Source organism: Rhodoglobus vestalii, assembly GCF_006788895.1.
GTDB lineage: Bacteria > Actinomycetota > Actinomycetes > Actinomycetales > Microbacteriaceae > Rhodoglobus > Rhodoglobus vestalii.
The window spans coordinates 1,382,144-1,612,829 of the sequence record NZ_VFRA01000001.1 but is presented as its reverse complement, the minus strand read 5'-3'; the positions used below and the strand labels follow the sequence as shown (position 1 = coordinate 1,612,829).

210 protein-coding genes, 3 tRNA genes and 14 pseudogenes (2 of these 227 cut by a window edge) are annotated in these 230,686 nt (G+C 59.7%); 127 read left to right on the top strand and 100 right to left on the bottom strand.

Going from position 1 to position 230,686, the window contains the following annotated elements; all coding sequences use genetic code 11:
• On the bottom strand, nt 1–411 hold the start of the coding sequence (locus FB472_RS07780) for an oxidoreductase (protein ID WP_141990423.1). Its footprint begins 534 nt before the window's first position; the window shows 411 of its 945 coding nt (coding positions 1–411); it begins with the start codon at nt 409–411; its stop codon lies beyond the left edge, outside the window.
• Nucleotides 412–658: 247 nt separating this feature from the next.
• Between FB472_RS07780 and FB472_RS07775 the strand changes: the two genes are divergently transcribed.
• Nucleotides 659–1,963 carry an aminotransferase-like domain-containing protein gene (locus tag FB472_RS07775; protein WP_141990422.1) on the top strand — a complete coding sequence of 435 codons (1,305 nt, stop codon included), beginning with the start codon at nt 659–661 and terminating at the stop codon, nt 1,961–1,963.
• Nucleotides 1,964–1,969: 6 nt separating this feature from the next.
• Nucleotides 1,970–2,923: a D-alanine--D-alanine ligase family protein gene (locus FB472_RS07770; RefSeq protein WP_141990421.1), complete on the top strand. Its 954-nt coding sequence runs from the start codon at nt 1,970–1,972 to the stop codon at nt 2,921–2,923.
• Between the two features lie 143 nt (nt 2,924–3,066).
• Here the strand turns inward: FB472_RS07770 and FB472_RS07765 are convergent, their stop codons facing one another.
• From FB472_RS07765 to rpmH, 8 genes are all read right to left on the bottom strand, one after another.
• Nucleotides 3,067–4,017 carry a ParB/RepB/Spo0J family partition protein gene (locus FB472_RS07765; protein WP_141990420.1) on the bottom strand — a complete coding sequence of 317 codons (951 nt, stop codon included), beginning with the start codon at nt 4,015–4,017 and terminating at the stop codon, nt 3,067–3,069.
• Nucleotides 4,017–4,934 (bottom strand): ParA family protein, encoded by a 918-nt coding sequence (locus tag FB472_RS07760; protein WP_141990419.1) that lies wholly within the window; start codon nt 4,932–4,934, stop codon nt 4,017–4,019. The genes FB472_RS07765 and FB472_RS07760 overlap by 1 nt, the downstream gene beginning before the upstream one ends.
• Nucleotides 4,935–4,996: 62 nt before the next feature.
• A complete protein-coding gene (gene rsmG / locus FB472_RS07755) occupies nt 4,997–5,632 on the bottom strand; it encodes a 16S rRNA (guanine(527)-N(7))-methyltransferase RsmG (RefSeq protein WP_141990418.1) in 636 nt (211 codons plus the stop codon).
• 14 nt (nt 5,633–5,646) lie between these two features.
• Nucleotides 5,647–6,174, bottom strand: a complete 528-nt coding sequence (locus tag FB472_RS07750; RefSeq protein ID WP_141990417.1) for a Jag family protein — start codon at nt 6,172–6,174, stop codon at nt 5,647–5,649.
• The gene (yidC, locus tag FB472_RS07745) at nt 6,171–7,148 is read right to left on the bottom strand and encodes a membrane protein insertase YidC (RefSeq protein WP_021810707.1); all 978 of its coding nucleotides are present in this window, start codon (nt 7,146–7,148) and stop codon (nt 6,171–6,173) included. The genes FB472_RS07750 and yidC overlap by 4 nt, the downstream gene beginning before the upstream one ends.
• A gap of 7 nt (nt 7,149–7,155) precedes the next feature.
• Nucleotides 7,156–7,443, bottom strand: coding sequence for a membrane protein insertion efficiency factor YidD (gene yidD / locus FB472_RS07740; protein WP_246078283.1), 288 nt, complete (start codon nt 7,441–7,443; stop codon nt 7,156–7,158).
• Between the two features lie 20 nt (nt 7,444–7,463).
• The gene (gene rnpA, locus FB472_RS07735; protein WP_281283253.1) at nt 7,464–7,805 is read right to left on the bottom strand and encodes a ribonuclease P protein component; all 342 of its coding nucleotides are present in this window, start codon (nt 7,803–7,805) and stop codon (nt 7,464–7,466) included.
• Between the two features lie 8 nt (nt 7,806–7,813).
• A complete protein-coding gene (gene rpmH, locus FB472_RS07730) occupies nt 7,814–7,951 on the bottom strand; it encodes a 50S ribosomal protein L34 (protein ID WP_010204566.1) in 138 nt (45 codons plus the stop codon).
• Nucleotides 7,952–8,237: 286 nt separating this feature from the next.
• On the opposite strand from rpmH, the gene dnaA reads away from it, so the two are divergent.
• The 9 genes from dnaA (at nt 8,238) to FB472_RS07685 (ending at nt 18,282) form a co-directional block, all read left to right on the top strand.
• Nucleotides 8,238–9,659 carry a chromosomal replication initiator protein DnaA gene (gene dnaA / locus FB472_RS07725; RefSeq protein ID WP_141990414.1) on the top strand — a complete coding sequence of 474 codons (1,422 nt, stop codon included), beginning with the start codon at nt 8,238–8,240 and terminating at the stop codon, nt 9,657–9,659.
• A 320-nt stretch (nt 9,660–9,979) separates the two neighbouring features.
• Complete coding sequence (dnaN, locus tag FB472_RS07720) at nt 9,980–11,125, top strand: DNA polymerase III subunit beta (protein WP_021810705.1); 1,146 nt, start codon at nt 9,980–9,982, stop codon at nt 11,123–11,125.
• A gap of 78 nt (nt 11,126–11,203) precedes the next feature.
• Nucleotides 11,204–12,367, top strand: coding sequence for a DNA replication/repair protein RecF (gene recF, locus FB472_RS07715; RefSeq protein ID WP_141990413.1), 1,164 nt, complete (start codon nt 11,204–11,206; stop codon nt 12,365–12,367).
• The gene (locus tag FB472_RS07710) at nt 12,360–12,860 is read left to right on the top strand and encodes a DciA family protein (protein ID WP_141990412.1); all 501 of its coding nucleotides are present in this window, start codon (nt 12,360–12,362) and stop codon (nt 12,858–12,860) included. The genes recF and FB472_RS07710 overlap by 8 nt, the downstream gene beginning before the upstream one ends.
• A gap of 165 nt (nt 12,861–13,025) precedes the next feature.
• A complete protein-coding gene (gene gyrB / locus FB472_RS07705) occupies nt 13,026–15,020 on the top strand; it encodes a DNA topoisomerase (ATP-hydrolyzing) subunit B (protein ID WP_141990411.1) in 1,995 nt (664 codons plus the stop codon).
• A 61-nt stretch (nt 15,021–15,081) separates the two neighbouring features.
• Nucleotides 15,082–17,658: a DNA gyrase subunit A gene (gyrA, locus tag FB472_RS07700; protein WP_141990410.1), complete on the top strand. Its 2,577-nt coding sequence runs from the start codon at nt 15,082–15,084 to the stop codon at nt 17,656–17,658.
• The gene (locus tag FB472_RS07695; RefSeq protein WP_141990409.1) at nt 17,651–18,058 is read left to right on the top strand and encodes a DUF3566 domain-containing protein; all 408 of its coding nucleotides are present in this window, start codon (nt 17,651–17,653) and stop codon (nt 18,056–18,058) included. Before gyrA ends, FB472_RS07695 begins: the two co-directional genes overlap by 8 nt.
• Before the next feature lie 48 nt (nt 18,059–18,106).
• Nucleotides 18,107–18,180 (top strand) — tRNA-Ile (locus FB472_RS07690).
• Between the two features lie 29 nt (nt 18,181–18,209).
• A tRNA-Ala gene (locus FB472_RS07685) sits at nt 18,210–18,282 on the top strand.
• Between the two features lie 124 nt (nt 18,283–18,406).
• Here the strand turns inward: FB472_RS07685 and FB472_RS07680 are convergent.
• Nucleotides 18,407–18,952 carry a hypothetical protein gene (locus FB472_RS07680; protein ID WP_141990408.1) on the bottom strand — a complete coding sequence of 182 codons (546 nt, stop codon included), beginning with the start codon at nt 18,950–18,952 and terminating at the stop codon, nt 18,407–18,409.
• Nucleotides 18,953–19,084: 132 nt separating this feature from the next.
• Here FB472_RS07680 and FB472_RS07675 point away from each other — a divergent pair, with 132 nt between their 5' ends.
• Together FB472_RS07675 and FB472_RS07670 are read left to right on the top strand one after the other, a co-directional pair.
• Nucleotides 19,085–19,624 carry a peptidylprolyl isomerase gene (locus tag FB472_RS07675; RefSeq protein ID WP_141990407.1) on the top strand — a complete coding sequence of 180 codons (540 nt, stop codon included), beginning with the start codon at nt 19,085–19,087 and terminating at the stop codon, nt 19,622–19,624.
• Between the two features lie 125 nt (nt 19,625–19,749).
• Nucleotides 19,750–20,463: a rhomboid family intramembrane serine protease gene (locus FB472_RS07670; protein ID WP_342775548.1), complete on the top strand. Its 714-nt coding sequence runs from the start codon at nt 19,750–19,752 to the stop codon at nt 20,461–20,463.
• 59 nt (nt 20,464–20,522) lie between these two features.
• On the opposite strand, the gene FB472_RS07665 is transcribed toward FB472_RS07670, so the two are convergent.
• Complete coding sequence (locus tag FB472_RS07665) at nt 20,523–20,753, bottom strand: cell division protein CrgA (protein ID WP_021810696.1); 231 nt, start codon at nt 20,751–20,753, stop codon at nt 20,523–20,525.
• Nucleotides 20,754–20,834: 81 nt separating this feature from the next.
• Here FB472_RS07665 and FB472_RS07660 point away from each other — a divergent pair, with 81 nt between their 5' ends.
• Genes FB472_RS07660 through FB472_RS07655 form a run of 3 tightly spaced genes read left to right on the top strand, consistent with a single transcriptional unit; the run spans nt 20,835 to nt 22,398 of the window.
• Nucleotides 20,835–21,608 (top strand): class E sortase, encoded by a 774-nt coding sequence (locus FB472_RS07660; protein WP_141990405.1) that lies wholly within the window; start codon nt 20,835–20,837, stop codon nt 21,606–21,608.
• Complete coding sequence (locus FB472_RS14005; protein WP_021810694.1) at nt 21,608–21,766, top strand: hypothetical protein; 159 nt, start codon at nt 21,608–21,610, stop codon at nt 21,764–21,766. Before FB472_RS07660 ends, FB472_RS14005 begins: the two co-directional genes overlap by 1 nt.
• Complete coding sequence (locus FB472_RS07655) at nt 21,763–22,398, top strand: anthranilate synthase component II (protein ID WP_141990404.1); 636 nt, start codon at nt 21,763–21,765, stop codon at nt 22,396–22,398. Before FB472_RS14005 ends, FB472_RS07655 begins: the two co-directional genes overlap by 4 nt.
• Nucleotides 22,399–22,416: 18 nt before the next feature.
• On the opposite strand, the gene pknB is transcribed toward FB472_RS07655, so the two are convergent.
• From pknB to FB472_RS07615, 8 genes are all read right to left on the bottom strand, one after another.
• Nucleotides 22,417–24,144: a Stk1 family PASTA domain-containing Ser/Thr kinase gene (pknB, locus tag FB472_RS07650; protein ID WP_141990403.1), complete on the bottom strand. Its 1,728-nt coding sequence runs from the start codon at nt 24,142–24,144 to the stop codon at nt 22,417–22,419.
• Between the two features lie 69 nt (nt 24,145–24,213).
• Complete coding sequence (locus FB472_RS07645) at nt 24,214–25,893, bottom strand: protein kinase domain-containing protein (RefSeq protein ID WP_141990402.1); 1,680 nt, start codon at nt 25,891–25,893, stop codon at nt 24,214–24,216.
• Entirely contained in the window at nt 25,890–27,344 is a 1,455-nt protein-coding gene (locus FB472_RS07640) for a peptidoglycan D,D-transpeptidase FtsI family protein (RefSeq protein WP_141990401.1), read from the bottom strand. The genes FB472_RS07645 and FB472_RS07640 overlap by 4 nt, the downstream gene beginning before the upstream one ends.
• Nucleotides 27,341–28,786 (bottom strand): FtsW/RodA/SpoVE family cell cycle protein, encoded by a 1,446-nt coding sequence (locus FB472_RS07635; RefSeq protein ID WP_141990400.1) that lies wholly within the window; start codon nt 28,784–28,786, stop codon nt 27,341–27,343. Before FB472_RS07635 ends, FB472_RS07640 begins: the two co-directional genes overlap by 4 nt.
• Complete coding sequence (locus FB472_RS07630; protein WP_141990399.1) at nt 28,770–30,014, bottom strand: Stp1/IreP family PP2C-type Ser/Thr phosphatase; 1,245 nt, start codon at nt 30,012–30,014, stop codon at nt 28,770–28,772. Before FB472_RS07630 ends, FB472_RS07635 begins: the two co-directional genes overlap by 17 nt.
• A 4-nt stretch (nt 30,015–30,018) precedes the next feature.
• On the bottom strand, nt 30,019–30,528 hold the full coding sequence (locus FB472_RS07625) for an FHA domain-containing protein FhaB/FipA (RefSeq protein ID WP_141990398.1): 510 nt from the start codon (nt 30,526–30,528) through the stop codon (nt 30,019–30,021).
• A complete protein-coding gene (locus FB472_RS07620; protein ID WP_141990397.1) occupies nt 30,525–31,241 on the bottom strand; it encodes an FHA domain-containing protein in 717 nt (238 codons plus the stop codon). Before FB472_RS07620 ends, FB472_RS07625 begins: the two co-directional genes overlap by 4 nt.
• A gap of 80 nt (nt 31,242–31,321) precedes the next feature.
• Entirely contained in the window at nt 31,322–32,026 is a 705-nt protein-coding gene (locus FB472_RS07615; protein WP_170192115.1) for a M23 family metallopeptidase, read from the bottom strand.
• Nucleotides 32,027–32,244: 218 nt separating this feature from the next.
• Here FB472_RS07615 and FB472_RS07610 point away from each other — a divergent pair.
• Nucleotides 32,245–32,328: transfer RNA gene (locus FB472_RS07610), tRNA-Leu, on the top strand.
• A 12-nt stretch (nt 32,329–32,340) separates the two neighbouring features.
• On the opposite strand, the gene FB472_RS07605 is transcribed toward FB472_RS07610, so the two are convergent.
• The 3 genes from FB472_RS07605 to pdxY all read right to left on the bottom strand — a co-directional run bounded on the left by FB472_RS07605 (nt 32,341) and on the right by pdxY (nt 35,160).
• Complete coding sequence (locus FB472_RS07605) at nt 32,341–32,619, bottom strand: hypothetical protein (protein ID WP_141990396.1); 279 nt, start codon at nt 32,617–32,619, stop codon at nt 32,341–32,343.
• The gene (locus FB472_RS07600; RefSeq protein ID WP_141990395.1) at nt 32,612–34,219 is read right to left on the bottom strand and encodes an amidohydrolase; all 1,608 of its coding nucleotides are present in this window, start codon (nt 34,217–34,219) and stop codon (nt 32,612–32,614) included. Before FB472_RS07600 ends, FB472_RS07605 begins: the two co-directional genes overlap by 8 nt.
• Nucleotides 34,220–34,308: 89 nt before the next feature.
• Nucleotides 34,309–35,160, bottom strand: coding sequence for a pyridoxal kinase PdxY (gene pdxY / locus FB472_RS07595; protein WP_141990394.1), 852 nt, complete (start codon nt 35,158–35,160; stop codon nt 34,309–34,311).
• Between the two features lie 197 nt (nt 35,161–35,357).
• Between pdxY and FB472_RS07590 the strand changes: the two genes are divergently transcribed.
• From FB472_RS07590 to FB472_RS07580, 3 genes are read left to right on the top strand one after another with little or no spacing between them, the layout of a single operon-like run.
• Nucleotides 35,358–35,642 (top strand): helix-turn-helix transcriptional regulator, encoded by a 285-nt coding sequence (locus tag FB472_RS07590; RefSeq protein WP_141990393.1) that lies wholly within the window; start codon nt 35,358–35,360, stop codon nt 35,640–35,642.
• Nucleotides 35,630–36,106: a hypothetical protein gene (locus FB472_RS07585; RefSeq protein WP_141990392.1), complete on the top strand. Its 477-nt coding sequence runs from the start codon at nt 35,630–35,632 to the stop codon at nt 36,104–36,106. Before FB472_RS07590 ends, FB472_RS07585 begins: the two co-directional genes overlap by 13 nt.
• A gap of 21 nt (nt 36,107–36,127) precedes the next feature.
• Complete coding sequence (locus FB472_RS07580) at nt 36,128–36,865, top strand: HipA domain-containing protein (RefSeq protein WP_342775572.1); 738 nt, start codon at nt 36,128–36,130, stop codon at nt 36,863–36,865.
• A gap of 56 nt (nt 36,866–36,921) precedes the next feature.
• On the opposite strand, the gene FB472_RS07575 is transcribed toward FB472_RS07580, so the two are convergent.
• Nucleotides 36,922–37,371, bottom strand: coding sequence for a DUF2834 domain-containing protein (locus tag FB472_RS07575; protein WP_342775546.1), 450 nt, complete (start codon nt 37,369–37,371; stop codon nt 36,922–36,924).
• 93 nt (nt 37,372–37,464) lie between these two features.
• Here FB472_RS07575 and FB472_RS07570 point away from each other — a divergent pair, with 93 nt between their 5' ends.
• The 4 genes from FB472_RS07570 to FB472_RS07555 are packed head-to-tail and all read left to right on the top strand — an operon-like array spanning nt 37,465 to nt 40,701.
• The gene (locus tag FB472_RS07570) at nt 37,465–37,995 is read left to right on the top strand and encodes a DoxX family protein (protein WP_141990390.1); all 531 of its coding nucleotides are present in this window, start codon (nt 37,465–37,467) and stop codon (nt 37,993–37,995) included.
• Between the two features lie 29 nt (nt 37,996–38,024).
• Nucleotides 38,025–39,086, top strand: a complete 1,062-nt coding sequence (locus FB472_RS07565; protein WP_141990389.1) for a type III polyketide synthase — start codon at nt 38,025–38,027, stop codon at nt 39,084–39,086.
• Nucleotides 39,083–39,613, top strand: a complete 531-nt coding sequence (locus tag FB472_RS07560) for an isoprenylcysteine carboxyl methyltransferase family protein (protein WP_141990388.1) — start codon at nt 39,083–39,085, stop codon at nt 39,611–39,613. The genes FB472_RS07565 and FB472_RS07560 overlap by 4 nt, the downstream gene beginning before the upstream one ends.
• Entirely contained in the window at nt 39,610–40,701 is a 1,092-nt protein-coding gene (locus FB472_RS07555; RefSeq protein WP_141990387.1) for an NAD(P)/FAD-dependent oxidoreductase, read from the top strand. The genes FB472_RS07560 and FB472_RS07555 overlap by 4 nt, the downstream gene beginning before the upstream one ends.
• Here the strand turns inward: FB472_RS07555 and FB472_RS07550 are convergent.
• From FB472_RS07550 to FB472_RS07540, 3 genes are read right to left on the bottom strand one after another with little or no spacing between them, the layout of a single operon-like run.
• Complete coding sequence (locus FB472_RS07550; protein WP_141990386.1) at nt 40,698–41,360, bottom strand: HAD hydrolase-like protein; 663 nt, start codon at nt 41,358–41,360, stop codon at nt 40,698–40,700. The genes FB472_RS07555 and FB472_RS07550 overlap by 4 nt on opposite strands.
• A 30-nt stretch (nt 41,361–41,390) precedes the next feature.
• Nucleotides 41,391–42,086 carry an endonuclease NucS gene (gene nucS, locus FB472_RS07545; protein ID WP_141990385.1) on the bottom strand — a complete coding sequence of 232 codons (696 nt, stop codon included), beginning with the start codon at nt 42,084–42,086 and terminating at the stop codon, nt 41,391–41,393.
• A 9-nt stretch (nt 42,087–42,095) separates the two neighbouring features.
• Nucleotides 42,096–43,466, bottom strand: coding sequence for an MFS transporter (locus FB472_RS07540; RefSeq protein ID WP_141990384.1), 1,371 nt, complete (start codon nt 43,464–43,466; stop codon nt 42,096–42,098).
• A gap of 75 nt (nt 43,467–43,541) precedes the next feature.
• Here FB472_RS07540 and FB472_RS07535 point away from each other — a divergent pair, with 75 nt between their 5' ends.
• Both FB472_RS07535 and FB472_RS07530 read left to right on the top strand, forming a co-directional pair.
• Nucleotides 43,542–45,509, top strand: coding sequence for a M13 family metallopeptidase (locus FB472_RS07535; protein WP_141990383.1), 1,968 nt, complete (start codon nt 43,542–43,544; stop codon nt 45,507–45,509).
• The gene (locus tag FB472_RS07530; protein WP_141990382.1) at nt 45,503–46,411 is read left to right on the top strand and encodes a serine hydrolase; all 909 of its coding nucleotides are present in this window, start codon (nt 45,503–45,505) and stop codon (nt 46,409–46,411) included. Before FB472_RS07535 ends, FB472_RS07530 begins: the two co-directional genes overlap by 7 nt.
• A 109-nt stretch (nt 46,412–46,520) precedes the next feature.
• On the opposite strand, the gene FB472_RS07525 is transcribed toward FB472_RS07530, so the two are convergent.
• Entirely contained in the window at nt 46,521–47,756 is a 1,236-nt protein-coding gene (locus FB472_RS07525; RefSeq protein ID WP_141990381.1) for a glutamyl-tRNA reductase, read from the bottom strand.
• 17 nt (nt 47,757–47,773) lie between these two features.
• Here FB472_RS07525 and hemE point away from each other — a divergent pair, with 17 nt between their 5' ends.
• The 12 genes from hemE to FB472_RS07465 all read left to right on the top strand — a co-directional run bounded on the left by hemE (nt 47,774) and on the right by FB472_RS07465 (nt 63,289).
• The gene (gene hemE, locus FB472_RS07520) at nt 47,774–48,832 is read left to right on the top strand and encodes a uroporphyrinogen decarboxylase (protein WP_141990380.1); all 1,059 of its coding nucleotides are present in this window, start codon (nt 47,774–47,776) and stop codon (nt 48,830–48,832) included.
• A gap of 5 nt (nt 48,833–48,837) precedes the next feature.
• Nucleotides 48,838–50,157 carry a protoporphyrinogen/coproporphyrinogen oxidase gene (locus tag FB472_RS07515; protein ID WP_141990379.1) on the top strand — a complete coding sequence of 440 codons (1,320 nt, stop codon included), beginning with the start codon at nt 48,838–48,840 and terminating at the stop codon, nt 50,155–50,157.
• On the top strand, nt 50,150–50,830 hold the full coding sequence (gene hemQ, locus FB472_RS07510; RefSeq protein WP_021810666.1) for a hydrogen peroxide-dependent heme synthase: 681 nt from the start codon (nt 50,150–50,152) through the stop codon (nt 50,828–50,830). The genes FB472_RS07515 and hemQ overlap by 8 nt, the downstream gene beginning before the upstream one ends.
• Nucleotides 50,827–51,978, top strand: a complete 1,152-nt coding sequence (locus FB472_RS07505) for a ferrochelatase (protein WP_141990378.1) — start codon at nt 50,827–50,829, stop codon at nt 51,976–51,978. Before hemQ ends, FB472_RS07505 begins: the two co-directional genes overlap by 4 nt.
• Nucleotides 51,975–52,889 (top strand): hydroxymethylbilane synthase, encoded by a 915-nt coding sequence (hemC, locus tag FB472_RS07500; RefSeq protein ID WP_141990377.1) that lies wholly within the window; start codon nt 51,975–51,977, stop codon nt 52,887–52,889. The genes FB472_RS07505 and hemC overlap by 4 nt, the downstream gene beginning before the upstream one ends.
• The gene (gene hemB / locus FB472_RS07495; RefSeq protein ID WP_141990376.1) at nt 52,886–53,881 is read left to right on the top strand and encodes a porphobilinogen synthase; all 996 of its coding nucleotides are present in this window, start codon (nt 52,886–52,888) and stop codon (nt 53,879–53,881) included. The genes hemC and hemB overlap by 4 nt, the downstream gene beginning before the upstream one ends.
• Complete coding sequence (hemL, locus tag FB472_RS07490; protein WP_141990375.1) at nt 53,878–55,233, top strand: glutamate-1-semialdehyde 2,1-aminomutase; 1,356 nt, start codon at nt 53,878–53,880, stop codon at nt 55,231–55,233. Before hemB ends, hemL begins: the two co-directional genes overlap by 4 nt.
• A gap of 63 nt (nt 55,234–55,296) precedes the next feature.
• A complete protein-coding gene (locus tag FB472_RS07485; protein ID WP_246078133.1) occupies nt 55,297–55,698 on the top strand; it encodes a FliH/SctL family protein in 402 nt (133 codons plus the stop codon).
• Nucleotides 55,699–55,705: 7 nt separating this feature from the next.
• Nucleotides 55,706–56,134: a phage holin family protein gene (locus FB472_RS07480; protein WP_141990374.1), complete on the top strand. Its 429-nt coding sequence runs from the start codon at nt 55,706–55,708 to the stop codon at nt 56,132–56,134.
• Complete coding sequence (locus FB472_RS07475; RefSeq protein ID WP_141990373.1) at nt 56,134–56,361, top strand: DUF3618 domain-containing protein; 228 nt, start codon at nt 56,134–56,136, stop codon at nt 56,359–56,361. Before FB472_RS07480 ends, FB472_RS07475 begins: the two co-directional genes overlap by 1 nt.
• Before the next feature lie 42 nt (nt 56,362–56,403).
• On the top strand, nt 56,404–57,156 hold the full coding sequence (locus FB472_RS07470) for a uroporphyrinogen-III synthase (protein ID WP_141990372.1): 753 nt from the start codon (nt 56,404–56,406) through the stop codon (nt 57,154–57,156).
• 211 nt (nt 57,157–57,367) lie between these two features.
• Nucleotides 57,368–63,289: a beta strand repeat-containing protein gene (locus tag FB472_RS07465; protein WP_141990371.1), complete on the top strand. Its 5,922-nt coding sequence runs from the start codon at nt 57,368–57,370 to the stop codon at nt 63,287–63,289.
• Nucleotides 63,290–63,387: 98 nt separating this feature from the next.
• Here FB472_RS07465 and FB472_RS07460 read toward each other — a convergent pair whose 3' ends face one another.
• Entirely contained in the window at nt 63,388–64,377 is a 990-nt protein-coding gene (locus FB472_RS07460) for an MDR family oxidoreductase (protein ID WP_141990370.1), read from the bottom strand.
• 241 nt (nt 64,378–64,618) lie between these two features.
• Here FB472_RS07460 and FB472_RS07455 point away from each other — a divergent pair, with 241 nt between their 5' ends.
• Complete coding sequence (locus tag FB472_RS07455; protein WP_141990369.1) at nt 64,619–65,518, top strand: ABC transporter substrate-binding protein; 900 nt, start codon at nt 64,619–64,621, stop codon at nt 65,516–65,518.
• 39 nt (nt 65,519–65,557) lie between these two features.
• On the opposite strand, the gene FB472_RS07450 is transcribed toward FB472_RS07455, so the two are convergent.
• Nucleotides 65,558–67,228 (bottom strand): PucR family transcriptional regulator, encoded by a 1,671-nt coding sequence (locus tag FB472_RS07450; protein ID WP_170192052.1) that lies wholly within the window; start codon nt 67,226–67,228, stop codon nt 65,558–65,560.
• A 117-nt stretch (nt 67,229–67,345) separates the two neighbouring features.
• Between FB472_RS07450 and FB472_RS07445 the strand changes: the two genes are divergently transcribed.
• A complete protein-coding gene (locus FB472_RS07445) occupies nt 67,346–68,581 on the top strand; it encodes an alpha-hydroxy acid oxidase (protein WP_141990367.1) in 1,236 nt (411 codons plus the stop codon).
• Between the two features lie 13 nt (nt 68,582–68,594).
• Here the strand turns inward: FB472_RS07445 and FB472_RS07440 are convergent, their stop codons facing one another.
• From FB472_RS07440 to FB472_RS07430, 3 genes are read right to left on the bottom strand one after another with little or no spacing between them, the layout of a single operon-like run.
• Complete coding sequence (locus tag FB472_RS07440; RefSeq protein ID WP_141990366.1) at nt 68,595–69,620, bottom strand: 6-phosphofructokinase; 1,026 nt, start codon at nt 69,618–69,620, stop codon at nt 68,595–68,597.
• A 56-nt stretch (nt 69,621–69,676) separates the two neighbouring features.
• On the bottom strand, nt 69,677–70,564 hold the full coding sequence (gene trhO, locus FB472_RS07435; protein WP_141990365.1) for an oxygen-dependent tRNA uridine(34) hydroxylase TrhO: 888 nt from the start codon (nt 70,562–70,564) through the stop codon (nt 69,677–69,679).
• A 37-nt stretch (nt 70,565–70,601) separates the two neighbouring features.
• Entirely contained in the window at nt 70,602–70,973 is a 372-nt protein-coding gene (locus tag FB472_RS07430) for a hypothetical protein (protein WP_141990364.1), read from the bottom strand.
• A 220-nt stretch (nt 70,974–71,193) separates the two neighbouring features.
• On the opposite strand from FB472_RS07430, the gene FB472_RS07425 reads away from it, so the two are divergent.
• From FB472_RS07425 to FB472_RS07385, 8 genes are all read left to right on the top strand, one after another.
• A complete protein-coding gene (locus FB472_RS07425; protein WP_425467216.1) occupies nt 71,194–72,477 on the top strand; it encodes an ABC transporter substrate-binding protein in 1,284 nt (427 codons plus the stop codon).
• 102 nt (nt 72,478–72,579) lie between these two features.
• Nucleotides 72,580–73,554, top strand: coding sequence for a carbohydrate ABC transporter permease (locus tag FB472_RS07420; RefSeq protein WP_141990362.1), 975 nt, complete (start codon nt 72,580–72,582; stop codon nt 73,552–73,554).
• Nucleotides 73,551–74,396, top strand: a complete 846-nt coding sequence (locus tag FB472_RS07415) for a carbohydrate ABC transporter permease (RefSeq protein WP_141990361.1) — start codon at nt 73,551–73,553, stop codon at nt 74,394–74,396. The genes FB472_RS07420 and FB472_RS07415 overlap by 4 nt, the downstream gene beginning before the upstream one ends.
• Before the next feature lie 38 nt (nt 74,397–74,434).
• The gene (locus FB472_RS07410) at nt 74,435–75,850 is read left to right on the top strand and encodes a GH1 family beta-glucosidase (RefSeq protein ID WP_215730412.1); all 1,416 of its coding nucleotides are present in this window, start codon (nt 74,435–74,437) and stop codon (nt 75,848–75,850) included.
• Nucleotides 75,851–75,905: 55 nt separating this feature from the next.
• On the top strand, nt 75,906–76,934 hold the full coding sequence (locus tag FB472_RS07405) for a LacI family DNA-binding transcriptional regulator (RefSeq protein WP_141990359.1): 1,029 nt from the start codon (nt 75,906–75,908) through the stop codon (nt 76,932–76,934).
• Between the two features lie 46 nt (nt 76,935–76,980).
• A complete protein-coding gene (locus tag FB472_RS07400; protein ID WP_141990358.1) occupies nt 76,981–77,916 on the top strand; it encodes a DNA-3-methyladenine glycosylase family protein in 936 nt (311 codons plus the stop codon).
• A gap of 106 nt (nt 77,917–78,022) precedes the next feature.
• Nucleotides 78,023–78,298, top strand: coding sequence for a hypothetical protein (locus tag FB472_RS07390; protein WP_141990357.1), 276 nt, complete (start codon nt 78,023–78,025; stop codon nt 78,296–78,298).
• Nucleotides 78,295–78,660 (top strand): hypothetical protein, encoded by a 366-nt coding sequence (locus tag FB472_RS07385; protein ID WP_141990356.1) that lies wholly within the window; start codon nt 78,295–78,297, stop codon nt 78,658–78,660. Before FB472_RS07390 ends, FB472_RS07385 begins: the two co-directional genes overlap by 4 nt.
• Before the next feature lie 254 nt (nt 78,661–78,914).
• Here the strand turns inward: FB472_RS07385 and FB472_RS07380 are convergent, their stop codons facing one another.
• The 7 genes from FB472_RS07380 to FB472_RS07350 all read right to left on the bottom strand — a co-directional run bounded on the left by FB472_RS07380 (nt 78,915) and on the right by FB472_RS07350 (nt 88,598).
• On the bottom strand, nt 78,915–80,111 hold the full coding sequence (locus FB472_RS07380; protein ID WP_170192051.1) for a Wadjet anti-phage system protein JetD domain-containing protein: 1,197 nt from the start codon (nt 80,109–80,111) through the stop codon (nt 78,915–78,917).
• Nucleotides 80,111–83,470 carry an ATP-binding protein gene (locus FB472_RS07375; protein WP_141990354.1) on the bottom strand — a complete coding sequence of 1,120 codons (3,360 nt, stop codon included), beginning with the start codon at nt 83,468–83,470 and terminating at the stop codon, nt 80,111–80,113. Before FB472_RS07375 ends, FB472_RS07380 begins: the two co-directional genes overlap by 1 nt.
• Complete coding sequence (locus tag FB472_RS07370; RefSeq protein ID WP_141990353.1) at nt 83,467–84,153, bottom strand: DUF4194 domain-containing protein; 687 nt, start codon at nt 84,151–84,153, stop codon at nt 83,467–83,469. Before FB472_RS07370 ends, FB472_RS07375 begins: the two co-directional genes overlap by 4 nt.
• Entirely contained in the window at nt 84,150–85,601 is a 1,452-nt protein-coding gene (locus FB472_RS07365) for a DUF3375 domain-containing protein (RefSeq protein ID WP_141990352.1), read from the bottom strand. Before FB472_RS07365 ends, FB472_RS07370 begins: the two co-directional genes overlap by 4 nt.
• 86 nt (nt 85,602–85,687) lie before the next feature.
• Nucleotides 85,688–87,082: an ADP-ribosylglycohydrolase family protein gene (locus FB472_RS07360; protein WP_141990351.1), complete on the bottom strand. Its 1,395-nt coding sequence runs from the start codon at nt 87,080–87,082 to the stop codon at nt 85,688–85,690.
• Between the two features lie 15 nt (nt 87,083–87,097).
• Entirely contained in the window at nt 87,098–87,607 is a 510-nt protein-coding gene (locus FB472_RS07355; RefSeq protein WP_246078131.1) for a phosphohydrolase, read from the bottom strand.
• 46 nt (nt 87,608–87,653) lie between these two features.
• Nucleotides 87,654–88,598 (bottom strand): ARPP-1 family domain-containing protein, encoded by a 945-nt coding sequence (locus FB472_RS07350; protein ID WP_141990350.1) that lies wholly within the window; start codon nt 88,596–88,598, stop codon nt 87,654–87,656.
• 88 nt (nt 88,599–88,686) lie between these two features.
• Between FB472_RS07350 and FB472_RS07345 the strand changes: the two genes are divergently transcribed.
• The 10 genes and pseudogenes from FB472_RS07345 (at nt 88,687) to FB472_RS07300 (ending at nt 103,787) form a co-directional block, all read left to right on the top strand.
• Nucleotides 88,687–89,322: an NUDIX hydrolase gene (locus tag FB472_RS07345; protein ID WP_141990349.1), complete on the top strand. Its 636-nt coding sequence runs from the start codon at nt 88,687–88,689 to the stop codon at nt 89,320–89,322.
• A 158-nt stretch (nt 89,323–89,480) separates the two neighbouring features.
• Entirely contained in the window at nt 89,481–90,017 is a 537-nt protein-coding gene (locus tag FB472_RS07340; protein WP_141990348.1) for a DUF1643 domain-containing protein, read from the top strand.
• A gap of 196 nt (nt 90,018–90,213) precedes the next feature.
• Nucleotides 90,214–90,603 (top strand): annotated as a pseudogene (locus FB472_RS07335) (restriction endonuclease); the annotation flags it as partial.
• 85 nt (nt 90,604–90,688) lie between these two features.
• Nucleotides 90,689–91,654, top strand: coding sequence for an IS481 family transposase (locus FB472_RS07330; protein WP_141990346.1), 966 nt, complete (start codon nt 90,689–90,691; stop codon nt 91,652–91,654).
• A pseudogene (locus FB472_RS07325) lies at nt 91,645–94,356 on the top strand (BPTD_3080 family restriction endonuclease); the annotation flags it as partial. The gene FB472_RS07330 and the pseudogene FB472_RS07325, both read left to right, overlap by 10 nt.
• Before the next feature lie 8 nt (nt 94,357–94,364).
• On the top strand, nt 94,365–97,022 hold the full coding sequence (locus tag FB472_RS07320; protein WP_141990345.1) for a site-specific DNA-methyltransferase: 2,658 nt from the start codon (nt 94,365–94,367) through the stop codon (nt 97,020–97,022).
• 2 nt (nt 97,023–97,024) lie between these two features.
• A complete protein-coding gene (locus FB472_RS07315; protein ID WP_141990344.1) occupies nt 97,025–98,914 on the top strand; it encodes a DUF4209 domain-containing protein in 1,890 nt (629 codons plus the stop codon).
• A gap of 172 nt (nt 98,915–99,086) precedes the next feature.
• A complete protein-coding gene (locus FB472_RS07310) occupies nt 99,087–100,181 on the top strand; it encodes a type IV toxin-antitoxin system AbiEi family antitoxin (protein WP_141990343.1) in 1,095 nt (364 codons plus the stop codon).
• A complete protein-coding gene (locus tag FB472_RS07305) occupies nt 100,178–101,005 on the top strand; it encodes a hypothetical protein (RefSeq protein ID WP_246078129.1) in 828 nt (275 codons plus the stop codon). The genes FB472_RS07310 and FB472_RS07305 overlap by 4 nt, the downstream gene beginning before the upstream one ends.
• A gap of 10 nt (nt 101,006–101,015) precedes the next feature.
• Entirely contained in the window at nt 101,016–103,787 is a 2,772-nt protein-coding gene (locus FB472_RS07300) for an ATP-dependent helicase (protein WP_141990341.1), read from the top strand.
• 149 nt (nt 103,788–103,936) lie between these two features.
• Here the strand turns inward: FB472_RS07300 and FB472_RS07295 are convergent, their stop codons facing one another.
• The gene (locus tag FB472_RS07295; RefSeq protein ID WP_141990340.1) at nt 103,937–107,482 is read right to left on the bottom strand and encodes a TM0106 family RecB-like putative nuclease; all 3,546 of its coding nucleotides are present in this window, start codon (nt 107,480–107,482) and stop codon (nt 103,937–103,939) included.
• Nucleotides 107,483–107,825: 343 nt separating this feature from the next.
• Here FB472_RS07295 and FB472_RS07290 point away from each other — a divergent pair, with 343 nt between their 5' ends.
• Both FB472_RS07290 and FB472_RS07285 read left to right on the top strand, forming a co-directional pair.
• Entirely contained in the window at nt 107,826–108,734 is a 909-nt protein-coding gene (locus FB472_RS07290) for an endonuclease/exonuclease/phosphatase family protein (RefSeq protein WP_141990339.1), read from the top strand.
• A gap of 67 nt (nt 108,735–108,801) precedes the next feature.
• The gene (locus FB472_RS07285) at nt 108,802–109,350 is read left to right on the top strand and encodes an acyl-CoA thioesterase (RefSeq protein ID WP_141990338.1); all 549 of its coding nucleotides are present in this window, start codon (nt 108,802–108,804) and stop codon (nt 109,348–109,350) included.
• 59 nt (nt 109,351–109,409) lie between these two features.
• Here FB472_RS07285 and FB472_RS07280 read toward each other — a convergent pair whose 3' ends face one another.
• Nucleotides 109,410–110,303, bottom strand: a complete 894-nt coding sequence (locus FB472_RS07280) for a LysR family transcriptional regulator (protein ID WP_021810422.1) — start codon at nt 110,301–110,303, stop codon at nt 109,410–109,412.
• Between the two features lie 125 nt (nt 110,304–110,428).
• On the opposite strand from FB472_RS07280, the gene FB472_RS07275 reads away from it, so the two are divergent.
• Nucleotides 110,429–113,899, top strand: coding sequence for a bifunctional proline dehydrogenase/L-glutamate gamma-semialdehyde dehydrogenase (locus tag FB472_RS07275; protein WP_141990337.1), 3,471 nt, complete (start codon nt 110,429–110,431; stop codon nt 113,897–113,899).
• A gap of 89 nt (nt 113,900–113,988) precedes the next feature.
• Nucleotides 113,989–114,801, top strand: coding sequence for an aldo/keto reductase (locus FB472_RS07270; protein ID WP_141990336.1), 813 nt, complete (start codon nt 113,989–113,991; stop codon nt 114,799–114,801).
• 13 nt (nt 114,802–114,814) lie between these two features.
• On the opposite strand, the gene FB472_RS07265 is transcribed toward FB472_RS07270, so the two are convergent.
• The 5 genes from FB472_RS07265 to FB472_RS07245 form a co-directional block, all read right to left on the bottom strand.
• Nucleotides 114,815–115,210 (bottom strand): GntR family transcriptional regulator, encoded by a 396-nt coding sequence (locus FB472_RS07265; protein ID WP_141990335.1) that lies wholly within the window; start codon nt 115,208–115,210, stop codon nt 114,815–114,817.
• 345 nt (nt 115,211–115,555) lie between these two features.
• Complete coding sequence (locus tag FB472_RS07260) at nt 115,556–115,978, bottom strand: hypothetical protein (RefSeq protein ID WP_141990334.1); 423 nt, start codon at nt 115,976–115,978, stop codon at nt 115,556–115,558.
• A gap of 637 nt (nt 115,979–116,615) precedes the next feature.
• The gene (locus FB472_RS07255; RefSeq protein ID WP_141990333.1) at nt 116,616–117,245 is read right to left on the bottom strand and encodes a DUF2812 domain-containing protein; all 630 of its coding nucleotides are present in this window, start codon (nt 117,243–117,245) and stop codon (nt 116,616–116,618) included.
• Nucleotides 117,242–117,514 (bottom strand): PadR family transcriptional regulator, encoded by a 273-nt coding sequence (locus tag FB472_RS07250; RefSeq protein WP_281283327.1) that lies wholly within the window; start codon nt 117,512–117,514, stop codon nt 117,242–117,244. Before FB472_RS07250 ends, FB472_RS07255 begins: the two co-directional genes overlap by 4 nt.
• 327 nt (nt 117,515–117,841) lie before the next feature.
• Complete coding sequence (locus FB472_RS07245) at nt 117,842–118,663, bottom strand: SDR family NAD(P)-dependent oxidoreductase (RefSeq protein ID WP_246078127.1); 822 nt, start codon at nt 118,661–118,663, stop codon at nt 117,842–117,844.
• A 58-nt stretch (nt 118,664–118,721) separates the two neighbouring features.
• Between FB472_RS07245 and FB472_RS07240 the strand changes: the two genes are divergently transcribed.
• Nucleotides 118,722–119,270: a TetR/AcrR family transcriptional regulator gene (locus tag FB472_RS07240; protein WP_141990331.1), complete on the top strand. Its 549-nt coding sequence runs from the start codon at nt 118,722–118,724 to the stop codon at nt 119,268–119,270.
• A gap of 242 nt (nt 119,271–119,512) precedes the next feature.
• Here the strand turns inward: FB472_RS07240 and FB472_RS07235 are convergent, their stop codons facing one another.
• Nucleotides 119,513–119,953, bottom strand: coding sequence for a heavy metal-responsive transcriptional regulator (locus FB472_RS07235; RefSeq protein ID WP_141990330.1), 441 nt, complete (start codon nt 119,951–119,953; stop codon nt 119,513–119,515).
• Nucleotides 119,954–120,009: 56 nt separating this feature from the next.
• Here FB472_RS07235 and FB472_RS07230 point away from each other — a divergent pair, with 56 nt between their 5' ends.
• Both FB472_RS07230 and FB472_RS07225 read left to right on the top strand, forming a co-directional pair.
• On the top strand, nt 120,010–120,309 hold the full coding sequence (locus FB472_RS07230) for a thioredoxin family protein (RefSeq protein ID WP_141990329.1): 300 nt from the start codon (nt 120,010–120,012) through the stop codon (nt 120,307–120,309).
• A complete protein-coding gene (locus FB472_RS07225; RefSeq protein WP_246078126.1) occupies nt 120,302–121,705 on the top strand; it encodes a dihydrolipoyl dehydrogenase family protein in 1,404 nt (467 codons plus the stop codon). The genes FB472_RS07230 and FB472_RS07225 overlap by 8 nt, the downstream gene beginning before the upstream one ends.
• Nucleotides 121,706–122,081: 376 nt before the next feature.
• On the opposite strand, the gene FB472_RS07210 is transcribed toward FB472_RS07225, so the two are convergent.
• Entirely contained in the window at nt 122,082–122,345 is a 264-nt protein-coding gene (locus tag FB472_RS07210; protein WP_141990328.1) for a type II toxin-antitoxin system Phd/YefM family antitoxin, read from the bottom strand.
• Between the two features lie 344 nt (nt 122,346–122,689).
• Here FB472_RS07210 and FB472_RS07205 point away from each other — a divergent pair, with 344 nt between their 5' ends.
• Nucleotides 122,690–123,175: a hypothetical protein gene (locus FB472_RS07205; RefSeq protein ID WP_141990327.1), complete on the top strand. Its 486-nt coding sequence runs from the start codon at nt 122,690–122,692 to the stop codon at nt 123,173–123,175.
• Between the two features lie 54 nt (nt 123,176–123,229).
• Nucleotides 123,230–123,496, top strand: coding sequence for a hypothetical protein (locus FB472_RS07200; protein WP_141990326.1), 267 nt, complete (start codon nt 123,230–123,232; stop codon nt 123,494–123,496).
• Here FB472_RS07200 and FB472_RS07195 read toward each other — a convergent pair.
• Nucleotides 123,493–124,047 carry a GNAT family N-acetyltransferase gene (locus tag FB472_RS07195; RefSeq protein ID WP_141990325.1) on the bottom strand — a complete coding sequence of 185 codons (555 nt, stop codon included), beginning with the start codon at nt 124,045–124,047 and terminating at the stop codon, nt 123,493–123,495. The genes FB472_RS07200 and FB472_RS07195 overlap by 4 nt on opposite strands.
• A 23-nt stretch (nt 124,048–124,070) precedes the next feature.
• Nucleotides 124,071–124,643: a uridine kinase family protein gene (locus FB472_RS07190; protein WP_246078125.1), complete on the bottom strand. Its 573-nt coding sequence runs from the start codon at nt 124,641–124,643 to the stop codon at nt 124,071–124,073.
• 352 nt (nt 124,644–124,995) lie between these two features.
• Here FB472_RS07190 and FB472_RS07185 point away from each other — a divergent pair, with 352 nt between their 5' ends.
• Complete coding sequence (locus tag FB472_RS07185; RefSeq protein ID WP_246078123.1) at nt 124,996–125,862, top strand: CPBP family intramembrane glutamic endopeptidase; 867 nt, start codon at nt 124,996–124,998, stop codon at nt 125,860–125,862.
• 139 nt (nt 125,863–126,001) lie between these two features.
• Here FB472_RS07185 and FB472_RS07180 read toward each other — a convergent pair whose 3' ends face one another.
• The 4 genes from FB472_RS07180 to FB472_RS07165 all read right to left on the bottom strand — a co-directional run bounded on the left by FB472_RS07180 (nt 126,002) and on the right by FB472_RS07165 (nt 131,765).
• The gene (locus tag FB472_RS07180; RefSeq protein ID WP_141990324.1) at nt 126,002–127,705 is read right to left on the bottom strand and encodes an ABC transporter family substrate-binding protein; all 1,704 of its coding nucleotides are present in this window, start codon (nt 127,703–127,705) and stop codon (nt 126,002–126,004) included.
• Nucleotides 127,706–127,802: 97 nt separating this feature from the next.
• A complete protein-coding gene (locus tag FB472_RS07175) occupies nt 127,803–129,863 on the bottom strand; it encodes an ABC transporter ATP-binding protein (RefSeq protein WP_141990323.1) in 2,061 nt (686 codons plus the stop codon).
• The gene (locus FB472_RS07170; protein ID WP_141990322.1) at nt 129,860–130,711 is read right to left on the bottom strand and encodes an ABC transporter permease; all 852 of its coding nucleotides are present in this window, start codon (nt 130,709–130,711) and stop codon (nt 129,860–129,862) included. Before FB472_RS07170 ends, FB472_RS07175 begins: the two co-directional genes overlap by 4 nt.
• A 70-nt stretch (nt 130,712–130,781) precedes the next feature.
• A complete protein-coding gene (locus FB472_RS07165) occupies nt 130,782–131,765 on the bottom strand; it encodes an ABC transporter permease (protein ID WP_141990321.1) in 984 nt (327 codons plus the stop codon).
• Nucleotides 131,766–131,998: 233 nt separating this feature from the next.
• Here FB472_RS07165 and FB472_RS07160 point away from each other — a divergent pair, with 233 nt between their 5' ends.
• The gene (locus FB472_RS07160; RefSeq protein ID WP_141990320.1) at nt 131,999–132,235 is read left to right on the top strand and encodes a hypothetical protein; all 237 of its coding nucleotides are present in this window, start codon (nt 131,999–132,001) and stop codon (nt 132,233–132,235) included.
• Here the strand turns inward: FB472_RS07160 and FB472_RS07155 are convergent.
• The 4 genes from FB472_RS07155 to FB472_RS07145 are packed head-to-tail and all read right to left on the bottom strand — an operon-like array spanning nt 132,232 to nt 135,230.
• The gene (locus FB472_RS07155; protein ID WP_215730483.1) at nt 132,232–132,795 is read right to left on the bottom strand and encodes a magnesium transporter CorA family protein; all 564 of its coding nucleotides are present in this window, start codon (nt 132,793–132,795) and stop codon (nt 132,232–132,234) included. The two genes, FB472_RS07160 and FB472_RS07155, sit on opposite strands and share 4 nt — an antisense overlap.
• Before the next feature lie 24 nt (nt 132,796–132,819).
• Nucleotides 132,820–133,050, bottom strand: a complete 231-nt coding sequence (locus FB472_RS14200) for a hypothetical protein (RefSeq protein ID WP_215730409.1) — start codon at nt 133,048–133,050, stop codon at nt 132,820–132,822.
• A gap of 60 nt (nt 133,051–133,110) precedes the next feature.
• Entirely contained in the window at nt 133,111–134,604 is a 1,494-nt protein-coding gene (locus FB472_RS07150; protein ID WP_141990319.1) for a hypothetical protein, read from the bottom strand.
• Nucleotides 134,601–135,230 carry an ABC transporter ATP-binding protein gene (locus tag FB472_RS07145; RefSeq protein ID WP_141990318.1) on the bottom strand — a complete coding sequence of 210 codons (630 nt, stop codon included), beginning with the start codon at nt 135,228–135,230 and terminating at the stop codon, nt 134,601–134,603. The genes FB472_RS07150 and FB472_RS07145 overlap by 4 nt, the downstream gene beginning before the upstream one ends.
• Nucleotides 135,231–135,408: 178 nt before the next feature.
• Here FB472_RS07145 and FB472_RS07140 point away from each other — a divergent pair, with 178 nt between their 5' ends.
• A complete protein-coding gene (locus FB472_RS07140) occupies nt 135,409–136,014 on the top strand; it encodes a hypothetical protein (RefSeq protein ID WP_246078122.1) in 606 nt (201 codons plus the stop codon).
• 215 nt (nt 136,015–136,229) lie between these two features.
• Here the strand turns inward: FB472_RS07140 and FB472_RS07135 are convergent, their stop codons facing one another.
• The gene (locus tag FB472_RS07135) at nt 136,230–137,963 is read right to left on the bottom strand and encodes an L-aspartate oxidase (protein ID WP_141990316.1); all 1,734 of its coding nucleotides are present in this window, start codon (nt 137,961–137,963) and stop codon (nt 136,230–136,232) included.
• A gap of 76 nt (nt 137,964–138,039) precedes the next feature.
• On the opposite strand from FB472_RS07135, the gene FB472_RS07130 reads away from it, so the two are divergent.
• Together FB472_RS07130 and FB472_RS07125 are read left to right on the top strand one after the other, a co-directional pair.
• Entirely contained in the window at nt 138,040–138,981 is a 942-nt protein-coding gene (locus FB472_RS07130; protein WP_170192050.1) for a LysR family transcriptional regulator, read from the top strand.
• A gap of 75 nt (nt 138,982–139,056) precedes the next feature.
• On the top strand, nt 139,057–140,415 hold the full coding sequence (locus FB472_RS07125) for a reverse transcriptase family protein (protein WP_141990314.1): 1,359 nt from the start codon (nt 139,057–139,059) through the stop codon (nt 140,413–140,415).
• A gap of 23 nt (nt 140,416–140,438) precedes the next feature.
• Here the strand turns inward: FB472_RS07125 and FB472_RS07120 are convergent, their stop codons facing one another.
• Both FB472_RS07120 and FB472_RS07115 read right to left on the bottom strand, forming a co-directional pair.
• A complete protein-coding gene (locus FB472_RS07120) occupies nt 140,439–141,026 on the bottom strand; it encodes a hypothetical protein (protein WP_141990313.1) in 588 nt (195 codons plus the stop codon).
• A complete protein-coding gene (locus FB472_RS07115) occupies nt 141,023–141,232 on the bottom strand; it encodes a hypothetical protein (RefSeq protein ID WP_141990312.1) in 210 nt (69 codons plus the stop codon). Before FB472_RS07115 ends, FB472_RS07120 begins: the two co-directional genes overlap by 4 nt.
• 130 nt (nt 141,233–141,362) lie before the next feature.
• Between FB472_RS07115 and FB472_RS07110 the strand changes: the two genes are divergently transcribed.
• The 4 genes from FB472_RS07110 to FB472_RS07095 are packed head-to-tail and all read left to right on the top strand — an operon-like array spanning nt 141,363 to nt 146,050.
• On the top strand, nt 141,363–141,686 hold the full coding sequence (locus FB472_RS07110) for a 4a-hydroxytetrahydrobiopterin dehydratase (protein ID WP_141990311.1): 324 nt from the start codon (nt 141,363–141,365) through the stop codon (nt 141,684–141,686).
• 58 nt (nt 141,687–141,744) lie between these two features.
• Nucleotides 141,745–142,350 carry a TetR/AcrR family transcriptional regulator gene (locus tag FB472_RS07105; protein WP_141990310.1) on the top strand — a complete coding sequence of 202 codons (606 nt, stop codon included), beginning with the start codon at nt 141,745–141,747 and terminating at the stop codon, nt 142,348–142,350.
• A 5-nt stretch (nt 142,351–142,355) separates the two neighbouring features.
• Nucleotides 142,356–144,089, top strand: a complete 1,734-nt coding sequence (locus FB472_RS07100; protein ID WP_141990309.1) for an ABC transporter ATP-binding protein — start codon at nt 142,356–142,358, stop codon at nt 144,087–144,089.
• On the top strand, nt 144,086–146,050 hold the full coding sequence (locus tag FB472_RS07095) for an ABC transporter ATP-binding protein (RefSeq protein ID WP_141990308.1): 1,965 nt from the start codon (nt 144,086–144,088) through the stop codon (nt 146,048–146,050). The genes FB472_RS07100 and FB472_RS07095 overlap by 4 nt, the downstream gene beginning before the upstream one ends.
• Nucleotides 146,051–146,123: 73 nt before the next feature.
• Here FB472_RS07095 and FB472_RS07090 read toward each other — a convergent pair whose 3' ends face one another.
• The 4 genes from FB472_RS07090 to FB472_RS07070 form a co-directional block, all read right to left on the bottom strand.
• The gene (locus FB472_RS07090; protein WP_141990307.1) at nt 146,124–147,707 is read right to left on the bottom strand and encodes a molybdopterin-dependent oxidoreductase; all 1,584 of its coding nucleotides are present in this window, start codon (nt 147,705–147,707) and stop codon (nt 146,124–146,126) included.
• A 636-nt stretch (nt 147,708–148,343) separates the two neighbouring features.
• Entirely contained in the window at nt 148,344–148,766 is a 423-nt protein-coding gene (locus tag FB472_RS07080) for a hypothetical protein (protein ID WP_141990306.1), read from the bottom strand.
• The gene (locus FB472_RS07075) at nt 148,763–150,046 is read right to left on the bottom strand and encodes a serine/threonine-protein kinase (protein ID WP_141990305.1); all 1,284 of its coding nucleotides are present in this window, start codon (nt 150,044–150,046) and stop codon (nt 148,763–148,765) included. The genes FB472_RS07080 and FB472_RS07075 overlap by 4 nt, the downstream gene beginning before the upstream one ends.
• Before the next feature lie 194 nt (nt 150,047–150,240).
• Nucleotides 150,241–150,459 (bottom strand): hypothetical protein, encoded by a 219-nt coding sequence (locus FB472_RS07070; RefSeq protein WP_141990304.1) that lies wholly within the window; start codon nt 150,457–150,459, stop codon nt 150,241–150,243.
• A 405-nt stretch (nt 150,460–150,864) separates the two neighbouring features.
• Between FB472_RS07070 and FB472_RS07065 the strand changes: the two genes are divergently transcribed.
• From FB472_RS07065 to FB472_RS07050, 4 genes are all read left to right on the top strand, one after another.
• The gene (locus FB472_RS07065; protein WP_141990303.1) at nt 150,865–151,626 is read left to right on the top strand and encodes a 3-oxoacid CoA-transferase subunit A; all 762 of its coding nucleotides are present in this window, start codon (nt 150,865–150,867) and stop codon (nt 151,624–151,626) included.
• The gene (locus FB472_RS07060) at nt 151,623–152,300 is read left to right on the top strand and encodes a 3-oxoacid CoA-transferase subunit B (protein WP_021809608.1); all 678 of its coding nucleotides are present in this window, start codon (nt 151,623–151,625) and stop codon (nt 152,298–152,300) included. The genes FB472_RS07065 and FB472_RS07060 overlap by 4 nt, the downstream gene beginning before the upstream one ends.
• Before the next feature lie 2 nt (nt 152,301–152,302).
• Nucleotides 152,303–153,469 (top strand): thiolase family protein, encoded by a 1,167-nt coding sequence (locus tag FB472_RS07055; protein WP_141990302.1) that lies wholly within the window; start codon nt 152,303–152,305, stop codon nt 153,467–153,469.
• Between the two features lie 74 nt (nt 153,470–153,543).
• Nucleotides 153,544–154,344, top strand: coding sequence for an IclR family transcriptional regulator domain-containing protein (locus FB472_RS07050; RefSeq protein WP_141990301.1), 801 nt, complete (start codon nt 153,544–153,546; stop codon nt 154,342–154,344).
• On the opposite strand, the gene FB472_RS07045 is transcribed toward FB472_RS07050, so the two are convergent.
• A complete protein-coding gene (locus FB472_RS07045) occupies nt 154,339–154,722 on the bottom strand; it encodes an MFS transporter (protein WP_141990300.1) in 384 nt (127 codons plus the stop codon). The genes FB472_RS07050 and FB472_RS07045 overlap by 6 nt on opposite strands.
• Before the next feature lie 223 nt (nt 154,723–154,945).
• Between FB472_RS07045 and FB472_RS07040 the strand changes: the two genes are divergently transcribed.
• From FB472_RS07040 to FB472_RS07010, 7 genes and pseudogenes are all read left to right on the top strand, one after another.
• Complete coding sequence (locus tag FB472_RS07040) at nt 154,946–156,967, top strand: hydantoinase/oxoprolinase family protein (RefSeq protein WP_141990299.1); 2,022 nt, start codon at nt 154,946–154,948, stop codon at nt 156,965–156,967.
• Nucleotides 156,964–158,682, top strand: a complete 1,719-nt coding sequence (locus FB472_RS07035) for a hydantoinase B/oxoprolinase family protein (protein ID WP_215730408.1) — start codon at nt 156,964–156,966, stop codon at nt 158,680–158,682. The genes FB472_RS07040 and FB472_RS07035 overlap by 4 nt, the downstream gene beginning before the upstream one ends.
• A complete protein-coding gene (locus FB472_RS07030; RefSeq protein ID WP_141990298.1) occupies nt 158,679–160,256 on the top strand; it encodes an ABC transporter substrate-binding protein in 1,578 nt (525 codons plus the stop codon). The genes FB472_RS07035 and FB472_RS07030 overlap by 4 nt, the downstream gene beginning before the upstream one ends.
• Nucleotides 160,256–161,353, top strand: a complete 1,098-nt coding sequence (locus FB472_RS07025; protein WP_141990297.1) for an ATP-binding cassette domain-containing protein — start codon at nt 160,256–160,258, stop codon at nt 161,351–161,353. The genes FB472_RS07030 and FB472_RS07025 overlap by 1 nt, the downstream gene beginning before the upstream one ends.
• 60 nt (nt 161,354–161,413) lie before the next feature.
• Complete coding sequence (locus FB472_RS07020; RefSeq protein ID WP_141990296.1) at nt 161,414–161,869, top strand: YybH family protein; 456 nt, start codon at nt 161,414–161,416, stop codon at nt 161,867–161,869.
• A gap of 27 nt (nt 161,870–161,896) precedes the next feature.
• Nucleotides 161,897–163,108 carry a M24 family metallopeptidase gene (locus FB472_RS07015; RefSeq protein WP_141990295.1) on the top strand — a complete coding sequence of 404 codons (1,212 nt, stop codon included), beginning with the start codon at nt 161,897–161,899 and terminating at the stop codon, nt 163,106–163,108.
• Between the two features lie 94 nt (nt 163,109–163,202).
• A pseudogene (locus tag FB472_RS07010) lies at nt 163,203–163,571 on the top strand (transposase family protein); the annotation flags it as partial.
• 205 nt (nt 163,572–163,776) lie between these two features.
• Here FB472_RS07010 and FB472_RS07005 read toward each other — a convergent pair.
• Complete coding sequence (locus FB472_RS07005) at nt 163,777–164,439, bottom strand: transposase (protein WP_170192049.1); 663 nt, start codon at nt 164,437–164,439, stop codon at nt 163,777–163,779.
• A 194-nt stretch (nt 164,440–164,633) separates the two neighbouring features.
• On the opposite strand from FB472_RS07005, the gene FB472_RS07000 reads away from it, so the two are divergent.
• Nucleotides 164,634–165,817, top strand: a protein-coding gene (locus tag FB472_RS07000) for an IS3 family transposase (protein ID WP_141990257.1) whose coding sequence is annotated in 2 segments (ribosomal slippage) — nt 164,634–164,892 and nt 164,892–165,817 — 1,185 coding nt in all. Because the reading frame shifts where the segments join, the coding sequence is not laid out codon by codon here.
• Here the strand turns inward: FB472_RS07000 and FB472_RS14670 are convergent.
• Nucleotides 165,793–166,113 (bottom strand): Mu transposase domain-containing protein, encoded by a 321-nt coding sequence (locus FB472_RS14670; RefSeq protein ID WP_425467230.1) that lies wholly within the window; start codon nt 166,111–166,113, stop codon nt 165,793–165,795. The genes FB472_RS07000 and FB472_RS14670 overlap by 25 nt on opposite strands.
• Before the next feature lie 367 nt (nt 166,114–166,480).
• Here FB472_RS14670 and istA (FB472_RS06995) point away from each other — a divergent pair.
• A pseudogene (istA, locus tag FB472_RS06995) lies at nt 166,481–167,191 on the top strand (IS21 family transposase); the annotation flags it as partial.
• Between the two features lie 52 nt (nt 167,192–167,243).
• Here the strand turns inward: istA (FB472_RS06995) and FB472_RS14385 are convergent.
• A pseudogene (locus FB472_RS14385) lies at nt 167,244–167,495 on the bottom strand (transposase); the annotation flags it as partial.
• Nucleotides 167,496–167,510: 15 nt separating this feature from the next.
• Nucleotides 167,511–167,963, bottom strand: a pseudogene (locus FB472_RS06985) (IS30 family transposase); the annotation flags it as partial.
• A 419-nt stretch (nt 167,964–168,382) separates the two neighbouring features.
• Between FB472_RS06985 and FB472_RS06980 the strand changes: the two are divergent.
• Nucleotides 168,383–168,766 (top strand): XRE family transcriptional regulator, encoded by a 384-nt coding sequence (locus tag FB472_RS06980; protein ID WP_141990290.1) that lies wholly within the window; start codon nt 168,383–168,385, stop codon nt 168,764–168,766.
• A complete protein-coding gene (locus FB472_RS06975) occupies nt 168,759–169,436 on the top strand; it encodes an RES family NAD+ phosphorylase (protein WP_141990289.1) in 678 nt (225 codons plus the stop codon). Before FB472_RS06980 ends, FB472_RS06975 begins: the two co-directional genes overlap by 8 nt.
• 287 nt (nt 169,437–169,723) lie before the next feature.
• On the opposite strand, the gene FB472_RS06970 is transcribed toward FB472_RS06975, so the two are convergent.
• The gene (locus tag FB472_RS06970; RefSeq protein WP_141990288.1) at nt 169,724–170,035 is read right to left on the bottom strand and encodes a hypothetical protein; all 312 of its coding nucleotides are present in this window, start codon (nt 170,033–170,035) and stop codon (nt 169,724–169,726) included.
• Between the two features lie 612 nt (nt 170,036–170,647).
• Between FB472_RS06970 and istA (FB472_RS06965) the strand changes: the two genes are divergently transcribed.
• The 9 genes and pseudogenes from istA (FB472_RS06965) (at nt 170,648) to FB472_RS06925 (ending at nt 181,640) form a co-directional block, all read left to right on the top strand.
• Entirely contained in the window at nt 170,648–172,180 is a 1,533-nt protein-coding gene (gene istA / locus FB472_RS06965) for an IS21 family transposase (RefSeq protein ID WP_141990287.1), read from the top strand.
• Complete coding sequence (gene istB, locus FB472_RS06960) at nt 172,177–172,971, top strand: IS21-like element helper ATPase IstB (RefSeq protein ID WP_141990274.1); 795 nt, start codon at nt 172,177–172,179, stop codon at nt 172,969–172,971. Before istA (FB472_RS06965) ends, istB (FB472_RS06960) begins: the two co-directional genes overlap by 4 nt.
• A gap of 551 nt (nt 172,972–173,522) precedes the next feature.
• Complete coding sequence (locus tag FB472_RS06955; RefSeq protein WP_246078121.1) at nt 173,523–174,782, top strand: IS256 family transposase; 1,260 nt, start codon at nt 173,523–173,525, stop codon at nt 174,780–174,782.
• A gap of 424 nt (nt 174,783–175,206) precedes the next feature.
• Nucleotides 175,207–177,228 carry a hydantoinase/oxoprolinase family protein gene (locus FB472_RS06950; RefSeq protein ID WP_141990286.1) on the top strand — a complete coding sequence of 674 codons (2,022 nt, stop codon included), beginning with the start codon at nt 175,207–175,209 and terminating at the stop codon, nt 177,226–177,228.
• Complete coding sequence (locus FB472_RS06945) at nt 177,225–178,901, top strand: hydantoinase B/oxoprolinase family protein (RefSeq protein ID WP_342775545.1); 1,677 nt, start codon at nt 177,225–177,227, stop codon at nt 178,899–178,901. The genes FB472_RS06950 and FB472_RS06945 overlap by 4 nt, the downstream gene beginning before the upstream one ends.
• A gap of 206 nt (nt 178,902–179,107) precedes the next feature.
• Nucleotides 179,108–179,575: pseudogene (locus FB472_RS14380) on the top strand (ATP-binding cassette domain-containing protein); the annotation flags it as partial.
• 46 nt (nt 179,576–179,621) lie between these two features.
• On the top strand, nt 179,622–179,891 hold the full coding sequence (locus tag FB472_RS14375) for a hypothetical protein (RefSeq protein WP_246078305.1): 270 nt from the start codon (nt 179,622–179,624) through the stop codon (nt 179,889–179,891).
• A 61-nt stretch (nt 179,892–179,952) separates the two neighbouring features.
• Nucleotides 179,953–180,405, top strand: coding sequence for a Cif family virulence factor (locus FB472_RS06930; protein WP_170192047.1), 453 nt, complete (start codon nt 179,953–179,955; stop codon nt 180,403–180,405).
• Between the two features lie 26 nt (nt 180,406–180,431).
• Nucleotides 180,432–181,640: a M24 family metallopeptidase gene (locus FB472_RS06925; RefSeq protein WP_141990282.1), complete on the top strand. Its 1,209-nt coding sequence runs from the start codon at nt 180,432–180,434 to the stop codon at nt 181,638–181,640.
• Nucleotides 181,641–181,783: 143 nt separating this feature from the next.
• Here FB472_RS06925 and FB472_RS06920 read toward each other — a convergent pair.
• A pseudogene (locus tag FB472_RS06920) lies at nt 181,784–182,101 on the bottom strand (integrase core domain-containing protein); the annotation flags it as partial.
• A 134-nt stretch (nt 182,102–182,235) separates the two neighbouring features.
• On the opposite strand from FB472_RS06920, the gene istA (FB472_RS06915) reads away from it, so the two are divergent.
• Nucleotides 182,236–182,997 carry an IS21 family transposase gene (istA, locus tag FB472_RS06915; protein WP_246078120.1) on the top strand — a complete coding sequence of 254 codons (762 nt, stop codon included), beginning with the start codon at nt 182,236–182,238 and terminating at the stop codon, nt 182,995–182,997.
• A gap of 45 nt (nt 182,998–183,042) precedes the next feature.
• Here the strand turns inward: istA (FB472_RS06915) and istB (FB472_RS06910) are convergent.
• Nucleotides 183,043–183,774, bottom strand: a pseudogene (gene istB / locus FB472_RS06910) (IS21-like element helper ATPase IstB).
• A 49-nt stretch (nt 183,775–183,823) separates the two neighbouring features.
• Nucleotides 183,824–184,525, bottom strand: coding sequence for a Mu transposase domain-containing protein (locus FB472_RS06905; RefSeq protein WP_141990280.1), 702 nt, complete (start codon nt 184,523–184,525; stop codon nt 183,824–183,826).
• A 137-nt stretch (nt 184,526–184,662) separates the two neighbouring features.
• Between FB472_RS06905 and FB472_RS06900 the strand changes: the two are divergent.
• The 3 genes and pseudogenes from FB472_RS06900 to FB472_RS06890 all read left to right on the top strand — a co-directional run.
• Nucleotides 184,663–185,673: pseudogene (locus FB472_RS06900) on the top strand (IS256 family transposase); the annotation flags it as partial.
• Nucleotides 185,674–185,715: 42 nt separating this feature from the next.
• The gene (locus FB472_RS14665; RefSeq protein ID WP_141990279.1) at nt 185,716–186,120 is read left to right on the top strand and encodes a helix-turn-helix domain-containing protein; all 405 of its coding nucleotides are present in this window, start codon (nt 185,716–185,718) and stop codon (nt 186,118–186,120) included.
• 36 nt (nt 186,121–186,156) lie between these two features.
• Nucleotides 186,157–187,035, top strand: a complete 879-nt coding sequence (locus tag FB472_RS06890; RefSeq protein ID WP_141990278.1) for an ISAzo13 family transposase — start codon at nt 186,157–186,159, stop codon at nt 187,033–187,035.
• A 9-nt stretch (nt 187,036–187,044) separates the two neighbouring features.
• Here FB472_RS06890 and FB472_RS06885 read toward each other — a convergent pair.
• Nucleotides 187,045–188,228, bottom strand: a protein-coding gene (locus FB472_RS06885) for an IS3 family transposase (RefSeq protein WP_141990257.1) whose coding sequence is annotated in 2 segments (ribosomal slippage) — nt 187,045–187,970 and nt 187,970–188,228 — 1,185 coding nt in all. Because the reading frame shifts where the segments join, the coding sequence is not laid out codon by codon here.
• A gap of 72 nt (nt 188,229–188,300) precedes the next feature.
• Nucleotides 188,301–188,627, bottom strand: coding sequence for a transposase (locus FB472_RS06880; RefSeq protein WP_170192044.1), 327 nt, complete (start codon nt 188,625–188,627; stop codon nt 188,301–188,303).
• Between the two features lie 412 nt (nt 188,628–189,039).
• On the opposite strand from FB472_RS06880, the gene FB472_RS06875 reads away from it, so the two are divergent.
• From FB472_RS06875 to istB (FB472_RS06860), 4 genes are all read left to right on the top strand, one after another.
• Entirely contained in the window at nt 189,040–189,411 is a 372-nt protein-coding gene (locus tag FB472_RS06875; protein ID WP_141990276.1) for a TIGR03618 family F420-dependent PPOX class oxidoreductase, read from the top strand.
• Between the two features lie 496 nt (nt 189,412–189,907).
• Nucleotides 189,908–191,091, top strand: a protein-coding gene (locus FB472_RS06870; protein ID WP_141990257.1) for an IS3 family transposase whose coding sequence is annotated in 2 segments (ribosomal slippage) — nt 189,908–190,166 and nt 190,166–191,091 — 1,185 coding nt in all. Because the reading frame shifts where the segments join, the coding sequence is not laid out codon by codon here.
• An 84-nt stretch (nt 191,092–191,175) separates the two neighbouring features.
• On the top strand, nt 191,176–191,607 hold the full coding sequence (locus FB472_RS06865; protein ID WP_141990275.1) for a hypothetical protein: 432 nt from the start codon (nt 191,176–191,178) through the stop codon (nt 191,605–191,607).
• Nucleotides 191,604–192,398, top strand: coding sequence for an IS21-like element helper ATPase IstB (gene istB, locus FB472_RS06860; RefSeq protein WP_141990274.1), 795 nt, complete (start codon nt 191,604–191,606; stop codon nt 192,396–192,398). The genes FB472_RS06865 and istB (FB472_RS06860) overlap by 4 nt, the downstream gene beginning before the upstream one ends.
• Before the next feature lie 120 nt (nt 192,399–192,518).
• Here the strand turns inward: istB (FB472_RS06860) and FB472_RS14660 are convergent.
• Nucleotides 192,519–192,680, bottom strand: a pseudogene (locus tag FB472_RS14660) (transposase); the annotation flags it as partial.
• On the opposite strand from FB472_RS14660, the gene FB472_RS06850 reads away from it, so the two are divergent.
• Nucleotides 192,660–192,968 (top strand): transposase, encoded by a 309-nt coding sequence (locus FB472_RS06850; protein WP_141990273.1) that lies wholly within the window; start codon nt 192,660–192,662, stop codon nt 192,966–192,968. The pseudogene FB472_RS14660 and the gene FB472_RS06850 sit on opposite strands and share 21 nt — an antisense overlap.
• A gap of 192 nt (nt 192,969–193,160) precedes the next feature.
• On the opposite strand, the gene FB472_RS14195 is transcribed toward FB472_RS06850, so the two are convergent.
• From FB472_RS14195 to FB472_RS14365, 8 genes are all read right to left on the bottom strand, one after another.
• Entirely contained in the window at nt 193,161–194,246 is a 1,086-nt protein-coding gene (locus FB472_RS14195; protein WP_215730406.1) for a hypothetical protein, read from the bottom strand.
• Between the two features lie 710 nt (nt 194,247–194,956).
• Nucleotides 194,957–195,586 carry a hypothetical protein gene (locus tag FB472_RS14190; RefSeq protein ID WP_215730405.1) on the bottom strand — a complete coding sequence of 210 codons (630 nt, stop codon included), beginning with the start codon at nt 195,584–195,586 and terminating at the stop codon, nt 194,957–194,959.
• 24 nt (nt 195,587–195,610) lie between these two features.
• Nucleotides 195,611–195,943 carry a helix-turn-helix domain-containing protein gene (locus FB472_RS06840; protein WP_141990272.1) on the bottom strand — a complete coding sequence of 111 codons (333 nt, stop codon included), beginning with the start codon at nt 195,941–195,943 and terminating at the stop codon, nt 195,611–195,613.
• A 9-nt stretch (nt 195,944–195,952) separates the two neighbouring features.
• The gene (locus FB472_RS06835; RefSeq protein ID WP_141990271.1) at nt 195,953–197,065 is read right to left on the bottom strand and encodes a tyrosine-type recombinase/integrase; all 1,113 of its coding nucleotides are present in this window, start codon (nt 197,063–197,065) and stop codon (nt 195,953–195,955) included.
• A 101-nt stretch (nt 197,066–197,166) separates the two neighbouring features.
• A complete protein-coding gene (locus FB472_RS06830) occupies nt 197,167–198,108 on the bottom strand; it encodes a tyrosine-type recombinase/integrase (protein ID WP_141990270.1) in 942 nt (313 codons plus the stop codon).
• Nucleotides 198,105–198,413: a site-specific integrase gene (locus FB472_RS14560; protein ID WP_141991500.1), complete on the bottom strand. Its 309-nt coding sequence runs from the start codon at nt 198,411–198,413 to the stop codon at nt 198,105–198,107. The genes FB472_RS06830 and FB472_RS14560 overlap by 4 nt, the downstream gene beginning before the upstream one ends.
• A 25-nt stretch (nt 198,414–198,438) precedes the next feature.
• Entirely contained in the window at nt 198,439–199,365 is a 927-nt protein-coding gene (locus tag FB472_RS06820; protein ID WP_246078119.1) for an IS3 family transposase, read from the bottom strand.
• On the bottom strand, nt 199,362–199,676 hold the full coding sequence (locus FB472_RS14365; RefSeq protein WP_246078019.1) for a transposase: 315 nt from the start codon (nt 199,674–199,676) through the stop codon (nt 199,362–199,364). Before FB472_RS14365 ends, FB472_RS06820 begins: the two co-directional genes overlap by 4 nt.
• A gap of 120 nt (nt 199,677–199,796) precedes the next feature.
• On the opposite strand from FB472_RS14365, the gene FB472_RS06815 reads away from it, so the two are divergent.
• Complete coding sequence (locus FB472_RS06815) at nt 199,797–201,008, top strand: integrase core domain-containing protein (protein WP_141990269.1); 1,212 nt, start codon at nt 199,797–199,799, stop codon at nt 201,006–201,008.
• Nucleotides 201,009–201,123: 115 nt separating this feature from the next.
• On the opposite strand, the gene FB472_RS06810 is transcribed toward FB472_RS06815, so the two are convergent.
• The 3 genes from FB472_RS06810 to FB472_RS06800 all read right to left on the bottom strand — a co-directional run bounded on the left by FB472_RS06810 (nt 201,124) and on the right by FB472_RS06800 (nt 203,818).
• Nucleotides 201,124–201,738, bottom strand: a complete 615-nt coding sequence (locus FB472_RS06810; RefSeq protein ID WP_141990268.1) for a tyrosine-type recombinase/integrase — start codon at nt 201,736–201,738, stop codon at nt 201,124–201,126.
• Nucleotides 201,735–202,952 (bottom strand): tyrosine-type recombinase/integrase, encoded by a 1,218-nt coding sequence (locus FB472_RS06805; protein ID WP_141990267.1) that lies wholly within the window; start codon nt 202,950–202,952, stop codon nt 201,735–201,737. The genes FB472_RS06810 and FB472_RS06805 overlap by 4 nt, the downstream gene beginning before the upstream one ends.
• 98 nt (nt 202,953–203,050) lie before the next feature.
• A complete protein-coding gene (locus tag FB472_RS06800; RefSeq protein WP_215730404.1) occupies nt 203,051–203,818 on the bottom strand; it encodes a hypothetical protein in 768 nt (255 codons plus the stop codon).
• Between the two features lie 191 nt (nt 203,819–204,009).
• On the opposite strand from FB472_RS06800, the gene FB472_RS06795 reads away from it, so the two are divergent.
• From FB472_RS06795 to FB472_RS06760, 8 genes are all read left to right on the top strand, one after another.
• Complete coding sequence (locus tag FB472_RS06795; RefSeq protein ID WP_141990266.1) at nt 204,010–205,665, top strand: ABC transporter substrate-binding protein; 1,656 nt, start codon at nt 204,010–204,012, stop codon at nt 205,663–205,665.
• 35 nt (nt 205,666–205,700) lie between these two features.
• On the top strand, nt 205,701–206,708 hold the full coding sequence (locus FB472_RS06790) for an ABC transporter permease (protein ID WP_281283232.1): 1,008 nt from the start codon (nt 205,701–205,703) through the stop codon (nt 206,706–206,708).
• A 3-nt stretch (nt 206,709–206,711) separates the two neighbouring features.
• Nucleotides 206,712–207,554, top strand: a complete 843-nt coding sequence (locus FB472_RS14655; protein ID WP_141990264.1) for an ABC transporter permease — start codon at nt 206,712–206,714, stop codon at nt 207,552–207,554.
• Nucleotides 207,461–208,588, top strand: a complete 1,128-nt coding sequence (locus FB472_RS06780; RefSeq protein WP_246078118.1) for an ABC transporter ATP-binding protein — start codon at nt 207,461–207,463, stop codon at nt 208,586–208,588. Before FB472_RS14655 ends, FB472_RS06780 begins: the two co-directional genes overlap by 94 nt.
• Nucleotides 208,585–209,343 carry an ABC transporter ATP-binding protein gene (locus FB472_RS06775; protein ID WP_141990262.1) on the top strand — a complete coding sequence of 253 codons (759 nt, stop codon included), beginning with the start codon at nt 208,585–208,587 and terminating at the stop codon, nt 209,341–209,343. The genes FB472_RS06780 and FB472_RS06775 overlap by 4 nt, the downstream gene beginning before the upstream one ends.
• Before the next feature lie 49 nt (nt 209,344–209,392).
• Nucleotides 209,393–210,133 (top strand): SDR family NAD(P)-dependent oxidoreductase, encoded by a 741-nt coding sequence (locus tag FB472_RS06770; protein ID WP_342775571.1) that lies wholly within the window; start codon nt 209,393–209,395, stop codon nt 210,131–210,133.
• Nucleotides 210,134–210,178: 45 nt separating this feature from the next.
• Nucleotides 210,179–211,063, top strand: a complete 885-nt coding sequence (locus FB472_RS06765; RefSeq protein WP_141990260.1) for an amidohydrolase family protein — start codon at nt 210,179–210,181, stop codon at nt 211,061–211,063.
• Between the two features lie 303 nt (nt 211,064–211,366).
• Complete coding sequence (locus tag FB472_RS06760) at nt 211,367–212,047, top strand: SDR family NAD(P)-dependent oxidoreductase (RefSeq protein WP_246078116.1); 681 nt, start codon at nt 211,367–211,369, stop codon at nt 212,045–212,047.
• A gap of 10 nt (nt 212,048–212,057) precedes the next feature.
• On the opposite strand, the pseudogene FB472_RS06755 reads toward FB472_RS06760, so the two are convergent.
• The 6 genes and pseudogenes from FB472_RS06755 to FB472_RS14360 form a co-directional block, all read right to left on the bottom strand.
• Nucleotides 212,058–212,934 (bottom strand): annotated as a pseudogene (locus tag FB472_RS06755) (IS5 family transposase).
• 105 nt (nt 212,935–213,039) lie between these two features.
• Nucleotides 213,040–214,232 (bottom strand): IS3 family transposase gene (locus FB472_RS06750; protein WP_141990249.1). Its coding sequence is split into 2 segments (ribosomal slippage): nt 213,040–213,945 and nt 213,948–214,232, totalling 1,191 coding nucleotides; the frame shifts between segments, so codons are not numbered across the junction.
• Nucleotides 214,233–214,278: 46 nt separating this feature from the next.
• A complete protein-coding gene (locus tag FB472_RS06745) occupies nt 214,279–215,277 on the bottom strand; it encodes an IS481 family transposase (RefSeq protein WP_141990259.1) in 999 nt (332 codons plus the stop codon).
• A 448-nt stretch (nt 215,278–215,725) separates the two neighbouring features.
• A pseudogene (locus FB472_RS06740) lies at nt 215,726–216,820 on the bottom strand (ISAzo13 family transposase); the annotation flags it as partial.
• Between the two features lie 36 nt (nt 216,821–216,856).
• A protein-coding gene (locus tag FB472_RS06735; RefSeq protein WP_141990257.1) for an IS3 family transposase occupies nt 216,857–218,040 on the bottom strand; the annotation gives its coding sequence in 2 pieces (ribosomal slippage) (nt 216,857–217,782 and nt 217,782–218,040; 1,185 coding nt in all).
• A gap of 14 nt (nt 218,041–218,054) precedes the next feature.
• The gene (locus FB472_RS14360; protein WP_425467233.1) at nt 218,055–218,288 is read right to left on the bottom strand and encodes a hypothetical protein; all 234 of its coding nucleotides are present in this window, start codon (nt 218,286–218,288) and stop codon (nt 218,055–218,057) included.
• Between FB472_RS14360 and FB472_RS06730 the strand changes: the two genes are divergently transcribed.
• The 4 genes from FB472_RS06730 to FB472_RS14180 are packed head-to-tail and all read left to right on the top strand — an operon-like array spanning nt 218,190 to nt 220,537.
• Nucleotides 218,190–218,591, top strand: coding sequence for a tyrosine-type recombinase/integrase (locus FB472_RS06730; RefSeq protein WP_425467229.1), 402 nt, complete (start codon nt 218,190–218,192; stop codon nt 218,589–218,591). The genes FB472_RS14360 and FB472_RS06730 overlap by 99 nt on opposite strands.
• The gene (locus tag FB472_RS06725; protein ID WP_141990255.1) at nt 218,588–219,538 is read left to right on the top strand and encodes a tyrosine-type recombinase/integrase; all 951 of its coding nucleotides are present in this window, start codon (nt 218,588–218,590) and stop codon (nt 219,536–219,538) included. The genes FB472_RS06730 and FB472_RS06725 overlap by 4 nt, the downstream gene beginning before the upstream one ends.
• On the top strand, nt 219,535–219,927 hold the full coding sequence (locus FB472_RS14650; protein ID WP_425467215.1) for a site-specific integrase: 393 nt from the start codon (nt 219,535–219,537) through the stop codon (nt 219,925–219,927). The genes FB472_RS06725 and FB472_RS14650 overlap by 4 nt, the downstream gene beginning before the upstream one ends.
• On the top strand, nt 219,818–220,537 hold the full coding sequence (locus FB472_RS14180) for a tyrosine-type recombinase/integrase (protein WP_246078115.1): 720 nt from the start codon (nt 219,818–219,820) through the stop codon (nt 220,535–220,537). The genes FB472_RS14650 and FB472_RS14180 overlap by 110 nt, the downstream gene beginning before the upstream one ends.
• An 80-nt stretch (nt 220,538–220,617) precedes the next feature.
• On the opposite strand, the gene FB472_RS06715 is transcribed toward FB472_RS14180, so the two are convergent.
• The 4 genes from FB472_RS06715 to FB472_RS06700 all read right to left on the bottom strand — a co-directional run bounded on the left by FB472_RS06715 (nt 220,618) and on the right by FB472_RS06700 (nt 223,036).
• Complete coding sequence (locus tag FB472_RS06715; RefSeq protein ID WP_141990254.1) at nt 220,618–220,833, bottom strand: hypothetical protein; 216 nt, start codon at nt 220,831–220,833, stop codon at nt 220,618–220,620.
• Entirely contained in the window at nt 220,830–221,042 is a 213-nt protein-coding gene (locus FB472_RS14645) for an SDR family NAD(P)-dependent oxidoreductase (protein WP_425467214.1), read from the bottom strand. Before FB472_RS14645 ends, FB472_RS06715 begins: the two co-directional genes overlap by 4 nt.
• Before the next feature lie 432 nt (nt 221,043–221,474).
• Nucleotides 221,475–222,335 carry an amidohydrolase family protein gene (locus FB472_RS06705; protein WP_141990252.1) on the bottom strand — a complete coding sequence of 287 codons (861 nt, stop codon included), beginning with the start codon at nt 222,333–222,335 and terminating at the stop codon, nt 221,475–221,477.
• A 203-nt stretch (nt 222,336–222,538) separates the two neighbouring features.
• On the bottom strand, nt 222,539–223,036 hold the full coding sequence (locus tag FB472_RS06700; protein WP_141990251.1) for a hypothetical protein: 498 nt from the start codon (nt 223,034–223,036) through the stop codon (nt 222,539–222,541).
• 301 nt (nt 223,037–223,337) lie between these two features.
• Between FB472_RS06700 and FB472_RS14000 the strand changes: the two are divergent.
• The 3 genes and pseudogenes from FB472_RS14000 to FB472_RS06690 form a co-directional block, all read left to right on the top strand.
• Nucleotides 223,338–223,515, top strand: a pseudogene (locus tag FB472_RS14000) (transposase); the annotation flags it as partial.
• 127 nt (nt 223,516–223,642) lie between these two features.
• On the top strand, nt 223,643–224,641 hold the full coding sequence (locus FB472_RS06695; protein WP_141990250.1) for an IS481 family transposase: 999 nt from the start codon (nt 223,643–223,645) through the stop codon (nt 224,639–224,641).
• Nucleotides 224,642–225,704: 1,063 nt separating this feature from the next.
• A protein-coding gene (locus FB472_RS06690) for an IS3 family transposase (protein ID WP_141990249.1) occupies nt 225,705–226,897 on the top strand; the annotation gives its coding sequence in 2 pieces (ribosomal slippage) (nt 225,705–225,989 and nt 225,992–226,897; 1,191 coding nt in all).
• Between the two features lie 14 nt (nt 226,898–226,911).
• On the opposite strand, the gene FB472_RS14175 is transcribed toward FB472_RS06690, so the two are convergent.
• Nucleotides 226,912–227,010, bottom strand: a complete 99-nt coding sequence (locus tag FB472_RS14175; RefSeq protein ID WP_215730401.1) for a nuclear transport factor 2 family protein — start codon at nt 227,008–227,010, stop codon at nt 226,912–226,914.
• Nucleotides 227,011–228,119: 1,109 nt separating this feature from the next.
• Between FB472_RS14175 and FB472_RS06685 the strand changes: the two genes are divergently transcribed.
• Complete coding sequence (locus tag FB472_RS06685; RefSeq protein WP_215730400.1) at nt 228,120–229,580, top strand: NAD-dependent succinate-semialdehyde dehydrogenase; 1,461 nt, start codon at nt 228,120–228,122, stop codon at nt 229,578–229,580.
• 60 nt (nt 229,581–229,640) lie between these two features.
• Here FB472_RS06685 and FB472_RS06680 read toward each other — a convergent pair whose 3' ends face one another.
• Nucleotides 229,641–230,423, bottom strand: coding sequence for an IclR family transcriptional regulator domain-containing protein (locus FB472_RS06680; RefSeq protein WP_141990247.1), 783 nt, complete (start codon nt 230,421–230,423; stop codon nt 229,641–229,643).
• A 193-nt stretch (nt 230,424–230,616) separates the two neighbouring features.
• Here FB472_RS06680 and FB472_RS13995 point away from each other — a divergent pair, with 193 nt between their 5' ends.
• Nucleotides 230,617–230,686, top strand: the beginning of a protein-coding gene (locus tag FB472_RS13995; RefSeq protein ID WP_170192040.1) for a hypothetical protein. 119 nt of this gene lie beyond the right edge of the window; only the first 70 of its 189 coding nucleotides appear in the window; it begins with the start codon at nt 230,617–230,619; the stop codon falls past the right edge of the window.

Here is a 230,686-nt window from a genome sequence, read left to right as displayed (position 1 = left end):
GAGCAGACGGCCGGTGAGCGCAAAATGGCCGAGGTGGTTGGTGCCGAGCTGTGCTTCAAAGCCGTCGACGGTGAGGTGCGCATCCGTCATCATGATTCCGGCGTTGTTGATCAGCAGGTCAAGCTGCGAGTGATTCGCATGAAAATTGTCGCTGAAGCGGCGGATCGACTCAAGATCGGCAAGATCCAGCAGCATGGTTTCCAGTGACACCTCGCCAAGCTCTTCCAATAGTGCTGTCGCGGCGGCTGTCGCTTTTTCGGCCGTGCGCATCGTCATTACGACGTGTGCACCCGCGGCTAGCATCGCCCGACTCGTTTCGTAGCCGAGGCCCGAGTTGGCCCCGGTGACAATCGCAACTTTCCCCGTGAGGTCTCCGATGTCAGAAGCGGTCCATTTGGTTCGAGCGTTCACTGTCTTCCTTAATCCGTCGGTTGGGTGCTTGCGTAGGTGCTGGGGTGGCGGGGTAGGCCGGGATGGTGCGCGTCGGGATGGTTGCGGACCTACCCAGTGCAGCATCCGTGCCTCCGCAGAGCAGGTGATGGTAGTTCGGCGTGGGCGCTGAATGGCGTTTGCTTGGTTCTCAGCACAATTATCGCTCAGTTTCTGCTCCCGAGCGTCAAACGCCTATTGTTTAAGTGCCGAGCGAACGGGATAGCCGATGACAACACAGCCGAATAACCTCGACCAGTGGTTCGATCACTATGCCGACAGAGCCTCCGGTCTTGCTGCCTCCGAAGTGCGGGCGTTATTTGCCGTTGCCTCTCGCCCCGAGGTTGTCTCGCTCGCGGGTGGCATGCCGTATGTTTCGGCCCTGCCTCAAGACCTCATCACCGATTCGATCAACCGTGTCATGCGCGATCGTGGGCCGGCCGCACTGCAGTACGGTTCCGGGCAGGGCCTGCCTGCGCTTCGGGAACAGATTCTTGAGGTGATGGCGCTGGAGGGCATCCAGGCTAGCGTTGATGACGTCGTTGTCACCACCGGGTCGCAGCATGCTCTCGAGCTTGTCACCAAGCTGTTTATTAATCCCGGCGATGTTGTGCTTGCCGAGGGGCCCAGCTACGTGACCGCGTTGGTTGTCTTTAGGTCGTTTCAGGCGGAGATCGCGCACGTCGAAATGGATGAGTTTGGTCTCGTTCCAGATTCTCTTCGCGCCCATATTGCGGCGGTTCGCGCGGCAGGCAAGACGATCAAGCTTCTCTATACCGTTCCCACTTTCAGTAATCCTGCGGGAGTGACTCTCAGCTGGCAACGCCGGATTGACGTGTTGGAAATTGCTCGGGAGAATGGCATTTTGGTTCTCGAAGACAACCCGTATGGCCTGTTGTACTTCGATGGCCCTCCACCGCACGCGATGCGCTCTGTCGAAGAGGAGGGTGTGATCTACCTTGGCACCTTCTCCAAGACTCTTGCACCGGGTTTCCGGGTCGGTTGGGTGCTCGCCCCGCATGCGGTCAGAGAGAAACTCATTTTGGCCAATGAGGCTGCCGTGCTCTCACCCAGCTCATTCACCCAAAGCGTCATCAGCGAATACATGAGTGTCGCCGATTGGAAGGGCCAGATAGGCACCTTCCGAGACGTATACCGTGAGCGTCGTGATGCGATGCTTACGGCTCTCGATGACTATCTTCCCGACCTTGATTGGACGGTACCAAACGGCGGCTTCTACGTATGGGTGACCCTTCCTAACAACCTCGATTCGAAGTCGATGTTGCCCCGTGCGGTGAAGGAGCTCGTGGCTTACACCCCTGGCACCGCCTTCTATGCCGACGGGAATGGACGCAGCAACATGCGCTTGTCGTTCTGTTACCCGACCCCCGAGTTTATTCGGGAGGGCGTACGCCGACTCTCCACTGTCGTGAATGGTGAGCGCGAACTGCTCAACACGTTCTCGCAGACCGCACCGCTCACCATTGCGCCCCCCGCGCGGTCGATGATTAACCCTCCAGCCAACCTTAGCTAGGACACCATGAACGCTTCACCCACTCGCGTACTGGTACTCGCCGGGGGCATCTCCCATGAACGCGATGTATCTCTTCGTTCAGGACGTCGCGTGGCCGACGGACTGCTCGCCCAGGGCAAAGACGTTGAGCTCCGTGATCCGGATGCCACCCTGCTTCCGTACCTTCGCGACACCAAGCCAGATGTGGTCTGGCCCGCGCTCCACGGGGCAAGTGGGGAGGATGGAGCTCTGCGCGGACTGCTCGACCTGATCGGCATCCCGTACGTCGGATCGCGGGCCGATGCTGCCCGGCTTGCTTGGGATAAGCCCACCGCAAAATCTCTTGTTGCCCGTGCGGGAGTTCGCACGCCGCTCTCGATCGCCCTCTCGCGTGAATCTTTTCGTGAACTGGGTGCTCACAGCATTCTTGATGAGTTAGCCGATGAACTCGCCGGTGATCTCGTCGTGAAGCCCGCTCAGGGCGGCTCGGCTCAGGGCGTGTCCATTGTTTCCGACCGCCATGACCTGCCGGGCGCGATGGTCAATGCCTACAACTACTGCGAGGTCGCCCTAGTCGAGCAACGCATTACCGGTGTTGAGATAGCAATCGGTGTGCTCGACAGCGGGGCAGGACCGGTGGCCCTCCCTGCGGTAGAAATCGTCCCTGTTGCTGGCGCCTACACCTTTGAGGCTCGCTATAACGCCGGTCAGACCGACTTTTACACTCCAGCCCGCGTTTCCACCGAAGATGCGGAGCGAGCAGCAAACGCCGCCCTTGCGGCACATTCTGCGCTGGGACTTCGTCACCTCTCGCGCGTTGACCTGATCGTGGATGGGGCAGGTACACCGTGGTTTCTTGAAGCCAACGTTCTTCCCGGGCTTACGGAAACGTCCATTTTTCCGCTAGCCCTCGTCGCTGCTGGCCATGATTTGGGCCGCGTCTACGCGGCACTCGCGGATGCAGCTATCCAGAGCATGTAGCTCGGCTTCAACGCCGGCAATGTTTCACGTGAAACTTCGCCGCTGACAAGTGCTACAGGCTGGGCGTCCACCTCAGCCAGCGTGCCTGGTTCAGCTAACGCGCCGGCCACATAGTGGACTGCTGTCGGCGAGCAGCCACGTCGCTAGCGGTTAAAACCAGTGTCACCGAGCTCTTCGAGAATCCGGTTGAGGTCACCAACCGTCGCGAAATCGATGACCACCTGACCCTTGCTTGCACCCAGGGTTACCTTGACCCGCGTATTGAGCCGGTCAGCGAGGCGCTCGGCAATCTCATCGAGCGGGCCCTGTTTTTTTCCGCGCGAAGGCTTGGGGCGAGCAGGTTTCGTGGAGAGTGAGCCCGCTGCCGCCTCCGCGGCACGAACGGAGAGCTCCTCATTGACGATTTTGTCGGCAAGACGCTCCATCCCTTCAGCATCCGGCAGGGAGAGCAGCGCACGGGCGTGTCCCGCGGTGAGAACACCAGCAGCCACTCGCCGCTGAACACTCTCAGGAAGCCGCAACAGGCGCATCGTGTTGGTGATTTGTGGCCTTGAACGACCAATACGCTCGGCCAGCTGCTCCTGGGTAATCCCAAAGTCCGCCAGAAGCTGTTGATACGCCGATGCTTCCTCAAGAGGATTAAGGTTTGCGCGGTGCAAGTTTTCGAGAAGCGCATCGCGCAGCATGTCTTCGTCAGCTGTGCTCTTGATGACAGCCGGGATCGTTGCCAAACCCAAGTGCATGCTCGCGCGGAGCCGACGTTCACCCATCACCAGTTCGTACTGCGGCTCGCCCTCCGTGGCACCCACTAGTGGCCGAACCACAATCGGCTGAAGCACACCAATCTCACGGATGGAAACTATGAGCTCGGACAGCTCCTCTTCGCGAAACTCAGTTCGAGGCTGACGGGCGTTGGGGGCAATATCACCGGGGGAGAGGTTTGCTAGCCGCGCTCCGGGTACAGCGCGAAGCTTATCGACGGGGGACTCTCGGCTCGGGAAGAAGACATCGACTGGGCGTTGTTCACTATCATCGGATGCCGGGATAAGCGCGCCGATTCCCCGACCAAGACCCGTGCGTTTGGGTGCTGCCATTATTGGGGTGCTCCTCGATGTGCAATCTCTGAAGCCGCTTCCAAGTAGGAAAGGGAGCCGGGAGAGTTTTGGTCGTAGCTAATAACGCTCTGCCCATAGCTCGGTGCTTCAGAAATTCGCACCGAACGGGGGATTAGGGTGGTGAGCACCTGCTGCGGGAAGTGATCGCGCACATCATCCACGACCTGATTGGCCAGATTAGTGCGCGAGTCGTACATCGTCATCAGGATGGTTGATACGCGGAGCTTCGGATTGAGGTGCCGCTCGATGAGCTTGATGTTGTTGAGCAATTGGCTCAGGCCCTCCAACGCGTAATACTCGCACTGAATCGGGATGAGCACCTCCTGCGCGGCGACGAATGCGTTTATCGTAAGAAGGCCGAGCGACGGCGGGCAGTCAATGAAAACGTAGTGGTACGCCTCTGCCGAATCCTGAAGAAACTGATCGAGCGCCGAGCGAAGTCGCTGCTCACGGGCCACGAGCGACACAAGCTCAATCTCTGCGCCGGCAAGGTGAATCGTTGCTGGTACGCAATACAGGGCAGCAAACTCGGGGCTTTTTTGCACGACGTCGGCCATGGGCACGTCGTTGATTATGACGTCATAAACGCTGGCGGTTTCAGAACGGTGTTCAACACCAAGGGCGGTTGAGGCATTACCCTGAGGATCCAGATCGATGACGAGAACACGCGCCCCGGTGCGTGCCAGGGCAGCTGCAAGGTTCACCGTCGACGTCGTCTTTCCCACCCCACCTTTTTGATTCGCCACCGTAAAGACACGGGGTGCAGAAGGGAGGGGCAGTGCTGCCTTTGCCACAGCTTGACGCCGACGTGTCAGCTCCGCAATCTCCCGTGCAAGTGGCGTGGTCTCATCGAACGGCGTGCTTTGTTCGTTGACTTCGCTTTCGGGATGTTTCACGTGAAACTTTCTATTTGGTGCTTCGGCAAGAGGGAGGGGAGCGGTCGCGCACCGCGACCGAATCAGTCCACTCTAGCCCGAAAGACTCTCGTGATCTCTGGGGTGATTCCTTCGCCAAGAACGATGGACTCAACATTTCGTAGTCGAGCTTTACGTATTGCTTTAGACGCAGCCTCGATCTCTTCGTCAATCCTCGCGCCCTTCATAAACACCATCTCGCCGCCAGGAGCGAGTAAGTGATCGGTCGCCGGAATCAATTTCGAAAGCGCCGTCACAGCGCGCGCGGTCAGTTGGGTTAGACCTTCCGCGTAGGGAGCATCTTGTGACCGAGATCGATCGACCGTGACGTTCTCAAGCCCCAGTCGATTCGACTCCGCTCGAAGCCATTCGGCGCGGCGCTCCATTGGCTCGATGAGAACGAAGTCAACGTCGGGCCGCGCGATCGCCAGCACTAAACCGGGCAGGCCTGCCCCGCTGCCAATATCCCCGACCACTCCCGGCCGCAGAAGAGGCGCGACCAGTGCACAGTTAACTATGTGGCGAGTCCACAAGCGAGGCACCTCAAGGGGGCCAATTAGCCCCAGTTCTTCCCCTCGCCGAGCCAGGCTCGTGGTGTACTGACGTGCCAAGTCAATTCGAGACCCGAAAAGTGCTTCCGCAACCTCGGGCTCAGTCTCGAGCGCCGCACCTTCAGTCAATGTTTCACGTGAAACTATGCTCGAGTGATAACGGTGTGGCGCTCCCTGCCCTCACCGCTAGATTGAGAGACGAAACATCGCTCGGCAACAATGTCATGAACCAGCTTGCGCTCATACGACGACATGGGTGGGAGTGCTGCGGACTCTGCACCGGCTTCGATCCGCTCCACTGCAGTGTCAACAAGTTTCGAAAGCTCGCCTGCGCGCGCCTCTCGAGACCCTCCAATGTCGAGGATGAGGCGGGAGAACACTCCCGTGCGATTCTGAACTGCAATGCGAGTCAATTCTTGAAGAGCTGTAACAGTCTCGGGACGCGAGAGCAGACGGAGGTTCGTTTCCTCACTTGATGTCACAGACACATACGCCCGACCTGCACGAGCGTCGATCTCAAGGTCCCCATCGAGGTCTGCGATATCGAGGAGCTCCTCGATATAGTCTGCCGCAATATCGCCTTCTTCCTCTAGCTGAACTGAAGTGCGATCAGCGCGGACTTCGACGCCGAGGTCAGGCGCTCTGGTCTCTGTGTCAGAAACGTTCGTCATTTCTTTTTTCCCTGCTTCTTCTTGGCACGGTTCTTACTCACGGGTTGCTCCCGCTGTGGGTTCTTAGGCTCCTCGACGATGAGCGTTCCCGACTCCGGGGTCTCCTCAACGATCCCCTTGCGCTGGTTGCGCTTCGCCAGTCGGGCTTCACGAGCGAGCGCGGCTTCACTGCCTGGCGTCGGCATGTTGCGGATGACCAAAAACTGCTGCCCCATTGTCCAAAAGTTCGAAACGAGCCAGTAAAACATCACGCCGAGCGGGAAGGTGAATCCCGAGAAAGCGAATACGAGGGGGAGAAGGTAGAGCATGATGCGCTGTTGGCGATACATGGGGCTGGCCTTCATCTCAGCCGACTGATTCTTCGACATGATCTGCAGCTGAGTAATGAACTGCGACCCGGTCATCAGAATCACCATGATGGCCGCAGTGATGATTACTGCAACATTACCTTCAGCAGTACTGATCGCCAGGTGCAATGGAGCAATATCGAAGAGCGACGACGTACCGAAGGACTGAGATAACTCGGCATTGAGAAAGCCGACTCCAGGGGCATTACCCTCCAGCTGTGCGTTTCGGAGCACAGAGAAAAGGCCGAAGAAGATCGGCATCTGGAGCAGAAGCGGCAGACACGAACTGAAGGGGTTCGTACCGGCATTCTTGTACATCGCCATGGTCTCGCGAGACATCGCCTCACGTGAGAATTGATCTTTCTTGCCCTTGTACTTGTCTTGGATTTTCTTGAGCTGAGGAGCCACCTCCATCATGCGCCGCTGGCTCTTAATCTGTCGAACGAAAACCGGGATGAGTGCCGCACGAACCACCAGCACAAGCCCGACGATCGACAACACCCAGGTGAGGCCCGCATCCCCATTCATACCAACGAAGGTAAGAATCTCGTGGAAAGCAACGAGGATTGCCTCGATCACCCATTTGATCGGCCACAGTAACGTGCCAAAGAAAGCAAAGAGATCCATGAAGCGGTTAGCCCCTTTCGTGGCTTGCGCTTATTACAAAGCCAAACCTAGTGATCTGATATCTATCATTCCGACGAGCTGGGATGTCATCAATACCACCCTCTGCCCACGGGTGACAGCGCAGAATACGTCGGGTTCCCAACCAGAACCCCCGAACAACACCGTGCTGTTGAATAGCTTGAAGGGTGTAGTGAGAGCACGAAGGATAGTAACGGCACACGTCGCCATAGAGCGGGGAAATAACGGCACGGTAGCCGCGAAGCAACACGACCAACAGGTTACGAGGAACAAGCATCGCGAAGGTGACTACGGCGTTCATACCTTTACCACGATGCGGTCAATCCCTTCTGCGATCTCAGCACGTAGCGTAGTCCACTCAGCTTGACCCGAGCCCGCCAGTGCCCTAACCACAATGTCCGAATGGCCAGGAATGTTGGGTAAGATTTGGGCTGCTGCACCTCGAAGCCTACGGCGCACCCTGTTCCGAACGACTGCGTTGCCCACTGCCTTCGAGACAATGAACCCAAAACGAACACCGCTAGATCGATCATTAGTAACGGCGTGGACTATGCAGTGCGGTGTCGCAAACCGACGGCCGCGTCGAATGACCGAGCGAAAATCTCTCGGATCAGTCACCCGGTTCGCCTGAGACAACACCGGCGGAACTAGGCGGAGAGTTCGGTGCGTCCCTTGCGGCGACGTGCACCCAAGATGGCACGGCCAGCGCGGGTGCGCATACGCAAACGGAAACCATGGACCTTTGCGCGGCGGCGGTTGTTTGGCTGAAAAGTTCTCTTGCTCATAGCTATATCTCCAAGGCCCAGCTCTGGCGGCCGGGAAGAATTGGTAGACCCAAAGGTCGGAAGTCAACTGATTAAAACTACGGCGTTAATCGAGTGGGGTCAAACCACACTTTTTGCGACCACGCATTATCCACACAGACTACGTCCTCATTGGTAGCGACATGCTGTGGACAACTAAGGTAAGAGTCCGTGGATTACGACTTAAAAGTCCCCAAAATCAGGGAGAGTAGCGGTCCTCCGCGGTGGATAAGTCTGTGTGTAAATAGCGTTAAGGGATGGGGAAAAGATGTCGGAAAAACCCGACCCGACCGAAGAACTATGGCGCGAGGTACTCACGCGCCTCAATGGGGATGAGCGCATCACTCCCCAGTTGCAAGGCTTCGTCAGCCTGGTCGAACCAAAAGGAGTCATGGCAGGGACCCTCTATCTCGAGGTACCGAATGAACTCACTCGGGGCATGCTCGAGCAGCGACTGCGCCAACCCCTTATTGATGCAATCAGCGAGCTCGATACCGAGCTCGGGATAAACAACTTCGCCACGGTTGTGAACCCAGAAATTCAGCAGGACGTAATTTCGCGCGAAATGTCTCGCACTGATGCTCCCTACATCGAACCAACACCGCCCTCGCCGATTGAGAAGTCCACTCCGCGTCGCGGCGATTCACGGCTGAATCCCAAATACAGCTTCGATAACTTCGTAATCGGTGGCTCAAACCGGTTCGCTCACGCGGCGGCCGTCGCCGTCGCTGAAGCACCCGCAAAGGCGTACAACCCACTGTTTATCTACGGAGGCTCAGGGCTCGGTAAAACACACCTGCTTCATGCCATCGGTCACTACGCAGAAAGCCTTTACCCGGGAATCCGGGTTCGATACGTGAGTTCAGAAGAATTCACCAATGACTTCATCAACTCAATCGCTAACAACAGGGCTTCCGTCTTTCAATCTCGCTACCGTGAAATCGACATTCTGCTGATCGATGACATCCAGTTCTTGCAGGGTAAGGATTCGACGCAAGAAGCGTTCTTTCACACTTTCAACACACTTCACGACCACAACAAACAGGTAGTCATCACGAGCGACCTGCCGCCCAAGCACCTCACCGGATTTGAAGACCGGATGCGGTCTCGCTTTGAGTGGGGACTGATTACAGATGTTCAGGCGCCTGATCTTGAAACCCGCATCGCCATTCTGCGAAAGAAGGCCCAGAGCGAGAAGATGAAGGTCGGCAACGACATCCTGGAGTTCATGGCATCGAAGGTGTCATCGAATATTCGTGAATTAGAGGGAACCCTCATCCGAGTCACCGCGTTTGCCAGCCTAAATCGCACCGAAGTCGATATGGCTCTGGTTCAAACTGTGCTAAAAGATCTGATCACACTCGACGAAGACAACGTCATTGCCCCGGTCGACATCATTAACCACACCGCCGGCTACTTTAAACTGACCGTGGATGACCTCTACGGTTCTTCTCGATCGCAAGCCGTCGCGACGGCCCGGCAGATTGCCATGTATCTCTGTCGCGAGATGACCAATCTGTCTCTGCCAAAAATTGGTCAGCTCTTCGGTAACCGCGATCACACAACCGTCATGTACGCCAATAAGAAGATCACGGAACTCATGAAAGAGCGCCGATCAATCTACAACCAGGTTACGGAGCTGACCAGCCGTATCAAGCAGAATCATCGATTCGGCAAAGATCAGCTCTAATCGCTTGGGGATAAGTTGGGGATAACTACGACAACTCGCCGGAAAGATTGTTGATCAACAGATTCTTTCTGTGGAATCGCGCTTGGCTCTCCGTCGAGTTTCCGCACTTGAGCTACCAATTTGCGCGGCATCATCAACAACTCACAACCGTGTAGTTTCCAACAATCGACACAAATCGGCTGGGTTATACACACAGTCCACAGTGGTTAAGAGTGTGACCTTTAAAGAATGAATTTTGAATCCCCAATAACCTGTAGTTCACAAGTGGATTCGCTGTGCCAGTATTAACGACCAGAGCTTGATCCGGTTAGGGGTAGTTCATGAAGTTTCAGGTTAATCGTGATGTCTTCAGCGAAGCGGTTTCTTTTGCAGTGAAGCTGCTGCCACAGCGCACTACGTTGCCGATCTTGAGTGGCGTGTTGATCGAGGCAAGCGACCAGGGACTGACTTTGTCATCTTTCGACTACGAGGTTTCTGCTCGCACCAATATTCTTGCGGACGTTGATGAGCCAGGGCGTGTTTTGGTTTCAGGCCGATTGTTGGCAGAGATTGCCAGTCGGCTTCCGCATGCTCCGGTTCGTTTTAGTACCGAAGACAACAAGATTACGGTCGCATGTGGCACCGGTCATTTCACTCTGTCGAGCATGCCGGTCGAGGAGTACCCAACACTTCCTCAAATATCCGAGCGGGTGGGAACCCTTAAGGCTGATCTTTTCTCCGCTGCTATTGCTCAGGTTGCGGTCGCGGCATCGAGGGATGATGTAACTCCGGTCATCACCGGTGTTCAACTTGAGGTTTCCGAGAACACCATTTCTCTCGTAGCAACAGACCGCTATCGAGTAGCCGTGAGAGACATCGAATGGGATGCTGGCGCATCCGGTGTCGAATCGGCCACCGCGCTGGTTCCCGCGAAAACCCTCGTAGAGGTGGGAAAGACTTTTGGCAGCGCCGGCGAGATTTCTGTCGCGATCACCAATTCTGACGAACGCGAACTGATCGCTTTCCAGGCAGACAACAAGACCGTCACGTCTTTACTCATCAAAGGAAACTTTCCCCCGGTACGCCGGCTGTTCCCCGATACTGTGGATAACTTCGCCGTGATGAACACGGCTGAGCTCATCGAAGCAGTTCGCCGTGTTTCGCTAGTACTTGAGCGGGAAGCAGCACTCCGGTTCACCTTCACTTCCGAAGGTGTCACTCTCGAAGCGATCGGATCTGAGCAAGCCCAAGCATCCGAAACAATAGATGCGTTCTTGACCGGCGATGACACGGTCGTTTCACTGAAACCACAATTTCTTATCGACGGATTGAGTTCAGTTCACTCCGAGTTTGTGCGAATCTCTTTCACGAAAACAGAGAATCCAAACAAGCCCGGTCCTGTTCTTATTACCAGCCAGTCATCGAAGGATCAGCCCGGGAGTGACAACTACAAATATCTGCTGCAGCCCAACCTTTTATTGAGGTAGTCCATGGTTGACACCGCTCGCGTAGCAATTATCGGTCTGGGAAAAATCGGCGGGCGCAGGAGCTAGGCTCCCACAGCGATGCTTGTTACCCATGTCGAACTCAAAGACTTTCGTAATTACGAGTCCCTTGCCCTCGAACTAGTGGGTGGCCCGACGCTCATTGTTGGATCCAATGGCCAAGGAAAAACCAACCTGATAGAGGCGTTGGGTTTTCTCAGCACGTTAGGTTCACACCGGGTGTCGACGGACAATGCGATGGTTCGCCAGCACACCGATGCGGCAATTATCCGGGTACGAGTTGAACACAATGAGCGAAAGTTCTTGGTCGAGGTGCAGATCAATCGCGCGGGGGCGAACCGAGCTCAAATCAATCGTTCGGCTATCCGCACTCGAGAGCTGCCTCGATATTTCTCGAGCGTTCTCTTTGCTCCCGAAGATCTTGCATTAGTTCGTGGGGAGCCCTCGGGTCGCCGCCGCTTCATCGATGATCTTCTTGTGCTGCGGTCTCCTCGATTCAGTGGAGTCATCGCGGACTATGAGCGAGTGGTCAAGCAGCGCAACATGCTGCTGAAGTCGGCACGGGCCTCCGGCGCGCGTGATGCGCAGCTCAGCACTCTTGATGTGTGGGATGAGCGGCTTATCGCTTTTGGGGCGGAGATAATCAGCGCCCGCAGTTCGCTTGTTGCCAATCTCAGCCCCGAGGTGTCGCGCGCCTATGGAAAAATAGTCGGCGCCGATCATGACGCTTCCCTGGCGAATTCGCTGAGTGTTATCTCACGGCAAGATGATTCCGAAAGTGCTGTGGCGACCAACGAGGTCGGCGAAATAATTTCGGTCGCTGACGCGACAGGCGCATTCACTACAGCCCTCGGAGCGGTGAGAAAGCAAGAACGGGACCGGGCAATAACTCTTGTTGGACCGCACCGCGACGACCTCATCTTTGGGCTTAACGGATTGCCGGCCCGAAGCTATGCAAGTCATGGTGAATCGTGGTCGTTCGCCCTCTCGCTGAAACTGGCATCCGCTGAGTTGCTCCGTCGGGATTCTTCTGCGGGGGACCCGGTGTTGATTCTGGATGATGTTTTCGCTGAGCTGGATCAATCCCGTCGTGAGAGACTTGCGGATTCCATTTCTGGGTTCGAACAGGTGCTCATTACTGCGGCGGTGTTGGGTGATGTGCCTGAGCGGCTTACGGCGAAGGTCGTCCATATCCGGGCGGGTGCGGTGATTGTCGATGAATGATCGTGACCCTGCTGTCGATGAACACGTTGCTGTCTATCTGCGGTTCCGAGAAGTTTTCGGGGATCCATCCAAGCGCTCGTATATGGCGCGCAAGCGCGACCGCAAGCAGCCAGGAACCAGCGTTCCCTTCTCTCCCGGCCGTGATCCTCAGGGAATCGCGGATGTGATGGATATTCTCACCAGCAGTATGGGGTGGAACTCGCCACTTGCTCGCTCTGAGCTGATTCTGGGGTGGACGGAAATTGTGGGGGTTGAGACGGCGGATCATTCGGAGCCGGTCGGAATCGATGACGGAGTGCTCACGATCCGGTGCGATTCGACTGCATGGGCGACACAGCTGAGATTAATGCGTTCACGCATTACAACCACCATCGCGCAGCAATACCCCGAGGCAGGTGTTGAGTCGGTACGCTTCGAGGGCCCGAACGCCCCTTCCTGGAAAAGAGGCCCCAGATCAATTCCAGGCCGGGGCCCACGCGATACATACGGTTAGCATGGCAAATTAGGTCATCCGCGAAGGAAACTCCCGCAGAGGGGAATATAACCGTCGTCGGTGCGGGGAATTTGGTAGAATATCTGGAGCCGTCGGAGGCACCTCCTTCTGGAGATACCAGCTCTGAATGGCGAGTGTGAACTAGCGGCAGGAGCCTAACTTCAGATGACATCGACGCCCGAAAATAACGTGCCCGAGAATTCGATAATCTCTACCGGCCATGTTGCTGCTGACAGTTATGGTGCCGATCAGATCCAGATTCTTGAAGGGCTGGAAGCGGTTCGCAAGCGCCCGGGAATGTACATCGGCTCGACAGGCCCCCGCGGGTTACATCACCTGGTCTATGAAGTAGTCGACAACTCTGTTGATGAGGCTCTCGCTGGCTACTGCGACACCATCGACATCTGGATTCGCAAGGATGGCTCGATTCGGGTGCGCGACAATGGTCGCGGCATTCCGGTTGATCTTAACCAGCAGGAGCAAAAATCGACCGTTGAGGTCGTCATGACAATGCTTCACGCGGGAGGAAAATTTGGCGGCGGCGGTTACGCCGTCTCCGGTGGTTTGCACGGGGTCGGCATTTCGGTGGTGAACGCGCTCTCGGCAGAAATCGACACGGAGGTTCGCCGCCAGGGTCACGTTTGGCGGATGAGCTTCGCCGATGGTGTTCCTGTTGGGCCTTTGACGCAGGGCGAGAGCACCGACGAAACAGGAACGCAGCAAACCTTTTGGCCAAGCAAAGAGACTTTCGAGACCGTCGAGTTTGATTATGAAACGCTTCGTGCACGCTTTCAGCAGATGGCGTTCCTCAATAAGGGACTGCGCATCACTATCACCGATGATCGCGGCGAAGAAGACATTAGCGAAAGCTACATGTACGAGCGTGGACTTGTCGATTACGTGGAGTACTTGAACAAGACCAAGAAGAACGAGCTCATCCATCCTGACGTCATTGCGTTTGAGTCTGAAGACAAAGAAAAGCGCATTTCTCTCGAGGTCGCGATGCAGTGGACTGCTGGCTACACAGAAAGCGTTCACACCTACGCGAACACGATCAATACCCATGAGGGGGGAACCCACGAAGAGGGTTTCCGGGCGGCACTGACCACTCTGGTTAACCGTTATGCCCGCGAGAAGAACATCATCAAGGAGAAAGACGAGAACCTCTCGGGTGATGATGTTCGTGAAGGACTCACCGCGGTTATCTCAATCAAACTTGCTGAGCCGCAGTTTGAAGGCCAGACCAAGACCAAGCTGGGTAACACTGAAGCAAAGGCTTTCGTTCAGCGCGTTGCCGGCCAGCAACTGGGCGACTGGTTTGATCGCAACCCCACGCAGGCTCGCGATGTTATTCGCAAGGCGATTCAGGCATCCCAGGCTCGACTCGCTGCTCGCAAGGCGCGTGAACAAACTCGTCGCAAGGGTTTGCTCGAGTCGAGCGGTATGCCTGGAAAGCTCCGTGACTGCTCAAGCAAAGACCCCGCACTTTCTGAAATCTTCATAGTTGAGGGCGATTCCGCAGGCGGTTCGGCCGTTCAGGGCCGAAACCCCGAGTTCCAGGCGATTCTTCCGCTGCGAGGCAAAATCCTTAACGTAGAAAAGGCTCGCCTAGACCGTGCGCTCGGTAACGCCGAGGTCCAAGCCATGATCACTGCCTTTGGTGCCGGAGTTGGTGAAGACTTTGACCCACAGAAGGCTAGGTACCACAAGATCGTTTTGATGGCCGATGCGGATGTCGACGGCCAGCACATTACGACTCTGCTGTTGACCCTGTTGTTCCGTTACATGCGCCCCCTCATCGATTTGGGTTACGTGTACCTTGCGCAACCGCCGCTGTACCGCCTCAAGTGGAGCAACGCGCAACACGAGTATGTGTATAGCGATGCTGAGCGAGATGCTCTCACCGAGATGGGGCTAGCCGCTGGCAAGCGCGTGCCGAAAGAGAATGGCATCCAGCGCTATAAGGGTCTTGGTGAAATGGACTACAAGGAGTTGTGGGAGACCACGATGGATCCCGCTACACGCACCCTTCTTCAGGTCACTTTGGATGACGCGGCCGCCGCTGACGACGTCTTCTCGACGCTTATGGGCGAAGACGTTGAATCGCGTCGAAACTTCATTCAGCGCAACGCAAAAGACGTTCGCTTCTTAGACATCTAGCTCGCGCAGAGAGCATTCGGCGACCGCCCCCGCGACTGACACAGACTGGAACTGAAACTCAATGGCTGATGAAGAAACTCCGAAGAAGACCTTCGAAGATGCACCAATAGATCTACGTCACGACAAGATTAACCAGGTTGACCTCCAGCTGGAAATGCAGCGGTCGTACCTCGATTACGCGATGAGTGTCATCGTGGGGCGTGCCCTGCCTGAGGTGCGCGACGGCTTGAAGCCCGTGCATCGTCGTGTGATTTACGCGATGTATGACGGTGGTTACCGCCCAGACAAGGGCTTCTCTAAGTGCACCCGCGTGATCGGTGATGTTATGGGGCAGTTCCACCCCCACGGTGACTCATCCGTGTATGACGCGCTGGTTCGGTTAGTTCAACCGTGGAGCCTCCGCTACCCGCTGGCGCTCGGTCAAGGTAACTTCGGTTCACCCGGTAACGATGGGGCAGCTGCCCACCGTTACACCGAAACCAAGATGGCGCCGTTGGCCATGGAAATGGTTCGGGACATTGAAGAAGATACTGTCGACTTCCAAGACAACTATGACGGCCGCACTCAAGAGCCCACTGTTCTGCCGAGCCGATTCCCGAACCTCCTCGTTAATGGTTCTGTTGGCATTGCGGTGGGCATGGCCACGAACATCCCACCCCACAATTTGCGCGAGGTCGGCGAGGGTGCTCTTTGGCATTTGGCTCACCCGGACGCGACGCAGGAAGAGCTTCTTGAGGCGCTAATTCAGCGCATTAAGGGCCCAGACTTTCCTACCGGCGCACAAATTTTGGGAATCAAGGGAATTCAGGATGCGTACCGCACCGGTCGTGGTTCGGTCACGATGCGTGCCGTAGTGAATGTTGAAGAACTACAGGGCCGAACCTGCCTCGTGGTCACTGAGCTGCCCTATCAGGTCAACCCCGACAATCTGGCGCTCAAGATTGCCGACCTGGTCAAGGATGGCAAGCTCGCGGGTATTGCCGACATTCGGGATGAGACTTCGGGCCGCACGGGCCAGCGACTGGTTATCGTGCTCAAGCGTGACGCGGTCGCGAAAGTTGTGCTCAACAATCTCTACAAGCACACGCAGCTGCAAGAAAACTTCGGGGCGAACATGCTCGCGATTGTGGACGGAATCCCGCGCACGCTGTCGATCGACGGCTTCATCACCGCCTGGGCAACGCACCAGATTGAGGTGATTGTTCGACGCACAGCGTTCCGTCTTCGTAAGGCTGAAGAACGTGCTCACATTCTGCGTGGTTATCTGAAAGCGCTTGACGCCCTCGATGAGGTCATCGCCCTTATTCGTCGCTCGGCAACGGTCGAGGATGCCCGCGAAGGGCTCATCGCTCTGCTTGAGGTTGACGAAATTCAGGCTCGGGCCATTCTTGACATGCAGTTGCGTCGCCTTGCTGCCCTTGAGCGCCAGAAGATCATCGATGAGCATGATCAGATCGAGCGGGAGATTGTTGAATTCAAGGCAATCATCGCCAGTGAACAACGCCAGCGCGACATCGTCAGCGAAGAACTCACTGACCTACTTGCCAAATATGGGGATGACCGTCGCACCGAGATCATGCTCGGATTCGACGGCGACATGAGCATGGAAGACCTCATCCCTGAAGAGGAGATGGTGGTCACCGTCACCCGCGGTGGTTACGTCAAGCGCACCCGCAGCGACAACTACCGCAGCCAACACCGCGGAGGCAAAGGCGTCAAAGGTGCCCAACTGCGTGCGGATGACGTGGTCGACCACTTGTTCGTTACGACCACCCACCACTGGCTGCTGTTCTTCACGAACACGGGTCGCGTGTACCGGGCAAAAGCCTACGAGCTGCAAGAGGGGGGCCGTGACGCAAAAGGTCAGCACGTCGCCAATTTTTTGGCATTACAGCCCGGCGAGGAGATCGCACAGATTCTCGACATTCGGGACTACCAGACATCCTCCTACCTGGTGCTTGCCACGCACAAGGGTCTTGTCAAGAAGACTGCTCTGGCCGAATATGACACCAACCGCAGCGGTGGAATTATCGCCGTGAACCTGCGCGACGGTGACGAACTCATCTCGGCCATGCTTGTGGAGAGCACTGACGATGTGCTTCTCGTTTCTCGCAAGGGAATGTCGATTCGTTTCACGGCCTCCGATGAGGCGCTTCGGCCGATGGGTCGCTCCACGTCCGGAGTGATGGGTATGAGCTTCCGTGCTGACGACAGTCTGCTCAGCGCCAGTGTCGTCCCTGACAGCGGCTATGTGTTTGTGGTCACTGAGGGTGGTTTCGCCAAACGCACCTCCGCCGACCAGTATCGTGTTCAGGGTCGCGGTGGACTGGGCATTAAGGTTGCGAAGTTGGATGGTGCCCGTGGTGATCTGGCGGGTGCCCTGATGGTGGGGGATGAGGACGAAGTTCTTGTGGTTCTTGCCAGTGGCAAGGTGGTACGCTCTTCTGTCGTCGAGGTTCCTGCCAAGGGCCGTGACACGATGGGAGTTGTCTTTGCTCGATTCGCCGCCGAAGACAAGATCATTGCTATTGCACGTAACAGCGAACGAAATCTAGACAACAAAGAACATGAAACTCGGGACGATAGCGTTCTGAGTGAAGATGCCCCTGCTGGGAAGGACGAGTCGATAGATGAGTAGTGTCGCGGATAAGTTGCAGCGCAAGTCGCAGCGTCAAACTTCAGTCAAACAGGTTCGCCTCAAGCTGGTGTACATCGACTTCTGGTCGGCCGTAAAGTTCTCGTTCTTGGTCGCGGCATCCCTCGGAATCGTTCTCGTGGTGGCATCCATGCTGGTGTGGATCGTGTTGAACTCCACCGGAATCTTCGGTGATATTGACCGAATTTTCCGTGACATTCTCAGTGATGAGAACTTCAGTATCGCCAGTACTTTCTCGTTCTCACAGGTGGCGCTTTTTTCGGTCGTCGTCGCTGTTCTCAACGTTCTGATCGGTACAGCGTTGGGTGCTATTGCGAGTATGCTTTACAACTTCAGTGTGCGACTGACCGGCGGAATCCTTGTGGGGTTCACCAACAACTAGTCGATTACGTCAAACCGGCTAGATGCGATACTGTCGTATCTGCCCAACGGGGGTATAGCTCAGGCGGTTAGAGCGCTTCGCTGATAACGAAGAGGTCCGTGGTTCAAGTCCACGTACCCCCACTGGAATCTTCGCAAGAGATTCCCCGATAGGGGCCTTAGCTCAATTGGTAGAGCGCCTGCTTTGCAAGCAGGAGGTCAGGGGTTCGATTCCCCTAGGCTCCACAAAAAATTATGTAAGTCGAAAAACGACAAAAACCCCGACCAGATATTTGGTCGGGGTTTTTTGTGTGCGAGGAGCTCGTCTCGGCAGCCTGCAGTTGCAGCCTGTGCCACCGAAAACTGACAGTTATGCCGACTCCGCTTCGTCGTCGATCCACAGGTCATCGTCGGCACGGAGTGTCTGCCATGCCGCGTAAGCAACTCCGGCGGCGGCAACAACGGCCATACCGATCAGGAGGTAACGGCCGAAGCCGGCATGCTTTGGCTTGGTCTCGATGATCCCGACTTTTTGGCCGGCCGAGGTGGCGAGATCCGACACGCGCGAAAAGGCTTCGCGAACATGCTGGTTCTTTGCCACCTCAATCGCAGCAAGCGCCGCTCCCAGTGCTGACGTCACGGCAGGCATTACGTCGCCCTTGAGCTTGCTCTTGGTGTTTTCTGCCGCCGAACGGGCACCGGCGATGGACGACGACACCACAGGCTTGACGCGGGAGTCGATGGTGTTGTGAATCTTAGGGCTCACTTCTTCGCGAGCGTAGTTCGCGGCCTGATGGCTCGCCTCACGAACAACCGCGGAAGCATGCTCAAGCAGCTCCCTCTGGTCACTCCACAGGCCTTCAGCTTGACCCTTCAAGCGCTTGAGTTCTTTCCGGCGTTTGCGACTAAGTGCCACGGGGAACCTCCAAAGATGATCGAACGATTGTTCCATACTGCCACGCTGGCTTATGAGCGCGCACTGCTTTGCCTGTGAGCACCCTGAATAACACGGAATACTGGCACAAGTGAGCCTTGTAGGATTGAGCTCATGTCTCAACACACCGCTGTCGCCACGATCACAACAACCCTTGGACCAATCCGCCTCAATCTGTTCGGTAACCATGCGCCGAAGACTGTCGCTAACTTCGTGGGCCTCGCTAAGGGTGAGATCGAATGGACTCATCCCGCAACCGGGCAGAAGACCACAGCACCTCTCTACGATGGTGTCATCTTCCACCGGATTATCAAGCAGTTTATGCTTCAGGGCGGCGACCCGCTTGGCAAGGGAATCGGTGGGCCCGGCTACAACTTTGACGACGAAATTCATCCTGACCTCACCTTCGCAGACCCGTACATTCTCGCCATGGCGAACGCTGGCACGCGCGGAGGCAAAGGAACTAATGGTTCACAGTTCTTCATCACCACGGTTGCCACCCCCTGGCTCCAAGGCAAGCACACGATCTTCGGCGCGGTAGCCGATGACGAGTCCAAGAAGGTTGTCGACGCGATTGAAGCTGTCGACACTGATGGCGGCGACAAGCCCCTCACAGACGTCGTAATCGAGAGCGTTACGATCGACGAGGTCTAACCTTCGTGACCACAGCTCCGGATGCGAGCGGCAACTACTGCTACCGGCATCCAGACCGGCAAAGTTTTACACTCTGCCAGCGATGTGGGCGCACCGTATGCCCCAGTTGCCAGACCCAGGCTGCTGTGGGCGTCCACTGCCCCGAATGCATCGCAGAAGCTCGCGCCAACGGTCCCAAGCGCAAGCCAATTCTGGTGCGGGCAAGCCGCGCATCCACCGGCAAGCCGGTAGTCACGTACACGCTGATCGCGTTGACGGTTGCAATATTCTTGCTGCAATTGATTCCGGGCAGCGGCGTGACCCAGGCTCTTGTCTACTACCCGCCGCTGACTGCCTCGGAACCGTGGCGCATGATCACCTCGGCGTTCCTGCACTCGCCGAGTTCGATCTTCCATGTTGGTTTCAACATGTTCACGCTCTTCATCTTCGGCCGTGTGCTGGAGATTCCTTTGGGCCGCGCTAGATTCATTTCGCTGTACCTGATCAGCGCGCTGGGCGGATCGGTGGCGGTGCTGCTGATTGCACCGGGGTCTGTTGTACTCGGAGCATCCGGTGCCATCTTCGGAGTCGTCGCCGCATTCTTCGTGATTCAGCGTCGTATGGGAATCAATAACAGGGGCTTGCTGATCATTGTTGTGATCAACCTCGTCGCGGGTTTCATTCCTGGGCTCAACATTTCGTGGCAAGCTCACGTTGGTGGACTCGTAACGGGTGCGCTTCTTGCGCTCGTATTCCTGCGTCAGCGCAATAAGACGTCGGTGATTCCCGAGGTCGCTTTGGTTGCGCTCGTCGTCGCCGGGCTGATCGCCCTCACACTCGTGCGAATCTTCGTTCTATAACTGACGGAAAGTTATCCACAGGTTTATTAACACTGGGTATAACTACAGGCGTGTAATTTCTAGCGCCACCGAGTAGTCATGAGGAATCCGATAAATAGGATTCCGAAACCGACCAGAATGTTCCAGCTGCCCAAAGATGCGATCGGAAGCTGCTGGTTGCTGACATAGAAAACAATAATCCAGGCCAGACCGATCAGCATGAAACCGAACATGACGGGCTTGAACCAGACCGCATTGGGAACAGGTTCAGAGGAGCGCGCGGGCGGAGTTTCTGCAGAGTTACGGGCCATGCACAAGATTCTATCGTGAACGCGCGGGCCGTCGAACGGCGGCGCGGAAAACGAACACTGACACCGCGTAGAATTGGAAGTATGGTTCTCGAAGACAGCCGACGCGCGCGCCGGCCTGTCACGGTGCCCCGACCCGTCTCATGGCTCGGTGTTCTTGGCGAACTTTTTATCACCGCCGGCGTGATCGTGCTGCTCTTTCTTGTGTGGCAGACGTGGATAAACAACATTGTTGTCAGCACAGCGCAGCGCGACGAAGCTCTTCAGTTGAGCGAAGAATGGAACAAGGGTGAAGCCGTCAGGTCAGCGCCAGATGAAAGAGCCGACCCCGGGGTGCCGATCGTAGCCACGGCCCCCGCCCAAGCTGTGCCGTTTGGCACCCTCATTGTTCCTCGATTTGGTGCGGACTATGCGCGACCCATCGCCGAAAGCGTTAACCTGAGAGAAGTGCTCAACACCCAGGGCGTCGGTCACTACACCGGCACGCAGATGCCCGGCGAGGTCGGCAACTTTGCGGTTGCCGCCCATCGCACGGGATGGGGTGACCCCTTCCTCAATATCGACAAACTCCAGCTCGGCGACAGCATTTACGCTGAGACTGAAGCCGGCTGGTATCGCTACATTTTTCGGTCCCTTGAGTATGTTGCGGCATCCGGAGTGGGCGTGCTCAATCCGGTACCGCAGGTTGACGGTGTCGTTGCAAGCGACCGGCTCATGACGCTCACCAGCTGCAATCCCATCCACACCACCGACGAACGAATCATCGCCTACGCTGTGTACGACACCTGGTACCCACGCGCTGAAGGCGCTCCCGCTGAGATTGCGGCGCTCGCGCAAAACCTTGAAAGAGTTGGCTAATGTACGCTTCGCTCTGGCGTGTGCTCCCGGGGCCAGCGGTCGTGCGGGTTCTTATTCTCCTGTTGATCGTCGCGGCAATTATCGCGGCGCTGTTTGCGTGGGTTTTCCCCTGGGTGCTTCCCTTTGTAAGCCCGTCAGATGTCACGGTGCAACAGTGACGCGCATCCTAGTCATCGACAACTATGACAGCTTTGTGTACACCCTCAACGGGTACCTGCTCGAGTTGGGGGCCAGCACCGAGGTGATGCGCAATGATGCCTTCAGCGCGGATGACGCAGCACAGGCAATCGCCGAATACGATGCCGTGCTGCTTTCGCCCGGCCCCGGCACGCCCGCTGCGGCAGGAGTGAGCATCCCGATCGTGCACGCCGTACTCGCCTCGGGGCAACCCCTTTTGGGAGTGTGCCTCGGCCACCAAGCAATTGCCGAAGCATTGGGGGCTACCGTCACCCACGCTGACGAGCTGATGCATGGCAAGACGTCTCAGATCGAACACGACGATAGCCTCATCTTTCGCGACCTGCCGCAACCGTTCACCGCTACGCGGTACCACTCGCTGGCGATCGTCGATGGAACGGTGCCCGATGATCTCGTTATCACCGCACGAACACCCGGTGGAGTGATCATGGGTGTGCAGCATGCAACTCAGCCGATCTACGGGGTGCAGTTTCACCCGGAGTCGGTGCTGACCGAGGGCGGCTACCTTATGCTCGGCAACTGGCTATCGCGGGTCGGAATGCCGGGGGCTGCGGCGTTGGCAAAAACGCTGACGCCCCTGGTTCATAAATAAGAACCGCCGGTTCGGTACTTAGCTTCCGGCGCAGTACTGCAGGGTGACCTCAGAATTCTGGGGCTGGTCACCGATGAGGGATTGATAGGTGACGACATTGCCGCTGCACGCAAAGTCTGCGGTCAGTCGCACGGTCAACTGAAGTTGTGTGAGTGTCGTATTGGCTTCGCCAATATCTGCGCCGGTGACAGCTGGTATCAGAATTTGTCCGTTGGAGACCACCAAATTCACCGTCTCACCCTCACGGATGAGGGTGCCGTCGGAGGTGCGCTCCGCATCCGCTTGTGGGTCAGAACTGATAACGGTGCCCTTAGGAAGGTTGGGCGAAGTAGTTTGTGAACTTGTGCCATAAACAAGGCCGGCCGCCTCTAAGAGCGCAATCGCATCAGCCTCTTGCCTGTTGGTGACATTGGGAACGGTAACCGGAGGCCGCCCCAGCGAGACTACAACGTCAATTTCCAGCCCGGGCGGAACCGTTTGACCGGGACCCGGATCGGTGCGGATGATGACACCCTCGTCGACGGTTTCACTTGCCTGATCGACGCGGTTGGGCACCAGCTCAAGATCGGTAAGCAATGCCTCACCCTGCTCGTATGTCATGCCAGCGATGTCGGGCACGTCGACGGCTGTGGTGCCACTCAGTTGTGCCGGGGTCAGGCTAAACGCCCACACTATGACGGTAACAATGACCACAACCATGAGGGCAATTCCGCCCCAGATCCAGGCAACGGGGGGACGACTTTGTGAGCGTGGGGTGCGGTCATTCTCATCGACGGCAAGCTGACGGAACGTAGCGTCGCTGCCAGCGGTCGCACTCGGGTTGACCCCAAACAGCGTCGTAGTGAAATCGGAGGAGGCCAGCTGCTTGCGGTCGGGGACGAAACCCGCCGCCGCTGTTTCCACATCGGCGCGGAACTCTGCAGCACTCTGATAGCGATCGAAGCGGTCCTTGGCAAGCGACCGCAAAACCACCGCATCGAGGGCGGGAGACACCGCGGCGGTGGAAGTGCTCGGTGGAGTCGCCTCTGAGTTGACGTGTTGATACGCCACCGCTACAGGATTATTGCCGGTAAACGGGGGATGACCGGTGAGAAGTTCAAACAGAACGACGCCGGTGGAATACAGGTCTGAGCGGGCATCCACCGTTTCACCGCGCGCTTGCTCAGGCGAAAAGTATTGTGCGGTGCCAACGATCGCGCTCGATTCGGCGATCGTGGCGGCAGCGTCAGAGACGGCACGGGCAATGCCAAAGTCCATGACCTTGACTTGACCACTGGTGGTCACCATCACGTTGCCCGGTTTGATGTCGCGATGCACGACCCCCGCGCGGTGTGAGTATTCGAGTGCGGTGAGCACTTGCGCTACTATTCGCGTGGCTTCGGCCGGTGCGAGGGGACCCTCAGCCACCATATCTTTGAGGAGTCGACCGTCGACGTATTCCATGATGATGAACGGGATGAGCGTCTCGTGCCCAGAAGGGTCTATGACGGACTCTTCGCCGGCATCAAAAATGCGCACGATGGTGGGGTGAGCCATCTTGGCTGCATCATGGGCTTCACGGCGAAACCGGGTGCGAAACGCCGGGTCATTGGCCAGCGACGGTTTGAGAAGTTTGACGGCGACCCGCCGCCCGAGCCGTGAATCCATTCCCAAGTGAACGTCGGCCATTCCACCACGGCCGAGCAACTCACCGATCTGATAGCGCCCAGCGAGTTGGCGTACGCCCTGTGCAACGCCTTCGCTCACTAGTTCACTCCTGTTTGTTGTCGCGGAAACTCCCGGCTTAGTCTACTCGTTGCCGCTAGTTACAGTGGCTCACGGAATGGTTACGGTGACGGGTTCTGATAGCGGCGATTCCATGTCGGTGCACAGCGCACTGTAGGAGATCGTCGTGCTCTCGCCCGAGGTGGCAGGAAGTTGAATATCAAACCCTGAGCTGTTGGGATCCTGTACGGAGGTGCCCGAGTCCGGGCCCCCTTGAATGAGGAAGTTGAAGCCCGAGAGAGGGTGACCGGGGGGACATCCCTGATAGGGCGCCCACCGCACAGTCACAATGGCGTCAGCTGCGTACGGGCCATTCGGTTGGAGTGAGTTCGCTTGAGGTCGTGTGGGTGTGGGGGTGGCCGCGACCCGATCGAAGAAGTACACCGTGATGGTCTCACCCTTTCTGACGTTACCCACGGGTGCCGCACTGTATGAAGTGCCTACCTGTTCGGCGGATTCGGCAGCGCGGCCCACTTCGGCGGCAAGCACGAGGCCCTTTTCTGTGAGGATGTCTTCGACCGCAGCCTGCGTGCGATTGAGCAGTTCTGCCTCGGTTAGTTCGACGGTCGTCGGCGTGGGGGGCGTGGGGGGCGGCGAACTTGGGGGCGGCGAACTGGACGTGGATGTGCCCGTAGCCGTGTCAACGGGTGCTTGGTCGCCCGTCGGGAGCAGGAGCGCAATGATCGCACCAATCAGTACAACGGCAAGAAGTGAGATGAGCGCAACGATGGGCCAGGTCCACGGGTTACGTTTCTTGGTTTCGTCGAGCGTTTGGGTGTCGGTAGCCCCGGTTGCACCCGCGGTATTGAGGATGCGGGTGGCCTGGGTGGCGTTGCCATAGTTCAGGCCAACGGTGGCGGCGTGAGAGTCGTCTCCCAGAATTCCGGGAACAGCCGTGGCCGCCGCAGCAATATCTCCGCGGCGCAATGACTGCGCTGCACGAGAGAGGTGTGAGGCGGATGCTGGACGATCGCCCGGGGACTTGGCGAGGCAGGCATAGACAAGGTTGCGCACCGGTTCCGAGACGGTCACCGGCAGCTCGGGTGGAGTCTCGTTAATCTGGGCCATTGCGATCGCCACTTGCGATTCGCCAGTGAACGGGCGTCGACCGGCGAGAGCTTCGTAGGCTACGACACCGAGGGAGTAAATATCGGTTGTGGGTGAGGCGGGATGCCCGCTGGCCTGCTCGGGCGACAGGTACTGCACTGTTCCCATGACCTGACCGGTCGCAGTTAGTGGCACCTGGTCGGCAATGCGAGCGATGCCGAAGTCGGTGATCTTCACGCGGCCTTCGGGAGTGATTAGCAGGTTTCCCGGCTTGATGTCTCGGTGCACAAGTCCGGCGGCATGAGCTGCCTGAAGTGCGGCGGCAGTTTGCGCGACCATGTCGAGAACACGATCGGGGGCGAGGACGCGTTCGCGTTCGATGATGGCACTGAGTGCTTCACCGGGAACGAGCTCCATGACGAGGTAGGCGCTGCCCTCTTCTTCTCCGTAGTCGAAGACGTTGGCGATGCCTTCGTGGTTGACCAGCGCAGCGTGGCGTGCTTCAGCACGGAAACGCTCTAAGAACCCCGGGTCCCCGAGGTACTCATCTTTGAGGATTTTGATCGCAACCGTTCGCCCGATCACGAGGTCTGTGGCTTGCCACACCTCGCCCATTCCGCCAATCGCTACGCGACTGGAAAGTTGGTATCTGCCCCCGAAAGTGAGCCCGCTGGTTGGTCTCATTTGTTTAGCACCGCCTCTAGTACTTGACGCCCAATTGGTGCGGAGATGCCGCTGGAGGTACCGGACTGTCCAAGCCCGCCACCATCTTCAACAACTACCGCAACGACAACTTCTGGATCATTTGCCGGCGCGAATCCAGTGAACCACAACGTGTAAGGTTCCCCTTGCCCGTTCTCTGCCGTGCCGGTCTTACCTGCAACCTCAACCCCGTCTATTCTGGCACTGCTCGCGGCACCGTTATTGACCCCAGCCACCATTATTGCGGTGAGTGCGGCGGCGGTTTGCGGGCTGATCGCCTGACTAAACACGGTCGGTTCGAAGGACTGAATCGTTGTGAGATCGGAGGCAACGACGCTCTCAACCAGGTTCGGTTGCATCAGGGTGCCACTGTTGGCGATCGCCATCGACACCATCGCCATCTGCAGCGGAGATGCGCGAACGCTCGACTGACCGAATGCGGAGAGCATCGTCTGCGGGCGATCAAGCGCGCGGGGGTAAACGCTCGGAGTGGACTCAAGAGGCACGGAGACGCTCTCATTGAAACCAAACTTGTTGGCCTGCTCGCGGATCACGCTCGCACCCAGCGCGTCGCCCAACTCAGCCATAGGAATGTTGCACGAGAGTCGCACGGCGGTGGCGATCGTCGCCGTGTTGCCAGGGCCACACGTGCCGCTGTTAGCGTTGCTGATCTTGAAGGTGCTCTCGGGCAACTGCAACTCTGCAGGGTTCGGAAAAGCACTCTCGGCGGTGTAATTGCCGCTCTCAAGGGCCGCGGCAGCCGCGACAAGCTTGAAGGTGGAGCCGGGGGGATTCAGCGGTCCAGCCAGTGTTCGGTTGAAGAGCGGCTCGCTCGGATCATTGAGTAGGCGCTCGTAGGTGTCGATCACAGCCCCGGTGTTATGCACTGCTAACTCGTTGGGATCAAACGTCGGTTTCGACACCATGGCAATAATCTCGCCAGTCTTGGGCTTGATCGCGACGACCGCGCCAGTGTAGTCACCGAGAGCATCCCATGCCGCCTGCTGGATGACGGGGTCAATGGTGAGCTCAACTGCGGCCCCCGTAGGCTTCTGGCCGGTAAGAATCGCGTTCACCTGATCGAAGAACTGATCGTTGGAGGAGCCACTCAAATAGTCGTTGAGCGCGCTCTCGATTCCAGTATTTCCCTGGTTGAGAGTGAGGTAGCCGGTGATGGGAGCGTAAAGCTCACCCTGGGGGTAGACCCGCAAAAACTTGAACTCGTCATCAGCGGGCTGCGACAGAGCGATGGGTTCGCCGTTGACGAGAATCGGGCCACGTTCGGCCGAGTAGCTTGCATAAAGTGTGCGCACATTTCGACCATCCGCCTGCAGGCTATCGGCAGTAACGACCTGAATAACAGAACTCGAAATGAACAAGCTCACAAACATGAGTAACACAACAGTGCTCACCCGTTTGAGTTCGCGGTTCATTGACCCACCACCAATCGGTTGTCAATCGATGGTTCGATGACAAGTTGCGGCTGGTGGCGCACCGTATCTGAAAGCCGCAGCAGCAGTGCCGCAATGATCCAGTTAGCAACCAGTGATGAACCACCGGCGGCAAGGAATGGTGTCGTGAGGCCGGTCAGCGGAATCACGCGCGTGACACCGCCGATCACCACAAAAACCTGCAATGCGATCACAAAGGCGAGTCCGACACCGAGCAGGCGACCGAAGTCATCTTGACCGGCAAAGCCGATGCGGAATCCACGAGAAACAAACAAAAGGTACAGCGCCAGAATGGCAAAAATACCAATCAGACCCAACTCTTCCCCGAGTGCCGAGATGATGTAGTCGCTTTCGGCGAGGGGAGTGATCTGGGGGCTGCCGCGCCCGAGACCGGTGCCAATGAGCCCTCCATCGGCGAGACCAAACAGACCCTGCACCAGCTGGTAGCTACCGCCCGTGGCGTCGTAGACATCCGGGTTGAAAGGATCGAGCCAGGCGTCGATGCGGCCGGAGATGTAGGTGAGGAAGCGGCTGGCAACATACGCGCCTCCCAAAAACATGGCCATGCCGAGCAGGATCCAGCTGGCGCGGCCCGTGGCGACATAGATCATCACAAGGAAGAGACCGAAGTAGAGCAGCGCTGTACCCATGTCGCGCTGGAAGATCAGCACGAGCATGGACGCCACAAACACAACAATGATGGGGCCGAGATCGCGGGCCCGCGGGAAGGTCATGCCGAGCACCCTGCGGCCAACCATCGAGAGCGAGTCACGCGCCGATACCAGATAGCCGGCGAAGAACACGGCAAGCGCGATTTTGGCGAGTTCGCCCGGCTGGAAAGAGAACGCGCCAATCTCGACCCACAGGCGAGCACCGAAGCGGGTTGCTCCGATCACGGGAGCCAGGGGCAGCAGAAGCAGCGCGATGCCGCTAAACATTGCAATGTAGCGATACCGCTGCAGCACACGGTGATTCTTGATGATCAGCAGAACGGCCATCGCAATGACAATGGCAATCGCCGTCCAAGTAATTTGACGGATGCCGCCGCTCGACCAGCCCGTCGCCTCTTCGGCGAGATCGAGGCGGTAAATCATGGCGATTCCCAGCCCATTGAGAACGGTGATAATCGGCAGGATCAGCGGATCAGCATCCCGAGCAGTCACCCGCAGAGTGGTGTGCATCGCAAAAACTAGAACACCGAGCAGTGCAGAAAGCCCAAGCACAGTGAAACCTAGTCGCCCGATTGCACCCAATTGAACGAGGGCGATCGAGCCCAGATTGATGGCGATCGCCACAATTACCAGCGCAAGTTCAAGATTGCGCAGCCGGGCGGGCACCCGCAACCTGAGGCGGATGCTTTCAGTCATTGTTCGCGGGCCGGCCGAAGCCGAGGCGCGAACGTCGGGGCTAGCGGATGCGGGCATCAGTCAACATTCTCACTATGCGGAGGGCATCTTCGAGGTCGCGCGCATTAATGGTGTTCTCGACACTGGCGCGGCGGTACAGCGGCAGGTCGACAACGCGCACATCGCTGATTTGGTAGACCTGTGACAGCGAAATCGGCCCGATGGTCTGCTGGACACCCTGATAGATGGTGACCTGACCATTGTCGGCACCCACGTAATACTGCTGCTGGGTGTACTGGTAGCCGCCGATGAGACCCGCAGTGATTGCGGTAACCGCGATCGTGATGAACGCGATCCACGAGATGCGGCGGCGACGAACTCGGCGGCGGTCCTCCCGAATGATCGCCTGATAGTACTCATCAGATTCGGGCTCAAAATGCGCATCGTCTGGCGTTGTGGCTTTAAGGGGATGCAGGAGGAGACTCGGAAGGCGCGGCGGCTTTTTGGGGGCGGGAGGCTCAAAGGAGAGCGGTGACGCTGCCGAACCCACCATGATGGGAGGCTCATGCGACGACGCTTCTTCATCGACGATATCGACCAACACTACGGTGACATTGTCGGGGGCACCCTGATCGAGGCTTGCCTGGATGAGTCGATCGGTTGCGAGCGTGACATCGGTGACCCGACGCAGCATGGCAGCAATCTTGTCGTCGTTGACGAAACCGCTCAGCCCATCAGAGCACAACAGCCAGCGGTCGCCCGGCTTAGTGTCAAGCACTTCGGTATCGATCTCTGGTGACGCATCGACGTCACCCAAAACCCGCATCAGCACTGACCGACGCGGATGCACGGCTGCCTCTTCGGGGGTGATGCGGCCGCTTTCGACCAACCGCTGCACAAATGTGTGATCGTGCGTGATCTGGCTCATCGTGCCGTCACGCAGTAGATAGATGCGGGAATCACCAATATGGGCTATGGCCAGTTTGTCGCCCACGCGAACCATACCACTCACTGTCGTTCCCATACCGGTGAGCTCGTTGTGCTCAATTACGGTGTTGGAGAGCATCTGGTTGGCGGCGAGCAGGGTGTCGTGCAGAACTTGCGCGGCGTCTTCGGGGGTGGAGTAGGGGTGGTCGGCTTCGGCAAGATGTTTGATCGTAATCGCGGAAGCAACGTCACCACCGGCATGACCCCCCATGCCGTCGGCGACCACAAAAAGGTGGGTGCCAGCGTAGGCACTGTCCTGATTGTTGGAGCGAATCTTACCCACATGGGATGCGGCGGCACTGTTGCCCGAATTGGCCATCCAGTTACCGTCGCAGTTCGAAGCTGGTTGTGCCAATCTTGATCGGCGTATTCAATGGAATTGGTGTTGGTACACTCACACGCTGGCCCGCCAAAAAGGTGCCGTTGGTGGAATCAAGGTCCTGAACAACCCAGCTGTCTGCCCACCGCAACAAACGTGCGTGATGGGTTGAGGTGTAGTCGTCACGAATAACAAGCCCAGATTCGCTTGAGCGACCAATCGTTAGTTGTTCCTCGGGCAACGAAATCTCTAAGCCCTCTTTCGAGCCAGACACAATTACGAGACGTGTGGCGTCGAGGGAGTTGCCGACGGCGGGAGCCGGTGGCGCGGGGCGGGTGGGCTGTGCGGCGGCTGGTGCTGAGGGCGCGGCCCTTGGCGTGGAGCTTTGCACGGGCATCCGGCGCACTTTTTCTCCGAAGAGGTCGGAGCGCAGCGCGTAGACGATAGCGAAGATGAAGCCCCACATGATGGCGAGGAAGGCAACGCGCAGCAGAAGGAGGGTGAGTTCACTCACAGGGTGAACCCCCGGTCGTTTTGTTGGTCAACGGGCTGGTCGGCGGCGGCGGATTGGGCTAGCACACGGAATACGATACGGGTTCTTCCGATATCGATGACGGATTCGGGTGCCAGGGGTGCACGGGAGACGGGAGCTCCGTTGAGTTTTGAGCCGTTAGTGGAGTTGAGGTCGTTGACCTCCGCTTTGGTGCCGTCCCACAATATTTCGACGTGTTTGCGGGAGATGCCGTTGTCGTCGATGGTGATGTCGGCTTCGCTGCCCCGGCCGATGATGGTGCGAGAGTGCACGAGTGGATGCCGGGTGCCACCAATGTCGAGGATGGGCGTCCAGGCGACAGTGCCTTTGACGCTCACGGAGTCGACTTCGATCATTCCTTGGCTGAGGGCCTGATCGGAGGCCAGGGAAATGCTGATGCCGCCAGAAAATGAGTAGTGCTGGGCGGTGGCGTGGCGTTGTACGAGTTCGATGAGCTCAGACACGAGCGTTGTTCCGAGGCCAGCCATACGTTGGTAGTCGGTTTCGCTGAGGCGCACGGTGAAGTTGTTGGGCACGAGGATGCGTTCGCGGGAGACGACGGCAGCTTGGGTGTCGAGTTCTCGGCGAAGGGCGCTGGTGATTTCAACGGGTTGTAGACCACTTTTGAAGGTCTTAGCGAATGCACCGTTGACGGCACGCTCAAGACCTCGTTCAAAGTTGTCTAGTAGACCCACAGCTCTCCTCGTGATCGCTCGGTGCGGTACGTCGATGTTAGCTGCTTGGGGTGGCCTAAGCTGTTATCGACGCCGAGAGATTAGGGCAGGAGCCCCATGGGGTCGACTCGCGAACCGTTCACGTAGGTCTCGAAGTGGAGGTGGGCGACGGTGACGTAGCCGGTGCTTCCGCTCAATCCGATGGGCGTTCCTGCTGCCACGGTTTGGCCGGGTGACACCATTTGTGAGCCCTGAATCAGGTGCGAGTAGAGAGTGGATACTCCGCTACCGTGATCGATCTTGATGAACTGACCCCAACCACCGCCGAAGGTGACCTGGGTGACCACACCGGGGGACGCGGAAACGATGGTGGCGCCGCTGCCGGTCATGAGGTCAATGCCGCCATGGAATTCGCCAGCACCGCGGTAGCCGAAGCCATCGTTGACGGGGGCGCTTGCCGGCCACATGGCTAGGAAGCCGGCGAACTCTCCGGCGTAAGAACCCGCGAAGGAGCCGGAGGGGCCAGCGTAAACGGGGGCGGGAGGTGGCTCGACGACGATCTTTTCTACTGCGAGAGCGTCGCGCGTTGCGGCGCTGATTTCGGTATCGATGGATGACGCGAATGACTGGTCGGGTACGGATGCTTCAGCTTCGGCACCTGCGGCGGATGACACTTGCTGGGTTGCGTCGGATGCTGAAGCCGCGTACGCAATTGACGGAAGTTCACGAGATGACGGTGCCATGTGTGCTGCGGCTGGAACAGTCACGCTCACGGCAACTGCCATGATTGCGCTGAGTGTCAGCATTCGTTTCACGCGGTAACCCCCAGGGGTGTGGTCTGTGCACTGCCCGATTTCGGCAGTTGTGGATCAGGTCTGGTTCAGCCCGCAGTATTGGCACACGGACAGCAACCGACCTTATATGACGATCCTGTGAATCGTTAGTTAATTGCGTTGTGGAGTCGAGTCGCTGATCGAGTTGGCGCTGTGATAATCTCACCCAGTTGAGTCTTAACTTAACCCACGCGTGAGTGGCGGAATTGGTAGACGCGCACGGTTCAGGTCCGTGTGTTCGAAAGGACGTGGGGGTTCAAGTCCCCCCTCGCGCACAGTGTGATGTCTCAGGACATCGTGAACGGCTGAACCCCCGGTTTCGGGGGTTCAGCCGTTTTCTTTTGGTATCCGGTCGCGGGGTCGAGGGTGAATTCGGCTAGGACGGTGCCGGTGTGGGTGATGATTGTTGCCTGCTGGTTGTGGATGAGGCAGATGACTTCTGTTCTGTTGTGGGCGCGTCCGATTCCGAGGTGGAGCATGCGTCCTGAGTGGCGCAGGCCGGGGTGCACTCGGCCAGCTACTTGTGCGTTTGTTGCCGTGGCGGGAGAGTTCGCCTGACTATTCACGCTCGTAAACGAGGGCGCCGGCGAAGTAGGTAGCGAGCACTCGGGTCGACGCCAATTTTTCGGCAGTGACTGTGTGGGGATCTTGATCCACGATGATCAGGTCAGCGTACTTTCCCACCTCGATGCTGCCGATCTGGTTTTCGGACCGCAGCTGCCACGCCGCATGCACTGTGTGCGCCTTAAGTGCGTCGTCTAAAGACACCCCTTCGGCTCCGTCGAGCTTGAGGCCGGTGTCGCTGAGTCGTGTCATGGCCACGGACATGTTGCGGAACGGCTCGAGCGGCGTGACGGTGCCGTCGTTGTGGAAGGTGGTGCGGATTCCGGCGGCTACTGCACTCTGAGCATCCGCCCATCGTGTGCCGGGTTCACCGAAGAGTTCATTGACCAGAACGTCACCCCAGTAATGGATGTGGTCGACGAAAACGCTGACCGTGACCCCGAGGGCAGCGGCGCGCTCACACTGTGCTGCCGTGATGGCGCCGACATGTTCGAGGCGAAAACGGTGGTCAGTGAGGGTGAGCTCGGTGATGACGGTTTGCCACGCGTTCAAGACGCTGTCGATTGCGAGGTCTCCGTGGGCGTGGCAGGCGAGCTGCCATCCTTGGGCGGCATAGCCCCGCGATATTTTGGTGAGTTCTTCTTGGGAGAAGTTGGCGACACCGCGGTGGTCAGGTCCGAGCCCCATCGCGGTGGTGGTCGCATTGGTGAGGTATGGAAACGAGGTGGCGATGTTTCCCACCCAGGGGGAGCCGTCTGCCCAGGTTTTGATCCCGATTTGGGTGACTATGTCGTCGCCGTTCTGGCGGGGAACCGTGCTGGTTCCGCCGGGATGCGACATTTCGTAGAAGCGAAGCCGGGCGGTGAGTTCGTGATCTTGCCGCGCTGCTGTCAGCAGTGGGGCTTGGGCGGGGTTCCACGACATGTCACAGACGGTGGTGACGCCCGCTTTGTTGGCGCGGCTCAGTTCGGCGGCGATGAGGGGCCCAAATTCTGCATACGATTTGCGGAGGAAGGGGTCGGCGATAGCAAAGATGGCGGCGGTTTCGTTTGCTGTTCCAGTGAGTTCTCCGGCGTTATCCCGTCCGTAGGAGGCTCCGGCGGGGTCGGGGGTCTCGCGGGTAATGCCGGCAAGATTGGCGGCGGCGGTGTTAAAGAATGAGGTGTGTCCGGAGTTGTGCACTATGACGAGGGGCACGGTGCCGGCAAGTTCGTCGAGGCTGGCGCGGGTGGGGTTGTCGAGTCCTACTTGGAGTAGGGGATCCCAACCGTTGGCCATGACACCGTCGGGATGTGTCGCGATGGCATCCCAGATGAGGTCCATCACCTTGTGAGGATCTTTGACAACAACGGGTCGGATGTCGACCACGTTGTCGCTGAGCAGTATTGCGCTTGAGGTGGGATGTCCGTGCGGCTCAATGAGGCCTGGCATGAGGGTGCGATCACCAAGGTCGACCACGGTGGCGTCGTCTGGCAGCAACAGCCGAAGTTCGTGTTCGGTGCCGACCGCAGCGATGCGTTCATCCGCAACGAGTACGGCTTCCGCACGCGGGGCGCTCTCGGTGAGAGTGAGGACGTTTCCGACGAATAGTGTTGAAGCCACAATGCTTCCTTCCGCGCGCTGCCGACTAGGGAACGTCCTTGAACTCTAGCGGCACTCGGTCCGCTGGGCGCGGAACAGGGCTTTATCGTCTACCGCACCTGGTGCGCAGCGAATTGCATTCGCGGTTCGGCATAGAACGCTTGCGACTCGACGAGCTGTAGTTCGCGTTCGCCGGAGTCAAGAGTCTTCGTGAGCAGGTCGAAGACGCTGGATGCCGTGCGCGCGAGGGCATCGGCAGCGTCCCCACCGCGCGTGAGGTGCGCGGTGAAAAGCGCCGCGGTGACATCGCCGGAACCGTTGGCCTTCATCGGCAGCTGCGGGGTCTGTACGATCCAGGCTCCGGCATCCGTCACAACCATCATTTCGATGGTGTCTGCTTCGCGGTCGGGGCGCTGGACGCTCGTGACGAGGACGGTGCTCGGGCCCATGGCGCGGGCGAGGTCGGCGGACACGAGAGTCGACTCGATGGTGTCGGGCTCGGTGTTGGTGAGAAAGCCGAGCTCGAACTGGTTGGGCGTGATGATGTCCGCGGCAGGAACCACACGCTCGCGGAGCAGGATCGGGATGGCGGGGCCAACGAAGCATCCGGATTTCGCATTGCCCATCACCGGGTCGCAGGCGTAGATCGCGTTCGGGTTGGCAGCCTTGACTCGGGCAACGGTATCGATGATGACATCGGCGATGCCCTCGCCACCCTGATACCCCGACAGGATGACGTCGATTTGGGGGAACACTCCGCGATCTTCGATACCGGCAATGACTTCGGAGACGTCGGTGGGGTCGATCATCGGCCCGCGCCACGCGCCATAGCCGGTGTGGTTCGAGAAGTTGACCGTATAAACGGGCAGCACCTCAACGCCGATGCGCTGCAGCGGGAACACTGCGGCTGAGTTGCCGACATGACCGAAGGCGACCGCTGACTGAATCGAGAGGATCTTCATTGGACAATTCTCCCACTTCTTTCTGCGGGGTCTTCCGTACTGAGCCGCTGGAGGTCGTGATGAGCCGTAAATTATTTAGTGCCGAGAAAAACCCCCATAAAGTGCTTTAGTGACTGAACCACGCAGCACTATAGAAGACCACGAGGGAACATAGGAGCGTACACACGGCAGCGCAGAGTGCGGCACTCGACAGGGAGATGGCACGTCTGGATCGCAGCATTCGATCGTGGCGCAAAATTTCTGGCCTCACCGCACAGATAGCGGCAGAGCGGGCAGGGGTATCTCGTGACACCCTTCGTGCAATAGAAGCAGGGCGCTCCACGTCATCAGAGAATCTTCTCGCCATCATGCGCACCGTGGGCATCCTTGGGCCGGTGGTTGATGCCTCCGATCCGATTTCAAGCGACTTTGGCTCCCGCAACCTCGCCCGCGCCAGCGTCGAAAGAGTGCGAACTCCTGTCGTGCAGAAGTGGAACGGATAATAGCGTTGGCGGAACAACTCACCAGTGCTACCGCTCATGTCGTCTTACCTGACGGCGAAGAAATTCAGGCAGGAACTGTTGCCGGTGAAAGCGTGATCAGCTCCGCTTCCGCTTCACTCGTTTTTCTAGACACCGATCGCTACCTCACCGATCCACGGGGCTACGACCTCTCACCCGACATGCGTCGCACGGGCGGCCCCATTCGAACCTGGGCTGGGCGCGAAACGCTCGGAGCGCTCGGGGACTCGATGCCCGACGCGTGGAGAAAGCGAATCATTCGCGCCGGAACACAAGCCCGCACAACTTTCGACTTTCTCGCGCACGTCAACGACGTCACGCAACAAGGAATCCTTCGTTTCTCGGATGCCCAAGAAACCTACCTCGGTGCTCGCAATCACCCCATAGTCGAAGTGCATGACCTGGAGAAGATCGTGGTTGCCGCGCTCGCTTTCGAGGAAGGCTAAGAAACAGAAGACGAGCTTCAGATTCTCATCGAAGCGGGCACCAGCGCTGGGGGTGCGCGCCCGAAGGCGATAGTGAGGCATAAAGGCGAACTATGGATGGCAAAGTTTGCCCGTGAAACCGAATTCTCTGAACCGATGGCGTGGGAAGCGACCGCGCTAGCCCTTGCCCGCAGAGCAGGAGTTCAGACCCCAGAATTCGAACTTGTGCGCCTCACGGAGTCACGATCAATCCTTCTCACGCGCCGTTTTGACCGCGAAAACGAGCGGCGTGTTGGCTACATTAGCGCCCACTCCCTGACCACCAAAAACGACCACTTTCGCAACCATGGTTTCCTTCGCAGGCACGATGGCTGGACGTTGTCTCCAGTGTTTGACCTCGAACCCGATCGCCGCCCTGAGCAAGTCGAGGCAACTCCCATCGTTAATGGTGGAGAACAGTTTGGGCGCGACATCCGTGAACTACGTGATTGCCATGACATATTTCGGCTCACACCTGATGACGCCGAGGGGATCATCCGCGATGTTGCTGATCGCACCGCTGACTGGATAAAGATCGCTAACGACTATGGCATTTCCCGCGAAGCTGCTGAAGCATCAAAGCGCGCACTCGCCGGACCCAATCGAGACCGGGCACTCGCGATGGCCCCCGACGGTTCTCAGACGCAAACACCGCCACCCACAAGACGCTCCGCTCAGAAGCGGCGCGGCGATCTCGGCATGCCCGGCAATTCCGGACAGTGGGCTCGCAAGCCCAGCTAGCCCGGTGGCGGGCCAAAATCCTCAGCTGCGCACGGGGGGATAGCTACGGTGCCCTGTCAGCGCCGTCCCAACTCCACCAGCTTGCGCTCACGCATTGCGAGGAACAGGGGGAAGGTGAACGCAAAGGCCGTGATGCCCGAGAGCACGATATAGAGCCAGGCCCGCTTCATCCCGAGCCTGCGTGCCTCGATGATGATCAGGATGCTGCCCGCCACCGCCACCACCAACAGGTCGACACCCAATGAGTTCACGGCCGGGCCGCTGCCGAACCAGTCACCGAGGAAGTCGCGCATTTGCACGATCGCCAAGATGTTGAAGATCCAAGTGCCGACTAAGCCGAGAATCGCGAGGATTGCGAACGTGACCGCGGTGGCGTTCCAATGGCGAAGAAGCGAGGGGCGATCGCGGACTGCCGTCGGAGATGTCACCCCCACGTCGGGTGACGGGTCAGACGGCGATGAGGCAGGCGATGACGCGGCGGAGGGCGAGGCAGAGGGTTCAGTCATTCCCCCAGTGTGCACCCGAGCATCCGGCCCCGACCACCGGCAGGCCGACCGCACACTCGGCAGATACCAAGCCCAACCCACCACAATAGGCGGATGGATCAGACACCAGACCGTGCACAGCCGGCCGCATCCACCGAGCCAACCGCCGGCACGGAGGTCAGCGACGTTAACGAGCCCTCCCGCGCAAGCCGCATCGGCCGCCGGGTGGGACGCATCGCGCTTGGCGCCTCGCTCATATTCGCCGGGATAAGTCATCTCACTGTCTCGCGTGAAGCGTTCCAAGGGCAGGTACCGGACTGGCAACCGTTCGACAAGGATTTCGTTGTGGTCGCATCCGGTGTCGTCGAAATCGTCCTCGGTAGTGCCCTCATCTTTTCGCGGAAATACCGCACCACGGTCGGCTGGGTAGCCGCAGCCTTCTTCGTTGCCATTTATCCGGGCAACATTTCACAACTCGTGAACCAGGTTGACTCCCTCGGACTCGACACCGACCTGAAGCGTTGGATCCGGATGCCATTCCAACCCGTGCTTGTCATCTGGGCGCTGTGGTCGACCGGTGCCTGGCGCGCGTGGCGTCTGTGGCGTGCGGCTCGCCGCAATGGCAGACGTGACCTCAGTGCGTGATAACTTCACTGAATGAGCAGAGTCGCAGCATGAGCAGAATCGCGGCAGTGGCTCCGGTTGTGCCGGACCACAGTTACACCCAGGCGGAAATCACCGCAGAGCTTGCGCCGCTGCTGTCAGCCACCCCCTCACATCACCGTGTTATCGAGCGAATGCATGGCGCTAGCGGCATCCAACGTCGGCACACCGCACTGCCCATTGAGTGTTACCGCGACCTGGGCAGCTTTCGGGAAAGCAACAACGAGTTCATTCGTGTTGCCACCGACCTGCTCGACCGTGCATTAACGACGGCGCTCGCGGATGCCGGACTCACGCCCAGCGATGTTGACTTCGTCTTCTTCACTTCCGTCACCGGGGTTTCGGCACCCTCAGTAGACGCGCTGCTGATTCCTCGGTTGGGGTTACGGCCCGACGTGAAACGGGTTCCTTCATTCGGCTTGGGCTGTGTGGCGGGGGCCGCGGGCCTGGCCCGTGTGCATGACTATTTGGTTGGGCATCCCGATGAGGTCGGCGTCGTGTTGAGCGTCGAGCTGTGCTCACTCACCCTGCAACGCGGTGACCAAACCATGGCCAACTTTGTTGCCACCGGACTCTTCGGTGATGGAGCGGCCGCCGTCGTGATGGTGGGGGAGAACCGCAGCGAACCCGGACCACGTATCGTCGACACCCGCAGCACCTTCATCGCCGACAGCTACGACGTGATCGGCTGGAATGTGGGCGGCACCGGCTTCGAAATTGTGCTCACCGCGGGCGTTGCCGACGTGATTCAGAACAGCTTCCCCCTCGAGGTCGACGATTTTCTGGGGCGGAATGAACTAGCGATTGCGGATGTCGACACCTGGCTGGCGCATCCGGGTGGCCCGCGAGTGCTTGAAGCGTTCGAAACCTCGCTCGGGTTAGAGCGCACAGATTTGCAGAGCAGTTGGGACTGCCTCGCCCGGGTCGGAAACCTGTCGTCGGCAGCCGTGCTGCATGTGCTCGCGGACGCCATGAACGCCGACCCCGCACCGGCACCAGGAAGCCGCGCCCTCGCTTTTGCTCTCGGCCCCGGCGTGAGTGCCGAATTTGTTCTGCTGGAGTGGCCAACATGAGCGTGATCGCCTACATTGCCCTCGTGCTCGGCACCGGCATGGAACGCCTCTATGAGTTGCGCATCTCGAAACGCAATGCCGCCGCAGCCTTCGAACGAGGTGGCCGTGAGTATGGGCAGACACACTTTCCGTGGATGGTCACCCTGCATACCGGCCTGCTGATCGCGTGCGTCGCCGAAGTGATCATCGCTGACCGGCCCTTTCTGCTGTGGCTCGGAATTCCGATGCTCATCATCACCCTGCTGAGCCAAGCCGCCCGCTACTGGATCATCAGCTCGCTCGGCGCCCAGTGGAACACGCGCGTGATCGTTGTTCCCGGTGCCGGACGTGTGCAGAACCGCGGACCCTACCGACTGACCTGGCTGCCGCACCCCAACTACCTCGTTGTTGCGATCGAGGGCATTGCGCTGCCGCTCGTGCACACCGCGTGGGTGACCGCGATCGTGTTCACCGTACTCAATGCGGTGCTGCTGCTGGTGTTCCGCATTCCGACCGAAAACCGCGCCCTGCGCGAACTGACACCATGACTGAGTTGGGCGAGATTGTCGACGTAATCGTTGTCGGTGGCGGGCCGATCGGTCTCGCCGCTGCAATCAACGCGCGGATGCGCGGCCTCACCGCCCTCGTCATCGAACCCCGCCCCGGCACCATCGACAAAGCCTGCGGCGAAGGCGTCATGCCCGGCGCTGTGGCAGAACTCACCGCCCTCGGCGTGCACCCGCACGGACGAACCATCGCAGGCATCAGCTACCAGAATGGCAAGCGCACCGCCGAACACCGCTTCTCCGGGGACACTGCCCTCGGCGTTCGCCGCACCGAACTGCACCGGGCGCTCACCGAAAGGGCCGCCGAGCTCGGGGTGCGGGTTGAACACGGCAAGGTCGAGGCGGTAGAGCAAAGAGACGGCAGGCAGAGTGACGGCGACCTGGTTGGCGCGGTATCCGCGCAGCTGGTAGATGGTCGCACCATTGAGGGACGGTGGATGCTCGGCTGCGATGGTCTACTTTCCACAGTGCGTGAGCTGGTTGGCCTGGCCACGCGCCCTCGCCGCGTGAGGCACAAAGATTCTCGGCGGTTCGGCATCCGGCAACACTTTGAGGTTGCCCCGTGGAGTGATCTCGTTGAGGTGCACTGGGCGCCCAATGCAGAGGTATACATCACCCCGGTCGGCGACACGGAGATCGGCGTCGCCGTGTTGGGGCGGCGGGGAACGTCGTTTGAGGAGGCCTTGGCCAGCGTGCCGGCGCTCGCGGAACGACTTCGCGACGCACCGTCAGCATCGAGCTCTCGCGGTGCCGGGCCACTCTTGCAAAATACTCGTGGTCAGCGGGCCGGCCGAGTGCTGCTCGTCGGCGATGCTGCCGGGTATGTTGACGCGATCACTGGCGAGGGACTGAGGTTGGGACTTGCCGAGGCACGGGCCGCGATTGAGTGCATCGTGGGCGGTGAACCGGAACGGTACGAACGCGAATGGCGTCGCATCACCCGCGACTTTCGGATGCTCACCACCGGACTTGTGGCAGCAGCCAACTCACCGCTGCGCCGCACAATCGTGCCGCTCGCCGCGCGACTGCCGTGGGTTTACGGCCGCATCGTGGAGAGCCTCGCCCGCTAACCAGGAAGCAACAGCGGCAGCAACTCTTCTGCCGTCGAAACAACCGCAAGCGATCCTTCTGACTCACCCGGATTGCCGTAACCCCAGTCAACATAAATGGTGGGGACGCCGTGCTCTGCTGCGCCCTCGATGTCATAGTCGCGGTCGCCAATCATCACCGGGTTGCTGACGTCGGCGCCGATCATTGTCAGGCGCGTGAGCGCTTCGGCGACGATATCTTTTTTGGCACTGCGGATCTCATCGATTGAGGCACCCGCCATCACCCGAAAATACTGGGTGAGGTTGGCGTGATCCAAAATTACGGATGCCGGAAACTCGGGCTTCGAGGTTGCCAGCGACAACGGGATCCCGCTCGCATGCAGCGTTTTCAGCACCTCGGCCATGCCGGGGAAAATGTCGCTGCCGTGCGCGTTATTGCCGTCAATGTAGTGGCGGCGGTACACCGACAATGCCTGGGCGGATTCGACCGAGGTGAACCCGGCGCGGTCACGAAAAGAGTCGAGCATCGGCGGGCCAACATAGGCCACGAGTTCTTCCTGCGAGGGAACGGGGTAACCCAACTCCTCAAACATGAAAGCGAGCGAGGTCGTGATTCCGGGTGCCGAATCGGCGATCGTGCCATCAAGGTCAATGAGAATGCAGGTCCAGTTATTAGCCATTTGTCTCAACCCTAGGCCGCGCGGCAGAATCTAGAACAATCGCATGTTGGGGTCGTCGAGTCCACGCAGCTCGTCATAGTCCAACAGCACACAGCGGATGCCGCGATCCTTCGCGAGGGTGCGTGCCTGTGGCTTGATTTCCTGGGCCGCAAACACCCCAGCAACCGGAGCCAGCAGCGGGTCGCGGTTCATCAACTCGAGGTAGCGGGTCAACTGCTCAACACCATCAATGTCGCCGCGGCGCTTAATCTCCACAGCGACGCTCGCGCCCTTGTCGTCGGTGGCGAGAATATCGACCGGCCCAATCGCCGTCATGTATTCGCGGCGCACAAGGTGGTAACCGTCGCCCAAAAGGTCGATGTGCTCCGCTAGCAACTTCTGCAGGTGAGCCTCGACGCCATCCTTTTGCAGTCCAGGGTCGACGCCCAGCTCGTGGCTGGAGTCGTGCAGGATTTCGTGAATCGAGACGATGAGCATGTCAGCCGACTTGGTGTGGGCGACCTTCCAGATTTCGGTGACACCGGCATCCGACTGCTCAGTCTCAGGTTCAAGGGTGGAGAGCACGCACGGGGGGCTCATCCAATTGAGAGGTTTATAGGAGAGTGCATCGGAGTGCACCAGCACACTGCCGTCGGACTTCAACAGCAGCAATCGTGTGGCCAACGGCAAGTGGGCACTGAGACGGCCCGCGTAATCAACGGAGCATCGGGCTATGACAAGGCGCACTCCACGAGCCTAACGGTGTGCGGCGGGTGGGGGAGTGTCGTCCGCCGAAATAACCTGCAGCTCTGACGTGGCAAGAATGATCGCCGCGGATGTCGTACCCGGCGACGCGAAGTCGGGTGCGGTGTGGGAGTGGCGGCCCGCCAGTTCGCGGGCGGCAGGGGAGAGCAGCCCGGAGAGCACGGTGAGCACAACGATGACGAGCAGTGCGTTGAGCACTCCGACGTAGTCGCTGAGGACACCGATCATGGGGGGCCCGATGAGTGTTGCGCCGTAGGCGATGGTGGCGACGGCGGTGACGCGGGCGGTCGCGCGCTTGGGGTCATCGGCAGCGGCGGAGATTCCTACGGGAAAACCGAGGGCGGCGCCGGCACCCCAGAGTGCGGTTCCGATGATGGCGAAAGCAACCGAGGGCGAGAAAATTACGAGCAGCAACCCGAGGGCTGCGAAACCGGCGGAGGTGCGCAACACCGGTACTCGCCCGAAACGGTCAAGGGCACGGACGCCTAAGAATCGTGTCGCGGTCATCGCGGTGACGAAGACGCCAAAGATGAGGGTGCCGAGGGCGTTGTCGACGTCATAACCGTCGACCATAGCGAGGGCCAGCCAGTCGACGGCAGTACCTTCGGCAAAGGCCATTCCCAGCACGATGACGCCGATAACGAGCGTGCGCGGTTCGCGCCAGACACTCCGCACCTTGGGGGCTGACATTGCCCCCGAGGCGATTGCCATTTCTTGGGTGTTGGGTGGGGCATCCGCCAGAGTCTCGGGCAGCACGAAGCGCAGCACACTAAGTCCGGTGACGAATGCGATCGCCGCCACTACAATGAGGTGCAGGGCCAGCGGAATGTGAAGCACTTCTGCTGCCGCACCAAACCCTGCGCCGATCATTGTGCCGAGGCTGTAGAAGCCGTGCAAAATCGGCAGTGTAGAGCGTTTGAGGAGGCGTTCATTTGCGGCGCCCGACAGGTTGATCGCAACGTCGTAGGTGCTGAAGGAAACGCCGAGAACGGCAAGCGTGAACACGGCTCCGACGAAACTTCCGAGAACCCCTACGGTGATTCCGGTCGCGGCAAGGGCGGCGAAGAACACCAGCATACAGACCCCGACGACCACACGGGCACCCCAGCGTTCGACCAGTCGACCGGCAACAAGGAGCCCAAGGATGGATCCGGTAGCGAGGCCAAGGAGCAGTATGCCAATTTCGGAATGGGTTGCATCGAAGGTGTCGCGCACGGTCGGGATGCGACCCACCCAGCTCGCAAAAGAGAATCCGGCAAGAGTAAATAGCGTTGCAATGGCGTTCCGCCAGGAGAGCACCTGACGGTGGTTGAGACCGTGGGGATACTGCGGGGTCGCCGCAGAAGAGGCAGAGGCGGTCATTGCTCAATAGTAGGGCTCTCCACCGGTCTGGTATTCGCAGCCAACGCTGCGCTGTCTGCCCCTAGGCTGGGGTGCATGAGTGCCGAATCATCAGTGACTTCAGGAATTGCCGTCCACGATCTCGACGCGCAGGTTCGCCCCCAAGATGACCTGTTCCGCCATGTGAATGGGGCGTGGATCGACCGCACCGAAATCCCGTCTGACAAGGCACGGTACGGCTCATTTATGGTGCTGGCCGAAGAGGCGGAAGAGGCCGTGCGCGACATCATCATCGAGTCGCAGTCGGCCGAGCCCGGCACTGAAGCGCGCAAGGTCGGGGATCTCTATGCAAGCTTCCTCGATGAGGCGCGTGCCGATGAACTGGGCGCAACCCCCATCGCAGCGCAGCTGGCCGAAGCGGCGGCGGTCGACTCCATCCCCAACCTCCTCAGCACCCTCGGCCGCCTTGAGCGAGGCGGAACGAGCGGATTCTTCCAGCTTTTTGTTGACAACGATCCCGGCAACCCCGAGCGCTACCTGGTATTCATCGAACAGGGTGGACTCGGGCTGCCCGACGAGTCATACTACCGCGAAGAAAAGTTCGCCGATGTGCTCGCCAAGTACCGCACTTTTATTGAGCGGATGCTCACGCTCGCCGGCCTCGACGCTCCTGCCGACCGTGCCGCCCGCATTGTCGATCTCGAAGTGCAGATCGCGTCGAAGCACTGGGATAACGTCGCCAACCGCAACAGCGAAAAAACCTATAACCCGATGACGTGGCAGGCAGCCAACGACCTGACCGGCGCCATTGACCTGAATGTGTGGCTCGACGCCGTTGATGTTCCGGCGCATGCCCTTGACGAAGTGGTTGTGCGCCAGCCGAGCTTTGTTGAAGGGCTCGAGTCGGCGCTCACGGACGACCACCTGCCGGCGTGGCGGGACTGGCTGGCGTGGCAGGTTATCCGCACCAATGCCGCCTATCTCTCGGGCGACTTCGTCGAAGCCAATTTCGACTTCTACGGTCGCACCCTCTCTGGCACCCCCGAACTGCGGGCACGGTGGAAGCGTGGCGTCTCGCTCGTCGAAGGAGTGCTGGGTGAGGCCGTCGGCAAGATTTATGTTGACCGTCACTTTCCCCCAACAGCAAAATCAGCAATGGATGTGTTGGTCGCGAACCTCGTTGAGGCCTACCGCCAATCGATCACCGATCTTGAGTGGATGAGCGTCGCCACCCGTGAGCGCGCCCTTGAGAAGCTCGACAAGTTCACCCCCAAGATCGGGTTCCCGAGCACGTGGCGCGACTACTCCACCCTCGAGATCAGCGTCGATGACCTCGCCGGAAATGTGCGCGCCGCCAACGAGTTCGAATTTCAGCGTGAGCTGGGCAAGATCGGCAAGCCGCTCGACCGCGACGAATGGTTCATGACCCCGCAAACGATCAACGCCTACTACAACCCCGGTTTCAACGAAATCGTGTTTCCCGCCGCCATCCTGCAGTACCCCTTCTTTGATGAGGGCCGGGATGACGCCGCCAACTATGCCGCAATCGGTGCCGTCATCGGTCACGAGATCGGTCACGGTTTTGACGATCAGGGCGCCAAGTATGACGGAGATGGTCGCCTCATCGACTGGTGGACCCCGGAAGATAAAGCTGCGTTCGAGGAGCGAACCGCGTCGCTCATCGACCAGTACAACGCGCTAGCTCCGGCCCAAGTCCCCGAGCACCGCGTCAACGGTTCTCTCACGATCGGCGAAAATATCGGCGATCTTGGTGGGCTCGCCATCGCCTGGAAGGCATACCTAATTTCCCTCGGCGGCGCAGAACCCCGCGTCATTGACGGGCTCACGGGCGCGCAGCGATTCTTCATGTCGTGGGCACAAGCGTGGCAGCAGAAGGGTCGCGATGAAGAAGTGATTCGCCTGTTAGCGATTGACCCGCATTCGCCGAACGAGTTTCGATGCAACCAAATTGTTCGCAACCTTGACGCGTTCTATGAGACCTTTGGCGTGACGAAATCCGATTCGCTGTGGCTAGACCCGAAAGATCGTGTCACCATTTGGTAGAAATCGAGAAAACCCGAGAACGCCGACGAGATCTTCGCGCGCCCCGCGTAGCGAAGCACGCCGCCACTGGTGACCTGCCCAACTTCACCAGTACCTTTGCTGCGCTCGGAAAACTCGGCTACGCCGGGGCGCTCGTCTCTGCAAGTGCGGTCGACATCAATACCGGAAAAACGATCCTCAGCATCGACGACCGGGTAGCGTTGCCCGCCGCCAGCATCGGCAAAATTCTGTTGCTCGTTGAGGTCGCGGCGCGCTTCGATCAACGCGAATTCGCCCCCTACGGCATCCTCGACAAAGTACCTGGGGTATCTGCGGGGGCGGCTGGGCTCTGGCAGCACCTCCAAGCACCCTCACTACCCGTCGCCGACCTCGCCGCACTCGTCGGGGCAACCAGTGACAACCTCGCCACCAACATGCTGCTGCAACTCATCGGGTTGGATGCCGTACGAGCCCGCACCGAATCGCTCGGCCTCACCAGGACCGCACTCCTCGACCTCGTGCGCGACAATCGCGGCCCCGATGACGCACCCCAACTCTCCGTTGGTTCAGCCATCGAACTGAGCTGGCTCTTCGGTGCGCTCGCTCGCGGCGAGATAGTGAACTCACTTGCCAGCCAACGAGTGCTCGGCTGGCTCTCCCTCAACACCGACCTTTCGCTGGTGGCAAGCGCGTTTGGGCTTGACCCCCTGGCTCATCGGGGGGCCGACCACAACACCCTGTTGGTGAACAAAACCGGCATCGAGCGGGGGGTGCGGGCGGAAGCCGGGGCCCTCAGGGGCAACAAGCGTGCCGTTGCGTATGCGGCATCCATCCATTTCGAAGACAGCAGCCTTCAGGCACGCCTCCGCGCCATTGAAGCTCTGCGCATCTTCGGCTATGACCTGCTGGAGTACGTGCACTAAGGGCGGTGCGCGGCGGCCTGCTTCGGTAGCGACCCATTCCCCTAGCTGCGGATGCTATGGCGGTTGCCGCTACGACGGTGACGGCTTGCGGCGGCGGCGGCTTCAGCGGTTACGCGATGTGTGGACGGGCGGTTGCGGCCGTGACGCCAGCAGATCGCTTGACCGGGATGTTGTAGAGCGCAGCCAGTGCGGCGTCGAACTCGGCGGCCCGGCCGTCAGCCGCAAATTCACGGGCGCGAACGGAGGGGCCGTGCAGCAGCACACCGCCGAGGTGGCGCAGTGCGGAAATGGTTTCTTCGCCGGCGCCGCGGGCTTTGGCGCGCGCAATCTCAGATTCTAGGAGCGCGAAGTGGTGTGTGCGCAGCGCCACGATCGCCGGCTCGGCCTGGCTTTCGGCAGCGAATTCGCAGGCGGCGGTGCGAACCAGATCGCGAGCATCCGCGTGCGCACTCAGCTCTTCGAGGGGGGCGTGAAGGCTGATTGTTTCGAGGTCGAGCAGATCAACACCGTCGAGTTGGCCGACGGCGGGATCAACATTGCGGGGGAGCCCGAGGTCGAGCACCAGGCACTTGCTGACGGCGGAGAAAGGTTCTACACCGAGAACGGCACTCGCGGTGCAGGTAACAATGACATCGACATCGAAGTCTTCGCTGGGGGTGAGCCCGTGCTTGAGCGCGAAGGCGGCATCGCGACCCGAGGGGGAGAAGACGCGCAAATCGAGGGCACCCTTGGTGCGGAGCGCATTGAGCGTGGTGACGGCGTAGCGGCCGGTGCCCACCACGAGAACGCGCGCGGTCGACCAGTCGGCAACACGACTGGAAGCGAGTTCGAGAGCAAGCCGCACCAGTGACTTGCCCGAACCACCAATGGCGGTGCTGTTTTTGATGCCGCGGCTGGTGTGGGTGGCGCGCTGAAAAAGACGCTCAAGGTCCCGAGTGGTGGTGCCGTGGGCACGAGCCTGATCGAGAGCCCGGCTGACCTGCCCCGAAATTTCGGCTTCACCGACAACGACCGATTCAAGACCCGACGTGACCGCAAAGAGGTGAGCTGCAGCATCCGCGCCCTCATGAACGGCGATGGATGCTCGCAGAGTGTCAACGCTCACGCCGCTTCGCTGACTGAGCGACTCGAGCAGTGAGCACACGGTGATGGCGGTTGCTGCGGTGAGTGGTTCTTCGACATCGAGGTAGGCCTCGAAACGGTTGCAGGTGGCAACCACGACGGCGCCGGCAACGAAATCATTGGTCGAAACGAGGTCAGTCGTAGCCGCCGGGGCGACCTCAGACAGACTTTCGAGTATGTCGAGGCTCGCGTTGCGATGATTCGAGCTAAGGCACAGGAGCACAACCTAATGTTAACCCCGTGACTGTGACTCCAGACCATCCTCTTCTCGACGGCCGTACAGCTAACTCGTCTATCATCCGGGCCTATCGGGGTGACCGCCCAGAAACGACGCCGGTCTGGTTTATGCGGCAGGCTGGCCGCTCCCTTCCCGAGTACCGCAAGCTGCGCGAAGGCAACGAAATGCTGGAGGCGTGCCTGACGCCCGACCTTGCCAGCGAGATCACCCTGCAGCCCGTGCGGCGCCATCATGTTGACGCGGCCATCTTCTTCAGTGACATTGTGATCCCCGCCAAACTGGCCGGCGTTGAGGTCGAAATTGTTCCCGGTCGGGGCCCCGTGTTCGCAAACCCGATTCGGACAGCGGCGGATGTCGCCAAGCTGCACCCCATCGATCCGGCCGCGTTTGCTCCGATTCGCGAAGCAATTGCACAGACCGTTGCGCAGTTGGGAACAACCCCACTCATCGGTTTCGCCGGAGCTCCCTTCACTCTCGCGTCGTACCTTGTTGAGGGCGGCCCGAGCAAAGATCAGCAGCGCGCCCGCACGCTCATGTACTCCGACCCGCAAACGTGGGCGACACTGCTGAACTGGTGTGCCGACATTGCCGGCGAATTCCTGATCGCTCAGGTCGAGGCGGGTGCCTCTGCCGTGCAACTCTTCGATTCCTGGGTTGGATCGCTCTCAGAGCAGCAGTACGTGCGGCGGGTCGCCCCGCACTCCAAGCGGGTCTTCTCTCATTTGCGCGGTTATGACGTTCCCAAGGTGCACTTTGGTGTCGGCAGCGGCGAAGTGCTGCGCGCCATGCACGACATCGGTGCCGACGTCATGGGCGTCGACTGGCGCATCCCGCTCGACGAAGCAGATCGCCGTCTTGGCGGCGGTGTTGCGTTGCAGGGCAACATTGACCCGGCCCTGCTCGGCGCCCCCTGGCATGTGCTCGAGGCCCACGTGCGTGATGTGCTCAATCGCGGACGCGTCGCTCCCGCCCATGTCGTGAACCTTGGGCACGGAGTTGGCCCAGACACCGACCCCGACGTGCTCACCAAAATTGTGGAGCTCGTTCACCAGGAAGGGTAGCTGCCATGAGTACGACAGAGGGTACGACAGAGGGCGCGACAGAATTCACCGTCGTCGGCGGTGGCATCGCCGGGCTCGTCGTTGCGCGCAAACTTGCGATGGCGGGGCGAACGGTGCGTCTCATTGAGGCGAGCGATCATCTCGGCGGCACCGTGGCATCCCGCCTGGTCGGCGGTATTAATCTGGATTCCGGAGCCGAGAGCTTCGCCACCCGCGGCAATACGGTGGCGGAGCTTGCCCGCGAGCTCGGGCTCGGCGATGAGATCGTGTCGCCCAGCGACGAGGGCGCCTGGCTGCAGCCCGTGACCGGCGCAGCGTTACCGCTGCCGAGCACCGGAGTGCTCGGCATTCCCTCCACCCCGCTCAGCGTGGACACTATTGCAGTGTTGGGGTTGGCGGGCGCGCTGCGGGCACAACTCGATTCGCTGATTCCGTGGTTTGGTCGTCGCACCGATATTTCGTTGGGCAAACTCGTGCGGCGGCGGATGGGTAAGGCGGCGGTCGAGAAACTGGTCGCTCCGGTCGTGCACGGGGTCTATTCGCTGCACCCGAACGATCTGCCGTTGGATCGTGTCGCGGGGCTGACGGAGCGTCTGGCGCTGCACGGCTCGTTGGCGATGGCGGTGCGGTCTTTGCGCGACGCGATGCCGGCCGGCACGGCCGTTCAGGGCATTCGTGGGGGCATCAATCGGCTCGTGACCGAACTTGCCGCCGACCTGAAAACGTATGGCGTCATCGTCGAATTCGAGCGGCGCATTGAGAGCGCTGAGGCGCTCGCCGATCTCGACGGGACCGTTATTGTTGCCGCCCCCGGCATTCTCGCACCCCTCCGCGGTCGCGCCGTGACCCTGGCCACTCTGGTGCTCAATTCACCCGAGTTGGATGCCGAACCGCGCGGCTCGGGAGTGCTGGTCGCCCCCGACTGCACCGCGGTTTCCGCTCGCGCACTGACCCACTCGACGGCCAAATGGCAGTGGCTAAAAGAGCTGGCGGAGGGCCGCCATGTTGTGCGCCTCTCGTACAACACGGAGCCCGAGAATCTGGCCGAAGTTGCACGCCACGATGCCGAAGTTTTGCTCGGTGTGGAACTGCCGCCTGACGCGGTGGTGGATTTTGCTCGCCAGCAGTGGATTCGTCCCGCAGCGCTGACCGCCGCTGAACGCACGGATGGCGTGATTGTTGTCGGCGAAACGGTCGGCGGCACCGGGCTGGCCAGCATTGTCACGCACGCAAATGCTGCGGCCGAGCGACTTCTGGCGCCCGCGGAAGAGGCGAAAACAGGCAGTCTCCCAGTTTGCCCACAAGGCGCGGGAGAGAATGGATGACATGACTAACGTCGACACGACCACCGAAGTTTTGGGCTACACACTGTGGGCGGTATTCCGCCGTGACCCGGCCCGCCCGGCATCTGCCGGAGATCTGGCGCCCGCTGTTGCGGCGGTGGAGGCCCGCGGTGTGACGGTGCGTGGCTTCTACGATGTGTCGGCACTGCGCGCGGACGCCGACATCATGATCTGGCTGCACGGCAGCACTCCCGAAGACATCCAGTGGGGGCTCCGCGAACTGCGCCGCAGCCAGCCGCTGGCCTCCCTGCTGCCCACCTGGAACGCGATGGGTGTGCACCGCGATGCGGAATTCAGCAAAAGTCACCTGCCCGCGTTCATGAAGGGTATGGAGCCCGAGGCGTGGCTGACGGTCTACCCTTTCGTGCGCAGCTATGACTGGTATCTGCTTCCCGATGCCGAGCGCAGCAAAATGTTGCGCGATCACGGCGTCAAGGGCACCGAGCTTCCGCAGGTTTTGGCCAACACGGTTGCCAGTTTTGCGCTCGGCGATTACGAGTGGATTCTTGCGCTCGAAGCCCCCGAACTGGTTGATTTAGTTGACCTCATGCGTCACCTGCGTCAAACCGAAGCGCGCCGGCACGTGCGCGAGGAGATCCCCTTCTATACGGGGCGTCGAATTTCACTCGAAGAGATCGCAGAGGTGTTGGCATGACCCGAATTCTTGCAGCGACGGATGCCGCGGCATCCGGCCCGGAACACGTCGAAGTTCCTGTCGCCTATGACGCCATTCTTCTGGCCAGTTTTGGTGGGCCGGAGGGTCAAGACGATGTGATCCCGTTCCTGCGCAATGTCACCCGCGGACGCGGTATTCCTGAGGAACGCCTTGAAGAAGTAGCCCACCACTACCGGGCCTTCGGTGGGGTGAGCCCGATCAATGATCAGAACCGCGAGCTGAAAGTTGCTCTCGAAGCGGAGCTTGCCCGCCGGGGAATCGATCTGCCCGTGATTTGGGGAAACCGTAATTGGAACCCCTATCTGAGCGACGCACTTACCGAGGCGAATGAGCGCGGCTTTAGAAAGCTGATTGCCGTGGGCACGAGCGCCTACAGCTCGTATTCAAGCTGCCGCCAGTACCGCGAAGACTACGCCAGCGCGCTTGAGAGCACTGGCCTGCTCGGCACGATTCAGATTGATAAGGTTCGCCAGTTCTTTGACCACCCCGGCTTTGTGCAGCCGTTCATTGACGGTGTTCGCGACGGCCTCGCGCAGGTTGCCGCGAAGGGTATTGCGCCCGAGAAAACTCACGTGCTGTTTGCCACGCACTCCATTCCCTCGACGGATGCCGCCAAGAGTGGCCCAGACTTCCGGGGCTTTGGAGAGGGTGGTGCGTATGCGGCGCAGCACCTCGCAGTCTCGGAGGTTGTTATGGCAGCCCAAGAAACCCAACCGGCGCACAGCCTGGTGTATCAATCCCGCAGCGGCCCGCCCTCGATGCCGTGGCTTGAGCCCGACATCAACGATGCAATCGACGCGCTTGCCGCTGACGGCATCGAAGCGGTTGTCATTGTGCCGGTCGGTTTCATCTCCGACCACATGGAAGTGAAGTGGGATCTCGACACGGAGGCGCTCGAAACTGCGGGAGGCCACAGCATGTTTGCCGTTCGCGTTCCGACCCCTGGCGTGCATCCGGCCTTCGTCACCGGCCTTGTTGATCTCGTCTTGGAACGGCGCGACGGTATGCCGGCAGCAGAACGCCCCGCGCTGACCGCCATCGGCCCCTGGTATGACGTGTGTCGTCCGGGATGCTGTGAGAATGTGCGCTTCGGCTTCAAGCCGGCCGCCTCGGGGGTGGCACCATGACCGTGATTCGTATTGGCACGCGAGGCAGTAAGCTTGCGATGGCTCAGACCACTACGGTGGCGCGTGGGCTCGAGAGCAAGACCGGTGTTGAGACCGAGATCATCCCGATCGCCACTCAGGGGGACCGCTCGATGGAGTCGCTCTCGCAGATCGGCGGCCAGGGTGTTTTCGCGAACGCGCTTCGGGATTCGCTGCTCGCGGGCGAGTGTGATGTAGTCGTCCACTCGCTGAAGGACCTCCCAACCGCCGAGGTTCCCGGACTGACGATCGCCGCGATACCGAAGCGGGCTGATGAGCGCGATGTGGTGTGCGCCCGCGACGAGCTCACGCTGGCAACACTTCCCGCCGGTGCGCGCGTGGGCACGGGATCGCCGCGTCGCCAAGCCCAGCTGCGCTCGCGCTACCCCGAGCTTGAGGTTGTTGACCTGCGGGGCAACATCGATTCCCGTCTTGCCAAAGTCACCGGCGGAGAGTTGGACGCCGTGATTCTGGCCGCCGCAGGGCTTGCTCGCGCCGGTCGCGCGGCCGCGATCACCGAATACCTGGGCATCGCTGGCTGGCCCACCGCACCCGGTCAGGGCGCCCTGGCAATTGAGGTGCGCACCGGCGAAGAGAAACTCGCTGCCGTGCTTGACCACAAACCCAGCCGCACTAAAACTGATGCCGAACGGTACGTTCTCGCTTTTCTTGATGCCGGATGCTCGGCCCCCCTCGGTGCGCATGCCGTCATCGATGACGGTCTCCTGTTCTTGGATGCGCGGGTCTACGCCCTCGATGGGTCTCACTACTTCACCAGCTCTCACGCGCTGTACGTCAACGATGTGGATGACCCTCCGCGCGAGGCCGCACAGCGGGTCTCCGACGAACTTCTGGCACAGGGTGCCGGGGAGCTCGCGGGGGTTCGGGCGTGATCATCCGCCCCCGTCGTTTGCGTTCGAGCCCGGCGATGCGTCGCCTCGTCGCCGAAAATCGCACCCACCCCGGCCAGCTGATTTTGCCGATGTTTGTGCGCGAGGGCTTGAGCGAACCGGTACCGATTAGTTCGATGCCGGGCGTTCAGCAGCACTCGCTCGACTCGATGCGCCGTGCGATTGCCGCCGCCGCCGAGTTGGGCATTGGCGGGGTGATGCTGTTCGGTGTTCCTGAGAACAAGGATGCCGAAGGCTCGGGCGCGATTGACCCCAACGGAATCCTCAACGTCGCCACGCGCGCGGCTATCGCCGAGGCCGGTGACGCCCTCGTGGTGCAAACCGATCTCTGCCTCGACGAATTTACCGACCACGGTCACTGCGGCGTACTGCGCGAACGTATCCACCCTGTGACGGGTGAAACCGAGCTGATCGTCGACAACGACGCCTCCCTCGAGCGCTACCGCGAGATGGGTGTCGCCCAGGCCGAAGCCGGTTCACAGCTGCTGGGGCTCAGCGGGATGATGGACGGCCAAGTTGCCACCGTCCGTGATGCCCTCGACACCGCAGGGCACAGCGACACCCCCATACTCGGTTACGCCGCCAAGTATGCGTCGGCGTTCTACGGACCATTCCGCGAAGCAGTGCAGTCCTCGCTCGAGGGCGACCGCCGCGCCTACCAACAGAACCCGGCCAACCGCCGCGAAGGCATCCGCGAAATCGAACTCGACATCGATGAGGGTGCCGACATTGTGATGGTCAAACCCGCCATGAGCTTCCTTGACGTGCTCGCCGACGCCGCTGCGGTGAGCAGCGTGCCGGTGTGGGCCTACCAAGTCTCTGGCGAATACGCCATGATCGAGGCCGCCGCAGCGCACGGCTGGATCGACCGCCGTCGTGCCATCGAAGAATCGGTGCTCAGCATCCAAAGGGCCGGGGCCGAAGCGGTGCTCACCTACTACGCAACAGAACTTGCAGAATGGCTACGACGATGAGCACCACCAGCACCCCCGCCACAACTAACCAGCAGTCGTTTGACCGCGCTCGCGGCATCCTGCCCGGCGGAGTCAACTCGCCCGTGCGCGCCTTCGGCTCTGTCGGTGGCACCCCCCGCTTTTACGTAAAAGCGTCCGGTTCCTATGTCACGGATGTCGAGGGCCGGTCGTACATTGACCTCGTCAACTCCTGGGGCCCGGCGATTCTCGGCCACGCTCATCCCGAAGTCATTGATGCTGTTCAGCAGGCGGCGTCGCGCGGCCTCGGCTTTGGAGCATCCACTCCCGCCGAGACCGAGCTCGCCGAACTCGTGCGTGCCCGCATCAGCGTCGGCGGCGTCACCCCCATCGAACGTTTGCGCCTGGTCTCGACCGGTACCGAAGCAACCATGACGGCCATCCGGTTGGCTCGCGGTGCCACCGGTCGCCGATTGCTTGTGAAGTTTGCCGGGCACTACCACGGCCACTCCGACGGGCTTCTGGCGGAGGCCGGGTCTGGCCTCGCCACCCTGTCACTGCCGGGATCCGCCGGGGTCACCGCCGAAACGGCCGCCCAAACTCTCGTCATCGAATACAACAACATTGCCGCACTCGAACAGGTTTTTGCCGAGAACGGGCACGACATTGCCGCCATCATCTTCGAGGCTGCCGCCGCCAATATGGGCGTCGTGCCCCCACAGCCCGGCTTCAACGAAGCGATGGTGCGCATCGCCCATGAGCACGGTGCGCTCGCGATCAGCGACGAAGTGCTCACCGGATTCCGCGTCGACCCCGCCGGCTACTGGGGGTTGGACGCGCGTGGCGACGCTGGCGGTGCGCGCTGGGTTCCTGACCTATTCACCTTTGGCAAGGTCATCGGGGGCGGACTTCCGTTGGCCGCATTGGGTGGCTCGGCGCGCATTATGGAGCTGCTGGCGCCCCTCGGCCCCGTCTACCAGGCGGGCACCCTCAGCGGAAACCCCGTCGCCGTCGCGGCCGGACTCGCAACCCTGCGGCTTGCCGATGATGCCGTATATTCCCGCCTCAACCAGGTCGCCGACACCCTCAGCCGCGAGACCTCTGCAGCGCTCACCGCCGAAGGTGTTGAGCACGTCGTGCAGCACGCCGGCAACCTGTTCTCCTTTGCCTTCAGCGCAACCGCGCCTCTGACATTTGCTGAGGTGAAAGCGCAGCAGGGTTATCGCTACGCACCCTTCTTCCACTCCATGCTTGAGGCCGGAGTGTCGCTGCCACCCAGCGTTTTTGAGGCGTGGTTCGTGTCGGCCGCCCACGACGATGGTGTGGTGTCGAAGATTGTGGATGCACTACCCGCGGCCGCGAAAGCTGCCGCCGCGGCATCCGCCCCTCACTGAAAAATCACCGTTCCGTACCAGAAAACCCTGACCACGGGCTGCAGCTAACGCGAGTATGTTTGAATGACCATCCGGCAACAAGAAACGGAGTTCACCATGAAGGGCAAGATCCTCCTCGCAGTAGGGTTCGGCATCGGCTATGTGCTGGGAACTCGCGCTGGCCGCGAAAAGTACGAAAAGATCAAATCAACGGCGAAAAAGATGTGGAACGATCCCCGCATCACCGAGCAGCGCCACAACGCTGAAGACTTTGTTAAAGACAAGGCACCGGAGGTTGCGGAATTTCTCACAGACGGTGCCAAGAAGGTCGTAAAGCAGGTCTCCGGCAGTCGGAGCAACAGCAAGAGCCCCAACGCTAAGTCGACCACAACGACCAGCCCGGCTAAGAAGCCAGCGGCGAAGAAGTCGACCACTAAGAAGTCTTCGTCCTCGGGATCCTCGACGAAGTCCACTGACGCAAAGTAGGGCTGCCATGTACGGTGAATCACCGAAGACAGACCCCCAGCGCGAACCGAAGAGGTCACTAGCGGCGCTGATCGCTGATGTGCCTCGATTGCTCGGCGAACTCGTTCGTGGCGAGATCGAGTCGCTCAAGGGCGAAGTAGTCTCGAAACTGAAGAATGCCGGCATCGGTATTGGTTTGTTTGCGGGAGCCGCATTCATTGCACTCTTCACGATAATGGTGCTGATTGCTGCCGCCATTCTGGGGCTGGCCGTTGTGATGCCGGGGTGGGCCGCCGCCCTCATCGTTGCCGGCGTCTTGCTCATCATCACGGCGATCTTGGTCATGGTGGGGCTCACTATGGTCAAAAAGGGCACACCGCCCACGCCCAACGACACGATTGAAAGTATCAAAAGCGATGTTCGTGCCATCAAAGGCACACGAAAGCCGAGGTTATAATGTCTGACGACAACAGCAAGAAGCTTGAACAGGCTCGCGCCGAACTTGAGAACACTCTCGACGCAATCGAAGACAAGTTCAATGTTGGTAAGCGCGTCGACGAGATTGCTACTCGCGTGCGCAGCTCGTACGAGAGCAACCCGGTGCCCTGGATTGTAGGTGCCGCTGCGGCAGCAGTTTCGGTTGTTGCCGTCATTGCGTGGGCAATTCTGAGCGACGACGACTAGCTCGATTAGCGTCTGACTCCCTCTGAGGGGGAGTATAGAAGCATGGTTAGCAAAGCACTCGATGGTTTACGCGTGCTCGTACCACGCGGAGGCAATTGGGGCGACAGCATTGCGGCACTGCTGAGAGATTACTCAGCGGTGCCGGTCATTGCGCCGCTTATCAATTTCGCGCCCTCGGAGAACATCCCGGCGCTTGCTAATGCGTTTCACGAACTCGACGATGGTCAGTTCGATTGGCTCGTCGTGACAAGTGCCACAACGGTCGATGTGTTGGTTGCCAGCGGAGTGAGAATTCCTGAGAACACCAGAATTGCCGCTGTGGGGGAGACAACGGCGATTGCGTTGACCCTTGCCGGGTTGCAGGTCGACTTCGTTCCCGAGTTCGACAACTCAGGCCGCGGATTGGTGAAGGAGTGGCCCACTGAGACGGCTGGCCTGCGAGTGTTGGCCCCTCAATCAAACCTCGCCGACACAACCCTCGTCGACGGGCTGGGTGCGATGGGCCACGAAGTTGTGAGCGTTTCGGCGTACACAACGGTTGGGGTGCCCGTAGTAGACACCGTTCGTGAGGATGTCGCATCCGGTCGAATCTCTGCGGTGCTCGTGAGCTCAGGATCGGTAGCCCGCCAAATTGCGGCGCAACTCGCGCCGTTGCCTGAGTCAACGCTAGTGGCGTGCATCGGTCCGCGAACGGCTTTTGATGCCCGTGCAGCCGGTCTTACCGTGCACATGATCGCGGAGGGTCGCACCAGCGAGGCATTGGTAGAAGTGCTGGCAGACTATACAGATCAGTAGACCCTTGAGCGGGGGGTCATCGTCAACTTTTTGCGGGTATTTGGTCTAAAAGTGAATAATTTTATCCTGAAGTCTGGGAAATGCTGGTAATCACGGTGTACGGTTTGAAAACGACATGCCGGAACCCGAACCAGCTTAAGTCTTCTGATTTGCGCGCTCTTACCCTAGAGAGCGTTCTGATTCTCCGGCATACCTACCCGAGGTGCTTGCCGTGTCATCACATTCTTTACTCCGCCCGTTTTCCCGATCAGCGCCGAAAGGCTCTGCGCGGCGCGCCGGTCGTCACCGCGTCGGTAGACGCCGCGCGTTCAGCCGCGCTCTGGTGGCGCTAGCGATCACCGCTCTTGTCGGTGGTGGTGGTCTCGTCAGCGCTGATGCTGCCTACGCTGATGAGTTGGGCTCGGGAGTTCTGAGTCTGGCCAAAGTTGCGAATGTCACCGCGCCACAGGTTCCCGGTGCGACCTTCACCTACTCCATCGGCTTTGGTTGCTCATCCACCACCACCGGTTGTGTCGATGCTGTACTGACCGATGAGATTCCTGCACCGCTCGTCATCGTGGGAACGCCCCTGGTGGTCGGTGTCGGATCATCCTCCGTTGTTGTCACCGGAAACCAGATCACCGTCGCTTTTGCCGATCCCGTGGCGAACACTGACCCCCCCAGCACAGGCCTGTCTGACAGCACCACCGGTTCCGTTCAGGTGACCGTCCAGGTGCCCAGTGATCTCGATAAATCATGGGACAACGCAAGCGTCGTCAACACCGTCGAACTCGAAGCGGTCAACGCAGACCCACGCACCGCGCAAGCGACCGTCAGGTTGCGGGTGCCCACGAAGATCTCGGCATCACTGGAGAAGGTCTGGACGCCAGCAACTGCAGAATACGGTGCGGGCACACTGTCCGACGTCGCGCTCACCGTGGCAAACTCCTCCAATATCGCTGCCTCAACGCTCACGGTCGCTGAACCACGGCTTCCTGATGCCGCCAACAACCCCTTCAACTTCTACGACCTCAGCAGTTTGGGTGCGGTCACTTTCCCTCAGGGTGCGGACCGCGTGAGCGTCGACGCACGCACGGGTGGATCGTGGACTCTAGGTTCTCCTTCAATCGCGGCGACTCTTCCCACAGGGATTGCTGCCCAAGATGTTGAAGCACTCCGGTTCATTTTTAGTTCCAGTACGGGCACGACGATCGCTGCCGCCGGCACTGCCGGCGATGTGGAACTCACTCTTGCCCAGCGCTCCACAAATCGCTCCAACACGGCACTGAGCCTTGCCGCTGGTGGTGTGCGCGAGAATATCGCGCAAGCCACTGTCGCAACGCCGGATGGACCGGGCACGTCGCCGGATGCCCGCGACACCCAAAATGTGGCAGCACTGACCGCAACAGTGTTAATCTCCAAAAGTTTCAGCGTCAGCGCGATCCCGGCCGGTGACACCACCACCGCAACAATTTCCGCGCGAAACACATCGACTGGTGCCCTCACGGCTCTCACCATCGCCGAGCCCACCACTGCCGGAACATTCTTCTCTGAGGAGATCGTCTTCGACGGATTTAAGCCGGCGCTTACGGAATGGCCAGCCGGCGCTACCGCTGCAACCGTCACTTGGTTTGTCAACACGGGCACTGCACCCGTGGCAACGACCGGAGTGACAGCACTGTCAGGGCTCCCGGCAACCCCTGCCCTCACATCAGGGCAGCACATCACCGGCTTCTCGATCGAATACACCGGCACGATCGCAGTAGGAGCAGTTGCCACCCTGGGAGTCGTCGTCGATACGACCAGCGCCGCCGCGGTCAATGCCAGCGGCTCAACCGTCTATCCGAATGCCGTACGCGCAACCGGAACCAATGTCGCCGGCACCGGAGAAGCTACCGCGAGCGCCGATCTTAGTGTGTGGGTGCCGGCGATCGAAGCAAACCTGACTAAGAGCATCCGCCCCAAAGCTGTGTATGCGGGCGGAAACAGTATCGTCGAGCTGACCGCGACCACGCCGGCCGCGACCAGCACAGTGCGACCCAACAGTCTGATCATCACTGAACCGCAGACGCCGGGGACCAGTGCCTACTGGAATGCTTTCGATGCGCTCGCAATCGGTGCGACCGCAGTACCTCAGGGCTCCGTGCTCACCGTTGAGTACTTTGACGGAACGGCTTGGCAGCCGATGGACGGCTCCAGTGGCGTCATCGATGCCACAGCCAACGCACAGATTTTCAGCGCAAACCTTTCCACGCTTCTGCCGAGTGGAGTCACCCCGAGCAGCGTTGAGGGGCTCCGCTTCACTTTCATCGATAGCGACGGATTTGGTGTTGCGACTGCGGTAAAACCAGCGATCGTGTTCCAAGCGAGAACCACCCTTCGCGATGGCACAGGATCGACGGCGACCGGGATCCCCTCGGACTCGGATACTTGGGCCTCGTACCAAAACTGTGGAACTGTCGATGTCAGTGGCACGATTGACGCCACCACCCTGACTGACGACGCGGTTGCCTGCGACACCGCAACCATCATTCCTCTCGAGTCGGATTCTGGTCCGGGTGGCCCAGGTGCTGCCCCCGTGATTGCGCAAAAGGCCATTGATGAAATCACGGCAATTGCGCAATCGCGTCAAGCCGTTGGTGCGACGCTGAAGTGGGGCGTGCAGAGTGCAGGCTTTGCCTCCGTTCAGGTGACCGATAGCCCCGACCCGAGCACCGCAACGGTGGCGTCCACGATGTTCCAGGCCTTCGACCTGAAGCGCATTGACCCCATCAGCGCCGCTCAAGACCCGCTAATTCGCTGGGATGCCGTTCGCAGCGTTGAACTCTACAGCGCATCCGCAAACGCAAACGCCGGCGGCTGGGTCGATATCACCAGTCTCGCCTGCGCTTCAGCAGTGAACTGTGTCGGTAACTTTCCGGGGTACTCCCTCACCAGCGCGCAGAGTGCTGACACCATCGGGGTGCGAATCACGTTTGAAGAGCGCGCAGACCGGGCCGCCATCATCGCGTCAACCGGTGATCCCCTGGCTCCACCGGTCGGCTCTGGCGTTGCCAACCTTCCCTCCGGCTCGTACAGCGGTGCCTTCACTGATGGCCGCAGGATTCACCTCGATCTTGAACTGCGAAACCGAGTTCGCGATGATGCAGCCACGACCGGCCCCTGGGTTACAGCCGTTGAGACGTACAACCTCAGCGACGTAGGAGTTGTTCGCAACACCGTTGGCGTAGCAGGATTCCCTGCTACCGGAGCGCCCGTGACACGCACGGCCTTTGACGACATCACGCTGCTTCAAACTCCGCCGACCGTCGAAGCGACAAAGACTGTGTCGCCGGCAAACCTGACAATCCCGCAACCTGGAATCACTCAAGCCGATTACCCCATCGCGACCTATACGACACGGGTACGGAACACGTCAGCAACCAACGTGGGAAAGCTTCGGCTGACTGACCCGTCAGTGTGTGCCGATGCGAACACGTGTGCGCTCGGTGATAACGACACCCCCTTCATCGGAGCGAGCTACGACCTTCTGACCAACCCCTTTGAGCGTCTCAACCTCACCCGCATCACCATTGCTGCACCGGGTTCGGCAATCGTGGACAGCATCGAGGTGCGTCTGTGGCACCGGGACGCGCTTGGTGTTCTGAGTACTACTGGTCCATTCACCGAAGCACAAGCTGAGGCAATGACCCCAGCACAACTGACGGACGTAATCGGCGTCACCACGCTGTTCTTGGGAGAAGCTGCCGATGGCGGAACGATCACCCCGAGTACTCAAGCAACCGTGACTCTTCGCACGCAGCTTCGGGTGATGGAGAGGAGCTCCGGCCAAGCCATGGCCGTTGGCATCGTACCCAACTCGGTGCTCGTGGGAGTAAAAGACAACGTTCTGTACCCCACGATCTATAGCCAAGACATCGCCAGCCGATCGCTGGGACTTCGCGAGGGCTTTGTGGATGTCGCTACCCGGAAGGACGTCACCCCCGCCAGTGCCCTGATTGCCGCAGCGTCCACAAACGTGACAGTGAACATGCGGGTTCGTTCGACCGGCACGGTGTCACCCAAGACTCTCTCGATCACCGATGATTCAGTAACGTTCTTCAACGCCTTCACCGCAGTCTCTGCCGTGATTCCGACCATGCCAACCGGATCTGACCAAGTGGAGATCGAAGCAAAAGTCGGTGGTATCTGGATCACAGCTGGACCAACAACCAGCGCCGCCGCAGCAATCCCTGCCGGGGTGAACCTTGCTCTGGTTGAAGGAATTCGTGCAACATTCACTCGAAGTGACGGGGCAGTGTTCACTGGAACCAACGACGTCATTAACTTGCGTTTCGTCGCAGCCTTGCGGAGCACACTGCGCGACGGATCTGGCCCGGTCACCTCCTCCGCGAATGCTACCGCCATGCCCGGTGAGACGGTGCCCGGTCGTGTCTCAAACACCGAGACCTCAAGGATCACGTACGACGACCTTTCTGACACCGCGACGGCGAGCGACACATTCGACCTCAGCTCAGGAACGGCCCAAGTTGCCGTCGAGAAAACCAGCATTGGTCAAACCGCTGCGGGCAAAGAGATTCCGTTCAGTTTGAAAGTGCGCAACACCGGAACCGGCTTCCTCGTGAATCCGATCATCACCGACAAGCTTCCCGCTGACGGTTCACTCCGATTCGTGGCATCCGATGTTCCGATTTATTCGACAACGGCCGGTGGAACAATGACCGTTGATGCTGCGCTCATCACGCGCACGTATGATCCCGCAACACAGAGCATTGTCTTCAGCTTCCCACCCGGGTCGCAACTAGCTCCGGGTGAGACGTACACGGTAACCGTGAAACTTGAAGTGAAGCCAGGCCTTGCCGCCGGCACCGTAGGCGTGAACGGTTTGCAGTTCACCAATGACCGCCAGGTTGCAGCCTGCACCGCCCTCAACAATGCCAACGGTCGAACCGCCGTACTCACAGGAAACACGTGTGCCACCGACAACGTGGTCACCGTGCTCTCGATAGGCTCATTCTCCGCCTTCAAGGGAGTCAAGTCGACCCTGGGCACGGCGACCAATACGCGCAACTCCGCGCTCACCTGCAACCCGGATGCCGACGGCTACTACCGTTACCCCTGTGCTGCAGACAGCTCCATCGGTGCAACCGATCAGTGGAAGCTTCAACTGATCAACGGCGGAACAATCGGCTCCACAACACTGTCAGCAATTGACATTCTGCCGAAGCTCGGCGACCAAGGAGTGGTGGACCCGTCAGCACGAGACTCCATCTACACCCCTCGCTTCAACGGCGACGTCACCTTCAGTAGCGAGGTGTCAGGAATCGGATTCGAGTGGTATTTCACCACCGCCGCCACCGTCTGCACCAACGACATTTACCCCTCAATGACACCGTGTGCGGTCAACGAGTGGAAACCATCGTCGGCGCTGGTAGCGGGTACCCAAGGGCAAGTCACCGGAATCAAGACGGTATTTGATTTCAGTGCACTGCCATCCGCAGTCTTGCCGCCGGCATCCGTTCTGAATGTTAGATACACCTCGACGAATGTGCCGAGCATCACCGCCGGCGACGGAAGGGCACCGGTTACTGTGCCATTCGAGAACGTGCGTGCGTGGAGCTCATTCGGCTACTACCCCACCTATGTTGCCGGTGCGAACCCACCGTCACCAGAAGAACCAATCAAGGCCGGAGTTCACCTCGCAGCAGGGTCGCTGGGGATCAGCAAACTGATGACCGGCTCACAGGTCGATCGTGCGCCAAGCTCGGTTACGGCATCAGTGGCCTGCACAATCATGGGCGCGCGCATCGATATGGGCAGCGCTGGTGCGCTGACCCTAGACGCCGCCTCCAACTATGAAGCGCGGATCGACTCAATCCCCGAGGGTGCGCGCTGCGTGGTCACCGAAGACGGTGTGCTTGGCTGGTTTGGGGAACAAGAACGCAACGGCCCACAAACGGTTGATGTGGCAGCAACCTCACGGGCAAGCGATGATGTGCCCACCCTGCAACGTGCGGGACTTGTGAACACCTACTCACCGACGCTGCTCCCCTTCACCGGAGCGCAGGGCATAAACGCCCTCTCGGTGGTTGGAGTGACGGCAATTCTTATCGGGGCGTTGCTGCTTATGCTGCGTCGTCGCCGCCAAGTTTAGGAACGGCGAGGCGGGGCGGACCGATCGGGTCGGTTCCCCCCGCCGTTTTCGCCTGCCGACCGTGCCTCGTGGTCGTGGTTGCGGGTGGTGGCCGCGGGTTACTCGTGCACGTCGACAACTGTGCGACCGCGGACGAGACCGGCAAGGATGTCTTCGCCCGCGGCGATGGTTTCGCTCAGGCCGATCACTGTTGTCACGCCTTCGAGAATGCCGAGGTCAAGATCGCGTTCGAGTCGGCTCCAGGCCTCAAGGCGCAGCGCTCGCGGAGTAAACACCGAGTTGATGCCGACGAGGGTTACTCCGCGCAGAATGAACGGCATCACGCTCGTGTGGAGCTCACTTGATTGGGCGTTGCCGCACGCGGTAACCGTGCCGCCATACTGAGTGGCAGCGATGGCGGAGGCCAGCGTTGTGCCGCCAACAGCATCGATCGCACCATTCCAGCGCTGCTTCATGAGCGCGCGTGGCTCCTCGCTGAGCTCGGCCCGGTCGATGATCGTCGTGGCACCGAGTGTTCGCAGGTAGTCGTGTTCGCTGGTGCGACCCGTGGATGCCGTGACCTCGAACCCCAGTCGCGCCAGCAAGGCGATTGCCACCGACCCCACCCCGCCGACGGCACCCGTCACGAGCACTTCGCCCGAGACTCCACCGCGCTCGATTGCGAGCACCGACAGCATCGCGGTGAAGCCTGCGGTGCCGATCGCGGCGGCCTGCAGGTTGCCAATACCAGCCGGTACCGGCACCACCCAGTCGCCCAGAACCCGGGCACGCTCGGCGAAACCACCATGATGGGTTTCGCTGAGGCCGCAGCCATTCACGAGCACACGTTGCCCCACCGAGTAACGATCGTCGGTGGTTGCCGAAACGACCCCGACAAGGTCGATGCCGGCGATGAGGCGGGGTGCGCGAACGATGCCGGGCCTGCCCGTGAGTGCGATGCCATCTTTGTAGTTGAGGCTTGAGAACTCGACATCAATGGTGACGTCGCCGTGCATGAGCACGCTGTCATCCAGTTGCTCAGAGAGCCCGACGTAGGCCGGAGCTTTAGGGTCGGACTCGTTTTGGGTTACTTCGATTGCGCGCCACATGCTGCCAGCCTAGGACGGCAGGCCGGATTGCGCCTCGCACCAGGCGCACGATCACCGTTGAGCAGCTTGGTAGGTGATCACAAGCTTGTCTGACTAGCGTCGTCTAGATCTCCATAGAGTGCGACGGCGTGGCTGCCTAGGCTTAGCCGTGTTGCACCCCATTCACGAACTTCAACGAAGAACCAGTGATAGCTGGCGACGACTGAAGTCCGACCGACGATTTTCTGAAGAAGGATGACGAATGCGCGCTAGATATGCCCTCCCAGCACTCGCTGCCGTGGCCACACTGCTGCTCACCGGTTGCGTAAACAATTCGGATCCAGACGCGACCGGGGCACGAGATGATTCCGTGGCTGACGAGGTGACAGTCGATGAGGCTGCCGCTGCCCTGCTACCCGCAGCCATCGCAGAGTCTGGCGTACTGAGGATTGGGACGAGTCCAAACTATCCGCCCAATGAGTTCAAGGACGATGCTGGCGAGCCAATCGGCTGGGGGATCGAGCTGGTCGATGCGATTGCGGCCAAGCTGGGGCTGGAATCTGACATCTCCATCGCCAAGTTTGACAACATCATCCCGAACATCGTTGGTGGCCAGCTTGACCTCGGGGAGTCCTCCTTTACCGACACCCTTGAGCGGGAAAAGCAGGTTGACTTTGTCAACTATTACACCGCCGGAATTCAATGGGCGTCGCCTCTCGGAAAAACTGTTGACCCGGACAATGCCTGCGGGCTGAAGGTTGCTGTTCAGGCCACCACCTATCAGGACACGGTCGAGATCCCCGCCAAGAGCGCCGCGTGTGAAGCCGCCGGTAAAGCTCCGATCACCCCGATGCCATTCGACACGCAGGATTCTGCGGCCTACGCGGTGGTGGTCGGTCAGGCTGATGCGTTTAGCGCTGACTCGCCGGTGACCCTGTATGCGATCTCGCAGCAGAAAGACAAACTGCAGTTGGCTGGCGAGACTTTCGAGGTGTCGTCGTATGGACTAGCGGTGCAGAAAGACTCCGGCATGGCCCAAGTGGTGCAGGCGGCGCTGCAATCGATGGTGGATGACGGTTCGTACCTTGAGCTGCTTGACGCGTGGGGTGTTGCCTCCGGTGGCCTTGACGTCATCACTATCAATGCAGCATCCCAGGGTTAGCAGGTAGTTCCCGGGGACAACAGCACTGTGCCGGGCAGATCAGAGCTGGCGGGCAGATAGCTGCAGCCACACCAGTAGGCGGGTCTCTGGGTCTTCCAGTCGCACACCGAAGAGTGGCTCGATTCGGGAGAGTCGGTAGCGCACGGTGTTGCCGTGCAATCCTAATTTGGCGGCCGTCTCTATCGCGTTGGAATTGCAGTCAAGGTAGGTGCGAACGGTGAGCTCGAACGAGGTCTTACGGCGGGCGTCGTGTTCGGCGATTCGAGTGGCGAAGTCGCCCGGAAGGTGGTTGGTGGCCTGTAGCGCCGTAACCAGCTGGCGAAGCTGAAGGCGCGGCCCGAGTGCCTCTTGGTCTGCGACAATCTCGTCGGAGTCGTCGCGGACTCTCCCCTCTTCCATATCGCGCAACAACATCGCAAGCACAGACTCTGAGTCGAGGCGGGACTTCGCTGTGGAAACGATGGGGGTGATGCTTCCAAAGCCTGCTAACACTGGACGGGATATCAGGCGTCTGGCGTGATGGGCGATTCTCAGAACTGCTTCGCGCTGGAAGGACTGCGAGGAGGTCTCCGAGTTCGGCAGCACAATGTAGATGATGTTGTCGGAGATGCCACAGACCGCGGTGGGGAGCCAAACTGCGCAGGCCGCGCGCACCGTATCAAAAAGCAGCAGGCTCGATTGCAGCGATTCGGGCGCATTCTCTGCTGTCCCACTTGCGGCCACCGCGACGACCCGCACGCTGTCGGCGGAGATGCCCAATTGTACGGCAGCAAGCTCTGCCCGATCTGGTTCGAAGAGCAGCGGCTTCACCAACTCGATCTGACGCGTGCGTCCCCCATCATGATTGTTTCGTCGGTGTAATAAGTGGAGTGCGGCAATATTGGCCGCCTCAAGGAGCACCCGGTCGGTGTCGTCGCTCTGTGGTGCCTCGACGTCGATTAGCCACAGCGAGCCGAGCACGATGCTGCCCGCACGGATCGCCACGGCGGAGCGTGTGAGGGAGTTCTTGTTTGGCGCAACCGTGACGACATCGTGGGCCGCATGCACCCGCCGATAATCCTGGTCATTCTGGGGGGAGTGGGGGACGTGCAATTGCAGGATTGAGGTGCGGCGGGTCTCGTCGATCGGCTGCTCGGGGAGGGTTGAGTATGCCAGCACTGTTTGATCCGGGTCGGCGATGGCGATGGCTCCACCGATGAGGGAGGCGACAGTGTTGGCGAGTTCGAACAGGTCTCCGGGGCGGATGTCGACGAGTGACTGATGGGATTGCCCCTGAGGCGTGATCGCCGCGTGAAAGAACTCGGCGAGCTGATCCCAGGGCACAGAATCGGACGCCCGAAACAGGGCAATTCCGTTTCTGCGCGCGGCATCGCGGAACTCGCGGTCTGGTGCACCATGGCTTTTGTAGACCACAGCAACGTAGCCGCACTCTGTGAGCGACTCAAACTGCTCTATGAGATTGCTTCCGCTGAGTGGCATCCCGACAGCGAGCGCCACCGCCCCGGGAAACCGCACCGCTGGGCCGGAGGAGTCGTAGATCACCGATCCCGAAACGTGGTGCTGATCCCCGGATGGAGTTTCGACCAGGCTGGCTATCTCAGTCCCGATCGACTGCATCACCGCTGCAAGCGTCGGCAATGAGCTGCCTCCGGACGGGCGCGCGTCTACCGACTTTTTGTCGGCACCGAGCTGCGGCTTTTGGTAAGTCATAACAGTTTGTCCCCGTAGTTTCGTCACTTCGTCCATAGTGTGCGTGTGGTTGCGATTCTAAGCTGAACAGCACGGCGCCAGATCAGGCAGCGCAGGGAATTCGCAGAGGGGCGCCACGTGAACGTGAACGATGTCAGGCAACTGGTTCAGGTCAAGATGCCCGATCTGTCGAGGCGAAACCGTGTGCTGCGGGATGCCTACAATGTGGACGAATACCGGGCTGCGGCACGACGGGTGCTGCCCAGCGGAATCTTCGACTATCTGGATGGCGGCTCCGAAGATGAAGCCACGCTGCGCCACAACCGTGCAGTGTTCGACCGGTGGGGGCTTATGCCATCGTGGGGGCCCGTCGTGGGCCCCGATACGACGACTACGGTGCTGGGTCGAATCGCTGCACTGCCGATAACGCTCACGCCCACCGGTGCGACCCGACTGTTCCACCCCGATGGTGAGTTTGCCGTCGCAGAAGCCGCACAGGCGGCCGGCCTGCCCTACAGCCTTGCCGGGCTGAGCACGGTGTCGATGGAGAAGATTGCTGGCAACTTTCCCGAGCTGGACCGCTGGTTTAACGTCGGCCTGTCACCGGATAAGGGTGTGTTGCAGGCCAAACTCGATCGGTGTGCTGCGGCCGGATACCGAACGATCATTGTCACCGTGGACACGCGGGCGCTCGGTTCTCGGGAGCGCGATCGGCGCAACGGTTTCACCGCCCCGCCGGCCCTCACCCTTTCTTCGTTGATCGGAATTGCATCGCGCCCCGGCTGGTGGGTGAACTTTCTTCGTTCGGAGGGCATCCGTTTTCCCAACTTGGAGCCGGCGGAGGTCGAGGGATCCATGGTGACCCCCTCCATGTGGGAGCAGATCCTTGGCCATTCTGAGTCGGATCAGGGGTGGGACGATGTTGAACAGTTGCGTGCGGCGTGGCCGGGCAAGATCATCCTGAAGGGCACGGTGAACCCGAACGATGTTGCAACGGCAGCAAGCCTCGGTGTGGATGCCGTTCAATTGAGCAACCATGGTGGGCGCCAACTTGACCACATGTTGAGTCCGATGGATGTGATTCAAGAATCTCGGCAGCGTGTGGGCGATTCGATTGAGCTCTACGTCGATTCCGGAATTCGCCGGGGCAGTGACATTGTCAAGGCCATCGCGTTGGGTGCGGATGCGTGCGCCATCGGTCGCCCTTACCTGTATGGGTTGGCGGCGGCGGGAACGGCGGGAGTCAGCCGGGTGCTCGAGATTCTCGCTGAGGAACTGAGGCGGACGATGACCCTGGTGGGGGTGTCGTCGATCGCTGAGCTTAAGGGGCGGGGATCGGAGATCCTCCGCACGGTGACCCGGGAGGAAGATTAGCCGAAGGAGAAGGCTAGCCGAAGAGGATTGCGGCTTCGTCGTAGCGTGACTGGGGCACCGTATTGAGCTTGCCGAGGGCTTCGTCGAACCCCACGTGCGTGATCTCGGTGCCCTGCAGCGACACCATCCGACCCCACCGTTCATTCACGATGGAGTCGACGGCGGCCATTCCGTAGCGGGTGGCGAGCACCCGGTCGTAGGCGCTTGGCGTTCCACCGCGCTGGATGTGGCCGAGTGTGGTTGAGCGGGTTTCGAGTCCGGTGCGGGCCTCGATTTCGGGGGCGAGCATGTCTCCGATTCCGCCGAGACGAGGACGGCCAAAGGCGTCGAGCCCACGTTCGGAGTGGGCGTCATCCATGGTGTCGAGAGTGAAACCTTCGGCAACCACAATGAGGGGAGCGCGGCCACGGTCACGCACCGAGGTCACCCATTCCACGATCTGGTCCATGCTGGTTTTCTGCTCGGGGATGAGGATGGCGTGAGCGCCGGCAGCCATGCCCGAGTGCAGGGCGATCCAGCCGACGTGGCGACCCATGACTTCGGCGACCATGCAGCGGCCGTGGGAATCGCCGGTGGTGCGGAGGCGGTCCATGGCGTCGGTGGCGATTTGGGTGGCGGTGTCAAAGCCGAACGTGTAGTCGGTGCCGGAGAGGTCGTTGTCGACAGTTTTGGGGACTCCGACGATCTTGATTCCGGCATCCGTCAACCGTTTTGCGGCCGCCAGGGTACCTTCGCCACCGATAGCGATGAGGGAGTCAACGCCGAGGCGTTCCATGTTTTCGCGCACCGTTTCGGCACCATTGGTGCCCTCGAACGGGTTGGTGCGGGAGGTGCCCAGAATGGTGCCACCCTCCTTGGAGATACCTTGAATGTCTTTGCGCCCCAGTGGGATGATGTCGCCTTCGACGACTCCGCGCCAACCATCGCGAAAACCGACAAGCTCTCTGCCATAAATTTCGGTTCCCTTGAGCACTGCGCCGCGAATGACTGCGTTCAGGCCGGGGCAGTCGCCGCCGCTGGTCAGGATCCCAATCTTCATGGAACTATCATGGCGCATTCTGGGGATTGTCTGAGCCACGGTGCAGATGGTGCGTTCTATTGCACCGTCAACGACGCAATGAACGGATGCGCGGCACACGCCACCGTGGCTGCATGTTCATCGCACACCACGAACTGTTCGCGGCAGGCGGGGTTATGACAGTTTTCGATGCGTCTGGTTGCCGCACCGCACTGGGAGCAGTGGCCGATGGTTTTGGCGTCGGCGGTGAAGTCGATGGCCATGCGTTTGTCGAAGACGTAAAGGGAGCCGTTCCAGAGGCCTGCGTCGCCAAACTTTTCGCCGTAGCGCACGATGCCGCCGTCGAGTTGGTAGACCTCACCGAATCCACGGCTGCGCATTAACGAGGAGAGCACTTCACAGCGGATGCCGCCGGTGCAGTAGGTGACGACGGGCGTGTTCTTGAGGTGGTCGTATTTGCCACTGTCGAGTTCGGCGACGAAGTCGCGGGTGGTGTCAACATCCGGAACTATCGCATCGGTGAACTTGCCGATCGCCGCCTCGATGGGGTTGCGGCCATCAAAGAAGGTGACGTCTGTGCGGGCAACCAGTTCGTGGAGTTCTTCGGGGCTGAGCTTGGTTCCGCCGCCCACCACGCCGTTCTCGTCGACCTGTAGTTCGCCGGGAGCGCCGAAACTGACGATTTCGTCGCGCACCTTCACGCTGAGGCGGGGAAAGTCGTTGCCTTCGCCTTCGCTCCACTTGAAGTCGATGTTCGTGAAGGCGGGATACTCACGTGTTTTGCGGATGTAGCGTTTCACATCGCGCAGTTCGCCTCCGACGGTGCCATTCATGCCGTCTTTGGAGAGGATGATGCGACCGCCGAGCCCCAGTGATTCGCAGAGGTCGCGCTGCCATAACCGCACAGCCTCCGGGTCAGCTAGCGGCGTGAACACGTAGAAGAGCAGAATTTTGGGAACAGCCACAGGGCAAGTTTACGGGGGTTGGGTGGGGGTGGGCACGTTACCGCTGAGTGGAGTCGGTGTCGGCGCGCGCTAGGTCATCTTCATACAGCTTCGCCGCATATTGCTGACGCACGTAACTCGGGTGAGCAAATTCTTGCCCGAGGATTTGCCCAAAGCTGAGCCCTATTTCGGGGAAGATCCGGCTCCAGATCCACGCCGTGTAGAGGGCTGACGAAATAATCGAGCCAAACAAAAATACGAAACCGATGGAGGGATCCGCGGGGGTCATGAACACGAGAATAAGCATCAGGCTCATGCCGAGAGCAAACCCGCTGAGCAGCGGAATGTGCCGGGTATGAGGGGTGCGGGCGTCGCTCAGGAGAACCCCGGCGAAGAGACCGATGGCGAATGCTGCGAGTGTCCAGACCATGAGGGGAACTCTACGCCCGTGCCAGCGCGAAGTCGACCCTAGCTTTGCCGCCTATCGCGCGATAATTCAAGAGTGTGTGAGAGCGCTCTCTTGACAAGAACCGAGCGAGTCGCCTAACGTGACTCTCACACTCGTGAGAGCGCTCTCACAGAATTTCAGCAGAGCGATACGAGGATCACCACATCCCATCCACGCACCACCCGCACGCACACACAAAGGAGTGACCGTGAAGCGTTTTCCGCGCACAAAGTTCGCTGCTGTCGTCGCCGGCGCAGCATCCATCGCCCTCATCACCACCGGCTGTTCGGCCGGAACCGACTCCGGAACCTCGGCAGGCGGCGATGTCACACTGACCGTCGCCACGTTCAACGAGTTCGGTTATGAAGACCTCTTCGCGAAGTACGAAGAGGCCAACCCGAACGTGACGATCAAGCACAAGAAGGCGGCAACGTCGAACGAAGCGCGCGACAACCTCACGACGCGCCTCGCAGCCGGTAGCGGACTCAGCGACATTGAGGCCATCGAGGTCGACTGGCTGCCGGAACTCTTGCAGTACTCCGACCAGTTCATCGACCTCGCCTCAACCGACGTTGATGGTCGCTGGCTTGACTGGAAAGAAAAGGCAGCAACAGATGCCGACGGCCGTCTCATCGGGTATGGCACCGACATCGGCCCCGAGGCCGTCTGCTACCGCGCCGACCTCTTCGAGGCAGCTGGCCTTCCGACCGATCGCGCTGCGGTCGCCGACATGCTCGGAACCAGCTGGGACAGCTACTACGCAGCTGGCGAGAAATTCGTTTCTGCTGGCACGAACGTGCCCTGGTTCGACTCGGCCGGAGCCACTTGGCAGGGTGTAGTCAACCAGATCCCGAACGCCTACGAAAAGGAAGACGGCAGCATCATCGCCACGGAGAACCCCGAGGTCCGCAAGGCCTACGACAGTGTTCTCGATGCAAGTAGTACCCTCTCGGCCCGCCTCTCGCAGTGGAGCGACGACTGGACCGCAAGCTTCCAGAATGACGGATTCGCGACCATGCTCTGCCCAGGTTGGATGCTCGGCGTAATCTCCGGAAACGCCGACGGCGTCGCAGGATGGGACATCGCCGACACGTTCCCCGGTGGCGGAGGCAACTGGGGAGGCTCATACCTGACCGTGCCGAACCAGTCCAAGAACCAAGAGGAAGCTCAAAAGCTCGCCGCGTGGCTCACCGCCCCCGAACAACAGCTCAGTGCTTTTGCTTCGAAGGGTACCTTCCCCAGCCAGATCGATGCTCTCGCGAGCGACGAGCTCCTGGGTGCCACGAACGAGTTCTTCAACAATGCGCCGACCGGCGAGATCCTCGCCAACCGTGCCGCAGCCGTCGACGTAACACCGTTCAAGGGTGCGAAATACTTCGCAATCAACGACGCCATGCAGCAGGCAATCACGCGGGTAGAAGACGGCCTGATGTCGGCTGACGAATCCTGGGCCCAGTTCGAGAACGACGTGAACGCGCTCGGCTAACAACCGACACACCGGTGGTCGGGCCACGGGGCAAATCTCCCGAGGCCCGACCATCCGCGTCCCACATCCGCGTCCCACTGCTGCGAAACGTAAGGAAAACCGATGACCGCCGCGATCGATGTGGATGCCCGCAGCATTCGCCGCATTGCGCTCAATCACCGACTCAGCCGGTGGGATGTGCGCTTCTCCCCTTACCTCTACATTTCGCCCTTCTTCGTTCTTTTTGCCCTCGTCGGGCTGTTCCCCCTGTTGTATACGGCATGGGTTTCAGTGCACGACTGGAACCTGATTGGCGGTCAGGGCGACTTCGTTGGCATCGACAACTACGTCACCGTGCTCAGCCAGCAGTATTTCTGGACTTCGCTGCGCAATACCTTCAGCATCTTCCTCTTCTCCAGCGTTCCGCAGGTAGTGCTCGCGATGGGCATCGCCGCCTTCCTTGACTACAACCTGCGCGCAAAGACCCTGTGGCGCATGGGTGTGCTCTTGCCCTACGTTGTGGCACCGGTCGCGGTCGCCCTCATCTTCAGCAATCTCTTCGGGGACCGGTTCGGGTTGATCAACGAGATTCTCGGCGGCGTGGGCATTGATGCCATCCGCTGGCACGTTGATGTCATTCCGAGCCATCTTGCGATCGCCACCATGGTGAACTTCCGTTGGACCGGCTATACCACCCTCATCTTTCTGGCCGCGATGCAGGCTGTGCCTCGCGACTACTACGAGGCCGCAATCATTGATGGCGCCAATCGCCTGCGCACTTTCTGGTCGATTACCGTTCCGTTGCTTCGCCCCGTGATCATCTTCGTCATCATTACTTCGACGATTGGTGGACTCCAGATCTTTGACGAGCCACGGATGTTTGACCAGGCGGGCCAGGGCGGCGCCAACCGCCAGTGGCAAACTCTCACCCTCTACATTTATGAGCTCGGCTGGGGCCAGCGCAACTTTGGTCGAGCTTCGGCCGTGGCCTGGTTGCTCTTTTTGGTGATTATCTTGATCGCCATTCTGAACTTCGCGATCACCCGCAGGATTGCTGGCTCCACTGAGCGGCGTATCCGCACGAAAGGTAAGCGATGAAGAAGAACCGTCAGGCCGGTGGACACGACCGGCGCCCCGGATTCTGGGTTTATGGAATTCTGATCGCGGTGCTCTTCGGCTCAGCGTTCCCCATCTGGTGGTCGTTCTTGATCGGCAGTCAGGATGCTGCGGCGATCAATCAGAATGGCATCAATTGGATTCCGGGCGGCAACTTTCTCGCAAACGCCGCCACAGTGATTGACACCATCCCGTTCTGGACTGCTCTGCTCAACAGCATCATTGTCTCCACCAGTGTCGCGCTCAGCGTCGTGATTTTTTCGACTCTCGCGGGCTATGCGTTTGCCAAGCTGAAGTTTCGCGGGCGGGAGGGCCTACTGATTTTTGTGATCGCGACCATGGCTGTGCCGACGCAGCTGGGCATCGTGCCGTTGTTCATTGTCATGTCTCGCCTGGGCTGGACGGGAAGCCTGTGGGCTGTCATCGCGCCCGCCATGGTGACAGCATTCGGAGTGTTCTGGATGACCCAGTACCTGCGTGATGCGCTTCCCGACGAACTCATTGAGGCGGTGCGCATGGACGGGGCGTCGATGATCGGCAGCTTCTGGTATGTGGGTCTCCCCGCCGCACGCCCGGCCGCGGCGATGCTGGCCCTGTTCACTTTCATCGCCACGTGGACGAACTTCTTCTGGCCGTTTATTGTTCTTGACCCCGGCAACCCGACGTTGCCTGTCGCGCTGCAGCAGCTGCAGGCCGCATATTATGTCGACTATTCGCTTGTGCTTTCCGGCGTTGTGCTCTCGATCATCCCGCTGATCCTCGTTTTCATTTTCCTCGGCAAACAATTGGTTGCCGGAATCATGCAGGGCGCGGTTAAGGGATGACCATGCAGGAGTACTCGACAGTAACGAAGAATGAGGACATGACTATTTCGGACCCCCGCGCTTTCCCGCCAGGATTCCTCTTTGGTGCTGCTACGGCCGCCTACCAAATTGAGGGCGCGACTCACGAGGACGGTCGAACAGATTCGATCTGGGATGCCTTCAGTCGCGTTCCGGGAGCCGTCATCAATGGCGAAAGTGGTGAGATCGCGTGCGATCACTATCACCGCTATCGCGATGACGTAGCCCTGATGAAGGACCTGGGGCTGCAGACCTACCGTTTCTCAACGTCGTGGTCGCGTGTGCAACCTGATGGTGGCCCGATCAACCCGAAGGGGCTCGACTTCTATTCGCGTCTCGTCGACGAGTTGCTTGATGCGGGAATCAAACCGTGGCTGACTTTGCACCACTGGGATTTGCCCCAAGCGCTTGAGGAGAAGGGGGGCTGGGCCAACCGCGACACCTCGTACCTCTTTCGCGATTATGCGCTCAACGTGCACGATGCCCTCGGGGACCGTGTTGACGTGTGGACGACGCTTAACGAGCCGTGGTGCTCGTCGTTCCTCAGCTACACGGCCGGTGTTCACGCCCCCGGTCGGCAGAGCAAGCAGGCGGGGCTCGCGGCCGGCCATCACCTCCTGCTCGGCCACGGGCTCGCTGTCGAAGCGTTGCGTGACCGCGACCCTCGGCTCGAGCTCGGCATTACCCTCAATCTGACCGTCGCGAAGCCGGTCGACCCGTCTAGCCCCGGTGATATGGATGCCGCCCGACGCATCGACGGCCAGTTCAACCGGTTCTTCCTCGACCCCATTTTTCGCGGAGCTTACCCCGACGATCTGCTTCAGGATGTTGCGGGCCTTGGTCTGACCGAAGTTATTCACGATGGCGACCTCGCCCACATCGCGCAACCGATTGACGCTTTGGGCGTGAATTATTACCACGGTGAGTTGGTCAGCGATCGGCCGGCAGAGCATCCGCTGCTCGCTCAAGCCCCCACAGGTCGGTCGACGAGTTCGCCGTTCCCTGCCGCGGATGGCGTCTTCAATCACCCGCAGGGACTGCCCTTGACAGGGATGGAGTGGGAGGTGCAGCCGGATGGTCTGCGCGAACTCTTGGGGCGCGTCGATAACGAATATGCCGGGCCCGCGGGAACGAAGATCTATGTCACTGAGAATGGTGCCGCCTACGACGACACCGTTGATTCGGATGGTGGGGTGCGGGATGTTGAACGCACGGAGTTCCTCCGGTCACACTTGGCGGCCATCCTTGATGCCATCGATGAGGGGGTCGAGGTGCACGGCTACTTCTATTGGTCGCTGCTCGACAACTTTGAGTGGGCGTGGGGTTATGAAAAACGTTTCGGCCTTGTGCGGGTCGATTATGAGTCGCAGGAGCGGATCATTAAGGACAGTGGGCTGGCTTATGCGAAGATCATCCGCGATCGGGCTCTTTCCTGATCTGGGGGCGCTCACCGGGCGGTGGGTGCGGCGTGTGCCCAAATAGAATGGGGCTATGACAACCCCCGCGCGCCTGGAGCGTTCCGCGCAGCCGACCTTGGAGATGGTGGCTGCGGAGGCTGGGGTGTCGCGGGCGACCGTGAGTCGGGTTGTTAACGGGTCGACGAAGGTGAACCCGGAGATCGTCGTCGCCGTGAACGCGGCGATTGAGCTTCTGCATTACCTGCCCAACCGTGCCGCCCGTTCGCTCGCGAACCGCCGAACCCAGTCGGTTGCGCTCGTTGTTCCTGAGGACATGACCCGATTCTTCGGGGACCCTTATTTTGCGGCGATCGTTCAGGGGATCACGCGGCGCCTCGATGAGAGTGACTACACGCTCAACCTACTCGTGGCCTCGAGCGACCCTCGGCACAAGACGATGCGCTACCTGCGCTCGGGCAGTGCTGATGGGGCCCTCGTCATCTCACACCACACGGGCGACGATTTCGTGGCCGAACTTGACACGACCATGCCGGTCGTTTTTGGTGGGCGCCCCGGGGATGACCACGACACGAATGCGTATTTCATCGATGTCGATAACGCTGCGGGTGCCGAAACGGGCACCCAGCACCTGCTCGACATTGGCCGCCATCGAATTGGTTCGATCACGGGCCCGGTCGACATGCCTGCCAGCATCGACCGGCTTGTCGGATTCCGCCGCACGCTCGAACGTGCCGGGTTAGCCACGGATGCGGTGGAGCACGCCGACTTCACGGCTGCCGGGGCTGCGGCGGCCACCCGCCGGCTACTCGAGCGCTGTCCCGATATTGACGCTCTCTTTGTGGCGAGTGACCTCATGGCGACCGGAGTGCTCGATGTGTTGCGGGAACAGGGAAGGGCCGTGCCGGGGGATGTGGCGATTGTTGGGTTCGACGATAGCCCTGCGGCAACAGCCGCTGCCGTGCCGCTGACGACGGTGAGCCAACCATCCGAGGAGATGGGTTTTGCGATGGCCGACACGCTGCTGCGGCTTCTGAGCGGAGACACCAGTGTTGTGCACCGCACCATCATGCCGACGTATCTTGTGGCACGCGACTCCGCGTAGAGCACCCGCATCCCCAGCGTCGTTGGCACCACGTATTCTCAAATCAATGAACTTTGCGCTCGCCACCGACGAGCCTGTGCGCACACGGTTTGCGCCCGGGCGACCAGTAGATGTGCGCGCAACCCTGCAACCGTTGAAGCGCGGTGCGGGAGACCCGACAATGCGAGTGGATGCTTCGGGAACCTGGCGCACAATGCTCACCCCGGCGGGGCCTGCGACTCTGAATCTCGTGCAGCACCGGTCGCATGTGGATTGCACTGCGTGGGGCGCCGGGGCTGAGTGGGCGATCGAGAGTGTTCCGGAGCTGCTGGGGGAGGGCGACGATTGGGATGATTTCGACATCTCTGCGCTTCCGTTCGCGGCCGAGGCTCAGCGCCAGAATCCGGGCCTGCGGCTGACCCGCACGAAGCTCGTGTTTGAGGCGCTGGTGATGGCCATTCTGGAGCAGAAAGTTACGGGTATTGAGGCGAAGCGGGGGTGGCGCATCCTCGTCACCAAGCACGGGTCACCGGCACCGGGGCCCGCGCCGTCGGGGATGCGGGTTGTTCCGACGCCGAAGGGGTGGGCGCAGATTCCGTCGTGGGAGTGGCACCGGGCGGGAGTCGGGCCGCAGCGTTCGGCGACGGTGATGCGGGCGACGCAGGTGGCGGCATCCATTGGACGCACCGCTGACTGGGGTCGTGGCGGCGCGCGGGTTGAGAGTGCGCTGCGCTCAATTGTGGGTGTTGGGGTGTGGACGGCCGCCGAAACCATGCAGCGCTCCCATGCCGACCCCGACAGCCCCAGTGTCGGCGACTATCACTTGGCGGCGGTTGTGGGGTGGGCGCTGATAGGCGAACCCGTCGATGATGAGCGGATGCTTGAGCTCCTGGAACCCTGGCGTGGTCACCGTCAGCGCGTGGTGCGACTCATCACGGCATCCGGATTTCGTAAGCCCATGTTTGGGCCCCGGATGACGATTCAGGATCACCGGGGGTATTAGAGAGGCGCGGGCCGTGATCATGGCGGCGAGCGTGAGGTCGCAGCGCGCAGCTCAGAAATTTCTAGGTTTTGTGGCACGATACAGAGTTTTGTGTCACAATTGATCGATGAGCATCGAATGGGCAGAAAGCGCAGACAAGTGGGACATTCCCCACGAAGATGCGCTCTACGCGATGCGGAACGCGGTTTATACCAGCGACAAAGTAAAAGTGAACCGCGAAGACTCTAACGGACCGCGGAGGGTTTTCATCGGTCCACCACATTCCCAGACCGAGCGCCTAATCGAGGTGCTCATTCAAGTTGTCGGGCAGGGCTCGTTCGTGTTCTACCACGTCATGCCGCTCGGCTCGTATTATCGTCACCAGATGGAGGAAGACCAATGACACTCACGAAGAAAGACCAAGAGCGGTACCACCAGCTCGCCGCGGTCGAGGAACAGCCCACCGGCGAGAGCATCCCTGGCGAAAGCCATAAGGGTGCGGCCGCGGCCGCGATCGGGCACCAACTCCTCATTGAGGCACTCGGGAGTGAGGAAGCCGTTACGAAAGCAATCGGCGGCAGACCAAGCTTGGGGAACAAGACGGCAGGCAGTGGGGAATCCCCCACAATCCGATTTCGCGTCACCGAGAGGCAGCGCAGAGGCGTTACCACGCTCAAACAGCAGATGAATCTTGGTACCGATTCGGAGCTCGTCAGAGTCGCCCTCGACGAGTACCTGTCAAAACATCTCCAAGCCGGCGTGTAGCTGATCCTAAAGCTTGGTAAAACCGGCGTCGCCCTTCCTGGGTGGCGCCGGTTTTGACCGAGGCGTCGAAAGAAATGATTCCGTCTCTGGATCGTGCCACCCACCGGAAAGTAATTCACGACGTTCACGAATGGGCGGGGCGAGCGCGAGTTGGACCGTTGACGCGGATGACTGAGAGTGCTCCGGATCTTGTGAAATTCGCCCCGGAAACCCTGCCGCACCTATGGCCACCAACGCCTACTATCCCGCGTTCGCTAGACAACTCCTGCAGCGTCCCGCAGCTTTCCGAGCGCGAACTGCCAATCGATGCGCTCCTGCTCGAGTCGAACGTTGCCTTCACTGCGGATGTGCTCGAGCGTTCTCAGCTCGGTAGGTGTCAAAGTCGGGTAAACCCCAGCCGCAGGCTTGGTTTCGGGTACCCAAAGATCCCGGTAGGCAAAGAGAGTGTCGTCATCCATCAACACACTGGTCACGTTCGGGCAGCCCGATCGCAGCGCGTGAAGTATGGCAAAACCGTCAGAGTCCAGATCCCCCCAATAGACCACCCGACCGTCCTGAATCCAGGGGACGGCGCTAAGGCTCCGAGCGGCGTATCCACCTCCGTGCACGACGACGGCGTGTGGCGTGTCCGGCATCGCGAGCACCGTTTCGAGGTTCTCAAACACAAATACGACGTGTGGCACGATATCGAGCGCTGCCAACTCATCAACTGACGCGCTCACATCAGACATGCCACCTGGTCGCATCGTCGGATCGAGGAAACGTACCCGTAGTTGCGTCGGCGAAGCGAGAAGCCCGAGGGAACTGCGTCCCGTTACCGCCGTGTGCAACCCCTCTACGATCGATCGGTGGCGTTCGAGCCACTTGGTGTCGATCCCGCGGATCGGTAACTGTCTGATGCGCCACCCGGAGGTCGGGTGCTCCGCAAGCCAAGAGATCACAGGAATGAGCGTCTCGAAGTCCTTCTCCCGCAAAAGCTGCAACTTGCCCGCGTGGGTGCGTATCGCAGCCGCCAGCGCACTGACAGCCGTCTCGGGGTCCGCGGACGGGAAATCGGCGGCACAAGAAAATTCTGCACGAAGCCGCGCAGCGCGGTCCCGCAGAGTGCGCCAGCTGCGGGCAACACCTGAGCCTGCGAAAGCAGCAATAGCGTCAGCCCCAACCAGAACGCACCGCTGCGGTACCGACTGCCTCCCGGCACTCGGCCACTGCCGATCAGTCCAGGTCACATCTGCGCTGGGGTCGGTCGATGCCAGCTCGCGCCAGGATTGGGTCCATGCGATCGCACCGACCACATCCAGTTGAACTGTGCGCTCCGTCGGCGGATGCAAAACGACTTCGAGCCGAACGGTTTCACCCCCGGTTGCCGCCCACTGTCGCTGGCCGCCTTCGACCATCTTCCGTGCGCGTTGCTGCGCTTCTGTGACGGTCACCATGCTGTGCGTTGCCATCATGCACCAGACGCAGGGTCATGGGGTCGGAACATGAGATTTGCAATGAGCGACTCGCGGCGGGTCGGGTTCGTGATCGAGGAGACCGCGCCGACGTACGGCTCTATCGTCTGCAGCAACTTCTCTGGTGTCGCCAAAATCATGTGGAAACCGAATTCTACGAAAACGTCCATCGCCATCCGCGTGTACCGACTGTCAGCCTTATCGAAAGCCTCGTCGAGGATGATCGTGGCGTAGGAAGGCACTTCGTCTTCGTCGGCAGCAAGTTGATAACGCAGTGCCGCAGCGAGACAGAAAATGACAAGCTTTTGACGCTGTCCGCCAGAGAGTCCAGCACTGGAATCGTGAACATTGACCACCCGCCCTGCTAGGTCGACCTCATGTGCCATGAAAGTGACATGTTCCCGGGTATCCAAACAGCGCCGCTTCCAGGCGAGATCTGCGTTGTCGCTGGATCCGAGCCTGGTCATCACCCGGTTTAGGACCGCGAATCGAGACTCGGCTGCCACCAGATTTTCGTCATTCCAGGCGCCGTCGACTACGGACTTCAGGTCGCCCATAAACTCAGCCACTTCGGGAGCTCGTCGAGTCTTGACCTCGATGCGCAGGTACCGTTCGACGTCGAATCGTGACCGCCCCAACGATGCATTGACGGGGTCTATCCGGTCGACCACCTGCTTGGGTGCATCGCGAATATCAGAGAGCAGGTGCCCAATCAGGTCCCGCGATTTCTCCCGCAACAATCGCAGAAAATTGCTCTCATGCTCGGGGAGCCCGCGCGCCTGAATATCAGCGAGCAAAGCTCGATAGCCTTCGCGGTCGTCAATCGATTCGGTGAGATCGGCGACTGCGGCGGGCCAGTGCCCACGAAATCCGATGGCCCCTTTTGCAAAAGCCGACTCTGCAGACCGCAGTGTCGCCTGCGCAGAGATTGATGCTCGGTGGAGGGCTTCGGCAACTTTGCGTCCCACTCCCTCGACGCTCTGCCTGTCGATTTTGCGCTGCACCGAGCGATAACGTTTCTCTAGTGCGATGGCATCGACGTCCGCGATTGCATTGTCAACCATTCGGTCAGACAGTGTGGTGATCAGCGTGTCAACTTCGACAAGATGGTTCTCTACCCGGCCGAGTTGCAGCGTCGCGTCGCGCGCGGTGGTCTCGGCAGAACGCAACCGTTCACGAGCCCCGCCTTCGGCCGCAATTGCGTCGTGGAGTTCGGTGTTACCCGTTGTGAGTTCATCCAGTTGTCGTCGTCGAGCCTGCACCAGTTCGTTTGCCGCAGCTCTGTCGAGCTCTGCCCAATCGTGACGAACGATGCTCTCCAGTACCGTTCGACGTTTCACTGTGGCGTCGCGCTTGGTGGAGGCACGCTCAAGTCGTGACCGGGACTCGTCCTGTTGTTGGCTGGCCTCCCGGCGACGGTCAAGCAACAACTCAATCTTTGCTTCGTTGTCTGCGCCCAAAATCCATTGCCGACGGTCAGTCACCGCGTATCGGTCGTTCTTCTCGTACCGGCGGGCGGACTTTTTCACCTGCCCACCGATGGTTACCCCGCGTTCGACTGTGTCGAGCTGATCAGGGTGCTCGACACAGGCGTAATCAAATTCGGAGGCAACCCTGGTCTGTAACCAGCTGCCGAAACCGCCCGAGGTCACTCGGATGCGGTGCAGCAGTGATTGGTCCGACTTCGCAGCCCTGGTGGGCCCGACGATCGCAGGAACTGCCTCAAAGACGAGTCGAGCGCCCAGAGTGCGCTGTTCCACTTTTCGTCGCACCTCCGCCAGGTGCTCGTCACGCACGAGCAGCGCGCTCGCCAGCGGGTACAGCACCCGTTCGATTGCGCCGGTCCATTCGGCATACTCCGGCAACACCTCGATTAGCTCGCCGGCGAACGGCAGCGCCGTCTCACCGAGCCCGAGCTCATCTGCGAGTTGTTTTCGAGCAACCAACAGTGGGGCCGGCAGGTTGCTCTTGCGGCTGCGGAGCTCGTCAAGCTCCCGATCGATCTTCTTCAACTCGTCACGGGCCGAGAAGTACTGCTGATTGTCGTCGGTGTCGTGGGCTAGCTCGGGTGCCGGCTGTTCGAGTTCGCGGCGCGATGATTCCTGCAACTCCCCGAACTCTGCTCCGGTCGTCGGTGGCGCTGTGATGCCGACGCTGCCGACTTCCTCACCGAAGCGCTCCCACCTGCTGCTTGTTGTCGTGGCCGCAGCTGTCGCATCCGCAAGCCTGGCTTGCAGCTGGGACACGTCTGACCCGCCCAGTTGCAATGCTTGCCGTTCCGCGGCCCGCAGGCGCTCGACAGCATCGTCGCGGGCCGCGTCGGCGCGGCGCGCGGACTCTTGCGATTGTGCCTGTTCGGCCCGCAGCGTCCCGCGTTCCTCGTCGGCCAGGCGCAACGTCAACCGGTCCTGAAACGGATCGATGAGGTCGCCGAGTCGCTCGGCCTCTGCGGCCTCTGCGGAGGCTTGTTCGTATTGCGCGATTGACGCCTCAAGCTCCTGAAGGTGCTCGGATTGGCGACGCAGTTCGACGACGTGATGGTGGGCGTCACGCAGTTCACCGAACTGTTCGACCGCATTCTTGGCGCGTGCAAAAGTGGCTGGTTCGTCGAGCATGAAGGAGCGAAACAGCTGATCAAGGCTGCCGAGGTTCTTGGCGGATTGGGTTTTGTGCAACAGGTGCAGGGCGTTGTGGCTGCTAATGCCTAGCAGGCGCTGCAGCTTGGCGTAGAACGGAGCGTGCGACCAGTTTGTCGTGACGACGGCATCCGGCCACGTGCTTTTAATGCGACGGGCTTCGATTCCGGAGAGAACGAGCTCTTCGAAGTCCAACAGTTTTACTTCGCCGCGATCAATGAAACACGCATCTTTCAGGTTGCTCTTATCGACGCTTGATCCGCGCAGATGGAATAGTCGCACGACTGTGACCGGCGCATCGCGCTCATTCTCGTAGCGCAGCAGAATACCGCTCCAGGTAGCATCCTTACGCAGATGGGTGCTCACCGCTCGATCGAGATGCTCGTCCGCTTCTTTGCTCCACGCCCCCCGCACATAACTGACTAGGCTGCGGTCATCGTTGCGGGTCTGGGACTCCTGTGCCGCAGCGTTGAACCGCAACCAGCGGTCGGGGGTGAGCACGGTAGCAATAGCATCGAGGAGGGATGATTTGCCGGAACCAGAGGCTCCCGTGAACAGGTGCCCTTTGCGCGCGATGTCGACCTCATAGAGTCCGTCGAAGGTACCCCAGTTGAGCACCTCGACGTGGGCGAGCCGCCACTGACCAATGTGCAGGCTCCCATTGTCTCCGTCGGTTCCGTGCTCCTTGGGCCCGGCATCCGGCATCTCAAGAAGGGTCATGAGGTTAGCCTCTCATCGTCAGGGCTTTCGAGCGAGGTCGCATCTTCGTGTTCGTGTTCGTAGTGCGAGGAGCCATCGTTGGCGGCGATCCGCTGATATTCGGCACTGATTGCACTAATTTGTTCGGCATCGACGATGAGTCGCAGCACTGGTGAAATCTCTGCACGATCTTCTTCACCAGCCTGGTGGATGACGCGCAACTTATTTTTCATGTTGTTCCACGACGAGTTCAATCGGCGATCAAAATCATGCTCGTCGCGGTCGGTAGAACGGTAGACGCCCAGCTGTTCGTAAACTTCCTCTTGGCCAACGATCACCCGCCCGTCACTATCAGCGCTCAGCAGCATGCGCCGCAGTACCAGCAGCATCGCAGTATCGAGAAAAGTGAGGGGAGCGGTGCGCACGGTGCTCGGAATGGCACGTTCGTCCGTTGCGACATTGCGCACGAACGCAAATTCCCCGACCCGGTCAATTACCAGCTCAAGAAAAAGCTCGTGAAGCCGCGATCGAATGGCCACCTCGTCGGACAGCAGAGCCGACCAGAGTGTGGTCGTTTTCGCCCCGGAAAGGTAGGGGCCTTTGATCAGTTCGAGCAGGGCGCGCCGTGATTGCTCGATGAGAACGCCGGTGTCTCCATTCCAGAGGGGCCTGATGGATGCTTCGAGGTCTGGTTTGTCATTCATTGCAGTCTCCGGGTGAAACGATGGGTTCGGATGGTGGCAGCGCGTGCCTGATGGTCGATCCCTCGCCAGTGCACGGTCTCCACGCCATCAGTGAGCTCGCCCTGATGTGCTGCGAGGGTGAGCAGGCCCACAACACTTGCGACCCCCTGAGTTGCCGGATGCCGGGTGAGCACGTCACCCACCGTGAAGTTGTTGGCGTGCTCAAGCATTTCGTTGACGGCGTTGGTGAGCTCAGCGAAGTCGATCTCGGTGGCTCGTGCCAGCGCTCGGAGCGCCTCAAGGTCAGCTGTTTCCGGCTCGTGTCGAACAATGGGGGTGCTGGCATTTTGTTCACCGGGATCGTAGAGGCGGATGGCGCCGGCACTGCTGAGCGAGACGGCGGACAGTTCGAGGCGCAGGTGGGTTGGGGAGTACGGTTTGATGTGCCGGGAGGCTTCGACCCCTGAAGCCTGCGCTTCTCGGAGAAGTTCTCGCAATTTTCGATCGTGCTGGTAGTCCTGCGACTGCACGTAGCGTCGGAGGCCGCGCGCGAAAGCGGTGATCACGTCGTGGATCTCGCCGCTGTGATCTTTGAGTGTTGTGATGAATCGACGCAGGAAGCGTCGGTCGGATGGCCGCAGCTTTCCGGCAAAGTCTCGATCGAGTACGCGTTCAATGTCGTCGTCGAAGGCTGTGCCCACCGCAGGGTCGAGCACAAGTGCGGAGAATCCGGAGAAGCTGAGCCCTTCGTCGGATTCGCTGATCAGGTCTACTCCGCGAAAAACTTCGTCGAGCACGGCGCGCTGGGAGGCATCCGATTCCACGATGCGTGCGCGCAGATCGCGGTTCAGCTCTTCGAATTTTGCCCGCACTCTGGCAAAGTCACTGGGGAGCTCTTCGGCTTGGGCGAGAATATCGTGAACCCGTTCTGCGGCGCGGGCGGGGTCGATGATGTCTTCTTCGCCGGCGTTGATCCGTTCGATTTGTGCATCAAGTCGGTCGCGTTGGGCGTGCAGTTGTTCAAGCCGTCGGGTGGTGTCGGGATCGGTGTCGATTGCGAGCTGGCTGAGTTGCGTTGCGATGCTCGATAATCGTGACTCGGTGACTGTTTGTCGTGGAGCCGCGAGTTGCTCGACAAACCGAAGTGCCCCGAGGGCACCGGGCGATAGCTCGAAAGTTTCGCCTCGAGTGTCTTCAGCCGGTCGGCGTATCAGGAAGCCCGCCTTACGCCATTCTGCACAGTAGGCTTGCGCCGTCTGAGGGAGCTCGAATTCGTTGGCGCGTAACATTCCGAGGTCGTGGTCGATGGCTTCGTAAAGTTCGGCTGCCAGCATGCGCCGGTTCTCGCCACTGAGGTGTTCGCCCAGCAACGCCACGATGACGGCGGCGTTGTCTGTGCGCAAGAGTCGCCACGTTGCATCCGTCTCCACCAGGAAACGAAATTGATGCGACTTACTCAGAGCAGACACTTAGATTGTTCCTCCCGGCATCAGACAGTTTTCTGTGCTCACGGTCATCTTGACAGAAGAGCAGGTGCTGCTGGCCCGGGTGAAGCTTACTGGCCGTCTAGCGCCTGAAGTGCTGCCCGAAACCCTTCATTGGGTTGCGCATAGGGGAGCGCCGCGCATACGTCCTCGAGTGCACTATCCATCCGCACGCCGAGGTGTCGCGCGGAGTACAGTGCCGCCACTGTGGGCGTGCGGCTGATCGCCTGCACGCAATGCAGGAACACCGTGCGACCTTCGGCGCGGAGGGCGGCAATCGCATCCGCGGCGTCGGCCAGCACAAAGTTGAGGTTGGGGTTCTCTTCCGGGCCGGGCTCGTCGATCAGGCGGATCTCGAGGCGCTCGCGGATGCGGTCGGGAACCTGCTGGGTGCCGACCCTGCACAGCGACACCACGGCATCCACTTCGGCGGGAAGTTTGTCGAGGGCGCCGACGGCTCCGAGCCATACGCCGTTGTCATGCGGATGCTGCACCAGGGTCGAGATGTCGCCAGAGTGTGCGTACGGCACACGCGTTGCCGCCGGTTCGCCGCGCACGACCTCGCCGGAGAGGCGCACGAGGTCGAGGCTGGTGAGTTCGGGCCAACCGTGAACGATGCGCTGCCAGGCGGCGGGGATTGCGGACATTCCCCAGCGGGCACCGAGTAGTCCACCGGAAATTGCGGCGACGGTGTCGGTGTCGTTGCCGCCACGAACCGCGCGCTCAAGGGAGTCGACGAGACTGATGCCGTGCACAATCGACGACCACGCGCCTTGGAGGGCTTCGACGACCCAACCATTCTTGGTGAACGCTTTCGGCTGCTGGGCTTCGGCGACGGTGATGCGTTCGGCCCAGAGGGCGGCGCGGTCGGGGGCCAGTGTCGGGAGTCCGATGCGAACGTCAAGTTCACCGGTGAGGACCGCGTGCCGGATCGCTAAGCACCACAGCACACAGGCGTCGCCCGCATCCTCCTCATAGTGGGTGAGGTCGCTGATTGCCCGTGCCGCTTCGGCCAACCCGTTGGGGTCGTCGAGGTAGGCGAGGGCGACGGGGGCGGTGCGCATGAGGGAACCGTTTCCTCCGCTGCGACCGCTCTGGTCGTGTACGTGTTTGGCTGACTCTCGAACAGCCGAGGCGGTCGGGGCGATGCCGCTCAAGACGCGTCGGGTTTGGATGCCCACATCCGGTGCCGTCTTCGCCCAGTCAACCCAGGCGGTGACGATTTCGTCGAGAACGGTTTCGTCGCGCAGGTCACGGCCGGTGGCGGCGGCCCGCAGGATGGGCACAGCCATGGAGGTGTCATCCGTCCATTCGCCGGGTGCCCAGGCGAACCCTCCGCCCCCTTTCATCTCGACGTCGCCATCGAAAGCGGGCCCGAACTCATAGCCAGCACCGAGGGCATCACCACAGGCGGTGCCGAGCATGACGCCGGCGGCGCGGTCTGATTGTGCGGTGGTTAGTTTCATGAGTTCTCCGTTTCGTCAGAGGTTGGTTCGGCAGGCTGTTGTGTCGTCAGCCGTCGGCTGCAACAGCTGTCGTGCCTGGTAGTACTTGTTCGATAGTCGCACTTGGGTGTCGTGGTCGAGTTTGCGGGAGCGCCGCGATGCCGAGTTGTCGTCAATGTCTGCCAGCTTTACGGCGAGGGCGACGGGATGTTGGCGGATGCGCTCGTAGTAGTCGGTGTCGGCAACATCCTTGCGTCGGGTCAGCAGCTCTACGGCCTCCACAATTTCGGGGAGCATGCCCGCCTTTAGGAGGTCGGCTGCGGTCACATCGCTGTCTTCGATGACGTCGTGCAGCCAGGCGGCACAGTGTTCGACGGGTTCGTCGAGCCGGTCGAAGCTTTCCGCGACTCGAGCGGGATGGTCGATGTAGTCGTAACCGAGCTTGTCGGTCTGGCCGCGGTGGGCGATAGTCGCAATCCCCACGGCAATGCCGTGCTGCACTATGGCATCCACTTCGCTCATCAGCATCTCTTCGTCTTCTTCCATGGGTTCTTCCTCTTCTTCGAGCGCACTGGTGTTCGGCTCAGCTCGCTCATGCGTTCTCCAATAGTGGGTGTGCGTCGTCAAACGCGGTGAGGTGAATGATGCCGGTCGCCACGGGACTGGCGCCTGCCTGTCTGATTCCGGATGCCCGCAGCCGCCCTCGCTCTGAACGTACTGCTCGGGCGAGCCCGGCGTCTCCGCCGTCTTTGAGGGTCATGGCCTGCAGATAGCGGGCGAATACGCGGGCGTCGTGGGCGGTGGTGCGTCGCGCGGGTGCGAGTCGAGCATCCAGAGCAGCAGCACTGAGGATGCCCTGCCAGCGCGCTCGCAGTCCGGTACTGCTGCCGAAGATTTCGGCGCCCACAACTTGCCCGCCGATTCCGATGATGACGCCGCGCTGGCCTTCAAGCTGGCGGGTGGTGATCGGTTGCGATCGATCGAGGTGGTCGAGCAGGGACGAGCTGGCTGTCGTTCCCAAGCTCGTTTCGTAGCGGCCGATGCGGCGCCACACTTCGCCCTGTTGGTCGGTGCCGCGCAGGTTGCCGTGTCGCACGCTGAGGGCACTTCGGCGGCCGACGGACTCGTGGGGGTTAGCGTTTCCGCTAGAGCCGTCAGACGAGTTCGGCGCGTGCGGATCGTGGTGAGTGCTCGAGTCCCGGGCTCCCCAGCGGCCGTGTTCCACGCAGAGAGCGGAGACGACCCGCCCCTCGAATGGTTCGAGCAGGAGGCTGGCGGCCAGCATGCGGTCTTGCCATCCGCCTTTCAGTAGGTCGCCTTCGAGTGCGACGACGGGGCGCGAGGCGCGGTTGTGCAGAATGAGTTCGCTGACAACGGGGGAGCCTTCGCGCTCGGCGATGTCGATGTTGTCGGTTTTCCATTCCAGGCCGGTGATGCGTGGGGCGTCAACCCAGATCGGGAAAATGCTGAGGCTGCCGTGGTGGCTGCCATGCCCAACATGCAGCTGGGGAATTTGTGTGTTCAGGTGTCCGTTCATGCGACCTCCGATAGTTAGCGCATTGATGCGCAAATTCAGAGTATGACAACCCACCGACATTTAGCGCGAATCTGCGATAATAGTTTCTATGGAGCTTTACCGCGACTCACACAACCGCGCCCTCACCGACTACCCGCGCCCCTCGGTAGCGGTCGATACTGCCGTGCTCACAGTGCCACCGGATGCTCCGCTCAGCGTTCTGCTGGTGCGCACCGACAGCGGCTGGCGCCTTCCCGGCACCTTCCTGCATGAGGGAGAGTTGCTTTCAGATGCGGCGCTGCGCTCGCTGCGCGTCAAGGCAGGCGTGACCGGACTATCGCCACGGCAGCTGCAGGTATTTGACGACCCGGCACGCGACAACCGCGGGTGGGTACTCTCGGTCGCGCACTTGGATGCGGTGCCCTGGTCCCGACTGGCCATTGACGAGTCGCTCGCGCGAGTGGCTTCGGTGACGGATGTTGGCACGCTGCCTTATGGGCACAACGAGATCCTGAATCAGGCTGTTGCCGCCTTCCGTCAGAGCTACGCGTTGGCACCAGACCCGGCCGGACTGCTGGAGCAGCCGTTCACCCTGCGGCAACTGCAGCAGCTGCACGAGACTGTCGCCGGCGAGCCGATGATGCGCGACACGTTCCGCCGCACGATGGAGCCGCAACTGCGCGCCACTGGCGACTTTGCGGCGGGAACGGTAGGGAAGCCGGCGCGGTTGTTTGCGCGTGTTTGACTCGCCACTCGCGCCAAATTAAGCGCACTCTCTCGAATCTCGTCTGGTGATCTCGCCTCGATAATCCGTCCGACAGATCGGGGAGGGCCGCGGCACCGATGGCCGATCGAGGTTATGTCCCGGCCGAATGCCCTTGCATAAGCTAGTTTGGCTCGACGATGAATGACACCCCTAGTAGCCCTGACCGCCGCCTGGCGGTGGTGTTGTCGAACCCGCCAACTACATGCGGACTCCGAACGCTTCAACGCGTCGAGCTGGCCAGAGAAACTCTGGGCTACGCGTCTGTCGTCGCGGTCAACCTGTTCTCTATTTCGACGTATCGCACGGGGGGCATTTCGGCGGAAGGGGCTGTCGAGGCAGGCTGGCTCGATGCTCGGCCCGAACTTCTTGATGTGCTTTCCTCCGCGGACGCAGTGGTTCTCGGCTACGGCTGCCAAGAACCGTCGGGGCCGGCGCGTCTCCATTTCCGCGAACAGCTCGCATGGTTGCAAGAAGAGATTGGCAACCATAATCTCCCTACTTGGATGCTCGATGGCCGGCCGCGTCATCCATCGCGTTGGCACCGCCACACGCATGCTTCGTACCCAGATCTACCGTTCGCGGAAGCTCTTGTTCTGGCACTTCGCCCGGTTAAAGACAGGATCCGACCGCTCGATGGAGGTTCAAAGAACGCCGTGGAGCGCGAGTCCGACTAAGAAATGCAACTCCTTGACCAGACATAGTCATCTATCCGAGCACCTCCCTCAAAGCGACCTGCCTTGGTGCGCTCGGCTGGACTGGGGGTGAGTGACGGATCGCGCACCCAAACGAAGTTGCGATAGTCTCAACAACGAGATGGCCTGAGGGCGAGGCGTGAGGCCACGGGACCTAGAGCAAGGGGAAGACACCAGCATGGATGTGCTTGCGAATCCGGTGATCAACTCGCCTTATGTGGAGCCCTCACGGCACTTTATGCTCGACGATCAGGGCCGCCCGACGGGTGAAATCGCTGAATCCCGCCGTCGAAGTGAATTCTTCGTCCCGGTTCCTAAGCCGAAGAAGGGCAAGAAGAGGACTGGCGAAACGCAACTCGCGTTCGATTTGACCGACGAGAAGGTCGAGCGGAACGACGCGATCGACCAGCTTCGTGATGACCTTCGCTATTGGCGTCATCAGGGATATCCGGGCGTTACCCCGATCAGTCGCAAGCTTCTTGAGCACTGGTCTGATCCGAACCGTGAAAATCGCATTCTCTTTGCTCAACGCGAAGCAGCAGAGACTGCCATCTACCTAGCTGTAGTTCCCCGGGACGTTGTGATCGCGCGAGTTAGCGAAGACCTCCGGCAGGATGTGGGTACCACCCTCACATCCCCAACCGAAGGTCTTCATGACTCACGCTAACGCCCCGTTCGCCCCGGAGGGGCGGCTTCGTCTTGCTCGTCTGATCGTGGAAGGCGGCTGGTCCGCTCGTCGTGCCGCAGAACGATTCCAATGTTCACCATCAACAGCATCGAAATGGGCTGCACGTTTTCGCGCTTGTCAACCCCTGACTGACCGCTCCTCACGACCGAATCGTTCACCGGCGCGCACCTCGCGCCGCCTTGAGCGACGCATCATCGCGTTGCGATTCACCCGTCGGTGGGGACCACATCGGATCAGTTACCACCTGCACCTCAATCGCTCCACAGTCGAGCGGGTACTAGCCCGCTATCGGATGCCAAAACTCGCCTGGCTCGACCAAAGCACGGGACTCCTCGTCCGACGATCAAAACCCGTGCGCTATGAGAAAGCGATACCGGGCGAGCTGGTGCACGTTGATATCAAGAAACAAGGACGTATCCCTAACGGGGGCGGCCACCGAAAGTTAGGCCGCACCATCGGCAACCACAACAACCAGAAAGGCGGCCGCGGATACTCGTTCCTGCATCACGCCGTCGACGACCACTCCCGACTGGCATATTCAGAGATCCTCGACGATGAGAAGAAGGAAACCGCGTCCGGGTTCTGGCGCCGCGCGAACCAGTTCTTCGTCGATGCCGGCATCACCGTGACCGCCGTGATGACCGACAACGGTTCCTGCTACCGGTCAGCCGCCTTCACCACAGCCCTCGGCCCCGCAATCAACCACAAATTCACCCGCCCCTACCGCCCGCAAACCAACGGGAAAGTCGAACGCTTCAACCGCACCCTCGCCGAGGAATGGGCCTACGCCCACACCTACCTCAGCGACGAAGCACGCGCGGCAACCTACCCAGCCTGGCTCCACAGCTACAATCACCACAGACCCCACACCGGCATCGGCGGCCAAACACCATCAGACCGCGTCCACAACCTCACAGGGAACTACACCTAGCGGAGGTGGTCGGTCGCGATAAGTACACCCGCAGTCGCGCCGGCGGCGTTGATTGGCGAGTAACGCTCGCGGAAGTCAACACCATCCATAATTCTGGCTTGCCGCGTATGGCGCTGAAAATGGCGACGGGGTCGGGCAAGACCGTGGTGATGTGCATGCTCATCGCTTGGCAGTCTCTCAACAAGTTCCACGCGCCACACGACGCACGTTTCTCAAATCGCTTCCTTGTCGTGACCCCTGGTATTACCATCCGAGACCGGCTCAAGGTGCTTCAACCTGGTGACCCAGATAACTACTACGACATGCGTGGGCTCGTCCCGCCTGACCTTCGCCTTCCGCTGAACTCCGCGAGCATCTTCATAGTCAATTACCATCAATTCATGCCCCGTGACTCGAAGGAGATCAAAGGCATCGCGTCCGGCACGCGTAAACTCCTCCTCGCGGGAAAGACCAGCGATCCGTTTAAGGAAACCCAGCAGGCCGTCGTCAGCCGCATACTCAAGTCGCTGCCCGGCAAGGGCGACATCGTGGTCCTCAACGATGAGGCACATCACTGCTATCAGCCCCGCGACATTGACGAGAAGATCGACGCGGAAGCGAAGGAGGCGAACGCGGATGCAAAGGTGTGGTTCAAAGGCATTGTGGCTCTGCGCAAACACGCCAAGCTTAAGTCCGTCTATGACCTCTCTGCTACTCCGTTTTATCTCAGTGGTTCGGGCTGGAGCGAAGGACTGATCTTCCCGTGGACAGTGTGCGACTTCTCGTTGATGGATGCCATCGAGTCCGGCATCGTTAAAGTGCCACGTTTGCCCGTAGACGACGATGCCGCGGGTGACCAAGTGAGCTACCTGCATCTTTACGACCAGATCAAGGATGACCCCAGCTGGCCGAAGACGGTGAAGGGTGCGCCTAAGTCTCCAGCAGAGTGGGTAATCCCCGCCGCGCTCGAGGGTGCACTGCGCAGTCTCTACAAGAGCTACGAACGTGCCTATGAAAGTTGGGAACGCACTCTCAAAGACCAGGGCGAACCGCCACCCGTCATGATCGTGGTTGCGCCCAACACGGTCGCATCCAAACTTCTCTATGACTGGATTGCCGGATACGAACTCACTGACGGCGACCAAACCCGGCACGTTGCTGGGGCCCTCGACTTGTTCAGTAACGTGGAGAAGGAGCAGCCGATTGCGCGCCCAAGGACTGTCATCATCGACTCGAAGCAGCTCGAGTCCGAAAAGCCAATGACCGACGATTTCAAGAAGGCGGCTGCCGCCGAGATCGAAGCGTTCAAGAAGGAGTACCGCGTTCAGCGCGGCAGCGCTGAGGATGTCACCGACTCCGACCTGCTTCGCGAGGTCATGAACACGGTCGGCAAGAAGGGCAAGCTGGGCGAGCAGGTGCACTGTGTCGTGAGCGTCTCCATGCTGACTGAAGGGTGGGATGCGAACACTGTCACCCACATCCTCGGTGTGCGCCCGTTCCGGTCACAATTGCTGTGCGAGCAGGTCGTCGGACGCGGTCTTCGCCGTCGCGACTACTCCATCGACGAAGAGACCGGATTTTTCGGCGCCGAGTACTCCAACGTTTATGGCATCCCGTTTTCCTTCATTCCAGGAGACGCACCCACGATCGACCCGAAGCCACTCGACCCTCCCACGCGAGTTCAGTCTCTGGATGATCGGGCACACCTTGCCATCGACTTTCCCCTCGTCGGTGGCTATCGGATCGAGATGCCGGAGGCCCGGCTCGTCTTTGACCCAGTGGATGCCGACGCACTGACGATCGGCGGCGCAACGGTGCCGAGTTGGGTGCAAAATGAAGGAATAGTCGGCGAGACGGAACGCATCGAGGGCATCAAAGAGATTCGCGAGCAGGAGATTGCCTTCAATGTGGCAAGCCGTGTGCTCAAAAGTTTCTTTACGTCGCAAGGTGATGCCCGGCCTTGGTTATTCCCACAGCTGGTTGAGATTACTAAGGAGTGGCTCGCGGCGAAGCTGCACATTGAGACCGGTTACAGCATTGGCTACCTTTCGCTCGCTGAGCCACAGCAGCTCGCGGCAGAGGCGATCTACAACGCCATCAGCCGACTTGAAGATCAAGAATCGCGACGCAAGCTCATACGCCCGATCCTCCGCAACCCCTCAGAGGGGTCAACGGGCGGGGTCTGGTTCGACACGCGCAAGAAAACCTTCGAAACAACCCATTCGCACGTCAGTCACGTGACCCTCGACGGCAAGGATGGCAACACGTGGGAGCACCGCATCGCCCAAGTCTGCGAGCATCTCGTTGCTGAGGGACTGATCACGAGCTACGCGAAGAATGACCACCTCGGCTTCACCATTCCTTACGTACACAAGGGCCGCAGCGATGAGTACTGGCCTGACTTCTTGCTGCGTCTCGCCCCGGTCGAAGGGGAAGATTTCTCCCGCACTCTTATCGTGGAGGTCTCCGGTTCGCAGAAGAGCCCTGGTCCCACGAAGGAGAAGGCGCGCACCGCAAGAGACTCCTGGTGTGCCGCGGTGAACAACCACGGTGGTTTCGGCCGCTGGGGATATACCGAACTTGGCAAGGCTGAGGTGGATGATGCCGAGAACGAGTTGCGTGTGCGAATCGACCAACTTCGCAAGGATGCACCGATCATCGGGGACCCCGATCTTCTCTCGAGCCGGCTACTTGCCGGTATGGCCCGATTTACGGAGGACTAGTGGCACGCATGAGCAAACCGAAAGGGCCGACTCCGGTCGAGTCGATCCAACACGCGGATACACGTACCAACATCCCGACAGCGGATGCCGCCGCAGACTTCTTCGACGAGAGCACATCCGCACTGCCACCACTCCGTTACCCCCGCGATCCCAGTCTTGACCCTCAGCTCGTGTGGAAGGGTAAGGATGCCCAAGATGGCGAAGACCTCATCGTCGATGCGCCACCCATCTACATCCAGGAGAAGGTCGACCCGCGTGCGATCATAGCCAACATCCGGTCGCAGGCTGTAACGAACGCAGATAACGAGGCGCCCAGCCTCTTCGACTTCGAGGACTTCGACTCCCTGGACGAGTTGAGCCAAGTTGAGTTCTACCAGCACGAGGAACGCTGGAAGAACCGGATGATCCTCGGCGATTCTCTCCAAGTGATGGGGTCTTTGGCCGAGCGCGAGGCACTCCGCGGCAAAGTCCAAATGATTTTTATTGATCCTCCTTACGGCATAAAATTTGGGTCCAATTGGCAGGTGCGCGCAGGTAAGCGCGATGTCAAAGACGGCAGCGCACAGGATGCCGCGCGCGAGGCAGAGCAGATCAAAGCGTTCCGTGATACGTGGAGCTCCGGAACAAATTCCTATTTGACATACCTTCGAGATCGGCTGACCGTAGCACATGATTTGCTCAACATCTCTGGCTCCATGTTTGTGCAAATTGGAGACGAGAATGTCCATCTCGTCCGGTCTCTCCTTGACGAGATCTTTGGCCGTGACAACTTCGTAAGCCAGATCGCGTTTGTCACGACAAGTGGTTTCGCTCAAGCGTCTGCACTAGGTCGCGCGGGCGATCATATTCTCTGGTATTCAAAGTCGCTGGAAGACCTGAAGGCTAGACAGTTGTGGCGCGTTGCTCTGGATCGGCAAGGCTACAATTGGCTCCAGTTTGCAGACGGCTCGTTTCGCGCACTAACTGCAGCAGAGAAGGCGGCAGCCGACTTCGAGATTCCCGATGGCGCGCGACTATACAAACCAGACAATATTCAGTCGCAGGGTGCCTCAAGTTCACCGCAACCATTTGAGTACGGCGGTAAGTCGTACAATCCGGGAAGCTCATCTCATTGGAAGGCAAACTATCCAGTGGGGATGAACCGCCTTGATTGGGCGAGTCGTGTCCACGTCGCGAAGAACAGTATTCAATACGTTAGATATGTTGACGACTTCGGCCTCCAGGCCTACAACAATTTGTGGCTTGACACCGCAACTGGAAACTTCACGGAAACCAAGATCTTCGTAGTACAAACAAGCACCAAAGTCGTGGAGCGATGCATCCTGCTCTCGACGGATCCTGGAGACCTAGTTCTAGATCCGACCTGCGGATCCGGCACAACAGCCTTCGCCGCTGAACACTGGGGTCGACGCTGGATCACAATTGACACATCTCGCGTGGCGCTAGCGCTGGCGCGTCAACGTCTGATGGGTTCAAAGTTCCCTTACTTCACCATGGCTGATAGCGACCAGGGCCGACAGCTCGAGGGCCTACCACCAGCAAAAACTAGCGACGATATTCGCGAAGGTTTCATTTTTGAAAAAACGCAGCGAATTACCCTCGGTTCAATTGCGAATAATCCAGATATCAAGGAAGGGATGACTCGCTCAGAGATTGATGACGCGGTCAAAAGGCACGCTGACTTCGAAGTGCTTTACGACAAACCCCAAGAAGACAAGTCCAAAGTCCGCGTCTCTGGACCATTCACGGTGGAGTCACTGTCACCTCACCGCTCGTTGAGTTTCGATGAGGCATACGAATTACGCGCAGGCTCCGGTACAGCAGACGCCGAAGCTGGTTTCGAGCAAACAATCCTCACGAATCTACGTCGCGCTGGCATTCAGAACGGCCGTCGAGCGGAACGAATCGAGTTCGACACACTCGAACAATACAGCGGTACCTATGTGCAGGCGGTCGGCGACCGCAAAAGCGGCGATGACCCCACCGCGCCATCACGAATCGCAGTTGCTCTAGGGCCGCAATACGGAACCGTCAGCCCCGGCTTCATAAAGGCAGCAGCGAAAGAGGCGATCGCGGATGAGTCGGTCGACCTGCTCTGCGTGCTCGGTTTCGCGTTCGACCCGCAGGCGACCGGTGTCACTGAGGACGACGGCGTAACAGTGGTGCAGGAGTTCGCGACTGTCGAGGGTGAGCGCAAGCTTGGCCGCATCCAGGTGTTGCTCGTGCGGATGAACGCCGACCTGCTGATGGGTGAGGACCTCAAGAAGACCGGCAGTGGTAACCTCTTCACCGTGTTCGGCGAGCCCGATGTCTCGGTGGACGAGGTCGATGACGACAAGCTCAAGGTCACTCTCAACGGCATAGATGTCTACGACCCGTCGACTGGCGACGTGCGTAGTTCGAGCCGCAAGGACATCGCCCTCTGGATGATCGACACTGACTACAACGAGGAGTCCTTCTTCGTACGCCATTGTTACTTCCTCGGAGAGAACGATCCCTACAAGTCCCTGAAGACCGCGCTCAAGGCCGACATCGACGCCGACGCATGGGCTGCACTTTACCGCGAAGAGTCACTCCCCTTCGAGAAACCGTCAACCGGCAAGATCGCCATCAAGGTCATCAACGACTACGGCGACGAGGTCATGAAAGTCATTGAGGTGGCCTGAGGATGGCTGTACCGGAGGGGAGTGGCAGTGGTGTCCGCTGGGCAGAAATCATCGGTACTCAGCAGTTTCAGGACGCGCTTGCGCCAACAGAAACCGGCCTAATCGGCCTTGACTCCAGGCTCCTCGCAATTGTTGCTCCCGAGGCTGATACGGATGTTCAGCACCTCGGCGGTCTGCTCGCGACCGTAGCCTCCTTTTGGGTACGCATTGACGACTTCCAAGATCCCTACGGGCCGATGATTGAGCTGGTTGACGGGCGGCGATCCCAAATACCAAGCGACCTATCGGAGGCTGACCTAGAAGTACTATCGCTCGTGGTCGATTTGATCCCCGATTTGGTTTTCCGCAGCCGCGTGCTAGATGTCCTCGCCCTTCATGGGGATCGGACGCTTCGCCCGCAGAGGCACGTCGCCCAGGTACAGGCGCTGATTGACAATCGCGTGGCACCCCATACCCTCGTCCACGCGCATGAGCAATGGGACCGAGGCATCTCTGTCGCGGTTCGGTTCGGCGCGGCGACGCGCAGTGAGCTCGATTCCCTTGTGCAACTCCTGGTCGATGCCGTGGAGAACTCCTCAGATGGGTCCCTTGTCGTGACTGTTGCCAGACTGCTGCGAAAGCACGGATTGGCTGGTGCTAACGCTGCGAGCATCTCGGCTCGCTTGCTCGCCGTCACAGATTCGCCGAACTCGATCGCTGCTCGCCATACGCTGGAAGAAGCAGCCAGTTGGTTCCGGCGCGCTGGCGATACGACAGCAGCGGAGGACGCGCTCTTCGCCATCGTCCAGGGGCTCGTCGCCGAGGCGGATGCGTCAGCGCAGGACAATGGCCGTGGTGGTCTAGTTGCCGCAGTTCACCTCGAGGACGCGCTCCAAACATTGCGCACTTTGCCGAAATCCGCGCGAGAACGTCTTGGCGCAGGCAACTTGACCGCGAACTTGGCGCGTCGTATCCGCGAAGCCGGCGCTACTTCACTTGGGCAAATGCACATATTTCAAAGCGAGAGTATCGATTTATCCGGCGCTGTTCGCGAACTATTGGAGCATCTCACCGGGGTTGATTCACTTGAGGCAATGAGACGATTTGCAGGTTTACAGCCCTTCAATAGCTACGACCAATCGAAGGCAGACGCTGAACGAGCAGTAGCCGAGCACCCGCTGTCCAACATTTTTCCGGTGAGTTACTTCAGTCATGATGGACGAACTGTGTATCGGTCGGGCACTGGCGACGACGTCGAACTCTACGGCGAAACAGGCCCGGTCTGGCGTCAGATGGTACAGACGTACCAAATTCGAATTGACCTTCTGGGCGGAGTGCTTATTCCACACGCGTGGCGGCAGATGACTAGCGAACACCGGCTCACCTTAAGGGACTTCGAAGCCATCACGAAGGGAAGCACGTCAATTCCGCCGGGCTCGGCAGGCCTTTATGCCCGTGGGCTCTTTCACGGTTACAACGGAGACTTTGCCTCGGCGGCACACCTCCTCTCGCCTCGGATTGAGACACTAGTTCGGTATCACCTGGCAAACGCAGGGGAGAAAACGAGCGCCATCGATAGCGACGGGCTTGAGAACGAGGTTGGCTTGTCGTCGCTCATGAAGAACGAGTTCATCGTCGAAATTCTTGGCCCAGACATCGCATTCGAAATCCGCGCCCTACTCTGCGGCCCTATCGGACCGAACGTCCGTAACGACGTTGCGCATGGCCTAGTCGATGACTCGATTAGCAGGTCAACCACGAGTGTCTACCTCTGGTGGTTCGCAATCAAGCTCGCGTTTATTCCATACTGGAATGCCCTGCACGACGCAGATGCTGCTGACGGGCGTGAGCACGCAAGACCGGTGCCCGCCGAGCAGGAGCCTGATGGGTCCGTTGCCGAAGAGGCTCCCTGACGACTGCATTGCAGCTATCGATGACTTGCCGAAGGCAACACAAAGTATCTGGAAACTAGCTATTTCTGGCGACAGCGGAAATCCATAGTTTCCCGAAATCTATGGTAGTTTCTGAGAACTAGTGAATTCTGCCGGCAGAGGAACTGAGAGGTTTCCAGAAACAAGGTATCCAATGAACGACAAAGCTCCTGAGTCGACAAAACAGGTGCTGCGCCGATGTGTGCAGGTTCTGAGAGCGACCCTGCCCTCAAGCTGGGATCTAACGGAGCAGTATGAAGTGCCCCTGGGGGCAATGGGAGCAGACGCAATACTCGTTCTCGCCACTCCAGACGGAGAATCGATCCAGCTCGTCGTCGAGGCCAAGCGTGTCGTCGAACGACGCGACATCGGGCGAACCCAAGAGCAACTCGATGAGTACACTGCACAGTTCGGCGGGCGAGCGCAAGGTCTTGTCGCCGCGCGGTACCTCTCCCCACCAGTACGTGCGGCACTAGAAGAAACCAACCTCGCCTACATCGACACGACTGGCAACATGCGGATAGCAATCGAACGACCCGCGCTGTTCATCTCGGCCCGAGTGACTGACAAGGACCCCTGGCGCCAACCGGGGCGACCCCGCGGCTCACTCAAAGGAGAGCCCGCCGCGCGGGTAGTCCGCACCTTGCTTGACTACAGAGGGCCACTCGCGATCTCTGACATCCTGAAGCTATCGGGCGCATCCACGGGCCCCACCTACCGCGTGCGCGACTACCTTCTAGAGGAAGGTCTACTCGAGCGCTTCCAAGCAAACAATACCTACCGCGTGCCCGACTGGCCGAAATTACTCCGCGAGTGGGCAGCCGATTACGCGATATCCCAACTCAATACGACACGTGCGTATATTGCACCCCGCGGAATCGAATCATTGCGAGCTCAGGCCACAAACATCACAGGATTCCGCTACGCAGTAACTGGCAGCATCGCGGCTAGCGAATGGGCGTCATACGCCCCAGCGAAGGCCGCAATGATCTACGTCGAAAACGCAGACGCTGCCGCCGAATGGCTGGACGTGCACCCCACCGAAGTTGCGCAAAACGTCATCCTCATTGAGCCCAAGTCTCCCGACAGCATTGTCTTCGAGAACGCGCAGACCGCGCGGGACGGGGTCGTCCTCGCATCCCCATCGCAAGTATCAGTCGACCTCCTCACCGGTCCTGGCCGTAACCCCGCAGAAGGTGAAGCCCTCATAAAATGGATGACCGCAAACGAGAAAGCATGGCGCAAATGAATGAAGAAGTCGTCAATGCACGAACGGGCCTGCTCGACGCTCTCGATGCGCTGAATGAGCACCTCGACGCGCTCATTCTCGTTGGTGCTCAGGCCGTTTACTTACACACCAAAGAGGCACAAATCGCGATTGCTGAGTACACCACAGACGGTGACATCGCAATCAACCCCGACTTGCTCGGGAGCGATCCGCTCATCGAAATTGCAATGCGATCAGGCGGCTTTGAACCGATCAAGGACGCGATCGGTTCGTGGGAGTCTGCTCGCGGCGTGGAAGTCGATCTCATGGTCCCCACCGCAGTCGCCGGGAAGGGTACTAAAAAGAGCCGGGGCGTCGAAGTGCCGCCTCACGCGCGACACGCCATGAGACGCACCAAGGGGCTTGAAGCAGCGCTCGTCGACAACTCCATCATGAACATCGCCGCAGTAGAACCGGGCGCAGACGCTCGCTCTTACGATATGAAAGTTGCGGGCCCCGCCGCACTGCTCGTTGCGAAACTACACAAGGTTAGCGAGCGGCTCGGTCGGCCAGACCGGAGCGAAAACAAGGATGCACACGACATCTATCGAATCCTCGTAGCGATCCAAACCCACACACTTGCCGAATCGATGAGACGTCTCACGGCCGAAGAAGTAAGCGCCGACGTAACCATCGAAGCAATCGACTTGTTAGGGGCCTTGTTCGCCACCAGCGACGCCGAAGGGTCCGTAATGGCGGGCGCCACCGAAGAAGGTCTCGGGGACCCCCAGCAGGTCGCGCTCGCCACCAGCATCCTCGCTCAAAAACTATTCGACTCCCTCGGTAGCGTCAGTGGCGATAGTTAGCGTCGACACAATGCCCGCCTACACTCCCGCTCAGCAGTCCGCGATCGAGGAAATCGACGCACCGTTACAGTTGATCGCCTGCGCCGGCTCGGGAAAGACCCAGGTCATCTCGCAGCGAATCTCCCGCATCCTGAGCCAGCCGGGCATTCGACCAGCGAACATCGTTGCCTTCACCTTCACTGAGAAGGCCGCGGCGGAGCTCAAGGACCGCATCTACGCGATCGTTAAAGCAGAGCATGGTGACTTGCCCGGTCTTGCCGAAATGTACATCGGTACGATGCACGGATATTGCCTTAACTTGCTCCAAACTTTCATTCCTGAAGCTTTCAAATACGGTGTGCTCACCGAGATCACGCAGCGACTCCTGATCGATCGGCAGAGTTCGAAATCAGGACTCACAACTTGCCCGTCGATCGCGCCGAGTCGACCCACATTGTGGCGATACGCAGACTCGAAACTTTATATGCAGGTACTTTCTATCCTTCAGGAGGATGAGATCAAGTGGGACCTGATCCCCGATGAGGTGGACGCGAGTCTGAAGTCTTATCTAACGCTGCTCGCCCAGCAAAAGTACTTTGACTTCACCTCGATGATCGCCGGTGCGGTTGCTTACCTCGAGTCTGAACCCGACGCCCCTGAGCTCGAGAGCACAGAACGAGAACTTCTCCGGTACGCCCAGGATGACATCAAGTACGTCGTCGTCGATGAGTACCAGGACGTCAATCCGCTGCAGGAAAAACTCATCGCTGCCCTCACCCGGTTCGGTGCGAACCTCTGCGTCGTCGGTGATGACGACCAGACAATATACCAATGGCGCGGCAGCGAAGTCTCCAACATCTTGTCCTTCGCTGAGCGCTATGAGAACGTGCGCACAATCCAACTCGCTGATAATTTCCGTTCTTCGGAAGGCATCGTCCGCCTCGGCCGGAGCGTCGCCGAGCTGCTGCCCGAAGAAGAGCGACTTTCGAAGGCAATGGAATACGCGTCCCACCAAACGTGGGATCGCGGTGACTTGGTCGCGCTGGAGTTTGACGACCTTCAAGCTGAGGCGACCTGGATCGCAGACCGAATCGAGGCGCTTCAGGGATTACCCTTCGTCGATGCGCCCGCTCGCCCGCCGCGAGGCCTGTCCTGGTCCGACTGCGCCGTGCTGTTCCGAACCGTCAAGGACGCTGAACCAGTTGTTGAGGAACTGCGCAAGCGTGGCATCCCATACATCATCAAAGGGTTAGCTCGGATGTTCGAGGCACCCGAGATCGTCGCTCTTGTCGGGCTATTCCGTTACATGCTCGACGAAATCAGCCGGGAAGAACTCAGGTCATTATTTGATGCAGCGGATCTACTACCGCGCCCCGAACACTTCGCGCGGGCCATCTCGTTGCTCGACCAAGGGGCTGCATTCGGGGACGACGACCGATGGGGCACTTATAACATCCAGCGTCTCTACCTAAGCGTGCTCGAGGCTCTCGACATTCGCGAAGACACAATTCCCGGTACACCGTCAAGAGCTGAGCTGGTTATGTACCAGCTAGGCAAGTTTTCTCGAGTAATTTCTGACTTTGAGACGATTTACTTCGCGTCTAATCCGGAATCAAAATACAAATCTTTCGTCGGTTTTCTCACGCATCAAGCCCCTTCTTATTACGAAGAGTCCGACGAAGACTCTGGGTATGCGACCCCTGATGCGGTCACTCTCACCACGGTGCACCGTTCCAAAGGAATGCAATGGCCGGCGGTGTTCATTCCTTGCCTTCGCCGGAATCGCTTCCCCAGCAGGGTGAGCGGTGGACTCAATGTGTTTCACGTCATTCCGCAGGAGGCTGTGCCAAACGGCACCCGTTACCGCGGGGGGCTTGCTGATGAGACACGACTCTTCTACGTCGCGACCACACGTGCCCAGAAGTATCTATCTATGACGTTCGCGCCCGGAGAGAGCAACCAGGCAAAGAAGCCGTCAGCCTTCTACCTGCATGCGACCAAATCAGACTGGGTCTCCACGACCGACGAAGGACTGCCTGACACCGTACGTCTGGCTGCGACGCCAAAGGTGGAGACACCGGCTATCTCGATCTCGTTTTCGGAACTAAAGTACCTGATTGAGTGCCCCTATCAGTTCAAACTGCGATTCATGTATGGCTTCAATCCACCGATCCACGAAGCTCTCGGATACGGCAAAGGGCTACACGATGCGTTGGCAGAGATGCATAAGCGCGCTCTCACAGGCGATGTGCCTCAACCCGAAGAGTCTGCCGATCTAGTGAATCGCCACCTTCACACGCCTTACGCCTACCCGGCGCTCCGTGAGCAGTTGAAGAAGGCCGCCAAATCTGCGATTAGGCGATATTTTGTCGAGCACGGTGAGGACCTAACCCGCACAATTCACTCGGAGAAGCAGATCGAGGTCGTCGTCGCCCCGGGTGTCACCGTCAACGGCCGCATCGATCTTGTAAAGCGGCTGGAAACAAATGAGACCTCGATTGTCGACTTCAAGTCGACGGAGGAGTCGCAGGCAACCGGAGTGACGAGGGATCAACTAAGCGTATACGCGCTGGGTTACCGCGAACTCACGGGAGAATCGGCAGACCGCATTCAAGTGCTGAATCTCGACTCGAAGGGTGACGGGCTCAACGAACCAGTAAACGACATGCTTCTGGCTGGCATCAGGGCCAAGGTCGAAGCAGTTGCCGCAGATATCCGGGAGAACAAGTTCGAGTGCGGGCATGACCACTCGAAAGAAGCCACGTATAACGATCTCGTTTGGCTTACAGGCCGAGAGAGCTAAGTAGCATGGAGTCCCCGACAGAAGGTGGGATTCTCGATCGTGGAACCGCAGCACTTGCACCGTGAGCGGCCGACGTCCGTCAGCTATCAGTCGACTTGCAGGGCGGCTGGGCTGGCTCGCGCCCCTTCAGCATCGAGTAAGCGTAGGCCTCACAACACGTTGCCAGAGGCACCCTCGGTCAAACCGATGAACCGACTCAGCGTCGCCACCCCTTCCGCGGTCTGCGGCAGCGAGTCGAGTAACGCGGGCGAGTAGAGCAGGTACGCGGCCCACTTCGCCCGCGAGATTGAGACGTTGAGGCGATTGCGGGAGAGCAGAAAGTCGAGACCGCGCGGCACATCGTCGGCGCTGGACGCTGCGAGGCTCACGATCGAGATTACCGCTTCGCGACCCTGAAACTTGTCGACCGTGCCGACGACGACCTTCGATAGGCCCGCGGCATCCAATCGGCCCCGGATCAGCTCGACCTGCGCGTTGTAGGGAGTGACCACGATGATGCCGTCCTCCTCCAAAGGCTTTGCGGCTTGGCCCGGCTCCGGAGTCCAGAGCGCACCGAGGTGCTCGCGAACCAGCTCAACGACCCGGTCGGCTTCCTCTGCCGAGAAGGTGGAGTTGTCGACGTGAGCGGTCGGCACCGGATGCAGCCCCGGGGCAACACCGGCCAGCATCCGCCCCTGAGTTGAGGTGTGCGAGCGCAGCAGCCCGTCATAGGAGAGACGGGAGACGGGTGTGGTAACGGCCTCATCCATGCGGCGACTCTCCTCCAGAAAGTAACCGTAAGCATCCGGAAGCACCGCAAGACCACCAATCACGTGGCCGAGCGCCGAGCCATCGACCGGTGCCGGATGAATGCCTTGGCTCACCTGGGGGAGCTGTTGCGGGTCGCCGAGCAGCAGAATGCGGCGGGCGCTCGCCGCAACACCGATCGTGTTGGCGAGAGAAAACTGGCCAGCCTCATCAATAACGAGAAGATCGAGCTGCCCCTGCTGCACACGCTTTCGATTTGTCATATCCCAGGCCGTGCCGCCGATCACATACCCCGATGATGCGTGCTCGCTCGCGTAGGCGCGGTGCCCATCCTTGGGCAGCTCACTAAACGGCCCCTCAGTGTAATAGCCGGGACCGAACTCGCCCGGCACCGCCTTTGCCACAAGCTCAGGATTCACGTCGGCGTCGAGCACCACCGCATCGAGAACGTTCTCGACAACCTTGTGCGACTGTGCGGTCACACCAATTTTCCAGTGGTGCTTCTCGATCAGTTCCCGGATGACGTGGGCGGCAAGATAGGTTTTGCCCGTACCGGGCGGGCCCTGCACTCCGAGATAGCCGCTCTCCATCCCAAGCAGTGATGCGATCACGGCACGCACACCATCGTCCGGCCCCGCCATCGATTCGAGCGCACTCGATTCAGCGGGAGCTTTGCGCAGCAGGAGATCGGACATCGCATCGTCAGGCCACTCCGGCGCGGCATCAACAACGGTGGCACCCCACGTCTCAATCGCCGCCACAATGCTGTCTGCTCGCGGGGGTGGTCCCGGCGTGATGTGGGTGGGCATTTCCTCCCACGCGGCAACGTCGTCGGGCCGAGATTCGACGACAAAGATGCCCCACTCGTCCTCGGCCGGGTCGGAAAACCGCACCGGGCGGGCGAGGCGCGCTCCGGGGCGATGGCCGGGAGGGGAATAGGGGAGCGGGTCGCCATAAAAAAGGAACACGTCGCCGCCCGGGCGAGCTGCGCTGCTGCCCGGAGCCCACTGACCGTGAAGGTGAAGGTGGCGGCGTTCAGTGCGCTGCCTACCTTCTTTATGCCAATCGCGAGCAAGAGACGCACCCTCAATAATGAAGACACCGCGAGTGTCTTCCCACAGTTCGGAGGGTTGCTCGAGGCGGTCGAAGTGTTCCCACCAGAAACTCTTCACCTCGCGCCGGTGATAGTCGATCGCGGCTGCTGCCATCAGATAGGCGCTGGCAGCGGTGTCATCGCCGCGCTCCGCTGCACTGGTGCCGAGAGCTTGCAGTTCAACGTCCAGCTCGCTCGGCTCGAAGGGCCTAACGTCGAGCTCCGTTTCGGCAGGATCCACTTTCACACCCTGCACCTCGGGCAGCGCGCGCAACCAATCGCGCAGCTTCAGCGTTGAGACGCAGTCGTACTCGTTATAGCTCGCAATCGCATCCCGAATCTCGGTCGCCCGCCCAATATTGCCGTTCTCCGCTTCGGTGCAGGAGTCAACATACTCGTCAATGGAATCGGCGGCATTCGTCACACCGGCGCGCACATCGTCGCCCATATAGAGCGGTTCAAGTTTCTTGATGGAATACGACGGCGTACCGATTCGCAGCGCCCCCATGACCACCGGGTATAGGTCGACGAGCACCCCATCGCGCAACAACTGGTCGACAACATCCTCACCCTCACCGTGGCGGGCGGCGATGCTCAGCAGATGAGTTTTCTCATAGCTGGCGTAGTGATAAATGTGGAGGCCCGGATGCTGCTGCCGGCGCTTCGTCACAAAGTCGAGAAATGACCGCAGGGTGGTTCGTTCCTCGGCGTGCGAGTGAGCCCACAGGCAATCGAATTCGCCCTCGGCGTCGACCCAACCGAACAGGTAGTCGAGGCCCCAAATGGGCACCCCGCCCACACCGGGCTCCGAATACATCGGGTCGCCCTCGAAGTCGAAGAAGAGATCGCCTGCATTGGGTTGGGGCAGGCTTGCGACCGGCAGCGGGTTCGTCACAACAACGGGAGGCATTGCGTGCTCATCAGTGGGATCAACGGAGTGTTGCAGTTTTGCCTGAAGGTGCAGTTTTGCGAAGCTGGTCTTCGGAATGCTCAGGCTCTCGGGCCGTTCCGACGTTTCGGCAAGATCGCTGAGAGTGCGGATGCCGGCAGCCATAAACTTTGTCCGCTGGCCTGCGCGCAGCCCCGCCACCGTAAAGAGGTCATCGGCGGCCTGCGCGGGTTCCTTGCAGAACTTGCAGCGCCCATCCCGCGCATACCGGTCGTCATGCCACTCAACCGGAACGCCTCCAGCGCGGTGCTCGGCAATGATCGCGTGCATGCGCGCCCGACGCCGACGGAAGACGGGGGCGATGTCGGCAACCTTGGCGGTCTCCGACCTATCGTTGCCAAGGATCAGCTCCACGGTGCCATCGACCGGCACGCCAAGCTTCTGAAGTTGCTCGTGATAGGCCGCCAGCTGGAGAAGCGCGGTGACGCGCACCTGACGGGAGAGCTTCGAGTCAACGACGCGATAGCCACCATCCGGCTGGCGAACAAGAAAGTCGGCATAGCCGATAAACGGCAACTCGGGGTCGGATTCGTCGAAGAACACGCCCTGAAATACCACCGGGGCACCGTTCAGGAGCGCGCCGCGCGTGCGGGCGGTATAGTCGCGCAGAATGGCGGCATTGCGCCCGGGTGGCTTATCGAACTCCACCATCGCGTCGCCGAACTCTGCGCGATAGCGGTCACGCAGGCGTTCCTCGTGCACATTGCCTAACGTTGCGGCCCGTTTGAGCATCGCGTCGTCGTCGGGCAGCGGATCAGTCGACCACCCGAGCCGTTTATCGAGCACGCGCAGAAAGCCGAACTCGCAATTCGACGCTTGGGTGAGGTCGCTGGCGCTCGTGACGAGAGCTGCGTTGGTGGCGGTCGTGGTGCCGGAGTTGGAGTCGGTGTTGGGGAGAAGGTACATGTCAGAATCAGAATATGGTCAGCCGGAGACATCCGGTTGGCTGGGATCGTTGCTGGCCCTGACGACCGAAGATCTTATCCATGTCTACGGAGAGCGTCGGCTTGGTAATCGTTCTGCCGGTCTGAGTCATGCCGCACCTCACAGTGTGTACCGCAACCAGAGACGTGCGGATAGGTCACGGTATCGCGAATAACTCCCCTCGTCAGCGGTGCGCTCTCCCCAATGTCGGGGGCGTCACGGGCATCGACCCGACGGCTAGGGGCCGCCAATGGTCTCTCGTGGGCTGGCCGGCACCAATGCAGCGTGTTCAGTGGAACCCCGCACCGCCCCATAGGCTAGAACGATGACCGGCAGCGAAACTTCACGCGCGAGGCGGTTCTCCACGCTGGCTCCCGAGCGCGAACCACGACTGGCATTCCCGCCACACGGCAGTGCGCTAATCGGCCCGGTTGACGCTCCCGGCCTGCATGTGATGACCTACAACATCCGTCGTCGCGTGCCTCACCTGATGCCGAATAGTCCCGACCTGTGGGCACACCGCAAGCCGCTGATGAAACGCCTTCTCGCCGCCGAACAACCAGCGCTAATCGGAGTGCAGGAAGCGCTTTTCAGGCAAGTACATTTTCTGCGGGGTGCGCTTGGCGACCGCTACCACTCGATCGGGTACGGCCGCGAAAAGAACACCGGCGGTGAAGGCTGCCCCATCTTTTACGATTCCCGGCGCCTTCAGGTGGTCGAGTGGCGGCAGACCGCACTCTCAGACACCCCGACTGTGCCCGGCTCCAGCTCATGGGGCAACCGCACACCCCGCATTGCGGTAGAAGCGGTCTTTCTCGATCTCGCCACCAGTGTGCAGTTCCAGGCCATCAACACCCACCTCGACCACCGATCGCGCAAATCGCGGCTGCGCTCCGCCGATGCGTTGAGAAACATGGTGGAGGCGTCGCCACATCCCACAATCATGACCGGAGATTTCAACACGGATGCCGACACCAACCCCTACAACCAGCTCATCGGGCAAGGGTTGCTGTGCGACACGTGGAACACGACCGAGGAACGACTCACGCGAGGGTGGGGCACGTATCCGAACTATGGCCCGCCACGGCTTGATCGAAAACGCATCGACTGGGTCCTCGTAACGCCCACCGTTGCCACACTCACGGCAGGCATCAACGTCACGCGGTATCAGGGCGGGTGGCCGTCAGACCACGTGCCCGTGCAGGCCGTGATTCGTTTCGGCGGAGACAAGTAGGGCAGGGCACTAGAGGTTCCCCACAAGCGATTGCACGGCCCGCGCACGATTCACCTAATCTGGGCGAGTGAACCTGATCTTCCGCACCATCTTTCATCGTCTCCTCAGCCCGCGCCGATCGGCGTTGGGCGTCACCGATGTCGGAACCGTCTCGTTTCGGGTGCTGCCCACTGACATTGATGTGCTGCGGCACCTGAACAATGGTGTGTACTTCTCCATCATGGATATCGGCCGCATGGATCTGCTGATCCGCTCGGGCGGTTGGCAGAAGCTGTCGGCGAAGGGCTACTACCCGGTCATGGCCAACGAGACCATGAGTTTTCGCAAGTCACTCAACCTGTGGACGAAGTTCGACCTCGAGACCCGGGTTGTCGGCTACGACGAGAAAGCAGTTTTCGTTGAACAGCGTTTCGTCGTTGATGGTCAGATCTGCGCCCAGGCCATGACCCGTGCACGCTTCCTCAAACGTTCGGGCGGCACCGTGAGCGTTGCCGAACTGCTCGACACCATCGGATGGGATGCCCCGCAACCCGCCATGCCCGATTGGGTTCAGGAGTGGGCCAGCCACGTCGCGCTACCCGTCAGTCGCGTCGACGCCCCCAGCACCTGGGAGTAAGAGACTGATTCAGGGCTGCAGCCCAGCCCAACCCAGCCCAACCCAGCCCAGCTCTCTCCCTACTCCGGAGCGAACGACTGCACGACCTGCTCAAGCACCGCGCGGCACGCCACGATCGACGGCCGGCTGACACTCGACTCGCGTACCGAGGTGAACACGGTGCGGCGGGGGAGGCCCGGCATGGGGCGAAGCTCGACGGTGGGGGTGCGGCTGCCCCAGACAAGGCCGGGCAAAATGGCGGTGGCATGGCCCGATTCGACCAGCCGGATGTGGGCCTGAAGGTCGGCGGTTTCGAAGCGTACGTCGGGTTCGATTCCCGCTCGCCGGCACTGCTGTTCGGCCCAGTGGCGTGATGCGGTGCCGCGGGGTTCCATCACCCAGGAGCTGCCGGCGGCGTCGGCGAGGGTGGTGATGCCGCTGCCGGCGGGGGCGGCGAGGGAGAGCTCGTCGGCATAGAGGGGAATCATGTCGAGATCCTGATGCCGGGGGGCGGCGTGCCCGGGGTACTGTTCGGCGATCACGAGGTCGAATTCGCGGGTCCAGGTTTCGAAGAGGGCACTTTCGGGTTCGCGCTGGGTCATTTCGATGCGCAGTTGGGGGTAGTCGCGGTCGATCAGGCTGAGGGCTTGAGGGAGCACGCCGAGGGCGGCTGATTGAAAGACGGCGAGCCGCACGGTTCCGCGCACTTCTGTGAGGGAGGAGTGGATCTCTGCTTCCATCAGTTCGAGGCGTTCGAGGAGGGCAACGGTGTGTTCGACGAGCAGTTCTGCTTCGGGGGTGAGTTGCACTCGGCGACCCGCCTTAATGAGCAGTGGCACCCGCGCTTCCTCTTCAAGAAGGGCCAATTGTTGGGAGACAGCAGAGGGGGTGTAGCTGAGTGCGCTTGCCACAGCGGCGATGGTTCCCCGCAGTTTTAGCTCACGCAAAAGCCGTAGTCGTCGAACATCGAGCATGGGCGCTCCAATCGGTAACTAATTCTAACCGATACCATGCGCATTCCGTCGCTTTTGCTAAAGGCAGTCGGGGGTCACACTGAGAGTTCCAGCCATTTCCCGTTCGGAGGCCTATTCTCGTGAGCATGTCAACTCGTACCAGCAACATCGACGCGTCACACCAGCAGCTTGCCGACCAAACGATCACTACGGTGCGCCGGTGGCTGGCAGAAAGTGACGAATTCCCCGTCGATGTGAGCGCGACCCGCCTCGCCGGAGTACTGAAAGATCCCAAGGGTCTCGACTTCACGCTTGGCTTCATCGACACCGTGGTGCGCCCCGAAGACCTGCGGGTCGCCGGCCGCAACCTTGAACGACTCACCCACATGATTCCCGCGTTCCTGCCGTGGTATCTGCGGTTCGCAATTTTTCTCGGTGGCACCTTTGCCCCACTGCTGCCCTGGTTGATCGTTCCCATCGCCCGCAAAGTATTGCGCGGCATGGTCGGCCACCTCATCATTGATGCCACCCCCGCCAAGCTCGACAAAGCCCTCGTTCACCTGCGTCGTGACGGGGTAAACCTCAACCTCAACCTGCTCGGTGAAGCTGTACTCGGCGACGACGAAGCCGACAACCGTCTCGCCGGCACCCGCGCGCTGCTGCAGCGGGATGACGTGAACTACGTCTCCATCAAGGTGTCGTCAGTGGCGTCCCAACTTTCCATGTGGGCTTTCGATGAAACCGTCGAGCGGGTTGTTGAGCGTCTCACCCCGCTCTACCTGCTCGCGCTGCACGCCCCCGAGAAGAAGTTCATCAACCTCGACATGGAAGAGTTCAAAGACCTCCACCTCACCATCGCGGTGTTTGAGAAGCTGCTCGACCAGCCCGAACTGCTCGAACTCGAAGCCGGCATCGTGTTGCAGGCCTACCTGCCCGACGCTCTCGCCGCACTGCAGGGACTCACCGACTGGTCAATGGCTCGCCGCGCTCGCGGAGGTGCCAGCATTAAGGTGCGCGTGGTGAAGGGCGCCAACCTCGCCATGGAACACGTCGACGCCGTCACCCACCACTGGCCCATGGCCACCTGGGGATCCAAACAAGACAGTGACACCCACTACAAGCGTGTGCTCGACTGGGCGTTCACCCCTGAGCGTATGGATGCCGTGCGCATTGGCGTCGCCGGGCACAACCTCTTCGACATCGCTTTCGCCTGGCACCTCGCTCAAGAGCGTGGCGTCACCGATCGCATCGAATTCGAAATGCTGCTCGGAATGGCCACCGGCCAGGCCGAAGCAATCAAGAAAGACGTCGGCAGCCTGCTGCTCTACACGCCCGTCGTGCAGCCGAGCGAATTCGATTCCGCCATCAGCTACCTTGTTCGCCGCCTCGAAGAGAACGCAAGCACCGAGAACTTCATGTCGGGCCTGTTCGAACTCTCCACCAACGAGGACATCTTCGTGCGGGAGCAAGACCGGTTCTTGGCATCGCTGGCAAATCTCACTGAACCGTTTGAGACATCCAACCGCGTTCAAGACCGTTCAGAACCCGCCGCTCTGATCGGTGACCGCCCGTTCGATAACGTGGCTGACACCGACCCCGCCATCGGCGAAAACCGCGACTGGGGTCGCGCCATTCTGGCACGCAGCCGCGACTCGAAGCTCGGCATCGACTCGATCAAGGCGGGCGGTGTCAGCACAACCACGCAGCTGAACACCATCATTGAGACCACCACCGCTGCTGGCCGAAACTGGGGTGGCATGCCTGCCGCCGACCGCGCCGCAATCCTGCACCGTGCCGGCGACGAGATGGAAACCTCTCGTGCCCGACTCATCGAGATCATGGCCAACGAAGCAGGCAAGACCATCGCCGAAGGTGACGTTGAGGTTAGTGAAGCGATTGACTTCGCCCACTACTACGCCGAGCGTGCGCTCGACCTCGACACGATTGAGGACGCAAAGTTTGTGCCCTCGGCGCTCACCGTGGTGACCCCGCCGTGGAACTTCCCCGTCGCGATCCCCGCCGGCAGTGTGCTCTCCGCCCTTGCCGCCGGCAGTGGTGTCATCATCAAGCCCGCCAAGCTCTCACAGCGCAGCGCCGCCGTAATGGTCGAAGCGCTCTGGGAGGCCGGAGTTCCCCGCGAGGTGCTCGCACTCGTCGACCTGAAAGACCGCGAACTCGGTCGCGCCCTCGTGGCCGACCCTGCTGTTGACCGCGTCATCCTCACCGGCGCGTGGGAGACCGCAGCAATGTTCCGTTCCTGGCGTCGTGACCTGCCGATCTTGGCCGAGACCAGCGGCAAGAACTCGATCATCGTGACCCCCAGTGCTGACCTTGACCTTGCGGTGGCAGATGTCACCAAGAGTGCGTTCGGTCACGCCGGCCAGAAGTGCTCGGCTGCATCGCTTGTGATCCTGGTGGGATCTGTCGGAACCAGCGAACGCTTCGAACGCCAGTTGATCGACTCGGTGCGAACCCTGCGCGTCGGTCTTCCTCACGACCCGCTCACCATGATGGGCCCCATTGTGGAAGCCGCTCAGGGCAAGCTCCTGAGTGCCCTCACCACTCTCGCTCCCGGTGAGAGTTGGCTGGTGAAGCCCCGCCAGTTGGATGACGAAGGCAAGCAGTGGACGCCGGGCGTGCGCACCGGAGTTGTTCCCGGCAGCGAATTCCATCTGACCGAATACTTCGGCCCCGTGCTCGGCGTCATGCGTGCCAAGACCCTGGCCGAAGCGATCGAGATTCAGAATGCGGTGGATTACGGCCTTACGGCGGGCATCCACTCGCTTGATTCAACCGAGGTTGCTCGCTGGCTCGATGAAGTGCAGGCCGGAAACGTGTACGTGAACCGTGGGATCACCGGCGCCATTGTTCGCCGCCAGCCATTCGGTGGCTGGAAGCGTTCGAGGGTAGGCCGCAGCGCCAAAGCCGGTGGACCGAACTACCTGATGACGCTCGGCGAGTGGGAAGCTGTTGAGCAGCCCGCCGCACGGGACATCAAGGTTCGTGGGCTCAGCGACCAGGTGTCGTCGGTCGTCAAGAAGGCTCAGTCGGGCATGGAATTCGAAGAATTCGATCGCGTGCGCCGTGCCGCCGAAAGTGACCAGCGTGCCTGGGAAACCGAGTTCGGCATCAGCCGTGACGTGTCGGGTCTTGGTGTGGAGCGCAACGTGTTCCGCTACCGTCCGGTGCCGGTCACGATTCGCCTCTCTGAGGGTCAGCCCATGGGTCACCTTGTGCGTCTCATTGCCGGTGCCGCGCGCACTGGCTCGACGATCCACATCAGTTCTGCCGTGCCGCTGCCGTCGCTGCTCACCGAATTGCTCGAGTCGGGTAACGCCGCAGTATCGGTTGCCAGCTCCGTTGTGGAGTCGGATGCCCAGTGGCTTGAGCGGGCCGCCCGCGGTGAACTGAAGACGAGCCGCGTTCGCCTCATCGGTGGTTCGGCCATCGACCTGTCGGAGGCCGTTGAGGGTAACCCCGACGTCGCCATCTGGTCGGGCGAGGTCACCACCTCGGGCCGGGTTGAACTGCTGATCTTTGTGCACGAGCAGTCACTGTCGATTACCGCCCACCGCTTCGGGAACCCCGACCCGGCGATGGCAGCCCTCGAGGTTTAGCTGTCAACAACCCCGAAACGCACGCGGTAGAACGCACACCGCAGAACGCTAATCGGGTGAATGTGGTGGCCGTCGTTTAGCCTAGGAGGATGATTCCTTCACTAGCGCTCAACGACGGTCACAGTATTCCTCAGCTCGGGCTCGGAACGTGGCCCCTCAGCGATGCCGAAGTCGCTGTGGTTGTTCCAACCGCCATTGAGTTGGGCTACCGCCACATTGACACGGCGGCGAAGTACGGCAATGAAGCGGGCGTGGGCGAGGGCATCCGGCGCAGCGGCATTGACCGAAATGATCTTTTCATTACGACCAAGCTCGATGGCGCATTTCAGGGCGGAGACCGGGCCATTGAGGGCCTGCGGGGCTGCCTCGAGCGCCTCGATGTTGAGTTCGTTGATCTGCTGCTGATTCACTGGCCGCTGCCTAAGCGCGGCGAGTTTCTTTCGACCTGGCGCACTTTCGAGAAGCTGCAGGCCGAAGGATTTGCGCGCTCGATTGGCGTCTCCAACTTTAAGCCCGCTCACCTTGATGTGCTGGTGGATGCCGCGGCCACCGTTCCCGCGGTGAATCAGGTTGATCTTTCCCCGACGAATGCGCGGCTCGCCGATCGCGCCTACCATGACTCCCGCGGAATCGTTACGGAAGCGTGGAGTCCGATCAAAGATGTGCTCGACCAGCCGGTGCTGAACGAAATTGCCGCAAAGCACGAACGTTCGGCAGCGCAGATTGCTCTGCGCTGGCACGTGCAGAACGGGCTTGTGGCGATCCCCAAGTCGGCCAACCCCGAGAGGCTGGCCGAGAACATCGCGATTTTCGACTTCGAGCTCGACTCGCGAGACTTGGAAGCGATTGCCGCGCTCGATGTGCCGGGGTCTGGCGTCGACTCCGACGTGATCGGGCATTAGCGCATGGTTTTGGTTAGCGGGACAGGGCTGTTGTCACGAAACGCAGTGCTTCATCCGCGTTCACGCCGAGCTCTGCCGCTCGGTCAGCGTAGGCTCTGGCTTCAAGTTGGAGCAGCGCTGCGGCATCGCCAGGACGTGCTTTGACGACGGTGCCGTTGCGGCCGCGTGAGAGGAGAAAGCCGTCAGCTTCGAGTTCACGGTAGGCGCGGGCTACAGTGTTGGGTGCGATTCCGAGATCGCTGGCTAGTTGGCGAACGGTCGCCAGCTTGGTGCCAGCCAGTAGCTCACCGCTAGCGATCTGTGCGATCGCTTGAGCCTTAATCTGTTCGAATGGCGGCATGGACGCCGCGGTATCGATTTCGAACGTGACCGGACTTTCGGTGGGGGTGCGACGCCACGATTCAGCCATGCCTGATTCTCTCACATGCGCTTCTCGTGGCGGAGGTGGGCTGTTCGATCCGGTGTCTCATAACTAACGATGAGTACCTCTAAACGGGCGTTTAGTTATGAGACATAGTTGTAAGAATCTGCGACTCTTGGAACTTCAAGGTTTCGCAGTTTTCTTGCGTGCCGTAGGTGGGGCGTCTCGTGTCCCTAGGGATACGAGACAAGCCCGTCGTGCATACAACGCCCCTTCAAGGGGCTTAATGTCGGGACACCTATACGGGCACCTGCCTGCTCGGCGTGGACTCGACGCCAACACCGGTTCGAAAGCGCCCGGTGATCGTCCGGCTTACGGGCGGTGGTCGGGGAACTAAGAGTTCGGTGCTTTCACGAGGAGTGTGTCGCCCACCAGTTCCGCGTTGTCCCGCGAGAGTTGGCTCGGTGAGGATGCGAACTCGATGATCCGTCCGTCGGCTGTTGTGGCAGACAGCCCCGGTCCTGAGCAGAACACCAAATTATCGGCGTCGTCCGGGGGAACGTAGACGATGCATTCGATGTTCGAGTCAGTTTCGTTCGTGACCCAGTATTCGTTGCCCGCAGAATCCTCTCCGGCGTACCTGCTCGTGTTGGGGTCAACGTTCCCGTCTACCGTGGCGGGCAGTTCGTCAGCAGCAGTTCTCGCGCGATCGAAGATCGGAGACCCCGTCTGCGACGTCGGTTCAGAGCCTGGCACGCACGCAGTGAGAAAGAGTATTCCACCCAAAACGAGTCCTGCTGCGGTGAGGCGCCTCATGCGCTCACCATAGACAGGGCGAACCCACAAGTCCAGAACATGGCGCGCGGATTCGCAAAGAAACAAGGCATCGGCGTCTCGTAGTGAGTGGCCGAAGCGTGTGTGATGACATCAACGCATTCGGCGCTCCGCTTGTGACACCGTTCGAACTCCGGGATGCGGAGGCGAGGATTGCAGTCGAACTGCGTTGCTGAATATAGTTGAGCTAACCGAGAAGGGACCAACGATGTTCAAACGGTTTCTCAATTTGATGGGTCGGGTCGCTAAGCGCCTGGCATTCGTGTTTACCCAGTTAGGCGGAGCGGCCAACGGTGGCCGAAGCGCGGATCCCAGCGCTCGCTCACTCTACGAAGACCGCGAAGACTACCGACCGTAATAGGTTTCGCTTACGGGCGCCGCTGCCTTCTCGCGGCTCGAATCGGGTCCTACCGTTGTCTCGTAACCGAAGTGCCTCGAAACCCATGGGTTGAAAGACGTCCTACCGGAGGTCTGCTGGCCCGCAAGAGACGAAGGTTTCGTACTCCGGAATCTAAAACATTGTCCAGATGGGGACTGATGGTGAAGGGGACCTGCTACGAAAACGGACGTGGTGCCTCATAAGGCTTTTGCTCTTCCGAGACACCCGCAGAACGCACAGCTATACGGCAGTGGAGTCTCTAATCGCCCGCCGATACCGAAAGCTTTGATACGCGATCATTGCCAGCATCACGAACACCGCCGCGATGAGCAGGATGGGGCCGCCGACGCGGAGTGCGACGAACGGTGTCTCAAACAAAAACGCACCGAGAAGTTCCCCTCCCTCTTTCTCCCATATACCGGGTGTCAGATACCAGTTGCCCGGTGAAAAGAGGGTCTTGATCATTGCACTTCCCGATGAAAAGAGAACGAAAGTCACAACTAGGAATGGAAAGACTACTGCCGAACTGACCCGAATCGCGCGCCGATACCGTTGTGCTTTGGAGCCTGCCTCGGAGAAGATCTCGGCGTTCTCATCGCCGCCGGTGGAGGCGAAGTACTGATTTCCGCTGCTGCGAGACCCACTTAGATGCTGCCACCCAGCGTCCCAAAAGAGGGACCGGTAGTCGTCGAAGTCATCGGCGCTCATGCTCGGCCGATAATCGATGCGTACCACCGCTGATCCGGGCACGATCGGGGTGAATGAATACAACAGTCCAGCCTTCGCCAAAAGCTGACCTTTGGCGGCCATGCTGTTGAGCCACCTCTCTTCTTTGTCAAAATCGACGAAGAGTTTGAATACCTTCTTCATTTCTCTATCCCTCCTTGGGTCCGCTCAAAGACGCGCACGAGGTGCGCCATCCGCTCCGCGTCCTGCGCAAGCGTCTGATATCCGAGCTCGGTGATTTGGTAGACCTTGCGACGCGGATCAGCGTCCGCGACCCGCGTGATCAGCTTCTGCTTCACGAGGTTCTCGAGCGCGCCGTACAAAGTGCCAGGCGCCAGGCGTACAGCGTCATCGCTCATGGTCTCTACCCGGGCCATGATCGCGTACCCGTGCGCAGGCTGTATAAGGGCCAAAAGGATATAGGCAACCGTCTCAGTGAGTGGCAGTCGTGGGTTTCTCCGCAAGGCGTCCTCCTTATTCAGTCCAACTGTATAGCTAGTCGCTATACAGTGCAACTGAGTAGTGTCCCATCAGGCTCGCACGACCGGCCTTGTGTGCGCGCGAGGCGACGATTGCGTGAGGCGGAGCTTCGCCAGAAAACTCAGTCGGGCGGCTTGCATCTCGTGAAGCATGCGGAGCCGCTTGCACCTACGGCGGAACGGCTCGAATGACGGGTTTACCGTATTCCAGACCGTCTTGCATCCCTCGGGTTGTGAGACGCCTCGAATTCGATCGGGGTCTCAGCTGGTCGGATAGCGGGAGTCGCGAGCGTAATCCTCTTGGCGAAGGTCGAGTGCGGCTCTCACCTGAGCTGGGGCGTCGTCACCCACGAGTACGCGAAGGCGGGGGTCCTTGGTCGCTGAGACGCGGGCGAGGATCGCTGAGGCTGCACTCTCCGGCGTTGTACCGTTGCCTGGCTCGCTCTTCGGCCACGGAACCTCTGCGGTGCCGAACAACTCGGTTCGCAGGCTGTCGTAGGCGTTCGTTGGTGAGCTGAACCGCATGCTTCCGCCAGCCCAGTCGGTGTCGAGTGCGCCGGGCTCGATGAGGGAGACGCGGATGCCGAATTGCTGCACCTCCGCTGCCATCGCCTCGCTGAATGCTTCTAGACCCCATTTTGTGGAGTTGTAGAGGCCAAGCAGCGGCCTCGTACCCACGGCTCCCACAGTCGATATCTGAACGATGTGCCCGACTCCCTGACCGCGCATGACCGGGATAACTGCTTGGCTCAGCCACAGCGGACCGAGCAAGTTTGTGTCGATGATCGCGCGGGCATCCTCTTCGGACACCTCCTCAACTGCGCCGATCAGGCCATAGCCGGCGTTGTTCACGAGCACATCGATTCGGCCGAGACGAGCCACAGCCAGCTCCGCGGCCTCGTGCGCCGCGCGACGGTCCCGAACGTCGAGGGTTTGCACCGTAAGACGCTCGTGCTTGGGGAGCGAGTGCGTACCCCTCACAGTCGCGTCCACGGAATGTCCCGCGTCGAGAGCGGCCAAGGTCAATGCGCGGCCGAGGCCACGGTTGCCTCCGGTGATCATCCATGTTTGCGGTGAAATCATGCCGCCATCGTATCTTAAACTGGACGCACCGTCTCATCTTACCAACTATGGTTCTTGTATGGCTCGTCAACAAACTCGCAAGAAAGTACACGAGGCCGTGCTGTCGCTGGCTCATGAGACCCCGGCTGGCACGATCACGATGGAAGGAATAGCAGCGCGGGCAGGCGTCAGTAAGCAGACCCTCTATCGGACCTGGCCATCGACGGGGGCGATACTCTTCGACGCCCTCCTCGCCCGCAGCATGACTGAGGATGGCACTGTCGAAGTGCCAAACTCGGGCGATCTCGCCGCAGATCTAGAACTACTGGCGACGGCGACGATTGCTGAGCTGACCGACACGACCCACGAGCCTATGCTGCGAGCCATCACGGCCCAGATGCAATCCGACGACGGTCTCGCGGCGCAGTTCCGCGAGAGACTTCTCACCCCCCAGCTCGCTGGCATATCCGATCGCTTCCGGCGCGAAAACGTGCCCGACCCCTACGGCATCGCTGAGCTATTCGTCGGTCCGATCTTCCACCGCTGGCTGCTTCGGACTCACCCGTTCGACTCGGAGTGGGTGACCGCCCATGTGGCCCGCACGCTGCGCGCAGCGGCCTTTAAGTGACATACCCGAAAACGGTCGCTATCGGTGATGAGATTGCCGTCAGTTCGATTGGCTCCCAATTGTGCGGCTTCGTTTTCCAGCAGGATTATTGAAGCGCAACATTTCACAAATTGACGCAATTAACCGGCGTCGAGAGCCCGCAGAAGACCTGCACGCGAGACGCCTCGAAACTCATGGGATGCAACACAGCCGCTGCGGGTCGTCGTCAACGTGGGCAGGGCGAGACGCCTCAAAACCTAGGGTTATGAGACCCGAGCATCGGGTTGCTCGCGATTCGAAACGTGGTGCGTGGGCATGATGATGTGACAGATCTCGGCGTCCGTGCACCGGGCAGGAACAAGCTGCTTACTGCGCACGATAAGGCCTTCCAGTTCTCCCTCCAAGGCGGCGAGCTCCTCTTGTCGTGTCCGAACCTCATTGAGTTTTGTCGAAAGTAGCTCGCTGACGTGGGCGCAGGGGTTGACGCCGTCGCTGCGTAGGTCGAGTATGGCCTTGATTTCTAACAGTGTTAGCCCCGCACCTTGCCCGCTTCGGATGAACTGGAGCTGGCTAACGATCGCGGCGTCATAGGTGCGGTACCCGTTAGAGCCACGCTGAGGTCGAGGAAGCAGACCTTGGCGCTCGTAGAAACGGATGGTCTGGGTGGGGAGGCCCACCTCCGAAGCTACTTCTCCGATACGCATCCCCTCATCCTAAGAGCTTGACCTTATACCGAGGATCAAGCTCTACAGTGATGCCTATGGATGTAACACTTCTCTATTTCACCGGGTGCCCGAACTGGAAAGTCGCGGACGAACGATTGAACCTTCTGGCGAGCGAGCGCCCGGACATTAACGTGACCTATCAGTTGGTCGAAACACCGGAGCACGCCGACCGAGTCGGTTTTTTCGGCTCACCGAGTATCCACGTAGACGGCGTCGATCTCTTCGCCGAGCCCGGCTCGCAGGCGGGTTTGACTTGTCGTCGGTACCTGACGCCGAGCGGGTTCGAGGGCGCACCAACACTTGAGCAGCTACGCACAGCACTCGCCGATGCATAACCCGGTCGCCCTGGGCACAGCGGAATCTGCCGCAGAAACACCAGTGACCGAGGATTACGATCTGATGGTCATCGGGGCTGGCATGGCGGGCATCGCCGCCGCAAAGAAATGTGCCGCCGAAGGCTGGCGAGTCGCTATTGTCGACTCCCTTCCCTACGGGGGAACGTGCGCGTTGCGGGGTTGCGACCCGAAGAAAATTCTGCGTCGTGGTGCTGAGATCATCGACAGTGCCCGCCTCATGCGAGGCAAGGGCATCGACGATGCAGGGCTGACGATGAACTGGCCGGACCTCATGGCGCACAAGCACGGCTTCACCGACCCTGTTCCCCAGAGCATGGAATCTGGCCTCGACCGCGCCGGCGTCGACACGCTCCACGGGCACGCACGGTTTGTCGGAACACACCAGATCGATATCGACGGCACCCGGTATCAGGCCGAGCGCTTCCTGATCGCGACCGGCGCGAGACCGCGACCGCTGAACTTTCCCGGTTTCGAGCACCTCATCGACAGCACCGATTTCCTTGAACTAGATGCCCTCCCCCCACGAATATTGTTTGTTGGTGGCGGCTTTATCTCCTTCGAGTTCGCGCACCTCGTCGCACGTGCCGGAAGCACGGCACGAATCATCGACCGCGGGGCACGCCCTTTGAAGAGCTTCGACCCGGATCTTGTCGAGCTGCTTGTCGACCGCGGCCGTGAGGTCGGTATTGAATTGCGCCGCAGCACCCAGATCGCGGATGTGAAGCAGACCGGTGATGGTTACCAGGTCACTCTTGAACATGACGGCATTGAGGAAACAGTAGAAGCAGACCTCGTAGTTCACGGTGCCGGACGCATCGCCGACCTCGCCGCACTGGGGCTGGAATCAGCCGGCATCGAATGGAGCGAGCGCGGGGTTCGTGTGGGAGCGCACCTTCAGAGCACGTCGAACCCCGCAGTGTGGGCGGCCGGCGACTCAGCAGACACCGCCGGACTGCCCCTGACTCCGGTCGCCGTCTCCGAAGCTAAAGTGGCGGCATCGAACATGATTAAAGGGACCACCACTGCGCCTGATTACGCCGGTATCCCTACCGTCGTCTTCACCATCCCTGAACTCGTCCGTGTAGGCCTGCTGGAATCAGAGGCCACCGAGCAGGGCATCGATTTAACAGTTCGCTACTCCGACACCAGTGGCTGGTACTCCAACTATCGGATCGGCGAGAGCACCGCGACGGCGAAAGTCCTCATCGACAGATCGAATGACCTCATCGTCGGTGCCCACCTGCTGGGGCCCGAATACAGCGAACTGGTAAACACGTTCGGCTTGGCCATAAAGCTCGGGATTACGACGCGGCAACTCAAATCAACCACCGCTGCATACCCGACAATCGGATCTGACCTCGGCTCCATGCTCTAGAAACTTCACCAAGTTAAGCGATTCGTTCGCACGGATGACGAGTTCGTTGCCGCTATCGAAGATGAGCACGACAGCGTCGAGCAGTCTTCCCTGAGTGTCGAATCTCAGCCGGAGTTGGCGCGCGGGTGAATCGTCATCGAGGTCTTCGACCCAGAGCGACGAAGTGGCCGCCTTGATGACATCTTCCGACAGGATGCCGTTTTTTCGCGCAGAATCGTGCACGTTTACGCGACGTAGGAAGTCAATGCGTCGCGGATAGCCTCTGACCTGGTCTTGCTCTCGCGCGCGGCCCGTGCGTCGATTACACGATCGCGAGCAGGACGTGGGAGCTTCCTTACTTGCCGAGCCGCGGCCGCGGTAAACTCGACTCGATAGCTCACGAAGCGAGGTCGGCGCGAAGATCATCAACCGTCACGCGAGTGCCATCATCGGAAGCATTTGCCTCGCGATATGCGGCAACGTCCTGCGCCATCTCGAATGCTTCGAGAGCTTCCAAGTCAGCCACGCTGATTACGACGGCGGCGAGCTTGCCGTTGCGGGTCACGCCGATGCGCTCACCCCCGTACATTGCACGGCCGAGCACATCGGAGAGCTGGCTTCGCAGTTCACGCGTCGAGATTTTGTTCGTCACGGTATCCATGACAATTAGTGTACGCCTAGTTCAACTGTGTACACACTGTATCTGTCGGGGTTAGAGTTGCAGGGACGTAGCGATTAGCGTCATCGCCGAATGCACCACAGGAGGTTGGCACCCATGAAGCGAAGTCTTCCGCGCTTCCTAGTCTTTTTCACGGTCACGGTTGTCGCCGGTGCGGCCCTGATCCTAATCGTGCCGAGAGCTTTTGATCCCGATGCGTCTCTTCATGCGTGGATCCCGATTGCACTCTCTGTGCTCTTCGCGGTTGGTGCGTTCTTTGCTTGGCGGGTTCGACCACATCTTGCGGGCCCGGATCAGCTAGTTCCAACACCTGAGGAAAAGAGACCATGACCTCGCGAACTCAAAGAGTTTCACTATTTCTCGTCGCCCTGTTGGCTCTTAGCGGCTGTGCCGCCCAGGGTGGCACCGATTACGTGGACGTACCCGCGGCGATGCCCGGGGGAGCAATCGAGTTGGCGGTATCGGAGACATGCGTTGAGGGGTCAGACCCTGACTGCATTTTAGTCAACGACCAATATGTTCTGAAGCCCACAGCGTTTGAGCGGGCGTCGGTGGAAGACGCCGCGGTTGCTGAAGCTGGTGGGCAAAACGCCGTTGATGTGACGTTTACGGATGAGGGGGCGGTAGTCCTTAATGCGCTCACAGAAGAAGCAGCGGGAGCCGGGGAACCCGCACGATTGGTCATGAAAATAGGTCCGGAGATTCGGTCCGCGGTATTCGTGGCGGAACCGCTAATCGGCAACCAAATAATGATTGCTCTCTCGCCCGACGACAACGCTCAAGAAACTGTCGACCTGATCAATGGGGGCTAACCGGCGATGAGACACTGGAACAAATTTGTAAGAACTGGGCTATTAATTGTGGCAGTGACCGCAGCTTTGACCGCGTGCAGCAGCGTCGGCGATCTCACCATCAGCAACGAAAGCTCTTCCGACGTGACCGTCACGACCGGGGACGATGAGATTATTGTCTCAGCAGGGGGAGGCGCCAGCATCCTCGGATCGGGCTGCACCCCGGGCGACGTCACCGTGGAGTTCACGTCAGGCGAGAAGTTTGTGGTCGCCGGGCCCGTTTGCCCTGAGGAGCAAATCGTAGTCCGAAACGGCAAGGCCGAATTGCAGCCCTCCTCTTAGGCAGCGCCACTACCGCGTGCGGCTACTTCGAAAATGGTCTCAAGACCGTCTTCTTCGTCCCACTGTTCACCGACTTCTGTGAAGCCGTAACCGTCAACCAGGGATCGCGACGGATGATTTTCTGGACTGATGGTGGCTCGAACGATCTGCACGTCCGCACTGGCGCTGGCTACCGAAAGCAGAGTTTCGAGAGCCCGCCTCGCATACCCCCTCCTTCGATATTCCGGAGCGATCCTGTAGCCAACTTCGACCATCCCGGCACCATCCGGTGCTCCATGAAATCCGGCTATCCCAACAGCACCATCGACGCCGGGCACAATGATCAATCGGGTGACCCAGGGCGCGTCCGACGGGGTATCGACAATTTGTTCGCTTCTCATGCGCCAGAGCCCGATGCACTCCACGCCCGCAAGGTACGGCGTGATGAGGGAGGAGTGTGCATCATCGACAGCTTCTCCGCGGGCCAGTGCGTTGAGGACAAGTTTCGGAATCGCTACTAGCTGCATCTGCTGTGATTGCGGGTGCGTCCACGGGTGCATGGTCATTGTCATCTACGCCATTCTGACAGGCGCTGCTAAGACAGCGAGTAGCGAATATCCGCTTGAGTGCGGGGAGAGAACTGATCGTGAAAGTCACGTTCATTCGGAATCCATACATCGCGCCAAAGCACTCCGTGATTTCGTCCTAGTTTCTCGTCTCTTTCCATGCCGCGTCGAGCCGCTGTTTGCAGATCAACGTCGCACCAGATAGTGAGATCAATAAACGGAAGCGCTTCAGCGTGAAAAAGCCCGATGAGATCGACCACGAGAATTTGTGCGACCGGGAGCGGTTCTGGGGTTCCGAGTTGCCTCTGGCTCCAGTCATAGCGTCGAAATGTGCTCGGTCGTCCCTCGCGCCTGGGCGCCAACACTTCTGATGCGAGTCGTAACCGTTCCACCCCATCCCAGTCCGACGAACGCCGGTGGGAGCGGACGGGGTCCAAGAAATCGTCGCCCCGCATCCGCTTCGAATCAGGAACGGCAGCAACAAGCTGTCGGGTGAGAGTGGATTTGCCGGAGCCGCAATAGCCGGATATTCCCACAATGGTCCGGGGTCCGGTCTTTCGGCGCTGGGCGTCGATCTGGCCGATGAGTCCATCTAGCGTCACAGCACGAGCGTAGAGGATTTTACCGACGCTCTTGGAGATGGACAATGAGCACGCCCAGAAGCGTGAACACCCCGAGCACCGTCGCGAAGATTGCAGCGAGCAGAATGGCGGCGTCACCGGGAAGCATGGAGCAGGGTGACGGGTTGTCATCGTAGTCACAGGTGCGCCACGGTTAAAACAGGTAGACCACGGCCGTGATGAAACCGCCGACAGTCATGACCGCGCCGATAATGAGCAGAACGGTACTGGGCCTCTTTGCTTTTATGGCGTGAGCTTATCCCAATTGTGCAATAACTGACACTCACTCAGATCAACCGATGAAACCGCTTCATCGAGCAGTACTGTCGATCCTATGGAGAACAACGCAGCGGAGATCCGCCGTCGGGTGGGTCGTTGGATCGTGATCGCTGGGGCGATGCTCTGGGCCATAAGTTTGGTGATAGTCGTAGTCGTGTCGCCGCAGGGCGCGGTAGTGTCGTCAGATCCGGGCGCGAAATCGATTGCCCACTGGATAAGGCTGCTTCCCTCGGCGGTCGGCATCGCACTGGTGCTTCTGCTTCCGCGCCCCGCACCGCCTCGCCCCGCAACCGTAGGCGAACGACGCCCATTCACGATCACCACTTTCGCCTTAGTCTCATTGGCTGTCGTTTTTCCGCTGGCTGCGGCGAACATTCCGCTCGAGGGGGAGCTCTACGTTCTTGGCAAGCTCGTCTTGTTCATGGTCATCCCCGGGGTGCTTCTTCTTCTCGCCCGACGTAGCGTGAAGATTCAGTGGAATCGGCAACCCTCAAGATGGTGGGCACCTGCGATTGTGGTTGTTGTCTGGACAGTGCTGTCTCAGATCGCGCCGTGGAACCCCCGGTTCGAAATAGCCGGCCTGGATCCGAACTTTGTGATGGTCGCTGCGGTGGCGACAGCGCTCACGGCGGGTGTTGGGGAGGAGCTTTTCTACCGGCGTTGGCTTCAGACCCGCCTCGAAGCGGGATTGGGTGCGTGGCCGGGCATCGTCGCCGCGTCTCTAGCGTTTGCGCTTATGCACCTCGCCTCGCGCGGAACCGGAGACATCGTGTTTGATGTCGCCCGAGTAATCGTCGCGCAGGGTTCCTTCGGCCTGTTCTTGGGGGTGATGTGGTGGCGTTACCGCAACCTCACAGCAATCATCATCATCCACATCTTTACGAATGGATGGCCTGTAGCGGCCGCGTTGCTTCGCAACTGAGTTGGCATCCAGGCTCTACCGGCTCCGCTCGGCTCCACTCGGCTCGGCTCGGGTTGGCCATGCTCAACTCTCAACGAAAACAGGGCGGGCCGGATGCCGAAGCACCCGACCCGCCCTGTTGGGTTCAGAAGGTCAGACCCTACTTCTCCCAACCCGTGTTCTCGACGGGCTGCACACCGAAGAGGTCCAGGCCAACGTAAGGCTCAGGCGTGAGGTTCGCGAGACCTTCCTTGACGGTCCAGATTTCTGGTCCGTTATACATCGGGAAGATACCCCAAGTTTCGGCAAAGATCTCGGCCTCGAGCTTCATCGCCTCGGCCGTCTGCGCCTCGGGGTCAGCGATCGTCTCGAGCTGGTCTTGGATCTTCGTGTCGATCTCGGGGGTTCCCGTTCCTGAAAGGTTTAGCCCGCTATCGGAGCAGTAAATCTGGCAGAACCACGCCGCACCGAAAGGATCAGACGCAGTGAAGCGTAGCGAGAAAATGTCCCAGTTCTTCGTGGAGTAGTCCGTCGAGAAGTCCTGAGGCGAACGCGTGTCGATGGTGACATCAAAACCGGCGGCCTTCAGCTGCTGCTGCAAAGCCTTGGCGCTAGCCTCCTGCACGGGGTCATCGCTGAAGATCGGGTAGGTCACCGCAAGTGCGACGCCATCCTTCTCGCGAATTCCGTCCTCGCCCTCGACCCAGCCAGCCTCGTCAAGCAGTCCCTTTGCACCTTCAAGATCAAACTTGTAGCCAGCCTCTTCGAGCGCGTTGACGTAGCCAGGCTGGAAGGAGTAGAGCGTGAACGAACCAGCAGGATCCTCTTCGTAGTTCAGACCGTTCCACACGACCTTCTTCTGCTGCTCCACATCAATCGCCATGAAGAATGCTTTGCGAACATTGATGTCCTGAAACTGTGGCTTGTCGGCATCAACCTGCAGAAGAGTATTAGCCGTCTGCTGAGCGCGGTAAGTTACGACACTATCCATATCCTTGACCTGCTCGAGGCGGTCCTTAGTGTTGGTGCTCGCCATGTCGATCTCGCCGTTCTTAAAAGCGTTAATCGATGCTGCGCGGTCCAGCTGACGGAAGGTCACCTTGTCAAGCAGTGGCTTCTCGCCCCACCAGTTTTCGTTGGGCTCAAACACCACGGTTCCGCCGTTGATGTCGAAGTTGCTGAGCTTGTAAGGCCCGGCACCCCACTCAGCATGTGGCTCGTCAATGAAGCCTTCGTTGAAGATTTCGGGCGTGTTCACATTGGGGTTAAGCACAGTGGTGAAGAGCATCTGGGGCCACGCAAATTCGGCCTTGAATGTGACGACAGCCTGCTTATCTGTCTCACCCTTGGTGACCGACTCGATCTCCTTATAGCCGTCGGTGGCATTGGGGCTGTAACCCTCTTCGTAGGAACGGTTGGCGATCCAGGTTGCTTCGAACGCTTTCCAGTCGATGGGTGAGCCATCGTTCCAGACGGCGTCGTCGTTAATGGTGAAGTTCACAAACGTCTTGCCGTCCGCGACACCGAAGTCCCACTCGTCGAGGTAGGCATCGTTCTTGTAGGCTGTGCCGTCCTCTTCCATAAGCAGAATTTGTGGTGTGTACCACGTAGCGAGGCGCGAGGTGTCTGCGCTTGCGTCACCGTTGAGGGGGTTCATCTGCGGGGTAATTTCCGTGATCGGGAAGACCACCTCGCCGCCCTCCTGAAGGTTCTCGCGTGGTTGGGGATTGTAGTCAGCGGCCGAAACAGCAATGGCATCTCCGCCATCGTCGCCGGGGCCACCTCCCGCGGCGCAACCGCTGATACCGAGGGTGAGAACACCACCCAGTGCAATAATTCCAAGCAGCTTTCTGTGCTGATTCATACCGTTCCTTACTTTGTGGGTTTGGATGTGGGAAGACTAACTCTGGCTCAGAATCTTGACACCCGAACGGGGGCGATGGCTTCTGAGCCAAAACGTTCTATCTGAAATGACATGCATTGCGATGGGCGTTCTCAGGCCCGGTCAACGGTGGCACTTCGCCGAGACAACGGGCCTGATTCTCTGGCGGAAGAACGGGGAATAGCTGGCATCTGCTGGCGAAGGAGCAGCCACCAACCTGATCGGTGGCGCTTGCCAGATCACCGGTGAGTACGATGCGTTCGCGGGTGCGCTCGATGTCCGGATCTGGGATGGGGATCGCAGAGAGCAACGCTTGCGTATAGGGATGTTGTGGATTCTCGAATATTTCGTCGACGCTGCCATGCTCAACGAAAGCGCCCAGATACATGACGGCTACTCGATCGGCGATGTGCCGGACAACGGAGAGGTCGTGGGCGACGAACAGGTACGACAGACCCAGCTTGGCCTTGAGTTCATCGAGTAGGTTAATCACGCCAGCCTGGATGGAAACGTCGAGAGCCGAGACGGGTTCATCCAGCACTACAACCTTGGGGTTGGTGGCCAAGGCTCGGGCGATACCGATGCGTTGGCGTTGGCCCCCCGAGAATGCTGCCGGAAAACGGTTGCTGTGCGATGGGTCGAGGCCAACCAAGTCCATCAACTCATCGACACGTGTTTCGCTCTCAACCTTCGTGGTCCCGATCGCACGCAACGGTTCGGCGATAATATCGGCCACCGTCATGCGCGGGTCGAGGGCGCCCATCGGATCTTGGAACACGATTTGGACGTCACGCCGCAGCGCGCGCTCGGCTTGACCGCCGCGCACATCGGCGACACTCGTTCCGTTGATCAGGATGTCACCGTCAACCTGTTCGACCAGATCCATGATCTGCAGCAGAGTTGTGGTCTTGCCGCAACCCGATTCGCCGACGATCGCCAGCGTCTCGCCCTCTCGGATGTCAAACGATATTCCGCGAATTGCATGCACCTCCCCCAGCTTGCGTTTGAGGAAGGCCCCCTTCATCAGCGGAAAAGTCTTGGTCATATTGCGTACTTCGAGCGTCACCGGTCGATCTTCGCGGGGCACGTCCGCTAGCGCGCTCTCCGGGATGGCTGGCAGAGGAAACACCGGGCGCCCATCGATGAGCCCACCATCAGTAATTTCGTGTGAGCGGATGCACGCAGCCTGATGTTCGCCGACCCCTGTGTTGCCGACGTTCACGAGATCGGGTTCGCGTGTGTGACAGGCATCGATAGCGATCGGACAGCGCGATGCGAATGGGCACGCATCCGGAAGGTTGATCAGCAGTGGCGGGTTTCCCTTGACAGGTACGAGGGGTTGTTTCTCGGCCTTGTCGACCCGGGGGATCGCACCAAGGAGGCCAATGGAGTACGGCATCCGCGTGCGGTGGAAGAGTTCGTGCACGGGAGCCTTCTCAACCGGCTTGCCCGCGTACATGACCAGCACATCGTCGGCGGTCTTAGCGACGACTCCCATGTCGTGGGTGATCATGATGACGGCGGCACCGGTCTCACTCTGGGCTTGGGAGATCAGATCAAGAATCTGCGCTTGGATCGTCACATCGAGGGCGGTTGTCGGCTCATCGGCGATGATGAGTTTCGGCTTGTTGGCCATCGCAATAGCGATCACCACTCTCTGGCGCATCCCGCCAGAGAACTCGTGGGGGAACGATTTCATGCGCCGTTCGGGATCAGGGAGCCCCACGGTCTCGAGCAGTTCGACCGCACGAGCCCACGCTTCTCGCTTCGAGAGCTTGCGATGAACGGTGAGCGCCTCAATCAGCTGGTCGCCAATGCTGAAGACCGGGGTGAGCGACGACAACGGGTCTTGAAAGATCATCACCAAGCCATTGCCCCGAATCGCGGAGAGCTGTTTGTCAGACTGTCCGAGTAGTTCCTGGCCGTCGAAGACGATTGATCCAGAGATCCGAACGTTCTCGTCTAGCAGGCCCATGATTGCTAATGATGTGACCGACTTGCCCGAGCCAGATTCGCCGACAATGCCGAGGGTGCGACCCGCCTCGAGGTCAAATGAGATGCCGCGCACAGCATCCACGGTGCCCGTCTCCGAGGGGAAGCTGACCTTGAGGTCGCGAACAGAAAGTAGTGGGTTGGTCATGCTCGCCCTCCCGCGGCCGAAGTTGGGTCGAGCGCATCCCGCAAGCCATCAGCGACTAGGGCCATCGAGACGGTGAGTAGTGTGAGCGCGGCGGCAGGAAAATAGAACAGCCACGGCGCACTGGTGATCGTGTTTGCACCGGAGCCGATCAGTGAACCGAGCGAGACATCGGGGATCTTGACACCGAAGCCCAAGAACGAAAGACCCGTTTCAATCATCACCGCCGCAACTACACCTAGCGTGAAGTTGATCACCAAAAGCGAACCGATGTTGGGCAGCATGTGGCGCAACACGATCTTCATTCCCGGCACGCCCATGTAACGGGCAGCGTGGACATACTCACGTTCACGCAGTGAGAGCGCCATCGTCCAGATCACGCGAGCAGGGAAGAACCACCCGATGAGGATCATGATGAGCGAAATAATGCGCCAGTCTCCCCCTGAGTCGTTGGAGAACATTGCTAGGAGCAGAAAAGTGGGCACGACCATGAGAAAGTGAATGAGCAGCAGGGTGACCCGCTCGAACATGCCGCTGAAGTATGCGGCCGCCGTGCCAACCACCGCCGAGATCACGGTGGTTCCCACCGAAACGGAGACGGCGATCATGAGTGAGCGTTGCAGGCCGATTGCCACCTGGGCGAAGGTGTCGTTGCCTGCGCTCGTGGTGCCAAACCAGTGTTCACCGTTCGGTGGCTCACCGAGGTTGAGAAAATCGAGCTCGATGTGGTCGTAGCGCGCAAGCAGGGGAGCAACGAGCGCGAACAGCACGAGGAGCGCGAAGATCACGAGGCCCGCAACGGCCGGACGATTGCGCCGAAAACGCCGGGAGTAGAGTTGCCACTTCGACATGCGCTTTCTGGGAAGCCGAAGGGCAGTGGTTTCTGGGCCGACGGCCGGTTGGATCGAATTTCTGGGCATCTCAGCTCACCCGCACTCTCGGATCGAGAACAACGACGGCGATGTCGGCGAGCAGCGCGCCGATCGCGGTGAGAACCGCGCCAAACGCGGCAATCGCGACGGTTCCATGGATGTCATTTTTTGCAATGGTTTCAAGAAAGTAGCGACCCATGCCGTTCCATCCGAAGATCGACTCGGTAAGGATTGCGCCCATAAAAACGGTGGGGATTGTAAAAGCCACCTGTGTTGCCACCGGAATGAGCGAGGTGCGCAGCGCGTGCTTGCGAATGGCCTGCGCCTTCGTCAAGCCCTTGGCGCGGGCGGTCCGCACGTAGTCGGCGTTGATATTGTCGAGCAGCAGCGAACGCTGAAGAAAATGGGTGCCAGCATAACCAATGATCACGAGTGCGATGGTCGGTAAAATCAGATGCTGGAGGGCATCGATGATGGTGGGGAAGAACCCCGTAACATCCGGACTCGCTGAGCCAGTGACGAAGAATACCGTCGTTCCCACCATGTTGTTGAAGCCGATCGCCAGCAGCACGATTCCGAGAGCCGCCACGACAATATTGATGTTCATCGTGACTATCGAGGTGGCCTGACCGATGCGGTCGGCAAGCTTGTACTGTCTGGAAGCGGTGTACACGCCGAGGGCAATGCCCAAGACGGTGGCGATGACCGTGGCACCAAGAACGAGTTCGGCGCTCACCCACATGCGATACGCCACCTGCTCATTCACCGACTGGCCGACGGGGCTTACTCCCCAATCCCAGCGGAAGATGATGCCGGAGAACCAGCTCCACCAACGTTCGAAGAGCGGAACGGTATCGCTGAGGTCTCGTGGTTGGAGCAGCTGGACTATCTGATCCTCTGACAGCGGTGGACGGCGTCCAACGTAGTTGTTGCGCGGGTCAAGAAAGCCCCATGCCAAAAAGTAAGTCAGATTTGTCGCGACCACGATCATGAGCATCCAGCCGGCGAAGCGACGCATCAAATACTTGATCAAGAGGTTGTCTTTCTCATGTGAAAGCGTGTGTCAGGATCGCCGACACCGCGCTGAGCCAGTGAGAAGTGTATACAGACGCGATCGTCATTTTCGAAAGTCGTGTCGACCTGTGGAAAACTTTTTTGGGACCGCGGATAGCACTTTAGGCAGAAACCTCAGCTTCGAAGGCCACGCAATTTTAGGTGCTTCTCGGATGGGTGACTGCAGCTTGAGCGTGTGGCAGACTCCCGACCATGCGGGAAATTATTTGGGGATGGCTCACTGCGGCGATCGGCCTGGCGATTCTGGTTGTGATCTTCTTCTACGGAATCGAGTTCGGAACGTGGGTGGACGAGGCTGGGTCACTGCGATCAGCGCCGCCGACGTTCATCCTCCCTTTCGTGGTTGCAGGCCTCGGCTTGGTCTTATTCGTCGGAGGATTCAGCGTTGGTGCCTCGGCGGGCGTTCAGCGGTCGAAGTCTCGCCGCTAGAGCCAGTCGTTTCGTTTAAAAACGACGAACAGGGTTACCGAGAGCACGACGATGAGCAGGGCCGACGTGACGAAGCCAGAGGTGTTGGCGAACCCGGGGAATGGCAAATTTTGGCCGCAGAAGCCCGTGACGGCCGTCGGCACCGCGATGATGGCCGCCCAACTGGTCACCTTTTTGGTGATGACATTGAGCCGGTTGCCCTGAATGGTCAGATTGGTTTCGACAATCGTCGACACAAGATCTCGCAAACTGTCGGTCCACTCGGTGGCGCGCAGAACGTGATCGTAAAGGTCCTGATAGTAGGGAGCCATTTCGCGGGGAACGAGGTCGATATCACGCCGAATAAGGGTGTTGACCACCTCCCGCATGGGCAGCACGACCCGTCGCAATTGAACAAGACTCTTGCGCAATTCAAAACTGCGTCGCTGCACATCCGTGTCATGGGGCCGCTCGTCGAACAGGAGATCCTCAAGATTCTCAATCTGGTCATCGAGGGCCTGAACTGTAGTGAAGTGCCCGTCGATAACGAAATCGAGCAGCCCGTAAAGAAGTGCACTGATGCCATGGCTGGTAAGTTCGGCATTCTAGTCGAGGTGATCGAGCAGGGCGTCGATGGGAAAGCTGTCGTCTTTGCGAACAGTGATCAGGGCTTTCGGGGTGATGAAGGCGGCAATCTCTGCGGTCGTCAATTCTCCCGTGTCGGCATCCAACCGCACTGCGTACGCGCTCAGAAAATCATCCGCCCAGTATCGCAGTCGCGCTGCTGGTTCTGGACGCCATCCCGTGTGCCGACTCCGTGAGATGGCAATTGGCATCAGCGCACGCCCATTTTCTGTCGATCCGCGCAGCTATTCGAAAGTTTTCCCGCTGCGGCACTATCGCCGATCACGCCAGCGGGTGACTACTATTCCGGTGAGGGCGGTGCTGATCCCCAGCAGAAGTATCGGTGACTCAAATGCGAGTACGGCTGCTGCTCCTCCCAGCGCGGCGAGGAGAATCGCGTCGAGACCCCAGATAACTCGCACAGCGGCCATCGGATCGCCGGCGGGCGTCGACATCGGGGTCAGCAACGCAATAGGCAGGGAACCTTTTAGCGCATTGCTGATCCGAGTGGCTAGGGCAAGTAGCGCGAGGGCAATGGAGCTGACGGCGGCAGCGCCGGATGCGGTGCCGAAAATAATTGAGCACAGGATGACCACCGCGAGGAGCATGACGAGGGTGACTACCAACGGAAAGAGCGCATGGTGGGTGAGGAGGCGCTCGTCGCTCATCCCATAAAGCGGAAAGCCTGAGGCGACGCCGGCAGCATGACGGATTCCATCAGTGAGCGGGCCCAGACCAGCGAAGGCGATAACCCCGGCAGTGGCACCAAGGAGCCAGCCCGGTGCCGTCGGCACAAACGCGAAAGCAAGTAACACCCCGGCGCCGCTGAGCGCGACGATACTGACGATGAGCCGGCCGGGCGTTCGGATCGCTCCAATAGCGTCCCGGACGAAGAAGATCCGCGCCAGTCGGCCGTAGGGTCGCACCGCACGGATCCGGCGCCCGAAGTGCGGCTTGGGCTGGTAGATCGTGGCCGCTGACGAGAAGTCCATGCCGACAGCATGCGTGGTTGCAGATTCCCAACGTGCTGCCTGCATGGCGAGTTGTTCGAAACCGAGCCGATTCATCAGCACCGGAACCAAACCGACCAGCGAGAGAGCCAGTGCTGTCAATGCAAGGAGGCTGGGTGATCCCCCGCTCGTGGGATACGCGAGACCGACCCATCCCCAGGGCAGGTACGTTTGCGAGGCAGGAACTGCGACGGCGACCACTCCGAGGGCGAGGATGCCGAGAGCCCCGACCACGGCAGCGCGCGGGAACACTTGACCGACCAACCACGCCACCGTCGTGATGACGCCCACGAGCGTGCCGACCGCAATGAAGTTCGCGACCGCTTGTGCCCCAGCCAGTCCGTTGCTGGCGAGGCTGGTGCTGATCAATCCTGCGACGATCATGCATCCTGTGACGACGATCATTCCCGAACGCAATAATGCTGCACCGAAGGTGTTGAAGCGGGGAAGGTCGCTCGTGGCAAGAGCGTGAGTCACAAATGGTGGAAGAACCGCAGGGCCTCGGTCGCGCCCCAGCAGCAACGCGCCGGCCCACAGTGCAGCAACGATGAGCGACGCGATGCGTGGTGCCGCAGCATCCGCAAGAAGGGAAAGCCCTGTTGGGCTGGTCGCGCTCAGCCACACTGCCCGACCTATTGGGATGACGGCCACGAGGGCGAGCATCAGCACTGTGTAGATGGCGAACGCGCGATCACCAGTCGTGCGGATGTTGCGAGCACGCCAAATACTGATCGCTGCCTGTGATCGGCTGCTCATGCTGCGATCTCCAGCTGCAGGTTCTGGTCGGCAAGCGCTTCGGCAAGCACCGCACTGTGGGTGGCGATGACGAGGGTCGCGCCGTCGTCGCGGCGAGAGCCGAGAACGCGGATCACGGACTCGATATGGTCAGGATCTAACCGCTGTTCGGGTTCATCGAGGATCAGCACTTCGAAGGGACGCGCCAGCACCAGGGCGAGCCCGAAGAGTTGTGTCTGACCGGACGATAGTTCGTGCGGGAACCGCTCTCCAAGCTGATCAAGCCCCAATTCCGCAAGCACCCCGCTCGCCAGGTCCACAGCCGCCGCCGGATCATCAAACCAGGTGGTCGCGACCAACATGACGTGATCCCGCACCGTGAGGTCGACAGCCATCGGCGGTAGCCCGATCATCGTAGACACGCGTCGCCGAAAGCCACGGTCACGCTCCGCCACCGATCCGCCACCGATTCGCACCGCGCCACTTGATGGCTTTCTCGCCCCCGCCAGCACCCGCAACAGTGTCGACTTACCCGTCCCGTTGCGTCCACGCACGATCAGAGCCTCACCCCGCCGCGCTGCCGCAGACACCGGCGCCAATAACGTCACTTCACCAGCAACCACACCTACCTGATCCACCTCAATCATTAGGCAATCCTCGCAGACCACATATCGCGCGAACCGATTGCTGGCAGATAAGCCGAAACAATTTCGAGGTCTTGTCATTCGGCGCGAACAGCAGCACTCTTAGAGGATGCACTTCGATGGAGTTCTGCCAGAGGACGCACCTGATCCGAGGGTGAAGCGTGCCAAGACTTTGAACGGCATGCCAATTCCGGTAATCGAGTTTGCTGCACAGCGTTCAGTGGAGGTCACCGATATCGGCGTTAACTCGAGCACTGATGCTCTCGGCTGTGACTCCATGACCGCCAGCGTCTCAGCCACGCTGTGGCGCAAGCCTGAAGACAAATCCGATCCGGCGAACCTTGCGGACCTTGACGACAAGACCCGTCGCTCGCTCGAAGAGGTGCCACCGTGGCCACGACCGGCATGGCTGATCGAGCGAGTCGAAAGCATGAAATATCCGATGCTGTGGGAAGCCGTTCAGACCAGCTGGCATCGTGACGAGTCCGAGCTCGCCGACCTCGACAACCTTCTCGTCCAGCACGCCAACTACATCCTGATGAACCAGTTCCGTGAAGAACCCGGGCTCGACGTTCACGACTGGGACTCACCCGCGCTCACCTCGAAGCGAATGATCCGGGCTGGCATAGATGTAACTATCGACGGGGAGAGCGTGACGGGCGCGGAGATTGACACCGACCCCTTCGTCTACGCCATCGGGGCGAAACTCGCGAACGGTGGAACCCTCACCGCGGTGATTGCGCGCGAACACCTCCCGTTCATCAGGCTCGGGTTTGCGCGTCGCTGATCTGCGTCTCGCCAATGAGCTTGAGGGCGCTTCTGAGCTGGCGAATCGAGGCGGTGTGGAGTCGTGATAGGCCACGGGGACTTCGAGTGCCGAACTCGAAGCATTTCCCAGTAACGTTCTCGCACCCAAGGAAGTATCAGGTTGGTCACCGGAATTTGACTGCTAAACGCCCTCGCTGGAGAGCAAGAGAGGTGCGCATCGGCGCCGATGACCGGCTACTCGAGCAGCTTGCCCTCGACGGCCACTTCACGGATGAAAGCCTGGATCTCATCCGGGATCGCCGGGATTTCTTCCCGAGTCACTCCAGTGGCGGGAGACCAGACAAGGTTCACCTGCAGCGACTTGTCCATCTCGGGGTAGTCACTTCGGTTGTGACAACCGCGGCTCTCGCGGCGTTCCAAGGCCGCCTCTATGGTGGCTCTGGCCGCCATGATTGCTGACTTGAGGTCGAAGGCGTGCGCCAAGTCTTGGTAGCCGGCGATATCCGGGTGCACCCCAATGTCACTCATGCGCGCCTCGATCGCGTCGAGTTCGGCAAGGCCGGTTTTCAAACCTGTTTCGTCGCGAACAACACCGGCATGCTCGGTCATGGTGTTTCGGATGGCGCGTTGCAGGGCCCTCACATTCTCCGACCCATCGGCCGCGAGCAGGTGGGTGATCTCATCGCGCGCAACCTGCACCGAGGCTGCCGATCGTGTCTGCGCTGGCAGCGATGCCGAATAGCCGGCTGCAGCCTGGCCGACAATACGACCAAAGACGAGCAGTTCGCACAGGGAATTGCCGCCCAAACGATTGGCGCCATGCAGCCCACTGGATGCCTCACCGATGGCATAGAGGCCGGGAACGTCGGTGCTGTGGTCTTCTGGTCGCACCCACACTCCGCCCATCGAATAGTGCGCGGTTGGCGCGATCTCGATCGGATCCTTCGTGATGTCGAGCATTTGCAGCTCCAGCATCGTCTGATAAACGCGCGGCAGGCGGGTCATGATGGTTTCGCGAGGGAGGTGGGAGACATCCAGCCACACACCACCATTGGGGGTGCCGCGGCCCTCCTTGATTTCGGTGTAGCAGGCGAGTGCTACCCGGTCGCGAGTGGATAGTTCAAGGCGTTCGGGGTCGTACTTGCCCATGAAGCGTTCGCCTAGACCGTTGCGCAAAATTCCGCCCTCACCGCGTGCAGCTTCGGAGATCAGCGTGCCCGCAGCATTCTCGGGCTCGATGATTCCTGAGGGGTGAAATTGCACCAGTTCGGGATCGCGCAAGCGCCCTCCAGCCTCAACCGCGAGACGGAAAGAGTCACCCGTGTTCTCATCGCGCCTCGATGAGGTTCGCCGCCAGATGCGATTGTGGCCGCCAGCGGCGAGAATTACCGCATCGGCGTGAATGAGATAGCGGGTGCCCGTCTCCAGGTCAAAGCCGTAAGCACCGAAGACCGCTCCGTCATCGTTCACGAGGATTCGGGTCACGTACACGGTGTCGAGAATGGGAACATTCAATTGCGCCGCCCGATTGATCAGGGTGCGCTGAATTTCGAGACCGGTATAGTCGCCGGCGAAAGCGGTGCGACGGTAGGTGTGTGCACCGAAGAAGCGCTGAGAGATGCGCCCATCGTTTTCTCGGGCGAAGGGCATGCCGTAGCGTTCGAGATCCTCGATCCCGCGGGCCGCATTCGAGGTCACTATTTCGACGGTGTGCGGGTTCGCCAGCAGGTAGGACTCGGTGATGGTGTCGGCGGCGTGCTGCTGCCAACTGTCCTCGACATCCATTGTGGCGAGGGCCGCGTTGATGCCGCCCGCAGCGAGCGAGGTATGGGCATCAGACTTGGGACGTTTGCCTAGGGCCAGCACGTCGACACCAGCTTCGGCGAGCTCAATTGCCGCGCGAAGACCGGAGCCTCCCGTGCCAATGACGAGGACTGTGGTGGAGATCTGACGTTCTGAAAAACTCATGTATCTACGCTAAACATCTTCGGTCAATTACTCCAATGCACAAATATCGTTGTAGCAATGCGAATAAGCTATGGATATGAACCTCGAACAGTTAGCTGGATTCGTTGAGGTGGCCCGGGTTCGAAACTTCACCCGAGCCGCCGAGCAGCTACATCTCGCGCAGCCATCATTGAGCCGTCAGATTTCTTCGCTCGAGCAAAGCCTTGGCGCCGAGCTGTTTCATCGTGCCCGAGAAGGAAGCACGCTCACGTCGGCGGGCGAGCTGCTGCTGCCGCTCGCGCGACGCATGCTGGCTGATGCAGAATCGGTGCGCCGAGAGTTGGCGGAACTAGCCGGGCTCGAACGCGGCAGGGTTCGTTTCGGCGCAACCCCCACCCTCTGCATCAGCCTTGTCGCCGAGGTGCTGAAAGAATTCCACACAACGCATCCGGCAATCGAATTGCACCTTTCGGAACACGGATCTCGGCAATTGCTCGACCAGCTTGCCAGCGGTGAGCTCGATTTTGCGCTCATCACCACCTCAAATGTGGCGGCCGTCGAGAAGTTCACTGTCACCACACTGCTCGTTGAGGAGCTTGTGGTGATCTCTGCCGCCAACACCGCTCCATTGGCGGCGCACAATGCCATTGACCTCGCGGCCGTTTCTCGACTGCCGCAGATCGTGTTTAGCCCAAGCTACGATCTCCGCAAAACGACCGATGACGCCTTCGCCGCCGCGGGGCTCACCCCTCATGTCGTACTTGAGGGAGCAGAAATGGATGCTGTTCTGCGTTTCGTCGAACGCGGGCTCGGTGTCGCCATTGTGCCGGCGATGGTGCTGCTCGATCGCCCTGGGTTGCAGTCGGTTCGGCTCGAAGAACCAACGCTTACCCGAACCATTAGCCTCGCCCGACCGGCGGATGTTGCACCGACCGCCGCAGTCACGGTGATGCAGCGCACCATCACCGCTACCGCTACCGCGTTCGCGGCCCGGGCTGGCGCGACAATGAGCCTGATCTCCGACCGACGACGGCACTGATACCGATGCCGAACTTCGCCCCGTGTGAGCGGTAGTTTCGGTAAACGTGCGGTACCCAATACTGCCGTTGTTATCATGGCAGCCCATCGTTCTTATCGTGCCCCGCATCCGTCTCCCTCGGCAATTTCTCACGCACTTGCCTACGCTTTTCTTGCCTCCGATGTGTGGGAAACGAAGCAACTCGTTGACGCTGGTTGGAGCGTTCTCGGAGCACACAGACGGTGGTTGAGAGCAGTAGTCGCGGATGTCGTAGCCGCCTACCATCGACCGCCCACCGATTCCTCGCGAGAGTTGGCCGCGTTCATCCGCAACTCGCCCGCCTTTGTGGATGCCATTGCCAAAGCACGTCAGCAGCGGCGCCCCATCCGCATCCACCATCTTGTTGTAGCCCCGTCACAAGCCCGCGACGTTGGCGGATTAGTTCCACGAATCAATACCGTTGCCGAGCTCGCGGAATTGCTGGGACTGACCATCGGCCAGCTCGACTGGTATGCCGACACCAAGAACTGGAATCGTCGCGCGCCGGTTGGACCGCTCCAGCACTACCGCTACGAATGGCGCACCCGACCGGGCAGAACACCGCGACTGCTTGAGGTGCCCGAGGAGCGGATCCGTCGGGTGCAACGGCTGCTCCTCGATGCGGTCATCGCGCTCATCCCGGTCAATGACGCGGCGCACGGCTTCATTGCTAACCGCAGTGCCGTAACGGGCGCTGCCCTCCACACCGGGCGTGAAATTGTGGTGTCCCTCGACCTCACAACGTTCTTCACCCGGGTCACGGCCTCGCGAATTTATGGGGTGTTTCGGCAATCCGGTTTTCCCGAGACGGTCGCGCATATTCTGACGGGGCTGTGCACCAATTCTGTTCCACCGAGGGTGATTGCCGCGATGCCGCCCGGCGGCGACGCCGACGAACGATTTGCGCTGCGGCACGCGTTGGCCGCCAACCATTTGCCGCAGGGAGCGCCGTCGTCTCCCATGCTGGCGAATCTGGCCATTCGTCGTCTCGACTCACGATTAACCGGCTGGGCACACTCGGTTGGCGCAATCTACACCCGGTATGCCGACGATCTCGCTTTCAGCGGGGACCGCGATTTAGCCCGACGACCCGACGCTTTTATTCGCGGCGTTCAGGGTGTCGTGCGCGAGGAGGGCCAAACGATTAATCCGCGAAAGACCAGAGTGCGACGATCAGGCGTGAGGCAAACAGTCACCGGAATCGTCGTCAACGACCACACCAACATTTCCCGACACGACTACGACCTCCTCAAAGCCACACTTCATAACTGTGCGACCCTCGGCGTGGAGCGCCAGAACCGCGGAGGCCACAACGACTTTCGGGCCCACCTGCTGGGCCGTATTGCGTGGGTAGAAACCCTGAATCCTCTGAGGGGCGAGGCGCTACGGCAGAAGTTCGCGCTCATCCGCTGGTGAGGACGGATTCTCGGGAGTCACGCTTATCGAGAAGGCTCACCATCGATTTCGATCGGTATCCCGGTGGCCCGCGCGTAGTACGCCCACGGAAACCACATAGTTCCGATGCGCTTCCAGCCATCAGCTTCAAGGCTTCGCTTGGTGGGCCCGAAAGCTGCGACCCGAAGATGCTCCCATTGCTCGTGCGAGCGGATGAGGTCGTGGAAGTACATCCCGTAACCAATTGAGTGCCAACCCTGGACCCCAGCGGTAGCGAGTGCCTCCATTTCGTCAAAGGCCGTAACCGGGTGAAGTCGGCGTCTCTCGCTCGAAGCCTCAGCATCGGCGCGGTCGAGAGTAGCGCCGAATCGTTGCTGCGCTGCTTGTCGACTCATTCCCAGTCGCTGCCCGATGCGTTCCCAACTCAGCCCCGCGCTTCGAGCAGATGACACGGCGGACTTCAACAACTGAGCCAGCTCTTCCCCACTCTTGCGGGTCAGGTCGATGAGATCTAAAAATGCCTCGGGATCTTGATCCAGTCGCGTTGCGAGTGTCGGATCGACCGCAGCAATGAGGTCGGATAGGGCCTTGCGGAGGCGACCATCCGGCGTCTGTGCGCTGTCGACTGTCACTTATCTGACGAGCGTGATTTGGCAAGCACGATGGCGAGCGAAGCTCCCGTTGCGGCCAGAAGCACCGCTGCGATCACGAGCACGGTGATTTTGATGGCAACGGAGGGAATGAAGAGTGTGGAAAGCGCAACAAAAACGGATGCAAGCGCGAGAAAGATCGATGCGAGTGCCGGACGGGTTGTCTGCGCGGGGGAGTCTTTAGCCATTTGTCAATTGTAAGTTGACGGGGTCCCGTTGTCAACTTAAAATTGACATATTGCGCACGGCCAGACGGCCGGTTGACTTCACGCGCCACCACAGCGCAGGGTTAACGCATTCCTACGATTGGAGAACCCCATGGCCGAACCCATCTCTGCCCAGCAGTTTCGCGCATCCGATGGAGTGGAGGATTGGCAGGTGCACTTCGATGGAGCCAAGACGTATTTCGCCACGGGGTCATTTGCCAAGGGCGTCGAACTGATTGACGTCATTGGGCAGCTTGCCGATGCTGCGAACCATCATCCGGATGTTGACCTGCGTTACCCCGGGGTAGCGGTGAGCCTATTCACGCACGACATCGACGCGCTCAGCGACCTCGATGTGGCTCTGGCGAAGCAAATCTCCACCGCGGCTCGTGAACTCGGCATCGCGGCTGACCCGTCTCAGGTGCCAACCGTGTAGCTCCTGATAATCGAGTGCGACGACGAATGAACGAGCGCTCACTCAGTTACCATGCAGTATGGCAACTCCCACCGCGCCCGCGAAAACTAGCCGCGCCACCCCGCTAAGCGTCAATGACCGCCGCGCAATGATCATTGCCGCCGTCGCCCCGGTGCTGCGCAAATATGGGCCCGCCGTAACATCCCGCCAGCTCGCCGAAGCCGCCGGTATCGCAGAAGGAACCATCTACCGGGCGTTTGCCGACAAAGACGACCTGATCCGAGCATCCATCGAGACGCATACCGACCCTGCGCCTCTGCTGCGTGCCCTCGATAACATCGACCCGACGCTGGCGCTCGAGGAGAAGGTGCAAGAAGCAATCGCGCTTATCCGTGCCAGATTCCGGGATGTCGTCAGCCTCATGTCGCTGTTTGGTGAATACCGCAAGCGGCCCAGCAGCCACCACCACGCGGCCATGAACCGCTCCTTTAAGATATTCCTGGCCCCCCAACTCGACTCGCTGGCGCTCACGCCGGAACGCATCGCGCACCTTGTGCAGCTGCTCGCGTTCTCCTCGTCGATGCCGCACTTTGGTGATAACACCAGCTTCACCGACGAAGAACTCACCGCCATCATCCTGCACGGTATCTGCACGCCGATACCCACCACCGCAACTGAGAAGTAGATCCCATGCTGTTACGCCTCCTGCGCCACTACCTTCGCCCGCACGCCAAACTTCTTGTTGGCGTCGCAATTTTCCAAGCTGCCCAGTCGATCGCCAACCTCTACCTGCCGAGTCTCGTCGCCGACATCATCGACAACGGGGTTGCCAAAGGTGATGTGGGGCACATCCTTATGATTGGCGGGGTCATGCTCGCGATCACACTGGCGCAGGTGGCGTGTGCGATCGTCGCCGTCTACTTCGGGGCAAAAGCAGCGATGTCCCTCGGGCGTGACCTGCGCGGTGCGCTCTTCCACCGGGTTAGCGAATTCTCGGAGCGTGAGGTCTCGAAGTTCGGTGCGCCCACCCTCATCACCCGCTCGACGAACGACGTGCAGCAGGTGCAGATGTTCGTGCTGTTGACCTGCACCCTATTTATTGCCGCGCCCATCCTCGCCGTCGGAGGTGTCATCATGGCGATCCGTCAGGATGTCGGGCTCTCCTGGCTGATGGCGGTCAGCGTTCCGGTGCTGCTGCTGGCAATCGGACTCATCGTCGCTCGCATGGTGCCGCTGTTCCGCACGATGCAAAAACGCATCGACACCGTGAACCAAGTGTTGCGGGAACAGCTCACCGGCATCCGCGTCGTCCGTGCCTTTGTGCGGGAAAAGGATGAAGCCAAGCGTTTCGCACAGGCCAATCGCACCCTCACCGACACCACACTTGCGACCGGCCGCCTGACCGCGCTGATCTTTCCCATCGTGATGCTCGTGCTCAACGTCTCCAGTGTCGCCGTGGTCTGGTTCGGTGGCCTGCGCGTCGACTCCGGCGAGATGCAGATCGGGGCTCTCGTCGCCTACCTCAGCTACCTACTCCAGATCCTGATGGCGGTAACGATGGCCACCTTTATGGCGATCATCCTTCCACGCGCCGCAGTCAGCGGAGACCGGATCAGCGAGATTCTGGAGACCGAAAGCTCGGTGACGCCACCCTCAAACCCGGTGATGTCGCTAACCGGGCACGGAACAGTGACGATGGAGCACGTCTCCTTCTCGTACCCGGGTGCTGAGCAGCCAGTGCTGCGCGACCTGCACTTCGATGTTCGACAGGGCCAGACCACCGCGATAATCGGTAGCACCGGAGCGGGCAAGACGACCCTCGTCAACCTGCTCCCGCGCCTCTTCGATGCCACCGACGGCGCAGTCCTGGTCGATGATGTCGACGTTCGCACGATCGACCCCGATCTGTTGTGGGGCCGGATCGGTCTCGTTCCCCAGAAGCCGTACCTGTTCTCCGGCACGGTGGCGAGCAACCTGCGCTACGGCAAACCCGATGCCACCGATGAAGAACTGTGGGAAGCACTCACCATCGCCCAGGGGCGCGACTTTGTCGAAGGGATGGATGGCCAGCTCGAAGCATCCATCTCTCAGGGGGGCACGAATGTGTCTGGTGGGCAGCGGCAAAGACTCGCGATTGCGAGGGCGCTCGTCAAGAAACCGGAGATCTACGTGTTCGACGACTCGTTCTCGGCACTCGACAGTGCCACGGATGCGCGGCTGCGGCTCGCACTGCGAAAACATCGCGCCGATGCCACCATGATCATCGTCGCGCAGCGTGTTGCGACGATCCGGGATGCCGAACAGATTCTGGTGCTCGAAAGCGGCGAGATTGTCGGCCGCGGAACCCATGATGAGCTGCTCGATAGCTCGAACACCTACAACGAGATCGTGAATTCACAACTGACGGTTGAGGCGGCAGCATGAGCGAGTCGAACCACGACGAAAAAGTTGCCGCTCGACCGCAGCGCGGCCGCGGACCCTTCGCGGGCACGGGAATGCCCGCCGAGAAAGCCCTCAACTTCGGGCCATCAGCACGCCGCCTATTCGGCATGTTGACGCCGCACCGTGTCGGGCTCGCCTGGGTGATGTTCTTCACGATCGTCAGCGTCGGGCTCAGCGTGCTCGGCCCGAAACTTCTCGGTCAGGCCACCAACCTCCTGTTCGAGGGCGCGATCTCTCGGGGGCTGCCCGCCGGAAGCACGAAAGCGGAGGTCATCGATGGACTGAGGGCTAATGGCCAGAACGATCAAGCCGACCTGCTCAGTGGAATGAATCTCACCCCCGGCGCCGGCATCGACATCCGGGCACTGAGCATGATTCTGATTCTGGTGCTCTCGCTGTACATCGTCTCGTCGGTGTTCGGCTGGGCCTCCGCCTATGTGCTCAACACGGTCGTGCAATCCACGATGTACCGGTTGCGTGACGACGTGGAAGGCAAGATCAATCGCCTGCCGCTCAGCTACTACGACCGGACGCAACGGGGTGAGTTGCTCAGCCGCGTCACGAACGACATCGACAACATTTCGCAGAGCCTGCAGCAGACCTTTAGTCAACTCATCACCTCCCTGCTCACCGTCGTGGGTGTCATCGTGATGATGTTTATCGTCTCGCCGCTGCTGGCTGTCATCGCGCTTGTCAGCATTCCGCTGACCGTCGTGATCACCGTCACCGTCGCAAAACGGTCACAAAAGATGTTTGTTTCGCAGTGGAAATACACCGGCGAACTGACCACCGAGGTGGAGGAGAACTTCACCGGGCACTCGCTCGTGAAAGTGTTCGGGCGTCAACGTGAGGTCGCGGCGGTATTCGATGCGAAGAATGAGGAACTCTACAAGGCCAGCTTCGGCGCCCAGTTCGTGTCAGGCATCATCCAGCCGTCCATGATGTTTGTCGGCAACCTGATCTATGTGGCCATCGCCGTCGTCGGTGGCGCGATGGTCGCCGGTGGCACTATGCGCCTCGGAGATGTGCAGGCATTTCTGCAGTATTCGCGGCAGTTCACCCAGCCGCTCACGCAACTTGGCAGCATGGCGAACCTGATCCAGTCGGGTGTCGCTTCCGCTGAGCGAGTGTTCGAGTTGTTGGATGCCGAGGAACAGTCTGCCGACAGCGCGAAGGCTGCAAGCCCCACCGGCACCGCGGGCGAGCTCGTGTTCGACAATGTGTCGTTCCGCTATTCCGCCGATAAGCCCCTGATCGAGAACGTGTCGCTGACCGCGGCACCGGGTCAGACGGTCGCGATCGTGGGCCAGACGGGTGCCGGCAAGACCACACTAGTGAACCTCATCATGCGCTTCTACGAGTTGGACTCCGGGCGCATCACCCTCGACGGTGTCAATATCGCCGATATGACTCGGGATGATCTCCGCGGCCGCACCGGAATGGTGCTGCAAGATACCTGGCTGTTCGGTGGCACCATCCGCCAGAACATTGCCTATGGTCGACCGGATGCCACGGAGGAGGAGATTATCACCGCCGCGACTGCCACCTATGTTGACCGCTTCGTGCACTCTCTGCCCGACGGTTACGACACGGTGTTGGAGGATGACGCAGATAACGTCAGCGCGGGGGAGAAGCAGTTGCTCACCATCGCGCGGGCGTTCCTCGCAAAGCCGAGCGTGCTCATCCTCGACGAGGCCACGAGCTCCGTCGACACCCGCACCGAAGTTTTGGTGCAGCAGGCGATGGCGGTACTGCGCAGCAACCGCACCAGTTTCGTCATTGCGCACCGACTCTCAACGATCCGTGATGCCGACCTCATTCTGGTGATGGATGCCGGACAAATCGTCGAGCAGGGCACTCATCACGAACTGCTTGAGGCGGAAGGCGCGTACTTCGACCTCTATAACGCGCAGTTTGCGGCTCCGGTCAGCGGCGCCGTCTAGCGCGTGCGGCGCCCGGCGACGTGCTTCCTGCGCGGAGCCGGGCGACTATGGGCGACGACGTGGGCCACGAGCGCTAGACAGCCTGCACGCTGATCGTGTGCCACCCTTCTGCGCCATCCGGCACGACCGGTACGGGTTCACCGGGCTGGGTCACTCCGGCCGCATCCGTCGCACGTACCTCGATGCTGTGTTCTCCGGGTGTCGCCTGCCAGTCATAGACCCACTGCACCCAGGTGTCGGCCGAGATGGCGGTTGCCAGCCGTGCCTCAGACCAGGGGCCGCCATCGATGCGCACCTCTACTGTCTGCACTCCCGTATCGGGAGCCCACGCAACACCGGCAATTGGCACCGTGCCGGCATCCACCTGGATTCCCTGCTGGGGGACATCGATGCGTGACTGCACCTTGACCGGGCCTTTCGCGGACCACCCTCGGTCGGTCCAGTACGCCGTTTGGTCGGCGAACCGGGTGACCGTTAACTCGACGAGCCATTTCGTTGCCGAGACGTAGCCATAAAGGCCGGGAACAACCATGCGCACAGGGAAGCCGTGCTGCCGCGGGAGCGGTTCCCCGTTCATACCGACCGCGAGGATGCTGTCGCGATCCTCATCCTGCAACACCTCTAGCGGCGTACTTGCCGTGAAACCGTCGACGCTCCTAGACAGCACCATGTCGGAACCGGGCAGAGGCTTCGCCATCGCGAGCACCCTGTGGATGGGGTAGCCGAGCCAGAGCGCGTTATCGACGAGGTCGCCGCCGACCTCATTCGACACGCAAGACAGCGTGATGATCTTCTCAATCATCGGCAGGGCAAGCAGCTCGTCGAAAGTGAACTCAAGCTCGTTCTCAACCATTCCGGTGACTCGCAGCCGCCACCGGTCGGCGTCAATGTTCGGCACAATCAGCGCGGTGTCGATGCGGTAGAAATCGGTGTTCGACGTGACAATCGGGGAGATGCCGGACACGTCGAGACTTGCACCCGCGGGAATTGGCGGGGCAGGGATTGCGGGGGCGGGGAGGGTCAGCGCCCTGCGAACAGTATCCACGGCGGTGGCGCCAGCGTTCGCCACCCGCGCGCCGATGCCCACCAGCACGGCGCCAACCGATGTGACCCCGACGAAACGCAGGAAGTCGCGGCGGCTGGCCTTGCGACCGGCCGGAACAGTAGCGGGCGTTGCGTTGGTTGCCTCGGGAACGCCGGTCACCGCCGTCGTGCGCACCCAGCGGCGCAGCCGGATCATCCCGAGCCGCAGCAACAGCACCCCCGCGGCCACACCGAGAACCGGAGAGAGGGGCCACACTGCGGTGGCCTCGGCGCGCGTTGCGACCGCGATAGTTGCGATCACACCGACCGCCACGAGCCCGACAACGCCCCAGCCCGGTTTTCCGTACTCAAGAACACCCACAATCAGCGCGAGAAGCAACACCAGAACACCGAGGCAGAGCAGCAACACCAATTTATTGTTCGTACCGAACAGCGCGATCGTGAAGTCTTTTAACCATGCCGGCGCGAGGTCGATGACGAGAGAGCCAACAGCCAGCACCGGGCTGCTCGCGGGAGCGACAACGAGGGCGACGAGTTCGGCAACGGCGAGTGTGCCGGCAGCACTGAGAACCCCGAGCAGCGCAGACCACCTGCGCACGTGCTGCACGCTCATGCGCTCATGGTGGGCAGACTTCGGTTGATAGGCCACGGGGTGATCGCTTCTTCCTTCGTAAAACCTCAGGCAGAACCGATTTTAGCCTGCGCTGCCTGTTTCGACGACAATCTTCGGGCGGGAACGCACCGGCAATTTGCGCCGCGGGAGGGCTCACCGGAACCACGCGGGAAAGTTTCACCCCTAACGAGACCGATTCGGAGGAACAGTTTCGTTTCGTGCTGCAAGGCTCGAAGCTGCAGGTTGCTAAGACTTAGGCTGACCTGATGTTCCTAGATGTGAGCACCCTACTTGCCGGCCACATCGTGGTCGCCCCGACGACGCCACGACTGGTACCGCGCGGCCGGACGCGCAGGCTGGTGGGTCATTCCCTACCGGTCGCACGTCGCTCGCGATTTCGACGCGATTCATCTTTCCCTGCCGCCTACGTGGCTGCTGTGGGGACATCCATTCCTATTGATGAAGGGACTGCAGGCGTCATCTCCGGCTGAAATCTGGGCGAAACGTACTGGTCTGTAGACGTTCTACTGGAACCGGCCAGTCAGACCATCTGGATGCGCGACGAAGTCGGTGAACGCTGGGAAGAGATCGAGGCACGTTAGCGTTGCCTCGTTGCGCCTTTTGTTCACCTGGGCCCTAGCCATTTTTATCTTTCCTGTCATCTTTCTTGTCGTCCTCCTTGTCGTCGCCCTTGTCTCCAGACTTACCAGGGTCCTTCTCGGTAGGAGTCGGTGAGGGCTCGGGCAGAGCGGCGGTGAGGTCGGCACGGACGAGGTCAATTGACGCCTGAATTTGGGCACTTCGATCAGCACTTATCAGGCCCGACGCGGTGTCCTCCTTCAGCTGTGCCTCAAGAGTGTCAAGGGCGGCGAGGGCACCTGCGGGGTCGCCGTCGGCGGCTGCCTGCGTTACGGCGGCGACGGATTCCTGCATTGTTGAGGCTGACACAGAGTCAAGTTCTGGTTTCGTCGGCGCGCACCCACTGAGTGCTGCGGTGACCAACATTACGGCGCACGCTGCAGCGACGATTCGAGTGGCCGCGCGTCCCCAAGCGCTCATGGTGTCACGCTTTCCTGGAGCTGTTTGAGGTGTGTACCCAACGTGCCGGATACCTCTGGATACGTCGGCGCGGGTGCGGCGGCCGGAGGCTGGGAGTTCGACCAGGAAACCGCACCAACCGTGGCGGCGATAACCACGACGGCAGCGATGGCGAAGCCGATGGTCTTCTTGCGGATAGACCTGAGCGGGCGCTTTGGTGCGGTGACTCTCGGCTCCGGGCGGCTGGGCGACGAAATTATAACGGGTTTCGACACCTGCGTCACTGTGTCTGGCCCGCTCAACGCTTCCGTTGCTTCGGTCACTACCGCGGTATACGCCTTGGTTGCTCCTAGAGCCGTTCCGTCCTCATTGTCATTGCCAAGCGATTCGGTCATGCCGATCGGGGCGACGACGTTCACTTCCGTGCCTTCGGACGCGCTGGCAAGCTTTCGCATTGCGACGGCAACGTCCATCGTAGGGGGCCGATGCTCAGCATCAAGCGCTGTCATGTTCGTCAGTAGCTCGCCCCAGACCTCGCCAAGTGTATCTGGCACGGTCGGCGTGCTATTCAGCCGCGCGCTGATCGTTTCGATGGTGCTTCCGGGGAAAGCCTTCTCGCCGGTCAGCGCTTCCAACAGCACAAGACCGAGCGAGTAAACATCGGATGCCCCTGCTGTCTCGCCGCCCCTTGCCTGTTCCGGACTCAGATAGCTCGCACTGCCGATGATGATGCCTGTCGAGGTCAGTCTGCTTCCGTCGACCAGTCGGGCGATGCCGAAGTCGGCAAGTTTCGCATGGAATTGGCGGCTAGGAAGCTCCGAATGCGCCATCAGGATGTTGGCAGGTTTGACGTCCCGGTGCACAATACCCCGGCCGTGCATGTAATGCAGGGCCTCCGCGATATCGGCGCCGAGATGTGCCACCAGCCCCGGTGGAAGCGGCGCTGTCATTACCTCGCGCAGGTTCGGTCCGTCGATGAACTCCATGACGAGAAACACGCGATCAGCGGCCTGTGTCTTCTCGGTACCCGCATCAAAGAGGGTCACCAGCGCGTGGTGGTTGAGCGTTGCGAGGGTGTCGATTTCATTGTGTTGGCGGCTTATTTCGTCAGGGTCGGCCATCCCCGGCAGCATCAGTTTGAGTGCGACTTCACGCGGCAGCGACTGGTCGGTGGCGCGGTAGACCGAAGCCATGCCGCCACGGCCGATAAGGCTGGTAACTCGGTAACGCCCACCAATCACGCTGCCGATGATCTCGTCATCCGCGTTCGAGGCTGGTCGAAGGGATTTACCAATCGACATACGAACCTCCCTAGTCCTGACCAAGCGATTGTAGACGAGTTGGCCGGGTCCGGTCGCTGGACGATCAGCTCTAACGGCGGTTCCGAGAGCAGACTGCTACGCAGCAACCGCAGCGGCACCCGTGATCTTTAGGCTGCCCCAGTGGATGAGCTTGAGCAACTCGGACTGACTGCTTATCGGCTTTCGTGAACCGATCAACGCTTCTTTCTCTTCGCGTCCCACTCTTTGAGTGCGGGAATGCCGAGAATGACGAATACGAAGCCTGAGATTGCTAACGCAAGACCTGCTCCATTGCCGCCGAAGTAGAGACCGCCACCAGTGACGATGAGCGCGAGCCCGACGAAGAAGTAGGACATTGCTGCGTCGTTAGACTTCTTCGGCTTTTCTGACGGGACATCAAGAGGGTTGCTCATGCTGCCATTCTGTCATCGCGGCGCATTCCGCTACCTCCTTCATAGAAAAATCGTTTCTTGATCTTGTGCGGTATCCAGCGCCCGACCGGCACCACAGCTGCCAGCGGTGTTTTCCTGATCCCAGCCTGAGAAACTCAGAAACCCGATACTTTTATCTTTTGGTGGATGGGCGGGTGGGATGGGTGATCCTGAATGCCGCGACGGCTACTTCGTTCTGGGACGATGGACCCAACTGAAGCCGGGCGGATCAGCTGCCGTTCCCTGAGGAATAGGCTGCCGGCGGCGTGCAATTTCTTACCGTGCAACAGTTTCGGCTAGAGTATTCACAAGGTGAAACTATTTTCGCCTAACGAAAATCTTAGCGTCGCGAGCGACTGTGCGATCCCGGCGCGCAAGGAGCCTGCAATGATCGACAAGGTTGTACCCTCCCTCGAGGAAGCCGTCGCCGGCATCACCGACGGCGCCACGGTAATGATTGGTGGTTTCGGGCACGCAGGGCAACCCCACGAGCTGATCGACGCCCTCATTGCACAGGGTGCCAGCGATCTGACCGTCGTCAGCAACAATGCCGGGAATGGCGACGGCGGTCTCGCGGCTCTCCTCGCGGCACGGCGGGTGCGCAAAATTGTCTGCTCCTTTCCTCGACAGTCAGATTCGTGGGTATTCGACAACCTCTACCGTGAGGGCAAGATCGAACTTGAGTTAGTACCCCAGGGAAACCTTGCCGAGCGAATCCGAGCAGCGGGAGCCGGCATCGGCGCATTCTTCACCCCGACGGGTGTCGGCACCGAGCTCGCCCAAGGTAAAGAAACTCGGGAAATTGACGGCCGCACGTATGCGCTCGAATACCCCATCAGCGCAGACTTCGCCCTGATCAGCGCACTCAAGGCTGACCGCTGGGGAAACCTGATCTACCGACAGACGGCACGCAACTTCGGCCCGATTATGGCGACCGCGGCGACGACAAGCATCATCCAGGTCGATGAAGTGGTTCCGTTGGGAGCAATCGAGCCAGAGAATGTTGTCACGCCTAGCGTCTACGTGAATCGCGTCGTTGTCATAGGCGCTCGCCGGTGGCTGCACAATGGTGAATTCGTCGGTGGGTTCGACCTTGAAGGGCAGCCCCTCGACGAAACCGCTGAGTCCACAGCAGGAGGCAAGAAATGAGCACAAAGCTGAGTCGCGCAGAGCTTGCGCAGCAGATCGCCGCAGCCATTCCCGAAGGAGCGTTCGTGAACCTCGGGATCGGCGCTCCCACACTGGTCGCCAACTACTTACCGTCAGACCTTGAGATCGTTCTGCACACCGAGAACGGCATGCTCGGGATGGGCCCCGCCCCAGACGCAGGCCACCTTGATCCCGACCTGATCAATGCTGGAAAGCAGGCAGTCACCGCGTTAGAAGGGGCGGCCTACTTCCATCAAGCCGATTCCTTCGCAATAATGCGTGGGGGCCACCTCGACGTGTGCGTTCTTGGCGCGTTCCAAGTCTCAGAGAAGGGCGATCTCGCGAACTGGTCGACCGGTACTCCCGGAGCCATCCCCGCCGTCGGCGGCGCCATGGACCTCGCAATCGGGGCCAAAGAGGTTTACGTGATGACCGACCTGCTCACCAAACAGAACGAGTCAAAGCTGGTAGCCGCCTGCAGCTACCCGCTCACCGGGGTTGCCTGTGTTTCGCGCGTGTACACCGATCATGCAGTCTTCGACGTGACATCTGAAGGCTTCGCAGTTCGCGAATTGTATGGTGACAACACGATCGAGCTTCTCAGTGCCCTCACCGGGCTGACCCTAATTGATGCGACAACGACCGCATCCACTGACCGAGCAGAGGAACACTGATCATGACCGGAACCTACATCTACGATGCCGTCCGCACACCATTTGCACGCCACGGTAAAAGCTTTGCGGATGTGCGCTCTGACGATCTCGCTGCTGTTGTGATGCGCGCGACTATTGAGCGCACAGGCCTCGACCCGGCCCGAGTTGATGACGTCATCTTCGGCGATGCGAATCAGGCCGGCGAGGATAACCGTAACGTCGCGCGTTTTGGCGCACTGCTGGCAGGATTCCCGAGTTCGGTTCCCGGGGTTACCGTCAATCGCCTGTGCGGTTCAGGCGTTGAATCGGTTATTCAAGGAAGCCGTGCCATTGAGGCAGGCGATGCAAACGTCGTACTCACCGGCGGCGTTGAGTCGATGACCCGAGCGCCCTTCATCGTTGAGAAGTCCTCGCGCGCTTTCCCTCTGGCCAATCAGACCGTCTGGAACTCCTCGATCGGCTGGCGCATGGTCAATCCAGCGTTGCGTGAGGAATGGACCATTTCGAACGGACAGAGTGCGGAGAAGCTGGCGCAGAAGTTCAATCTCGGGCGCGCTCAGCAGGATGAATTCGCCGCCCGCAGTCACCGGCTTGCGGCCGAGGCTTGGGCTGCCGGGCACTACGACACAGAAATCGTTCAAGTGCCAGGACACGAATTGACCCGAGACGAGGGGATCCGTGACGACACAACCGCCAACGTACTTGCCAGCCTCCGGCCCGCATTTGCGAAGGACGGCACCGTGACCGCTGGCAACTCCTCCTCATTAAACGATGGGGCATCCGCGATTCTGCTGGGTGCTGAAGGCGTTTTGGATGTCGAACCACTCGCACGCATCACAGGACGGGGCGTCGCCGGAAATGACCCAGATATGTTCGGGATTGCGCCCGTCGAGGCTGCAAACCGTGCCCTCGCGCGCGCCGGACGAACCTGGGCTGACGTCGATCTCGTTGAACTCAATGAGGCCTTCGCCTCCCAGTCGCTCGCCTGCGTTTCGCTCTGGCCCAAACTCGACCCTGAGCGCGTAAACATTCACGGAGGTGCGATCGCGATGGGACACCCGCTGGGTGCCTCGGGCGGGAGGATCATCGGCCACGCCGCCCACGAGCTCAAGCGCCGCGGAGGCGGAGTCGCCGTTGTCTCAATTTGCATCGGTGTGGGGCAGGGCCTCGCCGTCGTTCTCGAACGCTAGACAGCCGCGATCGCATCCTGGTGCACGATCGCAGCGCGGGTGATATTGATCGGTAGAGTTCTGAGGGAGGCGGGATGAGAGACGACGACGTAGGCACAACGCCAGAGGCAGACGCTCCAGCGGAAGATTTTGTGCAGTCACTCGCCCGTGGCCTCGCAGTGCTTCGCGTGTTCGATGCGGAGCACGCAGAACAGACCCTCAGCGAAGTCGCCCGCAACGCCAACATCCCCGCCGCAGCAGCCCGCAGATTCTTGCGCACCCTCGAAACACTCGGATACGTACGAGCAGACGGGCGACAATTCGCCCTCACCCCAAAGGTTCTGGAGTTGGGGTTTGGCTACCTCTCCTCACTCTCTTTGCACGACGTTGTCCAGCCCCACCTCGAGACACTTTCGCGGGCTACCGGAGAATCAGCATCGGTCGCCGTGCTGCTCGACGACGAGATTGTCTACGTCGCCCGGGTGCCCACGCGTCACATCATGAATGTGCGAATCACGATAGGCACGCGCTTTCCTGCTTTCGCCACCAGTATGGGGCGAGTACTCCTTGCGGCGCTGTCGCAGCCAGAGCGGGAGCTTCGGCTAGCATCCACCGAACGCATGCCCCTGACCCCAACCACGATCACGAAACTGACTGAGCTCAAGGCTGAGATTGATCGGGTGGCCACTCAAGGATGGTCGATTGTCGATGGCGAGCTTGAGGTTGGTCTGCTCTCCGTCGCGGTCCCGATTCGTGGCGGCGATGGCGTGGTCACCGCGGCGCTCAATGTCTCGACCAGTGCCACCCGGGACTCCCTCGAACACCTGCGCTCGCACCACCTCCCACTCGTGCTTGCCGCGGCCGAAAAGATTCAGCAGGATCTCCGTCGTCTATGAAGGCTGCAGCTGATCTTCAACGAAGATGGGCTTGCGCAACAACACGCCTCCAACGGATGCCACCATGGCCGAAAAAATCAGCAATATGAACACAGCGATCCAGCCGCCGGTCGCCTCCCGCAGCACGCCGACGAGCAACGGGCCCAGCGCGGCGATCGTGTAGCCGACACCCTGAACGAACCCGCTCAGCGCGACCGCTCCTCGCATTGTGCGTGAACGCAGGTTGATCAACACGAGACATACCGGGAACAGTAGCGTGCCTAGCCCCATCAAGATGACCCATAGCAAAGTCGCGAAACCGGGGGCCAGCAGCAGCCCGAGGTCACCAACGATGAAGAAGACCACACCCAACTGCACGAGTGGACCAACATTCTTCATTCGCACTGCGCAACAAGTGACGAGCGAGAATCCCCCTGACGCGTGATCTGAAAGAACCTTGATGCATGAAAAGGCGGACCACTCTTAGATCGATTCGCGTGCGAATGTCTATTTAGGTCAGCTTGTACAACTAACTTGCAACCTTGACCCAAATAGATAATTTGTGCGTATTGTGTTTATATGGGCGTTCTACGTACACTCGGTTTAGGAGGATGGGAGATACATGGAATTCGCGGTCGGAGTCGATATTGGGGGGACCTTCACGGATGCGGTCGCGGTCGGGAGGGATGGAACGCTACTCACAGCGAAGGCTCTTACGACGCCAGGGACGCTATCCGAAGGGGTCCTGAACGCCGTCGCCGGCTTGGGGATCACCGCGGGAGAGATTGACTCTTTCGTACATGGCACCACTGCGGGCCTGAATGCTTTCTTGGAGCGCAAGGGTTCACGGCTGGCGCTGCTGACGACGGCGGGATTTCGCGACGTTTACGAGTTGGGGCGTGCCAACCGCCCAGCCATGTACGACCTCCGCTACCGACGGCCCGTTCCGCTTGTCCCTCGAAAAGACATCTACGAGATCACCGAGCGAATGAACGCCAGCGGCGAAGTGGTGACGCCACTTGACGAGAGCGCTGTAGCCGCGATCGCGCGGCAACTTGACGGAGAGGTCGAAGCTGTCGCGGTTGTCTTACTGCACTCGTATCAGAACTCGGAGCATGAGCACAGAATCGCGAGCATTTTTACAGAAGTAGCCCCGTCAATCGCGGTGGTGTGCTCAAGCGACATTGCGCCAGAATGGCGAGAGTACGAGCGTACAAGCACGACCGCCGTTTCCGCCTACATCGCCCCGGTCGTTCTCTCCTACCTCCGAACGCTCGAGCAGGCACTGCGCGAGGGCGGACTTCGCAGTGATCTCAAGGTCATGCAGTCGAACGGTGGTGTGATGACCGTAGAGCGCGCTCGGGAACGAGCCGTTCAAACACTTTTTTCGGGTCCGGTCGGAGGCACCATGGCGGGTGTCGCAATCGCAAAGGACCTCGGACTTGACCGGTTGCTGTGCGTGGACATGGGGGGCACTTCGTTCGACGTCAGTTTGGTAGTGGAAAGCGCCGCAGACATCGCCTCACAGACGGAATTGGAGGGGCATCCGCTCCTTGCACCCTCTGTTGTAATGCACACGATTGGCGCAGGTGGCGGGTCCATTGGTCACGTCGTCGCGGGCGCACTACGCGTTGGTCCGCGCTCGGCTGGCGCGGTTCCGGGCCCGGCGTGTTACGGGCGTGGTGGCGTCGAGCCAACCGTCACCGATGCGAACCTGATATTGGGTCGCCTTCCAGACGTCGCCCTTCTTGGGGGAAACCTTGCTCTGGATAAGGATGCGGCGCGCACTGCACTCGCTCATGTTGGAGACGTCCTTGGGCTCAGTGTCGAAGAAACGGCTCTAGGGATCATCGCTGTTGCCGATGCCGGGATGGCGAACGCTATTCGTGAGATAACTGTGGCTCGCGGAATCGATCCTCGAGATTTCGGTCTGCTTGCCTTCGGGGGTGCTGGACCCCTGCACGCGATTGCGATTGCGGAGGAACTTGCTCTTGGCACTGTTATCGTGCCCGCCAGCCCTGGTGTGTTGTCAGCATGGGGCATGGTGCATACAGATCTTCGCCACGATCTAGTGCAAACGTTCTTCCATCAAGTCGATCGGCTCAGGCCAACAGTGTTGGCTAAGGCCGTTGAGGTTTTGCTGGAGCGCGGAGGGGCAGCGTTGGTGGCAGACGGCGTAGACGTCGACCGCCATGATCTCGTACCCGGTCTTGACGTCCGATACCTAGGTCAGGAATATACGCTGACAGTGACTTTCGACGTCGGCGAGGATCGCGAATCGGTTCTGTCGAAGCTGCACGAGCGATTCGATCTTGCACACCTCGAACGCTTTGGCCACAACAACCCGGGCGAGCAGATCGAGGTAGTTGCGCTGCGCGTCGTCGCGCTCGGAATCTCTGAGCGCCCCGCCGATATCGTCACGGAGTCAGCAGATGATCCGGTAGTTCTCGATCGCCAGCAAGTGCGCTTCCGGGAGGAGTGGCAGGAAGTGATCGTTTACGACCGAGCCTCGATTGCCGTCGGTGGATCAGTTTCCGGCCCCGCAATCCTGCTGGAGTCTGGCTGCACGGTTCTCGTGCCAACAGGGTGGACGGCTGTTCCTTCTCAGCACGGGCATCTTGTTATCGAAAGGAGTGCAAAGTGAACACGGGATCAACGATCACTTCAGCAAACGAAGGTAAAATTGACCCGGTCACCGTCGAGGTAATCCGAAACGCGTTCGACTCGATCGCGGCGCAGATGAACAACAACCTTGCGCGGTCCGCCTACACTCCGATCATTTACGAAATGAAGGACTGCTCTGTCGGGCTATTCAATGCCGATGGTGAGCTCCTTGGTCAAGCTCCGGGTCTTCCCATCTTTCTGGGCGCACTCGACGCAGCGATCGCGGTGACGACGGAACACATCGGTGGCGTAGAGCACTACCGTGACGGCGACGTCTTCGCCATCAACGACAGCTACCAGGTGGGAAGCCACCTAAACGATATTTCGATCTTTTCCCCGATCTTTTATGATGGCAAACTTGTCGGCTTCGGAGCCACAAAAGCGCACTGGCTCGACATCGGTGCGAAGGATGCTGGTCAGGCGATGGACTCCACTTCGATCTATCAGGAGGGATATCGTCTGGGGCCGACGTACCTTTACCGCGCAGGAGTGCGTGATGATCAGATGATCGAGTTCCTCATGCGGAACAGCCGACTCCCGCGCTCGATCTGGGGAGACATGCACGCGCAGGTTGCGGCGTGCCACACCGGCGAACGGATGCTTCAAGGACTCTATGAACGCTACGGAACGGCGGCCATCGATGGTGCGGCCGAGCAAGTTTTCGCGCAGTGTGAACGTCTCGATCATGAGGCTGTCACGGCGATTCCGGATGGGGTATATCGGGCAGACGGCGCACTGGACTCGTGGGGTCCGAACGGGGGGCCCGTCCCAGTCCGTCTCGTCGTGACGGTGAAGGGTGATCAGATCGAGCTCGATCTCACCGAATCAAGTGCGCAAACTCCCGGATCGATGAACTGCGGTCGTGCACAGACGGTCTCCGCGGCTCGGCTCGCGTTTAAGTTCCTTGTCAACCCGGATATTCCGGTCACGGCAGGAACCTTCCGCAATATGACCGTGGTCACTAAGCCCCGCACAGTCTTCGCTGCCGAAGAACCGGCCGCGTGCCAGTTCTATTATCCGCATCTGGGCATGATGATTGACCTCTTCATCAAGGCGCTTGCTCCTGCAATGCCTGACGCGGTAAACGCGGGCCAGCCTGCCGATGCAATGAACATCCTCTTTGCGGGTGTTGATGAGAGCGGCGAAGAGTTCTTCTCGGGCGAGGCGACGGGTGTCGGCTGGGGTGGCCTCAGCGATCGCGATGGCGCTAACGGCTCCATCAACTACGGCGGTGGCGACCTCAAGAATTACCCCATCGAGGTCGTCGAGTCACGGTACCCTCTTCGGATTGCCGGCTACGGGCTTGAGCCTGATTCGGGCGGTACCGGCAAGCATCGCGGCGGGTTAGGGATTTGGCGTGAGTACGAGACGCTCGCTGACCACACTACCGTTTCGCTTTGGTTTGAACGCTCCCAGCAGCCGGCATGGGGTCTCTTCGGAGGTTCGGATGGTCAGCCGACCGATGTCGTCGTCACTCGTGATGGCATCGAAGAGCACATTCTCAAAGTGAACGCGCTGCCGCTTCCGAAGGGCTCCAAGGTGCGTATTCAAACTGGCGGCGGAGGTGGGTTCGGAGACCCAGGCGATCGCGACCCTGCTGCTTTCACGGAAGACCTTCACAACGGGTACGTCACACGCCCCTGTGCAACCACCCAGCCAACACCACAAGAAGAATCACCCACGCAGGAAATATGAACAAGAAACGATCTCTGACCGCAGTAGCGGTCGGGGCAGTAGCGGCATTGACGTTAACCGCTTGCGGGCAGCAGGCCAGCACCCAGGAAGGAGCGATTACGGCCGTATTTTCGAACATCGCCGAGAGCCCAACACTTGATCCGGCGGTCGCATACTCGTCGGACGGCTTCCTCTTTGTGCGGAACGTGTATGACACGCTCACCCAGTATGAGCCGGGCGGCGCTGAGATCAAGCCTTCTCTCGCGGAGACATGGGAGGTATCAGACGATGCCACCGAGTACACCTTCACCCTTCGAGATGGTGTGACCTTCCACGACGGCACTTCTTTGGATGCCGAGGACGTTGTGCAGTCTGTGCTCAGGGTTCAAGGAGTCAACCAGGGTCCCGCATCGCTGGTGGTCGGCGTCGAGTCAGTCGAGGCGATCGATGATCGCTCCGTTCGGTTTAGTCTCTCCGCACCTGACGTCTATCTCCCGGGCAAGCTGCAGAAGATCGCAATTCTCTCGTCGGAAGCGATAACCCAAAATGGCACCGCTGACGACGAGTGGGCAACTGCTTGGTTCGCTGACAACGAGGCTGGCTCTGGCCCATACCAACTCAGCGAGTGGAACAAGGGAAGCGCTATCGAGCTCACCGCGTTCGAGGACTACCACCTCGACTGGGATAGCGCGGCACCGACCGCGGTGACCCTGCGTGTCGACCCTGATGTGCAAACAGCGGTTCAGCTCATGGGGCAAGGCGAGATCGATATGCTTGGTGCAATCGGTCCTGACGACTCCGCATCCGCTGCACTGATTGACGGCATCAAACTTGTCGAGCAGGAGAGCCTCAGCGTGCAGATCTTGCCGTTGAACGTGCAGAGTGAGCGTCTTGCTGATCCTCGTGTACGTGAGGCAGTCACTCTTGCGTTCGATTACCAGGCGATGGTGGACTACTACCAAGGATTCGCTGACGTTTCGAGAGGGCCCTTGCCTAGTGGCTTCGGCGGCGGGATAGAAGAGCTTGCTGAGTTCGAACGTGATGTAGAGCGCGCCAAGCAACTCCTTTCAGAGGCGGGCGTGGCCCCTGGAGAGCTGACCCTCTCCTACCTCGGTCTCTCGGGACTGTCTTACCAAGAATTCGCCGGAATTCTTCTTGAGCAGAACCTCGGGGAGATCGGAGTAGGTCTGGACATACAAATGGTCCCGTGGCCGCAGATGTCCGAGATCCAGTCGAACCCGGATACCGCGTCGGATATATCGTTCCTCAATATGTCTGCGGTGACCGATGATCCTAGTGCGATGCTCGCTCAGGGGTACATCACCAGCAACTGGGCCTCGAACGGCGGCTACAACTGGGCTTACTTCCCGGACCCTGCAGTCGACTCGGCAGTTGCGACGCTTTCCGGAATCGCTGATGAATCAGCGCGTCAGGCAGCGTTGCTTGAAGCCGTGCAGTCCATCAAAGAATCCCACGTAGCGATCTACGCATCTCAGCCCAAGCTGGCACAGCCAGTCCGTGCTGAGTGGGACGTCAAGTTCGAGATCATGGACTTCAATTACGTGATCCGCTTCTTCCACGCTCGGTCAAGTTAGTGAAGTTGGACTCGGCTGAGCAGAAGCCGCAGACCCGGCCTTCGGGTCGTGTCGGCGGAGCTCACCAACACCACTGGTTCCGACGACTGCTAACCCGGGTCGGCTGGACACTCTTGGTCGTCTGGTCGGCGGTCAGTTTGACCTTCGTGCTCAGCCGAGTCATCCCCGCAGACCCAGCCCGACTCGCCGCAGGAATGGGTGCGGGGGCTGAACAGGTAGCCGAGGTGCGGCGACAGCTGGGTCTCGATCTTCCGCTCTGGGAGCAGTACATCAACTACCTCTTTGGGATCGTGCGCCTTGACTTCGGCGACTCAGTTCAGTCGCGTCAGCCGGTCCTAGACGACATCGTCCGGTTCTTTCCGGCGACCCTCGAACTCGTTCTCCTTGCGATGTTTATCTACGCGATCGTGGGGATCGGCTTAGGGGTTGTATGGGCGACACTGTCCGACGGCTGGCGATCGCGCATGTTGGCTGGCCTCTCAATTCTCGGTGCGGCTCTTCCTGTGTTTTGGACTGGGCTTCTACTGCAGTTGACGCTGGCGTCGATGCTTGACCGTCGGTCGCGCTCGTATCGTCGGCAGGTGCAGGCAGTGTTTCAGCAGCCGCTCCTCGCCCTCGATCAGCGGCGCACCATCGGCTGGTCCGTAGCTGAACCTCTGGTGATTCACCGTGTCGGAAATGTCCAGACCCGCACGGAACGGGCAGCCGAACTGTTGGGTTCAGTTGGACTTTCTGCGGACTTCATGACTCGACTTCCTCGGGAACTCAGTGGTGGCCAGCTCCAACGCGTCAACATCGCTCGGGCGCTTGCGCTCGAGCCTCGACTGCTTGTATGTGATGAGGCCGTCTCAGCTCTGGATGTCTCAGTCCAAGCGCAGGTGCTCGACATCTTTCTCGAGATGCAGGAACGGCTGGGCATTGCGATGCTATTCATTAGCCACAATATTGCGGTTGTGCGGCACATTTCGGACTTGATCATCGTGATGCGCCACGGTGACGTTGTTGAGCGTGGAGAGACCAGTCAAGTCTGTGAAAACCCGCGCTCGGACTACGCGAAGGAGCTTATTGGTTCGTGGCTGGAGCCGGTCGTCCGATGAAGTACCCAGGCCAGCTGATGGCCACTCAACTTGCCCCAGAATAAAAGAAGGAGACTAACCATGACGCAAGCAACTCGCGATGTCGCTGACAGTTCAGACACGACATCCTTCACCGAAGATCAGCGACTGATCTGGTTCGCCCAGAAAGAGATGTATTTCGGATTCCTCGAGGGTAATCGTGAACGCATCGATGGTCACATCGACAACGACGCAACTATTTGGGATGCGGTAACGGAGACCATCGCGCGGGGGATGAAGGACCTCAATGCTATTCGCGCTACCCGTCCGAGCGGCGGCGCAAAACCTGTCGTCACTGCGTTTGCAGTCGAGGATCCGATAATCGATGTTTCCGGCGATCTGGCGGTGAGCCGTCATCTCCTGCGGGTAGAACGGGTCGGTCCGGACGGGACTGTGCGCGAGCTCATGCGTGTAAGCGCCGGGTGGCGGCGAATAGGCGGCTCGTGGAAGATCATCCACGCTCACGAGGACCTCTTCTCGAGTGAACTTTCACGTTAATAGACACTGAACTACAAGGAGATTTACATGTCGACGATCGACTACACGGCACGCCGCGCGAAGCTCGATCAGCAACTCGATGCCGCGGGCATCGACACGCTGTTCCTTCCCGCATCACAGACCGACCTGGAGTACTTCACCGGTCTCGGCCGAGGGATTCCTTCATTCGGAAACATCGGCTACACCAATCATTGGATATCCGGCGCTTTCCTTGCCCCGGGCAAGGATCCGTTGTTTGTTCTGACTCGCCACCACCAAGAGTTTCACCTGCCCGGTGGAGTGACCGGCGACGTCATCACGGCGACCGAAGTCGACGACGGTGCTGAGGTGTTCAAGCGAGCTTTCGACGCGTTCGCGAAGCAACCGAAGCGCTTGGCAGTCGCGGGCGTTCCCAATACCGACTCGTGCCTTCACGAGAAGGATGCCGGGTCCCGCATCGCGATGAGCGGCCGGACGTGGTCGGAAACTACGCTTCAACTTCGAGCCTGCCGACCCGACGCAGAACTCTTGGTTGCTGACGACATTCTCAACCGCATCCGTCGCATCAAGGACGCCGATGAGATTGCGCTCATGAGCGAAGCCGCACGGATGGTTGACCAGGTGATGGCCGCAGTAAGCGACCATGTCGTCGCGGGAATCACAGAGCTCGAGCTGGCCTCCGAGATTGACCTGCGGATTAGGCAACTTGGCTCGCCGAGCTCGTCTTTTGACACAGCCGTCTGGGCGATGGGTCCTGGGCTGGATAGGGACGCGAGTGAGCGCCTCTCCACCAGGGCATTGCAAGGGGGAACCGGGGTCAACTTCGACTTCGGTGCCATCGTCGAGGGTTACTGTTCGGACTTCGGGCGGACAGTCCACATCGGTCAACCCAACGAGGAGTACGAACGTGTGTATGAGGTCGTAATGGCAGCCCAGGAAGCGGGTCGTGCTGCCGCGGTGCCGGGCGCGACCGGCGGTGACGTCCATCGGGCAACCCGGGCAGTCATCGAAGAGTCGGGCTACGGTGAGTGGTTTCGTCACCGCACTGGTCACTGCATTGGGAAGGACGTTCACGAGCTTCCATATATTTCAGAAGAGGACCAGACCCCTCTGGAGCCGGGCATGATGTTTACGATCGAGCCGAGTGTGTTCTTTCCGGGCAGGGTTGGTGTGCGGGTGGAAGATATCTTCCTTCTTGCGGAGGACGGTGTGACAGTCAAGATCAATGAACTCAACAACGATATGAGAGTCAACGACTAGTTGTAGTGCCCAGGGACGTTGTGATCGCTTGAGTTAGCGTGGACCTCCGGCGCGATGTGGGTTACCACACTCACATCTCTAACCGGAGGTCCTCGTGACTCACAGTAATGCTCCCTTCGCCTCGGAAGGACGCCTTCGTCTTGCCCGGCTGATCGTCGAGGGCGGTCGGTCGTCCTTCCGTGCCGCAGAACGATTTCAGTGCTCGCCTGCGGCGGCAGCGAAGTGCGCTGCCCGCTTCCTGGCCGGCCAGCCCATGACGGACCGGTCCTCACGGCAGAGATACTCACCCGATCGCACCCCGATTCGGGTCGAGCGACGCATCATTGCCCTCCGGTTCACTCGCCACTGGGGACCACACCGGATCGGCCACCACCGACACCTGAATCGATCGACAGTGGAACGAGTGTTGGCCCGATACCGGATGCCGAGGTTGGCGTGGTTGGACCAGGCAACCGGGTATCCAAACAAGGGACACAAGGGTGGCGATCAAAAGTCGCCGGCCGCAGGCCGGCGGTATCGTTCATGCCGATCACGGCACCCAGGCCGTATTCAACCGGTCGTCGCAAGAGTTGCTTCGTGCGTTGAGCGTAGCTGATCGCGTCGGCGATCGCTTGGATTTCACCGGTGCTCCAGCGGGAGATGTCGGTTCCCTTTGGGCGCCTCTCTGGTCAAGTGGCGGCGTGGATATGCTTTTCGGCGGTGGGTCCGGTAAGTGACTTGTCCGAAGAACCGGTGTCGGGATGTGAGCCGGTGACGCTGGATTGCCGTGCCGTTCTCGAGTATCCTGCCGGGCCCACTGCCAGGCGGGCGTGGTCGGCGATCAGGGTGCGGAACACGACCGTTGTCAAGCGTCTCTTCAGTGCCCGAAGTGCTTCTTTGCCGCTTTTGCCCGCGCTGCGTTTCCGGTCGTGGAAGACCCGTCCAGGGCTGCTTTTCATGCTGATTTGGGTAAGTGCGACGACGTGGAGGGCATAGTTCAGTTGCCGGTCACCGCCTCGGGAGAGGCGATGGCGGATTACGTCCCCGGAAGACACTTCCCGGGGTGCGACGCCGGCATAGGTGGCGAAGTGTGCCTCGGTCGTGAACCGGGTGACTGGTCCGGTGCGGGCAAGGATCTTCCCTGCCGTGAGTTGGCCGATACCGGGGATGGTCGTCAACGTGGACTGGGTGCCGGTCACCCGAGTGGTGATGCGCTCGGTGGCTGTCGTGAACCGTTTATCCAGTCGGCGGATCTCGGCGGCAAGGTCGACTGCGATGAGTCGGCGGGTCATAGTCAGGCTCTCCGTGGGGTGCACCCGGCGCAGCAGGGTCGCGGCCGTGTCCGCGGTCAAGTTCCGCGGTGCCCCGCCGATAACTAGCACGACCATGATCGCGTGCAACCGGTTCACGGTCTGGGTGCAGGCCCGGACCAGGTGTAGTTCCCCGGGACGTTGTGATCGCGTGAGTTAGCGAAGACTGGTGTGCTGCGGATATTTCGGACAGTGGGCCCTCTTAAAATGGGGGTTCACTGAAAGTAGAGATCAGCATGACCACAGCACGCCGGAAATTTACCCAGGAGTTCAGAGATGAGTTGTGTCGGGAGGTGATCAGCACCTCGAAGCCGATCAGGGACGTGGCCGAGTCCTACGGGGTCGGCCACGAAACATTGCGCAACTGGCTGATCAAGTATCGCGAAGCGAATGGTGGCACCGAGACGGAGCTGACCGTCCCCGAGCGTGCCCGTCTCAAAGTACTCGAGCGGGAAAATCAGGAGCTCAAGGCTGAGACCCAATTTTTGAAAAAAGCGGCCGCTTACTTCGCGCGGGAGCAGCGGTAGTGAGCAAGTACGAATTCATCGACTCCCAAAAAGCTGAGCCCAACAACCGGAATCCTGTGGTGAATATGTGTCGCTGGTTGGAGGTGTCAACCTCTGGTTTCTACCACTGGCTGACGCGCCCGCAATCGGCGACGTCGGCCCGCCGGGAAACCCTCTTGGCGCGGATCCGACACTATTTTGAGGAGTCTGACGGCACTTACGGGTATCGGCGAATCCACGCGGACCTGACCGCCGAGCAGACGCAGTGTTCCCCCGAACTCGTCCGGCAGCTGATGCGCCAGGAAGGCCTCGTAGCCTGCCAACCACGGCCATTCCGGGTCACGACGGAGGCCGACGCGTTGGCCGCAGCAAACGTGCCCGACCTTGTCAAACGCGACTTCACCGCGGATCGTCCGGGGATGAAATTCATCGGAGACATCACGTATATCCACACCTGGCAGGGGTTCGTCTACCTGGCCACGGTCATCGACTGCTACTCGAAGAAAGTCGTTGGCTGGTCCATTGCCGATCACATGCGTACCGAACTCGTCGAGGACGCTCTCAAGAATGCCGCGGCAACGACCCTGATCGCGCCTGACGCCATTTGGCACTCCGATCGCGGAAGCGTCTACACCTCAGCCGTCTACCGGGCCCTGGTGACCAGTCTGGGCATGCGCTCATCTATGGGCCGCACCGGCGTCTGTTGGGATAACAGCATGGCGGAAAGTTTCTTCTCGATGCTCAAGAATGAGCGCGTGTATCGGACCGTTTACGCGACCAAGACGCAGGCTCGCAGCGACATCATCCGCTATATCGAGGGATTTTACAACAGTCGCAGGCGGCACTCAGCGCTCGATTATCGACGGCCCAACGAAGTCCACTATGGTTATCAACAGCCAGCCCTGGCAGCGTAGAAGAATCCACTAATTCCGCTGTCCGAAATCCCCGTAGCAGCCCACACCTCGACGAGAGCGGCCCCGATACGGACGCTGACCCGCCTGCCTGCGTAGGAGACCGGAACGGAATAATAGCATTGCCGGACACATACCTCCGCCTTGTGGTTGACCTTGACCGAGGAGGTAGGCCCAGCCTCGAAAATACTCGAGGGCAACGTCAGCAATTCCGGCGCTTCCGCAGTAGCGGCCGTCCCGACGGTAACTGGGCGGGCCGAGATCACCCGGTGCTGATCCTTCTCATCGCAGACAGCCATGAACTCGTTCAACGCTGCCAACGTCTGAAACTCCGGGACCGGGGTCAGCCAGCGGCGGCGGAACCGGCCGACTTCACCCTCAACGCCACCCTTGTGTGTGATCAACTATTTGTAGGCCGTTTCAGCCAGGAATGTGAGCCAAGTTAGTGGCACATTTCAGGCCAAAAGAGCGGTAAGAATCAGGCCAGCTATTGTTTCCCGAAATCATGATTTCCGGGGGTTGGCTTGGAGATAGAGATCACCCGGTGGTTCGGGGCCCGTTCCAGAGTGTCAGGGGCATGGGCCCGCCACCTTAGATAAGTTCCTTACGGTGCTGCCATTGCGAAGCGTGTGCGCCGGAAGGGCTGGAAAGCAGATGACGGTACCCATGTCCGTACAAGAAAATATCAGAAGACTTGATTCTCAGGGAGTCGCGGTGCGTGAGATCGCGCGAAGGTTGGGGGTGAGCCGGGCCTCGGTGGCAAAGTATGCCGGGCAGGAAGATTTCTCGCCGGCACTGCCAGCACCCTTGAACAGGCCCGGTGCGTCGGTGTTGACCGGGTTCGAGCACATCATCGAAGGGTGGTTGGGTGAGGACCTGCGCCGGAATCGCAAGCAACGCCATACGGCTAAACGCATCTTTGACCGGTTGGTGGATGAGCACGGTTACACCGCCACATATTCCCCGGTCCAACGGTTTGTGAGGAAGTGGACGGTCAGGAATCGGCAGGCTGGGGAGGGTTTTACCGAATTGGTGTGGCCGGCCGGGACGGTGCAGGTCGACTTCGGGCAGGCTGAGGCGATCATTGCTGGGATTCGGCAAGTCCTGCATATCTTCGTGGTCACTTTTCCGTTCTCGAATATGCGCTTTGTTCAGGCATACCGGGGCGAGACCGCTGAATGCGTCTGTCACGGGCTGCGTGCAGTCTTTGAGCACATCCGTGCCGCACCGAGGCACATGGTCTTTGATAACGCCACGGGCATCGGACGCCGGGTCGGCACCACGGTCGTAGAGACGAGATTGTTTGGTGCGTTCAAACTTCATTACCGTTCAGAATCGAGGTATTGCAATCCGTACTCGGGGCATGAAAAAGGGTCACGTCCCACTGAGTGGTGTAATTTCCCGTCATCGTGCAGGTCAGTGTTTCTGATTATGCCGTAGTGAGCTCTGGAATGTGAATCACGCCGGTGAGCGTACCCGCGTCGGTGTCGGTGAGAGCGAGGCTGAAGGCGTCTAGCTGGCGCATGGAGGCCTCGGAGAGGTAGCGGCGGGACCCGGCTTCCCACTCGTCGTGCTGCTCGACCAAGACAGCGCCGGCGAGGCGGAGTAGCGCGGCCGGGTTCGGGAACACGCCGACGACGTCGGTGCGTCTCTTGATCTCTTTATTCACACGTTCTATCGGGGCGGATTCAGGTGGTCAGCGCAACAGTAGTGGTTCGATCATCTCATTTGGTTTGGCGTAGTCGAGTCGTTTGCGTGGGCGGTCGTTCATTTCCCAGGCTACGTAGTCGAGGTCTTCTTCCGAGTAGACGCTCAGATCAGTGCCTTTGGGGAAATATTGGCGTAGCAACCCGTTCGTGTTCTCGTTCGTGGGACGCTGCCAGGGCGAATGCGGGTCACAGAAGTAGATGGCCAGGTCAGCGGCGATTGTGACTTCTTTGTGTCGGTGCATTTCGACACCTTGGTCCCAGGTCAAGGTTCGGCGCAGCAAGTCTGGCAGGTCGACCATTTTGCGGATCAGACCGTCACGGACGGCATCGACACGATTGCATCCGGGAGTCAGGTGCACCAAGATCAGATACCCGCTCTTGCGTTCCACGACCGTACCGATCGCGGACTTGCCGTCCTTGCCGACGATGAGATCGCCTTCCTTACGTTGTTGTGGTGGGCAGGGAAGACGCCGGCTCTCCCGGCCGAGCGGACAGATCCAGGGAAAGACACCTCGCGAGAGGCTCAGACGGTTCACGAGTCACGCCCGGTCAGCAGAACCAGCATCAATCCTTCCAGCCAGCCCCAGGCCAGCCAAGAAAAGACTTACAGACGGTTCACAGCACGTCCGTGTGCGAGCATATTGACGCAACGCAACGCACAGCACCTCGTCGGTCACCGGCTTCAATTCTGAAACAGAATCCTGCGAAGCAAAATGCTTCTCGGGGTTTTATCTTTTTTCGCACGACATTATGCGATACATGCAGCTATGACACATATGCGTCATATAGAGTGACAAATGAAGGACAACCGCCACATGAGAAAGAACGGCATTGTTCCCACCGCACGAAGGAGACCAACGTGACGAATCTAATTCACACAGGAAACAAAGCTCGCACCAGCTCGCACAACCGTTCCACGCAAATCAGCATTCAAGACATCAGCGGGACTCTCGCGGGCGTCCTCGGTCGCCAGCTACTCGGCTCGATCGTCGACAAGAGCCCACGCTCAGTACTGCGCTGGGTCAACGGTGAAACAACCCCCACCTCTGAAGACGAGCGTCGCCTGCGCAACGCGTACCAGGTCTACGCTCTGCTTTCTTCAGAAGAGGGCGACCACACAATCCGCGCATGGTTCATGGGAATGAACCCGCAGCTCGAAGACCACTCGCCGGCTGAAGCACTAGCCGAAGACCGCGCCCGCGACGTAATGGTTGCGGCCCGAGCCTTCATCAACGGTGCCTGATCCGATTCTCGAGCCGGTTATAGCGACCTGCTCCCCAGAACTCTGGCGAGTGGGTCGCTCATCGGATCCGATGCGCTTCTCGAGCATCCAAGCTGAAGACGCAGCCAGCCCGCGCAACGGCAATCGCTTTGACGTTCCTGGTGGCGAGGTGCTCTACGCCGCGACCAGCGCTGAAGGCGCTTTCGCCGAAACGATCTCACGGTTCCGGCCGACCGCTGCTTCGCTCCTGCTGACAAACGAACCCGGCGAGCACTTCATGACGCCCGGTTCCATCCCGGCGGAATGGCGCACGCGCCGACGTCTGGTTCGTTTCTCTGTCAACGAGCCCCTGCCATTTCTTGACGTTGACAAGCCGGCGACTCACACATTCCTGACCGCCCAGATGGCGCCGATCCTTGACGCTCTCGAAATAGCGAATCTCGACAACGCTACATTGCGTGGGACCAACCGATTGCTCACCAGGGCAGTCGCTGAGTGGGCATACACAGCCCAAGATGATGACGGCAACTTCTTCTACGGAGGGTTGCGTTACGAATCACGTCTCGGCCCCCACGAGTGCTGGGCGATCTTCTCCGGAGCTACGATCGAGCTCAACGAGGAGCTTTCGATTGGTAAGACCGATACTTCTCTGCTCACCACCGCCCGCGAGTTCGGGTTAGTCATTCACTAAGTCACGCGTCCAAGAACCGCACCTCGACGGTGACGCCGGCTAATTGCACTCGAGTGATACCAGCGCTCATGCCGTATGAGAATCCCAGGTCGCCGTAGACGACGGGTCTGCTGCACGTTTAGGTCAGGTCAAAGAATCAATCAGACCTTCGGCAGTTTCACTCGTGGATCCAGTCTTCGTGGACGCAGTCGATCGCGCGGCAGCGGGGCGACCCAGCTTCGAAAACCTGGAACTGAGGCCGCTTTTCTCTTTCCTCAATTTCACCGATTCACTCGAGACTTAGTATTTTACCGAGCAATAGTCACATGCCGATTCCTGACCGTCCACTTCCTCACAAACCGTTGGACCGGGGAATATGTGGCGGTGTAACCGTGCTCATCCACCAACCGGTCAAAGATGCGTTTAGCCGTATGGCGTTGCTTGCGATTCCGGCGCTGGTCCTCACCCAACCACCCTTCGATGATGTGCTCGAACCCGGTCAACACCGAGGCACCAGGACGGGCCACCGGTGCCGGCAGTGCCGGCGAGAAATCTTCCTGCCCGGCATACTTTGCCACCGAGGCCCGGCTCACCCCCAACCTTCGCGCGATCTCACGCACCGCGACTCCCTGGGAATCAAGTCTTCTGATATTTTCTTGTACGGACATGGGTACCGTCATCTGCTTTCCAGCCCTTCCGGCGCACACGCTTCGCAATGGCAGCACCGTAAGGAACTTATCTAAGGTGGCGGGCCCATGCCCCTGACACTCTGGAACGGGCCCCGAACCACCGGGTGATCTCTATCTCCACGCCAACCCCGAAAATCATGATCTCGGGAAACAATAGCTGGCCTGATTCTTACCGCTCTTTTGGCCTGAAACGGGCCGCCAACTTGGCTCACATTCTTGGCTGAAACGGCCTACAAATAGTTGGTCACACACAACGCTGACCCACCTCTGACGCGGGGCTTCGACAGAACGTCACAGCAGGTTCATGGTCGGTCTGCTGGCACCCCCAAACGCCGCCGACTGACCGTCAGAGCAACCACATTTACAGGGGGTTCCGGCAACCCCAAAAGGCTGCCAAATCTGCTGTGGGTATGGCACTCTGAAGTGGCCCCACCTTTGAGGCTTTTAGTCGTTTGAAGTGGCCCCACCCTCGACCCACCCGTAGCGTTCTTTTTGTCGACCAAGACGAAGAGAACGGGAACGGGTTTGAAAGAGAGATCGAGAGTGGAACAGTTCGAGCGTATCCGTCGTGATGCGAGAGATAAAGAAATGTCTGTCAGGGAACTGGCCCGTGTCTACGGGGTGCATCGGCGCACTGTGCGTGCCGCGTTGACGGACTCGACACCGCCGCCGCGGAAGGTGCCGGAAAGGATCGCCCCGGCGATGGGACCGTGGTTGGAGATCGTCAGAGCGTGGTTAGTCGCTGACCTGGAGGCACCGCGCAAGCAGCGCCACACGGCCAGACGGGTCTGGCAGCGGCTGGTGGACGAGTATGGGGCGACGGTAGCCGAGTCCACCGTCACTCACGCGGTCGCGAGGATTCGGCGGGAGCTGATCGGCACCCCGGTCAATGTTGCGGTCCCGCAAACCCATGCGCCAGGAGCTGAGGCCGAGGTTGACTTCGGGGAGTTCCAGGCGGTGATCGGCGGCAGCATGGTGAAACTGTTCATGTTCGTGTTGCGCCTGTCATATTCGGGCAGGGCCGTGCATGTGGCGTATGCGAACCAGGCGCAGGAGTCGTTTCTGGATGGCCATAACGTTGCTTTCGAGCGTCTCGGCGGGATCCCGTCGAAAATGATCCGTTACGACAACTTGACTCCAGCGGTGATCCGAGTCGCGCTGGGTCGGGAACGGTTAGAGAATCCACGATTCATTGCCATGAGATCGCATTATGGTTTCGATTCGTTCTTTTGTATCCCGGGAATTGAGGGAGCGCACGAGAAGGGTGGTGTTGAGGGTGAAGTCGGCCGGTTCCGCCGCCGCTGGCTGACCCCGGTCCCGGAGTTTCAGACGTTGGCAGCGTTGAACGAGTTCATGGCTGTCTGCGATGAGAAGGATCAGCACCGGGTGATCTCGGCCCGCCCAGTTACCGTCGGGACGGCCGCTACTGCGGAAGCGCCGGAATTGCTGACGTTGCCCTCGAGTATTTTCGAGGCTGGGCCTACCTCCTCGGTCAAGGTCAACCACAAGGCGGAGGTATGTGTCCGGCAATGCTATTACTCCGTTCCGGTCTCCTACGCAGGCAGGCGGGTCAGCGTCCGTATCGGGGCCGCTCTCGTCGAGGTGTTCGCCGACGGGAAGAGAATCGCAGTTCACGTGCGGGCCGTGCATAAGTATGCGCACGTCCTTGATCTCGATCACTATTTGGAGGTCCTCACCCGCAAACCCGGTGCCATGGCCGGTGCTACCGCCCTGGTCACCGCCCGTGCCAGCGGTGCTTTCACACCCATTCATCAGAAATTCTGGGATAAAGCCCGCCATCAACTCGGTGACGGTGCCGGGACGCGGGCACTGATCGGGGTGCTGTTGCTGGCACGAACGTTGCCAGCTACTGCCGTGATCGAAGCCATGGAAACAGCGATTGCTGCCGCTGACTACGACCCGGACCGTTTGGCCGTCGCCGCCCGCGCGAACGCGGCGTTCGCACCCATTGTTACCCAGTTGCCAGAGGAACTTACCGACAGAGTCGTGCATCTTCCCGAACGCGGAGCACCGTCATTGGCCGGATATGACCAACTGTTAGTGGGTGCCCGATGAGCGCGACAGGAACACGTCCAACGCTGGCCGGTATCAGCGAGCCTGCCGCGGCGGCAGCGATCAGCGCCGCATGCAAAACTCTTTACCTGACGGGGACAGCGAAGATCGCCGCGTCGATGGCGGAGGAAGCGGCACGAGCGCGGCTGTCTCATCAGGGTTACCTGGCCGAGGTGCTGACCTTCGAATGCGACCAGCGCGAGGACCGGCGCCGCGACCGACGAGTGAAAGAAGCCAAGTTCCCACGCCCGAAACGACTCGAAGACCTGGATTTGGCACACATACCCGATCTGCCGCCGGCAACGATGACCCAGCTGGCTGGCGGCTCCTGGATCGATGCCGGTGAACCACTGGTGCTGCTCGGGGATTCCGGCACCGGCAAAACGCATCTACTCATCGGTTTAGGCACTGCTGCCGCGGAACAGGGCCGTCGTGTCCGATATATCACCACCGCTGCGCTGGTCAACGAGCTCGTCGAGGCCGCCGATAACAAGGAGCTGTCCCGGCTGGTCGGTAAATACGCTCGCCTGGACCTGCTGTGTCTTGACGAGGTTGGCTACGTCAAACTCGATACCCACGGGGCGGAGCTGCTGTTCCAGATCATCACGGCTCGAGAGGAACGAGCATCGATTGCGTGCGCCTCAAACGCTAACTTCAGCGAGTGGGGCCAAACCTTCACCGACCCCCGACTGGCCGCAGCCATCGTGGACCGGCTCACCTTCCGCGGCCACATCATCAACACCGGAACCGATTCCTACCGCCTCAAGACCACCAGGCAAGCACAGAAAGGCTAACCCGCCGCGACCAACGGCAACCCAGAAAACCCTACCCGGGGTGGGGCCAAATCAAACGACAAACCCGGGGCCAAATCAACTTGCTATTCCCACTGCTGTGCAGCAAGACCAAAACAGGCACTAGGAAGACAGCAATTAGGGCCCCATTTCGGCACCGTTTCGATGCCGAAAACTGGGCAGTTTTGTTCACCGAAAGGGTGCCAGATGAGAGGTTCAGGAGGCCAAAAAGTGTGCCCCTGCGGTGGGGTGTGGGAGGGCGTTGGTGGGGGTTGGGGTGTCGGAATGGTTCCGAATTCGGGACCAAAATGGTGTTCACAGGCCGCATTTCTGTACCCCGGTTGTGACCCGGTTGTGCTCCAATCTGTCCGTGTTTCTGTCCTCAAAGTTCGAAAGTTGCTCTTCAGTTGTTCGTTTTGGGGAACATTTCGGTTGCGTCCCTGCGAGTGGTGTAATTCCCGGAGTTCGAGCGTCGGATTACCGACGCAGTGAGCCACCGTGCGATGGTCAGTGAGAACCGTTCAAAGTTCCTCACAGAAAGACACAAACACACGATGGCTCTAGACCAGTCTGCCCTGCTTGCGCTCCTCGCGGATCTCAAACTCACACATGTCACTGATCGAATCCGGTTGGCGACCGAAACGCTCTACCAAGAACTCATCAACGCGGAGGCCACCGCCCACATCGGCGCCGACCGATTCGAGCGAAACACCGACCGCACTACCCAGCGCAACGGCACCCGGCCGCGACTGCTGTCGACGACGGCCGGTGACCTCAACCTCAAGATCCCCAAGCTGCGCCAGGGGTCGTTCTTCCCCGCTCTGCTCGAGCAGCGCCGCCGCGTGGACCAGGCCCTGTTCGCCGTCGTAATGGAGGCCTACCTCCACGGCGTCTCGACGCGGAAGGTCGACGATCTAGTCAAGGCACTCGGCGCCGACACGGGTATCTCTAAGTCGGAAGTGTCCCGGATCTGTGCGGATCTCGATGGGGAAGTTGCCGCGTTCCGCGACCGTGATCTGGGCGAGACCGGGTACCCGTATGTGTTCCTCGACGCCACATATTGCAAGGCTCGCGTCAACCACCGTGTCATCTCCCAGGCGATGGTCGTCGCCATCGGCGTGGCCTCCGACGGGCGCCGCGAGGTCCTCGGCTTCGACGTGGGTGACAGCGAGAACGAGGTGTTCTGGACCAGCTTCCTGCGGTCGCTGAAGGCCCGTGGTTTGGACGGGGTGAAGCTCGTCATCTCCGACGCCCATACCGGGTTGAAGAAGGCAATCAGTACCGTTTTCCAAGGCACCAGCTGGCAGCGTTGTCGAGTGCACTTCATGCGAAACGTGCTCTCGATCGTGCCGCGCGCCAGTCAGGAAGTGGTCGCATCGATGATCCGCACCATCTTCGCCCAGCCCGACGCGAAGCACGTCCAGGCACAGTTCGACGAAGTCATCCGGGTACTCACACCGACCCACTCCAAGGTCGCTCAGGTGCTCCTCGACGCCCGCGAGGACATCCTCGCGTTCTGCGGGTTCCCACCCAAACACTGGCGCCAAATCTGGTCCACCAACCCGATAGAACGTGTGAATAAAGAGATCAAGAGACGCACCGACGTCGTCGGCCTGTTCCCGAACCCGGCCGCGCTACTCCGCCTCGCCGGCGCTGTCTTGGTCGAGCAGCACGACGAGTGGGAAGCCGGGTCCCGCCGCTACCTCTCCGAGGCCTCCATGCGCCAGCTAGACGCCTTCAGCCTCGCTCTCACCGACACCGACGCGGGTACGCTCACCGGCGTGATTCACATTCCAGAGCTCACTACGGCATAATCAGAAAACACTGACCTGCACGATGACGGGAAATTACACCACTCAGTGGGACGTGACCGTGCTTTTCGGCTAGTGAGTAGTGCGATGCACTCCGCGGAGTAAATCTCGATGTGTGACGTGTTCGAAGCGAGCTACACGAGACGTCATGAAACTGCGGGCCGCAATTGAAAAACGTATGCCAGGCGAACACTCGCACGGGATATGAACATTTTCGTGCGTATTGCGTTCAGGCGTTCGTTGTGCAAACGTTTCTTCTAAGGGTGTCACGCCGATATCGTGAATTTACCTGTCGCCGAGAGAGATTCCACCGGCACCAAGTAGCCGAAAGGCCGGATCAACGGAGAGTCTGGACTATGAGTCAAGTCGATTTATTTGTGGCTAATAGTTTCGAGCAGCTGTATCTGATTTAACAGAGAGGAATAGTATGGGGTACCACGTAGGTGTTGATATTGGAGGTACGTTTACGGATGCGGTTGCGATTGGAGATGACGGTTCATTACGGACAGCTAAGGCACTGACTACTCCAGGATCCCTGGCTGAGGGGGTTCTTGCGGCGTTGCGGGGTCTTCAAGTGGAAGTCGACGAAATCGACTCGTTTATCCATGGGACAACGGCAGGTCTCAATGCGTTTCTTGAGCGTCGCGGAGCGCGGGTAGCCCTTATCACCACCTCGGGGTTTAGAGACGTGTATGAGATCGGAAGAGCGAATAGGTCTGAGATATACGACCTTCGCTATAGGCCTCCGGTGCCGCTGATCCCACGCCGAGACATTTACGAGGTTGTTGAGCGTTTGGCTGCGGATGGAGCTGTGATCACTGCGCTGGATGAAGATGCTGTGCGCACCTTGGCAAAGAGCCTTAAGGGAGAAGTGGACGCAGTAGCGGTTGCGCTCCTGCACTCATACAAGAACCCGGTGCATGAAGAAGCGATAGCTCGATTGTTCGGCGAGGTAGCTCCATCTGTGGCGGTCATTTGTTCAAACGATATTGCACCAGAGTGGCGTGAGTACGAACGGACGAGCACAACAGCTATCTCGGCGTACATCGCTCCAATTGTGCGCGAGTATCTTCGCGTTCTAGAGGATGCGCTCAAGGCACGCGGATTAAAGTGTGACCTGAGAGTCATGCAGTCAAATGGTGGAGTCATGACTGTCGAGCGTGCGCGCGAGCGCGCGGTACAGACTCTGTTTTCGGGCCCAGTGGGCGGCACCATGGCAGGTGTCGCGGTTGCCTCAGAACTTGGGTTCGAGCGGATGCTTTGCGTTGATATGGGAGGGACATCTTTTGACGTAAGCTTAGTGGTCGATGGTTCCGCTGATATCGAATCGCAGTCAGAACTAGAAGGCCACCCATTACTCGCACCGTCGGTGGCATTGCATACGATCGGCGCAGGCGGGGGGTCTGTTGGACATGTCGTGGCAGGAGCCCTTCGGGTCGGCCCTCGATCTGCTGGCGCGGTACCGGGCCCAGCCTGCTATGGGAATGGTGGCGTCGAACCAACCGTCACTGACGCGAATCTTTTGCTGGGGCGCCTTCCTGATGTGGCACTCCTCGGTGGCAGTCTAAAACTCGACAAAGCGGCCGCGGTGGCAGCCACTCAAACAGTAGGAGAAGCGCTCGGGTTAAGCGTCGAGAGCACGGCGCTCGGTATTATCGCTGTCGCAGATGCCGCCATGGCGAATGCGATTCGAGAGATCACCGTTTCGCGAGGAATCGACCCTCGTGAGTTTGGGTTGCTTGCCTTTGGTGGTGCTGGCCCGTTGCATGCCGTGTCGATCGCCGAAGAACTCGAACTCGAAAAGGTAATCATTCCCGCAAGTCCGGGAGTGCTTTCCGCGTGGGGGATGGTGCACACCGATCTGCGCCATGATTTTGTGCAGACGTTCTTCCACTTAGTCGATCAGCTCGATCCTATGGTTCTGGATAGCGCTTTGGAGGCGATGCTTTACCGAGCACGTGAGACACTTTTGTCGGATGGGGTGCAAGAGTCTGAGATAGTATCGGTCCCGAGCCTTGACATACGTTACCTCGGGCAAGAGTACACGCTGAATATAGACTTTGGGGCGGAGGAGCCTGCAACAGAAGTGCTCACTGTTTTGCACGAACGATTTGACGCAGCGCACCTCGAACGATTTGGACATAACAACCCCGATGAACAGATCGAAGTGATTGCGCTTCGTATGGTCGCGCGCGGCCTCACCGAGCGCCGAAGTATGGCAGCACTTGTCCCCGTGAGTTCAATGGTCGAACTTGGTCGTCAGAACGTCCGTTTCCACGATGAAACCCACGAAACAGTTGTATACGACCGCGCTTCGATTGTGCCAGGTACCGCGTTAAATGGTCCGTTAATTCTCTTGGAGGCGGGGTGCACGGTGCTTGTTCCCCCTAAATGGATGGTGACTTCGTCGGCAAACGGCCATCTCATATTGGAAAGGGTAAGTGAATGAATTTGTCTATGGAAGTAATGAGGCCTGCTAGTGCGCGTCTTGACCCGGTTACTGTTGAGGTGATCCGTAATGCGTTCGACTCGATTGCTGCGCAGATGAATAATAGTCTCGCTCGGTCTGCATACACGCCTATTATTTATGAGATGAAAGACTGTTCGGTGGGTTTGTTCAACGCGGACGGGGAGTTGCTTGGGCAGTCTTCGGGCTTGCCAATATTTCTAGGTGCGCTTGACGTGGCGATTGATGTCACTACCGAACATATTGGTGGGGCGGAGAATTATCGCGAGGGGGATGTCTTTGCGATCAATGATAGCTATCTGGTGGGTAGTCATCTCAATGACATTTCGATCTTCTCGCCGATATTTTATGAAGGTCGGTTGGTGGGGTTTGGGGCGACGAAAGCGCATTGGCTCGATATCGGCGCAAAAGATGCCGGCCAGGCCATGGACTCGACGTCGATTTACCAAGAGGGTTATCGTCTTGGACCCACCTATTTGTACCGGGCTGGTGTGGCTGATCACCAGATGATCGATTTCTTGATGCGAAATAGTCGGTTACCTCGCTCGGTTTGGGGTGACATGCACGCTCAGATTGCTGCCTGCCACACCGGCGAACGCATGTTGAAGCGGCTCTATGAGCGTTTTGGTTCTGCGACAGTAGAGGGTGCTGCTAAGCAGGTGTTTGATCAGTGTGAGCGCCTCGATCGTGAGGCGGTAGCGGCAATTCCGGATGGGATCTATCGCGCAGAAGGGGCACTTGATTCGTGGGGGCCAGCAGGCGGTCCGGTGCCTGTGAAATTGACTGTCACCGTGTCGGGTGACCAGATCGTGCTCGACCTCACCGGATCGAGTCCTCAAACTCCCGGATCAATGAACTGCGGACGTGCACAAACTGTGTCGGCGGCACGATTGGCGTATAAGCTCCTGGTGAATCCCGAAATTCCAGCGACTGCCGGGACGTTTCGCAATGTGTCAGTGGTGACTACACCGCGGACCGTCTTCGATGCGCGGGAACCTGCGGCCTGTCAATTCTATTACCCGCACCTTGGCATGATGGTTGATCTGTTTGTGAAAGCGTTGGCGTCTGCTCTGCCTCACGCAGTAAATGCTGGTCAACCTGCTGACGCGATGAATATTCTGTTTGCTGGATATGACGATAACGGCATACAGTTCTTTTGCAGTGAAGCCACTGGGGTTGGATGGGGAGGGCTCGATGACCTGGACGGGGTGAACGGACGGATGAACTATGGTGGCGGAGACCTGAAGAACTATCCCGTTGAGGTTATTGAGTCTCGTTACCCGCTCCGCGTCACCGGGTATGGGCTTCAGCAAAATTCTGGTGGTGCTGGGGAGTATCGCGGGGGTCTTGGGATATGGCGTTCCTACGAGACTCTCTCGGAACAAACAACGGTTTCCCTGTGGTTTGAACGCTCTAAGCAGCCAGCATGGGGTCTTTTCGGAGGGGAAGACGGTGCCCCAACCGATGTTGTCATCGACCGCGGTGGCGGCGAAGAACATATCTTGAAGGTCAATGCTCTGCCGCTGCCGAAAGGATCGCAAGTGCGGATACAAACAGGCGGCGGTGGTGGCTATGGCGACCCGGGCAAGCGCAACCCTGAAGCCCTCAAGGAAGATCTTCTCAACGGTTACGTCACCGAGAGTCCCGTTCCTTAAACTGACCCAAAGCAGATGCTGGTGTTGTTTCACGGCGAGGTGGTTGAGCAAAGAGATGCGAGACAAGTGGTCACTAAGCCTCGACATGCTTACACCAAGTCTCTCCTATCAAGTTCGCTAAGCATGACCGGATCGCGTAAAACTCTGCTAAATATTGATGCCAGCTGGGACTTCGACAATCCCATCTATCGAGATGTAGGTATTGTATGAGCAAGCCCCTTTTGCACCTCCGAAACGTGGATAAATCCTTCGGTTACGGAGAAAACATAACGGTCGCTGCGAGAGGCGTGAACCGCGAGGTTCAGCCAGGTGAAATCATTGGTTTGGTTGGTGAGTCGGGATCGGGCAAGTCAACAATAGCTAACATCGTGTTGGGTCTCATCGAACCTGATGGTGGCGAGGTAGAGTTTGATGGCACCCCAATCAGCGCGATGCTTGCGCACGGCTCACGTGGATTCAGGCGTCAGGTGTAAGCGGTGTTTCAGCAGCCACTTCTCGCGCTCGACCAACGCCGCTCAGTCGCCTGGTCGGTCGCAGAGCCACTGGTAATTCATAAAATTGGTTCACGCCTTGAACGAGTCGAGCGAGTGGAGAATCTCTTACGATCAGTAGGACTCACACCCGATCTCATGACGAGGTATCCCAGTGAACTCAGCAGACGGCAGCTGCAGCGTATAAACATCGCCCGAGCATTGGCTCTGGAACCTCGGCTGCTGGTCTGTGACGAGGCTGTTTCTGCACTTGATATTTTCTGTGCAGGCGCGGGTGCTGGATCTTTTCTTGGAGATGCAGCAGCGTCTGGGGATTGCAATGCTCTTTATCAGCCACAATACGGCCGTGGTGCGCCATTTCTCCGATTCTATGGTCGTTATGCACCACGGTGATATCGTTGAGGCAGGATCAACTGTTCAAATCTGCGAGAACCCTCAGTCTCGTTACACAAGACAGCTGATCGAATCATGGCTCGAGCCAATCGTTTTAGGCGGGTGAATATTAGGTACTCGTAATGATGGACTCTCATCGCCAACACCAGAATGGAAGGCTATTTTCAATGGAACAAGCAACAAGCACCGTTACCGATTCAACGAACACCTCACTATTTGACCCGGATCAGCTGGCAATTTGGGACGCACAAAAAGCAATGTACAGTTCGTTCCTCAAGGGAGACTCTTCTGAAATTGACAATCATATTCATGCCAAAGCTACGGTCTGGGATGCGGTGACGGAGAAACTAGCGAGAGGAATTGATGACCTTAATGAGATTCGTGCAACTCGACCCGTCGGTGCAAGCAAACCGGTGGTGACTCGAATGGAAGTCAGCGAACCAGTAATTGATGTCTCGGGAACATTGGCAGTTAGCCGCCATTTCCTCCGTGTTGACACGACCAATTCCGACGGATCAAATCGAGAGCTCATGCGCGTAAGTCAGGGCTGGCGCCAAGTTGAAGGAAAGTGGTTGATTATCCATGCGCATGAAGATCTTTTCTCAATTGAGGAAAGATAGTTGTTGAGTAAACGGAAAGGACTAGAATGACTATAGATTTTGAGGCACGACGGGCGAAGCTTGATGCGGAACTTGATGCTGCAGACATCGACGTCTTATTTCTTCCTGCATCGCAAACTGACCTAGAATATTTCACTGGCTTAGGTCGAGGAATTCCCTCGTTTGGGAATATTGGCTACACGAATCATTGGATCTCGGGAGCTTTCTTTTCTGCGGGGAAAGACCCACTGTTTGTATTGACGCGTCATCATCAAGAATTTCATTTACCTGACGGCGTGATTGGGGACATTGTCACCGCTACTGAGTCCGATGACGGCGAGGAAGTATTTGCTCGCGCGTTTGATGCGTTTAGTTCTCGCGCCAGCCGCATTGCTGTCGGCGGCACACCAAACGCCGATTCTTGCGGCCATGAATCTAATGCCCAAGAACGCATCGCGGTGAGCGGGCGAACATGGTCCGAGACTACGTTGAATCTGCGACGTTATCGTCCAGAAGCCGAGCTTCTCGTCGCTGATGATATTCTGAATCGGATCCGCAGGATCAAGGATACTCACGAAATTGAGTTCATGCGCCAGGCGGCGCAGATGGTCGACCAAGTCATGGCTGCAGTCAGTGACCATGTAGTTGCGGGTATTACCGAGCTAGAACTGGCCTCGGAAATTGATCTGCGAATTCGTCAACTTGGTTCACCCTCGTCATCATTCGACACCGCGGTTTGGGCGATGGGCCCGGGGCTTGATCGGGATGCGAGTGAGCGTCTTTCCACAAGGGCTCTTTCTGTAGGAGCCGGCGTAAATTTTGACTTCGGCGCGATAGTCGAAGGATACTGTTCGGATTTCGGTCGAACAGTCCACATAGGGCAACCTAACGCTGAGTACGAGAAGGTCTACGAGATCGTAATGGCTGCCCAAGAAGCTGGCCGTAAGGCGGCGGTACCGGGAGCCACTGGCGGGGATGTTCACCGAGCAACACGATCAGTTATCGATGAATCGGGCTACGGAGATTGGTTCCGCCACCGTACAGGGCATTGCATTGGAAAAGATGTGCACGAACTGCCATACATTTCTGAAGAGGACGAAACGCCGCTTGAGCCGGGAATGATGTTTACCATCGAACCTAGCGTTTTCTACCCTGGACGAGTTGGCGTGCGTGTGGAAGACGTTTTCTTGCTCTCTGATTCTGGTGAGACTGTCAAGATCAATGAGTTGGGTAACGAGATGCGCGTCAACGACTAGCCAAAGTAAAGCCTGAACCCGGGGCTGGCAATCGAGAGGCGGAACGTCGAATCCTGAGGCCTACACCGGACTTGCGCTGGAGCTAGTGCTGTGGATGGTGACTTCGTCCGGAATTTGTCAAGGTGAATGAGGCCAGGGTGAGTTTAGGCGGCTAGTTTTGCTTCTGGTTTCGGGATGGGTTTATTGATCCATGCCGCGTCGGGGATTGAGAGGATCTTTGGATCCACTTGGGTGCTGAACCGTTCGGGGTACTTCTGGCGGGCAGCGGCCAGGGTGATGGAGCGTTCGGTCGCTTTGGTGGTGGCGAGCCCGTAGTGGACATCTGCCGGTGTATTCAACCCGATGCCACTGTGGAGGTGGGTGTGGTTGTAGTCCTCGACGAAGCCGGCCATGAAGGTTCTCGCGTCAGCCAGGGAGCCGAAGCGTTCAGGGAACACGGGAGCGAACTTCAAGGTTTTGGGTATGGCACTCTGAAGTGGCCCCACCTTTGAGGCTTTTAGTCGTTTGAAGTGGCCCCACCCTCGACCCACCCGTAGCGTTCTTTTTGTCGACCAAGACGAAGAGAACGGGAACGGGTTTGAAAGAGAGATCGAGAGTGGAACAGTTCGAGCGTATCCGTCGTGATGCGAGAGATAAAGAAATGTCTGTCAGGGAACTGGCCCGTGTATACGGGGTGCATCGGCGCACTGTGCGTGCCGCGTTGACGGACTCGACACCGCCGCCGCGGAAGGTGCCGGAAAGGATCGCCCCGGCGATGGGACCGTGGTTGGAGATCGTCAGAGCGTGGTTAGTCGCTGACCTGGAGGCACCGCGCAAGCAGCGCCACACGGCCAGACGGGTCTGGCAGCGGCTGGTGGACGAGTATGGGGCGACGGTAGCCGAGTCCACCGTCACTCACGCGGTCGCGAAGATTCGGCGGGAGCTGATCGGCACCCCGGTCAATGTTGCGGTCCCGCAAACCCATGCGCCAGGAGCTGAGGCCGAGGTTGACTTCGGGGAGTTCCAGGCGCTGATCGGCGGCAGCATGGTGAAACTGTTCATGTTCGTGTTGCGCCTGTCATATTCGGGCAGGGCCGTGCATGTGGCGTATGCGAACCAGGCGCAGGAGTCGTTTCTGGATGGCCATAACGTTGCTTTCGAGCGTCTCGGCGGGATCCCGTCGAAAATGATCCGTTACGACAACTTGACTCCAGCGGTGATCCGAGTCGCGCTGGGTCGGGAACGGTTAGAGAATCCACGATTCATTGCCATGAGATCGCATTATGGTTTCGATTCGTTCTTTTGTATCCCCGGTATCGAGGGAGCGCACGAGAAGGGTTGTGTTTCGTCAAGTTTAAGTAGGCCATTTCGGCGCTAAGAATCAGGCCGCCTGGGCGCGTTTTTAGTCCATTTGAGCAGTTGGCTATTTCATGAGGGCATTTTTGACTCGGTAGGACTCGCCGCGGAATTGCAGCAGCCGTCCGTGGTGCACTAGCCGGTCGATGATGGCGGCGGCCATGTTGTCGTCTCCGAATACGGCTCCCCATCGGGAAAATTCTAAGTTCGTGGTGATGATCAGGCTGCGTCGTTCATAGCCGTCCGCGATGACTTGGAACAAGAGTCGCGCTCCTTCGGTATCGATTGGCAGGTAGCCCAGTTCATCGATTGCCAAGAGCTGGTTCTTGGCCAGGGACGCAAGCTCTTTGTCCAGCCGATCTTCGTCCTTGGCCCGCCGCAGCATCATGACCAGGGATTAGGTGGTGAAGAATCTGGCTTGGATGCCTTGCCGGCAGGCGGCTGCTACCAGGGCGGAGGCCATGTGGGTTTTGCCGGTGCCGACGTCGCCGTAAAGCACGAGGTCCTGGGCCCGGTCGATGAAGTCCAGGGATTCGAGGGCCTCTCGGCCGTAGTCTTCGGGGAACCGGACACTGCTGTAATCGAATCCTGTGAGTGTTTTCAGGGCCGGCAGGCGAGCGGATTTCAGCAGGCGCTGGCGGCGTGATTCCTGCCGGGATTCGTGTTCGGCCAACAGAACCCCGTGGAGGTATTCGCGTTGTTTCGGGGTGCCTTTCTCGGCCCATTCACTCAGCACGCTGCCGGTCAGCGCAGCATGCTTACCGGCTTCGATAATGTCTTGAATGGTGATCGGATTCATGCGGGTTCTCCTGTGCTCGTGTTCAGCGTGGTGAAGGTGTCATAGACACTCAAGTCCACGTTGGCGGCGGTCGGTTCGGTGCCATCGGCCAGGCGGCGGGCGAGCATGCCCACCATGCTATGTCGGGGGCGTCCCCGCGCCGCAGCAAGGTGTCTGCGGCGTGCACCGCAGCGTCGAAGCCGGCAGAGCCCGACGCGGCGTCAACAGCGTTGAATAACCGGCGCCGATCAGTGGCCGTTGCCTGATCCAGCCAGTCACGCACCATCTCCGGCACCAGAGGCCGCAGCAGGGAATGCGACCACGCTCCGGGCTTAGTCACCAACAACGGCACCAGGGAGGCGGGGTCGAAGATCGTCTCTGTTTGCTGCCCAAAAACTCGAGGGAAGGACCTCACCGGTGCGGCGTGTTCATCGAGGATCTGCACCACGTCGTGACGCAACCCCACGGTGAGGCGGCGGCTGTGGAAGGAGGGGCCCGCGGCATACGTGTTCCCGTCAATGAGTACGTTGCCAGTCTTGTCGGCCTTCCTCGACTCGTAGCGGACCGGATCAAACCCGACCCCTGGCAGCTGAAGAGACGCGGCCACGTCGTGGGCGAACAGTTCACTCACCGGCAGGCCCTTGCGATAATGTGTGGTGCGCGCCAGCGCGTCGCACCGCGCCATTAACACCGCGTTCAGACCGACCAGGCTCGCGGCCTCAGGTTCAGGGACCATCAGGTTGCGGCGCAGGAACCCAACAGCATTCTCCACATTGCCTTTTTCAGGTTGCGTCCCTGCGAGTGGTGTAATTCCCGGAGTTCGAGCGTCGGATTACCGACGCAGTGAGCCACCGTGCGATGGTCAGTGAGAACCGTTCAAAGTTCCTCACAGAAAGACACAAACACACGATGGCTCTAGACCAGTCTGCCCTGCTTGCGCTCCTCGCGGATCTCAAACTCACACATGTCACTGATCGAATCCGGTTGGCGACCGAAACGCTCTACCAAGAACTCATCAACGCGGAGGCCACCGCCCACATCGGCGCCGACCGATTCGAGCGAAACACCGACCGCACTACCCAGCGCAACGGCACCCGGCCGCGACTGCTGTCGACGACGGCCGGTGACCTCAACCTCAAGATCCCCAAGCTGCGCCAGGGGTCGTTCTTCCCCGCTCTGCTCGAGCAGCGCCGCCGCGTGGACCAGGCCCTGTTCGCCGTCGTAATGGAGGCCTACCTCCACGGCGTCTCGACGCGGAAGGTCGACGATCTAGTCAAGGCACTCGGCGCCGACACGGGTATCTCTAAGTCGGAAGTGTCCCGGATCTGTGCGGATCTCGATGGGGAAGTTGCCGCGTTCCGCGACCGTGATCTGGGCGAGACCGGGTACCCGTATGTGTTCCTCGACGCCACATATTGCAAGGCTCGCGTCAACCACCGTGTCATCTCCCAGGCGATGGTCGTCGCCATCGGCGTGGCCTCCGACGGGCGCCGCGAGGTCCTCGGCTTCGACGTGGGTGACAGCGAGAACGAGGTGTTCTGGACCAGCTTCCTGCGGTCGCTGAAGGCCCGTGGTTTGGACGGGGTGAAGCTCGTCATCTCCGACGCCCATACCGGGTTGAAGAAGGCAATCAGTACCGTTTTCCAAGGCACCAGCTGGCAGCGTTGTCGAGTGCACTTCATGCGAAACGTGCTCTCGATCGTGCCGCGCGCCAGTCAGGAAGTGGTCGCATCGATGATCCGCACCATCTTCGCCCAGCCCGACGCGAAGCACGTCCAGGCACAGTTCGACGAAGTCATCCGGGTACTCACACCGACCCACTCCAAGGTCGCTCAGGTGCTCCTCGACGCCCGCGAGGACATCCTCGCGTTCTGCGGGTTCCCACCCAAACACTGGCGCCAAATCTGGTCCACCAACCCGCGCAGGTTCACGCGGTCAGCGCAACACCTCGATGATTGAAGGATGCTGATTGATGTGACTAGAAGATATTCTGAGCGGATGCTGGGCGATGTTGTCCACAGATTGTGGGATTTGAAACAGACAGGGCTGGCAGGGGACGCAATCGGGCTGAAGATCGGGTGGAGTACGGCTGCGGTGCATGCTCATATCCGTGAGTATGGTGGTGTGCGACCGCGGTGGGGACATCAATTGCAGGGCCGGTCCCTGTCAATGAGTGAGCGCGAGAGGATCCTGGAGCTTAAGGGTCAGCATGGTGTGCGGGAGATCGCACGCCGCTTGGGGCGGTCACCATCGACGATCTCGCGGGAGCTGAGACGAGACTGTGGAGTCAACGGGTATCGGGCCACTCGCGCCCACGCACTCGCATTCGAGCTGGCCAGACGCCCTAAGGGCTCGCGCGATAATTAACCCAGTTTTGGCCTGAAAGTTCTTTAGGCTTGTGCTATGTCTGAGATTACGGAGTTGGCAGGGTTCGATACGGCGTTCGCGACCGCGTTGGCGGGAGTGCTGGTCGAGGTGGGACCCATTCTGGACGAGCGGCAGAAGCGGGTGTTGGCCGGGGCGGGTGCCCGGCAGCTGGGCCATGGCGGGATCAAGCTGGTCGCGGCAGCGACCGGGGTGTCGGCAGATACGGTCGGGCGGGGCGCGAAGGAGCTGGAAGCGGGGCTGGTCACTGATGGTCGGGTGCGGATGAAGGGTGCGGGCCGTCCGACGCTGGAGCAGAAGGACCCACTGGTGTGGGAGGCGTTGAACGCGTTGGTGGATCCGGTAACCCGCGGGGATCCGATGTCGCCGCTGCGGTGGACGACGAAGTCGACCGTGAAGCTGGCAGACACGCTCACCTCGCAAGGTCACCAGGTGGGGCCCAAGACGGTGGCCAGGCTCTTGAAGGATCACGGATACAGTCTGCAGGCCAACGCGAAAAAGCTTGAGGGGCGCCAGCATCCCGACCGCGACGCCCAGTTCATCTACCTGAACGAGCAGGTCACTGCGTTCTTGGACGCTGGGCTGCCGGTGATCTCGGTCGACACGAAGAAGAAAGAGAACATTGGGAGGTACTCCAATGGCGGTGCGGAGTACTCTCCTCAGGGTGAACCGGAGACAACCAACACTTACGACTTCATCGGAGAGGCCGGCAAGGCGGTGCCCTACGGGGTCTATGACGTGGGCGCGAACAGCGGCTGGGTCAACGTCGGCTCCGATGCCGACACCGGAGTGTTCGCGGTCGAGTCCATCCGCCGCTGGTGGACCAAAATCGGCCATCCCGGCTACCCAGAAGCAACGAAACTGGGCTGCTACGGGGATTTCGGACAGCGGAATTAGTGGATTCTTCTACGCTGCCAGGGCTGGCTGTTGATAACCATAGTGGACTTCGTTGGGCCGTCGATAATCGAGCGCTGAGTGCCGCCTGCGACTGTTGTAAAATCCCTCGATATAGCGGATGATGTCGCTGCGAGCCTGCGTCTTGGTCGCGTAAACGGTCCGATACACGCGCTCATTCTTGAGCATCGAGAAGAAACTTTCCGCCATGCTGTTATCCCAACAGACGCCGGTGCGGCCCATAGATGAGCGCATGCCCAGACTGGTCACCAGGGCCCGGTAGACGGCTGAGGTGTAGACGCTTCCGCGATCGGAGTGCCAAATGGCGTCAGGCGCGATCAGGGTCGTTGCCGCGGCATTCTTGAGAGCGTCCTCGACGAGTTCGGTACGCATGTGATCGGCAATGGACCAGCCAACGACTTTCTTCGAGTAGCAGTCGATGACCGTGGCCAGGTAGACGAACCCCTGCCAGGTGTGGATATACGTGATGTCTCCGATGAATTTCATCCCCGGACGATCCGCGGTGAAGTCGCGTTTGACAAGGTCGGGCACGTTTGCTGCGGCCAACGCGTCGGCCTCCGTCGTGACCCGGAATGGCCGTGGTTGGCAGGCTACGAGGCCTTCCTGGCGCATCAGCTGCCGGACGAGTTCGGGGGAACACTGCGTCTGCTCGGCGGTCAGGTCCGCGTGGATTCGCCGATACCCGTAAGTGCCGTCAGACTCCTCAAAATAGTGTCGGATCCGCGCCAAGAGGGTTTCCCGGCGGGCCGACGTCGCCGATTGCGGGCGCGTCAGCCAGTGGTAGAAACCAGAGGTTGACACCTCCAACCAGCGACACATATTCACCACAGGATTCCGGTTGTTGGGCTCAGCTTTTTGGGAGTCGATGAATTCGTACTTGCTCACTACCGCTGCTCCCGCGCGAAGTAAGCGGCCGCTTTTTTCAAAAATTGGGTCTCAGCCTTGAGCTCCTGATTTTCCCGCTCGAGTACTTTGAGACGGGCACGCTCGGGGACGGTCAGCTCCGTCTCGGTGCCACCATTCGCTTCGCGATACTTGATCAGCCAGTTGCGCAATGTTTCGTGGCCGACCCCGTAGGACTCGGCCACGTCCCTGATCGGCTTCGAGGTGCTGATCACCTCCCGACACAACTCATCTCTGAACTCCTGGGTAAATTTCCGGCGTGCTGTGGTCATGCTGATCTCTACTTTCAGTGAACCCCCATTTTAAGAGGGCCCACTGTCCGAAATATCCGCAGCACACCAGAACTACCATGGCAGTCGCCGGTCGAGCTCCCGCGCGAAGAACGAGGACGCCGCCAACAAAATCTCATTGGCACGCTTGAGCTCACGGTTCTCCGCCTCGAGTTGCTTGATCCGAATTGCATCGCACGTGGTGGTTCCGGGCCTTTCGCCCGCGTCGATGGCGGCCTGCTTGCACCAGCCACGCAACGTGTCAGGATTGACTCCGACACGCTGCCCGATCCGGATCACCGCCGCGTTCAACGACAACTCCGAATCTTCCTTTCTGGCCTCGGCAACAAGCCGCATCGCACGCTCACGAAGCTCCGGTGGATACTTCCTCAGTGCTGGCATGATCATCATCCTCTCCGGGAATCAGACCCTCCACCAAACCCGGGGCGATTCATGTCGCCTCGCGGCCATCGGAATCTTACCCTCCATACAGGCAAGCTTCGCGCTCAAAGTATGTGAGGCACCAACCACACTCACGCGCTCAAAGAAACTGAGGCACGTCGATTCATTGACCATCTTGTCAACGTCTCAGTAGTATTAGATAAAGAGGGAAGGGATCGCATACAGGTAGGAGCCGATCTCTGTTGCTATACTGATACTGCAATTCCACCTCGCTCTCACTCAGTCGCTTTGGTCAGTCCGCTATCTTCGCTGTCATCCTTCAGGGGTCGTAGTTTGTGGCGCACGCATTCCGGCAGAGATAGTGGATTCCTTCCGCGACTTGAGGGCAAGTATCCACAAGGGAAAGGCATAAATGCTTAGCGAGAAAGTACGAGAACTGGCGACGGGCGGCAATTTCGCGTCATTCACGACGCTCAAAGTGGATGGCCAGCCGTGCGCACAGGTTATGTGGGTCGATTGCGACGACGAGAACATCATCATAAACACGGAGGTGCACCGCGCGAAATTCAAGAATGTCCAGCGGGATCCTCGCGTCGTTGTGCTGATAATTGACAAGGACAACGCCTACGAGTACGCGGAGATCCGCGGGACGGTAATCGAGGTCGTGCATGGACACGAGGCACGAACTCACATCGATAAGCTCGCGTGGCGGTACTTCAACCGTCCATACTTGCCAGAAATAATCGAATCTGAGCGTGTCATCCTGAAAATCAAACCGCTCTAGAGTAATCACAGAATTCCACTCTTAGTCATTGAGTTTGTCGAAGTTTCCCAATACAGCACGCTCTTGATCGCCCGAGTGCCTAGGCTCGCGCCGATCGTAACCTGTGACACTGCTTCTCTCCGCACCCGCAGATTCACCGTTATTACGTGAATAATTGATTAGGCCATTAAGGAGCCATTGTGCACCGAGAACTAAGGGGAACGTCTCTTAAGGCGACAAAGAGTCCACGATGTGACAATTCTGATACACATTTAAAATGATCAAATACCAACCGTTTCTAGCGTCGTTGACGAATTATCGGGTTGCGTCTAGGGTAGTGGTGTAGTTCGCTCGGTTTTCGAGCGTCAGATCGTCGACGTGATGAGCCACCGTTGGCTGGTCAGTGAGCAACGACTAAATCACTCACGAAGGGCAAGTTCATATGGTCTGGTGTGCTGCGGATATTTCGGACAGTGGGCCCTCTTAAAATGGGGGTTCACTGAAAGTAGAGATCTGCATGACCACAGCACGCCGGAAATTTACCCAGGAGTTCAGAGATGAGTTGTGTCGGGAGGTGATCAGCACCTCGAAGCCGATCAGGGACGTGGCCGAGTCCTACGGGGTCGGCCACGAAACATTGCGCAACTGGCTGATCAAGTATCGCGAAGCGAATGGTGGCACCGAGACGGAGCTGACCGTCCCCGAGCGTGCCCGTCTCAAAGTACTCGAGCGGGAAAATCAGGAGCTCAAGGCTGAGACCCAATTTTTGAAAAAAGCGGCCGCTTACTTCGCGCGGGAGCAGCGGTAGTGAGCAAGTACGAATTCATCGACTCCCAAAAAGCTGAGCCCAACAACCGGAATCCTGTGGTGAATATGTGTCGCTGGTTGGAGGTGTCAACCTCTGGTTTCTACCACTGGCTGACGCGCCCGCAATCGGCGACGTCGGCCCGCCGGGAAACCCTCTTGGCGCGGATCCGACACTATTTTGAGGAGTCTGACGGCACTTACGGGTATCGGCGAATCCACGCGGACCTGACCGCCGAGCAGACGCAGTGTTCCCCCGAACTCGTCCGGCAGCTGATGCGCCAGGAAGGCCTCGTAGCCTGCCAACCACGGCCATTCCGGGTCACGACGGAGGCCGACGCGTTGGCCGCAGCAAACGTGCCCGACCTTGTCAAACGCGACTTCACCGCGGATCGTCCGGGGATGAAATTCATCGGAGACATCACGTATATCCACACCTGGCAGGGGTTCGTCTACCTGGCCACGGTCATCGACTGCTACTCGAAGAAAGTCGTTGGCTGGTCCATTGCCGATCACATGCGTACCGAACTCGTCGAGGACGCTCTCAAGAATGCCGCGGCAACGACCCTGATCGCGCCTGACGCCATTTGGCACTCCGATCGCGGAAGCGTCTACACCTCAGCCGTCTACCGGGCCCTGGTGACCAGTCTGGGCATGCGCTCATCTATGGGCCGCACCGGCGTCTGTTGGGATAACAGCATGGCGGAAAGTTTCTTCTCGATGCTCAAGAATGAGCGCGTGTATCGGACCGTTTACGCGACCAAGACGCAGGCTCGCAGCGACATCATCCGCTATATCGAGGGATTTTACAACAGTCGCAGGCGGCACTCAGCGCTCGATTATCGACGGCCCAACGAAGTCCACTATGGTTATCAACAGCCAGCCCTGGCAGCGTAGAAGAATCCACTAATTCCGCTGTCCGAAATCCCCGTAGCAGCCCAGTTCGCCGACGGGAAGAGAATCGCAGTTCACGTGCGGGCCGTGCATAAGTATGCGCACGTCCTTGATCTCGATCACTATTTGGAGGTCCTCACCCGCAAACCCGGTGCCATGGCCGGTGCTACCGCCCTGGTCGCCGCCCGTGCCAGCGGTGCTTTCACACCCATTCATCAGAAATTCTGGGATAAAGCCCGCCATCAACTCGGTGACGGTGCTGGGACGCGGGCACTGATCGGGGTGCTGTTGCTGGCACGAACGTTGCCAGCTACTGCCGTGATCGAGGCCATGGAAACAGCGATTGCTGCCGCTGACTACGACCTGGACCGTTTGGCCGTCGCCGCCCGCGCGAACGCGGCGTTCGCACCCATTGTTACCCAGTTGCCAGAGGAACTTACCGACAGAGTCGTGCATCTTCCCGAACGCGGAGCACCGTCATTGGCCGGATATGACCAACTGTTAGTGGGTGCCCGATGAGCGCGACAGGAACACGTCCAACGCTGGCCGGTATCAGCGAGCCTGCCGCGGCGGCAGCGATCAGCGCCGCATGCAAAACTCTTTACCTGACGGGGACAGCGAAGATCGCCGCGTCGATGGCGGAGGAAGCGGCACGAGCGCGGCTGTCTCATCAGGGTTACCTGGCCGAGGTGCTGACCTTCGAATGCGACCAGCGCGAGGACCGGCGCCGCGACCGACGAGTGAAAGAAGCCAAGTTCCCACGCCCGAAACGACTCGAAGACCTGGATTTGGCACACATACCCGATCTGCCGCCGGCAACGATGACCCAGCTGGCTGGCGGCTCCTGGATCGATGCCGGTGAACCACTGGTGCTGCTCGGGGATTCCGGCACCGGCAAAACGCATCTACTCATCGGTTTAGGCACTGCTGCCGCGGAACAGGGCCGTCGTGTCCGATATATCACCACCGCTGCGCTGGTCAACGAGCTCGTCGAGGCCGCCGATAACAAGGAGCTGTCCCGGCTGGTCGGTAAATACGCTCGCCTGGACCTGCTGTGTCTTGACGAGGTTGGCTACGTCAAACTCGATACCCACGGGGCGGAGCTGCTGTTCCAGATCATCACGGCTCGAGAGGAACGAGCATCGATTGCGTGCGCCTCAAACGCTAACTTCAGCGAGTGGGGCCAAACCTTCACCGACCCCCGACTGGCCGCAGCCATCGTGGACCGGCTCACCTTCCGCGGCCACATCATCAACACCGGAACCGATTCCTACCGCCTCAAAACCACCAGGCAAGCACAGAAAGGCTAACCCGCCGCGACCAACGGCAACCCAGAAAACCCTACCCGGGGTGGGGCCAAAACAAACGACAAACCCGGGGCCAAATCAACTTGCTATTCCCACCCCGCCGGTGCCCGCTGATCTGGCGTCACAGTGCGGGCACACGAATCCGTCGGGCCACCGCAGCCGGTCCAGGTAGGCCAGGCATGCCTCGTCGGTGGGGAACCACGCGCGAAGATCCGCGACCCGGCCTGGCCTTGGCCCTGTTTGGTGGACACCTTCTAAGAGAGGATGTTCATTATGGGAAACCAACGGAGGGCGTTCACGCCTGAGTACAAAGACGAGGCTGTGAAGCTGGTGATCAATACGGGCCGACCCGTCGCAAGGGTCGCGCGTGAGCTTGGCATCGTCGAGCAAACGTTGAGCAACTGGGTCAAAGCCCACCGGGACCGCTATGACGCGAGCGATGGGGCTCTGAGCGAGACAGAGCGGGCCGAGCTGGTGCGGCTTCGGAAAGAAGTCTCGGATCTGAAGATGGATCGGGCGTTCCTGAATTATCCTGATGTTCGGATTATGCCGATGTTTGCCTTAAAGCGCTGATCAGGCGGCTTAGCACCCGTAATTGTTCGGCATAATCTTGCAGAGATTCTCGAGGAAGTTCAGGATTGTGTCGGAGGGTGTGTAGCGGCCTGTTCCGCTTTCTATGGGTGCGGTGCGGTCGAGGGCTCTCTGTTTGATCGTGAGGTCGGCGTGTTCTGGCGGAGTCGGATATTGGAACTCTCGGAATAGCTCTCACGAGTGTTCATCATGGGTGGGTCCGGCGATGCTGCTCGAGCGTGCCCGACGGCTGTAGTCGGCGGCATAGCCGGTCCAGTCTCCGGCGGAGGCGCGTTGCCAGGCGACCGCGACGCTGATGTTGATTCCGAGCAGTCGGGCGAGCAACGCTGCGGGGAGTTCTTCGGCGAGGCCGAACAGGGCGGTGGAGCGGGCTTGACCGGGCTGAAGGCCGAGTTGTTGAAGCCGTTCGCCGAGCCGAGAGGCACTGATCGGCCGGGCGGGTCGTCCTCCGGGGAACAGCCAGGGGGACATGCCCTGGTCGCCAACTGTGGCGTGCCCGTGCCGGGAAGCAACGAGTTCCCGGACCAGCGCGTCGAGGGGTTCGGGCAGCACGATGTGTTCGCGGCCGAGTCGCAGCCGCACCTCGTGCGCGTCGGCGTGGACGTGCTCGAGGGTGAGCCGGCTGATCGTGGTGGTGGATTGCGCGTAGAGGAGCACGAGCAGTCCGGCGACGCGGTCCTCGGCCCTGATGTTGTCATCGTGTAGCAGCCGACGGGCGTGAGTCCACCGGGCTTCGCTGTCGATGATACGCCGAGGCCCGTCCCATTTGGTGGCGGCAAAGGCCAGGGTGGTGATCTTGTTTCGTCTGGCCCAGCGGACGAAGTTACCCGCGCCAACGCGGGCAGTCGCGGGCGCGCAGGTCAACCACTGTTCGAGGTCGCCTTGTCCGGCGCTGGCCAGGTCGAGGCCACGGGCGGACAGCCAGTCGAGCAGGGTGATTGCAGCGCTGATGTTGTGCTGGATGGCCATGCGTTGCCCGTCGGTGGCGTGTCGACCGTTGTTGCGGCGGCGTGGCCGGTGTAACGCGTGCCAGCGGGCGTAGCGGTGCAGCAGCGCGCGCTGTTCCGGGTCAGTCAGATCGGCGAGCGTGACCGTGATCCATCGTTCGAGCCGGATCAGTTGCTCGTCGCGGGCAGGTAGCGCACCTGTGGCCACCAGCACGCTGCGCAGGTGCCGCAACGGTTTGCTGTCGGGCAGCTCGTCGAGCCCGGCATGGGTCAGGGCTCGTTGCCGCGTCGCGAGTTCGCGCATGATCGCCATCGCGGTGTATGTGTTCAGCCAGGCCAGCACAGTGTCTGGCCGCTCGTGGCTGGCGAGGTTGTCATGCAGGACCTGCAGTTGTGGGTGGATCCCTCCGGCGTCATCGCGTAGCAATTCACCGAGGCGTCGTCGTAGTGTGCAACGGGCGCAGCGGCGCGACCGGTTTTGAGAGGGTTCGCCGCAGCCGGGACAGGCGTGCCAGTGGGCTTCGGGGCGAGTGCAGGAGCCGCAGAGCGGTTCGGAACGGGTTCCGCTGCGAACTAGTCTGACGTTGCCGCAGCCACTGCAGCGTGCTCGCCGCTGCAGGCACGCGTGACAGCACGCTTGTCCGGTGAGATTGGAGATCGAGCCGCCAGCCACACGTCCGCAGATTGAACAGGTCACCGTCGCGATCGGTCGACACGAACCACAAAGCGGACCCGCCGGGGTCCGGACGCTGACCGGACGACGTCGTCGGCAGCTCAGGCAGACCTCCTGATTCGCCGGGTCGGTGATCAAGCACTTGGGACACAACGCCCGCCCCTGCGCGTCGCGGGTGGCCGCCTCACGGTGCACGCCGCAGCGTGAACAGGTTTCGGCACGGGACTTGGCCACGCAGTTTCGACATAGCCGCACTCCGTGGCGGGGTTTGACAAGTGCGATGACCCGGCCGCAGTGTGGGCAGGGCGGGCGGAGAATGCGCCCGGACCCGTGCTCGGCCAGCGCGTCAATTAGTCGTAGGACCGTAGGACCGTGGGCACCGACGCCTGGGCGCCGGCGCCGGCGAGCAGCTCGGGATGGTCTTGCAGAGCCCAGGCAAGTCGGCGCCGCTGCCCGGCCCGGGGCGCCGCGGTTCTGATCGCCGCTGTCACGATCGGCGTGTCCAACGCCGGGTCGATGTCGGCGACCAGATCGATCAGCACCTGGGTGGGGTCGCGATCGTCGCTCAGCGGATGTTGCCAGCAGTGTAGCTGGTGCTGGCGGTCGCGTTGCGCGATCGGGCGCACGTTCCCGCAGACGACACACGCGGCGGCCTGCGGACCGTGCACCCCGCAGTACCAGTCCTGCCCCCGACGCTGGAAGGCACGCATCGCCTTGCCGCACTCGGCGCAGACCGGCGCCTGGACGTTCACCGCGCCGGCATCGCGTAGCGCGGTCAACAGTTTCCCGATCGCCTCAGGCGCGGGTGAACGGCCATCGGTGAGAATCCCCGGCCGATCCAACAGCGCTTGCGCCACGCGACGGCGTTTGGCCCGGCCCCCGCCCACGCCGGTCACCACCTCGGTGATGCAGGCCCGATCCAGATCGGGTTCGAGGCCGGCAACAAGGTCTATGACGACGCTCAGCGGATCAGCGAGCACCGCAGGTGTTCGCGTTCCCATCGGCTACTTGCCGGCGTCGGTGATCCGAGCACGTCTGGGACGCAGCTCTCCAACGCCGGCATCCGTTCCGCCAACAACTGCGCGCGTGCGAGCCTGACCGCCAGCGGCGACAGGTTCGATCAGCTCGCCCATCGAGCAGCCCAGGACGTCCAACAGCGCCATCAGGATCTTCAGACTGAGCCGTTCCGGGCGTTCGACGACCAGACGATAGACCTGGCTGGACGACAATCGGATCCCCCGGGCAGCCAGCGGGTCGATCAGATCGGTGGTGGCGAACATTCCCCGCTCAGCCATCACCCGCCGCAGATGCCATCGATAGTCCAGTTTGCGAGCCATCAGATCTCCTTATCGTTGCTGGCCTGGTGCCTCATCAAGCGCCGGGCCGATCGCCTTGCGCAGAGAGGTGTTCATGAAATCGGAACTGACGTGCGTGTAGATCGCCGTCGAGGTATCGCAGCGGTGCCCGACCTGCTCCTGAATGAACCGGCGATCGGCCCCGTCCTCGGTCAAATGGGTGACATAAGAGTGGCGCAGCGAATGTGGGGTAAGCACACGTGGCAGGCCGATCGCGTCACGGTAGGCGACGAAGCGTGCGTTGATCTCGGCCGGTTTGATCCGCCCACCCCGCTCGGTCACCCACAACGCCGGATGATCCACCGCCCCGAACCGGGGCCGGATGTTCTCCACATAATCGGCGACCGCTTCGACAGCCCAACCCATCACCGAGGCAACGTTGCGTCGCCTCGGTGGCTGGCCGCGCACCGCCTTCCCGTAGCGGACATGCAACATCCCAAACCGGCCGAACTCCACCGCGGCCGGGTTGCGGCCCCAGTCGGACAGATCAAGTTTCGCGGTCTCGGTGCGCCGCAACCCCCAACCATAAATCACCTTGAACATGGTGGCGTCGCGATAGGCAGCCAACGCGCCCTTGCGATGGCTGCGGGCAGCCCGCTCGACCTGCTCGTCCGCGTAGTCCAGGAATAGTTGCAGCTCCTCCCGCGACAACGGTCTGGCCTCCGGGCTACCCTCGTAGTCGTTCAGGTGCGCGATCGTGTTCCACTCGTGACAGATTGGAACCGGGAACTCACCGAACGCCTCTTCGCACGCAGTGGTCCAGCCGTAACGGGTGTCGGTCAGATACTCGCTGAACAGGCGAAGATCGGTCTGGTAGCCACGGATCGTCGCCGACGCCAAGTGGTTCTCGGCAGTCAACGTCAATGTCCACTCATCCACCTGCCCGGGCCCCCACTGCCACGGGAACTCGTTGGTGAACGACTCGAACCGGCGCACCAGCCTCTCCCGATAGTCGATCGTGTCCACGTTCAGACCACGGGCCGACTGTTGCGCCCGCCATCCGTGCAGCATCGCCTCGACCATCGCGTCCTCCGGCCGCAACTGGACCACGCCGTCAGCGAGTTCGCTGCTCGCCGCACCCGCCAAACCTGCCTGTCGCAACATGACTCGTCCTCCAGTTGATGGTCATATCCTGCACCAAACGGGATAGGCTGGTTGAGCAGACACGCCGGACGCCCCAACTTCACTGGGATCAGAAGCAGCGGTCAGGCCGCGAACCCTCGGAGTGATGTATTCAGCTCGCCCGTCTGATGCAATTTCCGACAGACTAAATAGATTTGTGTTGTCGCGACTTGCTCGTGGCCAAGCCATAGAGCGATGACGGTGATATCGACATCAGATAGCAGTAACCGCATGGCGGCGGTGTGTCGTAGCGTGTGGGCGCTTACGCGTTTTGACTTCAGCGATGAGCATTCGGTGGCGGCTTTCACAACATAGAGCTTGATGCGCCGTTCCACCGCGTCCCGGCTGAGTGGTTTGCCCGTGCTGGTAGGAAACAGAGGATCCAAAGGATCGCCTTGGCGTTCGTCGCACCAAACTTGAAGTACGGCAATTATCGAGGGCAGCAATGGTGTGATGCGCTCCTTGCGGCCCTTGCCCAAACAATGCACGTGGGCGCCGGGGCTGCGCAAGGTTAGGTCGCCGCAGGTGAGGCCGGTGATTTCAGATATGCGCAGGCCTGTTTGGATTGCTAGGGCGAGCATTGCGTAATCGCGTCTTCCTGTCCAACCGTGACGGTCGCAGGCGTTCAGGAGCGCGTCGACTTCCGTCTCGGTGAGATAGGTGACCAGGTTGCGTTCGAATCGCTTGGGCGGAATGGCCAGAACACGGCGGATCGAGTCCAAATGCTCGGGATGCTGTAACGCGGCGTAGCGGAAGAACGATCGGATCGCCGCCAGCCGAGTGTTGCGGGTGCGAATGCTGTTGTTACGGTCTGTTGGGAGATGATCCAAGAACGCAGCAACCAGTGGTGCGTCGAGATCCTGGAACTCAAGCTGACTGGGTTGTTTGCCGATTCGTTTACTGACGAACGTGAACAGCAACCGGAAGGTGTCCCGGTAAGAGGCAATCGTGTGCGAGCTCACCTGCCGTTGGCTGATCAACCTCGTGGTGAAGAATGCTTGAAGCGTTGGTGCCAGCGCACTCATGATCGTCTCCCAAAGTGTTTGTCGAGCCGCTTCGCGGCAAGCTCCATCAGCTCTGGCGAAGCCGAAAGATACCAGTACGTGCTGGCCGGACTCACGTGTCCCAGATAGGAAACCAAAGCGGGGATACGCGCCTCAATGTCGTGGCCGGCCCGATGCCAGTTGATCAGAGTGCGAACCGCGAAAGTATGGCGCAAATCGTGCATCCGCGGATGCACTTTGCTGCTGCCCAACCCCAAACCGGTGACGAGTTTCCGGAACGTGTAATTGACCGTGCTGGATTTCAGTGAGGTGCCGGCATCCGAAATAAATGAATCGCCCTGGGTTTCGTTCCTAGGTTTTTTCTTGGGAAGCGGTTGCTTTCAAGAGTGATTCAGCATCAGCGTAGTACTCGTTCTCGGCTTCGGTCGGGGTGCGGTACTCGAGCTCGGAATGAAGGCGTTGGTTGTTCCACCACCACACCCATTCCAGCGTTGCGAGTTCGACTTGCTCGACGGTGCGCCACGGCCCGCGAGCACGGATCAGTTCCGTCTTGTAGAGCGCGTTGATAGCCTCAGCCATCGCATTATCGTAGGAGTCGCCGATGGTCCCTGTTGAGGGGACCGCGCCGAGTTCCGCGATCCGATCCGTGTAAACCAAAGCCATATAGTTCGACCCGTGATCGGAGTGATGGGTCAGCCCCGTGAGGTCGCCGCCAGCATCGAAGGCGGCCATGTTCAGTGCTTGAAGCGGCAGAATGTCGGCTTTCAGCGTGGCTGCGACGTTCCAGCCGACGATGCGCCTGGAGAATACGTCAGTGACGAACGCGACATAGGCGAAGCCTTGCCAGGTGCGCACATACGTCACGTCGACGACCCAGAGTTTGCGGGGTGCGTCCGCGCGGAAGCGTCGCTGCACGAGATCCGTGGGGCGCCGCCCTGCTGGATCCGATTTCGTGGTGAACACCCGCTTTGACCGTTTGACGCCGCGCAGCCCCTGGGCTCGCATGAGTCGCCCGGTCTGATCCCGGCCGATCTCCCAGCCCTGCCGCTTCAGCAGCCGATGCATTTTCCGGACCCCGTAGACCCCATAGTTCTCGGCGTGAAGCCGAACAATCTCGCCGCCGACCACCTGATCCGACAGGGTTCTCGCCGACGCCGGGCGGCTTTTCGCCGCACGATACCCGCGGGCCGTCACGAATCCCACCTCAGCTGCGCGCATCGTGCGGCAGACGAGCTCGACCCCAAAACGATCCCTCATCGCGTCGATGAAGGCGATCATCTCGATGAGGTGCGGCCGAGCTCGGTTGCGAAAAATACGCTCGCAGACCGCAGGATCTCGTTCGCCTTCTCTAGCTCCACGATCTGCTTCTTCAACCGCTTGATCTCTACCTGCGCCTCGGAGGTCGTCCCGGGCTCACGACCGGCGTCGATATCGGCACGCTTCTTCCATAACCGCAACGTCTCAGGATTCACGCCAAGCCGGCCGGCGACATGGCTGGCCGCAGCGAAATCAGACAGGTGATCAGGACGAGCCTGCGTGAGCATCCGCAACGCACGTTCACGAAAATCGGCTGGGTAAGGGTTGGTCATAGTTCCATCCTCCAAAAGGATCAGTGTTATGTATCAGGACATCGGTGACAGTTCTGCATCAATAGTTTGGTGACCACTCGTTGGTTCTTGGTGGTGACACTTCCCCTCATTGTTTGAGGCATGAGCCCTTTTGAACCTGTCGATCCTCGTGTCCGTCTCGCTATCACCCAGTGGCCGCCCGATGCGCCAAGAGGCTCGGTGAGCACGTTTTGCGCCGAGCATGGGATCTCGCGGAAGACTTTCTACGCGATCAAGAAGCGGGCCGAAGTAGAAGGTCAGGCGGCGGCGCTCGAGCCACGAACCCGTCGGCCCAGGTTGAGCCCGAATCGGACGGCTGACGCGGTGAAGGCTCAAGCGATTGGCGTACGGGCGGCGTTGGAGCAGTCGGGGCTCGACCACGGGCCGATCAGTGTTCACGAGAAAATGAAGGCGCTCGGGATGACTCCAGTCCCGTCGACGGCAGCACTGTCGCGGATCTTCCGAGATGCCGGGGTGGCGCGGGTGGAGCCGCGGAAGAAGCCTCGGGCGTCATTTCGTCGGTTTGTTTATCCGGCTCCGAACGCCTGCTGGCAGCTCGACGGCACTGAGTATGTCCTGACCGCTGGTCGCAAGTGTGTGATCTTCCAGTTGATCGATGATCACTCCCGCCTCGCGGTTGCCTCCCATGTTGCTTGGGGTGAAACCTCGAAGGGTGCGATCGCGGTCGTTGCGAAAGGGATCACAGCGCACGGAGTTCCGCAGCGCCTCCTCACCGATAACGGGGCCGCGTTGAACCCGTCCCGCCGCGGTGCCGTCGGACAGCTAGTCACCTACGTCACCGCCCTGGGCGTTGAGGCGATCACCGGCAAACCCTACAAACCGACCACCCAGGGCAGGAACGAACGCTTCCATCAGACCCTGTTCCGCTTCCTCGACAAACAACCCCTCGCCGCCTCACTCGAGCAGCTGCAGGGCCAAGTCGATCTCTTTGACCAGGTCTATAACACCGAGCGACCCCATCAGGGACTGCCCGGCCGGATCACCCCGCTTCAGGCTTGGGAGGCAACGCCGAAAGCGGACCCGCCAAGGCCCAGGAACCAGCAACGACCAGTTGGCTGGGACGGGATCCGCCGCACCACCGTCGCTGCGAATGGCATCGTCCAAGTCCGGCAAACCCGGTTCCACGTCACCCGGCTCCTCGCTGGCCAAAGCGTTTATCTGGTTGAGACCGACCAGCACCTGCTCGTCTTCGACGACCAAGGCACCCAGGTCATGAAATACCGCTGGCCGCGGCCGGGAATCAAATACGTCGGCTCCGGCCGGCCCCGCGGACGTCAACCCAGAACCCTCTAAGTGTCACCGATGTCCTGATGCAGGAAGTGTTACCGATGTCCTGATGCAGAACTGTCACCTATGTCCTGATACATCACACTCCAAAAGGATCAGACGGAACGAAACCCAGTGCGATTCAAAAAAAGGTTTTCGATCGCGATCGTGGATGCAATCCATCACGATGTTGGGTGTAGGAGCGCAGCTTCGTCACGGTGCTGGAGTGCAACGGGATCAGTCGTGCGCGACCGAACTTCGCCTGACTGACGGTGATCACCCCGGCATCAAGGTCAATGTCGCCTGCCAGCAAACTCATGGCTTCACCGCTTCGCAGACCAGAAACTGCCAGCAGACCCAAGAAGCTCTCGTAGGTAGCTGCACGAAACGGTGACTGGAGTTCCCGGGCCGCTTTCAACAGAGCCCTGATGTCCCGTTCCGACCACAAATAAGGTTTTGGTCGTGGAGTTTGGCCCCCGAACACCCCGGCCGGAGGCACCTGCGTGCTCGCATCGACCGTCGTCATATAGCGGGCGAATCCGCGAACCGCGCCGAGCCGATGTGACCACGATATGGGCGCAACCCCCTGAGGCAGTTGCGCCCAGGCAATAGCCAACTCGGCCGTCACCGAGGTAGCCCCCGCCGCCTCAAGATACTCAACGAGCTGCGGCAACACCACACCCTCGAAGGCGAGCGTGAAGCCCAACCCGCGCCGCAAGCGAAGGTAATCATCAACATTGGCGGCCAGCTCGCTCATAGCCACTCACCGCCCGGCCACGGCAGCGCGAGGCTGCGGAGCTGGACAATGTCGGTTTTAGCGTAAATGGCTGTCGATGACAGATGGCGATGCCGCAGCACCTGACCGATTTCCGGCAGCGACGCACCCGCTGCCACCATGTCGCAAGCCAACGCATGACGCAGCCGGTGAGCACCCATCGGCGCGATCCCCGCACGGAGGCAAGCGCGTCGAACGATCAACGACACCGAACTACGTTTCAGCGCTACCAGCGGAGCACAGACAGTCAAAAACACTTCCCGGCTGCCGCTGATGGGCCGCCCATTGTGTAAGTAGCCGGCCACAGACTCCCCGACCTCGGCCGGTAACGGCAACGATTCTTCACACTCACCATTGCCCCGAATCACCATCTGCCCCGCACGCCAGTCGATATCATCCAACCTCAACCGGGCAACCTCAATAGCCCGAAGCCCCAGCCGAAGCAATATCAGCAACACCGCATGATCACGCCTTCCGATTATCTGGCTACGGTCACACGAGACCAACAAAGCAATAGCATCTTCGGGCTTGATCCCTTGCGGTAACACGTGGCTGCGACGTCCCGTTATCGACGGCGCCGCCGCCGACAGATCCAGGTCGATCAGTCCCTCCAAGGAACAGAATTTCAAGAACGCCCGCACGGCAACCACGAAGAACTGCACCGACCCCACTTTCCGGGTGACGGTTTCCTCAAGCACAGCACGAGTCACATCGGCTGCCGAAAGTCGACTCACATCACCATCCGAGGCGCAATCGGCCAGGAAACGATCAACCCTGGCAACATACGCGGCGGCAGTAGAGGGGGCCAAAACACGTTCGCTGAGCAGATAACGGTTGAACGAGGCAAGCAGCACCTCGATCGCCGAGCTCGGCAGCACGGAAACTAATGGTGGCACCACTCCACTGGTGCGAAGAAAACCAAAAAGCGGCACCATCGCCTCACTCGTTCGCAATCCGGTATAGCCAGCTTCTCGCCGGGCAAGCAAAAACTCCTCGGCCGGCTGCGCGTTCAAGTCGCGGACATCAAAGTGCTCGGCCTCAAGCCAACGGCTCACGTGAGCCATCAACCTCAGCTGGACAGCCGCCGACAATGGCGTGTAGCCCGATTCAGCCAAGAACTCCTTAAACCCGACCGCGAACGAAGCCAACGGCCCCGAAACACGGACCGGAAAAACCCTACTAACAGCTGTGCTCATCTGTTCCTCCTTCATCTGTGGGTAAGAAGGAAAGACAAACACGGCCGCCGTTATTATGCCGACAATTTTTGGTCAACTCCCCCTACTAATAAGGGTTGTCACAGCAAAGTCGGCATAATCCCACCGTCGGCATAATCCGAATCGATCCCGATGATCGGAAACGGAAACACCCCCATCACATGTTGCAGGGCCTCAAACACCCACTTCTCGGCCTTGTTTCGCACGGAACGGTTCACCGTCCACCCGGTCGCAATGTCAGTGACCGTCAGGGTGAAACAGTGTTCGCCAGAGGCCTGGCCGCCCTCATGGCCGACCAAGTCGATCTCCACAAATCCGGGGACCGCGTCGTCCCACTCGGCCCAGGTGCGGATCGGAATCTGCGACTTCAACAGCGTCCCCGGCTTGGTATGAGACCGGCCCCGCGACATCATCTTGAACCGTTCCGGTCCCAGCCGGCGGTCGATCGTGGCCGCGCTGATGCGCACCAGCAGTGCCGCCTCAGCATCCGTGAGGTCCAGCTCCCCATCACGGCGCAGTAGCGGCACCAACACGGCCAGCATCGGCGCCAGCCGCTTGCCCGCCGGTGCCCGCAACACCGCCCAACACTTCGTTAGCGCCACTGTCACCCGCGGGCCATACGTCGGCGCCCGACCACGCCTGGGCTTCACGACTTTCAGCGTCAACGCATCCCGCAGTGCCGCCCTGGCATAGTCGCGATGCCAGCCGGTCAACTCAACCAGCTCGTTCAGGATCTGGGACTTGCCCGCACGGTCAGCACCCCCCCCCCCCGATCGGTGAGCGCTTTCTTCTTCGCCACAGCCTGCCGCTGTCTCATTGTCAGCTCCATAGAAACGGGCATAACCCACACCCGTCACCGATCCTGTGAAACCACGCCGAAGCGGAGGTTTTCATCTGAGGCAACGTATAGGACTACGCGGAGGTTTCTAATGAGTCAACGCGTCGCCTTGCGCCCGAGTGTGCGATTAGCGTAATATCACTTACACTTCGTAGAGGTTTGAATACCGCCTACCTACAATTGATTGCAAAGGAGCACACTGTGGCTAGTTTCTCGAGTAGCACGGGCAATCCCGATAAGGGGTTTGCCCAAAGGTTTCGAGTGATTTCAAGCATCATCGCCAGCACGATTTCCCTGATGCTGGTTCTTTCAGGTTGCACGCCAGCATCGGTCGGCTCCAATGAGCCCGATGCTGAAATCCCGGTGGTATATATGAGCGCGATCATCACCACTAACACTGATCCAGCGATCGGCATAGATGCGCAAAACCTAATGTTCTACCGAAATGTCTATGAGGGCCTCTTGGAGTATGCCCCGGGGACGACCGATCTACGTCCCGCTCTCGCGGAGTCTTACACTGTCAGCGAAGATGGGTTGGAATACACTTTTATCCTGCGTGACGATGTGCGCTTTCACGGTGGGGCAGAATTTAATGCAGATTCCGTAGTAGCGAGCTTCGATCGCATGAAGGGAATTGGGCAGGGACCTGCGAAGTACCTTACGCGGATTGCAAAATGGGAAGCAGTGAACCCTGAGACAGTAAAAATCACTCTTAATGAACCATATTCATTCTTTCCGGGGACTCTACCGTGGCTGCCGATTGTCAGTCCTGCCGCGGTTCAAGAACACTCGACCGATGATGACCCGTTTGCTACAAAATGGTTCTCCACTAATTCTGACGGCACGGGACCGTATATGCTCGACAATTTTGTTCCCCTTGACCGGTTAGATCTTTCGGCCTTCCCTGACTACTGGCAGGACTTTACGGCGGGAGTCCCAACAAAAGTGACTTTTACTGAGGTAAAAGATACAGCGACTCGGTTAGAGCTGCTCGCCAAGGGAACAGTGACGTTCTCGGACGGTGGTACTGCATTTGCCCCTGCGGACCTCACACTTACTCAGAAGGCCGAGGGAATCAGCAATATTGTTCAGCCGGGACTCTCATTGCGTAATATAGTTCTCAATACCACTAAAGAGGGTCCGATGACCGATCCCAATTTCCGAAAGGCCATGATTCTCAGCTTCCCGTATGACGATTTCCTTGACTACTATGAGGGTTGGGGCGATAGCACAAACGGACCGCTTCCTCCAGGGATGGCTGGCTACAACGACCAGCTTCCTGACTTCGAGCAGAACTTGGATGAAGCCGAAAAGATCTTCGAAAAGGGCGGCTGGGCAAACAGCGGTGTCACCCTGAACATGGTCTCCGTAGAGGGTGCCCCGTTCCAACAGTTTGCGGCCACAATCCTAAAAGATGCACTAGGCAAATTCGGCATAACTATGAATTCGGTTGTGCTAACGTGGGCCCAGATTCCGCCCCTGATGGCAGATACGAATACGGCATTTGATCTTGCGTTCCTGAATATTGGCGCGAACACAGATGATCCAACGGACATGTTTGAAGTGCCGTTTGGTTCGACCAATACTGCTGCTACAGGCGGATACAATTGGTCGAATATTCAGGACCCAGCGATCGACTCGCTTATAGAAAAGGCACGCAATACTCAGGATGAGGACGAGCGTCAATCGGTAATCGATGAGCTCACTGCTAAGGTATTGTCTTACAATTCCGTGATTTACACGATCGCACCGCAGGATGTTAATCCGGTGCTTGCAGGTTGGGAGGACTCAAAATACGATGTGATCTTCGGGCTAACTACTGTGCGACTCTTTTACACAAAAGAAATAGTGAGATAGTCAGGATCGGGTTCATGGAACGGAAGGGCTGAGGTGTGTTGAGTTTCGCAATAAAGAGGGGCTTATCAGCCATACTGGTACTTTTTACGGTCATCACCGTGATCTTTACCGTCACCCACCTCATCCCCTCCGATCCAGCTCGGGTTGCAGCGGGTCTTACGGCCACACCCGAGCAAATCGAACAGACAAAAATTGCACTTGGTCTTGATCGGCCGTTCTTCGAGCAATACTTGGATTACTTGGGAGGGTTACTGCGGGGAGATTTTGGCGTCTCTTACACGTCACAACAGAACATGGGACCTGTTTTGGCATTAGCCATTCCCGCTACGTTGGAGCTCGTTATATATTCATTCCTTATATATATCGTCTTGGGAATCGGAGCCGGCATACTGTGGGCGGCAACTGCCGGCACATGGATCGCTTCGGTGCTGCGTGGCTTGGTAAGCTTGTGTTCTGGAGTCCCGGTATTCTGGATGGCGATAGTGCTACAAATCTGGTTAGCGGGGGCACTGGGGTGGTTTCCAATAAATGGGCGTCTCGAAATAGCCACGCAGCGCCCTGCACACGTCACTGGTCTATATCTCGTCGATACATTGCTGGCCGGCCAAGGTGATATTTTCGTCGAAGCGGCCCATCATTTAGTGCTTCCGGTGCTCACCTTGGTGATCTGGATGTTCGCTCTAGCTGCCAGGTTGACGCAAAAGTCGATTATGAATGAGCTTGTTGCGCCGTATGTGCTCACGGCCGAAGGCAAGGGTGCCAAACCTTCACGGGTGTTGTTCGCGCACGTTCTCCGCAACGCCTTGAATCCAATCATAACGGTTGTTGGCATGCAGTTCGGATGGTTGCTAGGAGGAACTGTCCTAGTTGAGGTCGTTTTTAGTTGGCCGGGTCTGGGTACATATATGTACTCGGCCCTTAAAAACTTCGATTTTCCTGTTGTGACGGCAGTGGCAATTGTAGTCACCCTTGGATTTGTCATTGTGAACACCCTGATTGACTTTATTTATCCGATACTAGACCCGAGGGTGAGGCAGGTGTAGCCGATGACTTTGACGCGATTGAACACCCACACGAAGACTCGTTTGGTCGAGATACTGAAGCGCATCTCTGGTGACGCTCCGATTATTGTCGTCGTTTTTTGGGGATTGTTGGTGGCTTTCCCGTGGCTTGTAACACCCCTTGACCCATTGCGGCTAGACGTAGGGAGTGCGGTGTTGCCCCCGAGCGCTGATCATTGGTTCGGAACCGATCAGTATGGTAGAGATGTTTTCAGCAGATGTATTTACGGGCTCCGTACTTCATTGGGCGCAGCTCTGTTTGTGGCGGTTCTGGCAACTAGCTTCGGTATATTTGTGGGTGGGGTCGCGGGTTTAGGAGTGCGTTGGCTTGACTCGTTGCTTATGCGAACCACTGACATATTTCTTGCCTTCCCATATCTCATCCTAGCCATCGCCCTGTCGGCGGCAATCGGACCCGGCATTTGGACTGCGATTCTGGTCCTCAGCTTATTGTGGTGGCCGTCCTATGCGCGCATGGTTCGAGGACAGGTGCTGAGCCTCCGAGAGTCTTCGTTTGTATTAGGTGCGACTGCCGTCATGACACCATGGTGGAAAATCCTATTTCGACACCTAGTTCCACACATGCTGCCGCAGCTCAGTGCACGTTTTTCTCTTGAAGTTGGAGGCATAGTAATCGCGCTCACGAGCTTGGGCTTCCTTGGTCTTGGTGCTCAACCACCGGGACCAGAGTTGGGCGTAATTATTGCAGAAGGTCGAGAATATATTCTTACTGCGTGGTGGATATCCACACTGCCGGGTTTGTTTATTATTGCGATTGTCGTGACGTCATTGTTCGCAAGCGACTGGATCGAAAGGCGACTCTCGTGAAACTGCTCCCTTCGGACTCGGACATCGGTTCTCCCAAAGATTCTGCGCAAAACATGCAGGACATCGTACTTAGCGTAAACAATCTAACGATCGGGTATTCCTCTGGACAAGAAGTGCTCCGCGCTTGTCGTGATGTCAGCTTCGAAGTTGTTTCTGGAGAAACGCTCGGAATAGTCGGAGAGTCTGGAAGTGGAAAGTCATCTCTGCTAATGGCGCTTGCTCGGTTGCTGCCTCCAAACGGTGAAATTGTGGGTGGAAGCGTTTCACTAAGCGGTGTTGGTGACTTGTTCGAATTGTCATCCGAGCAGATGAGGCGAGTCCGGGGTTCCACAATCGGTTATGTACCCCAACAACCAATGTCGGCATTTAACCCGACGATGAAAGTCGGTCGCCAAGTTGCCGAGCCGTTGAAAATCCACAACAGGCTCAGCTATAGAGAATCGCTCCCTCGCGTACTTCAAGCGCTGAATGGCATGGGATTGAGTGATGCCACTCGAGTCGCTAACGCCTTCCCTCACGAGTTGAGCGGCGGAATGCTTCAGAGAGCAATGCTTGCACAAGCTACGATTACAAACCCGCGAATTCTGTTGGCGGACGAACCGACCTCAGCGCTCGATGTCACGGTTCAAAGACAGATTATCGAGTTGTTAAAGGAAGTCAGCCTTGAACACAACCTTTCCACAATTATAGTAAGCCACGACCTTGAGGTTGTCAGCAGAATCGCTGACAAAATCTTGGTAATGTACGGTGGGCGGATGGAAGAACACGGTCCGCGTGACAATGTATTACAGGATCCGAAGCACCCGTATTCTCATGCGCTGTTGGCCAGTAGGTTAACAGCGGATCAGGAAAGGAAGGCGCCGCTGCCCGCGCTTACTGGTTTTCCGCTCGACCTACGAGGTGTCGATCGGGAAGCCGGCTGCCCTTTTCGGTCCAGATGTTCGCGCGTGATCCCGATTTGCGAAGTGGAGTTTCCACGCACCACATCAGGAGCAACAGAATTTGCCTGCCATAATCCAATGGGGTCTTCATGACGTTATCTGTATTGAATGTTTGTAAGAAGTACCCTAGGTTACGGGGCAGGTCTAAAAGCGAAGGGACGATCGCGGTAGTTGACGTATCGTTCACATTAGAACCTGGAAAGACGATAGGCGTAATTGGCGAGAGCGGGTCCGGGAAAAGCACGCTCGGAAGAATGGTTCTTAATCTTGAGACGCCGACGGGGGGGGAAATCCTTCTTGACGGCGTGAACACGAAGAAGATGGATGCACAGCGTGTCATAGACTTCCGCAAAGCGGTACAGCCAGTCTTTCAAGACCCACGCTCCGGCTTGAACTGGAAGCATTCGATTGCTCACATAATTGCTGAACCATTGATGAACGCAAGATACAACCGAAAGGCTATTGCGGCTCGGTCGTTAGAATTGCTGGATCAGGTACGACTGACACCGCAAGTTCTAAAACGCAAGCCGCGAGAATTGAGTGGAGGAATGCTTCAGCGAATCGCCATTGCGAGGGCTCTCGCGTTGAATCCTCGCTACCTAGTGTGTGACGAAATTTTGTCCGCGCTGGATGTATCGATTCAAGCCGGAGTCGTGAACTTGCTTCTGGATTTGCAACGCGAGCGCGATTTGTCGATGCTCTTCATCTCACATGATCTTGAGATCGTCAGGCACATGAGCGACGATGTCATAGTCCTGCACGGCGGTGTAGTGGTCGAACAAGGCTCCGCGGTCGAGATCTACAAACATCCGAAGGCAGAATATACGAAGTATTTACTTGGCTCTTAATGCTGCGGCACAAACTTGCAATGCGGTGACAGTCGACAGAAGGGAATGGATGAGGATGGGAAGATTATCTGGAAAGGTTGCAATAGTCACTGGAGCAGCGTCTGGAATTGGAAACCAGACCGCTCGAGATTTTGCAGAAGCTGGTGCGAAGGTAATAGCCGTGGATCTCAACGATGGTGCGCTCGCTAACGCGTTTCCAGATTCGAGTGACTATTCTGAAACTATCTTAGCAATTTCTTTTGACGTTACAGACTCGATTGCTGTCGAAGAGTTTTTTGATTCTGTAGAGAAGAATTTTGGTCGGGTTGATGTGTTGGTCAACTGTGCGGGAATAGGTATCGGTGGGTCCATTATCGAGACCTCGGATGAGGTATGGGATCGCGTAATTAACGTCAATTTGCGAAGTGTCTTTTTGATGTGTCGCGCAGCTGTAAGGATGATGGTGAAGGAAGGCGCCGGCCGGATTATAAATATGGGTTCGGCGGCGGGCGTCATCGGAGTGAAAGACCAAAGTGCCTATTGTGCTTCAAAGGGTGGGGTCGTCTTACTGAGCAAACAGATGGCAGTGGACTTCGAGCACTTAGGTATCCGCGTTAATGCCGTATGCCCCATCGGAGTCAATACTCCGCTGTTAACGAATCAACTCGAGCCACTCGTTGATCCAAGCCAGACTGAGACTGAACTTAAGAAGAAGTTTGGAACGGTCCTGCCCGTTCAAGAGGTATCTGCGGTCATTCTCTTTCTCGCAACTGATGGATTGAGTAGCATGCCGGTTCCTTACATTCAGTGACGACCAGCACAAGATAAACAAACCAGAAAGAAACGGTGGAAAATAATGCGAATCGACTTTCGTGTTCAACCCCCATATAAGAGTTATTTGGACACCCATTTATTCAATGGTCGACCAAAGGATCCGGATCCCGTTACCCTTAACGGTCTTATGGGGAATATACCGTATTATCGTTCCTTTGAAGAGCGTTCTATGGATGCATTCCTGGATGAAATGGACGAGGCACGGATCGATATCGCAGTCGTGACCGGTCATACTGCTCCAGCTCCATATTTCGGCGTCGACAACGATGATATCGCGGAGATTGTTGATAAGTGGCCTGACAGGTTTATAGGCTTTGGCGCCATCGACACCAATTCATCCGACCCAGCGGAACTTGTGAGACAAGTAGAAAAGATCGCTGACCGAGGTTTTCGAGGAATAGGCATCATGTTCGGCTGGGCAGACACGCCGATTTATGACGATGACCAAAGACTCTATCCCATGTACGAAAAATGTGCGGAACTTGGCATGATCGTCACAACCACCTCTAGCATTTTCGTCGGTCCCGACTTAAGCTATTCAGATCCAATTCACATTCAACGAGTGGCGCGAGACTTTCCCGACTTGCCGATCGTAGTGTCCCATGGGAGCTGGCCATGGGCTACGGAACTGTGCGGGGTCGCTTTCCAAAATTCAAATGTGTACTTGATGCCAGATATTTATTTGAATGTCCCGGGAATTCCCGGTGCCAGTGAATATGTCATCGCCGCCAATAACTTTGCATCGTATAGAACCCTCCATGCTAGTGCGTACCCTGTGCGCCCGCTTCAAGACAGTATTGACGGCCTGATGCAAAGTGGCCTCCATCCAGGTGAAATCACAGACCGGGTACTCGGAGGAAACGCTGCTCGCTTGCTCGGTCTAGACGCATCAGCCGCACGGTTTTAGGGTGTTGAGTTGCTCTAGGGTTGGAGAAACCACGTCTACCCGACAGCAACCGCCGGCTAAAAGGTATGACCTAAACGGAAAGGACTTACCATAGTCCGCGACGACAACGACGAATCGGTAGACTCACCCCGATCGAGTTCGATATAGCTAGCTCATAGACCGCTCGCGCAGCCTAAATACCTCAAACAAGATGAACCAACCGACTTGATAGCCGTCCCGACCCGAGCGACGAGTATGAGTCCCAACACATAATCAAACTCAAAGACAATGCCGCTCAACCTAGATCCATATTAAGGGGAAAAGATGCAGATGAAGAAAGCCATAGTAACGGGTGGAGTGAGTGGTATTGGAGAGGCGAGCGCGGCCCGATTGAGGGCGGACGGGGTGGAGGTCATCACCGTCGATATCTCCTCCAGCGCCGATTATCCGCTTAACGTATCTGACTCAGGTGCCGTAGACAGTGCTGTCGCAGCGATAGGGCATATTGACATCCTCATCAATTGTGCAGGTGTGCTCGGGCCAATAAAGCCGTTAGTGGAGTTAACCAACGATGAGTTCCAGAAAACGTTTGACGTTAACATAAATGGGATCTTCTATTTCTGCAGGGCGACGATACCCAGCATGGTTGATCATGGGTGGGGTCGAGTCATAAATATTGCGTCCTTATCGGGAAAAAACGGGACTCCAAACCTTGCAGCTTACTCCGCATCAAAAGCAGCCGTCAGTGCTCTCACCAAATCACTTGGCAAAGAGATTGCTACGACGGGCGTGCTGGTTAACGCGATTGCACCTGGATTCATCTCAACGCCAATGAACGCGGATACTTCGGACGACGTCATCGACGATCTTACGAGCGAAGTTCCCATGAAGCGCTCGGGGCGTGTCGAGGAAGTTGCGGCGCTTGTCAGTTGGCTCGCTTCAGACGAGTGCAGTTTTTCTACTGGTGCCGTTTACGATATTAGCGGCGGAACCGCGACCTACTAGGCCGTGTCTCCTAAATCGGTTTGTGGTGCAGGATGATGGCGGCGAGTAGGACCCCGCCTTGGTAGGTGAGTGCGTATTTGTCGTATCGTGTCGCGATTCCGCGCCATTGCTTGAACCGGCTGAAGCCGCGCTCGACAGTGTTGCGTTTCTTGTATAGATCGCGGTCGAAGCGAGGCGGCCTTCCTCCTTGTTGGCCTTTGTCCTTGCGGTGCTGCTTTTGGTCGATGCGTTCGGGGATCGCATTCTTGATTCGTCGTTTTCGCAGTCTGGCTCTGGTTGACGGGTGTGAATATGCCTTGTCGGCGAGGAGGGTGAAGCCCCGTTTCGTGTTCTCTTGGATGCGGTAGGCGTCCAGCAACGGCTCCAGCGCGGGGTTGTCGCCAGCTTGGCCTGATGTCAGGAGCAAGGAGACGGGTCTGACAAGAGCGTCGGTGAGCGCATGAACCTTTGTTGTCAGGCCACCGCGGGAACGCCCGATTGCGTGGTCAGTGGGCTCGTTCTCCAATTTCGTGTAATTCGAACGAGCCCTCTGTGTCCTCGCTGCGCAGGGCGCCAGCCGCATGCTGGTGCGCGCGAACGCTGGTTGAATCCACCGAGAGCAACTCGGCCAACTCTGCGTCAAACCCCTGATCAGCGCTCTGGGCTGCCTCGAATATGCGCTGATACGTTCCATCGGTTGACCATCGGAAATGCCGTTTCCAAACCGTCTTCCAGGGACCGAACTCCGGCGGAAGATCACGCCACGGTGCCCCGACTCGGAACCGCCAACAGATCGCCTCAAGCATCAGGCGATGATCTCGCCACGGCCGTCCCCGGCGGATCTCATGCGGCTACAACGGGCCCATAACCGTCCACAACTCATCAGAAATAACACCGGAACGCACCATGAAGTCAGCATTTCATGACGACCCACTCAGAATTAGGAGACACGCCCTAGTTGTAATGCCCGGGGAGGTTAGGGGTCTGCTGCACGAGTAGGTGACAGGTTCTAGTCACGCAGCCAGTGTGGCTGGCGTGTTCATGATGGCCTCAAATTCGATCGGGGTCAACCGTCCCAGTCGGGGCTGTCGGCGGCGCCGGTGGTAGGTCCGCTCGATCCAGGTCACGATCGAGATGCGCAGTTGCTCGCGGGTGGTCCAGGAGCGGCGGTCCAGGACGTTCTTCTGGAGCAGCGAGAAGAAGCTCTCCATCGCGGCGTTGTCGCCGCAGGAGGCGACTCGGCCCATCGATCCGACCATGCGATGGCGGGTGAGCGCACGACGGAACTTCCTGCTTCGAAATTGAGAGCCTCGATCGCTGTGAACCACGCAGCCAGCGACATTACCGCGCATCGCTACGGCGTTTTCCAGCGCGTTGACCGCCAGTGTCGACTTCATTCGGGAGTCGATGGAGTAGCCGACGATCCGGTTGGAGAAAACGTCCTTGATCGCGCAGAGGTAAAGCGTGCCTTCCGCAGTTTTGTGTTCCGTGATGTCCGTTAACCACAGCTCATTCGCCTCCTCAGCGGTGAACTCGTGCCGGATACGGCCCGTGTCGTCCGTGACCGTGCAGAGGTCGTCGTGGACCGGCGGCCCAGGCTTCTTTCCGTTCTTCGCCCGCTTCTTCCCAAACGCACTCCACCAAGAATTGTCACGACAGATGCGCCACGCTGTCCGATCAGCCATCACCTGCCCGGCATCGCGAGCCTCGTCCGCCAAGAGCCGATGCCCGAACTCCGGGTCATCCTGGTGCGCGTCGAACAGAGCGTTCGTGCGATACCCCTCGACCACCTCACGAGCCGTGACCGGGTCGGCCAGCCACCGGTAGTAGGGCTGGCGGGCAAGCTTAAGAACCCGACACGTCACCGTCACGGGAACCCCGTCGACGGCGAGCTCAGTCACGAGCGGGTAGAACCTTTTCCCGGCAAGTTTGCCTGCGACAAATACGCCGCCGCCCGCCGCAAGACCTCGTTCTCCTGCTCCAGCAACCGGATCCGCTTACGTCCGTCACGCAACTCCACCGCCTCAGTGCGAGACATTCCAGGTCTGCTGCCGTCATCGACAGCAGCACGCTGCAACCACTTCTGCAACGTCATCGTGTGAACACCAAAATCGGTCGCGATCTGCTCGATCGTGACGCCGGGCTCACGATTACGGGCGACGCGAACAACATCGTCACGAAACTCACGGGGATAAGACTTAGGCATACAGACATCCTTCCAGCCCACCCACCCGGGCAAGCCAACTCAGATGTCACCTACTCGTGCAGCAGACCCTAGTTAACCGGCTGAGGGGTGGCTTGTTTCCGATTGCGGAGTGGAGCCTGTGGTGATTGTAGTAGTGCAGCCATGGTTGCAGTGCGGCGCGTCGTTCGGTGTCGGAGCCGTAGAAGCGTCCGTAGGCCCAGCCGCCGCCGAGGGTGCGGTGGAAGCGTTCGATCTTCCCGTTCGTCTGAGGCCGGTAGGGCCGGGTCCGTTTCGGCGTGAGCGAGAGTTCGGTGCAGGCGTCTCGCCAGGCGTGCGACTTGTAAGCGGACCCGTTGTCGGAGAGCACACGCTCGACGACCACTCCGCGTTCGGCGAACCAGAGCACCGCGCGTTGCAGCACCCCGATGGCAGTATCGGCTTTCTCATCTGAGCAGATCTCCGCGTAGGCGACGCGGGAGTTGTCATCGATGACGGTGTGCACGAACGAAGTGCCCAGCCGCGCGGTGCGGTCCGCGGCCCGTATGCCTGTGCGGCGAGTGGTCGCCGCACGATTCGCGCCTCCTTGCTGGCGTCCCACGTAACGATGGCCACCCCCGTCGGGGATGTTGCCGAACTTTGTCACATCAACGTGGATCATCGAGCCGGGATACTCGTGCTCGTAACGGTGCACCGGTTCCCCTGTCTGCCGGGTGATGAACGAGAGTCGGTTGACCCGACACCGCACCAGCACGGCGTGCACGGTCGACGGGGCGATTGTCAGCTGGCCGGCGATCTGAACCGGTCCCAGACGTTTACGCCACCGCAACGCGATGATCTTGCGCTTGAGGGACTCCGGCGTCTTGTTCGGCGAGTGACGAGGGCGGGAGCTGCGATCCTGCATCCCCGCGTCGCCATGCTGGGTGAAACGCTGGGCCCACCGTTTCGCGGTCGGCCACGAGACCCGGAACATCCTCGCCGCCGACGCGATACTCCACCCTTCCTCGACGATCAGGCGCGCCAGCCGCAGACGGGCGCGCGGGGTCAGTTCAGCATTAGCGTGGGACACGAGGGCCTCCGGTAGGTGAAGTGGTTACATGAACATCTCCACTCCACAACCGGAGGCCTTCCTAACGCCCAAAGCTCAGGGCGTGTCACCACACAAACTCAACCAACCTGCCTGGGCAGTACACCTAGCCCCTGATTTTCTGCACGAGTCACAAAGCAATGCACCGACCGCTGATGTCCTGTAGGTGATGAGAATTCTCCGAGAGCGAGGCTGATCCGCAGCGTCCGGTCGACCCACTCACTCACTCACTCACTCACTCACTCACTCACTCACTATATAGACTCATCTATCTTTGTCGGTGACTGGACAGAGAAAAGGAAAACAACCAGAGTGTGCGTATTGCGTTCGTGTGTGCGCTCTGCGTATGATCAGTCTCAATGAATACTGATGAAAGCTAATCACAGGCTCGATTGAGTAGAACTAAGGGCTCACGTAGAAATGACTTCGGTTATCTCGGGCGTGTCGGGTTGTCCTCGGGCGCGGAGCGCACGGTGTAGTTCCATTCGCCGTGGAAGTCGTGTCGGTGGAGGTGTTCGGCCTCGAATTCTTTCATCTGCTTGTCGGTGATCTTGATGCCTTTCTCGTAGAGGTTCGTGTCGAGCATGGATTGGATCGTGAGCCCGGTCTTGTTGGTCGTTGCGGCGATCGTTTCGACGACGATCTCGTGGGTTTCCAGGGGGCGGCCGCGCCAATTCATGGTGATCGCGGAGAACATTCGGTGTTCGATTTTGTTCCATTTGGAGGTGCCCGGCGGCAGGTGGCAGACCGTGATGTCCAGTCTGGTCTCGGTAGACAGCTCGGCGAGCTGGGTTTTCCATAACCGCAGTCTGGAACCGTTGGATCCGCCACCGTCCGCGGTGATCAGCAGTTTCGTTGCTTCTGGGTAGCCGGGATGGCCGATTTTGGTCCACCAGCGGCGGATGGACTCGACCGCGAACACTCCGGTGTCGGCATCGGAGCCGACGTTGACCCAGCCGCTGTTCGCGCCCACGTCATAGACCCCGTAGGGCACCGCCTTGCCGGCCTCTCCGATGAAGTCGTAAGTGTTGGTTGTCTCCGGTTCACCCTGAGGAGAGTACTCCGCACCGCCATTGGAGTACCTCCCAATGTTCTCTTTCTTCTTCGTGTCGACCGAGATCACCGGCAGCCCAGCGTCCAAGAACGCAGTGACCTGCTCGTTCAGGTAGATGAACTGGGCGTCGCGGTCGGGATGCTGGCGCCCCTCAAGCTTTTTCGCGTTGGCCTGCAGACTGTATCCGTGATCCTTCAAGAGCCTGGCCACCGTCTTGGGCCCCACCTGGTGACCTTGCGAGGTGAGCGTGTCTGCCAGCTTCACGGTCGACTTCGTCGTCCACCGCAGCGGCGACATCGGATCCCCGCGGGTTACCGGATCCACCAACGCGTTCAACGCCTCCCACACCAGTGGGTCCTTCTGCTCCAGCGTCGGACGGCCCGCACCCTTCATCCGCACCCGACCATCAGTGACCAGCCCCGCTTCCAGCTCCTTCGCGCCCCGCCCGACCGTATCTGCCGACTGGGCTGCTACGGGGATTTCGGACAGCGGAATTAGTGGATTCTTCTACGCTGCCAGGGCTGGCTGTTGATAACCATAGTGGACTTCGTTGGGCCGTCGATAATCGAGCGCTGAGTGCCGCCTGCGACTGTTGTAAAATCCCTCGATATAGCGGATGATGTCGCTGCGAGCCTGCGTCTTGGTCGCGTAAACGGTCCGATACACGCGCTCATTCTTGAGCATCGAGAAGAAACTTTCCGCCATGCTGTTATCCCAACAGACGCCGGTGCGGCCCATAGATGAGCGCATGCCCAGACTGGTCACCAGGGCCCGGTAGACGGCTGAGGTGTAGACGCTTCCGCGATCGGAGTGCCAAATGGCGTCAGGCGCGATCAGGGTCGTTGCCGCGGCATTCTTGAGAGCGTCCTCGACGAGTTCGGTACGCATGTGATCGGCAATGGACCAGCCAACGACTTTCTTCGAGTAGCAGTCGATGACCGTGGCCAGGTAGACGAACCCCTGCCAGGTGTGGATATACGTGATGTCTCCGATGAATTTCATCCCCGGACGATCCGCGGTGAAGTCGCGTTTGACAAGGTCGGGCACGTTTGCTGCGGCCAACGCGTCGGCCTCCGTCGTGACCCGGAATGGCCGTGGTTGGCAGGCTACGAGGCCTTCCTGGCGCATCAGCTGCCGGACGAGTTCGGGGGAACACTGCGTCTGCTCGGCGGTCAGGTCCGCGTGGATTCGCCGATACCCGTAAGTGCCGTCAGACTCCTCAAAATAGTGTCGGATCCGCGCCAAGAGGGTTTCCCGGCGGGCCGACGTCGCCGATTGCGGGCGCGTCAGCCAGTGGTAGAAACCAGAGGTTGACACCTCCAACCAGCGACACATATTCACCACAGGATTCCGGTTGTTGGGCTCAGCTTTTTGGGAGTCGATGAATTCGTACTTGCTCACTACCGCTGCTCCCGCGCGAAGTAAGCGGCCGCTTTTTTCAAAAATTGGGTCTCAGCCTTGAGCTCCTGATTTTCCCGCTCGAGTACTTTGAGACGGGCACGCTCGGGGACGGTCAGCTCCGTCTCGGTGCCACCATTCGCTTCGCGATACTTGATCAGCCAGTTGCGCAATGTTTCGTGGCCGACCCCGTAGGACTCGGCCACGTCCCTGATCGGCTTCGAGGTGCTGATCACCTCCCGACACAACTCATCTCTGAACTCCTGGGTAAATTTCCGGCGTGCTGTGGTCATGCTGATCTCTACTTTCAGTGAACCCCCATTTTAAGAGGGCCCACTGTCCGAAATATCCGCAGCACACCAGACACCCCGGTCGCTGCCGCGACCAGCTTGATCCCGCCATGGCCCAGCTGCCGGGCACCCGCCCCGGCCAACACCCGCTTCTGCCGCTCGTCCAGAATGGGTCCCACCTCGACCAGCACTCCCGCCAACGCGGTCGCGAACGCCGTATCGAACCCTGCCAACTCCGTAATCTCAGACATAGCACAAGCCTAAAGAACTTTCAGGCCAAAACTGGGTTAATTATCGCGCGAGCCCTTAGCAGCAGCATCGTCAGGCGTGCGGTCGAGCATGCCTTGGAGCGCGCGGGGATCGACGCACCGACGCATGGGGCCAATCTGCTGCGTCACTCGCTGGCCACCGGGTTGCTTGAGCACGAGGCAGGGCTGTCACAGATCGCCGATTTGATGGGTCATTCCTCGCTGGCTACCACCAGAATCTATGCAGCGGTCAATGTCGCGGCGTTACGCGAGGTCGGCCTACCGTGGCCAGAGGCGACGTCATGAGCGGGGACGTGGCCTCACGTGTGGTTGAATTTGTGGCGCTGCGCCGTGGCCTTGGCTACCGCTCGCCCAGCCATGAGCGGGCATTGCGCTCGTTCGCAAGCTATCTGGACGCGGCAGGGCATCACGGGCCGATCCCACTGGAGTCGAGCCTCAACTGGGCGGCGGAGACTGCCTCCACCGATCCACACAACCCGGCACGCAGGTTGACGACGGTGCGCGGATTCCTTCGTCACCTGGCTGGCTCTGATGGCGCGACCGAGGTCCCCATCCCCGGGCTGTTGGGCCCCAACGGCCACCGCAAACCACCACACATCTACTCCGACCGGGAGATCGGTGACCTGCTCCAAGCCACCACACGCCTGGCCCCGACCGACGGATTGAGGCCGCGCTGTTACGCCACCTTGTTCGGGCTGATCGCCTGCACCGGTCTACGGATCAGCGAAGCGTTGGCGCTGACCTGTGATGACGTGGACCTGGCAGGAGGCTTACTCACCGTGCGGGCCGGGAAACGCGGTCGAAGTCGACTCGTGCCCCTGCATCCCAGCGCATTGGGGCCACTGGGCGCATACGCTACCGAGCGGGAACAACGCTTCGGCCATCCAAGTGGGGGCCAGCCGTTTTTCCGCACCGACCGCAGCGACCGGGTCAGTTACAACGCCGCCGAGCACACGTTCGGTGTCTTGCGCCGGCAGCTGGGCTGGACCGCCGTCGGACGCACCCGGACACCGCGCATCCACGACCTGCGACACCGGATGGTGGTGCGGCGCATCGAGGCCTGGCACGCCCAAGAGGTCAACATCGACGCCAAGATCGCGGTGTTGGCAACCTACATGGGCCACGCGGAAGTGCGGAGCCTCTATTGGTATTTCTCAGCCGCGCCGGAACTGATGGGCATCATCTCTGAGCGTTTCGAAGCCTTCGCCGACCCCGCGGCAGGTGCGTCATGAGGGCTCCACAGATAGGATTCCCACAACTTGTGCAGGACTTCTTCCTCCAACGTCTGATCACCCAGCGCGGGGCCAGCGCCCGCACGGTAGAAAGCTACCGCGACGCTTTCGAGTTGCTGTTCGGGTATCTCGAGAAGCACGCCGGCACCTCGCCGTCGGCATTGCAGATGGCAGATCTGGACGCACCCTTGGTGCTGGACTTCCTCGACCATCTCGAGACCGAGCGCCACAACAGCGCCCGGACCCGCAACGCGCGCCTTGGTAGCGATCCATTCCTTCATGCGTTACGTAGCAGTGCGCGACCCGGCTTCGCTACCAGTCACCAGCCGGGTGCTGGCCATCCCGGCCAAACGGTTCGACCGTCCCGTGCTTGGCTATCTGACCCGTGAGCAGGTCGCCGTGATCCTGGCCGCACCGGACCGCGCTTCCTGGAGCGGGCGCCGAGACGCAGTGATGCTCGCCACCAATTACAACACCGGTGCTCGCGTCTCGGAGATCACCGCACTTCGCGTGCGCGATGTCCTACTGGAGCGTCAAACCGCGGTGCTTCTGCACGGCAAGGGCCGCAAGGAACGTGTCATCCCGCTCTGGAAGAACACCGCGACCGAACTTCGGGCCTGGTTGACCAGAATCGACGGCACTTCCGAGGCGCCGGTGTTTCCCAACCGGGCCGGTGAGCCGATGTCTCGCTCCGGGGTTCGGGACCGACTCGATCGGGCTGTTGCTGCGGCAGAACAACATTGCCCGTCTCTGCAGGACCAGCACATCTCCCCGCACACGCTGCGCCACTCGACCGCGATGCACCTGCTGCAATCCGGAACGGACCTAGCCACCATTGCCTTGTGGCTCGGACATTCCAGCCCGGCGACCACGCATCAGTACCTCGAAGCCGATCTGTCCGCCAAGGAAGCCGTCCTGCAACACCTAGCAGATCCCGGCCCAGCCCCCGCGCGCTTCCAGCCCGACGATAGTCTCCTCGGCTTCCTTCAAGGTCTCTGATTATGCGCAGCCACATCGCCAGGAATCGCCATGCAGGACGCGCACCTCCGCAGCGGACTGCACATAATCTTCGACTGAGCCTAGTACGTGAAATCCGTAACCCAGGTGTGATTCGGGCGCGGCGCGGTGAACTGCCGGTTCAGCAGGTCGCCGGCGCGGAGACCGTTCTTGGAGGAGATCGTGGTGACGGCCTTCCTACCACGAATGAGCCCGGACATGCCCTCGTCGCGCATGAGAGCGTCAACGCTGTGTTTGCGCACTTTCGGGAAATCGGTGCGGGCAAGCCATGCGGTCATCTTCCGACGCCCATAGAGCACCTCGGGCCGTTGCCTGCCCCCATAGCGGCGCGCAGCACCATTGGCGAATCGATTGCGGTAGGACAGACCGCGTGCACCCTCACATCATCCCGTGGCAACTCAGCCGCAAGGGTCCTCGAACACATGATTACTCCTGTTTTCGAGTTCGCGTACGGGTAGGCTCCTTTGCTGCTCGCGTAGTCCTGCAACTGAGGGCAGAACTCACGATTGCAGCCCCGGGAACTCCTCGCATCAGTGACACCGCCGCCTAACAGCCGTAGAGGGCAGACGACAGCTTGATTCTTAGGACGAGTCCCCTATGGTTCCGCCGATACAAGAGCGATCAGGTCGCGTCCGGCGATACCCTGGGAGTTAACGAGCCCAGACCGAGCCCCATAATTCGATTATATCTCGGCAACCGCATCCGCCACTTCACAAGGATTGAACGCATCAAAGAGTCGCGCGAATTGGCCATCAATGCCAAGTTCCGATCTCGTTTTCTCTAAAGTCTCTGGTACGTGATCTGCAATTACTACTGACGATCCCGATTCAAGCAAGATTCGTGTCACATGACGTCCGACTTCTCCGCCGGCACCAATGACCAGGGTTGGAGGTCGTTGCAATGTGGCGATCATGGGAGGTTACAAAGACAGCACACGAGCCGCATTTTCATAAAGCATCAACTTTCGCGACTTGGGTGAAATGGGAAGAGCACTGAAATTCTCCAGAGCCTGCTCGAGCGACAGGGTCGGGTAGCAAGAGGAGTACAAAAAACGGTGTGCCAGGAACCCATTTGCGGCGTCAATGTAGTCCCTTGCTCCCGGCATTCCGGGCATGTACATATAGAACTCGGGCATGAGATAAACGTTCGGACACCGCATCGCCAATGCGCAGGCCGCTGTGGTCCAAGGCCAGTTACCATGACCGACGATGACCGTAAGATCAGGATGAGCAAGAGCAACTCGCTGTATGTAGTGCGGCTCTGCCCACGACAGGTCTGGCCCGATGTAGTGGCTGGAAGTAAACATAACCGGTAGGCCCCGGGCGGCGCAAACCGCCAATATAGGCTCGAGGACCGGCGCATCCTCGTGATAAGCTTTTCGCGACCAGCCGGTCACTAAGGATATCCCTCTGCACCCCAACGCTATTGCCGATTCAAGCTCTTCCATCGCTCCAGGGGCATTTGCATCAATACCGGCGAAGCCCGTGAATCTCTCTTGGTCGTCGCTCACTAGCTTGGCGATGTCAGCATTGTTTACTGACCCGTATTCCGGAGCAGCGTGCTGACCCATGATAACTGCGTGCTTGATTCCTGAATGATCCATCTCCGTCGTGAACAATTCCATGGAGAACTGGTCAAAAGAGGGCGCCGACCTTCGTCCCACGGCAAACGGTGATATCGTGACCGGGTCAGGGTTAACCTCGCGGTCCCTAAAGAAGAAGATGGATCCGAAGCTTTCAAATGGCGGTTGCACACGGAAGTCAATGATATCTCCAGTCATGATCTGACTCCAGACGTGAGTAAGTCCGCCCCGCCATGGTCAGGAACTTCGATGATTTCGAGCTTCTTGCTGGTCATTTTGGTGTTCTCCTTAGCACTCGGTGAGGTGGTTTGAAAGAAGGTCTTGCGTAGTTTCTACGTATTCTATTGCAGCCCCAATCATAGACGTTACCGCTAGTTATATCAAAGCAGCGCGTTGACTCATCAAAGATGCCCGCGTAGCGGTGTGTCTGGCGGGGTTGCGGTCGTGGCTTCGGGGCGGTGAGGCATGGAGCTGACGATGAGTGAGCGTAGGGCTGTGACCAAGACGATCGCGACGCGGTATGGGCGGTCGGATCGGGCGGGTAAGAAGGCGATCCTTGATGAGTTGTGTGCGACGATGGGCTGGCATCGTGACCATGCCCGTAAGGCGCTGCGGCACGCGTTGGCCTTGCGGGTGGTGAGAGACCACGAGTCCCGCGGCCACCGGTGTATGGCGAGCAGGTGATCGAGGCGTTGCGGTTCTTGTGGGCGGTGCAGGGCACGGCGTGTGGGCGCCTGCTGGCGGCGGCGTTGCCGGATCTGGTGCCGCGGCTGCGACGGCAGGGTGAGCTGGACGTCGGCGACGAGACGGCGGGGCTGCCGCTGCGGATCGCGCCGGCCACGATCGACCGTCGGCTCGCCGGAGACAGCGCGAAACTGGTGCACCGGGGAAGGTCTCATACCAAGCCAGGAACATTGTTGATCGCCGCGTTGTCGCCGGCCGCACCAACTCGACCCATCGATCCAACCAAGTCGTGGCGGGCCGGGGCGCGTAGGAACTTTCGGGATCGAAATCTGAATCGCCCCGGGTTTGGTGGAGGGTCTGATTCAACGAAGGATGATGATTATGCCAGCACTGAGGAAGTATCCGCAGGAGTTGCGGGAGCGTGCGATTCGGCTTGTTACCGAGGCCAGGAAGGAAGATCCTGAGTTTTCGCTGAACGCGACGGTGATCCGGATCGGGCAGCGTGTTGGGGTCAATCCCGATACGTTGCGTGGTTGGTTGGTGCAAGCAGGCCGCGATCGACGCGGGCGAACGCCCCGGAACGACGACAAGCGAGGCGCAGCGCATCAAAGCGCTCGAAGCCGAAGTGCGCGAGCTCAAGCGTGCCAACGAGATTCTGTTGGCGGCTTCCTCGTTCTTCGCGCAGGAGCTCGACTAGGTGTACTGCCCAGGCAGGTTGGTTGAGTTTGTGTGGTGACACGCCCTGAGCTTTGGGCGTTAGGAAGGCCTCCGGTTGTGGAGTGGAGATGTTCATGTAACCACTTCACCTACCGGAGGCCCTCGTGTCCCACGCTAATGCTGAACTGACCCCGCGCGCCCGTCTGCGGCTGGCGCGCCTGATCGTCGAGGAAGGGTGGAGTATCGCGTCGGCGGCGAGGATGTTCCGGGTCTCGTGGCCGACCGCGAAACGGTGGGCCCAGCGTTTCACCCAGCATGGCGACGCGGGGATGCAGGATCGCAGCTCCCGCCCTCGTCACTCGCCGAACAAGACGCCGGAGTCCCTCAAGCGCAAGATCATCGCGTTGCGGTGGCGTAAACGTCTGGGACCGGTTCAGATCGCCGGCCAGCTGACAATCGCCCCGTCGACCGTGCACGCCGTGCTGGTGCGGTGTCGGGTCAACCGACTCTCGTTCATCACCCGGCAGACAGGGGAACCGGTGCACCGTTACGAGCACGAGTATCCCGGCTCGATGATCCACGTTGATGTGACAAAGTTCGGCAACATCCCCGACGGGGGTGGCCATCGTTACGTGGGACGCCAGCAAGGAGGCGCGAATCGTGCGGCGACCACTCGCCGCACAGGCATACGGGCCGCGGACCGCACCGCGCGGCTGGGCACTTCGTTCGTGCACACCGTCATCGATGACAACTCCCGCGTCGCCTACGCGGAGATCTGCTCAGATGAGAAAGCCGATACTGCCATCGGGGTGCTGCAACGCGCGGTGCTCTGGTTCGCCGAACGCGGAGTGGTCGTCGAGCGTGTGCTCTCCGACAACGGGTCCGCTTACAAGTCGCACGCCTGGCGAGACGCCTGCACCGAACTCTCGCTCACGCCGAAACGGACCCGGCCCTACCGGCCTCAGACGAACGGGAAGATCGAACGCTTCCACCGCACCCTCGGCGGCGGCTGGGCCTACGGACGCTTCTACGGCTCCGACACCGAACGACGCGCCGCACTGCAACCATGGCTGCACTACTACAATCACCACAGGCTCCACTCCGCAATCGGAAACAAGCCACCCCTCAGCCGGTTAACTAACCTCCCCGGGCATTACAGCTAGGGCGCCGAGCTGTCGATAAATCAGGCGGTGATTCGAATAGCGAAGTGGGGCAACATCGAGGTGTTCCGTGGTCGAGTCAAGAAGACGCAGTTGTTTCGTGTCAATGGCCGAGAGGCAAATCGATGGACCCGAAACAGACTGAGGATCAAGAGACCAACAGCAGGGAGTTAAAGCGTGCGAACAAGGTGGAAGGTCTCAGCGCGATGCGTGCGCACGGCGCACGGCGCACGGCGCACGGCGCACGGCGCACGGCGCACGGCGCACGGCGCACGGCGCACGGCGCACGGCGCACGGCGCACGGCGCACGGCGCACGGCGCACGGCGCACGGCGCACGGCGCACGGCGCAAAATATCTTACCATCTCTTTACAGCGCCTTAGCAGAGCACTTGTCATCGGCTCGAGTGGATCGCGGTGTTGTGTTGCTCGAACACATCGAGGAGGTCTTCTGGCCCCGGAAGAATGACACGGTATGTATGCAGCACGTAGAACCTGGCGATTGCTAAGGTATGAAGGAATCGATGCTGTTAGGCCTAGCGTTGATCGTCCAATGTGCAGGGAGGGGTCGCGCGGGCTGCGCCATGTAAAGCAGTTCGATACCTCCTGGCCGGACACCTCAACGCTGCAGCCGCGGGTCGAGTGCTACGTTATTTCACGGCCAAACGAAACAATGACCTCTAGGCTGTGGACTTCACCTGCTTGGCGGACAATTTCGGAATCGCTCAAACGGCAAACCGGCCTTCACCTCTGTGCGAACACGACGCATCCTGAGTCCGTCGACCAAACGGGCTTCTTGGCCGCAGCGGCTGAGCGTAATGATCCTACCGCTCGATCACATCGGACGCACAGATCCCGCGTTGACTCATGAGCAACCTCCGCGTCGCCGGATACGTTGCCTCATTCGAAAACCTCCGTTTCTGTGTGTCTGTTGGGATGGGCACCGGAGGTGGGTTACGTCCGTTTCTATAAACCTGACGATGAGGCAGCGGCAGGTTGGGGTCTGCTGCACGAGTAGGTGACATCTGAGTTGGCTTGCCCGGGTGGGTGGGCTGGAAGGATGTCTGTATGCCTAAGTCTTATCCCCGTGAGTTTCGTGACGATGTTGTTCGCGTCGCCCGTAATCGTGAGCCCGGCGTCACGATCGAGCAGATCGCGACCGATTTTGGTGTTCACACGATGACGTTGCAGAAGTGGTTGCAGCGTGCTGCTGTCGATGACGGCAGCAGACCTGGAATGTCTCGCACTGAGGCGGTGGAGTTGCGTGACGGACGTAAGCGGATCCGGTTGCTGGAGCAGGAGAACGAGGTCTTGCGGCGGGCGGCGGCGTATTTGTCGCAGGCAAACTTGCCGGGAAAAGGTTCTACCCGCTCGTGACTGAGCTCGCCGTCGACGGGGTTCCCGTGACGGTGACGTGTCGGGTTCTTAAGCTTGCCCGCCAGCCCTACTACCGGTGGCTGGCCGACCCGGTCACGGCTCGTGAGGTGGTCGAGGGGTATCGCACGAACGCTCTGTTCGACGCGCACCAGGATGACCCGGAGTTCGGGCATCGGCTCTTGGCGGACGAGGCTCGCGATGCCGGGCAGGTGATGGCTGATCGGACAGCGTGGCGCATCTGTCGTGACAATTCTTGGTGGAGTGCGTTTGGGAAGAAGCGGGCGAAGAACGGAAAGAAGCCTGGGCCGCCGGTCCACGACGACCTCTGCACGGTCACGGACGACACGGGCCGTATCCGGCACGAGTTCACCGCTGAGGAGGCGAATGAGCTGTGGTTAACGGACATCACGGAACACAAAACTGCGGAAGGCACGCTTTACCTCTGCGCGATCAAGGACGTTTTCTCCAACCGGATCGTCGGCTACTCCATCGACTCCCGAATGAAGTCGACACTGGCGGTCAACGCGCTGGAAAACGCCGTAGCGATGCGCGGTAATGTCGCTGGCTGCGTGGTTCACAGCGATCGAGGCTCTCAATTTCGAAGCAGGAAGTTCCGTCGTGCGCTCACCCGCCATCGCATGGTCGGATCGATGGGCCGAGTCGCCTCCTGCGGCGACAACGCCGCGATGGAGAGCTTCTTCTCGCTGCTCCAGAAGAACGTCCTGGACCGCCGCTCCTGGACCACCCGCGAGCAACTGCGCATCTCGATCGTGACCTGGATCGAGCGGACCTACCACCGGCGCCGCCGACAGCCCCGACTGGGACGGTTGACCCCGATCGAATTTGAGGCCATCATGAACACGCCAGCCACACTGGCTGCGTGACTAGAACCTGTCACCTACTCGTGCAGCAGACCCTTCTTATCGAGTGCCATAGCGTACCGGTGTGACAAATCTCGAATGGCGAGTTCGTCCATAAGGTTGTCGATCGAGTTCATGGCACCACTCTCTTTTGATTCGAAAACCTCGTGTACTGGAGGTCCAACAGAACTGTATCAGGCCGACGCTGCCTTGCTGCCTACGGTAAATGTCTCGCTAATGACTTCTCTCCCCATCAGCTGCGACTATCTCGAAGCAAGCGTTCGACGGTCAATTTCGCCTACCGTACCGTAGCTGGAGAAGGTGACGGTTGGTGGCGAATCCGCCGAGAGCTTCGCTCGGCTGAACAGACCGGGAGCCTCGTGGAGTGGACTTGTGCTGGGTGAGAAGCCAGCTACCGGGTGCGGCGACGACCCGCCCGAAGCCTTCGTTCAGGCCGCGGTTGAGGGCTCGCGTATCAAGGCTATTGAGTTTGCGGATAGACGCGTAGGTGACAGGTCGTCCGCTGCGAATACTAAGCAATTCTCCCTTTCTCGATTGGACGGGAACAGCAGAAAGCGACGCTGGTCTCGGAAGAAGATCGGCGCAGAGAGGTTCAGGGAGCCCAATCCAACGAACAGTCGGGAGGTCAAACCTACAACCTACTGTGCCTCGATCTCATGCTGTGCTCGAGCGGGCGCCGCGTCGATGCGGTGGTGATCCAGACTTGCGGTTATGGGTGCTGATTTGGGTCCTGAAAGAGCCGCCACTTTTCTAACCGCGCTGTCATGCGTCGGAGTTGGGAAGGAGCTCCTCGGGCTCGTTTCCTTAGAAAGTGGCGGCACAAATGGCAGCAAGCTGATGTGAATCTTGGCGTCAGTTGCAGCGGAGCGTGCAGTGAGGGAGGCCACTTTCAGTAGGTCGTCGTCAGTGGGACTAGCTGCGCGAACTGCAATCGGGCCGTTGAGGCCTAATCACCACTGACCTGTTTCTGGAGTACCTGATCGCGCAGTCGTTGGCGGGCGTATCTGTTGTCTCCTCTAGTTTTGGTGAGTCTAAGTTATACAGTGATCGCTTTCGTCCGTTACCCTTTTCGCACTCTTTCGGATGGTGTGCGGTCATGTCTGAGCATATCCGCAATCCGCCCTCTCGTGCGCATTGCGGATACATGGCACAATTGACGCGAACACCACTCATGCTTCAGGAAGGCGCAGCTATGGTCGATCTAACCACCCCACAAACACATGCAATGCTTCAGACACACGAAGTACCTCTGGGAATCTACATCGGTGGAGCCTGGGAGAATACGGGCCGTCATTTTGATGTCGTAAATCCATCGACCGGTGACGTCATTGCAAGCGTAAGTGACGGCGACGCCCCCGACGGCCTGCGTGCGCTAGACGCAGCTGTCGCTGCCCAAGAAGGTTGGCGGAAGATGCCTCCGCGCGCACGCGCCGACCTCTTCCATGCCGCGCACCGGCTCCTGGTCTCGCGCGCGGACGCCTTCGCCGACATCATGACTCTCGAAAGTGGAAAGCCGCGCGCGGAGTCCGCGGGTGAGTTTGCCCTCTCGATGAGCTTCTTCCAGTGGTATGCCGAGCAGATCGCACATATCCACGGAACCTATTCGAACTCATCATCTGGCGGCTTCCGCGTGATGACGACGAAGCAGCCCGTCGGGCCTGCTCTCCTTATTACCCCGTGGAACTTCCCGATGCTGATGAACGCACGCAAGGGTGGCGCAGCCCTGGCTGCGGGGTGCACGGTTGTGCTTAAGTCAGCAAGCGAGACACCATTGACAGCAGCCCTATTCGTCGCGACTCTCGAGGAAGCAGGGTTCCCGTCAGGCGTCGTCAACCTTATCCACACCAGCAACTCAGCATCCATCTCGGAGGCGCTGTTGGCTGATCAGCGGCTTCGCAAGGTGAGCTTCACCGGTTCTACAGGTGTGGGAAGCATTCTGCTCGCGCAGTCCGCTCGCAACATTATCAACGCTTCCATGGAGCTCGGGGGCGACGGGCCTTTCGTCGTGCTCGATGACGCAAACATTGATCTCGCTGTGCGCGAGGCGGTCAACTGCAAGTTCCGGAACGCCGGCCAGGCCTGCGTTGCCGCAAACCGCATCATCTTGCACCGCGACATCGCAGCGGAGTTCACCGAGAAATTCGTCGCTGCAGCGCGGGCGTTGACGGTGGGCGACGGGTTCGACAAGAACGTCGTCGTCGGGCCTCTCATCAACGCGCGACAGCGTGAGCGCACCGGTCGCTTGGTAGAGGATTTCCAGAGTGCTGCGGGTGCAACACTTCTCTTCGGTGGCAAATCGATCGCCGGCGATGGCTTCTTCTTTGAGCCCACCGTTCTGAGTTTCCCTGACAAGAAGCATGACTTCTGCAACGAAGAAATCTTCGCACCCGTTGCCGCCCTCTACACCGTCGATTCGGTTTCAGAGGCGCTCCAGTTTGCAAACGACACCCACTACGGGCTTGCTGCCTACCTGTTCACCGCTGACATTTCGCGCGCAATAACTCTCGCGGAACGTCTCGAATTCGGGATGGTGGGAATCAACCGCGGCATAATGGCCGAGCCATCCGCACCTTTCGGCGGAGTGAAATCCTCAGGTCTCGGCCGTGAAGGCGGGCACGAAGGTCTCGACGACTTCCTTGAACCCAAGTACATCGCACTAACTGTTGATGAGTCATGCATGGATTAATTGGGCTGGCTCACGTGAAGCTCTCAAGGGCGGACGAATCCGGTCGACCCTTGGGAGCTTCTAGCGCTTAATGTCGCGCGAAATTTGCTCAGTGACCTCAAGCAGTCGAGGCAAGAACTTTGACTCCAGCTCTTTCATAGAGGCGCGGGAGGCGGGTACCGAAATATTGACGGCTGCCCACATCGCCCCCGATGCGTCATATACCGGAGCCGCTACGGCGCGAACTCCGTGCTCAAATTCTTCGTCGTTGATAATCCAACCCTGCTCGCCAGCTGTCGCGATGAGGGCTCGGAGTTCACCTTCGTCGGTGATTGTCTTGTTGGTGAGTGCCGGACGGGGGTAGGTGGCGAAGAAGTCATCGAGCTGGGCCGGGCTTAGTGACGAGAGCATTAGTCGCCCCGTTGAGGTGGCAAATGCGGGAAGCCGGCGGCCGACTCCAATGTTGACGCTCATGATTCGGTCGGCAGCAGCTCGAGCTACGTAGACGATTTCTCCGCGATCATAGGCGCAAGCCGAACAGGACTCGTTGAGCTCTTTGCTGAGCTCTTCGAGGTAGTGCTGGGTTACCTCTACTGTCGTTGAGGATGAAAGGTAGGCATAACCGAGTTCGAGCACTCGCGGACGAAGGTAGTACCTCTTGTCGTCAACACCGAGGTAACCGAGGGACTCAAGAGTGAGCAGGAAGCGACGTGTGGCCGCACGGCTCTGGTTGGTTGCCCGCGCGACATCCGCCATCGAAAGACGATCGTGTCGGTCGCTGAAAGCCCGAATAACGCGTAGTCCACGATCTAGGGACTGCACGAAATCGACCCCTACGTTTACCGGGCCTTCTACATCGTTCACCCTTTACCCCACTGATTCCTTCTCGACAACAAATCGAGTATATAGGTCACCCAGACCACCAATGTGCGCTCTGCGGCCGGAATAGGCGTCGGGCGAATCATTTTCCAAAATCTACGACAAGCTTTTCGGAACTCAGGTATGCTGAATATGTTCATTTAACGCACAATCGTGCGCAGAGAGGAAGTTGTGTTCTTTGGATTCCAAGACAAGCGCATCGTCGCTTGCGCTTCGTCCACACCCCCAGGGCGTTTCAGTCGACAAAA

Excerpts from the sequence above, each read along its gene's own strand:
- FB472_RS07355 (WP_246078131.1), bottom strand. The coding sequence starts at position 87,607 with ATGGAAGAAGACGAAGAGATGCTGATGAGCGAAGTGGATGCCATAGTG.
- FB472_RS07485 (WP_246078133.1), top strand. The coding sequence starts at position 55,297 with ATGACCATCCGGCAACAAGAAACGGAGTTCACCATGAAGGGCAAGATC.
- FB472_RS14655 (WP_141990264.1), top strand. The coding sequence starts at position 206,712 with ATGACTTTGACGCGATTGAACACCCACACGAAGACTCGTTTGGTCGAG.
- FB472_RS07245 (WP_246078127.1), bottom strand. The coding sequence starts at position 118,663 with ATGATTTCACCGCAAACATGGATGATCACCGGAGGCAACCGTGGCCTC.
- FB472_RS07180 (WP_141990324.1), bottom strand. The coding sequence starts at position 127,705 with ATGAATCAGCACAGAAAGCTGCTTGGAATTATTGCACTGGGTGGTGTT.
- FB472_RS07565 (WP_141990389.1), top strand. The coding sequence starts at position 38,025 with ATGAGCAGAATCGCGGCAGTGGCTCCGGTTGTGCCGGACCACAGTTAC.
- FB472_RS07560 (WP_141990388.1), top strand. The coding sequence starts at position 39,083 with ATGAGCGTGATCGCCTACATTGCCCTCGTGCTCGGCACCGGCATGGAA.
- FB472_RS07175 (WP_141990323.1), bottom strand. The coding sequence starts at position 129,863 with ATGACCAACCCACTACTTTCTGTTCGCGACCTCAAGGTCAGCTTCCCC.
- FB472_RS07440 (WP_141990366.1), bottom strand. The coding sequence starts at position 69,620 with ATGAAGATTGGGATCCTGACCAGCGGCGGCGACTGCCCCGGCCTGAAC.
- FB472_RS07455 (WP_141990369.1), top strand. The coding sequence starts at position 64,619 with ATGCGCGCTAGATATGCCCTCCCAGCACTCGCTGCCGTGGCCACACTG.
- FB472_RS07305 (WP_246078129.1), top strand. The coding sequence starts at position 100,178 with ATGAATGAAGAAGTCGTCAATGCACGAACGGGCCTGCTCGACGCTCTC.
- FB472_RS07310 (WP_141990343.1), top strand. The coding sequence starts at position 99,087 with ATGAACGACAAAGCTCCTGAGTCGACAAAACAGGTGCTGCGCCGATGT.
- FB472_RS07340 (WP_141990348.1), top strand. The coding sequence starts at position 89,481 with ATGAATGACACCCCTAGTAGCCCTGACCGCCGCCTGGCGGTGGTGTTG.
- FB472_RS06950 (WP_141990286.1), top strand. The coding sequence starts at position 175,207 with ATGGGGTACCACGTAGGTGTTGATATTGGAGGTACGTTTACGGATGCG.
- FB472_RS06955 (WP_246078121.1), top strand. The coding sequence starts at position 173,523 with ATGGCTCTAGACCAGTCTGCCCTGCTTGCGCTCCTCGCGGATCTCAAA.
- FB472_RS07015 (WP_141990295.1), top strand. The coding sequence starts at position 161,897 with ATGTCGACGATCGACTACACGGCACGCCGCGCGAAGCTCGATCAGCAA.
- FB472_RS07240 (WP_141990331.1), top strand. The coding sequence starts at position 118,722 with ATGGCTCGTCAACAAACTCGCAAGAAAGTACACGAGGCCGTGCTGTCG.
- FB472_RS07185 (WP_246078123.1), top strand. The coding sequence starts at position 124,996 with ATGGAGAACAACGCAGCGGAGATCCGCCGTCGGGTGGGTCGTTGGATC.
- FB472_RS07105 (WP_141990310.1), top strand. The coding sequence starts at position 141,745 with ATGGCAACTCCCACCGCGCCCGCGAAAACTAGCCGCGCCACCCCGCTA.
- FB472_RS07235 (WP_141990330.1), bottom strand. The coding sequence starts at position 119,953 with ATGCGTATCGGAGAAGTAGCTTCGGAGGTGGGCCTCCCCACCCAGACC.
- FB472_RS06930 (WP_170192047.1), top strand. The coding sequence starts at position 179,953 with ATGGAACAAGCAACAAGCACCGTTACCGATTCAACGAACACCTCACTA.
- FB472_RS07095 (WP_141990308.1), top strand. The coding sequence starts at position 144,086 with ATGAGCGAGTCGAACCACGACGAAAAAGTTGCCGCTCGACCGCAGCGC.
- FB472_RS07150 (WP_141990319.1), bottom strand. The coding sequence starts at position 134,604 with ATGAGCAGCCGATCACAGGCAGCGATCAGTATTTGGCGTGCTCGCAAC.
- FB472_RS07505 (WP_141990378.1), top strand. The coding sequence starts at position 50,827 with ATGACCCGAATTCTTGCAGCGACGGATGCCGCGGCATCCGGCCCGGAA.
- FB472_RS07420 (WP_141990362.1), top strand. The coding sequence starts at position 72,580 with ATGACCGCCGCGATCGATGTGGATGCCCGCAGCATTCGCCGCATTGCG.
- FB472_RS07480 (WP_141990374.1), top strand. The coding sequence starts at position 55,706 with ATGTACGGTGAATCACCGAAGACAGACCCCCAGCGCGAACCGAAGAGG.
- FB472_RS07775 (WP_141990422.1), top strand. The coding sequence starts at position 659 with ATGACAACACAGCCGAATAACCTCGACCAGTGGTTCGATCACTATGCC.
- FB472_RS07575 (WP_342775546.1), bottom strand. The coding sequence starts at position 37,371 with ATGACTGAACCCTCTGCCTCGCCCTCCGCCGCGTCATCGCCTGCCTCA.
- FB472_RS07060 (WP_021809608.1), top strand. The coding sequence starts at position 151,623 with ATGAGCACAAAGCTGAGTCGCGCAGAGCTTGCGCAGCAGATCGCCGCA.
- FB472_RS07385 (WP_141990356.1), top strand. The coding sequence starts at position 78,295 with ATGACACTCACGAAGAAAGACCAAGAGCGGTACCACCAGCTCGCCGCG.
- pdxY (WP_141990394.1), bottom strand. The coding sequence starts at position 35,160 with ATGAAGATCCTCTCGATTCAGTCAGCGGTCGCCTTCGGTCATGTCGGC.
- FB472_RS14665 (WP_141990279.1), top strand. The coding sequence starts at position 185,716 with ATGCTGATTGATGTGACTAGAAGATATTCTGAGCGGATGCTGGGCGAT.
- gyrA (WP_141990410.1), top strand. The coding sequence starts at position 15,082 with ATGGCTGATGAAGAAACTCCGAAGAAGACCTTCGAAGATGCACCAATA.
- FB472_RS06840 (WP_141990272.1), bottom strand. The coding sequence starts at position 195,943 with ATGGCTCGCAAACTGGACTATCGATGGCATCTGCGGCGGGTGATGGCT.
- FB472_RS07555 (WP_141990387.1), top strand. The coding sequence starts at position 39,610 with ATGACTGAGTTGGGCGAGATTGTCGACGTAATCGTTGTCGGTGGCGGG.
- FB472_RS07100 (WP_141990309.1), top strand. The coding sequence starts at position 142,356 with ATGCTGTTACGCCTCCTGCGCCACTACCTTCGCCCGCACGCCAAACTT.
- hemL (WP_141990375.1), top strand. The coding sequence starts at position 53,878 with ATGAGCACCACCAGCACCCCCGCCACAACTAACCAGCAGTCGTTTGAC.
- FB472_RS06685 (WP_215730400.1), top strand. The coding sequence starts at position 228,120 with ATGCTTCAGACACACGAAGTACCTCTGGGAATCTACATCGGTGGAGCC.
- FB472_RS07400 (WP_141990358.1), top strand. The coding sequence starts at position 76,981 with ATGAACTTTGCGCTCGCCACCGACGAGCCTGTGCGCACACGGTTTGCG.
- FB472_RS07295 (WP_141990340.1), bottom strand. The coding sequence starts at position 107,482 with ATGTACCTTCTCCCCAACACCGACTCCAACTCCGGCACCACGACCGCC.
- FB472_RS06805 (WP_141990267.1), bottom strand. The coding sequence starts at position 202,952 with ATGAGCACAGCTGTTAGTAGGGTTTTTCCGGTCCGTGTTTCGGGGCCG.
- FB472_RS07370 (WP_141990353.1), bottom strand. The coding sequence starts at position 84,153 with ATGAATGACAAACCAGACCTCGAAGCATCCATCAGGCCCCTCTGGAAT.
- FB472_RS14650 (WP_425467215.1), top strand. The coding sequence starts at position 219,535 with ATGAGGGCTCCACAGATAGGATTCCCACAACTTGTGCAGGACTTCTTC.
- FB472_RS07710 (WP_141990412.1), top strand. The coding sequence starts at position 12,360 with ATGAATGATCGTGACCCTGCTGTCGATGAACACGTTGCTGTCTATCTG.
- FB472_RS07675 (WP_141990407.1), top strand. The coding sequence starts at position 19,085 with ATGTCTCAACACACCGCTGTCGCCACGATCACAACAACCCTTGGACCA.
- FB472_RS07195 (WP_141990325.1), bottom strand. The coding sequence starts at position 124,047 with ATGACAATGACCATGCACCCGTGGACGCACCCGCAATCACAGCAGATG.
- FB472_RS07635 (WP_141990400.1), bottom strand. The coding sequence starts at position 28,786 with ATGCCCGCATCCGCTAGCCCCGACGTTCGCGCCTCGGCTTCGGCCGGC.
- FB472_RS07140 (WP_246078122.1), top strand. The coding sequence starts at position 135,409 with ATGCCAATTCCGGTAATCGAGTTTGCTGCACAGCGTTCAGTGGAGGTC.
- FB472_RS06770 (WP_342775571.1), top strand. The coding sequence starts at position 209,393 with ATGAGGATGGGAAGATTATCTGGAAAGGTTGCAATAGTCACTGGAGCA.
- FB472_RS07135 (WP_141990316.1), bottom strand. The coding sequence starts at position 137,963 with ATGAGTTTTTCAGAACGTCAGATCTCCACCACAGTCCTCGTCATTGGC.
- FB472_RS06830 (WP_141990270.1), bottom strand. The coding sequence starts at position 198,108 with ATGAGTGCGCTGGCACCAACGCTTCAAGCATTCTTCACCACGAGGTTG.
- FB472_RS07110 (WP_141990311.1), top strand. The coding sequence starts at position 141,363 with ATGGCCGAACCCATCTCTGCCCAGCAGTTTCGCGCATCCGATGGAGTG.
- FB472_RS07660 (WP_141990405.1), top strand. The coding sequence starts at position 20,835 with ATGGTTCTCGAAGACAGCCGACGCGCGCGCCGGCCTGTCACGGTGCCC.
- istB (WP_141990274.1), top strand. The coding sequence starts at position 191,604 with ATGAGCGCGACAGGAACACGTCCAACGCTGGCCGGTATCAGCGAGCCT.
- FB472_RS07640 (WP_141990401.1), bottom strand. The coding sequence starts at position 27,344 with ATGAACCGCGAACTCAAACGGGTGAGCACTGTTGTGTTACTCATGTTT.
- hemQ (WP_021810666.1), top strand. The coding sequence starts at position 50,150 with ATGGATGACATGACTAACGTCGACACGACCACCGAAGTTTTGGGCTAC.
- FB472_RS06765 (WP_141990260.1), top strand. The coding sequence starts at position 210,179 with ATGCGAATCGACTTTCGTGTTCAACCCCCATATAAGAGTTATTTGGAC.
- FB472_RS07280 (WP_021810422.1), bottom strand. The coding sequence starts at position 110,303 with ATGCTCGATGTTCGACGACTACGGCTTTTGCGTGAGCTAAAACTGCGG.
- FB472_RS06850 (WP_141990273.1), top strand. The coding sequence starts at position 192,660 with ATGTTCATTATGGGAAACCAACGGAGGGCGTTCACGCCTGAGTACAAA.
- FB472_RS14365 (WP_246078019.1), bottom strand. The coding sequence starts at position 199,676 with ATGACCAACCCTTACCCAGCCGATTTTCGTGAACGTGCGTTGCGGATG.
- FB472_RS07345 (WP_141990349.1), top strand. The coding sequence starts at position 88,687 with ATGGAGCTTTACCGCGACTCACACAACCGCGCCCTCACCGACTACCCG.
- FB472_RS07230 (WP_141990329.1), top strand. The coding sequence starts at position 120,010 with ATGGATGTAACACTTCTCTATTTCACCGGGTGCCCGAACTGGAAAGTC.
- FB472_RS06925 (WP_141990282.1), top strand. The coding sequence starts at position 180,432 with ATGACTATAGATTTTGAGGCACGACGGGCGAAGCTTGATGCGGAACTT.
- FB472_RS07470 (WP_141990372.1), top strand. The coding sequence starts at position 56,404 with ATGGTTAGCAAAGCACTCGATGGTTTACGCGTGCTCGTACCACGCGGA.
- FB472_RS14670 (WP_425467230.1), bottom strand. The coding sequence starts at position 166,113 with ATGGCTGTCTGCGATGAGAAGGATCAGCACCGGGTGATCTCGGCCCGC.
- FB472_RS06820 (WP_246078119.1), bottom strand. The coding sequence starts at position 199,365 with ATGATCGCCTTCATCGACGCGATGAGGGATCGTTTTGGGGTCGAGCTC.
- FB472_RS07460 (WP_141990370.1), bottom strand. The coding sequence starts at position 64,377 with ATGTGGCGCGCAATCGAAGTAACCCAAAACGAGTCCGACCCTAAAGCT.
- FB472_RS14360 (WP_425467233.1), bottom strand. The coding sequence starts at position 218,288 with ATGTCTGAGATTACGGAGTTGGCAGGGTTCGATACGGCGTTCGCGACC.
- FB472_RS07450 (WP_170192052.1), bottom strand. The coding sequence starts at position 67,228 with ATGACTTACCAAAAGCCGCAGCTCGGTGCCGACAAAAAGTCGGTAGAC.
- FB472_RS07330 (WP_141990346.1), top strand. The coding sequence starts at position 90,689 with ATGACTCACGCTAACGCCCCGTTCGCCCCGGAGGGGCGGCTTCGTCTT.
- FB472_RS07170 (WP_141990322.1), bottom strand. The coding sequence starts at position 130,711 with ATGTCGAAGTGGCAACTCTACTCCCGGCGTTTTCGGCGCAATCGTCCG.
- FB472_RS07590 (WP_141990393.1), top strand. The coding sequence starts at position 35,358 with ATGGCACGTCTGGATCGCAGCATTCGATCGTGGCGCAAAATTTCTGGC.
- yidC (WP_021810707.1), bottom strand. The coding sequence starts at position 7,148 with ATGGATCTCTTTGCTTTCTTTGGCACGTTACTGTGGCCGATCAAATGG.
- FB472_RS07125 (WP_141990314.1), top strand. The coding sequence starts at position 139,057 with ATGGCAGCCCATCGTTCTTATCGTGCCCCGCATCCGTCTCCCTCGGCA.
- FB472_RS07550 (WP_141990386.1), bottom strand. The coding sequence starts at position 41,360 with ATGGCTAATAACTGGACCTGCATTCTCATTGACCTTGATGGCACGATC.
- FB472_RS07765 (WP_141990420.1), bottom strand. The coding sequence starts at position 4,017 with ATGGCAGCACCCAAACGCACGGGTCTTGGTCGGGGAATCGGCGCGCTT.
- FB472_RS07090 (WP_141990307.1), bottom strand. The coding sequence starts at position 147,707 with ATGAGCGTGCAGCACGTGCGCAGGTGGTCTGCGCTGCTCGGGGTTCTC.
- FB472_RS07410 (WP_215730412.1), top strand. The coding sequence starts at position 74,435 with ATGACTATTTCGGACCCCCGCGCTTTCCCGCCAGGATTCCTCTTTGGT.
- FB472_RS07390 (WP_141990357.1), top strand. The coding sequence starts at position 78,023 with ATGAGCATCGAATGGGCAGAAAGCGCAGACAAGTGGGACATTCCCCAC.
- FB472_RS14195 (WP_215730406.1), bottom strand. The coding sequence starts at position 194,246 with ATGGCGATCATGCGCGAACTCGCGACGCGGCAACGAGCCCTGACCCAT.
- FB472_RS14200 (WP_215730409.1), bottom strand. The coding sequence starts at position 133,050 with ATGCCAATTGCCATCTCACGGAGTCGGCACACGGGATGGCGTCCAGAA.
- FB472_RS07260 (WP_141990334.1), bottom strand. The coding sequence starts at position 115,978 with ATGAGGCGCCTCACCGCAGCAGGACTCGTTTTGGGTGGAATACTCTTT.
- FB472_RS07020 (WP_141990296.1), top strand. The coding sequence starts at position 161,414 with ATGACGCAAGCAACTCGCGATGTCGCTGACAGTTCAGACACGACATCC.
- hemC (WP_141990377.1), top strand. The coding sequence starts at position 51,975 with ATGACCGTGATTCGTATTGGCACGCGAGGCAGTAAGCTTGCGATGGCT.
- FB472_RS06890 (WP_141990278.1), top strand. The coding sequence starts at position 186,157 with ATGTCTGAGATTACGGAGTTGGCAGGGTTCGATACGGCGTTCGCGACC.
- FB472_RS07405 (WP_141990359.1), top strand. The coding sequence starts at position 75,906 with ATGACAACCCCCGCGCGCCTGGAGCGTTCCGCGCAGCCGACCTTGGAG.
- FB472_RS07055 (WP_141990302.1), top strand. The coding sequence starts at position 152,303 with ATGACCGGAACCTACATCTACGATGCCGTCCGCACACCATTTGCACGC.
- FB472_RS07290 (WP_141990339.1), top strand. The coding sequence starts at position 107,826 with ATGACCGGCAGCGAAACTTCACGCGCGAGGCGGTTCTCCACGCTGGCT.
- FB472_RS07645 (WP_141990402.1), bottom strand. The coding sequence starts at position 25,893 with ATGAGACCAACCAGCGGGCTCACTTTCGGGGGCAGATACCAACTTTCC.
- FB472_RS07030 (WP_141990298.1), top strand. The coding sequence starts at position 158,679 with ATGAACAAGAAACGATCTCTGACCGCAGTAGCGGTCGGGGCAGTAGCG.
- FB472_RS14180 (WP_246078115.1), top strand. The coding sequence starts at position 219,818 with ATGCGTTACGTAGCAGTGCGCGACCCGGCTTCGCTACCAGTCACCAGC.
- FB472_RS06815 (WP_141990269.1), top strand. The coding sequence starts at position 199,797 with ATGAGCCCTTTTGAACCTGTCGATCCTCGTGTCCGTCTCGCTATCACC.
- FB472_RS07045 (WP_141990300.1), bottom strand. The coding sequence starts at position 154,722 with ATGAAGAATGTTGGTCCACTCGTGCAGTTGGGTGTGGTCTTCTTCATC.
- FB472_RS06880 (WP_170192044.1), bottom strand. The coding sequence starts at position 188,627 with ATGCCAGCACTGAGGAAGTATCCACCGGAGCTTCGTGAGCGTGCGATG.
- FB472_RS07075 (WP_141990305.1), bottom strand. The coding sequence starts at position 150,046 with ATGTCGATTGGTAAATCCCTTCGACCAGCCTCGAACGCGGATGACGAG.
- FB472_RS07080 (WP_141990306.1), bottom strand. The coding sequence starts at position 148,766 with ATGAGCGCTTGGGGACGCGCGGCCACTCGAATCGTCGCTGCAGCGTGC.
- FB472_RS07515 (WP_141990379.1), top strand. The coding sequence starts at position 48,838 with ATGAGTACGACAGAGGGTACGACAGAGGGCGCGACAGAATTCACCGTC.
- FB472_RS07050 (WP_141990301.1), top strand. The coding sequence starts at position 153,544 with ATGAGAGACGACGACGTAGGCACAACGCCAGAGGCAGACGCTCCAGCG.
- FB472_RS06945 (WP_342775545.1), top strand. The coding sequence starts at position 177,225 with ATGAATTTGTCTATGGAAGTAATGAGGCCTGCTAGTGCGCGTCTTGAC.
- FB472_RS07350 (WP_141990350.1), bottom strand. The coding sequence starts at position 88,598 with ATGAACGGACACCTGAACACACAAATTCCCCAGCTGCATGTTGGGCAT.
- FB472_RS07570 (WP_141990390.1), top strand. The coding sequence starts at position 37,465 with ATGGATCAGACACCAGACCGTGCACAGCCGGCCGCATCCACCGAGCCA.
- FB472_RS06760 (WP_246078116.1), top strand. The coding sequence starts at position 211,367 with ATGCAGATGAAGAAAGCCATAGTAACGGGTGGAGTGAGTGGTATTGGA.
- FB472_RS06775 (WP_141990262.1), top strand. The coding sequence starts at position 208,585 with ATGACGTTATCTGTATTGAATGTTTGTAAGAAGTACCCTAGGTTACGG.
- FB472_RS07630 (WP_141990399.1), bottom strand. The coding sequence starts at position 30,014 with ATGGCCAATTCGGGCAACAGTGCCGCCGCATCCCATGTGGGTAAGATT.
- FB472_RS07115 (WP_141990312.1), bottom strand. The coding sequence starts at position 141,232 with ATGGCTAAAGACTCCCCCGCGCAGACAACCCGTCCGGCACTCGCATCG.
- FB472_RS07315 (WP_141990344.1), top strand. The coding sequence starts at position 97,025 with ATGGCTGTACCGGAGGGGAGTGGCAGTGGTGTCCGCTGGGCAGAAATC.
- FB472_RS06715 (WP_141990254.1), bottom strand. The coding sequence starts at position 220,833 with ATGACCGCATGGCTTGCCCGCACCGATTTCCCGAAAGTGCGCAAACAC.
- gyrB (WP_141990411.1), top strand. The coding sequence starts at position 13,026 with ATGACATCGACGCCCGAAAATAACGTGCCCGAGAATTCGATAATCTCT.
- FB472_RS07145 (WP_141990318.1), bottom strand. The coding sequence starts at position 135,230 with ATGATTGAGGTGGATCAGGTAGGTGTGGTTGCTGGTGAAGTGACGTTA.
- FB472_RS07615 (WP_170192115.1), bottom strand. The coding sequence starts at position 32,026 with ATGCTGACACTCAGCGCAATCATGGCAGTTGCCGTGAGCGTGACTGTT.
- FB472_RS07160 (WP_141990320.1), top strand. The coding sequence starts at position 131,999 with ATGCGGGAAATTATTTGGGGATGGCTCACTGCGGCGATCGGCCTGGCG.
- FB472_RS07430 (WP_141990364.1), bottom strand. The coding sequence starts at position 70,973 with ATGGTCTGGACACTCGCAGCATTCGCCATCGGTCTCTTCGCCGGGGTT.
- FB472_RS07415 (WP_141990361.1), top strand. The coding sequence starts at position 73,551 with ATGAAGAAGAACCGTCAGGCCGGTGGACACGACCGGCGCCCCGGATTC.
- FB472_RS07540 (WP_141990384.1), bottom strand. The coding sequence starts at position 43,466 with ATGACCGCCTCTGCCTCTTCTGCGGCGACCCCGCAGTATCCCCACGGT.
- FB472_RS07065 (WP_141990303.1), top strand. The coding sequence starts at position 150,865 with ATGATCGACAAGGTTGTACCCTCCCTCGAGGAAGCCGTCGCCGGCATC.
- FB472_RS07535 (WP_141990383.1), top strand. The coding sequence starts at position 43,542 with ATGAGTGCCGAATCATCAGTGACTTCAGGAATTGCCGTCCACGATCTC.
- FB472_RS07225 (WP_246078126.1), top strand. The coding sequence starts at position 120,302 with ATGCATAACCCGGTCGCCCTGGGCACAGCGGAATCTGCCGCAGAAACA.
- FB472_RS07300 (WP_141990341.1), top strand. The coding sequence starts at position 101,016 with ATGCCCGCCTACACTCCCGCTCAGCAGTCCGCGATCGAGGAAATCGAC.
- rpmH (WP_010204566.1), bottom strand. The coding sequence starts at position 7,951 with ATGAGCAAGAGAACTTTTCAGCCAAACAACCGCCGCCGCGCAAAGGTC.
- FB472_RS07210 (WP_141990328.1), bottom strand. The coding sequence starts at position 122,345 with ATGGATACCGTGACGAACAAAATCTCGACGCGTGAACTGCGAAGCCAG.
- FB472_RS06725 (WP_141990255.1), top strand. The coding sequence starts at position 218,588 with ATGAGCGGGGACGTGGCCTCACGTGTGGTTGAATTTGTGGCGCTGCGC.
- FB472_RS07270 (WP_141990336.1), top strand. The coding sequence starts at position 113,989 with ATGATTCCTTCACTAGCGCTCAACGACGGTCACAGTATTCCTCAGCTC.
- FB472_RS07750 (WP_141990417.1), bottom strand. The coding sequence starts at position 6,174 with ATGACGAACGTTTCTGACACAGAGACCAGAGCGCCTGACCTCGGCGTC.
- FB472_RS07255 (WP_141990333.1), bottom strand. The coding sequence starts at position 117,245 with ATGAAGAAGGTATTCAAACTCTTCGTCGATTTTGACAAAGAAGAGAGG.
- FB472_RS06835 (WP_141990271.1), bottom strand. The coding sequence starts at position 197,065 with ATGTTGCGACAGGCAGGTTTGGCGGGTGCGGCGAGCAGCGAACTCGCT.
- FB472_RS07770 (WP_141990421.1), top strand. The coding sequence starts at position 1,970 with ATGAACGCTTCACCCACTCGCGTACTGGTACTCGCCGGGGGCATCTCC.
- FB472_RS06875 (WP_141990276.1), top strand. The coding sequence starts at position 189,040 with ATGCTTAGCGAGAAAGTACGAGAACTGGCGACGGGCGGCAATTTCGCG.
- FB472_RS06705 (WP_141990252.1), bottom strand. The coding sequence starts at position 222,335 with ATGACTGGAGATATCATTGACTTCCGTGTGCAACCGCCATTTGAAAGC.
- recF (WP_141990413.1), top strand. The coding sequence starts at position 11,204 with ATGCTTGTTACCCATGTCGAACTCAAAGACTTTCGTAATTACGAGTCC.
- FB472_RS14175 (WP_215730401.1), bottom strand. The coding sequence starts at position 227,010 with ATGAACTCGATCGACAACCTTATGGACGAACTCGCCATTCGAGATTTG.
- FB472_RS07375 (WP_141990354.1), bottom strand. The coding sequence starts at position 83,470 with ATGACCCTTCTTGAGATGCCGGATGCCGGGCCCAAGGAGCACGGAACC.
- FB472_RS07695 (WP_141990409.1), top strand. The coding sequence starts at position 17,651 with ATGAGTAGTGTCGCGGATAAGTTGCAGCGCAAGTCGCAGCGTCAAACT.
- FB472_RS07320 (WP_141990345.1), top strand. The coding sequence starts at position 94,365 with ATGAGCAAACCGAAAGGGCCGACTCCGGTCGAGTCGATCCAACACGCG.
- yidD (WP_246078283.1), bottom strand. The coding sequence starts at position 7,443 with ATGCTTGTTCCTCGTAACCTGTTGGTCGTGTTGCTTCGCGGCTACCGT.
- FB472_RS07665 (WP_021810696.1), bottom strand. The coding sequence starts at position 20,753 with ATGGCCCGTAACTCTGCAGAAACTCCGCCCGCGCGCTCCTCTGAACCT.
- dnaN (WP_021810705.1), top strand. The coding sequence starts at position 9,980 with ATGAAGTTTCAGGTTAATCGTGATGTCTTCAGCGAAGCGGTTTCTTTT.
- FB472_RS07070 (WP_141990304.1), bottom strand. The coding sequence starts at position 150,459 with ATGAGCAACCCTCTTGATGTCCCGTCAGAAAAGCCGAAGAAGTCTAAC.
- FB472_RS07380 (WP_170192051.1), bottom strand. The coding sequence starts at position 80,111 with ATGGCAACGCACAGCATGGTGACCGTCACAGAAGCGCAGCAACGCGCA.
- FB472_RS06700 (WP_141990251.1), bottom strand. The coding sequence starts at position 223,036 with ATGAGACCTTCCCCGGTGCACCAGTTTCGCGCTGTCTCCGGCGAGCCG.
- FB472_RS14005 (WP_021810694.1), top strand. The coding sequence starts at position 21,608 with ATGTACGCTTCGCTCTGGCGTGTGCTCCCGGGGCCAGCGGTCGTGCGG.
- FB472_RS07205 (WP_141990327.1), top strand. The coding sequence starts at position 122,690 with ATGACCTCGCGAACTCAAAGAGTTTCACTATTTCTCGTCGCCCTGTTG.
- istB (WP_141990274.1), top strand. The coding sequence starts at position 172,177 with ATGAGCGCGACAGGAACACGTCCAACGCTGGCCGGTATCAGCGAGCCT.
- dnaA (WP_141990414.1), top strand. The coding sequence starts at position 8,238 with ATGTCGGAAAAACCCGACCCGACCGAAGAACTATGGCGCGAGGTACTC.
- FB472_RS07130 (WP_170192050.1), top strand. The coding sequence starts at position 138,040 with ATGAACCTCGAACAGTTAGCTGGATTCGTTGAGGTGGCCCGGGTTCGA.
- FB472_RS07475 (WP_141990373.1), top strand. The coding sequence starts at position 56,134 with ATGTCTGACGACAACAGCAAGAAGCTTGAACAGGCTCGCGCCGAACTT.
- FB472_RS07360 (WP_141990351.1), bottom strand. The coding sequence starts at position 87,082 with ATGAAACTAACCACCGCACAATCAGACCGCGCCGCCGGCGTCATGCTC.
- FB472_RS07265 (WP_141990335.1), bottom strand. The coding sequence starts at position 115,210 with ATGGCTGAATCGTGGCGTCGCACCCCCACCGAAAGTCCGGTCACGTTC.
- FB472_RS06810 (WP_141990268.1), bottom strand. The coding sequence starts at position 201,738 with ATGAGCGAGCTGGCCGCCAATGTTGATGATTACCTTCGCTTGCGGCGC.
- FB472_RS07040 (WP_141990299.1), top strand. The coding sequence starts at position 154,946 with ATGGAATTCGCGGTCGGAGTCGATATTGGGGGGACCTTCACGGATGCG.
- FB472_RS07275 (WP_141990337.1), top strand. The coding sequence starts at position 110,429 with ATGTCAACTCGTACCAGCAACATCGACGCGTCACACCAGCAGCTTGCC.